At 44.6% G+C, this 230,686-nt stretch carries 231 protein-coding genes, 5 tRNA genes, 1 other RNA gene and 1 pseudogene (2 of these 238 cut by a window edge); 91 read left to right on the forward strand and 147 right to left on the reverse strand.

The annotated features are described in order from the left end of the window. Both arsM and WC227_02410 read right to left on the reverse strand, forming a co-directional pair. Positions 1 to 64, reverse strand: the 5' end (the start) of a protein-coding gene (gene arsM, locus WC227_02405) for an arsenite methyltransferase (GenBank protein MFA6963541.1). 683 nt of this gene lie to the left of the window's left edge; 64 of the gene's 747 nt are visible here — the first part of the coding sequence; its start codon is at positions 62 to 64; its stop codon lies off the left edge, out of view. Beyond that, the gene (locus WC227_02410) at positions 51 to 377 is read right to left on the reverse strand and encodes a metalloregulator ArsR/SmtB family transcription factor (GenBank protein MFA6963542.1); all 327 of its coding nucleotides are present in this window, start codon (positions 375 to 377) and stop codon (positions 51 to 53) included. Before WC227_02410 ends, arsM begins: the two co-directional genes overlap by 14 nt. A 58-nt stretch (positions 378 to 435) precedes the next feature. Between WC227_02410 and WC227_02415 the strand changes: the two genes are divergently transcribed. Next, positions 436 to 618: a 4Fe-4S binding protein gene (locus WC227_02415; protein MFA6963543.1), complete on the forward strand. Its 183-nt coding sequence runs from the start codon at positions 436 to 438 to the stop codon at positions 616 to 618. Positions 619 to 672: 54 nt separating this feature from the next. Here WC227_02415 and WC227_02420 read toward each other — a convergent pair whose 3' ends face one another. Together WC227_02420 and WC227_02425 are read right to left on the reverse strand one after the other, a co-directional pair. Beyond that, positions 673 to 1,578, reverse strand: coding sequence for a DUF5667 domain-containing protein (locus WC227_02420; protein ID MFA6963544.1), 906 nt, complete (start codon positions 1,576 to 1,578; stop codon positions 673 to 675). A 14-nt stretch (positions 1,579 to 1,592) separates the two neighbouring features. Then, positions 1,593 to 2,885 carry a hypothetical protein gene (locus tag WC227_02425; GenBank protein ID MFA6963545.1) on the reverse strand — a complete coding sequence of 431 codons (1,293 nt, stop codon included), beginning with the start codon at positions 2,883 to 2,885 and terminating at the stop codon, positions 1,593 to 1,595. Positions 2,886 to 3,010: 125 nt separating this feature from the next. On the opposite strand from WC227_02425, the gene WC227_02430 reads away from it, so the two are divergent. Then, complete coding sequence (locus tag WC227_02430; GenBank protein ID MFA6963546.1) at positions 3,011 to 3,448, forward strand: hypothetical protein; 438 nt, start codon at positions 3,011 to 3,013, stop codon at positions 3,446 to 3,448. A gap of 78 nt (positions 3,449 to 3,526) precedes the next feature. Here WC227_02430 and WC227_02435 read toward each other — a convergent pair whose 3' ends face one another. Beyond that, positions 3,527 to 4,303: an N-acetylmuramoyl-L-alanine amidase gene (locus WC227_02435; GenBank protein ID MFA6963547.1), complete on the reverse strand. Its 777-nt coding sequence runs from the start codon at positions 4,301 to 4,303 to the stop codon at positions 3,527 to 3,529. Positions 4,304 to 4,430: 127 nt separating this feature from the next. Here WC227_02435 and WC227_02440 point away from each other — a divergent pair, with 127 nt between their 5' ends. After that, complete coding sequence (locus tag WC227_02440; protein MFA6963548.1) at positions 4,431 to 4,805, forward strand: hypothetical protein; 375 nt, start codon at positions 4,431 to 4,433, stop codon at positions 4,803 to 4,805. 77 nt (positions 4,806 to 4,882) lie between these two features. Here WC227_02440 and WC227_02445 read toward each other — a convergent pair whose 3' ends face one another. After that, the gene (locus WC227_02445; GenBank protein ID MFA6963549.1) at positions 4,883 to 7,045 is read right to left on the reverse strand and encodes an invasin domain 3-containing protein; all 2,163 of its coding nucleotides are present in this window, start codon (positions 7,043 to 7,045) and stop codon (positions 4,883 to 4,885) included. Positions 7,046 to 7,193: 148 nt separating this feature from the next. On the opposite strand from WC227_02445, the gene WC227_02450 reads away from it, so the two are divergent. The 53 genes from WC227_02450 (at position 7,194) to WC227_02710 (ending at position 71,776) form a co-directional block, all read left to right on the forward strand. Beyond that, positions 7,194 to 8,396: a hypothetical protein gene (locus tag WC227_02450; protein ID MFA6963550.1), complete on the forward strand. Its 1,203-nt coding sequence runs from the start codon at positions 7,194 to 7,196 to the stop codon at positions 8,394 to 8,396. A 93-nt stretch (positions 8,397 to 8,489) separates the two neighbouring features. After that, positions 8,490 to 11,093, forward strand: coding sequence for a hypothetical protein (locus tag WC227_02455; GenBank protein ID MFA6963551.1), 2,604 nt, complete (start codon positions 8,490 to 8,492; stop codon positions 11,091 to 11,093). Positions 11,094 to 11,115: 22 nt separating this feature from the next. After that, the gene (locus tag WC227_02460; GenBank protein MFA6963552.1) at positions 11,116 to 12,273 is read left to right on the forward strand and encodes a hypothetical protein; all 1,158 of its coding nucleotides are present in this window, start codon (positions 11,116 to 11,118) and stop codon (positions 12,271 to 12,273) included. Positions 12,274 to 12,475: 202 nt separating this feature from the next. Continuing rightward, the gene (locus WC227_02465; GenBank protein MFA6963553.1) at positions 12,476 to 13,096 is read left to right on the forward strand and encodes a hypothetical protein; all 621 of its coding nucleotides are present in this window, start codon (positions 12,476 to 12,478) and stop codon (positions 13,094 to 13,096) included. Continuing rightward, a complete protein-coding gene (locus tag WC227_02470; protein ID MFA6963554.1) occupies positions 13,093 to 13,656 on the forward strand; it encodes a hypothetical protein in 564 nt (187 codons plus the stop codon). The genes WC227_02465 and WC227_02470 overlap by 4 nt, the downstream gene beginning before the upstream one ends. A gap of 7 nt (positions 13,657 to 13,663) precedes the next feature. Beyond that, the gene (locus WC227_02475) at positions 13,664 to 13,921 is read left to right on the forward strand and encodes a hypothetical protein (GenBank protein MFA6963555.1); all 258 of its coding nucleotides are present in this window, start codon (positions 13,664 to 13,666) and stop codon (positions 13,919 to 13,921) included. A 5-nt stretch (positions 13,922 to 13,926) separates the two neighbouring features. After that, complete coding sequence (locus WC227_02480; protein ID MFA6963556.1) at positions 13,927 to 16,434, forward strand: ATPase, T2SS/T4P/T4SS family; 2,508 nt, start codon at positions 13,927 to 13,929, stop codon at positions 16,432 to 16,434. 66 nt (positions 16,435 to 16,500) lie between these two features. Then, on the forward strand, positions 16,501 to 17,562 hold the full coding sequence (locus WC227_02485; protein MFA6963557.1) for a type IV pilus twitching motility protein PilT: 1,062 nt from the start codon (positions 16,501 to 16,503) through the stop codon (positions 17,560 to 17,562). Between the two features lie 67 nt (positions 17,563 to 17,629). Continuing rightward, positions 17,630 to 18,835 (forward strand): type II secretion system F family protein, encoded by a 1,206-nt coding sequence (locus tag WC227_02490; GenBank protein ID MFA6963558.1) that lies wholly within the window; start codon positions 17,630 to 17,632, stop codon positions 18,833 to 18,835. Between the two features lie 154 nt (positions 18,836 to 18,989). Next, complete coding sequence (locus tag WC227_02495) at positions 18,990 to 19,451, forward strand: prepilin-type N-terminal cleavage/methylation domain-containing protein (GenBank protein MFA6963559.1); 462 nt, start codon at positions 18,990 to 18,992, stop codon at positions 19,449 to 19,451. A 63-nt stretch (positions 19,452 to 19,514) separates the two neighbouring features. Continuing rightward, on the forward strand, positions 19,515 to 20,060 hold the full coding sequence (locus WC227_02500) for a type II secretion system protein (protein ID MFA6963560.1): 546 nt from the start codon (positions 19,515 to 19,517) through the stop codon (positions 20,058 to 20,060). A 57-nt stretch (positions 20,061 to 20,117) separates the two neighbouring features. Then, entirely contained in the window at positions 20,118 to 20,885 is a 768-nt protein-coding gene (locus WC227_02505; protein ID MFA6963561.1) for a prepilin peptidase, read from the forward strand. A 14-nt stretch (positions 20,886 to 20,899) separates the two neighbouring features. Next, positions 20,900 to 21,418 carry a type II secretion system protein gene (locus WC227_02510; GenBank protein MFA6963562.1) on the forward strand — a complete coding sequence of 173 codons (519 nt, stop codon included), beginning with the start codon at positions 20,900 to 20,902 and terminating at the stop codon, positions 21,416 to 21,418. Positions 21,419 to 21,462: 44 nt separating this feature from the next. Next, positions 21,463 to 21,984, forward strand: coding sequence for a hypothetical protein (locus WC227_02515; GenBank protein ID MFA6963563.1), 522 nt, complete (start codon positions 21,463 to 21,465; stop codon positions 21,982 to 21,984). Positions 21,985 to 21,986: 2 nt separating this feature from the next. Then, entirely contained in the window at positions 21,987 to 22,775 is a 789-nt protein-coding gene (locus tag WC227_02520; protein MFA6963564.1) for a type II secretion system protein, read from the forward strand. Position 22,776: 1 nt separating this feature from the next. Continuing rightward, a complete protein-coding gene (locus tag WC227_02525; GenBank protein ID MFA6963565.1) occupies positions 22,777 to 23,217 on the forward strand; it encodes a ribonuclease HI family protein in 441 nt (146 codons plus the stop codon). Between the two features lies 1 nt (position 23,218). After that, positions 23,219 to 24,979, forward strand: a complete 1,761-nt coding sequence (gene amrB, locus WC227_02530; GenBank protein ID MFA6963566.1) for an AmmeMemoRadiSam system protein B — start codon at positions 23,219 to 23,221, stop codon at positions 24,977 to 24,979. Between the two features lie 21 nt (positions 24,980 to 25,000). Then, a complete protein-coding gene (locus WC227_02535) occupies positions 25,001 to 26,731 on the forward strand; it encodes a hypothetical protein (protein MFA6963567.1) in 1,731 nt (576 codons plus the stop codon). A 53-nt stretch (positions 26,732 to 26,784) separates the two neighbouring features. Beyond that, positions 26,785 to 27,009, forward strand: a complete 225-nt coding sequence (locus tag WC227_02540; GenBank protein ID MFA6963568.1) for a DUF167 domain-containing protein — start codon at positions 26,785 to 26,787, stop codon at positions 27,007 to 27,009. An 88-nt stretch (positions 27,010 to 27,097) separates the two neighbouring features. Next, entirely contained in the window at positions 27,098 to 30,010 is a 2,913-nt protein-coding gene (ileS, locus tag WC227_02545; GenBank protein MFA6963569.1) for an isoleucine--tRNA ligase, read from the forward strand. Between the two features lie 20 nt (positions 30,011 to 30,030). Then, entirely contained in the window at positions 30,031 to 31,143 is a 1,113-nt protein-coding gene (gene rodA, locus WC227_02550; protein MFA6963570.1) for a rod shape-determining protein RodA, read from the forward strand. Between the two features lie 83 nt (positions 31,144 to 31,226). Beyond that, entirely contained in the window at positions 31,227 to 31,535 is a 309-nt protein-coding gene (gene rplU, locus WC227_02555) for a 50S ribosomal protein L21 (protein MFA6963571.1), read from the forward strand. Between the two features lie 194 nt (positions 31,536 to 31,729). Further along, on the forward strand, positions 31,730 to 32,347 hold the full coding sequence (nusG, locus tag WC227_02560; GenBank protein ID MFA6963572.1) for a transcription termination/antitermination protein NusG: 618 nt from the start codon (positions 31,730 to 31,732) through the stop codon (positions 32,345 to 32,347). Between the two features lie 57 nt (positions 32,348 to 32,404). Next, positions 32,405 to 32,830: a 50S ribosomal protein L11 gene (gene rplK, locus WC227_02565; GenBank protein ID MFA6963573.1), complete on the forward strand. Its 426-nt coding sequence runs from the start codon at positions 32,405 to 32,407 to the stop codon at positions 32,828 to 32,830. A gap of 185 nt (positions 32,831 to 33,015) precedes the next feature. Next, positions 33,016 to 34,875: a DEAD/DEAH box helicase gene (locus WC227_02570; protein MFA6963574.1), complete on the forward strand. Its 1,860-nt coding sequence runs from the start codon at positions 33,016 to 33,018 to the stop codon at positions 34,873 to 34,875. After that, the gene (gene dprA / locus WC227_02575; protein ID MFA6963575.1) at positions 34,875 to 35,960 is read left to right on the forward strand and encodes a DNA-processing protein DprA; all 1,086 of its coding nucleotides are present in this window, start codon (positions 34,875 to 34,877) and stop codon (positions 35,958 to 35,960) included. The genes WC227_02570 and dprA overlap by 1 nt, the downstream gene beginning before the upstream one ends. A 103-nt stretch (positions 35,961 to 36,063) precedes the next feature. Then, positions 36,064 to 38,271, forward strand: a complete 2,208-nt coding sequence (gene topA / locus WC227_02580) for a type I DNA topoisomerase (GenBank protein ID MFA6963576.1) — start codon at positions 36,064 to 36,066, stop codon at positions 38,269 to 38,271. A 10-nt stretch (positions 38,272 to 38,281) separates the two neighbouring features. Further along, complete coding sequence (locus tag WC227_02585) at positions 38,282 to 38,893, forward strand: HD domain-containing protein (protein MFA6963577.1); 612 nt, start codon at positions 38,282 to 38,284, stop codon at positions 38,891 to 38,893. 2 nt (positions 38,894 to 38,895) lie between these two features. Further along, positions 38,896 to 39,498 (forward strand): recombination mediator RecR, encoded by a 603-nt coding sequence (recR, locus tag WC227_02590; GenBank protein ID MFA6963578.1) that lies wholly within the window; start codon positions 38,896 to 38,898, stop codon positions 39,496 to 39,498. 246 nt (positions 39,499 to 39,744) lie between these two features. Then, positions 39,745 to 39,972, forward strand: coding sequence for a hypothetical protein (locus WC227_02595; GenBank protein ID MFA6963579.1), 228 nt, complete (start codon positions 39,745 to 39,747; stop codon positions 39,970 to 39,972). 106 nt (positions 39,973 to 40,078) lie between these two features. After that, on the forward strand, positions 40,079 to 41,431 hold the full coding sequence (gene cysS / locus WC227_02600) for a cysteine--tRNA ligase (GenBank protein ID MFA6963580.1): 1,353 nt from the start codon (positions 40,079 to 40,081) through the stop codon (positions 41,429 to 41,431). 197 nt (positions 41,432 to 41,628) lie between these two features. Beyond that, on the forward strand, positions 41,629 to 42,633 hold the full coding sequence (locus tag WC227_02605) for a tRNA-dihydrouridine synthase family protein (GenBank protein ID MFA6963581.1): 1,005 nt from the start codon (positions 41,629 to 41,631) through the stop codon (positions 42,631 to 42,633). 447 nt (positions 42,634 to 43,080) lie between these two features. After that, positions 43,081 to 44,439 (forward strand): hypothetical protein, encoded by a 1,359-nt coding sequence (locus tag WC227_02610; GenBank protein ID MFA6963582.1) that lies wholly within the window; start codon positions 43,081 to 43,083, stop codon positions 44,437 to 44,439. Beyond that, the gene (locus WC227_02615; GenBank protein MFA6963583.1) at positions 44,436 to 45,362 is read left to right on the forward strand and encodes a hypothetical protein; all 927 of its coding nucleotides are present in this window, start codon (positions 44,436 to 44,438) and stop codon (positions 45,360 to 45,362) included. Before WC227_02610 ends, WC227_02615 begins: the two co-directional genes overlap by 4 nt. A 102-nt stretch (positions 45,363 to 45,464) precedes the next feature. Continuing rightward, on the forward strand, positions 45,465 to 46,943 hold the full coding sequence (locus WC227_02620) for a hypothetical protein (protein MFA6963584.1): 1,479 nt from the start codon (positions 45,465 to 45,467) through the stop codon (positions 46,941 to 46,943). An 18-nt stretch (positions 46,944 to 46,961) separates the two neighbouring features. Further along, complete coding sequence (locus WC227_02625; GenBank protein ID MFA6963585.1) at positions 46,962 to 48,521, forward strand: hypothetical protein; 1,560 nt, start codon at positions 46,962 to 46,964, stop codon at positions 48,519 to 48,521. 91 nt (positions 48,522 to 48,612) lie between these two features. Beyond that, positions 48,613 to 49,632, forward strand: coding sequence for a peptide chain release factor 2 (gene prfB / locus WC227_02630; protein ID MFA6963586.1), 1,020 nt, complete (start codon positions 48,613 to 48,615; stop codon positions 49,630 to 49,632). 13 nt (positions 49,633 to 49,645) lie between these two features. Further along, entirely contained in the window at positions 49,646 to 50,419 is a 774-nt protein-coding gene (locus WC227_02635; GenBank protein MFA6963587.1) for a hypothetical protein, read from the forward strand. Between the two features lie 17 nt (positions 50,420 to 50,436). Then, entirely contained in the window at positions 50,437 to 50,742 is a 306-nt protein-coding gene (locus tag WC227_02640) for a YbaB/EbfC family nucleoid-associated protein (protein MFA6963588.1), read from the forward strand. Positions 50,743 to 50,831: 89 nt separating this feature from the next. Next, positions 50,832 to 51,434: an aminoacyl-tRNA hydrolase gene (pth, locus tag WC227_02645; GenBank protein ID MFA6963589.1), complete on the forward strand. Its 603-nt coding sequence runs from the start codon at positions 50,832 to 50,834 to the stop codon at positions 51,432 to 51,434. A 131-nt stretch (positions 51,435 to 51,565) separates the two neighbouring features. Continuing rightward, positions 51,566 to 52,426 carry a hypothetical protein gene (locus WC227_02650; GenBank protein MFA6963590.1) on the forward strand — a complete coding sequence of 287 codons (861 nt, stop codon included), beginning with the start codon at positions 51,566 to 51,568 and terminating at the stop codon, positions 52,424 to 52,426. A 294-nt stretch (positions 52,427 to 52,720) separates the two neighbouring features. Next, on the forward strand, positions 52,721 to 53,242 hold the full coding sequence (gene rplJ / locus WC227_02655) for a 50S ribosomal protein L10 (protein MFA6963591.1): 522 nt from the start codon (positions 52,721 to 52,723) through the stop codon (positions 53,240 to 53,242). A gap of 139 nt (positions 53,243 to 53,381) precedes the next feature. Then, positions 53,382 to 53,795, forward strand: a complete 414-nt coding sequence (rplL, locus tag WC227_02660; GenBank protein MFA6963592.1) for a 50S ribosomal protein L7/L12 — start codon at positions 53,382 to 53,384, stop codon at positions 53,793 to 53,795. Positions 53,796 to 53,939: 144 nt separating this feature from the next. Continuing rightward, positions 53,940 to 54,617, forward strand: a complete 678-nt coding sequence (locus WC227_02665; protein ID MFA6963593.1) for a hypothetical protein — start codon at positions 53,940 to 53,942, stop codon at positions 54,615 to 54,617. 57 nt (positions 54,618 to 54,674) lie between these two features. Then, on the forward strand, positions 54,675 to 55,793 hold the full coding sequence (tgt, locus tag WC227_02670; protein ID MFA6963594.1) for a tRNA guanosine(34) transglycosylase Tgt: 1,119 nt from the start codon (positions 54,675 to 54,677) through the stop codon (positions 55,791 to 55,793). An 808-nt stretch (positions 55,794 to 56,601) separates the two neighbouring features. Next, positions 56,602 to 57,570 carry a hypothetical protein gene (locus WC227_02675; GenBank protein ID MFA6963595.1) on the forward strand — a complete coding sequence of 323 codons (969 nt, stop codon included), beginning with the start codon at positions 56,602 to 56,604 and terminating at the stop codon, positions 57,568 to 57,570. 128 nt (positions 57,571 to 57,698) lie between these two features. Beyond that, positions 57,699 to 58,079: a hypothetical protein gene (locus WC227_02680; protein ID MFA6963596.1), complete on the forward strand. Its 381-nt coding sequence runs from the start codon at positions 57,699 to 57,701 to the stop codon at positions 58,077 to 58,079. 1 nt (position 58,080) lies between these two features. Further along, entirely contained in the window at positions 58,081 to 63,267 is a 5,187-nt protein-coding gene (locus WC227_02685) for a hypothetical protein (GenBank protein MFA6963597.1), read from the forward strand. Beyond that, positions 63,260 to 64,057, forward strand: coding sequence for a hypothetical protein (locus WC227_02690; protein ID MFA6963598.1), 798 nt, complete (start codon positions 63,260 to 63,262; stop codon positions 64,055 to 64,057). Before WC227_02685 ends, WC227_02690 begins: the two co-directional genes overlap by 8 nt. 14 nt (positions 64,058 to 64,071) lie before the next feature. Continuing rightward, positions 64,072 to 66,645: a TraM recognition domain-containing protein gene (locus WC227_02695; protein MFA6963599.1), complete on the forward strand. Its 2,574-nt coding sequence runs from the start codon at positions 64,072 to 64,074 to the stop codon at positions 66,643 to 66,645. 169 nt (positions 66,646 to 66,814) lie between these two features. Then, positions 66,815 to 67,318, forward strand: coding sequence for a hypothetical protein (locus WC227_02700; GenBank protein MFA6963600.1), 504 nt, complete (start codon positions 66,815 to 66,817; stop codon positions 67,316 to 67,318). A 23-nt stretch (positions 67,319 to 67,341) separates the two neighbouring features. Further along, entirely contained in the window at positions 67,342 to 68,382 is a 1,041-nt protein-coding gene (locus WC227_02705; protein ID MFA6963601.1) for a sigma factor-like helix-turn-helix DNA-binding protein, read from the forward strand. 196 nt (positions 68,383 to 68,578) lie between these two features. After that, positions 68,579 to 71,776, forward strand: a complete 3,198-nt coding sequence (locus tag WC227_02710; GenBank protein MFA6963602.1) for a DUF87 domain-containing protein — start codon at positions 68,579 to 68,581, stop codon at positions 71,774 to 71,776. A gap of 577 nt (positions 71,777 to 72,353) precedes the next feature. Here WC227_02710 and WC227_02715 read toward each other — a convergent pair. The 9 genes from WC227_02715 to WC227_02755 all read right to left on the reverse strand — a co-directional run bounded on the left by WC227_02715 (position 72,354) and on the right by WC227_02755 (position 82,035). Next, entirely contained in the window at positions 72,354 to 72,719 is a 366-nt protein-coding gene (locus WC227_02715) for a small basic family protein (GenBank protein ID MFA6963603.1), read from the reverse strand. 117 nt (positions 72,720 to 72,836) lie between these two features. Beyond that, on the reverse strand, positions 72,837 to 73,748 hold the full coding sequence (gene secF / locus WC227_02720; GenBank protein ID MFA6963604.1) for a protein translocase subunit SecF: 912 nt from the start codon (positions 73,746 to 73,748) through the stop codon (positions 72,837 to 72,839). Next, positions 73,741 to 75,039 (reverse strand): protein translocase subunit SecD, encoded by a 1,299-nt coding sequence (gene secD, locus WC227_02725; protein MFA6963605.1) that lies wholly within the window; start codon positions 75,037 to 75,039, stop codon positions 73,741 to 73,743. Before secD ends, secF begins: the two co-directional genes overlap by 8 nt. 58 nt (positions 75,040 to 75,097) lie before the next feature. Further along, positions 75,098 to 75,730: a hypothetical protein gene (locus WC227_02730; protein MFA6963606.1), complete on the reverse strand. Its 633-nt coding sequence runs from the start codon at positions 75,728 to 75,730 to the stop codon at positions 75,098 to 75,100. 110 nt (positions 75,731 to 75,840) lie between these two features. Next, positions 75,841 to 76,821 carry an RluA family pseudouridine synthase gene (locus WC227_02735; GenBank protein ID MFA6963607.1) on the reverse strand — a complete coding sequence of 327 codons (981 nt, stop codon included), beginning with the start codon at positions 76,819 to 76,821 and terminating at the stop codon, positions 75,841 to 75,843. After that, positions 76,818 to 77,588, reverse strand: a complete 771-nt coding sequence (locus tag WC227_02740) for a polysaccharide deacetylase family protein (protein ID MFA6963608.1) — start codon at positions 77,586 to 77,588, stop codon at positions 76,818 to 76,820. Before WC227_02740 ends, WC227_02735 begins: the two co-directional genes overlap by 4 nt. 52 nt (positions 77,589 to 77,640) lie before the next feature. Continuing rightward, complete coding sequence (locus WC227_02745) at positions 77,641 to 78,777, reverse strand: DNA recombination protein RmuC (protein MFA6963609.1); 1,137 nt, start codon at positions 78,775 to 78,777, stop codon at positions 77,641 to 77,643. 81 nt (positions 78,778 to 78,858) lie between these two features. Next, positions 78,859 to 79,137, reverse strand: coding sequence for a DUF3467 domain-containing protein (locus WC227_02750; GenBank protein ID MFA6963610.1), 279 nt, complete (start codon positions 79,135 to 79,137; stop codon positions 78,859 to 78,861). Between the two features lie 18 nt (positions 79,138 to 79,155). Further along, entirely contained in the window at positions 79,156 to 82,035 is a 2,880-nt protein-coding gene (locus WC227_02755; GenBank protein ID MFA6963611.1) for an ATP-dependent DNA helicase, read from the reverse strand. A gap of 382 nt (positions 82,036 to 82,417) precedes the next feature. Between WC227_02755 and WC227_02760 the strand changes: the two genes are divergently transcribed. Beyond that, on the forward strand, positions 82,418 to 82,753 hold the full coding sequence (locus tag WC227_02760; GenBank protein ID MFA6963612.1) for a hypothetical protein: 336 nt from the start codon (positions 82,418 to 82,420) through the stop codon (positions 82,751 to 82,753). 236 nt (positions 82,754 to 82,989) lie between these two features. Here WC227_02760 and trxA read toward each other — a convergent pair whose 3' ends face one another. The 11 genes from trxA to WC227_02815 form a co-directional block, all read right to left on the reverse strand. Continuing rightward, positions 82,990 to 83,328, reverse strand: coding sequence for a thioredoxin (trxA, locus tag WC227_02765; protein ID MFA6963613.1), 339 nt, complete (start codon positions 83,326 to 83,328; stop codon positions 82,990 to 82,992). An 11-nt stretch (positions 83,329 to 83,339) separates the two neighbouring features. Continuing rightward, a complete protein-coding gene (nrdR, locus tag WC227_02770) occupies positions 83,340 to 83,792 on the reverse strand; it encodes a transcriptional regulator NrdR (protein MFA6963614.1) in 453 nt (150 codons plus the stop codon). Between the two features lie 116 nt (positions 83,793 to 83,908). Then, positions 83,909 to 85,060 (reverse strand): cell division protein FtsZ, encoded by a 1,152-nt coding sequence (gene ftsZ / locus WC227_02775; GenBank protein MFA6963615.1) that lies wholly within the window; start codon positions 85,058 to 85,060, stop codon positions 83,909 to 83,911. Between the two features lie 116 nt (positions 85,061 to 85,176). Further along, positions 85,177 to 86,418, reverse strand: coding sequence for a cell division protein FtsA (ftsA, locus tag WC227_02780; protein ID MFA6963616.1), 1,242 nt, complete (start codon positions 86,416 to 86,418; stop codon positions 85,177 to 85,179). A 63-nt stretch (positions 86,419 to 86,481) separates the two neighbouring features. After that, complete coding sequence (locus WC227_02785; protein ID MFA6963617.1) at positions 86,482 to 86,934, reverse strand: diacylglycerol kinase family protein; 453 nt, start codon at positions 86,932 to 86,934, stop codon at positions 86,482 to 86,484. A 7-nt stretch (positions 86,935 to 86,941) separates the two neighbouring features. Further along, complete coding sequence (gene ybeY / locus WC227_02790; protein ID MFA6963618.1) at positions 86,942 to 87,343, reverse strand: rRNA maturation RNase YbeY; 402 nt, start codon at positions 87,341 to 87,343, stop codon at positions 86,942 to 86,944. A 2-nt stretch (positions 87,344 to 87,345) separates the two neighbouring features. Then, complete coding sequence (locus WC227_02795; protein ID MFA6963619.1) at positions 87,346 to 88,257, reverse strand: HDIG domain-containing metalloprotein; 912 nt, start codon at positions 88,255 to 88,257, stop codon at positions 87,346 to 87,348. Position 88,258: 1 nt separating this feature from the next. Next, complete coding sequence (locus WC227_02800) at positions 88,259 to 88,705, reverse strand: GatB/YqeY domain-containing protein (protein ID MFA6963620.1); 447 nt, start codon at positions 88,703 to 88,705, stop codon at positions 88,259 to 88,261. 1 nt (position 88,706) lies between these two features. After that, a complete protein-coding gene (locus WC227_02805) occupies positions 88,707 to 88,901 on the reverse strand; it encodes a 30S ribosomal protein S21 (protein MFA6963621.1) in 195 nt (64 codons plus the stop codon). A gap of 101 nt (positions 88,902 to 89,002) precedes the next feature. Further along, a complete protein-coding gene (locus WC227_02810) occupies positions 89,003 to 89,344 on the reverse strand; it encodes a histidine triad nucleotide-binding protein (protein MFA6963622.1) in 342 nt (113 codons plus the stop codon). 11 nt (positions 89,345 to 89,355) lie between these two features. Then, entirely contained in the window at positions 89,356 to 89,835 is a 480-nt protein-coding gene (locus WC227_02815; protein MFA6963623.1) for a hypothetical protein, read from the reverse strand. Between the two features lie 213 nt (positions 89,836 to 90,048). Between WC227_02815 and WC227_02820 the strand changes: the two genes are divergently transcribed. Further along, complete coding sequence (locus tag WC227_02820) at positions 90,049 to 90,798, forward strand: lytic transglycosylase domain-containing protein (protein ID MFA6963624.1); 750 nt, start codon at positions 90,049 to 90,051, stop codon at positions 90,796 to 90,798. A 64-nt stretch (positions 90,799 to 90,862) separates the two neighbouring features. Here the strand turns inward: WC227_02820 and eno are convergent, their stop codons facing one another. The 20 genes from eno to pyk all read right to left on the reverse strand — a co-directional run bounded on the left by eno (position 90,863) and on the right by pyk (position 112,478). Beyond that, positions 90,863 to 92,152, reverse strand: coding sequence for a phosphopyruvate hydratase (eno, locus tag WC227_02825; GenBank protein MFA6963625.1), 1,290 nt, complete (start codon positions 92,150 to 92,152; stop codon positions 90,863 to 90,865). A gap of 50 nt (positions 92,153 to 92,202) precedes the next feature. After that, positions 92,203 to 93,354 (reverse strand): DUF3048 domain-containing protein, encoded by a 1,152-nt coding sequence (locus WC227_02830; protein ID MFA6963626.1) that lies wholly within the window; start codon positions 93,352 to 93,354, stop codon positions 92,203 to 92,205. Between the two features lie 8 nt (positions 93,355 to 93,362). Further along, positions 93,363 to 94,259, reverse strand: a complete 897-nt coding sequence (locus WC227_02835) for an FAD-dependent oxidoreductase (GenBank protein MFA6963627.1) — start codon at positions 94,257 to 94,259, stop codon at positions 93,363 to 93,365. A 44-nt stretch (positions 94,260 to 94,303) separates the two neighbouring features. Beyond that, positions 94,304 to 94,582 (reverse strand): hypothetical protein, encoded by a 279-nt coding sequence (locus WC227_02840; GenBank protein MFA6963628.1) that lies wholly within the window; start codon positions 94,580 to 94,582, stop codon positions 94,304 to 94,306. 117 nt (positions 94,583 to 94,699) lie between these two features. Continuing rightward, entirely contained in the window at positions 94,700 to 95,539 is an 840-nt protein-coding gene (locus tag WC227_02845) for a LytR C-terminal domain-containing protein (GenBank protein MFA6963629.1), read from the reverse strand. Positions 95,540 to 95,599: 60 nt separating this feature from the next. After that, a complete protein-coding gene (locus WC227_02850; GenBank protein MFA6963630.1) occupies positions 95,600 to 96,415 on the reverse strand; it encodes a DUF362 domain-containing protein in 816 nt (271 codons plus the stop codon). 108 nt (positions 96,416 to 96,523) lie between these two features. Continuing rightward, positions 96,524 to 97,132 (reverse strand): transcriptional repressor LexA, encoded by a 609-nt coding sequence (gene lexA, locus WC227_02855; protein ID MFA6963631.1) that lies wholly within the window; start codon positions 97,130 to 97,132, stop codon positions 96,524 to 96,526. Between the two features lie 690 nt (positions 97,133 to 97,822). Beyond that, positions 97,823 to 99,109: a 23S rRNA (uracil(1939)-C(5))-methyltransferase RlmD gene (gene rlmD / locus WC227_02860; GenBank protein MFA6963632.1), complete on the reverse strand. Its 1,287-nt coding sequence runs from the start codon at positions 99,107 to 99,109 to the stop codon at positions 97,823 to 97,825. Between the two features lie 7 nt (positions 99,110 to 99,116). After that, entirely contained in the window at positions 99,117 to 100,418 is a 1,302-nt protein-coding gene (hisS, locus tag WC227_02865; protein ID MFA6963633.1) for a histidine--tRNA ligase, read from the reverse strand. 76 nt (positions 100,419 to 100,494) lie between these two features. Next, positions 100,495 to 102,369, reverse strand: coding sequence for a RelA/SpoT family protein (locus tag WC227_02870; protein MFA6963634.1), 1,875 nt, complete (start codon positions 102,367 to 102,369; stop codon positions 100,495 to 100,497). Positions 102,370 to 102,378: 9 nt separating this feature from the next. Further along, the gene (locus WC227_02875; protein ID MFA6963635.1) at positions 102,379 to 104,874 is read right to left on the reverse strand and encodes an ATP-dependent Clp protease ATP-binding subunit; all 2,496 of its coding nucleotides are present in this window, start codon (positions 104,872 to 104,874) and stop codon (positions 102,379 to 102,381) included. 95 nt (positions 104,875 to 104,969) lie between these two features. Beyond that, positions 104,970 to 106,157, reverse strand: a complete 1,188-nt coding sequence (nusA, locus tag WC227_02880; protein MFA6963636.1) for a transcription termination factor NusA — start codon at positions 106,155 to 106,157, stop codon at positions 104,970 to 104,972. Between the two features lie 174 nt (positions 106,158 to 106,331). Further along, the gene (locus tag WC227_02885) at positions 106,332 to 106,880 is read right to left on the reverse strand and encodes a hypothetical protein (GenBank protein ID MFA6963637.1); all 549 of its coding nucleotides are present in this window, start codon (positions 106,878 to 106,880) and stop codon (positions 106,332 to 106,334) included. 90 nt (positions 106,881 to 106,970) lie between these two features. After that, a complete protein-coding gene (locus WC227_02890) occupies positions 106,971 to 107,873 on the reverse strand; it encodes a S49 family peptidase (protein ID MFA6963638.1) in 903 nt (300 codons plus the stop codon). Further along, positions 107,866 to 108,054, reverse strand: coding sequence for a hypothetical protein (locus WC227_02895; protein ID MFA6963639.1), 189 nt, complete (start codon positions 108,052 to 108,054; stop codon positions 107,866 to 107,868). Before WC227_02895 ends, WC227_02890 begins: the two co-directional genes overlap by 8 nt. 18 nt (positions 108,055 to 108,072) lie before the next feature. Beyond that, positions 108,073 to 108,660 carry an HNH endonuclease gene (locus WC227_02900; GenBank protein MFA6963640.1) on the reverse strand — a complete coding sequence of 196 codons (588 nt, stop codon included), beginning with the start codon at positions 108,658 to 108,660 and terminating at the stop codon, positions 108,073 to 108,075. After that, complete coding sequence (gene dcm, locus WC227_02905) at positions 108,623 to 109,666, reverse strand: DNA (cytosine-5-)-methyltransferase (protein ID MFA6963641.1); 1,044 nt, start codon at positions 109,664 to 109,666, stop codon at positions 108,623 to 108,625. The genes WC227_02900 and dcm overlap by 38 nt, the downstream gene beginning before the upstream one ends. Positions 109,667 to 109,746: 80 nt before the next feature. Further along, complete coding sequence (radC, locus tag WC227_02910) at positions 109,747 to 110,394, reverse strand: DNA repair protein RadC (GenBank protein ID MFA6963642.1); 648 nt, start codon at positions 110,392 to 110,394, stop codon at positions 109,747 to 109,749. Between the two features lie 23 nt (positions 110,395 to 110,417). Then, complete coding sequence (locus WC227_02915; protein ID MFA6963643.1) at positions 110,418 to 111,179, reverse strand: hypothetical protein; 762 nt, start codon at positions 111,177 to 111,179, stop codon at positions 110,418 to 110,420. 270 nt (positions 111,180 to 111,449) lie between these two features. Next, positions 111,450 to 112,478 (reverse strand): pyruvate kinase, encoded by a 1,029-nt coding sequence (gene pyk / locus WC227_02920; GenBank protein ID MFA6963644.1) that lies wholly within the window; start codon positions 112,476 to 112,478, stop codon positions 111,450 to 111,452. 219 nt (positions 112,479 to 112,697) lie between these two features. Here pyk and WC227_02925 point away from each other — a divergent pair, with 219 nt between their 5' ends. Continuing rightward, positions 112,698 to 113,120, forward strand: a complete 423-nt coding sequence (locus tag WC227_02925) for a hypothetical protein (GenBank protein ID MFA6963645.1) — start codon at positions 112,698 to 112,700, stop codon at positions 113,118 to 113,120. A 333-nt stretch (positions 113,121 to 113,453) separates the two neighbouring features. Further along, complete coding sequence (locus tag WC227_02930) at positions 113,454 to 113,933, forward strand: hypothetical protein (protein MFA6963646.1); 480 nt, start codon at positions 113,454 to 113,456, stop codon at positions 113,931 to 113,933. A gap of 201 nt (positions 113,934 to 114,134) precedes the next feature. Here WC227_02930 and WC227_02935 read toward each other — a convergent pair whose 3' ends face one another. The 6 genes from WC227_02935 to murA are packed head-to-tail and all read right to left on the reverse strand — an operon-like array spanning position 114,135 to position 120,757. Further along, entirely contained in the window at positions 114,135 to 115,364 is a 1,230-nt protein-coding gene (locus WC227_02935; GenBank protein ID MFA6963647.1) for a U32 family peptidase C-terminal domain-containing protein, read from the reverse strand. A 52-nt stretch (positions 115,365 to 115,416) separates the two neighbouring features. Then, complete coding sequence (locus WC227_02940) at positions 115,417 to 116,250, reverse strand: WecB/TagA/CpsF family glycosyltransferase (protein MFA6963648.1); 834 nt, start codon at positions 116,248 to 116,250, stop codon at positions 115,417 to 115,419. Continuing rightward, positions 116,247 to 117,377 carry a glycosyltransferase gene (locus WC227_02945; protein MFA6963649.1) on the reverse strand — a complete coding sequence of 377 codons (1,131 nt, stop codon included), beginning with the start codon at positions 117,375 to 117,377 and terminating at the stop codon, positions 116,247 to 116,249. The genes WC227_02940 and WC227_02945 overlap by 4 nt, the downstream gene beginning before the upstream one ends. Further along, positions 117,374 to 118,462, reverse strand: a complete 1,089-nt coding sequence (locus tag WC227_02950) for a glycosyltransferase family 1 protein (GenBank protein ID MFA6963650.1) — start codon at positions 118,460 to 118,462, stop codon at positions 117,374 to 117,376. The genes WC227_02945 and WC227_02950 overlap by 4 nt, the downstream gene beginning before the upstream one ends. An 11-nt stretch (positions 118,463 to 118,473) precedes the next feature. Further along, positions 118,474 to 119,481 carry a rod shape-determining protein gene (locus WC227_02955; protein ID MFA6963651.1) on the reverse strand — a complete coding sequence of 336 codons (1,008 nt, stop codon included), beginning with the start codon at positions 119,479 to 119,481 and terminating at the stop codon, positions 118,474 to 118,476. Continuing rightward, entirely contained in the window at positions 119,474 to 120,757 is a 1,284-nt protein-coding gene (murA, locus tag WC227_02960; protein ID MFA6963652.1) for a UDP-N-acetylglucosamine 1-carboxyvinyltransferase, read from the reverse strand. The genes WC227_02955 and murA overlap by 8 nt, the downstream gene beginning before the upstream one ends. A gap of 77 nt (positions 120,758 to 120,834) precedes the next feature. Here murA and WC227_02965 point away from each other — a divergent pair, with 77 nt between their 5' ends. After that, positions 120,835 to 121,572 (forward strand): hypothetical protein, encoded by a 738-nt coding sequence (locus WC227_02965; protein ID MFA6963653.1) that lies wholly within the window; start codon positions 120,835 to 120,837, stop codon positions 121,570 to 121,572. 11 nt (positions 121,573 to 121,583) lie between these two features. Here WC227_02965 and WC227_02970 read toward each other — a convergent pair whose 3' ends face one another. The 3 genes from WC227_02970 to WC227_02980 form a co-directional block, all read right to left on the reverse strand. Then, positions 121,584 to 122,363: a class E sortase gene (locus WC227_02970; GenBank protein ID MFA6963654.1), complete on the reverse strand. Its 780-nt coding sequence runs from the start codon at positions 122,361 to 122,363 to the stop codon at positions 121,584 to 121,586. 78 nt (positions 122,364 to 122,441) lie between these two features. Then, a tRNA-Leu gene (locus WC227_02975) sits at positions 122,442 to 122,527 on the reverse strand. 23 nt (positions 122,528 to 122,550) lie between these two features. Next, complete coding sequence (locus WC227_02980; protein MFA6963655.1) at positions 122,551 to 123,147, reverse strand: L-threonylcarbamoyladenylate synthase; 597 nt, start codon at positions 123,145 to 123,147, stop codon at positions 122,551 to 122,553. 66 nt (positions 123,148 to 123,213) lie between these two features. Between WC227_02980 and WC227_02985 the strand changes: the two genes are divergently transcribed. From WC227_02985 to WC227_03015, 7 genes are read left to right on the forward strand one after another with little or no spacing between them, the layout of a single operon-like run. Beyond that, positions 123,214 to 124,269, forward strand: a complete 1,056-nt coding sequence (locus tag WC227_02985) for a bifunctional phosphoglucose/phosphomannose isomerase (GenBank protein MFA6963656.1) — start codon at positions 123,214 to 123,216, stop codon at positions 124,267 to 124,269. 17 nt (positions 124,270 to 124,286) lie between these two features. Next, complete coding sequence (gpmI, locus tag WC227_02990) at positions 124,287 to 125,861, forward strand: 2,3-bisphosphoglycerate-independent phosphoglycerate mutase (GenBank protein ID MFA6963657.1); 1,575 nt, start codon at positions 124,287 to 124,289, stop codon at positions 125,859 to 125,861. A 3-nt stretch (positions 125,862 to 125,864) separates the two neighbouring features. Continuing rightward, positions 125,865 to 127,304, forward strand: coding sequence for a hypothetical protein (locus WC227_02995; protein MFA6963658.1), 1,440 nt, complete (start codon positions 125,865 to 125,867; stop codon positions 127,302 to 127,304). Beyond that, positions 127,301 to 129,310 carry an acetate--CoA ligase family protein gene (locus tag WC227_03000; protein MFA6963659.1) on the forward strand — a complete coding sequence of 670 codons (2,010 nt, stop codon included), beginning with the start codon at positions 127,301 to 127,303 and terminating at the stop codon, positions 129,308 to 129,310. The genes WC227_02995 and WC227_03000 overlap by 4 nt, the downstream gene beginning before the upstream one ends. Further along, positions 129,307 to 130,347, forward strand: a complete 1,041-nt coding sequence (locus tag WC227_03005) for a ferredoxin oxidoreductase (GenBank protein MFA6963660.1) — start codon at positions 129,307 to 129,309, stop codon at positions 130,345 to 130,347. Before WC227_03000 ends, WC227_03005 begins: the two co-directional genes overlap by 4 nt. Then, on the forward strand, positions 130,340 to 131,077 hold the full coding sequence (locus WC227_03010) for a thiamine pyrophosphate-dependent enzyme (protein ID MFA6963661.1): 738 nt from the start codon (positions 130,340 to 130,342) through the stop codon (positions 131,075 to 131,077). The genes WC227_03005 and WC227_03010 overlap by 8 nt, the downstream gene beginning before the upstream one ends. Further along, positions 131,074 to 131,892, forward strand: a complete 819-nt coding sequence (locus WC227_03015; GenBank protein ID MFA6963662.1) for a 2-oxoacid:acceptor oxidoreductase family protein — start codon at positions 131,074 to 131,076, stop codon at positions 131,890 to 131,892. The genes WC227_03010 and WC227_03015 overlap by 4 nt, the downstream gene beginning before the upstream one ends. Before the next feature lie 47 nt (positions 131,893 to 131,939). Here the strand turns inward: WC227_03015 and WC227_03020 are convergent, their stop codons facing one another. Together WC227_03020 and WC227_03025 are read right to left on the reverse strand one after the other, a co-directional pair. Beyond that, a complete protein-coding gene (locus WC227_03020) occupies positions 131,940 to 133,184 on the reverse strand; it encodes a replication-associated recombination protein A (GenBank protein MFA6963663.1) in 1,245 nt (414 codons plus the stop codon). Positions 133,185 to 133,220: 36 nt separating this feature from the next. Then, positions 133,221 to 133,922 carry a class I SAM-dependent methyltransferase gene (locus WC227_03025; GenBank protein MFA6963664.1) on the reverse strand — a complete coding sequence of 234 codons (702 nt, stop codon included), beginning with the start codon at positions 133,920 to 133,922 and terminating at the stop codon, positions 133,221 to 133,223. Position 133,923: 1 nt separating this feature from the next. Here WC227_03025 and WC227_03030 point away from each other — a divergent pair, with 1 nt between their 5' ends. Further along, complete coding sequence (locus WC227_03030; GenBank protein MFA6963665.1) at positions 133,924 to 135,516, forward strand: tRNA uridine(34) 5-carboxymethylaminomethyl modification radical SAM/GNAT enzyme Elp3; 1,593 nt, start codon at positions 133,924 to 133,926, stop codon at positions 135,514 to 135,516. Positions 135,517 to 135,740: 224 nt separating this feature from the next. Here WC227_03030 and WC227_03035 read toward each other — a convergent pair whose 3' ends face one another. The 5 genes from WC227_03035 to WC227_03055 form a co-directional block, all read right to left on the reverse strand. Next, positions 135,741 to 136,655, reverse strand: a complete 915-nt coding sequence (locus WC227_03035) for a hypothetical protein (GenBank protein MFA6963666.1) — start codon at positions 136,653 to 136,655, stop codon at positions 135,741 to 135,743. Between the two features lie 229 nt (positions 136,656 to 136,884). After that, entirely contained in the window at positions 136,885 to 137,322 is a 438-nt protein-coding gene (locus tag WC227_03040; protein ID MFA6963667.1) for a hypothetical protein, read from the reverse strand. Positions 137,323 to 137,432: 110 nt separating this feature from the next. Then, a complete protein-coding gene (locus WC227_03045; GenBank protein ID MFA6963668.1) occupies positions 137,433 to 137,813 on the reverse strand; it encodes a hypothetical protein in 381 nt (126 codons plus the stop codon). A gap of 122 nt (positions 137,814 to 137,935) precedes the next feature. Then, the gene (locus tag WC227_03050; GenBank protein ID MFA6963669.1) at positions 137,936 to 138,397 is read right to left on the reverse strand and encodes a hypothetical protein; all 462 of its coding nucleotides are present in this window, start codon (positions 138,395 to 138,397) and stop codon (positions 137,936 to 137,938) included. Between the two features lie 102 nt (positions 138,398 to 138,499). After that, positions 138,500 to 138,575, reverse strand: a tRNA-Ala gene (locus WC227_03055). 441 nt (positions 138,576 to 139,016) lie between these two features. Here WC227_03055 and leuS point away from each other — a divergent pair. The 4 genes from leuS (at position 139,017) to rnc (ending at position 142,928) form a co-directional block, all read left to right on the forward strand. Beyond that, positions 139,017 to 141,500: a leucine--tRNA ligase gene (gene leuS / locus WC227_03060; protein ID MFA6963670.1), complete on the forward strand. Its 2,484-nt coding sequence runs from the start codon at positions 139,017 to 139,019 to the stop codon at positions 141,498 to 141,500. 83 nt (positions 141,501 to 141,583) lie between these two features. Further along, positions 141,584 to 141,763 (forward strand): 50S ribosomal protein L32, encoded by a 180-nt coding sequence (gene rpmF, locus WC227_03065; GenBank protein ID MFA6963671.1) that lies wholly within the window; start codon positions 141,584 to 141,586, stop codon positions 141,761 to 141,763. 21 nt (positions 141,764 to 141,784) lie between these two features. After that, positions 141,785 to 142,243, forward strand: coding sequence for a transcription antitermination factor NusB (gene nusB / locus WC227_03070; GenBank protein ID MFA6963672.1), 459 nt, complete (start codon positions 141,785 to 141,787; stop codon positions 142,241 to 142,243). Further along, the gene (gene rnc / locus WC227_03075; protein MFA6963673.1) at positions 142,227 to 142,928 is read left to right on the forward strand and encodes a ribonuclease III; all 702 of its coding nucleotides are present in this window, start codon (positions 142,227 to 142,229) and stop codon (positions 142,926 to 142,928) included. Before nusB ends, rnc begins: the two co-directional genes overlap by 17 nt. Before the next feature lie 53 nt (positions 142,929 to 142,981). Here rnc and WC227_03080 read toward each other — a convergent pair whose 3' ends face one another. From WC227_03080 to WC227_03190, 23 genes are all read right to left on the reverse strand, one after another. After that, entirely contained in the window at positions 142,982 to 143,332 is a 351-nt protein-coding gene (locus tag WC227_03080) for a four helix bundle protein (protein ID MFA6963674.1), read from the reverse strand. A gap of 52 nt (positions 143,333 to 143,384) precedes the next feature. Further along, a complete protein-coding gene (locus tag WC227_03085) occupies positions 143,385 to 144,299 on the reverse strand; it encodes a serine hydrolase (protein ID MFA6963675.1) in 915 nt (304 codons plus the stop codon). A gap of 47 nt (positions 144,300 to 144,346) precedes the next feature. Then, entirely contained in the window at positions 144,347 to 145,072 is a 726-nt protein-coding gene (locus WC227_03090; protein ID MFA6963676.1) for a pseudouridine synthase, read from the reverse strand. 56 nt (positions 145,073 to 145,128) lie between these two features. Further along, a complete protein-coding gene (locus WC227_03095; GenBank protein ID MFA6963677.1) occupies positions 145,129 to 147,687 on the reverse strand; it encodes a hypothetical protein in 2,559 nt (852 codons plus the stop codon). Between the two features lie 103 nt (positions 147,688 to 147,790). Beyond that, positions 147,791 to 149,224: an aspartate--tRNA ligase gene (gene aspS, locus WC227_03100; GenBank protein MFA6963678.1), complete on the reverse strand. Its 1,434-nt coding sequence runs from the start codon at positions 149,222 to 149,224 to the stop codon at positions 147,791 to 147,793. Between the two features lie 8 nt (positions 149,225 to 149,232). After that, positions 149,233 to 151,503 carry a phenylalanine--tRNA ligase subunit beta gene (gene pheT / locus WC227_03105; GenBank protein ID MFA6963679.1) on the reverse strand — a complete coding sequence of 757 codons (2,271 nt, stop codon included), beginning with the start codon at positions 151,501 to 151,503 and terminating at the stop codon, positions 149,233 to 149,235. Between the two features lie 16 nt (positions 151,504 to 151,519). Then, positions 151,520 to 152,203 carry a phenylalanine--tRNA ligase subunit alpha gene (pheS, locus tag WC227_03110; GenBank protein ID MFA6963680.1) on the reverse strand — a complete coding sequence of 228 codons (684 nt, stop codon included), beginning with the start codon at positions 152,201 to 152,203 and terminating at the stop codon, positions 151,520 to 151,522. 15 nt (positions 152,204 to 152,218) lie between these two features. Then, the gene (locus WC227_03115; protein MFA6963681.1) at positions 152,219 to 152,599 is read right to left on the reverse strand and encodes a hypothetical protein; all 381 of its coding nucleotides are present in this window, start codon (positions 152,597 to 152,599) and stop codon (positions 152,219 to 152,221) included. Between the two features lie 2 nt (positions 152,600 to 152,601). Further along, a complete protein-coding gene (gene rbfA / locus WC227_03120; protein ID MFA6963682.1) occupies positions 152,602 to 152,919 on the reverse strand; it encodes a 30S ribosome-binding factor RbfA in 318 nt (105 codons plus the stop codon). A gap of 208 nt (positions 152,920 to 153,127) precedes the next feature. Further along, positions 153,128 to 153,610 (reverse strand): hypothetical protein, encoded by a 483-nt coding sequence (locus tag WC227_03125; GenBank protein MFA6963683.1) that lies wholly within the window; start codon positions 153,608 to 153,610, stop codon positions 153,128 to 153,130. Positions 153,611 to 153,740: 130 nt separating this feature from the next. Next, positions 153,741 to 154,130: a 30S ribosomal protein S9 gene (gene rpsI, locus WC227_03130; protein MFA6963684.1), complete on the reverse strand. Its 390-nt coding sequence runs from the start codon at positions 154,128 to 154,130 to the stop codon at positions 153,741 to 153,743. A 14-nt stretch (positions 154,131 to 154,144) separates the two neighbouring features. After that, a complete protein-coding gene (gene rplM / locus WC227_03135; protein ID MFA6963685.1) occupies positions 154,145 to 154,552 on the reverse strand; it encodes a 50S ribosomal protein L13 in 408 nt (135 codons plus the stop codon). Continuing rightward, positions 154,552 to 154,998, reverse strand: a complete 447-nt coding sequence (gene rplQ / locus WC227_03140; protein ID MFA6963686.1) for a 50S ribosomal protein L17 — start codon at positions 154,996 to 154,998, stop codon at positions 154,552 to 154,554. Before rplQ ends, rplM begins: the two co-directional genes overlap by 1 nt. A 20-nt stretch (positions 154,999 to 155,018) precedes the next feature. Next, complete coding sequence (locus WC227_03145; GenBank protein MFA6963687.1) at positions 155,019 to 155,951, reverse strand: DNA-directed RNA polymerase subunit alpha; 933 nt, start codon at positions 155,949 to 155,951, stop codon at positions 155,019 to 155,021. A 19-nt stretch (positions 155,952 to 155,970) separates the two neighbouring features. Beyond that, positions 155,971 to 156,564 (reverse strand): 30S ribosomal protein S4, encoded by a 594-nt coding sequence (gene rpsD / locus WC227_03150; protein ID MFA6963688.1) that lies wholly within the window; start codon positions 156,562 to 156,564, stop codon positions 155,971 to 155,973. 27 nt (positions 156,565 to 156,591) lie between these two features. Next, positions 156,592 to 157,002 carry a 30S ribosomal protein S11 gene (rpsK, locus tag WC227_03155; GenBank protein MFA6963689.1) on the reverse strand — a complete coding sequence of 137 codons (411 nt, stop codon included), beginning with the start codon at positions 157,000 to 157,002 and terminating at the stop codon, positions 156,592 to 156,594. 18 nt (positions 157,003 to 157,020) lie between these two features. After that, positions 157,021 to 157,404 carry a 30S ribosomal protein S13 gene (gene rpsM, locus WC227_03160; GenBank protein ID MFA6963690.1) on the reverse strand — a complete coding sequence of 128 codons (384 nt, stop codon included), beginning with the start codon at positions 157,402 to 157,404 and terminating at the stop codon, positions 157,021 to 157,023. 73 nt (positions 157,405 to 157,477) lie between these two features. Next, positions 157,478 to 157,624, reverse strand: a complete 147-nt coding sequence (gene rpmJ / locus WC227_03165; GenBank protein ID MFA6963691.1) for a 50S ribosomal protein L36 — start codon at positions 157,622 to 157,624, stop codon at positions 157,478 to 157,480. Positions 157,625 to 157,669: 45 nt separating this feature from the next. Then, positions 157,670 to 157,915 carry a translation initiation factor IF-1 gene (gene infA, locus WC227_03170; protein MFA6963692.1) on the reverse strand — a complete coding sequence of 82 codons (246 nt, stop codon included), beginning with the start codon at positions 157,913 to 157,915 and terminating at the stop codon, positions 157,670 to 157,672. 73 nt (positions 157,916 to 157,988) lie between these two features. After that, positions 157,989 to 158,753, reverse strand: a complete 765-nt coding sequence (gene map, locus WC227_03175; GenBank protein MFA6963693.1) for a type I methionyl aminopeptidase — start codon at positions 158,751 to 158,753, stop codon at positions 157,989 to 157,991. Then, the gene (locus WC227_03180) at positions 158,746 to 159,396 is read right to left on the reverse strand and encodes a nucleoside monophosphate kinase (protein MFA6963694.1); all 651 of its coding nucleotides are present in this window, start codon (positions 159,394 to 159,396) and stop codon (positions 158,746 to 158,748) included. The genes map and WC227_03180 overlap by 8 nt, the downstream gene beginning before the upstream one ends. Positions 159,397 to 159,411: 15 nt before the next feature. Further along, complete coding sequence (secY, locus tag WC227_03185; protein ID MFA6963695.1) at positions 159,412 to 160,683, reverse strand: preprotein translocase subunit SecY; 1,272 nt, start codon at positions 160,681 to 160,683, stop codon at positions 159,412 to 159,414. A 273-nt stretch (positions 160,684 to 160,956) separates the two neighbouring features. Then, on the reverse strand, positions 160,957 to 161,745 hold the full coding sequence (locus WC227_03190; GenBank protein MFA6963696.1) for a laccase domain-containing protein: 789 nt from the start codon (positions 161,743 to 161,745) through the stop codon (positions 160,957 to 160,959). A 548-nt stretch (positions 161,746 to 162,293) separates the two neighbouring features. On the opposite strand from WC227_03190, the gene WC227_03195 reads away from it, so the two are divergent. Beyond that, the gene (locus WC227_03195; protein ID MFA6963697.1) at positions 162,294 to 162,767 is read left to right on the forward strand and encodes a hypothetical protein; all 474 of its coding nucleotides are present in this window, start codon (positions 162,294 to 162,296) and stop codon (positions 162,765 to 162,767) included. Positions 162,768 to 162,985: 218 nt separating this feature from the next. On the opposite strand, the gene WC227_03200 is transcribed toward WC227_03195, so the two are convergent. The 5 genes from WC227_03200 to WC227_03220 form a co-directional block, all read right to left on the reverse strand. Next, complete coding sequence (locus WC227_03200) at positions 162,986 to 163,150, reverse strand: hypothetical protein (GenBank protein ID MFA6963698.1); 165 nt, start codon at positions 163,148 to 163,150, stop codon at positions 162,986 to 162,988. Between the two features lie 72 nt (positions 163,151 to 163,222). Beyond that, a complete protein-coding gene (locus WC227_03205; protein ID MFA6963699.1) occupies positions 163,223 to 163,552 on the reverse strand; it encodes a YkgJ family cysteine cluster protein in 330 nt (109 codons plus the stop codon). A gap of 28 nt (positions 163,553 to 163,580) precedes the next feature. Beyond that, on the reverse strand, positions 163,581 to 165,032 hold the full coding sequence (locus tag WC227_03210; GenBank protein MFA6963700.1) for an ATP-binding cassette domain-containing protein: 1,452 nt from the start codon (positions 165,030 to 165,032) through the stop codon (positions 163,581 to 163,583). Positions 165,033 to 165,265: 233 nt separating this feature from the next. Next, complete coding sequence (locus WC227_03215) at positions 165,266 to 165,541, reverse strand: DUF5661 family protein (protein ID MFA6963701.1); 276 nt, start codon at positions 165,539 to 165,541, stop codon at positions 165,266 to 165,268. 11 nt (positions 165,542 to 165,552) lie between these two features. Continuing rightward, the gene (locus WC227_03220) at positions 165,553 to 166,044 is read right to left on the reverse strand and encodes a hypothetical protein (protein MFA6963702.1); all 492 of its coding nucleotides are present in this window, start codon (positions 166,042 to 166,044) and stop codon (positions 165,553 to 165,555) included. Positions 166,045 to 166,129: 85 nt separating this feature from the next. Between WC227_03220 and WC227_03225 the strand changes: the two genes are divergently transcribed. Continuing rightward, positions 166,130 to 166,660 (forward strand): GNAT family N-acetyltransferase, encoded by a 531-nt coding sequence (locus WC227_03225; protein ID MFA6963703.1) that lies wholly within the window; start codon positions 166,130 to 166,132, stop codon positions 166,658 to 166,660. Between the two features lie 54 nt (positions 166,661 to 166,714). On the opposite strand, the gene rplO is transcribed toward WC227_03225, so the two are convergent. The 25 genes from rplO to WC227_03350 all read right to left on the reverse strand — a co-directional run bounded on the left by rplO (position 166,715) and on the right by WC227_03350 (position 180,665). Beyond that, entirely contained in the window at positions 166,715 to 167,221 is a 507-nt protein-coding gene (gene rplO, locus WC227_03230) for a 50S ribosomal protein L15 (GenBank protein MFA6963704.1), read from the reverse strand. 9 nt (positions 167,222 to 167,230) lie between these two features. Next, entirely contained in the window at positions 167,231 to 167,920 is a 690-nt protein-coding gene (gene rpsE / locus WC227_03235) for a 30S ribosomal protein S5 (protein ID MFA6963705.1), read from the reverse strand. 19 nt (positions 167,921 to 167,939) lie between these two features. After that, positions 167,940 to 168,254 (reverse strand): 50S ribosomal protein L18, encoded by a 315-nt coding sequence (locus WC227_03240; GenBank protein MFA6963706.1) that lies wholly within the window; start codon positions 168,252 to 168,254, stop codon positions 167,940 to 167,942. 9 nt (positions 168,255 to 168,263) lie between these two features. Next, complete coding sequence (rplF, locus tag WC227_03245; protein MFA6963707.1) at positions 168,264 to 168,803, reverse strand: 50S ribosomal protein L6; 540 nt, start codon at positions 168,801 to 168,803, stop codon at positions 168,264 to 168,266. A gap of 28 nt (positions 168,804 to 168,831) precedes the next feature. Beyond that, positions 168,832 to 169,209: a 30S ribosomal protein S8 gene (rpsH, locus tag WC227_03250; GenBank protein ID MFA6963708.1), complete on the reverse strand. Its 378-nt coding sequence runs from the start codon at positions 169,207 to 169,209 to the stop codon at positions 168,832 to 168,834. 47 nt (positions 169,210 to 169,256) lie between these two features. Beyond that, positions 169,257 to 169,442 carry a type Z 30S ribosomal protein S14 gene (locus WC227_03255; GenBank protein ID MFA6963709.1) on the reverse strand — a complete coding sequence of 62 codons (186 nt, stop codon included), beginning with the start codon at positions 169,440 to 169,442 and terminating at the stop codon, positions 169,257 to 169,259. 2 nt (positions 169,443 to 169,444) lie between these two features. Further along, complete coding sequence (gene rplE / locus WC227_03260; GenBank protein ID MFA6963710.1) at positions 169,445 to 169,993, reverse strand: 50S ribosomal protein L5; 549 nt, start codon at positions 169,991 to 169,993, stop codon at positions 169,445 to 169,447. Further along, positions 169,993 to 170,313, reverse strand: a complete 321-nt coding sequence (rplX, locus tag WC227_03265) for a 50S ribosomal protein L24 (GenBank protein ID MFA6963711.1) — start codon at positions 170,311 to 170,313, stop codon at positions 169,993 to 169,995. The genes rplE and rplX overlap by 1 nt, the downstream gene beginning before the upstream one ends. Positions 170,314 to 170,339: 26 nt before the next feature. Next, a complete protein-coding gene (gene rplN / locus WC227_03270) occupies positions 170,340 to 170,705 on the reverse strand; it encodes a 50S ribosomal protein L14 (GenBank protein MFA6963712.1) in 366 nt (121 codons plus the stop codon). Continuing rightward, complete coding sequence (gene rpsQ / locus WC227_03275; GenBank protein MFA6963713.1) at positions 170,705 to 170,950, reverse strand: 30S ribosomal protein S17; 246 nt, start codon at positions 170,948 to 170,950, stop codon at positions 170,705 to 170,707. Before rpsQ ends, rplN begins: the two co-directional genes overlap by 1 nt. Before the next feature lie 2 nt (positions 170,951 to 170,952). Then, positions 170,953 to 171,156 carry a 50S ribosomal protein L29 gene (gene rpmC, locus WC227_03280; protein MFA6963714.1) on the reverse strand — a complete coding sequence of 68 codons (204 nt, stop codon included), beginning with the start codon at positions 171,154 to 171,156 and terminating at the stop codon, positions 170,953 to 170,955. Between the two features lie 10 nt (positions 171,157 to 171,166). After that, positions 171,167 to 171,580, reverse strand: a complete 414-nt coding sequence (gene rplP, locus WC227_03285; protein ID MFA6963715.1) for a 50S ribosomal protein L16 — start codon at positions 171,578 to 171,580, stop codon at positions 171,167 to 171,169. A 31-nt stretch (positions 171,581 to 171,611) separates the two neighbouring features. Beyond that, positions 171,612 to 172,259: a 30S ribosomal protein S3 gene (gene rpsC, locus WC227_03290; protein MFA6963716.1), complete on the reverse strand. Its 648-nt coding sequence runs from the start codon at positions 172,257 to 172,259 to the stop codon at positions 171,612 to 171,614. Further along, complete coding sequence (locus WC227_03295) at positions 172,259 to 172,678, reverse strand: uL22 family ribosomal protein (protein ID MFA6963717.1); 420 nt, start codon at positions 172,676 to 172,678, stop codon at positions 172,259 to 172,261. Before WC227_03295 ends, rpsC begins: the two co-directional genes overlap by 1 nt. 29 nt (positions 172,679 to 172,707) lie before the next feature. Beyond that, entirely contained in the window at positions 172,708 to 172,998 is a 291-nt protein-coding gene (rpsS, locus tag WC227_03300) for a 30S ribosomal protein S19 (protein MFA6963718.1), read from the reverse strand. Positions 172,999 to 173,005: 7 nt separating this feature from the next. Continuing rightward, positions 173,006 to 173,836: a 50S ribosomal protein L2 gene (gene rplB, locus WC227_03305; protein MFA6963719.1), complete on the reverse strand. Its 831-nt coding sequence runs from the start codon at positions 173,834 to 173,836 to the stop codon at positions 173,006 to 173,008. A gap of 88 nt (positions 173,837 to 173,924) precedes the next feature. Continuing rightward, positions 173,925 to 174,311, reverse strand: a complete 387-nt coding sequence (gene rplW, locus WC227_03310) for a 50S ribosomal protein L23 (GenBank protein MFA6963720.1) — start codon at positions 174,309 to 174,311, stop codon at positions 173,925 to 173,927. Next, complete coding sequence (gene rplD, locus WC227_03315; GenBank protein MFA6963721.1) at positions 174,312 to 174,935, reverse strand: 50S ribosomal protein L4; 624 nt, start codon at positions 174,933 to 174,935, stop codon at positions 174,312 to 174,314. 5 nt (positions 174,936 to 174,940) lie between these two features. Further along, positions 174,941 to 175,495: a 50S ribosomal protein L3 gene (gene rplC / locus WC227_03320; protein ID MFA6963722.1), complete on the reverse strand. Its 555-nt coding sequence runs from the start codon at positions 175,493 to 175,495 to the stop codon at positions 174,941 to 174,943. Positions 175,496 to 175,785: 290 nt separating this feature from the next. Continuing rightward, positions 175,786 to 175,861 (reverse strand) — tRNA-Ile (locus WC227_03325). A gap of 13 nt (positions 175,862 to 175,874) precedes the next feature. Beyond that, a tRNA-Lys gene (locus tag WC227_03330) sits at positions 175,875 to 175,952 on the reverse strand. 423 nt (positions 175,953 to 176,375) lie between these two features. Further along, positions 176,376 to 176,699: a 30S ribosomal protein S10 gene (gene rpsJ / locus WC227_03335; GenBank protein ID MFA6963723.1), complete on the reverse strand. Its 324-nt coding sequence runs from the start codon at positions 176,697 to 176,699 to the stop codon at positions 176,376 to 176,378. A 38-nt stretch (positions 176,700 to 176,737) separates the two neighbouring features. Beyond that, complete coding sequence (gene tuf, locus WC227_03340) at positions 176,738 to 177,916, reverse strand: elongation factor Tu (protein MFA6963724.1); 1,179 nt, start codon at positions 177,914 to 177,916, stop codon at positions 176,738 to 176,740. A 79-nt stretch (positions 177,917 to 177,995) separates the two neighbouring features. Next, positions 177,996 to 180,071: an elongation factor G gene (gene fusA / locus WC227_03345; GenBank protein ID MFA6963725.1), complete on the reverse strand. Its 2,076-nt coding sequence runs from the start codon at positions 180,069 to 180,071 to the stop codon at positions 177,996 to 177,998. A gap of 264 nt (positions 180,072 to 180,335) precedes the next feature. Continuing rightward, positions 180,336 to 180,665 carry a hypothetical protein gene (locus WC227_03350; protein MFA6963726.1) on the reverse strand — a complete coding sequence of 110 codons (330 nt, stop codon included), beginning with the start codon at positions 180,663 to 180,665 and terminating at the stop codon, positions 180,336 to 180,338. Between the two features lie 153 nt (positions 180,666 to 180,818). Between WC227_03350 and WC227_03355 the strand changes: the two genes are divergently transcribed. Then, positions 180,819 to 181,295 carry a hypothetical protein gene (locus WC227_03355; protein MFA6963727.1) on the forward strand — a complete coding sequence of 159 codons (477 nt, stop codon included), beginning with the start codon at positions 180,819 to 180,821 and terminating at the stop codon, positions 181,293 to 181,295. A gap of 168 nt (positions 181,296 to 181,463) precedes the next feature. Here the strand turns inward: WC227_03355 and cas2 are convergent, their stop codons facing one another. Beyond that, on the reverse strand, positions 181,464 to 182,018 hold the full coding sequence (gene cas2 / locus WC227_03360; GenBank protein MFA6963728.1) for a CRISPR-associated endonuclease Cas2: 555 nt from the start codon (positions 182,016 to 182,018) through the stop codon (positions 181,464 to 181,466). Between the two features lie 143 nt (positions 182,019 to 182,161). Here cas2 and WC227_03365 point away from each other — a divergent pair, with 143 nt between their 5' ends. Both WC227_03365 and WC227_03370 read left to right on the forward strand, forming a co-directional pair. Next, on the forward strand, positions 182,162 to 182,716 hold the full coding sequence (locus tag WC227_03365; protein MFA6963729.1) for a hypothetical protein: 555 nt from the start codon (positions 182,162 to 182,164) through the stop codon (positions 182,714 to 182,716). Positions 182,717 to 182,819: 103 nt separating this feature from the next. Then, complete coding sequence (locus WC227_03370; GenBank protein MFA6963730.1) at positions 182,820 to 183,368, forward strand: hypothetical protein; 549 nt, start codon at positions 182,820 to 182,822, stop codon at positions 183,366 to 183,368. Between the two features lie 136 nt (positions 183,369 to 183,504). Here the strand turns inward: WC227_03370 and WC227_03375 are convergent, their stop codons facing one another. The 27 genes from WC227_03375 to WC227_03505 all read right to left on the reverse strand — a co-directional run bounded on the left by WC227_03375 (position 183,505) and on the right by WC227_03505 (position 217,182). Further along, complete coding sequence (locus WC227_03375; protein MFA6963731.1) at positions 183,505 to 184,149, reverse strand: hypothetical protein; 645 nt, start codon at positions 184,147 to 184,149, stop codon at positions 183,505 to 183,507. A 133-nt stretch (positions 184,150 to 184,282) separates the two neighbouring features. Beyond that, complete coding sequence (gene rpsG / locus WC227_03380) at positions 184,283 to 184,759, reverse strand: 30S ribosomal protein S7 (GenBank protein ID MFA6963732.1); 477 nt, start codon at positions 184,757 to 184,759, stop codon at positions 184,283 to 184,285. Between the two features lie 91 nt (positions 184,760 to 184,850). Then, positions 184,851 to 185,264, reverse strand: a complete 414-nt coding sequence (gene rpsL / locus WC227_03385) for a 30S ribosomal protein S12 (protein MFA6963733.1) — start codon at positions 185,262 to 185,264, stop codon at positions 184,851 to 184,853. 45 nt (positions 185,265 to 185,309) lie between these two features. Continuing rightward, positions 185,310 to 189,098 carry a DNA-directed RNA polymerase subunit beta' gene (gene rpoC, locus WC227_03390; GenBank protein ID MFA6963734.1) on the reverse strand — a complete coding sequence of 1,263 codons (3,789 nt, stop codon included), beginning with the start codon at positions 189,096 to 189,098 and terminating at the stop codon, positions 185,310 to 185,312. 38 nt (positions 189,099 to 189,136) lie between these two features. After that, on the reverse strand, positions 189,137 to 192,550 hold the full coding sequence (gene rpoB / locus WC227_03395; GenBank protein ID MFA6963735.1) for a DNA-directed RNA polymerase subunit beta: 3,414 nt from the start codon (positions 192,548 to 192,550) through the stop codon (positions 189,137 to 189,139). A gap of 269 nt (positions 192,551 to 192,819) precedes the next feature. After that, positions 192,820 to 193,404, reverse strand: a complete 585-nt coding sequence (locus tag WC227_03400; GenBank protein MFA6963736.1) for a type II secretion system protein — start codon at positions 193,402 to 193,404, stop codon at positions 192,820 to 192,822. A 69-nt stretch (positions 193,405 to 193,473) separates the two neighbouring features. Continuing rightward, positions 193,474 to 194,460, reverse strand: coding sequence for a GTPase ObgE (gene obgE, locus WC227_03405; protein MFA6963737.1), 987 nt, complete (start codon positions 194,458 to 194,460; stop codon positions 193,474 to 193,476). Positions 194,461 to 194,594: 134 nt separating this feature from the next. Continuing rightward, positions 194,595 to 195,734, reverse strand: coding sequence for a LysM peptidoglycan-binding domain-containing M23 family metallopeptidase (locus WC227_03410; GenBank protein MFA6963738.1), 1,140 nt, complete (start codon positions 195,732 to 195,734; stop codon positions 194,595 to 194,597). A 129-nt stretch (positions 195,735 to 195,863) separates the two neighbouring features. Beyond that, entirely contained in the window at positions 195,864 to 197,081 is a 1,218-nt protein-coding gene (locus WC227_03415; protein ID MFA6963739.1) for a CdaR family protein, read from the reverse strand. Next, positions 197,078 to 197,905 (reverse strand): diadenylate cyclase CdaA, encoded by an 828-nt coding sequence (gene cdaA / locus WC227_03420; GenBank protein MFA6963740.1) that lies wholly within the window; start codon positions 197,903 to 197,905, stop codon positions 197,078 to 197,080. Before cdaA ends, WC227_03415 begins: the two co-directional genes overlap by 4 nt. 66 nt (positions 197,906 to 197,971) lie before the next feature. Then, positions 197,972 to 199,750, reverse strand: a complete 1,779-nt coding sequence (infB, locus tag WC227_03425) for a translation initiation factor IF-2 (GenBank protein ID MFA6963741.1) — start codon at positions 199,748 to 199,750, stop codon at positions 197,972 to 197,974. 58 nt (positions 199,751 to 199,808) lie between these two features. After that, entirely contained in the window at positions 199,809 to 202,805 is a 2,997-nt protein-coding gene (gene gyrA, locus WC227_03430; protein ID MFA6963742.1) for a DNA gyrase subunit A, read from the reverse strand. A gap of 32 nt (positions 202,806 to 202,837) precedes the next feature. After that, positions 202,838 to 204,982, reverse strand: coding sequence for a DNA topoisomerase (ATP-hydrolyzing) subunit B (gyrB, locus tag WC227_03435; GenBank protein MFA6963743.1), 2,145 nt, complete (start codon positions 204,980 to 204,982; stop codon positions 202,838 to 202,840). Positions 204,983 to 205,193: 211 nt separating this feature from the next. Continuing rightward, positions 205,194 to 206,330: a hypothetical protein gene (locus WC227_03440; protein ID MFA6963744.1), complete on the reverse strand. Its 1,137-nt coding sequence runs from the start codon at positions 206,328 to 206,330 to the stop codon at positions 205,194 to 205,196. Positions 206,331 to 206,344: 14 nt separating this feature from the next. Continuing rightward, entirely contained in the window at positions 206,345 to 207,436 is a 1,092-nt protein-coding gene (locus WC227_03445; GenBank protein MFA6963745.1) for a glycosyltransferase, read from the reverse strand. An 11-nt stretch (positions 207,437 to 207,447) separates the two neighbouring features. Beyond that, entirely contained in the window at positions 207,448 to 208,845 is a 1,398-nt protein-coding gene (locus WC227_03450) for a sugar transferase (GenBank protein ID MFA6963746.1), read from the reverse strand. 108 nt (positions 208,846 to 208,953) lie between these two features. Further along, the gene (locus WC227_03455; GenBank protein MFA6963747.1) at positions 208,954 to 209,100 is read right to left on the reverse strand and encodes a DUF5679 domain-containing protein; all 147 of its coding nucleotides are present in this window, start codon (positions 209,098 to 209,100) and stop codon (positions 208,954 to 208,956) included. Between the two features lie 255 nt (positions 209,101 to 209,355). Continuing rightward, positions 209,356 to 209,847, reverse strand: a complete 492-nt coding sequence (locus tag WC227_03460) for a hypothetical protein (GenBank protein ID MFA6963748.1) — start codon at positions 209,845 to 209,847, stop codon at positions 209,356 to 209,358. Positions 209,848 to 209,960: 113 nt separating this feature from the next. After that, positions 209,961 to 212,177, reverse strand: coding sequence for a valine--tRNA ligase (locus tag WC227_03465; protein ID MFA6963749.1), 2,217 nt, complete (start codon positions 212,175 to 212,177; stop codon positions 209,961 to 209,963). Positions 212,178 to 212,286: 109 nt separating this feature from the next. Continuing rightward, positions 212,287 to 212,805 (reverse strand): class IV adenylate cyclase, encoded by a 519-nt coding sequence (gene cyaB, locus WC227_03470; protein ID MFA6963750.1) that lies wholly within the window; start codon positions 212,803 to 212,805, stop codon positions 212,287 to 212,289. Between the two features lie 101 nt (positions 212,806 to 212,906). Next, positions 212,907 to 213,449 (reverse strand): dTMP kinase, encoded by a 543-nt coding sequence (locus tag WC227_03475; GenBank protein ID MFA6963751.1) that lies wholly within the window; start codon positions 213,447 to 213,449, stop codon positions 212,907 to 212,909. Beyond that, the gene (locus tag WC227_03480; GenBank protein ID MFA6963752.1) at positions 213,439 to 213,933 is read right to left on the reverse strand and encodes a hypothetical protein; all 495 of its coding nucleotides are present in this window, start codon (positions 213,931 to 213,933) and stop codon (positions 213,439 to 213,441) included. The genes WC227_03475 and WC227_03480 overlap by 11 nt, the downstream gene beginning before the upstream one ends. Then, positions 213,914 to 214,843, reverse strand: coding sequence for a radical SAM protein (locus tag WC227_03485; GenBank protein ID MFA6963753.1), 930 nt, complete (start codon positions 214,841 to 214,843; stop codon positions 213,914 to 213,916). The genes WC227_03480 and WC227_03485 overlap by 20 nt, the downstream gene beginning before the upstream one ends. Before the next feature lie 220 nt (positions 214,844 to 215,063). Further along, positions 215,064 to 215,312: a hypothetical protein gene (locus WC227_03490; GenBank protein ID MFA6963754.1), complete on the reverse strand. Its 249-nt coding sequence runs from the start codon at positions 215,310 to 215,312 to the stop codon at positions 215,064 to 215,066. Between the two features lie 141 nt (positions 215,313 to 215,453). Then, on the reverse strand, positions 215,454 to 216,122 hold the full coding sequence (locus WC227_03495; GenBank protein MFA6963755.1) for a hypothetical protein: 669 nt from the start codon (positions 216,120 to 216,122) through the stop codon (positions 215,454 to 215,456). A 191-nt stretch (positions 216,123 to 216,313) separates the two neighbouring features. Continuing rightward, a complete protein-coding gene (locus WC227_03500; protein MFA6963756.1) occupies positions 216,314 to 216,457 on the reverse strand; it encodes a hypothetical protein in 144 nt (47 codons plus the stop codon). 128 nt (positions 216,458 to 216,585) lie between these two features. Beyond that, a complete protein-coding gene (locus WC227_03505; protein ID MFA6963757.1) occupies positions 216,586 to 217,182 on the reverse strand; it encodes a hypothetical protein in 597 nt (198 codons plus the stop codon). Positions 217,183 to 217,662: 480 nt separating this feature from the next. Here WC227_03505 and WC227_03510 point away from each other — a divergent pair, with 480 nt between their 5' ends. The 6 genes from WC227_03510 to WC227_03535 all read left to right on the forward strand — a co-directional run bounded on the left by WC227_03510 (position 217,663) and on the right by WC227_03535 (position 224,752). Beyond that, complete coding sequence (locus tag WC227_03510) at positions 217,663 to 218,463, forward strand: ThiF family adenylyltransferase (protein ID MFA6963758.1); 801 nt, start codon at positions 217,663 to 217,665, stop codon at positions 218,461 to 218,463. Continuing rightward, positions 218,453 to 219,769 carry an MFS transporter gene (locus tag WC227_03515; protein MFA6963759.1) on the forward strand — a complete coding sequence of 439 codons (1,317 nt, stop codon included), beginning with the start codon at positions 218,453 to 218,455 and terminating at the stop codon, positions 219,767 to 219,769. Before WC227_03510 ends, WC227_03515 begins: the two co-directional genes overlap by 11 nt. A gap of 1 nt (position 219,770) precedes the next feature. Next, positions 219,771 to 221,318 (forward strand): hypothetical protein, encoded by a 1,548-nt coding sequence (locus WC227_03520; GenBank protein ID MFA6963760.1) that lies wholly within the window; start codon positions 219,771 to 219,773, stop codon positions 221,316 to 221,318. Positions 221,319 to 221,335: 17 nt separating this feature from the next. Then, positions 221,336 to 222,991 carry an ATP-binding protein gene (locus WC227_03525; GenBank protein ID MFA6963761.1) on the forward strand — a complete coding sequence of 552 codons (1,656 nt, stop codon included), beginning with the start codon at positions 221,336 to 221,338 and terminating at the stop codon, positions 222,989 to 222,991. Between the two features lie 112 nt (positions 222,992 to 223,103). Continuing rightward, the gene (locus WC227_03530; GenBank protein MFA6963762.1) at positions 223,104 to 223,919 is read left to right on the forward strand and encodes a hypothetical protein; all 816 of its coding nucleotides are present in this window, start codon (positions 223,104 to 223,106) and stop codon (positions 223,917 to 223,919) included. After that, positions 223,916 to 224,752 carry an NUDIX domain-containing protein gene (locus tag WC227_03535; protein MFA6963763.1) on the forward strand — a complete coding sequence of 279 codons (837 nt, stop codon included), beginning with the start codon at positions 223,916 to 223,918 and terminating at the stop codon, positions 224,750 to 224,752. Before WC227_03530 ends, WC227_03535 begins: the two co-directional genes overlap by 4 nt. Here WC227_03535 and WC227_03540 read toward each other — a convergent pair. The 3 genes from WC227_03540 to WC227_03550 form a co-directional block, all read right to left on the reverse strand. Beyond that, entirely contained in the window at positions 224,742 to 225,359 is a 618-nt protein-coding gene (locus WC227_03540; GenBank protein ID MFA6963764.1) for a ribonuclease H-like domain-containing protein, read from the reverse strand. The genes WC227_03535 and WC227_03540 overlap by 11 nt on opposite strands. A gap of 146 nt (positions 225,360 to 225,505) precedes the next feature. Beyond that, positions 225,506 to 226,063, reverse strand: coding sequence for a rubrerythrin family protein (locus WC227_03545; protein ID MFA6963765.1), 558 nt, complete (start codon positions 226,061 to 226,063; stop codon positions 225,506 to 225,508). A gap of 15 nt (positions 226,064 to 226,078) precedes the next feature. Beyond that, positions 226,079 to 226,441: a potassium channel family protein gene (locus WC227_03550; protein MFA6963766.1), complete on the reverse strand. Its 363-nt coding sequence runs from the start codon at positions 226,439 to 226,441 to the stop codon at positions 226,079 to 226,081. Positions 226,442 to 226,797: 356 nt separating this feature from the next. On the opposite strand from WC227_03550, the pseudogene WC227_03555 reads away from it, so the two are divergent. The 6 genes and pseudogenes from WC227_03555 (at position 226,798) to WC227_03580 (ending at position 229,650) form a co-directional block, all read left to right on the forward strand. Next, positions 226,798 to 226,992 (forward strand): annotated as a pseudogene (locus tag WC227_03555) (GIY-YIG nuclease family protein). A gap of 22 nt (positions 226,993 to 227,014) precedes the next feature. After that, an RNA gene (gene rnpB / locus WC227_03560) (RNase P RNA component class A) lies at positions 227,015 to 227,448 on the forward strand. A 177-nt stretch (positions 227,449 to 227,625) separates the two neighbouring features. Next, complete coding sequence (locus WC227_03565) at positions 227,626 to 228,195, forward strand: hypothetical protein (GenBank protein ID MFA6963767.1); 570 nt, start codon at positions 227,626 to 227,628, stop codon at positions 228,193 to 228,195. A gap of 434 nt (positions 228,196 to 228,629) precedes the next feature. Further along, positions 228,630 to 228,703 (forward strand) — tRNA-Gln (locus tag WC227_03570). Positions 228,704 to 228,995: 292 nt separating this feature from the next. Next, positions 228,996 to 229,463: a hypothetical protein gene (locus WC227_03575; GenBank protein MFA6963768.1), complete on the forward strand. Its 468-nt coding sequence runs from the start codon at positions 228,996 to 228,998 to the stop codon at positions 229,461 to 229,463. A 10-nt stretch (positions 229,464 to 229,473) separates the two neighbouring features. After that, the gene (locus tag WC227_03580) at positions 229,474 to 229,650 is read left to right on the forward strand and encodes a hypothetical protein (GenBank protein MFA6963769.1); all 177 of its coding nucleotides are present in this window, start codon (positions 229,474 to 229,476) and stop codon (positions 229,648 to 229,650) included. A 91-nt stretch (positions 229,651 to 229,741) separates the two neighbouring features. Here WC227_03580 and WC227_03585 read toward each other — a convergent pair whose 3' ends face one another. Beyond that, positions 229,742 to 230,485, reverse strand: coding sequence for a hypothetical protein (locus WC227_03585; protein ID MFA6963770.1), 744 nt, complete (start codon positions 230,483 to 230,485; stop codon positions 229,742 to 229,744). 177 nt (positions 230,486 to 230,662) lie between these two features. Between WC227_03585 and WC227_03590 the strand changes: the two genes are divergently transcribed. Continuing rightward, positions 230,663 to 230,686: the beginning of a hypothetical protein gene (locus tag WC227_03590; protein ID MFA6963771.1), read on the forward strand. Its footprint extends 306 nt past the window's final position; the window shows 24 of its 330 coding nt (coding positions 1–24); its start codon is at positions 230,663 to 230,665; the stop codon falls past the right edge of the window.

Raw genomic sequence — 230,686 nt, forward strand, 5'->3', positions numbered from 1 at the left:
AACCATTAACGGCGATCTTCCCATAAAAATTTTTTACAATACCTTTAACCTTATCCTTTTCCATGAAATTCTCCTTTACTTAAGATTTTGTTTAGAAGTTCTCTATATTTATTTAATTCTTTCTCATTGATTGAATAATAGACGTTCAGGCCCTCTTTTCTGGAATTTAGCAAATCAAAATCTTTTAACACTTTCAAATGGTGAGATGTAAGATTCTGAGGCAATTCTAAAAATTCCCAAATTTTGCAAACGCACTGCTCATCATATTTTTGAAGAAAGCAAATAATGGCAAGGCGATTGTCTTCTGAGATTATTTTTAAGAATTCAGCTAATAAAGGCGTAGAGCTCTTGTTATTGCGACAGTGATTTTGTATCATATTTTTAGTATATCAACAAACATTGATATAGTCTATATTAATAAAAGAGGATGCAAAAATGCCAATCCGTGTAGATAAGAGCAAATGCCCGCAAAATCACCCCTGTCCAGCTATCAAAGTTTGTCCGGTTGAAGCCTTGAGTCAAAGAGATTTCAACGCACCGGAGGTTGATATGGATAAGTGCCTGGAATGTGGCGCTTGCTCTAATTTTTGTCCAATGGGTGCCTTGCGGGTGGAGTAGCTAGAAATAATATTTTTATTAATATATTTATTAATTAACGGTCTGTAACAATTTTTATCTTCCGTATTGTTGCTGGGCGGCTTGTTCGCGGGCGGCTTGCTCCATGGCCGCGGCTTCCGATCCTCCAGCGGCTTGACCCTGGCTGTCGCCCTGAGTTTGATTGAGAGATTTGGCTTGATCTTGATACTGCTGGATCTGCTCTGGCGTCGGTTCGCTTGACCCAGCAGGGGCTTGACCAGCTTCGGCCGCGGCTTTCATTTCGTCAGCTTTGGCTTGTGCTTGGGCCTTGGCAGCTGCTTCCGCCTGAGCGGCTTGGGATTGACCAGCGGCTTGACCAGTAGCTTGCATTTCCTTGGCCTTAGCTTCTGCCTGGATTTTTGCTTCAGTCTCTACTTTTGCTTTGACTTCAGTTTCTACTTGAGAGCGCATTTTGCCTTCGATAATACTGGTAGAGTCAATTGTGTAATTCTGCAGAAGTTCGGGATTGTCTTCTAGAATTTTCTGTATGTTTTTCGAGCTGTTGGCCTGGGCATTCTTGATCGCCGCCTTGGCCGCTTCGGGCGCCTTGTTGAGGACCTGCTTCAATATCTCCTGTTGTCTGGTGTTGGCTTCAGCGATCCTTTTGTCGACTTCAGCTTTGTTCTTGACCTCGGCCGAAACAATCTCGATTTTCTCAAAATTTTTCTGATAGCTTTCGCTGATGCTCTCTAGCTTTTTCTGATCAATCTTGTCACTATAATTCTCGATCTCGGCAGTTCTACGGTCTGACAATTCGAGCAGATAATCAGTCTTCTTCTCTTTGTTGAAAATTAGCGCTGCCTTGGTACTCTCGCCCCAAGTTTGCAAGAAGTACATACTGGAATCTGGCTTGATAAAGCCTAAATTCTCAGATGCGGCGAGCGCGAAATTGGGCGCGGTAAGCAAGAGCGCCAAGGATAACGTAAATAATATTCGTTTCATATTTCTCCCTGTAGTTATTTGTTAAACCAAGATTTGATAATTTCCTCAGCCGGTTTGTTGCGAAAAGTGCAGGCGACTGAGAGCTTCGGCTTGACTTCAGGATCTAGGCTGTCGTCCCATGGATAGTTGGCGACGTCGATTCTCTCAATATTGCTCAGCCCGGCCAGGGAAGCGAAGAAAGCTTCGAACGCGCCATTTTGATATTGGTAGTCTGCACTTACATTTATAACACCTTCGCTTCGAGAGTCAAGGACTTCGAGCGCGCCTTTGTTTAACGAATTTGTATAGCTCGACGGGGCAAAGAAAATTGTGAGTTTAACTTTTTTCTCTCCTGCCTTGGAATTTAGATCTTGCAAGTAGCGATAAATACCAGTTTTCGCGTCTAGGCCGCGGTATTTTTCTGGGAGATCGTAGACTCTAATTTCGATAACATCGGCATTTGTGAAAAAATCATACTTTGTCCAATCTTCCTTGCCGTTGATGTTTTCCATAAATCCATAACGATTGACCTCTGCATAAATCTGGCCCCTGAAAACCTCTCGCACATTCCTGATTAATTCATTCTGCAGGGAATTAGCCAGCGCTTCATGGCCGGCAAAAATCGGCTCCATCCAGGTGGGGGAGATGCTCATTGTGTCGATCCCAGCGGACTGATAAAGACTACCGCGCTCGATAAGTCTGGTTTGCCATTTGGCAAAATAATCCTTGATCCACTCTTCGCTGTGGCTAGTATTGAATTTTTCATAGTCGGAGACGACGCCAGTTTGAATATCGCCAGAGAGGCCAGCCTTGATATATTTCCGCATGTCGACAAATGAAATATTGTGTTTGATGCCGATCTTGAGCCCGCGAGAGTGAGCCCCGTCTGCGAGTTTCTTCAAATCCTTGGTGCTGATTTCTTCATCACGGAAATCGTTCCAAAATGTGTCCCCGACAATTTCGTAATCCGTTGTGGTGAAGTCACTTCCTTTGCCAAACTTCGCTAGATGAAAATCATTTACATAGACTTCCTTGGCGCCCAACTCTGCGACTCGATCGAAGGAGGAGCTAATATTTTTCTGCGTAGTTTCAAACATGCCCATATTGTAATTTCGGCCCCAGGTATCGCTCATGCTGACAGCTTTTGTTTGGCTTAATTTGACGGCGTTTGTCGAAACAGAGTAACTATTGCGAGCTGGCGAAGCGCTGCACCATGGGGGAGTTGGCCAAGGGCCCTTGGGCGGGCAGGTGTCTGTGGCGAACATCAGAGCGGAAATTATTATCATTGCGCCGATCGCAATCGATACGATTTTGAGTACTTTTTTCATTTTGCCTTGCTCTTTAGCTATTATTTATTTGATTATATCTCCTATCTGCAAAATTCTTCAAGAAATTGTTGATTGGGGAAACTATTAGCTGATATAATCAGGCAAACAATAATCAAGGAGAAGAGATGACGATCAACGGCGAACCGACGGGGGACGCACAAATGGATGCGACGGATTTGATAGACGATGTGTCGGCAGGAGAGGAAACGCCAGCGGCGCCAGGAACGGTTCAGTATCTCGCAAAAGGCATTGGCGGTGGAATTGATCCGCGCGGATTGACGGCTGCAGAAGAAGCAAATAACTTAGCAGAAAATAACCTCAATAATTTGCTTGGGGAAATTGATGGATTGGTTGACGGCTGTAAGGACAAAGACATTGCGACAGAAATTTACCGCTTAGCCGAAAGACTCGAAATCGCTCCAGGCGATGAAGTGAGGGCATATATCGGGAGAGAGAAAGACGCAATCGATACGCTCTTGTCGGCGTCGTTATTTGCCAACAACGATGGCGATGAGAACGCCGAAGCACTCAAGGCTGCGCTTGAGGGATTGCTCAAACTATAATTGTAAACAATTAATTATTCTTGCGTACTAAAAATACTCGCCCAAGGACGAGTATTTTTTATAGATGATATTTCAAATTTAATCGCCTAGGTCGGCTCGGTCGATGATGAGGGAGTCGGCACTTGTCGAGTCTGTAATGGCGTCGGGATTTGTAAAATAATTGATGATGCCGTCGCTGATCGCTTTGGCCTCGCTGATAAGTCTGGAATTATCTTTGGCCAGGGATTTTGATTCGGTCGTATTGGTGATGAAGAAGGCTTCGGCCATCACGGCTGGCATCTCGGCGACCCAGAGCTCGCTGTTGTTGAATTTCGAAATACCCTGATCCTTGATTTGCAGAGTAGAAGCGATAGAGCTTTGGACGCTACTGGCGAGCTTCTTGTCTATCTCTTTGTAATATAGTGTGGTGGCGTAGTCGACCGAACGGTCGGTTTTGTACGAGTTGTGGTGGATGGCGACCAGAATGTCGGCCTTGACTGAATTACAATACGCGGCCCGATCTCTTTTGTAGATAAATTCGTCGTCGGTGCGGGTGAAATAGACTTTGTAGCCTGCGGCAACCAAGTTTGTCGCCACTTCCTGCGCTACTATCAGATTGATCTTGCTCTCGATAATCGAATTGTAACTGGCGCCGATGTCATTGCCGCCATGGCCTGGGTCGAGGCAGACTGACTCAGTCTTGGTTGGGACGGCTTCGATCAATTCCTTGACCGTTGATTTGTGCTCTTCTTTTGGTTCGGACAGTTTTGACCTCGTATATTTGCTCCAAATTGTTGGTACCACAAATCCGGCTAGAAGTAGCAAGACAACGGCTAGCAGGATTCGATTTTTTCGTCTTTTTTCGCTTTGGTCCATAGCAATTTCTCTCTTAGTAATTGATCTTACCGAAATAGCTTACATAAGTAAAATGAGAAATAGCTTAAGCTTTTTCTCAGCTTTTGGGGTTTAAATTAGAATAGGGAATATTAATTTTGGAGGAGATATGTCAAATAAAAAGTATTCATACAATGCATTAATTACGATTTTGCTGATTACCATCACTATCACTTTGGCCAACGCCGCTCCTGTTAATGCGGGCGAAAGTGGTGGCGGCAGGATCATTCTGACAGAAATGACGAGATCTGCAGAAAATTATTCCAAGGCAACGAAGAAACAGTACAAGGATGATCTCAAGTCGGCCAATGCTGGTTATCGCTCCTCTGTCAGGGCGGCAAACTCAACTTATAATTCAATTTTGAAATCGACTACGGACAAAAATGTTCGCAAGCAAGCCAAAGCGGCTCGCGAAAAGGCGATTGATGACGCGCAAAGTAAATTTGATCAGGCCAAGAAAGATGCACTGGCGAAGACTATATAAACATAGGATTGAATTAAGCAAAAATACCACCTTCTCCCCCTGGGGTGGTATTTTTTCTTATAGATGAGTCGTAGAGGTTATTCTTCTTCTTGTTTCAGCGACTTGGCCAACAAACTTAGCATTTTTCTAATTTTTATTTTGAGAATGGGGAAGCGCCTGAGCAAGAGAAATATAATCGTAGTTGCGAGTATCAGACTTGCTGAGACGATGGAAATTATTAAATTCCAGTTGGGTCGGCTCGGTGCGCTTGAGGTCTCTAGTATGACATCCACCGGTGCGGGTGCAACTTGGGGCGCTTCAACAACAACCGGGACAGCGGTGAAGGTTACCTTGATTGCGCCAAGCTCTAGGCCTCCAATTTTGATTTTGACAGTTTTCTCTTCAGCCGTGGTCGAATTGAATGTTGCTTTGTAATTATCACCGTCAGCAGTGATCGCGCCGAAAACATTGTTTGATCCTGTCGATTCGATCGCTAGTTTATCGCTCTTCACGACTTGATTTAGAGAATTTTTGAGGGAAATCGTGAAGGTGATATTGTCCTTGCCGTCAGCAACGGCGCTTGTCTTGTCTGGCTCAATCCTCGAATTTTCTTTGGTTGCCGGCCTGGTCGTTGTAGAGCTAGTTGTCGTGGGGCTTGATTGATCGGTCGTACTTGCTGGCTCAGCGGCAGCTGTGACAGACCCAGAAGAGGATGGAGTATACGATGAACATTCTCCGACGGAAGTAATCTGGGGAGACTCTGTAAAATTAAGATTTTGGCCGCAGACAGATGTCTCTCTACTGCCACTGACTTTCCAATAGGCCAATCGAGATCCGAATTTGTAAGCATACAAATCAGCTGAGCCATTTATCGCGACTAATTCGTCCAGGTAGAGGTTCCCGCTAGAAGTATTGCCTTGGCTGTCGTAAACTACGCTCTCGAATCTGATCGGATAATCGATCGAGCCATTGCCGCCCCATGAGGTTTTGGCAACGTCTAGCCCGAAATCAAATTTTAGAAAGTTCCATGAGCTTGTTACTTTGCCCATGTCAAATTGAAAAGTTTCATTGTCGGCATCTTTGACCCGTAATTTCAAAATACTTCCGCTGGTGGTTCCCTTTGCCCAGATGCCCAATCCGACTGGGCTTCCATCAAGCGCGGTTTCCTTTTCGGCAACAGTGTAGCCTTCGCCAGAGTAGAAATTATAGCTGTATTTCATAGCACCAGAGTACAAGCCATCTGCGCCTGACAGAGACAGGGAGGCGTTGCTGGATTGGTCGATCTTCCAGCCGTTGACGCCATCAAAATTATCAATATTTTTTTTGTCTAATATGTATATTTTCTCTGCTTGGCCAGCGTCAGAAAGAGGTCTCACGACACTATTGTATCTGTCGTAAACTGTCTTGTGACTTAGGTCTGCATTGACCATACCCCATTCGTCGCCGTCACGAAAACGGTACATTATGACTTTCTCAACTTCAGCAACTGACATGGCCATAATGTATGCGCGAGCGATATAGTTGGCCTGGTTCTCCGCTCCCGCAGTGCCAGTTTTGATACCAAACTCCGTGATCCAAATCTTTTTGCCACCGCCTTTGGCCCTGATTACATTTGCTGCAATATTAATAGAATTGGTGAAGTCGCCGATATTGAATTCGACTATTTCGGGTGCGGAATTACGATAAGGATGAAGGCCTAGAGCATCAAATTTGTCCCAAGCACCGGCATTGTATATTCCATTCCAAAAACTTGTTGCTTCGAGACGGGCGGTCAGGCCGGCCACTATCACCTTGGCGGAAGTGACGGCTTTGATCTTGTCGTAAGCTCGAGACAAATACGGTGCGTAGTCGTTGGCAGATACGAAATTGTCTGCTTCGTTGAATATTTCGTAGGCGCTTGCTTTGCCGTTGTAACGATTGGCGACAGTCTCGACGAAATTTCCCCAATCATCGACCGAAGGGAGCTCAGTGCCAGCAGTCAGGAGAATCAAGTTTTCAATCCCCCTGTCGCTGGCTAGGTTGATGCCAGTATCGTAAGGCGTCCAGTCGGGACTTGCGCTGTAGGCAATTTCAGTCCTAGTAACATTTGCGCCTACACTATTCAAAGAGTCTGCAATCGAACTTTTGATACTGTCTGGCTCACTACTAATATAAGCACCGACGCCAAAGGCACCGGCAAAGGCAGTCACGGGGGAGAGCGAGACCGCGAGGAGATTTAGTACGATTATAACTTTTGTGGCGACACCAACGTTGTTCCTCATATCCTCATTATATCAAATACGTGCAAGTAATTTTCCGTTTCAATGATTGTTTATAGAAATCAATCGTAATTGGGGATAAGTGTTCGTTGTTTGTTCGGTTTTGTATTATCATAGTGGTATGAGTATTTCCTCCAGCCCAAAAGATTATATGGTACTGTTTCTCGACATGAATTCGTTTTTTGCTTCGGTCGAGCAACAGGTCCAGCCGACTTTGCGGGGGCGACCGATCGGTGTTTCGCCTTATACAGGCGAATCTGGCTGTATTATCGCCGCTTCGTACGAAGCAAAGCAGAGGGGCGTCCGGATTTGCCGCAATGGGGAAGCCAAAAAACTTTGCCCGGAGATCAAGATTGTGGAGGCGCGGCCGGCACTATATATGCTTTATCACAAAGAAATCAGGCGCGTGATAGAAAAGTTCACACCCTTCTACGACGTCTTGAGTATTGACGAATTTGCGATCTACCTGACCCCGTTGGATCAAAACAGAGAGAAGGCGATTGCGATGGCGATCGGGTTGAAGAAGGCGATACAGGAGGAAGTAGGGGATTATCTGCGCTGTTCGGTCGGAATAAGCTCATCTATCTTTTTGGCCAAAATGGCAGGGGAGAGACAGAAGCCAGACGGGCTGACGACTCTCGAATTAAAAAATTTGAGGCAGTTTTATGCCGGATTAAGGTTGACTGATCTGACTGGTATAAACTGGCGTTTAGAAATACAACTCAAAAATTTCGGTATCAATTCCCCACTAGACCTTTTCGATAAGCCGGTCGGAGAATTGGCTCGAATGCTCAATCACTGGGGAAAACTCTGGTATTTTCGTCTTCGCGGTCACGAAGTTGATGATTATGCTGTAAAGAATAAAACTATTGGTCATTCCTGTGTTCTGGCACCAGAATTTCGGTCGAAACTAGGGGCGATGAACGTAATTCGCAAGTTGGTTTCCAAGGCGGGATTTCGTTTGCGTCGTCAGGGCTATCAGGCGGCTGGAGTTTCGGTCACAATTAATTTCATGGACAGGAGCACTTTTCATATTAGCCACAAATGCGATTATTTTTCTGACAATTGGAGTTTTTTGGATCAAATCTACAGATTATTGGGCAAATGTCCCTGGCAGAGCCGGCCGATCTTGGTTGCCATTTCCTCTTTCAATCTACGGCGTGGTGAAAAGTTCGATCAGCTCTCCTTTCTTCGAGACATCGAGAAAGCAAAGAAGCTATCCGACACGATTGACGGCTTGTCTGAGCGCTACGGAGCTGATAGCATCTGCCAGGCTTCCTCCTTTGGCGCAGGGGAGAGCGCACCAGACCGAATCCCCTTTGGTCGGCCCCGTTATGATATTAGAAATTATTGATGTTTTCCCACAGTTGCACTAAAATTTGGGGTAGTTTATAATGTAAATAAGGCACTTTTTGTCATTATTCTTGTATATAGGCGGAGGGAAATTTTGGGGAAAATCACCATCATAAAAGCTCTGAAATTAAGATTCAGGTTTCGTATCCTGACTGTTTTGGCGTGTCTGGTACTGGTGGTAGCGCTGGGTGGAATTCTGATCAGCAACAATCCTCGTTTGACACGGGCTAACGGGATTTATCTCATTTCTGAGATATGCACAGTCGAAGGCGCTTGGGAGCTAGTTTGGAATGACCCTTATTGCGATGGTTATAATGTATCGGTCCCGGCTGGAGCTACGCTTACGATACGGGGGGGCAGAACATTCAAAGATGTGACTGTCGACGGCGGTACTTTGATCACTTATGGCGGCCCGCATAACTTTACGAATTTAACTGTGAAAAATAGCGGCACAGTGACTCACGACGCTCTTGCTCAAAACGAAACTATAATTGCTGACAACTCTAGTACCAAAATGGTCAATCTTAATGTTTCTGGCAGGCTACTACTCGAGTCAGGCGGCAAGATAAATGTGGATGGCAAAGGCTACGCGGGGGGGGTAAGAGATGATGTTAACGGCGACGGTCCTGGCGGCGGCGGCGGACATTTTGCTGGTGAGTTTACACTAGAATATGATACTTTTGGCGCTGGCGGATCAAATGCGGGCTGGGGGGGCAATGGAGCTTACGACACTTCCGACTCTGGGGGCGCGACCGGTATAACAGGTCCCTCACCCTACCCAAGTTTTCTTTTGCCACAATATCAATATGGTTCTGGCGGCGGCTACGCCTTTGCTCATAGAACGGGTGGTTCCGCTGAATCGTTTGGCGGAAGCGGCGGTGGCAGGATCAAAATCAATGCAGACACTATTGAGCTATCTGGGAGTTCCTTCATCTCTGCAAATGGTACTAGTAGTGTTGCTCAACAAGATCGTAATCAAAACAACAAGAAGGTCGCTGGCGGCGGCGCTGGCGGCGGCGGCTATATCTCGATAACTGTTTCGAAATATTTGGCAAGTACCCAAAGTGGTGTTGATCCTTCTGGCAATGTTAAGGCTGGCCAATTGACAAGTGGATCCAAAGGCACCGTTGGTCAAATTACTGCGGGGCTCAGTAATTATGCTTATTTATACGCAGTACATGCCTACGGCGGTGATGCATTGGACGGTACCGAGGCTACTAATAGCGGCGGAACTGGCGGAGGCGGTTATGTTTCCATTACCACTTCTAGCTTTGCGTCTACATGTTTGCTCCAGTCGGGTGTCAACAAACCCATACCCGCTGATTGTGAAAATCGGGATGTGGTGGTTGATGGTTTGAACCAAGATTTGCCGACCGATTATTTAACAAATACGACAACAGCAAAGGTGTACGCAGATCTCTCGGATACTTCATTGGCGAGTTCCAAACGTCATTTTTCGAGCCTGACCATTAAGAACAAAGGGGTATTAACACACCTTGGATCTAGCGATTATTCTGACCAAGCAGTTTTCAAGAAGTTGGCGGCTGTTGACATAGAGACAAGCGGAGATATCACACTCGAAAGTGGCGGTGTGATTGATGTAACGGGTAAGGGATATGCAGGTGGAGCTGCCGGAACGGCTGATGTACTTTACGTTTATTCACACCCAACAAATGGTATGGGACCTGGTGGTGGCAAGGCCGCAGCCTACGGAGAATGGACGCTTCCTGCCGGTTATACCAATAACTTAGTCAATAATGATCTTGTCGGCGGCGGCGGTAGCTATGCCGGGGCCGGCGGCGGGGTAACCGGAACGAATAGTTATAGCGATGGTTCGACGTCTTGGTCTGCATCGCTCTATTCGACCGGTACGTTTGGCCTTGGCTCTGGCGGCGGCGGAGTAAGTAATATGACTGTTACAAGCTCGGTTTTCGCTGGAGAGCCAAATTTCCGTTTTGCTAGCGGCGGTGCCGGTGGTGGACGTGTCCGTCTCGTTAGTACCGCCGGAAAAATTATTTTCCATGGCACTGCGCAGGTACTAGCCAAAGGGCTAAAGGGTTCCAATCATTGCACTTTATCTTGTGATGCTTCCGCTATCGGCGGTTCAGGATCTGGTGGTTCGATTATACTAAATGCTACAGAATTCGATTTTGATACCAGCCCAAATATTAATGCAGATAATGGTGCGAATGGCTCTGCCATTGCTCCAAACGGTCTTGTCCAGAGCGCTCCAACCCTGGTTCTCGCTCCATCCATAACAGGCAACATCAATATTTTAGCTGGTGGTGGCAATCTTAATGATTCTAATACCACCAACTTGGGCGGGTATGGCGGCGGCGGAGCGATTGTCTTTGAATTAGTTACTCGAAACGGGGTTACGATCAAGAAGACACTTACGGCGATCGAACGACCAGGTGCGTCACCGATAAATAATTTTAATCCTTACGCTTTGCGGAAGAACGATAAGATTTTGGTTACACTTGACCTGACCAATTTGCCGACGGGTCAGTCTGTTACGGTAACGGACGATCTACTGACGACGCCTGGCGGATCAACTTCATATGCCATTTGTGGTGGTGATATTATCGACGGCCCGACCGATCAAGGATACACTAGCAAAACTGCTTCACTGATCACATGGACATTTACACCAGCTTCTCAAAGCAAGAGATTGTCTTACCAGTGCAAAGTTCAATAGAACAGAAATCTAATCCAACTGAATGAGAAAGCATATTTACGAATTTATTTTGATCCTTGTCTTGTCTTTGTTCGCCTTGGACAAGGCTTTTGCTGACGCTGGCAGATTGCCCGAGATGATGGTGGGCCAAACTACTGTGACCAGCCCCAACAGCGTCTCTTATGGCGGAATGACGGGCAATTATGCGGTTTACAACGAAGATGCAACTTTGAGCTATGGCTTTAATATCGGCAATTTGAAGCTGAGCAATGCGGCCGATAGCTGCCTCGCTATATCCAACCCGATTTGTTTTGTCCTCGGCAAAGGCTTGATTGGCGCTGATTCAGTCGGTAACGCGGGCAAATTAATGACGAGCCGCACTTACGTCGATGTCGGTGATGGCCAAGGACCGATCACAAGGCATGAGCTACCGGCGCTTTTCCTCGGCACCAATACAATAATGGGTGATACCTTTGGACTTAGCTCTAGTCTTTTCGACTACTGGGGCAAGAACACTGTAGGGAGTGGTGGGGACATCCATAGCACTGGCGCGACCTGGGAAATGCAAAATTACACTCTGAATCCAAATTCACAGATGGCTTGGGACGGGACAAGCAACAATTATCAATTTGGAAAGTTCGATGACAAATTGCAAAATATGGCAGAGTCAGCTGTTTCGATTGGTTCGACTGCTCTAAACGGCAATAACCTTTGGAATCTGTGCGGCGAGAATCTAACTGATTCTTATGACGCGGCCACCTCATGCTCTGGCTATCCAGAAGGGAAGACTTGGGTTGTCGACGGAGATCTAGATTTGACGGCTTCCAGTGCTAGGACGATTCAATTCCAGGGAGTTGGTACAATTATTGTAAACGGGGACATTAAAATTGGTGCGAATATTAATATCCAGTCTATGGATAACAAGATGTTAGACAAAATCGGTTTCATCGCCAATGGCGGCGTATCTAGCAATGGAGACTGTTCTTATGGTGGCGGTGGATCGATTAATGCGATGCTCTTTTGCAAAGAAACAATGACGATTGGTCCTAATTCAGAAATGACTGGATCTTTCGTGGCTAAGAATTTCAGCGACCCAACCAATGTAAGCTTCTTCTTTGACTACAATCTAGATGGCAAAGTGCCCCCTGGATTCCGGACTCTGATAGTGCCAAAGTCAAATGAGGTGGGGAACAAACCATAAGTGCCAAAAAATTTCTAATTACTAATTTTTAATTTCTAAACAAATCCGAAATCTAAAAATTTCAATTCAAAATATTTAGGTCAATTAAGCCAAAGGCTCCCCTTTGGGGGAGCAATTAGATTAATTAGAAATTGATTTAATTTATTGTAAATAAATTAAATTCATATATAATATAGTTAAGCATTCTAACGGAGGGGTTCAGATGGACTTATCAAATATTTTAGGCAAGGGCTCAGGGAAGCCCTCTCGTGCCGACTCCAATGGTCAATTCAAGATCATGTCGGATTCTGGCTCGAATCCCTCAATCATCATACTCTGGGTTGGGGTCGCAATTTCTGTTTTAGCGAGCGGATTTTTGATGTATCAAAATTTCAGCATGAAGAGCCGTGTAGCAGACAAGAAGGTTGAACGCGATACGACTGTGGCCAAGCTTGATTCATCCAATTACAGACAGATTAGAGCGGAGGCAACCGAGATTCAGGCAAAAATAGCTCAAATCGAAGCTGCTCTCGACAGGAGATATCCTATGGCTGATTTCATGCCTCAGATTTTCCAACGGATCAACTCCAACGTCACGGTCACCAGTATTTCTCTGACGAATGAGGGCAAGTTTGCCATGACTGGCAAAACTGACAGCTACCGTGGTGCCGCTGACCAGGTTATGACTTTTGAGGCTTGGAAATCGAAGGATATAGCGGTTATGAACAATATCGAATTAGGGTCTATCGCTATCTCGGCCGCCAACAACAATACTGGCAGTGTTCCAGTCACTATCACTGCCGCTATCCCGACGATTCCTAGCACAGTGGAAGGAGCACAATGAACAGCAAAAATTTGATGAAATTTGTCCTTCCAATCGTTTTGATCCTTTTGTTTCTCGCCGTCAGCTATTTTTATACTTTCGCACAGCTTTCATCGAAATATTCTGATATCAAAAAATATGATGACGAGACAATCTCGGCTCAGTCCAATCTAACGGCTCTCGAGAAGACAAAGACATTACTAGACAAATCCAAATCAACATTGGCTGACGCCAAGGTGGCGGTAGCTGATGACAAAGATTCGCCCAATATTATTGCTGAGCTTGAGAGACTAGCGGCTCGCTACGGAGCAATCATTCCAAGCGTTCAGATCAGCGATGTCGCCACTTCTGCTTCGAAGTCAAAGAGTCTCGCCAGTGTAGGGAATGGACTGATTACTCCGGTAACAGTTTCCTTCATGATTTCTGGATCTGCCGACAATATGAAGGCTTTCGTCGAGACTTTAGAAAATGATCTCAAGATATTTAATATCAAAAGCATGGTCGTATCAAGCTCGACTAGCGGATTGACGCTCTCGATCCAGGCAGAAATTTACAAGAGCGCGTCTACAGCAACTAAATAAGTGAGGGATGATGAATACTGACAAAACAAACAATTTAGTTCTCTGGGGCAGTATCGCATTTGTCCTGCTCGTCCTTTTGGGATTTGGCTCACTTTGGTATACCTCACGAAACGCGAACGTGGTTGCTTCTAGCACTGCCAATGTTGATGTCGTTCAGACAGAAGCAAAGGCCGAGAAACTCTTGACTGGCCGAGACAATCTATCCGGGATGCCAGTCTCTGGCCCAACCAGCGATTCTGTCGGAAAAACTAATCCTTTCCAATAAAATAGATGGACAAGAAGGCAGCCTACCAAAATTATTATCCCGTGACGGAGGATATATTAGCCACCCAGTCTATTCTGGATGTTTTTGTTTTACAAAATATTCTCGATCCGGAGGATGCCGATAAGCTCAAAGCGAAACTCAAGACCAATCGTGAGGTTGAGGATTTCTTGCTTAGAAACAGAATCGTCTCCAGGGATACGATCAACAAGGCCTACAGCATTATCTTCAAATTGCCATATATCGAGCTCAAAAACGTCGAAATTAGTGAAGAATTACGCAAGGCAGTGCCAGAGAAACTGGTCCGGAAATACGGCATTATTCCTTTCGGGATCACCGAAGGGATTCTCCGACTGGCTATGTATTTACCAGCTGACTTGTTGGTTAACTACCAGACAGGCCTAATCCAGCTTTTCGCCGATAGGGACTTGAAAATCGAGCTCTATATTACGGGACAAAGCGATTTCAACGAATGCTTGAAACAGTACCAGGGCAAGGCCAACCAACTTTTGATCAAGAAGGGGAGCCTGCCGGTAGTTTTCTTACGCAATCAAAATATTTCACAGAAGTTTTTGACCAAAATCCCGCTCGAATTTATCCAGAAATACAGAATCGCAGTTTTTGGCCAAAATGCCAACAATTACTTCCTGGTCGCCTGCGAGCAGCCAGATTCTCCAGTTGTAATTCGCATTCTGGAGTTTATTGAGAAGGAAAACAATATTAAGGTTGAGAGATTTGCTACTTCGAGAGAGGATATTGACTATATTATTGGGCTCCTCGACAAGAAAGCTCAGCCTGCTAAGACTGCGGATAACTCTAAAGAAGCCGAAACAAAAACAGCGGCAATATCCTCAAATCCGAAGATAAAGGATAAGGATTCGCTCGCCTCGATGCTGGATAATTTCCTGGGCTCAAACGATCCGAAGTTGACAGTTGACGAAATACCAAACGCAGATCTAGTTTCTAGGCCTGATCCCGCCGAGAAACCGAAGGTTGGCAGGGATGCGATCGCCGAAATGACTGCTGTCAGCGCTACACCTTCCTCAGATACTACAACTACACAGAATAATACTTCGGAAACCGATCAGGCAAAAAAGGCTGACGCTACCGCTGAACAAATTGCCCCCTCCAACGAGATCAAAGCCCCCGAGGGCGCAGGCGGCGAATTTACAGTCACTGCTGAAGCGAAGAAGCAAAAAGTAGCTGCCGACAATTCTGAAGCTGAAGGTGCGGAGAAAAGCAGCCTTGATTCCAACGATATCGGAGCTCTGATTCGGGAGGAAGTTAAGACTTTGGCTCAGCTTGAATCGATCGCTAAGGAAGGGTTTATCCCCAAAATTGTTGCGGCGGTCATCGACTTTGCCTTGAACCAGCGAAGTAGTGATATCCATGTCGAACCAAATGTCAAAGATATGCGGATTCGCTGTAGAATTGATGGAATTTTGACTGATGTCCTCAAGATGCCGCCCAAAATGCAGCCGCCTTTCGTTAGCCGTATCAAGATTATGTCGCGTCTCAAAATTGATGAGACTAGAGTACCACAGGACGGTCGATTTGACGTGAAATTCATGGATCATGAAGTTGATGTCCGTGTCTCGACTTTGCCGACAGTTCATGGCGAGAAGATCGTGATGAGAGTTCTGGACAAGAGCAAAAGCATGCTTTCGCTTGAGGATTTGGGCGTGACTGGCAGTGCTTCGGAGAAAACGATCGATGCGATGAAAAAACCCTATGGCATTATCCTGGTAACCGGCCCTACGGGGTCAGGAAAGTCCACTACATTATATGCAATACTTAGCCGTTTATCCGTTCCTGGAGTGAATATTGTGACACTTGAAGATCCAGTTGAATATGAGATCCCTGGCATCAATCAGTGCCAGGTCAAGCCAGAAATCGGCTTTACTTTCGCTTCGGGTCTCCGAAGTATCTTGCGTCAAGACCCAAATATTATTATGGTTGGTGAAATTCGTGATGCTGAGACCGCCTCGATGGCTACCCACGCCGCTCTCACTGGTCATTTGGTTCTCTCTACTCTTCATACCAACGACACCGCCGGAGCATTGCCTAGACTGATCAACATGGGTGTAGAGCCATTTCTGATCACTTCCTCCATCAATCTAGTGGTCGCCCAGCGTCTTGTTCGCCGTATTTGTCCCAAGTGCAAGGAAGAGATGAAAATTCCACCAAAATTGATGGATGAGCTAAAAGCCGAAGTTGCCAAAATTCCGCAAAGCAATCAGAAAGATTTTGCTCGTATACCGGCAGATCCGAAGGTTTTTTATGGCAAAGGCTGCTCTGATTGTAATCACGGTTACAAGGGCCGCATAGGAATTTTCGAAGTTATGTCGATAACTCCTAGCATCGAGGAGTTGGCGGTGACCAAGAGGCCGGCCAATGAGATCAAGGAGGTTTCAATCAAAGAGGGCATGATTACGATGAAACAGGATGGAATACTCAAGGCCTTTGAGGGTCAGACAACGATAGACGAAGTTTTCCAGGCAGTGATCAACAGTTAATTTCCTTGCTTTGGCTCCTTATTTACATTAAAATAAACATAACATAATAAAAGTCCTGGGAGGGGCATGGGTGACGGAAGCTCGATAACTAAGTACTTGGATTTTGCGATTGCACAGAACGCTTCGGATGTTCATTTTTCTGTTGGCGTACCTGCGATGATCCGAGTAGACGGACGGCTTGCCGCTATCCCTGATGCGCCTATAATTTCCGATGCTGTGGCCCAAACTTTGATCACATCTTTCGTGCCCAAAGATCTATTGTTGACTCTCCGCCAGAAGAGAGAGCTCGACTTCTCCTTTGGCTACAAAAATATGCGTTTTCGTGTAAATGTATACTTCCAGAAAGGCTCAGTATCTGCCTCTCTCCGCTCGATACCGAAGGAAATCCGAGGTTTCAAGGAGCTTGGCCTTCCTCCAATTTTGGAGAAATTTACAGAGCACAGCCAAGGCTTTGTCGTGATTACCGGGCCTACTGGTTCGGGCAAGTCGACAACTTTGGCAGCGATGGTCAACAAAATCAATCTGGAAAAAAGAAAACACATCGTCACGATTGAAGATCCAATAGAGTATGTCTTTGAACATAAGCAATCTCTGATTTCGCAGAGAGAAGTTGGGACGGATACTAATTCGTTTGCAAGGGCGCTTAAGTCTGCATTGCGCGAAGACCCAGATGTTGTCCTGATCGGCGAAATGCGAGATCTGGAGACGATCGAGGCGGCCATGACTTTGGCCGAGACAGGCCATTTGGTCCTGACCACCTTGCACACCAACTCTGCCGCACAGACAGCTGATAGGATCGTCAATGTATTCCCGCCGCACCTACAGCAACAAATTTCGAGTCAATTAGCCTCAGTTTTGCTCGGTGTCGTCTCGCAACGTCTAATCCCACGCATAAATGGCGGTCGGGTGATGGCGGCGGAGATCATGGTTGCCAACACAGCTGTCAAAAGCTTGATCCGAGACGGCAAGAACTTCCAAATTCCAAATATTATCCAAACTTCTGCCGCAGAAGGCATGATCAGTCTGGACAAAGTATTGGCTGAATTGGTCTCGAAGGGCGAGATTACACTCGAGGACGCATTGAACTTTGCAATTGATCAAAAAGCGTTTAAAATGATGGTATACTAACAAAAAGTAGAAAGTTGAAAGTATAAAGTTCAAAAGATTAAGTTGAAAGTCTAAAACCGAAAGGGTCATGCCGAAGTTTCTCTACAAGGCTAGGAATAACAAAGGTGAGGTTGTCACCGGAACAGTGATCGCTCCAAACCATCCAGAGGCGGAAGCGGTTTTGATAAAGAACAATTTGATACCTGTGGATATCGTATCTGGCAAACAAGAGGGTCTTTTCAAGCTTCTATTCAACAAAGTATCGGTCAAAGATCGCGCGATCATCTCCAGACAGCTTTCTACCATGCTTGCGGCAGGTCTTCCTCTGTCCAAGGCGATTAGCATCCTGATCAAACAGGCCAAGAATGAAACAATCAAGAATATATTTCTCGATATCTACAAGGATTTGGAGCAGGGATACAGCTTTTCAATCGCTCTTTCCAAGCATCCAGAAGCCTTTGACCGCGTCTTCGTCAGTGTTGTTGGCTCAGGCGAATCTACTGGCAAGCTCGATTCAGTGCTCAATGAACTCGCCAATCAGCTCGAACGCGATAGCTCCTTCAATTCAAAAGTGAAGGGCGCCTTGGCTTATCCAGGTTTTATCTTCGCTATGGTGATCGTGGCCGGTTTTTTCATGCTCACAGTCGTGATCCCCAAGCTCAAAACTATGTTTGATAGCGCAGGCAAAGAGCTTCCAATCATCACCAGGATGCTTCTCTATGCCTCTGACTTTATGCAAAAATGGTGGTGGCTCGTCGCTCTTCTCATTGTCGGCCTTATTCTCCTCATCAAGGTCTGGGGCGGATCGCCAAAGGGCAGTCGATTTTTTTCCAAACTACAGATGTCCATACCTGGCCTCAAGACCGTGATGGAAAGCATGCACATGTATCGTTTCACTCGGATCATGTCCATGTTGATAAGTTCTGGTGTCCCGTTGCTCGATGCACTGAAAATTGGTAGTGCAGTAATGGATAATCCGATATATGAATCAGCTTTGACCAATGTGGCTAGCCAGGTGGAGAAGGGTGTCCCTTTTTCTGTCCAGTTGCTGAAAGAGCCAGTTTTTCCACAGTTGATCGGCAATATGGTAGCAGTCGGTGAGGAGACAGGGGAGCTGGACAAAGTCTTGAACAAGGTGGCTGATTATTATGAAGAAGCAACCAATGAGTCAGTCAAGACGATTAGCTCGCTTGTCGAGCCTGCAATTCTTGTGCTTGTCGGTATCGCTGTCGCCTTCATGGTTTTCGCCATTTACGTACCGATTTATCAGATCAATACCTCGGTGGGCGGGTAGACAAAAGCCCTTGTAGCACCAGAATTTGTCTAGTATAATATTAGTTAATATATGTGAATTTCCCAAGAGACATTGCCTCGTCTTGGTCGATCCGGGCTAACTCTTTCGGGGGAATTCAATAAGTATAAATAAGCAAAAAATAATGGAGGGAAAAATGAGAAAACTAAAAGGTTTTACACTGATCGAGCTCTTGGTCGTCGTTGCCATCATCGGTATCTTGGCGACTGTTGTGGTAGTAAATTTAAGTACTTCACAGAACAAAGCGAGAGACGCCAAGCTTCAGAACGATCTTGAGCAGGTCGCAAATGCTGCAGAGATCTATCGAATTGACAATGCGAAACTTCCGGTAGAGTTTGCCAGTACTGCTATAGACGCTGGTTCGGTTCTTACAGCTACTATGACGAATTCATTGAGGGTCGACAACGTAAGATTGATTACCGTTCTGCCAACACACCCAGTAACTGGTAAAAGCATCGAATTAATTACAGATTCAACAACTGCGCCCACTAAGTATATCGTCTACGGCGAGAGCGTAGTAACTGCTGGTTCGTTCTTGTCTTACTACACTGGTAAGATTTATGAGAAAGTTACTGCAGAGCCAATTGTGGCTAAATAGTTTTTCTTACGCTTGGCGGGAAGCTCCTGCCAAGTTAAGAGAATCAAAAATAAAAGGAGATGGATGAAAAAGGGTTTTACTTTGATCGAACTATTGGTGGTGGTCAGTATTATAGGTATCCTTGCGACCGTGTTGGTCGTCAATCTTTCTACATCTCAGGTCAAAGCGCGAAATGCCCGCATCCAAAACGATGTAGAGCAACTCTCGAGTGCTGCAGAAATTATTCTTTTGGGTTCGGCGGCTTTTACCGGAAGCTCGATCGGTCTAAAAACTGATGATTTAAGTTTGCCCATCAAATCAGGCAATACAGCGCCTCGAATATCAGTGGGAGTCAATTCATTTCGTGAGGAGGGTTCAACGGTCAATCTTATAGCTAGCCCACCCTCTAACCCAGCCTCGAATGTAGCTACTGATAAATATCATTATTATTTTATGAAGACTAACGCTACCGGCACGGCCTATGTAATTTATGCTATGGCCGCAGATACTTTTAAGGGCACTGACTCTCCTACGTTAGCTACCGGAGATAAGTTCTACTTCTGTAAGACTGGGAAAGCATGCAGCATCAAGATATTGACCGATACTGACGCGGCGACCCCATCCTATTAAATTTTGCATCATTCCTCTGCATCGAGTACAATATTGATATATTAAGCAGAGGAGAACATGTTATATAATTCTATCCTGATATTCGTAATAGGTCTCGCAATTGGCTCGTTTCTCAACGTAGTCATTTTGCGTATGGATGAGCTCAAGACAATCATCAATTCTAGGTCTCATTGTCCCGATTGTCGCAAGACCATCGCCTGGTACGATCTGATCCCTTTTGTCTCCTTCGTCCTGCTTTGGGGGAAATGCCGCAATTGTGGCAAGAAGATTTCATGGCAATATCCGCTGGTAGAGCTTGGTGTCGGATCGGTATTTCTGATTCTATTCCTATTTTTCAGTTTCACACCGCTATTCTTCCTCTATGCGCTAATCTTCTCACTGCTCACCGTAGTCTTTGTCTATGATCTTCGGACGCAGACAGTGCCTGAGGCCTTTGTCTGGGCGGCTCTGATCTTGTCTCTTGGCACATTTTATTTCATCAAAGGCCAACCAGCGATACCAATGCTCGAGGGCGCCTTGCTTGCTGGAGGATTCTTAGCACTACTTGTCTATACGTCCAAAGAGAAGTGGATGGGAGCGGGGGATATCAAGATTGGGCTTATCCTTGGACTTCTGGCCGGTTTCCCTGGTGCCTTGCTGGCGATGTTTTTCTCATTTTTCTCTGGCTCTATTCTCGGATTGATTTACCTCTTTGCGACTCGCGGGAAAGTGGATAAGAAGGGGCTAAAGACCTCTTTGCCCTTTGCGCCGTTCCTTATCCTGTCTTCGTTTTTGGTCATTACTTATGGTAAAATAGTAGTAGACTGGTATTTCGGCTTGTTTTAATAATCGGAGAGGGAGTGATCAGAAAAGCCTACACCTTAATCGAGCTCCTGGTGGCTATGGGTATTATGGGCCTACTTTTGACGGTAGGGATCCCTTCTTTTAGTGGTTTCAACAACTCAATAAATTTCAAAGACAAGGTGGATGAGGTCAATAGCCTGATCAATCAGACTTATCTGATGTCTCGTAATCCCGACAGTTTGTCGACAGTTCAATATCAGGTCAGTGTCGACGTGGATGATTCGACGAAGTTGAATCTTTCGAATTGTATCGAAGTTGATGCTGTCTCAGGGTTATGTATAAATGACAACGTTATAAAAACGGTGACACTTTCGGCGGGCGAAGAGTTCCAGGCAGGAACTTTTGGCCTCGGTGAGAGTTATATCGTTTGCCCGACTAATCTAGAAAAAAGCTGTGTGATTGGCAGCAACCCCGTGACGTTTTCGATTATGGATTCACGAGTGTCAAAGCAGGCAGATTTTACAGCCGAAACTGGCCCGTTTAAAGTTAAAACCGAGATTTCGGTGGTCAATTGATGTTTAACAAATCAACAAAATTAGCATTTGGATTGATAGAGGTAATGGTTGCATCGGCAATGATTTTGATGGTCTTGATCGCACTCACCATGGCTACCAAATCTTCGCTCAAAGGAAATCAGGATATTCACCTGCGCGCCTCGGCTTTGTTTCTGGCTCAGGAGGGTATTGAAGCCGTTAGGGGGATTCGAGACAACAATTGGAGCAGCAACTCCGGTGCGGGTTGGAAAGCTTTGCAATGGAGTGGCAATACTCTTGTCGAAGTAGATTTGACCAACCCAAGTTGTTATAAAATTGAATTTAAGGAAATTATCAAAAGCTTTGGCCTGACAGCGATAACCTGTCCTGGTAATGTCGGTGATACGGTCGCTCAGGAATCCGTCCAGATCGAGATTGACAACCCAGACACATTTTATCGATACATTAAGATTGAATCTGCTGGCGGCCTTGGTGATTCAATAGCGAACGACGACAATGCGCTGAAAGCCACTGCACATGTAACATACGGAGATGGCAAGCAGGTTAGCGTGAGTGAATTACTTACTGATTGGCTACCCAAATACTAGAAATGATCAAGGTTCAATTATCAATTATCAATGATCAATTAATTATCAAATTAATGAAAATTAAAAATAAAATTAGACCGGCTTTTACTCTTATTGAGATACTGATCGCGACGTCGATTTTCTCATTGCTCATGGTTATGACGAGTGGGATTGTGGCTGAGAGCTCTGGCTATCAGGCCAAGATCAAGGCGCTTCGAAATGTATCGGCGGAGACGAGAAAAGCAGCTGACTTTATTAGCAATGAAATTAGATCGGCCAACGGCTCGGGTACCGTTGAATATGTCAATTCAGCTGGCTTAAAAAGCGTATCGTATTCTACGAGCTTGGCAATCTTTAACTGCAATCAGACTTATTGCGATCCGCAATACAGGACGACTGCTGATATCACTACGCCGGGATTCGCTCTGCCTGATCACTCGAATCTTACTGGCAACGTCTTGATCACGTTCGTCAAAGAGGACGGGATTGCTCGAGCCCATGTTATTGCTTTCAGGGATAACAACCAACACAAGTTATACTTCAAAAAAGTTAGTGCAGACTTGAATATAAATTCTGAAGTCGGATCGATGAGCGAAGATGACGTTTATAGTGGAAAAGAAGAATCTGACGGTACGGGCGTTGAAATGGCGGCGCATTTTGGTGGATTCGCGCCGGGCAAGGAAGACTTGCACCCGAGACACTCCTATGTTACCTTTCTTGTGACCGCCAGGACGAGGGGATACGACGATTTGCCTTCGGTTCAGCGTGCAATCGCGTCCATTCGGTCTATGGTAGTAATGCGGAGTTATTAATATGTCAGAAAAGATATTCATCAATACAGACGGTGGTTCTAGAGGAAATCCAGGTCCTTGCGGAATTGGAATTGTTTTTTTTGATGAGAAGGGGCAAGAGTTTCATCGTCATGATGAATACATTGGTGAGGGTACGAATAACACAGCTGAATACCGCGCCATTATCAAAGCCTTGGAAATACTGACCAAAAGTAAATGGTTTGTTGAGAACAACAGCAAAGAGAACGAGGTCGTCTGCCGTCTCGACAGCCAACTGGTCGTAGAGCAGATCAATGGACGTTACAAAGTCAAACAGTCTCATATAGCTGAGTATATGGAAGAGATCAAAAAACTACTCTCCCAGAGTATTGTAAGGGTTTCCTTCGTACACATTCCAAGAGAGCAAAATAAAATTGCCGACCGCCTGGTGAACAAAGCTCTCGACGCAAAGACTGTGTGGTGAGATGTTAAAAACAAAATATCCGCTGTATATATTAGTCTTTTGTCTGATGGTCGGTGGATTTTTTTTGATCTCGATTTATCGCAAACCGACTATCTCTCTCAATACAAATTCGTCCAATCTGATTGATCTCAGCGCCGACACTGTCAGTGCGAAAATATCTACTCTCATCGTCCCGCACCATGATTTGGTCGCAGAAAAGCGAGCCAAGCTGTTCGAACTGGCCATGAATTATACTGATTACCCCGACACTATCATATTGGTCTCGACCAACCATTTTGATACTGGAAGTTATGACATTTTGACGACAGACAAAACCTGGAATCTGGCCAGTGGAAAGCTACGGCCAGACTCGGCGATAATTGCTTCGTTGGTCAAGAAGAATTTAGTCGCAGTTCAGGAAACAGCTTTTGCTGGCGAGCATGGGATTGCCAATATTTTGCCTGATATCTACTTGAATTTTCCTGATTCAGAAATTGTGCCGATAATTATCAAGCCAAAAACCGAAAAGGTTATCTTGGACAATTTGCTGGTCGGCTTGAACGAAGCTTGTATCAATAATTGTCTTTTGGTCGATTCTGTTGATTTTTCTCATTACCAACCTGCCTCTCTGGCGCAAATTCACGATGATTTTACCATCCGCGCGCTCAATAATCTCGACGAAAGTTCGATCTTGAAATCAGAGGTTGACTCAGTCGAGAGCCTATATCTCGGTATGAAGTGGGCCGAAGGCAAAAACGCGAAGAAATTCAATCTAGTCGAAAATACAAATTCTGGTGTGATTGCTTCGGACCGTGACGTAGAGTCAACATCCTACGTCTTTGGTTGGTATGAGCAGGGGATTGCCAACAAAAAGATCGAGGATTCAGTTAGTTTCACGATCGGTGGCGACATGATGTTCGATCGCTTGGTTGATTATACCTTCCGCGGCGACAAGATATTCGATATTTTCAGTAACCTTGGCGACAGAACATTTTGGGGCACTGATCTTGCGATTGCAAATCTTGAAGGTCCAATTAGTGCTACTCCGATTCCTGCTGACGGGACGAGAGACAGCCTGGTGTTTAATTTCCCGCCCAAAACGACTGATGTTCTTTTGGGGCTTCATTTTAACGCTCTGAGCCTGGCCAACAATCACGCGCTAAACCATGGGAAATCTGGCTTTGAAAATACAATCAAAGTGCTTAACGAAGCGGGGATTAGGCCAATTGGGAGTCAAAATACTTTCGACGAAACTTCAGTAGCTGAGTTTGGCTTGCCAGGCAAAAAGATATCAGTGATTACGATTGAATCGTTGGAAGTCTCGAAAAATTTAACCGAAGTTATTCAGGCAGAAAAAGCCAAAGGCAATAAGGTTTTGGTTTTCCCGCATTGGGGCACAGAATATGAGCCGATTCATTCTATTGCCCAAGCCAAACTTGCCTACGCTTGGATTGACGCGGGCGCCGATATTGTGATCGGTAGCCATCCCCATGTGATCCAGGACGCGGAGATATACAAGGGGAAGCCCATATTCTACTCACTTGGTAATTTACTTTTTGACCAAACATTTTCTGCTCCCACCCAGCACGGACTGATAATTGCAGGCGAGTTTAAAGGTGACAATTTAAGTCTAGTATTGCTTCCGACAGTTCAAAACAAGCTCAAACCTGAGCTTTTGACTGGTCAGGAAAAAACAGATTTTATTACCAAAATGCGAGGCTATCTAAATCTGCCAGTGGCCAATCAGGGCTTGAATTATGATAAAATAGAAATAAGTATATAAACGAAATATCTAAGGAGGAAGATGGAAGATCCTATTGAAATAAAAGTGCCGAGCCCGATGAAAGGCTCAGGCATAAAGCGCAAGAAGTGGATGCTCTGGTCTATTGTCGGCGTAGCTGTTATCGCGCTAGGCGGATCTGCATACGCTTTTCGCGGGTCTATCTCGGATTGGATCAAGAAAGATGCACCTGTCGTCTCGACTACCTCATCAACTGAAACACCCGCTGCTACCTCTGAAGTCACTGACGTTACGCCGACAACACCAGCCACAACCAGTACAGAAATTGTGCCAATTGTTGACGCCGGGGTGACATGGCAGACACCAACCAAATTGGCTGATTTGAAATTGTTTAAATCTGGTGGCGATTTCGAACCGAGTGATGTCGCCTATTATCAGGTTGCCACATTTTCAGCTGGTGGATCATTAATTGTTGGCGAGGTAGCATGTGGTCCTGGCGGCCTTTGCTACTATCATTTCAAGAAAGGTGCAGATGGAGTGTATAATTATCTCACAAAACATTCATCAGACTCGGATTCTCTGAGCGTCTCTAAATATATTGCGACTGTAGTAAATATCGATTCTACTACGAGCTATGCTTCCATCAGTTCTCCCGACCAAATCGCAACTGAGAAAAATGTAGTCCTGAAGAGAGCTTGGACAGAGACTTGGTACTCTTCGCTTGTATCTCCTACAAAGATCGCCACGACAAGTTATGGCGAAATATTTCGCGTTGCCACTCAACCAACAGCCGCAACTGCTGAGACATCAGCACAATATATTACTTACTACTTGAAACATGCTGATGGGTTGGTTATAGAATATCGTTTGTCTGATAACTTAATGACCGACGATAGCGTGGCCCTGGTCACTTTCACAGGATTAGCCAAGAATACTGAAAAGTACTTTGCTTCGATTATTGCATCCCATTGTGGCTCCGGATCGGGGGTATCAATCCTGAGCGACGTTTCAAATATCACCACTCGTCTGAAAGATGCTGGTGTTGCTGACAACGGCAGCAGGATTTATTACTTTTCGAGTAACGACGATCTGGCTTTGACGCAGGCCTATACGACATATTCAAACGGTCGAGATGCTGCCAATACGATCACCAAAGAGGCATTCCTGGCCAAAAATCCAGTTTTCATCTGGAAAAATCCATTCTCTGATTACGAGACATTCTTCAAACAGGAATTTGCGCCGCTTGGCGAATGTGGCAAGCCAGTCGTATACCTTTATCCAACCAAAACTACCCAAGTTTCTGTAAACGTCGGAGCTAAGATTACCAAAAGTGAGCCAGCGTATGGAAAAGGCTGGAACGTTTTGGCCGATCCATCGGGGAAGCTTACCTTGAATAATGTTGTTTACCCAAATCTATTCTGGGAGGGGATTGGCAAGGGAGAATACCCACAAATCTCATCCGGTTTTGTGGTTAAGAAAGCCGACATCGCGAATACATTAAAAGCACACTTAGCTAAGCTCGGATTAAACAGTCAGGAAAGCGCCGACTTTATGGAGTATTGGCTGCCCAAGATGCCTGCTACCCCCTATACTCGACTCTCCTGGTTTGGCACAAGTCAAATGGATAGATTGGCTCCTCTGACAGTTTCTCCCAAGCCTGACAGTGTAATTCGTATCTTCCTTGATTTTGAAGGATTGAACGCGCCGATTAGCTTGCCAGAGCAGAAACTTAAGTCTATTGAACGTAAGGGCTTCACGGTCGTAGAGTGGGGTGGATTGCTCAGAGGCAATTAATAAAAGAAACAAGAGAAAGTGTCCCGACTAGTCGGGACACTTTTCGAACAAAAATGAAATTGGTAAACGTAAAAGTAGTGCCGGGAGCAAAGGCTGAACAGATCCAGATTTCAATCGACGGAAGTCTCAAGGTTTGGGTCCGGGGCAAACCCGTCGACGGTGAGGCGAATCGAGCCGTGATCAAAATCCTGGCCAAATATTTCGAAGTGGCGCCGAGCCTGATAGGGATCAAAAGCGGCCATACCTCGAGAAATAAATTGATCGAAGTAGATATTTGATAGTTTGATCGTGTGCTTGGTTAACAAACGGTCAGTTTTTTGATATTGTTGTCTTGTAGTATAATTATTTTCTGAAAATGAGGTTTCTATGAGTTTCAAAAAGATCGATTCTAGATTAAATCTGCCACTTGAAGAAGAAAACATTCTTAAATTTTGGCGTGAAAATAATATTTTCAAACAAACCCTGGAAAAGGATTCACCAGAAGGCAATTTTGTCTTTTTCGAGGGTCCGCCCACTGCCAATGGTAAGCCTGGCATCCACCACGTACTCGCCAGATCGTTCAAAGATCTCTTCGCTCGATACAAAACGATGAAAGGATTTAATGTCAAACGCAAAGCTGGCTGGGACACTCATGGTCTGCCAGTAGAGCTTCAAGTCGAGAAGGAATTGGGGATTTCTGGCAAGGGACAAATTGAAGATATTGTGTCGGGAGACAAAAGGGCTTCAGTTGAGAAGTTCAACAAACTATGTCGCGAATCAGTCTGGAAGTACAAAGAGGAGTGGGAAAAATTGACTGAGAGAATGGCTTATTGGGTAGATATGGAAGATCCGTACATTACCTATGAACCAAAATATATCGAAAGCGTCTGGAGCTTGATCGGAGAAATCGACAAAAAAGGTCTATTGTATAAGGGCCACAAGGTTGTGCCATATTGCCCTCGTTGTGGAACTGCGCTTTCTTCTCATGAAGTAGCTCAGGGATATCAGAATATCAAGGAAGAATCCGTATACGTCAAGATAAAGTCGAAGAAAGAAGATGTATTTTTCCTGGTCTGGACTACTACGCCTTGGACGCTCGCTGGCAACGCCGCTTTGGCTTTTAGCCCAAACGTTGAGTATGCTCGGGCAAAATTAAACAATGAGGAATATATTATTGCTCTCAATCGCGTGGAAGCTGTTCTCGGCGCAGAGGCTGAAATTGTAGAGAAGGGCCTGGACGGAGAGGCTATTATCGAGCGATATAATTGTGGCGAGGAGCCTGATTACGAGGCAATTTATGCGGATGGTGAAGGATATAGTGAGGCGGGCGAGCGGGCTTATCAGTTGATCACTGCCGATTATGTTTCTGACCATGATGGTACAGGAATAGTTCATATAGCGCCTGCTTTTGGTGCTGATGATTATATCTATGGGTTTCAGCAAAACCGAATTAAGGTTTTGAAGACGGTGGACGAGAAAGGTACTGAGATGGCTGGTGCAGGCAAGGGCAAATTTGTGAAAGATGCCGATAATGATGTCAAAGAAGATTTACGAGCGAGGGACATATTATTCAAAGTAGAATCAGTCAAACACGATTATCCATTCTGTTGGCGCTGTGATTCTCCACTTATTTATATGGCCAGGGATTCTTGGTATATCGCGATGAGCAAGGTTCGCGAAGAGCTTTTGAAAAACAATGAAGATATCAATTGGAATCCAGGATATTTGAAAAATGGCAGATTCGGGAATTGGCTAGAGAATATTCAGGACTGGGCGATTTCTAGAGACCGATATTGGGGAACTCCATTGCCCATCTGGGAGTGTGATAAATGCCAGAAGTATAAGGTCGTTACTTCTCTCGAAGAAATCAAGAATGTTGAGCCACACAAGCCAGAAATTGACGGAGTAATATTTGATTGTGAATGTGGCGGCAAGATGAAGCGAACGCCGGAAGTTATGGATGTTTGGCTTGACTCTGGCGCTATGCCATATGCTCAATATCATGTTCCTTTTGAGAATGTCGAGTTGCAAAAAAGCCAGTTCCCAGCAGACTTTATCTGCGAAGCTGTCGACCAAACGAGAGGTTGGTTCTACACACTGTTAGCCCTATCCACCATCACTAGCAATACTTCTTCCTACAAGAATGTGATCTCTACTGGCCATGTTTTAGACGCTCATGGCAAGAAAATGTCGAAGTCAAAGGGCAATATTATTGAGCCATCTGAAGCCTTTGGAAAGTATGGTGCAGACGTGATCCGCTACTTCTTTTACTCGACCAACCAGCCGGGCGAGCCAAAATTATTTAATGACAAAGAAGTTATCTCTGTCTCTCGCAATCTTTTCATGACACTTTGGAATGTCTATTCGTTTTTCATGACATACGCCTCAATTGATGGATGGAAACCGGATAAGGTCGAAACTCAAAAGTCGAAAGTCAAAAGTCCGATGGTTGAGGTTGAAAGTGTACTCGACGAGTGGATCTTGGCAAAACTACAGGAGTTGATCAACCAGGTCAGCGAAGGACTCGATAAGTTTGATCCCTACAAGCCGAGCAATCAGATCATCGATTTTGTTGGTGAGCTTTCAACCTGGTATGTCCGACGTTCTCGCAGGAGATTTTGGAAAAGCGAGAGTGATTCAGACAAGGAGAGCGCTTATCACACTTTGTATTACGTTTTGATTTCGCTAACCAAGATTTTGGCTCCTATGGCTCCAATGTTTGCTGAGACTGTCTACCAAGGGTTGCGAGACGAAAGCGATCCAGAGTCGGTTCACCTGACGGATTTCCCAAATCAATCAAAGTTTGACCAGAAAATATTGGATGAAATGTCAGAAGCAAGAAATATTGTAGAAGAGGGCTTGTCAAAACGCGCTGAAGCCAAGATCAAAGTTCGTCAACCGTTAAATTCTATCTCAACTGCAGTTACATTGAGACCTGAGTTTGCTGAGATTATCCTAGAAGAGGTAAATGTTAAAAAAGTTATCGCCAAGGATTCTGGCGGGACTGAATTAGATATCAATATCACCCCTGAACTCAAATTGGAAGGATTGGCGAGAGAGCTAGTCAGAAGTATTCAGGCTTTGCGAAAAAACGCTGGATTTGAGGTCGAGAACCGTATCGAAGTGCTATATGACACTGATTCTGAGGAGCTTCTCGAAACCTTCGAAAAATTTCATGACCTGATCTCCCGTGAAGTGCTGGCCGTATCAATTAAATCTAACCGGAGTGATAGCGGATATTCGGAAGACTTGTTGATTGATGGCGCGAGTATATGGATAAATGTCTCGAAAACAAATTAATAGTTTAAATAATATCTATAGTGTCTAAACTCAAAACAATTGATATTGCGATATTTATTATACCTATTGTCTTCTTGGCTGTTAGCATTGCAATTATATATAGCCTTGTGATGGGAACGAATAATGAATCCCTCTGGTCGAAGCAGGCCATGGTTGGCTTGGTCGGCATCGTAGCGATGGTCGGCGTATGCTTTGTCGATTACCGTCAGTTTCGGGGCGTTTCGGCGATCCTCTATATTATATCGATTCTATTGCTCATAATTGTCGAATTTGTGGGCAAAACTGTGAACGGAGCCATGAACTGGATTGACCTTGGTTTTTTCCAACTTCAGCCTTCCGAGGTGGCAAAAGTATTTTTGATTATTGTTTTGGCCTCATTTTTCTCACGAAAAATCGGGAAAATTAGTTGGAGCGATATATTCACATCTTTTTTGATCGTGGCGTTGCCTCTCATTTTGATATTGCTCGAACCAGACTTCGGTACGGGACTGATCGTAATCTTAATGTATCTGACCATGCTGATTATGTCGAAACCGACACGTGCGCAGATCCTCACCCTGGTTCTTACGGTTGTTGTAGTACTCTCGATCGGGTTTGGCGCGTATATGAAAGTTAAGCCCTTCGATCGGATGCTTAGGGATTATCAGAGACACCGCATCGCGGTTTTCTTGGATCCTAGTTTGGCGCCCACAAAAGAGGGCTACAATGTAAAGCAGGCTCAAATCACAGTGGGCTCTGGCGGAATGTTTGGCAGGGGATTGGGCAAGGGTTCTCAGAGTCAGCTTCGCTTCCTGCCTGAATCTCATACTGATTTTATTTTTTCTGGGATTGCTGAATCGTTTGGCTTCTTGGGGAGTGGTTTTTTCCTATTTTTATATTGTTTTTTCTTGTATCGTCTTATACAAATTGGACAGTCCGCCAGAGATAATTTTGGCCTTCTGATCGTAGTTGGCGCAGTTAGCATGTTTTTCTACCAAGTTTTAATCAGCGTAGGCATGAATATCGGCCTACTTCCAGTCACCGGCATCCCGCTACCACTTATGAGTTATGGCGGAACTTCACTTTTTGTCTCTCTATTTGTGATTGGTCTGGTCCAGAGTATTCATATCCATCGCCAGAGGAAATCGTTTTGATCGGCAAGTATTGACAAAATATGAGCGTGTGATATTATTACTGTAATTAGACCTCCGGTCTTTTTTAAGTTAGGAGTATACAAATGTTTGCAGTTATTTCGTACAATGGAAACCAGTACAAATTCGAGGAGAACAAAGAATATAATATCGCTCTGATTGAAACTAGCGAGAAGGATATTGTTTTTGACGACGTTTTATTGGTCAGCACCGAAAAAGAAATTCTAGTTGGAGAGCCGAATGTAAAGGGTGCTTCAGTAAAAGCCGAGATTATCGGTCTTGCTCGTGGCAAGAAATTGACCGCTATGAAATTTAAAGCCAAGGCTCGCGTCAAAAAAACGCTGGGTCACAAGCAGGATTATACCCGGATCAAGGTTATAACAATTAATAGCTAATATGAATAGCATTACAAATTACTTCAAAGGGGTGTATCTAGAACTTAAGAAAGTAAGCTGGCCTACTCGTAAAGAGGTCATAAACCATACAATCATCGTATTAGTATCCGCGAGTTTGGCTGTAGCCATCACGGCAAGCATCGACTTCGGTCTAACGAAATTAGTGCAATTTATTATTGAGAATAAAAAATAACATGGCACCAAAAGAACCAAAACAAGAACTCGAAGAAGAAATCAAAGTTGACGAATCTGCTGAATCAAAGCAGTTTTTGACCTTGAAGCAGACTGGTGAACGCAACTGGTATGTGATTCATACCTATTCTGGATATGAGGAGCAAGTTGCCGATTCTTTGAAACAGAGAATCGAATCCATGAACATGGAAGATAAGATCTTCGATGTTATCGTGCCAAAAGAAAAACAGATTGAAATCAAAAACGGTAAGCGCAAAACTGTCGAAAAGAAGATTTTCCCTGGTTATGTCCTTGTTGATATGATTGTTACTGATGACTCTTGGTATGTCGTCCGAAATACGCCGAATGTTACTGGCTTTATTGGTTTCGGTGTTCGTCCTACCCCAATGTCAAAGGAAGAAATTGATCGCATCAAGAAGAGAATGGGCGTCGAAGAGCCAAAATATCAGATTGATTTCCGAGTTAATGATTTGGTCAAAATTACCGATGGAGCTCTCAAGGGTTTCGAAGGTAAGATTGAAGAAATTGACCAGAACAAAGGCAAGATCAAGGTCTTGGTTAATATGTTTGGTCGCGAGACCCCAGTAAATCTAGACTTTTTACAAGTTGTGAAAATATAATAATATAGGATTCGAGGTTCAAAGACGCTTCTACTTTAGACCCTCCAAAGCAAAATCATGGCAAAAGCAATAAAAGCAGTTATCAAATTACAATGTCCAGCAGGTAAAGCAAATCCTGCACCTCCAGTCGGCCCAGCACTTGGTCAGCATGGTTTGAATATCATGGAATTCTGCACCAAGTTCAACGAGGCTACTAGGGAAAAGGGCGACTTCATCATTCCTGTAGAGATTACGGTTTATGAAGATAGAACTTATACCTTCATTCTGAAGCAGCCACCCGCAGCCGTATTGGTTATGAAAGCCGTTAAGGCCGCTAAGGGCAGCGACAACTCCAAGAAAAATAAGGTTGGCAAGATTACTCAAGCTCAGCTCGAAGAAATCGCAAACACAAAAATGTCAGATCTAAACGCAAATGACATCGAAGCGGCCAAGAAGATCATCGCCGGTACAGCTCGAAGCATGGGCGTTGAAGTAGAGAAATAAACTTCTTTTAACTTCATACATAATATGATAAAACAAAAGAACCCCCTCCGCCAGCTGGCGGATCGGGGATTCTTTTTGTAGAGATGTACTGACGTTGACCAGAGAAAGCGAAAGGAGGGGCAACACTTTTCCAATCTTCGCCGGTATTGATCTTACTTATTCATGATAGCCAAAATGAAGTCAAAATGTCAACATTGAACAGAATAATCATACAAAGTCATAACAAATATCCTTTCAGGGAGCTGATTTCTTCTCTACTTGATTTTGGATATGAAAGAGAACAGGACGAAATCAAAAGCGGTTACTTCGGGATCTCAGGAGGAGTAATCAAAATTTTTCCTGTTAACGATAAAGATATTTACCTCGTCGAATTCTTTGGCGATGAGGTTGATGCCATGTATATACTTCGCGATGGCAAGCAGGAAAAGTTTTTTGGCAGCTTAGTAATTGAAAAAAATATCGTCAAGTTATCAGATGGAAGCATATTGTCACCCGAAAGTTATGCAGTCCATGAAGATTATGGCATTGGCCAGTTTCGCAACATTGAGACATTGCTCTTGCCAGATGGCGAACAAGTAAAATACATAAATTTTATTTATCTAAATGAAGAAGTATTACGTGTGCCTGAAAATCAGATAGATAAATTGTCGCGCTATATCGGTGTGGGACAGCGAAAACCGAAATTGAACAGACTCGGTAGCGTCGCCTGGAAGAATACATATAAGAGAACCTACGAAAACGCATTGCTCCTAGCCAGAGAATTGCTGACAGTTTATGCCAAAAGGCAAATTGCTGAGAAGAAGAAAATGATAATCAATACGGAATGGGATACCCTGGCTCGTAAAACCTTCGATTTCACTGAAACCGTCGACCAAATGAATGCTATTGAAAGTGTATATGCCGACCTCTCTGCTGATGTGCCTTCGGACAGATTGATTTGTGGCGACGTTGGCTTCGGCAAGACTGAGGTAGCTCTTAGAGCGGCGGTCCAAGCGGTAGCAAATGGTTATCAGGTTGCCATGCTAGTACCTACAACGATATTGGCAGAACAACATTACATAAATTTCGTTCGCAGACTCGCTCATACTCCAATCCGGGTAGGTCATTTGAGCCGTTTTGTCTCTGACGAACAGAGCAAAGAGACGGTCAAAGGTTTGGCCGACGGTAGCGTGGATATTGTAGTTAGTACTCACAAGCTTATTAGGTCTGAAATCAAGTTTAAAAATTTGGGGCTCTTGGTGATTGATGAGGAGCAAAAATTTGGAGTCAAGGATAAGGAGAAGCTCAAGGATTATCGCTCAAACATAGATTGCTTGACTCTGACTGCCACACCGATCCCAAGGACGATGTATATGGCCCTGTCTGGAGTCAGAAGTATATCTCAAATATCCTCGATTCCGGAGGGAAGAAGAAGCGTAGAAACAGAGATAGCAAAGTATTATGAAACCACAATCAAGACATACATTGATCGTGAAATTGAGAGAAAAGGGCAGATTTACTTCTTGCATAATCGAGTCCAGTCAATCGGCGGGACCAAGCGAATGTTGTCGAAACTTTACCCATCTCTAAATATAGAGATCGCGCACGGGCAGATGCCGGAGCGTCTTTTGGCCAAAAGGATGATCGATTTTACGGAAGGGAAAATAGATATTTTGGTCTGCTCCACGATCATTGAAAGCGGTATTGATCTGCCTAACGTCAATACTTTGATTGTTGAGGAATCAGACCGATTTGGTCTATCTCAACTTTATCAAATACGTGGAAGGATCGGTCGAAGCACTCGACAATCATACGCACTTTTCACTTACAAAAATAAGAAAATGACAAATAATGCGGTCAAGCGACTTGAAGCTCTGTCTCACAATACTGAGCTCGGTACGGGGTTCGAAATTGCATTATCCGATTTGGAAATTAGGGGAGGCGGGAATATCTTGGGCAAGGAACAGCATGGCAGTATGGAGGCGGTAGGATTGATGCTCTACTCGAAACTATTGAAACTAGCCGTTGATAGGCTGAAAGAGGGAAATCTGTTAGAATTAGCTTAATGGCTAATTTTGATCACAAAATTATTCTTGCGCTCAATGCTCACCCCAAAATTGGGAGCCAAACTCTCAAGAAGCTGATTTTTGCTGTCAGCAACCCCGAACAGCTTTGGACCTTATCCAAAAATGAACTAAGCCGAAAGATCGAGCCAAAGCTGTTGGAACTTCTGTTTCAAGCACGCGCAGACTACCAGCCGGAGTTGGAATTCGAAAAGATTAAAAAGTATGATGTTGGCTATGTCACCATTTTTGACAAAGAATATCCGACATTACTTAAGGAAATTCCTGATGCGCCAGTCATACTATATATGAGAGGAAGCCCGGAAGCGCTCAAAAGACCGGGCCTCGGAGTAGTTGGAAGCCGAAAGTATACCGATTATGGCTCGAGCGTAGCTTACAAGCTAACAAAGTCATTGGCAGAAAGTGGTCTCACAATAATCTCTGGCCTAGCTCTCGGGATTGATGCAATCGCGCATCAAGCAGCGCTCGACGCAAATGGTATGACGGTTGGCGTCCTTGGCTGCGGTCTGGATCGGATTTACCCTGTGTCAAATCACAATCTTGGCAAAGCGATGATCGAGAGAGGCGGTGCAATAATCTCTGAATTTCCGATTGGCACGCCACCGACAAATTATAATTTTCCGATCAGAAATAGAATTATCGCTGGACTAAGCCTGGGCACTCTGGTTGTCGAAGCGGCGTTGGATTCTGGCTCTTTGATTACTGCCGGTCTAGCGCTTGACTATAATCGTGAGGTTTTTGCCGTGCCAGGAGGAATCGACTCGCCGATGTCGGAGGGAACCAATAAATTAATCAAACAGGGCGCTATTCCCGTGACCTGTGCAAGTGATGTCTTGTCCGTCTTGGACATCGAGGAGAAGAAAAGCGCCGAGAAGGCGAGAGAGATTCTGCCTGAAAATGAAAATGAAAAGAAGATATATGAAATTTTGAGATCGGGGGAGCGGTCTGGCGATGAAATAATCAAAGCCTCAAAACTAAATGTGATAGAGCTCAATTCTGTACTGACGATGATGGAGCTAAAGGGCATGGTCAAAAATATTGGTGGGGGAAGATATAAAATAAGTTAAAAGCGGAAAGTTATAAAGTATAAAGTAATATTGATTTGAATAAACCAATTTCTTCTGGTAACTTAACCATAGCAAAATAAAAACAAAATTAACTGAAGGAATTATGAATTTAGTCATCGTAGAGTCTCCAGCCAAAGCCAAGACAATCGAGAAATATTTGGGCAAGGATTACAAAGTCCTGGCCTCTTATGGTCATGTCCGTGATTTGCCAGAAAAATCTCTCGGAGTCGATGTGGCCAAGAATTACGAGCCAGAGTATGCGATATTGCCAAAAGCCAAGAAAGCGCTTGCGGCCTTAAAATCAGCTCTCAGCGGCGCCGACAAAGTCTATCTCGCAACTGACTTGGACCGAGAAGGAGAAGCGATATCTTGGCATCTGACTTTTGCACTGGGCCTGAACAAGAAAAAAGACAAAATCAATCGAATTACTTTTCATGAAATTACCAAATCTGCGATCGAAAAAGCGGTAGCGAATCCACGAGATCTCGATATTAATTTAGTAGATGCACAGCAAGCACGCCGAGTTCTTGACCGCTTGGTCGGTTATAAATTGAGCCCATTGCTCTGGAAAAAGGTAAAGAAGGGCCTGTCTGCTGGTCGTGTTCAATCGGTAGCGGTCCGTCTGGTAGTTGAGCGCGAAAAAGAAATCGAAGCGTTTAAGCCCGAAGAGTATTGGCTGCTCGGCGTTGACCTGTCCAAAAAAGATAAAAAGGAAACATTTTCCGCCTATCTCGTCGAGATGGACAAGAAGGCTATTGGCAAAATGTCGATCAAGACAAAGGCAGAGGCGGACAAGATCGAAAAAGACTTGACCGATGCCGAATATGAGGTCATCGAAGTTAAACATGAGGACTCATATCGCAAGCCTGCCGCACCTTTCACTACCTCAACTCTTCAGATGGAAGCGGCCAGAAAACTCGGCTTCTCGCCAAAACAAACGATGATGATGGCTCAAATGCTCTACGAAGATGGCCACATCACATATATGCGTACTGACTCGATGAATCTGTCTGCTGAATCAATCTCTGCAATTCAGAAATTGATCGTCAAGGATTATGGCGAGAAGTATTTGGCTAAGGGCGGCAGAGTCTTCGCCACCAAGGCCAAACATGCTCAGGAGGCGCACGAAGCGATTCGCCCAACCCATTTTGAAAATTCCAACGTCAGCAATGATCGCAGAGCTCAGAAATTGTATGAATTGATTTGGAAGAGAACGGTTGCGACCCAAATGACAGACGCCCTCTTTGATGTGATCTCGGCCAGAATATCGGCAGTATCAAACAAATATATTTTTCAGACCAAAGGTGAAATTATCAAATTTGACGGCTTCATGACCGTATATCTTGAGGGCAAAGACGAAGAAACCGAGGAAGCAATTAGCAAAATCCCAGCTCTTGTCATGGGCGAGATGCTGAAATTTATCCAGATGATCAAGGATCAGAAATTTACTGAGCCGCCAAAACGTTACACTGAGGCAATGCTAGTCAAGAAGCTTGAGAGTTTGGGCATCGGCCGACCTTCTACCTATGCGCCAACACTTGAAACGATCAAGAATCGCGGTTACGTCGAGCTGCTCGAAAAGAAATTTTCGCCGACCGAGATTGGCACGATTGTTTCGGATCTGCTGGTCAAGCATTTCGCTGAGATAGTGGACTACAAATTTACGGCTGATATGGAAGACGAATTCGATGAAATTGCCGAGGGGAAGCTTGAATGGCATAAGGTGATCGATGATTTCTACAAGCCATTTGCCGCTAATCTTACGGTGAAGAACAAGGAACTAGAGAAAAGCGAGATCATGCCGGTCGAAGAAACCGGGGAGAAATGTCCCGAATGTGGCGCACCGCTCGTGATCCGTCACGGCCGGTTTGGCAAATTTGTCGCTTGTTCTGGCTATCCAAAGTGCAAATATTCCAAGCCCCTTGAAACCAAAGCAGAGAATAAAAATTTGCAAGTTGTCGGTAGCGACGGTGATGTCGAAAGTGTGAAAGAGGCGGAGGAACAGAAATGCGAGAAGTGTGGCGGCAAGATGATTATGAAAGAGGGAAGATTCGGCAAATTCTTGGCCTGCGAAAATTATCCAAAATGCAAAAATACCTTGGCAGTCGTCGGTAAGACCGGGGTCAAATGCCCTGAATGCGAAAAGGGCGAACTGATCGCGCGAACAACCAAGAAAAGGCGAACCTTCTGGGGTTGCTCCAAATATCCAGATTGCAAATATGCGACTTGGGACAATCCAACTCAGCCAAAGGAAGAAAAAGTCAAAAAAGAATCAGAAACGACAGAAACCGTAATTGAGGGAGCTGAATAATTTTTGGCACATGATTACACCAGAGCAAAAAATAGTCGCTTTGCAAAAGGCGAAAGAGTGGATAGTGAAAATCGACGACCCAATGCACAGTGTGCCGCACATGGAGCAGACCTTTGCTTATGCGATGGATCTTGCAGTTTCTTACCCTGAAGCAGATCGTGATATCTTGGAAATTGCCGTTTGGTGGCATGATGTCGGCCGAGTCTTTCTCGATGACGGCCATGCCCAAAAGAGTGCGGAAATGGCAGGGGAGTCCCTTGGGAGTATTGGAATAGATCCAGGTGATGTAGCCAAAATCTGCGCCATGATTGAGAGCCATAGCAACTCGAGCACGACGAAGCCAGCCTCGCTGGAAGCTATCATTCTGAAAGATGCAGACAAGCTCGATTTCCTGACCGTATCGCGTTGGCAGATTGGGATTGGGGATGAGAGATCAAAGGAAATAAATATTGGAATTAGCAAAATCCCAGCCATCGGCAGAGAAATCTTAAAGTTGCCTGAGTCGAAAATCATGTACGAGAAACTATTTGTGCAATTGGTAAAATATTTGAAGACCGCAGATAATGCTTTTATCAATAATCTTAAACCTAGAATCAGGGAAGAATGGAAAGTTGAAGTTTAACTATGTTGCCAAAATCTGTTCAAAATTTAATTGATGAATTTAGCAAATTGCCCGGCGTAGGCCCGAAAACGGCGGCGCGACTGGCCTTTTATTTGTTGACCAAGCCAAAGTCGGATATCGAAAATCTTGGTTCCTCTGTTCTCGGCCTGGCCAATAATCTTCAATATTGCAAAGAGTGTTTCAACATCGCGGAGGAAGAAATTTGCCTGATTTGCGACAACGACCGACGAAACAAGAATATTATCATGGTGGTCGAAGAGCCGCTAGATGTGATAGCGCTAGAGAAATCTCTTCCCTTTGAGGGTGTTTATCATGTTTTGGGCGGCGTGGTCTCGCCGATCAACGGAGTTGGTCCAGATGACTTGAGAATCGCTCAGCTGATCGAACGTATCAAAAACGGAGCGGTCGAAGAGATTGTATTGGCTACGAATCCAAATCTCGAAGGAGAAGCGACAGCGGCCTATATTAAGGACAGAATCAATCAGTTAAATTTAGACAACCTTAGAATCACCCGCATTGCTCGTGGCCTGCCAGTGGGAGGAGATCTAGAGTACGCAGACGAAGTCACCTTGAAGCGATCAATCGAAGGCAGACGAGACTACTAACCGCTCTTCGAGCGAAATTATTAATTTCTAATTTCTAATTGATCTAAATAAATCCTAAATCCAAATTTCTAAACTTAAATAGATTCTAATGTTAAAAACTAAGAATTATAAAATTAGTATTTGATTAGAAATTAGTAATTAGGAATTAGAAATTCTCTATGGTGGATAACTATTATTGACTTTTCTTCCAGCCCATAGCTACAATCCATCTCAGGTATCAGAAAATTAAAACAAAAAAGAGGGAGCATGAGGAAGGAAAGCACCTATTATTGTCCAAATTATTGTGGGATAGAGAGGAACGAAGCAATCACGTGCCCAGAGTGCGGGATTCCGCTCATGGCTATCGACGAGATCGAAAAAGATACTGAGGACGACGAATTTTCTCCAAAAACACAGGGTATGAGTGAACTAGACGAAGATCCGACTATTGCAACTTGGGGAGATGAAAGCGAAGAAGGGTTCAGCGCAATCTAAAATATACAAAGACTAGCCTCCGGAGACGGAGGCTTTTGTTATTGATAAGAGGGGAAATTGTGCTATCTTTAATAGTAGGAAACAGAAATCATAGAAAGGCTACATTATGAAGCTATTTAATACACTTTCAAGCAAGAGTGAAGAGTTCAAACCGATCGATCCAGAAAAGGTGACACTCTACACCTGTGGGCCGACCGTATACGATGTGGCTCATATTGGCAATTTGCGTGCTCTATTGACCTATGACCTCTTGAAGCGGGCTTTGGCCGCAGAGGGCTACAATGTAGTACACGCGATGAACTTGACCGACATTGATGACAAGACAATCAAGCGATCGGAGGGCGAGAAAGAGGCCTTCTCGAAGCTAATAAAGCTATATGAAGACCGAGTCTGGCAAGACGAAAAAGAGCTAAATATCATAAAGCCAAGTATCGTGACTAGGGCGACTGAGTATATAGACAAGATGGTAGTCTTTGTCGAGTCTTTAATTTCGAATGGTTATGCCTACAAGGCTGATGATGGCTCTGTCTATTTTTCAATTGATAAATTCAAAAACTATGGTCAATTGTCAAAGCTGGACAAAGAGGGAATCAAAAGTGGTGCTCGGGTAGCGCAGGATGATTACGACAAGGAAAATCCGGCTGACTTCGTGCTTTGGAAGGCTTGGAGCGAGAAGGACGGCGAAATATTTTGGGAAACAAGTCTCGGCAAAGGTCGCCCAGGTTGGCACCTGGAGTGCTCGGTCATGGCAGGGGACGTATTGGGCAACACAATAGATATCCACGCTGGCGGAGTTGATTTGATCTTTCCTCATCATGAAAATGAAATTGCGCAGTCGGAGGCCAAGACAGGCAAGAAGTTCGTCAATTTCTGGGTTCACAACGAGCATCTGATGGTCGACGGCAGGAAGATGAGCAAGAGCTTGAATAATTTCTATACGCTAGACAATATTGTGGCAAAAGGTTTTTCCCCGTTAGATTTCCGTTATTTTGTGCTTGCCGCTCACTATCGTTCCAAATTGAATTTCACCTGGGAAGGTTTGGAAGCGGCAAAAAACGCGAGAGAGCGATTGAATAGAGTTGCTTCGCAAATCAGTGGCGGAGAGGCGGAGGGGCAGAGAGACAAAAAATACCTAGATCGATTTAACGAAAAAATCTCTAACGATTTAAATACCCCAGAAGCGCTTGCAATTCTTTGGGAGCTGATGCGAGACGAAAATGTTTCTCAAGCAGACAAAAACGCAACAATCGCCGAAATGGACAAGGTTTTCGGTCTTGGCCTATTAGAAAATCAAACTTTCGAAATACCAGCAGAGGTGATTAAGATTGCCGAGGAACGAAAGACGGCACGTGAAGCCAAGGATTTCGCCAAATCAGATGAGCTAAGGGATCAAATTATCGAGGCAGGCTGGCAGATCGAAGATTTCCCAAATAATGAATATAAGATTATAAAAAAGTAATGACCCCATGGATTTAATATCCTTACCATGGGGCCAGGCTCTTTCACTTCGCCATTGAAGGCACTCAGGCTTCTGAACAACGGCCGTGGCCGAACCATCTGTCTATCTCGTAGACGATTGGCGCTGAGGGTGAATAGCCGCACGACGCGGGTCAATCCTGCCGACGAAGTGAGCAAACTATAGCACAAAAATACACGATGCAAAATATTTGGCAAAAATTGGATAAGCCGATCAAAATATTGGCGCCGATGGCGGGATATACTGATTCGGCCTTTCGCCAGCTCTGTCGTGAGCTGGGCGCTGATTTGGTAATGACGGAATTGATTTCGGCCGATGCTATTTTCCACACAGCCAAACACTGGTTCAAGGATGAAAAAGGCGAGTGGCAATCAACTAAGGGCAAAGATGAAACTTTGCAGATGCTGAAATTCGCCCAAGAAGAGAGACCGATCATCATCCAGCTTTTTGGTAAATTCCCAGAGAAGTTTGCCTTTGCCGCCAAGTGGATTAGCGAAAACCTCAAGCCTGATGGGATTGATATTAATATGGGTTGCCCAGCGCGCAAAGTTGTCGGCAGCGACCATGGCGCTGCATTGCTCAAAAATCCAACCTTGGCTTGTGAAATTGTCCGAGCGGTCAAGGAAAATACTGACCTGCCGGTATCGGTCAAGACTAGACTTGGCTGGGGCGATGACGATCAAATACTCGAATTCGCGCCGGAATTGGTCAAGGCTGGAATTAGCGCCATCATGATCCACGGCCGCACGTACAAAGACGGATTCAAGGGCAGGGCCAGATGGGATAATATTTTTGAGGTCAAGAAAATAGTGGGCGATAAATGCGTTGTCATTGGGAACGGAGACCTTGATTCAATGTCGAGATCCCGTATCTCAAGCTTACAGTACGGGATGACAGACGGCGTTATTTTGGACGGATATTCTATCGGCCGTGCGGCGATAGGGAAGCCTTGGATTTTTTCTAACGACGAAATTACGCCAGAAATGTTGAAAAAGATAGCTCTCAGACACGCTAAATTGTCATTTGAGCGAAAAGGTGAGCACGGAATAGTCGAATTTCGTAAGCACTTATTGTTCTATTTGAAGGGTTTTCCAGGCGCAAAGGACTTGCGGAAGGAGGCAGTATCGATCGAATCCTATGACGATGTAGCGAAACTTTTGTCCAATTTGAGTGTAAACACTTGACAAAATTATCCAGTAGTGGTAAAGTGGACAATGTTAAGGCCAATAACACTGGTCTAGCAAGCAAGGAAGGGCACGGACTTGGAGTCCAAATCTTTCCTTGTTTTTTGTTTCTGGAGATTCGACTGGGATTTGGGGACATTAGAACGCAGATATATAAGTTAATAAGCATTTGTGGGTCCTTTAAAACACATGGACCTAGCTCAATTAGCTTCTGACGTTCTCGCCCTCTTCCTGGTTGGATCTTCCGACGCAAGACAACTTACGAAATTTCGGAGCAAGATAGCTTGCAGAGAAAAGGAGTATGGTGTTACAAAATCTGGAACACAAACGATTGTAATAAACCAGTCACCCCTTGGATGGCGATATTGTGCTGTAAAGCATTTATTGCACGCCAAGGAAATGAAACTTGTCTGCAGTACACCACAATCTATCCTAGGAGGTAGAAATATGAAGAAGCTGGTTAACTATAGCTTCATCCTCGTGCTGGCCATAGTAGCCAGCCTGTGCTTTTTGACAACTTCGGCTCAGGCCGCGGCTGTCACTGCTGTTTCGGTTGGAATCACTCCACCGGTTTATCAGCAAACTGAGACGAAGACCGTTCCGGTCGGCAATACTCAGGTGGACCTGTTCGATACCAATATTGGTGGGATAAAGATATTCCGTCAATCCGTTAATCGTTCGGGCAATTCAATAGGTTGTTTATATAACGACCAGGGCGTTTTCTTACGGTTAATTGGTAATTGCGTTACCAGCGATGGCAAGGCAATAACCAAATTAGTTGCTGTGAGGGGTGACAATCCTGTGCCGAAATTTACGAAAGTAGAGGGCATCTGGACTTATCCGCATAGCGATCAAATTACCGAACTGACATCAAGGGACGGCTCACGGCTGTCATGCGACGTGCCAATCGATGGGCTCAAACCCGGTAGCCACCAGATCACTCTTTACGCATTTTGCGAAAAGGGTATCAGAAAGGTGAGGACGTTTGATACTAGTGCAATAGTCTTCGGGCTGTTGCCGTTCTTACCAAAAATTAATAATGTGAGCTATGAGAACTCAACCGACTTGGTCGACATTATTCAATTTACAATTGTTGATAATCTGGCTGTATCTGCGACATCCCCGACCCCACCTACGGACATTCCAATGACAAGTCGTATGACTTATCAAACGGAACTGCCAAAGGCTCCGACAATAATTTACGTTCCAACGCCCCAACAGGCGCCGGAAAGAATTATTACGGAAGTCCCGGTTCAACCCCCAACGATCCAAGCGACCCCGACTCCAGCGGTATCAAACCCGCCTGCAGTTCCGGTCGTGAAGATCGAAGAAACATTGGCCGCTTTAGTCGCCAACGACAACAAAATCGCCGAAGTGGTGAACAACCACGAAGCAAGAATTGTTCGTTTGGAAACGGCGTACACGGCTCCACCAACCCCAACCAGTTACAGTTTCTCGGTAGCGTTTGCACGCAATTACCGAGGCCCGTCCATCGTTGAAACGACAGAGGGACTTGATATCGTAAATGATATCACGCTCAACTGTTTATCGAATGATGGAACCTGGCAAGCCAGAGTGATCTGGGCACCGGTCAACGAGCAATACAGAAATGTATTTCTCTTGCCGGGCTACGAGCAGTTTAAGAAACGAATCGGTGTTGCTCGTTATAGCAACATTAAAGATTCGTTTAGAGTCGGATATCGTGTGAATAATTCCTCACCTTGGAATTATGCAACGATTCAACCGACTGCCATTGTCCAGGGTAAAATCCTGGTTGTCCCAGTCGATCAAGGAGGCACCCTATGATCCGATTATTTCTTATTCTCGGAGCCGTGGTGCTCCTCACTTTCTCGGGTCTTTCACAAGATCCCGGGAACTCGACAGTCCCCGATGGTCAAACCTTGACCTCTCAGTTTCGTCCAACTGTCAAAACTCCGGTCCAGCGGGTCGCCCAAAAGCGCCCTCTGACAGCCGCAGATTTGGCGGGCATAGAAAGCTACAGGGCTTATTGGCAGAAACGGGGTCTTTCAATGACTCCTTCCGTCAAGAGCGCTTTAGAATATATGCTTCAGATGGATATAATTCATCTGCCAATATATTTGCAGCGAACACCACAAGAGTATGACTTTGAGGCGCAGAGCATCGAGAAGATGCTGAATCGGGTCGATTGGTACGTTAACGTTCCAGTTTCCCAAACGCCTGCCCCCATTGTCATCCGCGAACAGGCGTCGTTGCCATCACTTCCGGCTTTAAAACCGGTCGAGATCGTAAAATTGGCGTCTGTGCCAATGCCGACTCCCGTTGTCACCGCACCTGTTCAGGTTGTTCAACAAGTTCCAGTTGTGAAGGAAATCGTGACTAATTATTATACGACGACCACAAACAACACGGAAACTTACGTTCAACAGCCGGCGGGCTATCAAGCTCGCTTCCCATACCAACAACAGGGCCCATCGTTCCAGGGCTCGCTATATGTCGGCTGGACTCGCCAGCAGATACCAGCGACAACCCCAACGACTCCCCCAACGGGTCCTTGCGACCCACTTGGTGGACCAAATACCGAACCCCCGCCTGGGGCAACAAATGCTCCTATCGGACCGGTATCTGGTCCAACAATAGTCTGTCCGCTTCCCCCCGGGCAGGGTATTCCATCAAATGTTCCCCAAACGCAGCCTGGATTTATTCCAGGTGGCGTAGGGGCAGGGGGATCCCCTTCAACCACACCTTAGTGGTTGAGTGCCTCCCAGATCGCAAATGCATCTGGGATCACTCTAAAGAACAGAAAAAAATTTATTAATAAGTTTCTGCTCTTTAGAAGTGAAAGGAAGAAAATGTTTACTTTCCGAGACGGAGGGAAAAGGTTAATTAAGATCGCCAAAAGAGTTGCGCTTACCGGTGCCGCGCTTTTTGCATTGACTTTAGCGTTTCAAGCTCCAAAGTTTGAGGCTAAGCCAGTCAAGAGTGCCGACGCTCCAAAGTTCAACTACCTGGCAGGGGACCTAGACATGCTTCGCGGTGCGAAGCCTGCAGATACTGCTTGGTCTGATCCAGTGAGTGCGAACATCGGAGACCGTGTCTCTGTGCTGTTCTATTATCATAATGGTGTAGTCAACACGACTGCACATCACACCACTCTGAGAGTGGATTTACCAGCTGGTAGCGCAACTTCACAGAAGTTGACTAGTTACCTATGGGCTGAGGGTTTGCAGGCTGTTAGCAACACAGTTGTTGACGGTAAAATTGTTGGCGGAGATGGTATGACCATCAATTTGCCAACTGCTGGACGCCTTGAGTACGTTCCTGGTTCGACCAAGTGGTTCCAGAATGGCGCTCAGACTGGCGTATCAGTGCCTGACTCCATCAATTCAGTCTCTGGTCTTGATATCGGAGATGTAAGTGGTTGTTGGCAGTATTCCGGTTACGTGAGCTTCCAAGTTGACGTGAAGGGACAAGCTAATCTTACTATGAGCAAAGCTGTTGCTCACATCGGTGACGCGACTTGGCAGGAAGAGATTTCTGCATCTCGTGGCGACGAAGTGATCTATCGTTTGAACGTTATCAACAACGGTAACGATCTGGCCAAAAATGTTCTGATCAAGGATATCTTGCCTGCCAAAATGAACTATGTTACTGGCACGACTTATCTTTATACCAAAGATGCTCCTGCCGGCGTAAAGCAGACAGATTCTATCTTCACGGCCAATGGTCTTGCTCTCCCTGATCTTCAGGCAGGTGCGGCCAACATGGTCACGATTACTTATCACACCAAGATTTTCGCTACTCTAGACGATACTTGTGGCTATTACTTGAACAACGTTGCCAAGGTTTATATGGGCGGTGTTGAACAGGCGATGGATCAAGCCAAAGTTACTCTTCGTTGCGAATCAAGAATTTTGTCTATCGTGAAAAACGTGAAGGCAGCAAATGGTTGGGTTAAGCAAAACACAGGTAATATCGGTGATATCGTTGAATACCAAGTTATTGTCAAAAATACTGGTAACGCCAACATGACCAATGTTATCGTCTCTGATATTATGCCTCTGTATGTGAACTACCAAGCTGGATCTACCAAAATCGATGGCGTTACAGCCAACGATCAGATCATGGCCGGTGGTCTCAACCTAGGCACAATGACTCCAGGTCAGCAAAAGGTTATTACCTTCAACGGTAAAATCTATGGCTGCCCACCTGTCGGCGGATATACGCTTTATAACACTGCGTATGGTAAAGCCGACACTGTTACACAAATCTGGGATAGCGCATCTACAGTAGTTAATTTATCAATCCCTGGCGCACCAGTGGTTAAATAAGGAACAAAGAGAATTGTTATGAAAAATGTATTTACAAAATTAAAAGGGATCGCGGCCAGCGTGCTTTTCTTGGCCCTCTCCCTGGCGCCGCTCGGCAGCGCCAAAGCGGAAAGTCCACGCTTCAATTATTTGGATGGTGACCATCCTCTGATTTACGGCTTGAACTTGACCAAAAACGAGACTGAGCGAAAAACGGCTGTTACCGGCACTGCTGGCGACGTGTTCGAGATCGCTCTCTATTATCACAATGGCGTAGTCAACACGACAGCTCACAATACGAAGCTGAAGGTTGCCTTGCCAACTGAGACTATCAACAAGGGCGCGTTGCTTCGTAGCACATTGTGGGCTGATAACGCCGACACTGTGACTGCTGACATGACTGCAACTTTGGATTCTGACGCAAGTCTAGAATTCGTTCCTGGAACTTTGAAATGGTTTCCAAGCTATAAGACTGGTGACGCGCCAAGCGCATTGCCTGTAGGACAAGTTGAATCCAATTTGTTTCAGGATAGCGGTATCAACATCGGTGACGTCAATGGTTGCTGGGACTATAAGGGATATATTCTCTTTCAAGTCAAAACAGCCAAGATATTGCCCGGTGTCATCGTCCAGAACAAAATTGCCAAAAATATCACAACTGGTGAAACAGGTACTGATATCAAGGCAAATGCGGGCGACGTAATTGAGTACACATTGACTACTACGAACACTGGCGCACAGGACATCAGCGCTGTCATCTCTGATGATATCAGCGATATCCTAGAATATGCCGATGTTACCAATCTTCCTGCGAATGCAGAAGTCAAGAATGGGGTAATTAGTTTCAACACTAATGGCCCTATGTACTCGAAGACATTTGCTCCAGGAGCGGTAGAAAATGATGTTTTCAAAGTTAAGGTCAAAAGTCCGCTTCCAATGACTCCAGAGAGTGGTACTCACTTTGACTTTGTGATGTACAACCTCTTCGGAAACGTGGTCAATGTTCGTTTGCAGAAACCTGCACCGGGTGTTGCCAGTGTCAAAATGCAAAAAGATGTCCGTAACTTTACGGCCGGTGAAATCAACTTCGCTGATGAAATTTCAGCCAAGCCTGGTGATACACTGGAATACAAAATTTCTTTTCGCAATGATGGACAGGGCGTAGCTGATTCTGTAAGGATTACAGATATTCTGCCACTGTATACTCAGTTCATGTCCGGTACGACTGTAATGTCGATCAATGATGGTCAAGAGCACACGGTTGGCGATTTGCTAACTGGCGACGGAATCTTGATCGGTACCCTCAATCCAAATGATTTTGGCTATATCAAGTTCAAAGTTCTGACCAAGGCCACTTTGGCTGATGGCGAGAAACTTTTGAATACTGCCAATTTGAAATTTGGAACAGTAAGCCTGTCTGACACGGCTTTGACAAAAATTGCGGTAACGCAAACTGTCACTCCTGTTGCAGAAACAAGCTTGCCAAAGACCGGTGCCGAAAGCTGGATTTTAGCCCTACTTTTGGTCCCAGCTGCATACGCAGTACGCAAGTATTTGGAAAAGAGAAAAACTCTTAGCTACAAAATTGCAAACTACTAAGACAGTAAGCAAGTATAAAAAAGCCTCGACGCAAGTTGGGGCTTTTTTAGTGATCATTGATCATTGACCATTGATAACTTATAATAAAAAAATGGAAACACTCAGGAACAAACTAGAGGATTTGAGAAATTTCCTCAAAATCAGCGAGAAGAAAGAGGAGATCAAGACTCTAGAGGCAGAGATGCGAGAGCCGGCTTTTTGGCTTGAGGATGCAAGTGCCAATGACAAAAGTCGAAAGCTCAAAAACCTAAAAGACGAGATCTCTGGTTTTGATGAACTTTACCAGATGTCGGAAATCGCCGATGATGCAGAATTGGAGACTCTTCGACCCGAAATCGAGAGATTCGAGAAGTTGACTATTTTCTCAGGCAAATACGACCAGTATGACGCAATTCTAAACTTTTATGCTGGAGCCGGAGGAGACGACGCGCAGGACTGGACTGAGATGTTGCTTCGGATGTACCTGCGTTGGGCTGAGAACATGGGCATGAAGACCGAAATGATCTATGAATCACGTGGAGGCGAAGCCGGTATCAAAAGTGCGACTATCTCGATAGACGGCGCTTTTGCTTATGGCAATTTGAGACTCGAATCTGGTGTTCACAGGCTAGTGCGTCAATCGCCGTTTAACGCGAAGGCTTTGCGCCAAACTTCATTTGCCTTAGTCCAGGTACTGCCCAAAATTGAATCTGATTCTGACGTCGAGATTGATGCCAAAGATTTGAAAATTGACGTCTTCAGAGCCGGAGGACATGGCGGTCAGTCAGTCAACACAACTGATTCTGCGGTACGGATTACTCACTTGCCGACAAATATTGTGGTTTCTTGCCAGAACGAGAGAAGCCAATTGCAAAACAAAGAGAGCGCTATGAAGGTCTTGCGATCTCGCTTGGCACAATTACTTATCGATCAACACAAAGAAAGGATCGAGGACCTGAAGGGTGATTTTTCTTCTCCTGAGTGGGGAAACCAAATTCGATCATACGTATTGCACCCGTACAAAATGGTGAAGGATCATCGGACCAATGTCGAGACTTCAGATCCAGACAAGGTTTTGAGTGGGGGACTGGCCGAGTTTATCGAAGCGGAACTCAAGAGTTCGATTAACTGATAGGAGGGTGGTTATGGAAAAATTTCTACAATTAATTCATGTTGACCAGATCAGTCATTATTTTTCTGTCGGGATTAAGTCTCTAATGCCGACTAGTTTTAACGCTGGCAGGTATGAAATATTCATACTTATTATTTTAATATTTGCATTGGCCTCCGCTGTTGATTTTTTCTTGGTTCGATCGTTTTTTGGCAAAAATTACCGTCTCTTCGTAGCTCCTGGAGTTATCATTCATGAAATGTCGCACTTTTTGGCTTGTCTTTTGACCGGCGCCAAAGTAACCAAGGTTGTCGTATTCGATACATCTGGCGGGAGCGTAGAGCATGAAAAGCCGAGAATTCCAGTGATCGGTCAGGTCTTGATCTCTTTTGCACCCTTCATCATCGGCACCGGTATCATATATTTTATGTCCCTGCATTTGGGTCTCAAACCGGTTAACCTCAAGGAAATCGATCTTTCTGTCGGTGGTATTCTTTCCTATGCCAAGTCGATGGTATCACCAATCAATTTTGCTGATTGGAAAAACTGGCTGATCTTCTACATCGTCTTGAATGTAATTGTGACGATGACGCCGAGCAAGCAGGACTTCAAGAACATGGCTTTGCTATTGATTCTAATTCTCGTCGTGCTTGTTGCCGCTTTTAAATTCTTGCCCATGGCCGGATACTTTAGTTTTGTCCCGGTCGAGAAGATTACCATCCTGCTATCGTCAATAGTTTTATTGTTGATTTTTGCCCTGCTATTCAGTATTGTTTTATTCGCAGTGTCCAAGATTTTTAAAAAATAAGTTTGATTGGAGATACAATGGTTGATTTTGGAAAAATGAAAGATCTGTACGAATTACAGAAAAAGGCCAGAGCGGTACAAAAGGAACTGAAGGATGTTGAAGTTGAAGCTTCCAGCAATGACGGCTGGGTTACTGTAGTTTTTAACGGCGAACAACACATGACAGAGGTCAATATTGCTGAAGAAGCACTTCGACCAGAAAACAAGCGTGAAATTGAGAAAGATTTGAAGAATACGATTTCGCAGGCAATCTCTCGAGCCCAAGCAGTTGCGGCTGAGAAAATGAAGGATATCGCGGGCGGAATGGGAATACCAGGACTTTAGGCCTAGAAATTTCTAATTAATAATTTTTGATTTCTAATCAATTTATAATTATTAATTAATAATTGAATAAAAACTAAGAAATAGAAATTATGAAAATAATCGTAGGTCTTGGCAATCCGGGTAAGCAGTATGAAGGCACTCGCCACAATGCCGGTTTTGTATTTGTTGATGCACTCTCGAAATCAGACGAAATTACAGCAATAGGGGAGACACTTAATTTCAAGGCCGTAGCTAAGTTTGAAGCTGAAATTGCTGAGACTCAACTCAACGGCGAGAAGCTTATAGTGATCAAGCCGCAAACCTATATGAACTTATCTGGCAATTCTGTGGCGATGGTAATGCAATACTACAAAGCTGAGATTGCTGATCTTGTCGTGGTGTCTGATGATATCGATTTGCCTGTTGGTACAGCTCGAATTCGTCATGAGGGCTCGAGCGGCGGACAAAAAGGTTTGCAAAATATTATTGATATTCTTAGGTCGGATTCATTCTCGCGTCTCCGAATCGGAGTCAAGTCAGAGCTGAGTGGTGAGACTGATAATCCGACTTTTGACGCGGCCAATTTTGTCCTCAGCAAATTTTCAAAACAGGAAAAAGAACAGATCAATCAGATAATCGCCGAGTCGATCAAGTATCTCTTGCTTCATCTGGGTCAAAAGCAAGAGATCCCTGCTCACACCATCGAGATCTAAATAGTTGCTAAACTGATCAGAAAATGCTATAAATATAGTCTAATAATTTTATTTGTGGGAGCTTGTTTAGTCGACAAGTGTTATGACCACGATCCTCCGTCGCTAAAGCTATGGAGGACAAGAGGAGACAGATGCGTAATGAAATGAAGTCCGCCTCTGGCGGATCACAGAAGAAGGAACAGGACAAAGACGAGAAAATCGTCGAGCAGATCGAGGAAGAAGCCAAAGAGGAATTGACTGAGGCTGAGATCTTGAAGCAGGCCGAGGAACGTGAAAAAGAGCGCAAAGAGCTCGAAAAAGAAGAAAAAGCTGAGGCAAAGGCCTTGGCCAAAGAGCAAAAGGCTGAGGACCGCGAGGGAAAACTAGCTCGTAAAGCGACCGTTCGTGTCAAACCACGACATAGCAAAAAATACCGTGCTATCGCTGAGAAAGTAGAAGCTGGCAAAGAATACTCCGTTTCTGAAGCCATTGATTTGGCCCTAGAGACCAACCCTGCCAAATTTGATGCTACTGTTGAACTTCATGTTAAATTGAACGACAAAGAGAAAAATATTCGTGGTATGGTCGTCCTTCCTGGTGGCGTGACCAAAGAGAAGAAGGTTCTCGAAGTTACCGCAGAGAATGTTGACCAGGTAGTCAATGATGTTAAGTCTGGCAAAGTCGACTTCGATATTATGATTGCAGATATGAAAGTGATGCCAAAGCTCGCAGTATTGGCCAAGGTCTTGGGTCCAAAGGGACTTATGCCTTCACCAAAAGCCGGCACAGTTGTCGAGGACGTGAAGAAGGCAGCCGCCGAAATGAAGGGTGGCAAAGTTGAATTCCGTGCCGACAAACAGAACATCGTTCACATGGCTCTCGGCAAAATCTCATTTGGCGCCGAAAAAGTCAAAATGAATTATCAGGCTGTTATCGATCATATGCCAAAGAGAATCGATTCTATCTATCTTACAACTTCGATGGGTCCAAGCGTCAAAGTCGCCAAGAAATAAGAAAGCTAGTAAGCACTAAAGAATGCCGCCGAAGCAGAAATGCCGAGGCGGTTTTTTGTTGACACATCAGACAATTCTTGCTATATTAAATACATCCCAAGACCACCAGCCTTCGCTGAAGCTACGGCCGGCAAGCCAGCTAAGCGAAATAAGCCTTGTGCAGGAATACAATTCAGTTTATAAAGTTCATCAAGTTGAAAGTTATAAAGTTTATTGTGCATCCTGCGCTGGTCGCAGGAATTTTCGTTTTTACTCCCATAATTCATAATTCTTAATTCATAATTCGGATAAAAAATGGCAAAGACAAAAGCAAAAAAGGCAGAGTTGATCGACGCTCTCGACATTCAGCTTCAAAACGCCAAATCAGCAGTCATTGTTGATTACAAGGGCATGAAGGTGAAGGAAAGTGAAGAGCTTCGCAACATTTTACGCACCAAGGGTGTTCAGTTCCACGTGACCAAGAATACTTTGGTCAAGATCGCGCTGACCAAACATGGTATCGAATTTGACAATGAGATGTTCAAGAAACCAGTCGCTATCGCTTTCGCGATGGAAGACGAAGTCGCTCCAGCCAAAGAAATCGAACTTTATGCCAAGAAACATGAAGCAGTCGAGATCTTGGGCGGAATGCTTGAGAACAAGATGATTGATGCGGCTATGGTCAAGAGATTGGCACAGCTTCCAAGCAAAGATCAGATGCGCGCTCAATTGGTTGGCACATTGGCTGCTCCACTTTCTGGATTCGTCAATGTTATGGCTGGCAACTTGCGCGGCTTGGTACAGGTGCTTAAGGCTTACGGAGACAAACAAGCCTAACCAGAAAAGGATAACCCCAAAGGGGACCCTTTGGGTCGGATCGAACAGATAAGCAGATGGTACGAAAATCTGTTATCAGTAAAATCTGCCATCCGTTTCTGAATAATTTATTTATAAGAAATTAATATTAGGAGTTAACATGGAAGAGAAAACAGAAGTTGTTGTCCCAGAGAAATTCAAGGATCTCGTAGAGAAAATTGAAAAACTCTCAGTGCTTGATCTATCAGAACTTGTCAAAGTTCTTGAAGACAAATTTGGTGTTTCTGCTGCTGCCCCAATGATGATGGGCGCTATGCCTGCCGCTGGTGGTGCCGCTGCTGCTGAGCCAGAAGAGGAAAAGACTGCATTTGACCTTATCCTTACCGCTGCTGGTGCACAGAAAATCGGTGTGATCAAAGCTGTTCGCGAGATCAAACCTGACCTAGGCCTCAAAGAAGCCAAGGACTTGGTTGACGCCGCTCCAAAAGAAGTTTTGAAGGGTGCCAAGAAAGAGGACGTCGAAGCTGCTAAAGCCAAATTAGAGGCCGCAGGCGCAACTGTCGAAGTAAAATAATTATTCAGCATATAAGCTAATAAGCTCGTAAGCTGGTAAAAAATAGAAAAGAGTCCCGAAGGGGGCTCTTTTTGTTATGCAAGTCAATTCCTCCTTGTCAAAATAGTCTAAAAGTGGTAAAAGGATTGAAGTGAGGTGACTGTAATGAACATAGACTCAAAAATCGTGAGAACGATTCGCGAAGAGACTGGGTATTTTCGAACCACCTTGATTGGTTTGCCCTATGAGGATTTGCCTGAGCCCGCTCAGGGATTGCTTCATGCGGTTGATGATCTTCTCAACAAGGCATGTTCACTTGGGTTGACTAATTCGTTTGGGGGCCTTGCCCCAGGAGAAACAGAGATTGCAATGCGTTGCATCACCCAGGCGGTGGTGGAAGAAATTAGCCAACTCATGGCCGAATATGGCTCCATGATGTCGAGAGGCGCGTATGCAAGCTTAGTGCAGATTGTCGGTCGTCTTAACGGCGTTTCTCAAGTTGAAGGACCATTGCGTCTGAACGAAAGACATCCCTACAAGCCGATCCCGTATGATTGTCTCCTTGACGAGGAAGCTTCATATCTCGTAGGAATGCAGTTGGTGGGTATGGGTAATCTGATGAAACGTGTTCACAACCAGCTTTGCGTTCGCCGACCGGCGCATTTATCTCAAGCTGACGCAGAGGGCGTGTATCTCAGGTTCCAGTTGATAATAAAGTCTGTCATGGGCGATATGGCGCACAGGATGACCGACGATGTCTTCAGCGACACTTACTATGATTTGGGCGAGAAAATTACTCGCGTCGTCAAATTATTTGACAAACTTATCCTGACCAGGACTTGAGGTTTCGACCAAAGCCCTGGTTTTTTAATTAGTCAAAATATGCTATAAGTATATGTTATGAGTTTCAAATTGATCAAAAAATTAGACAACGGTGTTCGCGTTGGCGAGCTTACGACGCCTCATGGTGCTATCGAGACGCCCTTTTTCATGCCGGTTGGTACGGTAGGAAGCGTCAAATCTGTTTCGCCTTGGGAGCTAGAAACTCTTGGCGCGCAGATTGTGCTTTCCAATACTTATCATCTCTATCTTCGCCCAGGCGAGAAATTGGTCAAAGACCTCGGCGGACTTCACAAGTTCATGGGCTGGGACAAGCCAATTCTGACTGATTCGGGCGGATATCAGGTCTTTAGCTTGGCCAAGAACTCGGATTTGGTCAAAATTACCGAGGACGGAGTAGAGTTCAAGTCTCATCTGGACGGCTCGAAGCATTTCTTCACCCCAGAGAAGGTGATTGATATCCAGCTCGATCTTGGTGTCGACATACTGATGCCGCTTGACGTTTGTCCTTCGGGCACGGCGAGCAAGGAAGAGATCGAAGAAGCGGTACGACTGACAATTGCTTGGGCCAAACGAGCCAAAGTATATTTTGAATCAAAGGTCTCTGGCCTCCCATCTGGCAAGAGGCCGATGCTCCACGGAATCGTGCAAGGTGGGTTAGATAAAGATCTACGCAAATACTGCGCCGAGGAACTCATCAAATTAGATTTTGACGGATATTCTGTCGGCGGCCTGGCCGTTGATCTGGAAACTCGCGAGATGTGGGATACTGTTAAGCTGATGGGGGAGATACTACCGGAAAATAAACAGCGTTATCTTATGGGCGTCGGTACGCCAGATGATATCATCACCGCTACCAAGCTGGGCATGGACATGTTTGATTGTGTCTTGCCGACGCGACTGGCTCGCCATGGCGCGGTTTACGCGCCAGTCGAAAGTCGAAAGTCGAAAGTCGAAAATAAGAAATATGAACTCATGAATCTTTTGAATAACAAATTCAGAACCGATGGGGGAGTGATCGACGAAAATTGTGGCTGTGAAGGATGTAAGAGGGGACTGTCCCGTGCCTATATTTCCCACCTACTTCGCTCCAACGAAATTCTCGGCCTTCACCTAGCCAGCCTGCACAATCTCTGGCAGTACCTCGAACTCATGAGGAAATTGCGCAATAATGCCTAAACCGGCGTGAGCGTGCGTGGAGAGGAGCGGCGTTTAATCACGCCGTTCTTTTCGTGCATAGCGCTATATCTATAGTATGAGGCTGAGATTAAGCTGGCGTGAATCACGCCCTTGACACACTATATATGGGATGCTATAATGCTTAGTTCTGAGGGTAGAGAAGAGCTCACCCCCAGAAGGAAAAAATTATACATCCTTTAGACTTTACAGACTTTACGACTTCCGACTTCTCTTGCGGTAGCGTGCTGGTAGTAGCTCATGGGTACCCCCTCCACCTGTGAGACCACTATTATCAGCACAGTACCGCAAATCCAGCACGAATCACGAGTAAGGTGCTTGACAAAGTATTTACAACATGGTATAATGTTCACATGACGATTGGAAATTGAATCGTCGCACCAAACAATTTTCTTCACTTAAGTTTCTGCAATCAATCAACGCATACGAGGGTATGAGGGACGATAGATTGAAAGCATATACTACAAAAATGCAGCGGTAGTGTCCTGCATAATTCACTCTCTTGATTTATCAAGAGAACATGGGTACCCCCTCCACCCGTGTCGAGTTATGCAGAACAGTGCCGCTATTTTTAAACCGAAAGTTCGGTTTAAATAATGGATTACAGATTTTCCAAATTACAGATTACGAATATCCTGAATCCTTAACAGCGACACAAATAGTACTTTAACAACTATATATAGACATTGTCTCAGCGAAGAGCTGCCAACTATTGGCATCTGCTTGCTGAGACAAAAAAACGAACCCAGCCCGATCCGAATAGGACGGAATTTACATAAGGAGAATGGCTATGAAAAAGTTATTCACCATCACTTTGACCGCCCTTATCATGTTGGCGGCTGGACTATCACCTGTTTTCGGACAGGTTCCTGCGGACACAACCCCCGCAACAATCAATTCTATTCCCGTAGATGCAACGAAAATTGAACCTGTCGGAAACGGCAAGCTCAAAATTACGAAGAAAGATGGAGATATTGTTTATATCACCATCAGCAATACGCAGAATAACATTTCACCGAAGGCCCAAGTGGCACCACCGGTAATCCAGAAAGTTTACATCACCAAGCGGACTCAGGTTCGCAAGGTGAGCAATTCTCGACCGGCAGCGAAAGCTCAGCCGAAACCGCAAAGGCAGGCGCTCGTTGCGCCAGAGAAAAAGGAGAAGAATATGGAAAATGTAGCTGTAACAGCAATCGTCCTCCCTTGGTGGGGTTGGATAATCGTAGGGATCGCAATTTTCGCAATACTGCGACCACGCGAGTTCAGGACTGCCGTCCGAGCGCTGACCAATGTAAACCACTTGATCGATGACCGAATTTCGGTCCATCGCCAGGGGTTCGGGTCGCTTACGACTCACACCACTGCGGATTCGGAGACTCGAATTTATGATCCCATCGAAAAAACTGAGCTTGAGTGCGAAGCACTCCAAGTGAAGTACGAGAGTCGGGCGCGCATTGTGGAGGCGAAAGCCGATGCAGACATCGCGCGGAGCTTGCTCCGAGCGAAGATGCTTAAGTCGCTCGAAAGCGACGACACCACTCCTGCACCGCGCCGGCTCGTGCCGGACACTCACAGCGACGAAGAAATGCGAAGGGCGCGCCGTGAAAAGCGTGCACACGATCGCGAGGAAGCGGAGAAAAAGATCATTGCTGACGAAAAGGCGGCAGAGGATGCCAGGAAGGCAACCGAAGCCGCTAAGTTAGCGGCAAAGAACAAAAACAAAGGGAACCAGCCACCAGCTGGAGCACAAGTAACTTAAGTAGAGGGGAATCGGCCGACATCACTTGATGCCGGCCTTTTCCATACCCAAAAAATTGTATATAATATAAACTAGGTTATAATATATTTATATCAAATATAATCTTTTGAGCTAACGGAGGGAGTCCAATGGTCAATATTGCTGAAGATCAGCAGGTAAAAGATATCATAGAGAAGGATATTTTTGTTTTGCTAAAAGCAGAAAATCTTTCTGACGAGCAAAAAGCTATCCTCATGGCGAAGCTTACGGATGAGGCAAATCTACGGATCCTGATCCATGTTGATGAAATGCTTGCCGACTCTGCCAAGACAGAGTTCAAGCGAATAGTGAGCGAAGGCGATAGCGAAATGTTATCCGCCTTTTTTGTTGCCAACAATATCGATATTGCGATGATATTTGCTGACATTGCTCTGCAACTGAAAGCGGAAGTGGTAGCATACAACAATTACCTGACAACTTCTGCCAAAGTTTTGGCTACCTCTGCAAAGCAAGTTAAGGGAGACAAATAATATGCCAGGGCCAGAAGGCATTCCTTTAGACGATCTGGGTTTAGATCTTGGTGATCCGATGCATCTACCTGGCGATGTTGATTTTGTTGATGACAAGCCTATCAGTGTTGACAGGTCTGACCTTCGTCTGGAGGCAACTATGGCGAAGGCTGCCCTTCACGCTAAGACAGAGAAGGGCAAACGCGAGACCAGTGAAGCCAAGAGGAAAGAAGAGGTATTCAAGACTATATTTGGTACGATCGAAAATATCGGTATATTTAGGGACGCAGATAAGGATCGACGGGCACAAAGCTACGGAAAGTCCTGGATTGGAGATTTCAACAGGTCGCTGGCAGGTGTTAAGACCAAGAATTCAGAGGGTATTTATACTGGCCAGACAGTTGGACAGGAAATTGAAACTAAGGCCAAGAAAATCGCACTCAAGACTGTTGTTACGATAGCAATCGGTGCAGGAATCGCATCGATATTTGGTGGCGTTAGCATCCCTATTATATTGGTGGGTGCTGCTGGCGGGGCAATTGTCAGAGGGGTGAACGAAGCTCGCCGGATTTGGAATGGCAAAGAGCGAAATATGAGGGGTGAGATAGAGGCCGCCAATGAAGCAGTTATCCAGGAGATCGATAAACTAATTGGTGACGCCGCTCTCAAGTATATGGAGCTCGAAGAGGCGCATCTTGGCGAGGAAGGATATCAACCAGACGCTGACCCAGAATTTCAAGCAATATTATATAGAGCAATTGATTTGGCTCATGATGATACGAAGCGAAAGGTGAAGGTCGTAAAAGTTCCGATTGGCCCTGATATGACCAAGACGAGGAAGGAGTATGTAGTAGTTGACCCAAGCGAAGAGCCTCCGGCGGCTGCCGAGACAGCGGCTCCTGCGGCCGATGGGACTACTCCGGCTCCTGAAGCAGCCAAAGATCCAAAGGTATTTACGGTCGCCGAGAAGGAAGCAGAGCTTCGTAAACTTGAGAAGAAAAATGAATCTATATCCGATTGGTGTGCTACGATTGGTAGCCTTGGCACATCTATAGTGGCCAAGGTCTTCGCCGGTGCGAAGATGGCAGAGACTGCGGCAAGCCAGGGTGCCAACGCGATTGAAGCACAGCTGAGGGCGGGCGAGCAAGTTGCGAATATTGATCTAAACGGCGACAACATAAAACATACGATTGAATTGGCACGAGATCAGGCAACTCAAAAGATTACCGATACAGTGATATTCCTCAAGGAAGCAGGCAAGGATCTGATGGGCGCAGCCAAGGATGCTCCGAATTACAATCCTTGGGTCAATGACATAATCAATAAGGCTGGCGAGCACTGGCATACTGTCAGCGAAGCCGCCAATGATCTTACCCAAGTCATAGACATCATCAAGCACAATTTAATCAGTGCCGAATTGCACAAGCAGCTCGTGACTGTTTGGGCAACTGGTGCTGCAGGACTATTGGCAACTCTTGGTAATAGCTGGGGTAGGGAAGCGACTCAAAACCTAGAAAAAGCCCAAGAAGAGCAATCAGTCGAACATGGTCAGGTTGTTGCAGGGATGAAGAAAATTCTGCCCAAGCCGATTCCGGAAACTTCTGTCGAGCCAGTGATCGAGACTCCTCCTGAGGAGATTATTACTCCTGCAGAAAAACTGAAGCTTGCTGAGGCGGCTGGCCTCGTCTTCACTGTGACAGCGGAGTATTATTTCGAGAGAGATGGCAAAGGCTTCGATCTTGATAAGGGTGATCGTGCCGTCATATTGGATGAGGATGATTTGGGCACATGCAAAATTGCTTTTTATAGCGCCGATGGAGAAGAGAAATTTCCAGAGAAAACATTCATTTTTGACGCGGAAGAAGCAGATCTTATTTTTGGTGCTGGCTGGTCTGAAGAGAGAAGAGCGGAAAGAGAGTCTTCTGATGATGACGGAGATCCAGATGCCCACGTCGACCAAGATGAAACTGATCAGTCAGAGATGGACAAGACTGACGCAGAATTTGCCACGGAGATGCATGAAAAATACAAAAACACAGAGTTAGAACTGACTCTCGATGAAGATGGCAAAGTTACCAAAATCGGCAAGGATAATTGGCCCAAGAATAGAGAGAACAGCGGAGTCTGTGAGAACGCGAATACTCCAAACGGCCGATATAAAGTCAAGATTTCAAATATTGAGTCTGTCAAAGATAGTATTAATGTGAAGTTTGATCTGAAAGAGCAAGAGCTGGGAGCCGGATTCGAGGGCTATACCCACGCTGGATTCCTTAAGTCTGATATGTCAGATGGTATTCCTCAAACGATAATCTTCGGGGCTAGCGCAAACGTACGTGAGATTGTATTGCTCGACAAAGGTGGCAAGAAGTGGAAGGTACAATCTGCCGTTGGCGATGATAAGCTCGCCATCGTCGACTGTAACCCTGACGGAACACTAGGGGACAAGAAGCACAACCCGACCGTGAGCCAAATCAAAGAAGTTTTCATTGAGTGGTATCACAAAGAAAAACCTACGGTCAAGCCTCCTGAGAAGAAAAAACCAGAGGCTTTGCCCACGGAATTCACTGATAAGTTTACCGAGAGCGGCAAGATAGATTCTGATGCGTTTATAGACGCTATCGAAGCAGACTATTTCGATAGAAATATTAATGGCGGGAATGGTGGCCGTGTAGTAGTGGATTATGGTGGCGGCGTCGCATCGTTATTCCAGAAAATTGGGGAGGATCAATATGAAGTTTATGATTTCGACCTTGAGAAATCAGATATAATCGCAGGTCAGTCGCCCAAGCCTCGCAATAGGGGTGATATCGAAGTAAATCAGAGTAACAAAGTCGGGAAGTTATGGCTCGAGAAGAGCTATTTCGGCACCGACTCGTTCAAGAAGAATTGGGCTACTGAGAAGACACTTAACGAATTAGATGTAAACAGCGTGGTTCATTTGAGTGACAATATTACGGCCACTGTCCCGAAAGAGCCGGGCGCACCAAGCGTTGGTATGGCTGGTTTGTCATTTAAAATATCGATGGTTGAACGTCAGACAGGCACTCTTGACCAATTTACATGCGAAATTGTTGGCAATCCCGACAAAGTGGACAAAGCATTCGAAGGGTATGTTTTTCTGGGCGGTATCTTGGACGTTAAAGCTACAATCAACAGAAAAGTCATGAAGAGAATTTTGGAAGGTGATTCTCTCTCGTTTCCCCTAAAACTCGAGAAGAAGAAAGAAACGGTTCCTGCCGCCGATGTAGAGAAGAGATTAGCCGAGCTACAAGTTGGCGAAGAATTACCCATTGGCGATTCTATGAAGATTGAAGTGGAAGATGGCCCGACTGTCTTTCTCAAGGGACTGAAATACAAGATTACGAAATTGCCTTTTTTCGATGGTCGCGATCGTGATCAATTTTCTGGTCATATGGTGAGCGAGAATCCCGAGAATCTTGAGAAAATAAATAGTGAATTTTCGGAATATGAATTTTCGGCGATTGAGAATATTTCGTTCGGGATAACCATACCAGGGATAAAGAAAAGTCTTGCCGGCAAAGAAGTAATTTTCAGCTATACAAAAGATGAAGTAAAGAAGAAGGTTGAGAAGCCAGCGACCAAGGATGAAGAGACTGATCCAAACGCAAAAGAAGCGAAGGAGAAAATCAATCAAATCCTGGAGCTATCGACCAAGCTGGGTGCTCTCAAAACGAAAGTTGCCAAGCAAATAGAGGCATCAGTGGATAGGCTTACTAAATTAAATGCCAATCCCGATCGCATCAAGTCCTTGGAGATCATCGGACGAAAATTAGACCGTGTGGATCCAACGAAAATTGATGAGAAAATGACAAAGGCGGTGAAAGCCAGCCGTAAAAAAATTGATGAATACAAAGCTTTTCCGGAAGGCTTAATTGATTCTTACAAAGTTAAAGAGATACAGTCTGTCCGCTCCAAGTACTTTGAATCGCTTGACGAATTTGTTGGCATATATAATGACTTTTTGGGATCGCTTGAGCATGCTGATACCGACGAAGAAAAGGCCGAATTTATTTCACTCTCTAGTGAACTGAAGGCCGAGATTGAGAAGCTTGGGCTTGTCAGTGTCGAAGCCAAGACGGGGGACAAATGTGATTATTCAACAATGGAGGCCTCAGAAGGATCCGAGACGGGTGACGAGAAATACAAAGGTAAGGAGATTGTCGAGCGCGTGATTAAGCAAGGGTTTATCTTCGACGGCAGTCTTCAGCTTCACGATGGTAAGCTAGGCGATGTTGCAAAAGCAGCACAAGTTACTGTCTACAAATATGTTGAGGGGGGAGAGACTCCGCCTGTGCTCGAAAATAAAGCAGTGATTCCAATCGAGAAGTTGCAAGAGAATGTGCCTGCAGGTTTTCGGTTGTATGGCCGTGCAGAATTTTATCAGGATGATATAGCTGAAGCGCTGGATTCCGTTGATTCTGAAGCAGATGAACCTGTTCCGACTCTGAAAGCAAAGCCGTTGCTCTACGGCGATGGCGACAAATTCTGGATTATTATACCTGAAGACGGCAAATTCAATCGATATTCGCTGGATAAGGATTTCAATATTGTTGGAGAGGCTGAAATATTAACCGTTGACAATTTCAAGCCCAAGAAAGAAATCGTTGCGTTATACAGGGATAAATTGACTTCCGAGAAAGCTGATGAGGATATCCGGGAACTGGTCGAAGGTAGCGTGGTCCCCCTGGGCTACAATGTTCGCGTTGAAGTAGGGGGCGGCAAATATTGGACTTTTTCGCCGTCATTCTCTGTCCGTGTGACTCAGATTGTGCCGAATTCGAACGAATCCACACCAGCTGGCCCCATTGAATTCTATAATACTGAAATCATGCTTGTGAACGAAGTTCAAGAAGAGATGGCGGAATTTGATGAAGAAGCAAATATATATGTCAATAAATATGGTAATAATGTAAGACTTCGCTTTAGCCCTGAGCAGATGAGAGACGTCTTGATTGGCAATAATGTAACGCTAACAGAAGACAACGTTATCAAGGGCACTCCTGTGGCAGAAGAAATTTCCAAAGAAGCCGCCGATAACTCTGATATCAAGGAATTGGCCGAAGTTGCCAATGACCAGAACGACGCATACGCGAACCAGAGGAAGAAGAAAAAGAAAAATGATACTAAACCGCCAGGGCTGGAAGACAAATCAAAGAGTGCAGAGAATGATTTGGGGCTAAATGGATAATATCAACGCAAACAATACAGAATTACGTTTTCAATCGATCAAGGAGCTCGAGGGGAATGAGCGACTCCTTGCTCTAATTGTCAACCAAATCATGGCTATGAATGAATGGATCGAAGAGATCCATAAGTTTGAAGCCGAAGCCAAAGTCGAAACAGTGCACACGAAGCGGGTTGCTGAGACGCCTGGCGCCCACACACTTGACCATGGGCGTGTGGTGGCTCATGCCTCAAAAATTGAGGAAAGCGCGAAGAAAGATCTTCGAGGTTATCACGCTAGATTGAATAAATTGAAAAGAGCGTTGGCTACAAATCTTGCTCACCTGTTCAGGGATCTGTCGGCTGAGGGTGACGCGGAGCAAGCTAGGGTTCGGATTCAGGGATTTCTCCAATCAATCAGCGACGAGAAAGCCCGTGTAGACATGGCCGAGCATCGTTATCCAAATGAAATCGAAAAGCTTAGTATTTATAATGCGCTGGCCAAGAGAGTCGAGGAGTCACGCAAACCGAAAGTTGTCGAACTAGAGGCGAAGGTAGCTGAGGCCGCGCCAAATCTAACCCCAGCATCTGTCGAGCCGCCTGCAGTTGTGGAAGACCCAGTTATCCCACCACCAGTTGTAGCCGAGGAATCAGTCAAAGTGGGTGATACTCCACCGGCGGGAGCGACTCCGTTTGTTGACGACGAGCCGGTTGAGGACAAGATTAGCCAGATCGAAAAAATGGGGTCCATATATGAGCTTACGACCAAACAGCTTGCACCATATTACCCTGGTGAAATAGAAAAAGCAGCATAAAAAGAAAAATCAAAATGGCAACAAGTTCAAATTATTACAACTCTACTTCTCAATCACGGAACACTATATCGGCTACCTCAACCCAGGCAGATATGTCCGGGTGGTTTTGGTTTTTCGGCACGACTATCGTCCTTACAGCTCTGGTTTTGATTGTCGTCTGGATTCGCAAGATGTTGATTCGAAAGTCACAGGTCCAGATCACCCGTGACTGGATAATGTTCAAGGTGATGACGCCGAAGGAGCGCCATGCAGAGGAGGATGACCAGCGCAAGAATTTTCAGGAGATGTTAGGAGTAATTGAGCCGTTTTATGCCAATCTTCACGCGCTTTTTGACAACAATTTGTTCGCCAAAATGTTCAAACGCCAGACCCATATATCTCTCGAGCTGGTGGCCAAGGAAGGTCGGATATTCTTCTATGTCGGCTGTTCGAAAAAGATCTCTTCGATAGTTCTGAAGAATCTCCAGGCCCAATATCCTCACTCTGAGGTTCGCGAGGAGAAGGATTATTCAATTTTTCCAGACAAGCCGCTCAAAATGGATGTGACCAGCGTCACCCTGACACGGCGTTACATGTTTCCGATCAAAACTTACAAAATGCTTGAAGAGGATCCGCTCAACGCGATCACCAATTCACTCTCGCGATTGACAGAGAATGAATTGGCCGGCATCCAGATATTGGTACGACCAACCTCAGGGTTATGGCGATTGGCGGGCGAGCGAACTGCCTATAACATTCAACATGGCAAATCTCGAGTCTCATATTCCAACACTTGGTGGGTCAGAGCAGGAGAGTCATTCTTCAATTTTGTTAGCAGCTCGGCTAGCATGGTGGGCGGCAACAAGGAGCAGAACGAGACAGAGTATCAGAGCTCGATGAGAAAATTGACTCCAATGCAGGAGAACACAGTCAAGCTACTCGGCGAGAAGGCAGCCAAGATCGGATTTGAATGCCAAATCAGAATTGTCGGAGTAGGGGAGACCGACAAGGACGCCGAGAATGTGACGAAGAATATTGCTGCCTCTTTTAACCAGTTCAACGCACCTGACTCCAATGGACTTTGGAAAAAGGAACCAAAAAAGAAAAACGAAGAATTGGCCAACTATATTTTCCGAGTATTTTCATCTGGTAGTGTCTCAATATTAAATACCGAGGAGCTTGCTTCTCTTTATCATTTCCCAAATCGTTATATTGATACTCCAAATATCGTCTGGCTGTTGTCTCGCAAAGAGCCGCCACCAGCCAATTTGCCCTCCGAAGGTACTATCGTTGGTAAATCGCTCTATCGAGGTCAGGAGAAATTCATTCGTATCAAGGAAGCAGATCGTCTACGCCACATCTACCAAATCGGTAAAACTGGTGTGGGTAAAACTGTTATGTTCCAAAACATGATTCGTCAGGATATCGAAGAGGGTAAGGGTGTTTGCTATCTTGATCCAAATGGTGACGCCGCCGAGTGGATATTGAATCACATTCCGAAGGAACGCGCTGAGGATGTCATCTACTTCAATCCGGCTGATAGAGAGAGGCCATTTGGTTTGAATATGCTGGAGTGGAAGACGCCAGAGCAGAGAGACTTCTTGGTCCAGGAATCTATCCAAATATTTTACAAATTGTTTGACCCCAATCAGACTGGTATGGTTGGTCCGCAGTTTGAGCACTGGATGAGAAATGCGGCATTGACTTTGATGATGCATCCAGACGGCGGCACTATCATCGATATCCCACGCCTCTTTACTGATCCAGATTTTGAAAAGGATCGTGTCAAATATGTGACAGATCCTGTGGTTAAATCTTTCTGGGAAAAGCAGATGGCCAAGACGGCTGATTTCCACAAATCTGAAATGTTGAATTACTTCACCTCCAAGTTTGGTAGATTCATGACCAACGACATGATGAGGAATATTCTAGGTCAGACCAAGTCATCCTTTGATTTCCGCGAGATCATGGACACCAAGAAAATTTTGATCTGCAATCTCTCCAAGGGATTGATCGGCGAAATTAATGCCTTCTTGCTTGGTATGGTGATCGTATCCAAGATTGCCATGGGTGCCTTCTCCCGTCAGGAAATTCCCGAGAATGAACGTGTTCCTTTTTACCTCTATGTTGATGAGTTTCAAAACTTTATTACCGATGTTTTCGCCACGATTTTGTCAGAGTCTCGTAAATACAAACTGAGCTTGAATATCACCAACCAGTACATCGAGCAGTTAGATGAGAAGATTCGTGCCGCTGTCGTGGGCAACGCTGGTACTTTGATTGCCTTCCGCATGGGCGCCGCTGACGCAGAATTCTTCCAGAAGGAGTTTGACCCGCTCAAGCCTGATGATCTGACAAATATTGACAAGTATAATTTCTACATTAAGATGCTGATCGACGGCGCGCCAACCCGACCTTTCAATGGTCAGAGCATCTGGCCAGAGGACTTTGAAGGCAATCCCAAGCTAGGGACCGCGATTAAAGAGCTCTCAAGGCTGAAGTATGGCAAACCCAGAGAAATCATAGAGACGGAGATATTGGAGAGATCGAAGGTTGACAGTATTGATCTGCCAGGTCTCAAATCAACTGGCGGAGCACCGACGTCATAAAGTCGAAAGTCCATAAAGTCCATAAAGCATATGGTACAAAATCAGCACGAAAATGTGCTGATTTTTGTAGTTAATATTAGAACATAAAAGTGTTGACGATGGCGATCTAATGTGGTAAGATATTCCACGAGGTCAAAAATAATTGCCGTGAAAACGGCTCAAAACAAAAATGCCAACTGAGAAAGATCTCTCAAATATCAAACAGCTCCTTGATTCAGCCGAGAACAATATTCGCTTGGCACGCTCCCTAATGTTTTCGCGTGAAGTGTTAGTCAAGAGCGAGCGTAGCGAAGCCTCAAACGAAGAGAGCGAGAGCGTCGTGGAAGGGATATTTGACGGCGAGCGGATGGTTACTTCAAGCGGAAAGACTTATTCAGTCCCTGCGAATTATGCCTCGAAATCCAAGCTCGTAACTGGCGACACTCTCAAGTTGACTATTCCTGAAGACGGAAGCTTTATTTTCAAACAAATCGGTCCAGTCGAGCGCAAGAAACTGGTTGGTTTGTTGGAAGATATGGGCGACAATGTCTATACGGTTACGGCTGGCGGCACCAAATATCGTGTTCTGGCCGCCTCAATCACTTATTTCAAAGCTAAAATCGGGGACAGGGTAAGTATTCTTGTCCCAGAAGATTCAGCAAGCGAGTGGGCAGCAGTCGAAAATATTATTTAAATATTTAATCAATAAAGTAATAAATGGAAAATCGCATGACAGTCAAAAACTTTTCTCCCTACAAAATTGTAAGAGAGGCAATCAGCGGCTTAAAACCAAACGAACGTAAGGTTATAGCTAGCCGTTTTGGTGTTGATACTGATCACAAAACACTGTCATCCATCGGTCGTGAGCTTGGACTTTCACGCGAAAGAATTCGTCAGATCGAAAAAGACGGTCTTCGCAAGCTTGCTAAATCTATCGTTGAAGATAACAACTCATATATTATCGATATCGTTGACGCTTTTGAGAAACAGGGCGGTATTTCTAGCCACAACAAAATCGCTGAGAAATTCCTCGACGAAGTAATGCACAAAGACAAGAATGAGTTCAACTCGCTTCACCTGATCTTCCTTTTGATGCCACAGATCATCAAGATCGAGCGTACACAAGAGCTCGAAGCTGGTTGGATGCTTGGGTCTGTCTCCAAAGATGACATAGTCTCAATCATCGATGCTTGGGTCACACATTTGAAGAAACAAAAACGTCCAGAGAATATTGATATTTTGGTCCAATCTCATCCAACTCAATCCAAATACAAGATGACCTTCCTTTCAGAACTTCCAGAAATTTCCAAACGACTTGTTCGCACCGAATCTGGTGAAATCGGTCTGTCTGTCTGGCCTGAAGTCAACCCAAAGAATGTCAGAGACAAAATCTACTTTATTCTTAAAAAGTATGAAAAACCTCTCCATTTCAACGAAATCGCTGCCAAGATCAAGGATCAGAGCTTCGATGGTAAGGACATTGTCCGCGCTACCGTTCACAATGAGTTGATTGCTGATGAACGTTTCGTCTTGGTTGGCCGTGGGATCTACGCTCTGTCAGAATGGGGCTACAAAGAGGGGACTGTCGCCGAAATCATTTCTGAAATTCTATCCAAGAATCCCGAAGGCATGACCGCAGAGGATATCGTCAAGGCAGTGTCCAAACAGAGAATTGTGAAGAAAAATACCATCCTTATAAATCTTCAGACAAAGCCACTATTTAAAAAAGTTGGCAAGTCAAAATTTGCTCTAAAATAAGCACATTGTCAGTACTCAAAGAAAGCTCACAGGCCTTGGCCTGTGAGCTTTTGTGTTTGTGGACTTTATAAACATTTATTTGTATAATTAGATTAATGTCTCTATCGGCCAATTTTTATATATGAATTTTATACTATACGTAATTTACTTCGTCTTAATCGTTGGACCAATATACTTAATATGGGCAATTGCTAATATGAACAAAAAAATCAAAAAAGTCGACTGGCTAGCCGCTCAAGAATACACAGTATTGCGTATAGATGTACCGCGCAACAACGAGAAGTCGCCGATGGCCGCTGAGCAAATGTTTGCCGCTATTCATGGTATCTACTCCGAATCTGCCGAATTCCAAAATCATCTGAGCTTCGAGATAGTCTCAAAAGATAAGTTCATTCAATTCTATATCTATTTGCCTTTGCACTTGAAGGATTTCGTAGAGGGTCAGATCTATGCTCAATATCCGACTGTCGAGATTAATGAAGTCGATGATTATGCCCAGAATGCCAGTATTGGCTCCAAAGATTATGCCATCTGCGAACTTAATTTGACCAAGCCAGATGTCTATCCAATCAAAACCTTTACAGATTTCGATGTAGACCCGATTTCATCTATCACTTCCGTCATGACCAAGCTTGGCGAGGATGAGGAAGTCTGGGTTCAATTTGTGATCAAGCCAATAGGGGATGAGTGGCAGGAAAAAGGTCATGAAATGGTCTCTTCTGTCCGAAACGGCACCAATATTGCCAAGGTTGGACTCGGCCGTGCTATCGCAAGTGGTTTTGCAAAATTTGGCAAAGCTTTAGTCTTGCAGGCGATCAGACCTGGCGTCGACTTGGATCAGCCAGAAAAGGAAGTCAAATTGCCATCTGCCGTAGAGGACGCCCTCAAGAATATTGAGCTCAAAATCACCAAACTTGGATTCGAGACCAAAATCAGGGTATTGGCTCTCGGGACCGATCCAACTCTGACCAAAGCTAAATGCCAAAATATCGCTGCAACGTTCAAGCAGTTTAATTCGACCACCCTAAACGGTTTCAAAATAGGGGAAGTCCATATCAACAATCAGACCTCATTCAAGGATTTCGTATATCGCTCGTTTGAAGATGACGGCGCGATCCTCAATATCGCTGAAATTGCTTCAATATTCCATTTACCATCTAGTTCAGTCTCGACCCCAAATATTGTTTGGTCTGGCTCCAAGAAGGGAGAACCACCTTCCAACTTACCGCTTCGAACAAACACTGAAGAATCTCAATTTACAGTGCTTGGACTTACGAATTTTCGGAATAATTTACAGGAGTTTGGCATCAAAACTGATGATCGCCGACGACATATTTATATTATTGGTAAATCTGGTACTGGTAAGTCCACATTGATCGAGAATATGGTGATCAACGATATCGCGGCCGGCAAAGGCGTAATCCTAATTGATCCGCATGGAGAAACTGCGGACAAGATTTTGGCGTGTACTCCTGACAGTCGTATCAACGATGTTATAGTCTTTGATCCTTCCGATCGCGAATTTCCTGTCGCCTTCAACCTATTGGAAACGGTCGATGATGATTTTAAGGGGATTGTCGCATCTGGTTTTGTTGGAATCTTCAAGAAGATATTTGGTGAATCATGGGGACCTAGACTTGAGCATATTCTTCGAAATACTGTTTTGGCGCTTCTGGATTGTCCCGATTCCACCATGCTGGACATCCCCAAGATGTTGACCAACAACAGGTTCCGCGACAAGATCGTCGAGCAGGTTAAAGATTCGGTGATCCGAGACTTCTGGGTCAATGAATTCGCACAATATGATAGCAAATTTAGGACTGAGGCTGTTTCACCAATTTTGAACAAAGTTGGGCAGTTCCTGGCCACTTCGACTATTCGAAACATTGTCGGTCAAGCACATTCTCGTCTGAACATTCGTGAAGTCATGGACCAGCAGAAGGTAATGATTGTAAATCTATCTCGTGGCAAGATCGGAGAAGACAACTCTGCGCTTCTCGGCGCGATGATGATTACCAAGATTCAGCTTGCCGCGATGAGCCGTGCTGATGTCACAATCGAGAATAGACCAGATTGTTTCCTCTACGTGGACGAGTTTCAGAACTTTGCGACTGACTCTTTCGCTACGATTCTTTCCGAGGCTCGAAAGTATAATCTGTCCCTTACTATTGCTCATCAATACATCGCTCAAATGCCTGACCCGGTCAAAGAAGCAGTATTTGGCAATGCGGGTACCCTGATCTCATTCCGTGTTGGTGGATCTGACGCTGTGACGCTGGTCAAAGAGTATGCTCCTGTTTTTGAAGAAAACGATATGGTTAATCTCGAGAAGGCTCATATCTATATCAAACTTCTAATCGATGGTATAGCACCGCCAGCTTTCTCTGCCAGAACTCTGCCACCAGTCGCCAAATTGACCGGCAACTATGATCAGGTTGTGAACCAATCTCACCAAAAATATTCTGTCGCGCGCAGTACCGTCGAGGCTCAGATTGATGGTAAGTCAAGTCAGGAAGAGGAAGAGCTGAAAAGAGAGGCTGAAATCTTCAAATCTGGCGGACTCGAAGCGCTTCTGACAAAACGTGGCGCCGCTTCACCTAGTTCGGAGCCAGAGGACCGCGCTCCCGAAAAGGAAACCGTCAACTCCGCATTTATCCCAGAGGAGGCGCAAGCCGAGCCAAAGCCTCTTGTAGACTCTGAGCCAGAAGATAAACCTGTATACAAGTCTGAACCAGTATCTCAGCCAGAATCAGCAAAGCTAGAAGAACATGCTAATCGCGAAGACGTAGCCTCAGTAAAACATGAAAGCCATGAAAAACCCGAAGAGCCTACTAAGTCAGACGAGCCAAGAATCCTGAAGTGGCAGAACGTTATAGAGGGCAAGGTCTACAAGGAGCGCACAGCACGAGGTAATGTGAAGTGGTATGTTGGCGACGAGGTCGACGAGGAGAAGCTTCTCAAGGCCGGTGTAGTCTTGGACGACAAGGCGAAGCGAATCATTGCGCTAACCGCCAAACTCGCAGATCATGATGGCACCCAGAAAAAAAATGTAGTAGGGGAGAGCGATTCTATCCGTCCCGAAAAAGTGGACAATCTATTGGAGCCAAAAGAAGTACCAAGCACTGCGATCGTAGAATCAAATTTGCTTCCAGAAATTGCGCCAAATATATTACCTGCTTTTCAACCGGAGAATCTACCAGAGAAACACGAAGCAGACAGTCCTGCGCTTGCCCACTCGATATTGTCGCCGAATGAAGAGAAGGAACTGCCGAAGACTGATCATGCTGAGGCGCCAACTAAACATGCCGAATCTCATCATGTGACGCATCATCACGCTACCCATCTAGCGGAAGGCCAGTCGGTTAAGCTACACCACAAAGAGGAAGATAAATAGAGATAGATACTAGTGAATAGGGAAGACTCAGGCGGAAGCCAGGGTCTTTTCTTTTATCTACCGGAGAAGTCCGTTTTTTCTAGAAGCCTTGGGGGAGTGATAGATATTCATCAAAGTATATGGCATGAGCTATATGGGGTAGCACAAATGTTGTAGAGGAGGCAGGGGCCCCGGATTATTTTGGTGCAAATAAACGGTGCAAATATGAACTTCCCCAAAATAGGGTGTTTGGGGGAAGTGAGTTCCTACGAACTAATTATGTCGCATAACATACATTATACGACATTAGCCAAAACCCGGAGAAGGACCTCTACCCTATCCATTTATCCATATTTTTGGTTATGTCTATTTGCCGTATATATCTAGACATTTATTCTGATGCGTCCGCCCTTACATTCTTCGCTAGTTGTCCTACCATTTTGCTGTTAACTTTACCAATCAAACAATTTCGCATAACTCTTATTACAATTGCTGCAATAATACTCATTTCGAGCTTGCCATACGTCCAAAATACACTCAAAAAGCCCCAGAATGGCTTCTGCGGCGTTTTTCATACTCTGTATGATAATTTGTACCTTTAGTTCATTTCTTCAACTTTGGCGGACCGTCTTTTGATACTTGAAACTGTAAAAGTTTTGATTGAGCCAATGTTGGAAAGTATACGAATGGTAAATGCGATGATGATTGCTAGGTATAGGTCCAGGTTTAATTTGTCGCCAAAGAATGTTATGACCATGGCGATTATCATGTTAAACAAAAGGCCTGATACAAAGACAGTGGTATCATACTTTTTCTCAACCTGCGCTTTTACCGCGCCAAAAATAGAGTCGAGAAGACCGATTATTGCGACTGCAGTGTATCGAGTGTATTCCGGTGGAATATCAAATTGCAGGAAAGCTCCAACTGATAGTCCTAAAATTAAGCCCAAGGCAATTAATAACATTATATTTCTTCCTTCTATTTGAAAATCTATTTTTGTCCATTATCTACAAACTAGATCCGTAGATATGTCGATTATTCTTAAATAAATAATTTTCGCAAATAGGCGGAAGGCACTCCCCTATTTTTTGTTTGCGGCTTTGTTCTTCAATAATTTCTTTTGCCAGAGTACGAGGAGCGGCGCTGCGTTGAAGATTGAGGAATATGTTCCGATAGTGATACCGAAGACTAGAATCAATATGAAATGCTTAATTGAGCTACTGCCGAAGACCAGGAGGGCCAACAATACGATTAGCGTCGTGAGCGAAGTATTTACTGATCTCACAACGGTCTGATTGATACTCTCTTCAGCAGAGAGTGCAATATCCTGGTGGGGGTTTTTGATGAAGTTCTCGCGTAATCGGTCATAGACCACGATTGTGTCATGAACTGAGAAACCCATAATGGTCAGGAGTGCGGTCACGAAAAGCGCATCAACTTCCATCCAGATGAAAAAGTGGCCGATGACGGCGACAAATCCAGTCGTAATAAGAAGGTCGTGAATTAGGGCAATCACGGCGCAAACGCCAAACATCCAGGAAGAAAGAGGCTTTGGAACCTTGCGAAAAGCAAAGGCAATGAAAATGATAATTGTAATAGAAGCAATTATGACAGCCAGAATAGATTTATTGGTCAAATCCTGTCCGATCAGAGGACCGACAGTGTCATAGCTCACCTCTTTGTAATCGCTAATCTTCTCGGTGAATTTAGTTGCTAGCTCCTTGTGTTGATCATTGCTCAAGGTTTGAAGTTTGACAATTACGTCAGAAGCACCACTTTCTTTGATCTGGTAGCCAGTCATACCGAAATTATCAAGGGTGGATTTCGCAAGGTCTACCTTTTGAGAGTTCTCGGAACTAAACTGGATTACGGTACCGCCTTTGTAGTCTACACCGACTCGGAGCCCGTAAAAACCAATTGCGAGTACTGAAGCAATTGCCAAAATTATAGAGAATGCAAACCAATAGTTTGAGTTTCTAATGATTCTAAACATGGATAAACCTCTTGGCATAGCTAGATGATGATAAAAGCAACAATATTGTTCGGGTCACAGTGATCGCGGTAAACAAACTGATGATGATACCGATCATCAAGGTCAGAGCGAAACCTCTGATTGGTCCGGAGCCTGTGGTGGTATAGAGAATCAAACAAGTCAGGATTGAGGAAGTATTCGAGTCGCGAATTGAGTTCCACGATCTTTTGAAGCCGTCCATAATGGAAAGGTGCAAATCCTTGCCGGACTTAAGTTCCTCTTTCATCCTCTCAAATATCAGAACGTTTGCGTCTATTGCCATACCGATAGATAATACAAACCCGGCGATACCGGCAAGCGTTAGAGTGACTGGCATGATTTTGTAAACGGCCAGTGTTATTGCGGCGTAAGTTGTAAGTGCGAAAATTGCGATAAGGCCTGGGAATTTATAATATGAGACTATAAACATTGCAACCAATATCAGACCGATCAATCCGCCTACAAGGCTAAGCTTCAATGAGTTCGTGCCCAGGGTGGCACCAATATTTTGTTGGCCAATTAGATTGGTTGGGACTGGAAGCATGCCCTCGTTTAATCGTTTGGCTAAGTTTTGTGCTTCTTTGATATCCTTTGAGCCCGTGATAATGGCTTCACCGTTGGCAATTTCGGTTTGTACATTTGGAGCGGATACAATTTTGTTGTCCAGCACTATTGCAATTCTCTTATTGATATTATCCTTGGTCAGCTGTCGGAACATATCGGTTCCGATGTTGTCGAACTTGATCTGCACTACGGGTTGAGATGTCGCTACTCCTTGTGAGTTTCCGTCAAAGGTTGCGTCCGATTTGGTCAGGTTGCGTCCAGTAAGCTCTGATTTTTTCCAATAACCTGGGTAAGTATATGTCGGTTCGTAATAATCGCTAAGTTGAGCGCCATCAGCTTCAGTGCCCTCTACCATGAATGCAAGTTCATAAGTAGCGCCAATCTTATCAATTGCTTCATCGATATTTGTAATTCCAGGCAGCTCAATCAGAATGCGGTCTCCCCCGCTGGTTTGGATAGTTGGCTCCGCAACACCGAGTTCGTTGATACGTCTATCGAAGACATTTTTCAGATTGTTTAGATCTTTTACTTTATCTTTTGATTGGCTCAAATCGGCTTGGTAGATCAGCTCTGTCCCGCCGACAAGATCAAGGCCTAGCATTGCTTTGATTCGATCGCCAAAGAAGAAGCTCTTCGGCAAGTCGATAGAAATTGCGAGCGCTACAATCAATATAATAAAACCGAAACCAACCCAGAGTTTTGTTCTCATAATATATACATCTTATCTAAAAAATAGTACTTAAGTCAACGCTCGTTGCGCTTAGCGCTTATCGTACGATTGGGCAGACCAAAAGATCGCCAGTTTTTGCCAGTTTTGGAACGATATCTTCTTCGAGCATGGAGTAGCCTTTTGGGAATACAGTAAATACCGATGGGTCAAAAAGATATATTCCGTCCATCGAAGAGAGATCTTCTGTTAGAAGGGTGGCAGTGGAATTGTGGGTTTTGTGGAATTCAATCAGTCCAGCCAGATTGTATTCGCCTTGGTCGGCATTACTATAAACGATAAACAAACCACCAGCCAGTTCTTTTTTCAGGGCATGTATTGCTCCGCCAGAGCCTTCACCTTTGTCCGAATATTTGATTGATACGTCAGAAATATTTGCTTTTGCAATCTTGTCCTTGACCTTATCGCCCAAGAAGCCAGTTGCGACGATAACCTCTTTGACACCGAAGCCAGACAAGGATTTGATGAAATCAATTGCTCGGTCTGCTGATTTGATCGCATTATCTCCGCCGAGAAGCACTACCGCCTTGACTGGGGCGCTGTTGTCTAGGGCGTTTAGAACTAGAGATTCGATTGCGTGTGATCGATTTCTAAGTTCTACGCCGTCGATTGCCTTATCGATCATTTTCAGAACCTCTGTTTTGATGGAAATTGTAATTCTCTCTCGATCCATGATTCTCCCTATAGTAAATTGTTATTGTATTCATAATTTATCATACACAAAAAATCGAAGTCAAATCCAAATCATTGCCAGACTGAGAAGAGGGCTATAGGTGTGAAAAATTAATCAATTTGCTTAAAGGCATTCAAGACTGCGTTAAAGTCTTCAGGTATTTCTGCGGTAAAATTTGATTGTTTGTTTTGCCCCGGTATTGTAAAAGAGAGACTTTTGGCATGCAGCATCTGTCTCTCGATTGATCTGGTATCGGAGAAATGTTTGCTATCCTTGGAACAGTAAACTTGGTCGCCTAGGACTGGGAATCCGGCTAGCATTGATTGTAGTCTGATTTGGTGGGTCCGGCCTGTCTCTATGTCGTACTCAACGAGAGAAATTCGTTTACCAGCGCTATCTTGCAAATAAGAAATTACTTTGTAATTTGAAACTGCTAACTTCCCTTTCATTTCCCCGACTTCGGCCATTTTCTTGCGGTCTTTCGGGTTTCTGCCAATATAATTCGTCATTCTTCCAGTTTCATTTTTGGGCCAATTATAACAAATTGCCAGATAGATTTTCTTGACGTCCCGGTGCATGATCTGACGAGAAATTGAGTGCATTGCGCGTGCGTTTTTGGCTACTACCATAATTCCAGAGGTGAATTTGTCCAACCTATGTACTATTCCCGGACGGAACTTGGATATCTCTGAATCTGGCTCTGCCAAAGCGTCCTTGATGTTTGGCGAATGCGCGAGAAGCGCGTTGACTAACGTACCAGTATAGTTGCCTGCTGCGGGGTGGACGACCATCCCAACGGGTTTATTGAGGACGATAACGTCCTTATCTTCATAGATGATATCTAGCGAAATATCCTGAGCTGTTGGCTCTACGGTTGACTGAATTTCTGACATAGATACTTTGATTTCGTCGCCCAATTTCAACTTGTAGCTAGATTTTGTTGGCTTATTATTGACCAAAATAGCCCCTTCTTTGATCAGCTTGGCAAAGTAATTTCGAGAGTAATCTGGATTTTCTTTGGCCAAGTATTGATCCAGTCTCTCCCCCGCTCCGGAACTCACTACATAAATTTTGGAGTCAGAATTGTTCATTTCAAAAATCCTGCGATGTTAGTATCAGCGTTTACACGATAGCGAGATAAAAGCAGATTATCAGACTTCAAATCCCCTATCCCGTATTTCGTGGTAACGGCGTAAAAATAACCAGCTTCTCGAGCAGTGGACACAACCTCAGAGTTCTCTTTCCCAGCAGGATAACACAAGCTTACAATATTATGTCCGAGTATTTTTTCGAGTGCGATCTTGCTATCCTTCAGCTCGAGACTTACTTTTTCCTGAGAGATTTTCGTCAGGTCTGGATGAGAAATGGTATGAGATCCGACTTCGATTCCGTTGGTGTTGATCTCTCTAATTTGGGTCTCGGTCATATAATCAGAGCTGGTTTCCCCAGTAATTACAAAAGCTACCGCTTTCATCTGTTCTAATTTAAGAGCTGGGTATGCGCTCTCGAAGAAGTTTGAATATCCATCATCAAAGGTGAGAATGATTGGTTTGCTGGGTGCCTGACCGCTCGCTATCTCTTCAAATGTTGTCGTTGTATAGCCTTTGCTTTTGATCAGCTCTAGCTGGGTCGCAAATTTTGCAGGTGAAACCGACAAGTTCGTGCCGATCTGATCGCTCGTATCGACAAAATCACGAATGTGATGGTACATCAGAATAGGTATTTCAGTTGGCATGGCGACAGGTGCAGCTTCTATCCTCTGGTCTGGCGATGGCGCAGTCGTAGTCGTCGCTTCCTCACTCTTGGTGGGATTAACGACCTCAGACTTTAGCGATTGGGCCTGTTCGAAAGCAAGCATTACCAAAAATATCCCCAAAAGAACTATAATTCCTATCAAAATTTTTTTAGATTTATATTTCATCAATCAATTTGGGCGTTTCCGTTGTTTCAATTTTGTGGCTTTTGATTTTGTCTACCACTGACGTGAGCTGACGATTCCGCGTATTAGCAACTAATTCGTACTGCTTGCTGGCTGAGCTAATTCGGTCCCCGACCTTGTCGAATTCCTCGGTAAACTTCTGGTATTCTGTGTCAAATCTCTGTATCAATCCGATGATATGCTGGAGGTTCTCCTGATAACGGAAATTGGTATAAGCTTGCTTGACCATCCGAAGAATCGCCGTGAAGCTAAATGGGCCGGCCAAGACGACTTTCTTTCGCATTGAATCTTCCCAGACATCGTTCATCTGCTCGTAAATGTATGAAAATATCATTTCATTCGGGATGAATAAGATTACGAAATCGACAGTCTTCTCTTCTGGATTAATGTATTCTCGGGTACAAACCTGCTTGATCTTCTCCTTGACGTCATCCTTGAACTTCTTGAACCAGGCCTTCTTTTCCTGATCATTTTCGGCTTCCAGGGTTTTGACGAGCGACGAGTAAGGGAACTTAACATCGATATTAATCTTGGTCTGGTCGGGGAGCAGAATAGTAAAGTCAGGCCGAGTGCTTTGGGTTTGCTGTGCCTCGTTCTTGATATAAGTTTGACCGATTACAAATCCTGCCATCTTGAGTAGATCCTCGGCAACTTGCTCGCCAAAGGCACCGCGAAGCTGATTGTTGGAGAGCAAACTTTTTAGCTTCTCAGTGCTCATCTTCAGGTCTTTGGTAATCTCCTGTTGGCTTTTGAGCTCGCTCGAGAGAGTTGAGAACGATTTGATTCTGTCTTCGTCGCTCTTGCTCAAGCGCTCTTCGTTCTTGTGGATATCTCGGCGAATTTCGTTGATCAATTCAGAAATGGCTGATTTCTTGCCATCCAGGTCCACCTTAATTTCGTTTTTCTGGGCCTGCAGGATTTCCTTGGCATACTGGATGAATTGTTCGGAGTTATTTCTCAATGCATCGGTGGAGAGTTTGGATATTTTCGATTCGAGATCCCCTGTGCCTGAGCCGCTAGCCAGGAATCTTTTCAATAGGAAAAAAGTGAGCAGACTACTGCCAAGAAAAGCGATCGCTATTACGATGATTAGACTAAGTGTGTTCATCCTATCCCCTCAATAAATACTTTAGATCATTATACCAAAAATATTAGGCGAACAAAAGCCAAACATTTAGTTGCGGATTACTTAGGCTTTGAAGCCGATTGTTCTGTCTGGCTCTACTGATTCTGTAATCTTGCCAAAGCTTTTTTCATAGAGCGTTAGGTTCTCCTCTATCGCCTTTGCGATTCTCTTCATGTGGCCAGGGCTTGTGATAATTCTGGAGACTAGGCTTCCCTGTGGCGGCATTATGTTGAGAAAATCCAGTACAAATTCTTCTCCGGTGTGCTGAACAATCAAATTGTTAGAGTAGCTCCCCTTCACGCTCTGGTCATTAAATTTAATATTGATTTGTTGCTCTGTCATATATTTCCTATGGTTAAATTATTTTTTACTATCTGGGCAGATATCGGAATATGGGCACATTTTACATTGGAACATATCGGGCTTTGCCTTCAAGTCTTGCTTTCGCAAGCCCTCTGCTACGGCCATTATCATCTCCTTCGTCTCCTCAAGGTCTTTCTCGGTGTAAGTGATTTCTCCCCTCAAGCCCGACTCGATAAACAGTAGGGTCGTCTTGGGAATAACACTATACTTTTCATACCACGCCAGAGCGTAAATTTTCATCTGAGTAGAATCCTTGATTCTCCGATCGGCATCTTTTTGCTCACGGACATCGGACGTTTTGAAGTCCCTAATCTCAGCGCTCTCCCCTACTCCGCATATCAGATCATACCGGCCGTTCACCTTGACTTTATTCTCAGAAAATTCGAATACTTCCTCAACTTTTGTCGGGTTTGTGGGATTATCAGAGTCATCGTTATAAAATCTAGTTAAAGTCATAAGTCCCTGCTTGTAACGCAGCTCTTCCTGATCTCTGGTGATAAATCCGATATTCTTGAATGCCGTTTCGTAATCCGCTAGTAACTGTTCAAGAGTTGGGATTTCACCATTAATTTTTCGATTGAAATAGTGATCTAGCGCGGCGTGAATTGCTGTCCCGTACATCAAGAATTGATTCTCTAGGAGCGGTATTTTCACTACATGGGCAAAGTAAAATTTCCTGGGGCAAGAATAGTAATCATCGATTTGCTGACGAGAAAGTCGGAGTGTCTCGTCGGTGAATTTATTCGGTAATTTCGCAGGCTTTTGAACCAGCTTCTTGAAGCGTTCTATCTTCTGCATTGGGTCTAGCTTGTGTTTTAGTTTGAGCGAATCTGCCTCCCCGATGAGCTCCATTACAAACTGGGAAAGCTTCTTGCTTCTCTTGCCGCCGTAGTCTTCGGCCGCGGTCAGAAATAGATTTGTCTTGGCCCGGGTTGCCGCAACATAAAATAGTCGGCGTTCTTCCTGCAAATGAAAATCCCCTTCTGGCAATCGTTCTTTGATCAGTTTGTCTGGGATGGGCAGAGGGTCTCTTCGCTGTCTGCCCGGGAATCTATCGGCTACACAATTGGCAATGAATACTACGGGCCACTCTAGGCCTTTCGAAGCGTGAGCGGTTAGGATATTGACCGCATCGATGTCTCTGTCTATGTCAGAGGAAATCACCTCATCTCCTACTTCAAGGATCAGCTCTAAGTTATTCAAAAAGGCGTGGACTCCCCTATCCTCACTCCCGTGATTGAATTGGGCGATTCGATCAAAAAATTTGGCAATATTATGAATTTTGATCTCGTTTTCGGTGTTATTTGTTTCGATCAATTTCTTCAAATATTTCTTGGCTTTGAGATAATCGTAGAGAAGCTCTCCACATGGCTCTGCTTTTCTCTCAGAATATTCCTTAACATCCTGGACTAAGCTTTCGATTTTTAGCTTGTCTTTCTCACCTATTGTCGCCAGATCGATCGTATCGATTATAGCTCGGTTTCTGCGTTTCGACTCAGTATAATACTCCGAGAGGGCATCGTGGGATACTCCATACAATTCGCTTGTCGCAAGTTGGTACAGAGCTAGAGAGTCGTCCGTATAGACGATAGATTTTAGGAACGCGACCAACATTTTGATCTCCGGTTGAGCGAACAGCCCCGATGACCCAGAGAAGATATATGGGATTCCGGCAATATTAAATGATTGCAGAAATGGCTCAGCCTGATTGTTGGCACGGACCAGCAGAGCGAAATCATTGTATTTGTAGCCCTTTCCTTCTTTCAATTCTTTGATTCCTTCCGCGACCTTGTCTGCTTCACATGAGAGATTGTCGCAAAATAATAGTTCTGGAGTGACTCCGTGTTTTGTTGAAACTAGACGCTTGTTGATCTTGTTCTGTATCTCAAGACGGTCTGGATTGTTGTTTTGTATGAGTCGGTATGACGAATCCAGAATTTCTTGTGTAGAGCGGTAGTTTTCATTCAATACAACTTGTTTGGCCTTGGGATAGGTCTTGTTGAAATCCAGAATATTAGAGATAGAGGCGCCACGAAAACGATAAATAGACTGGTCGTCATCCCCTACCACAGTAATATTATCGGAGCCAGACGAGAGTAATTTGACGATCTCGTTTTGAGCAAAGTTGGTATCCTGATATTCGTCGACTAGGACATATTTGAAGCGCTTGTGGCACTCCCCCAACACTTTCTTGTTCTCCTTTAGCAGTTTGTAGGTCAGATATAGTTGGTCTCCAAAGTCGAGATTTCCGGATTGAATCATCAAATCCTGATATCTTGCGTAGGCGTTCGCCAATTCCAGCGTTTTTTCATTCTCGATAGGGTCATCATTTGTTTGCAAACTTGCGAAAGCTAAATACTGTTCTGGTGAAATTAGTTCGTCCTTTAGCCTGGAGAAATGATTCAAAAGCGCTGAAATATGGGTCAAGGGACTTGCGATTGGGCGAAAATGTACGAGATCGAAGGCATAGATATTTTGTCTCATGAAGATGGCTTGTTCCGTAGCGGTAAGAACCTTGAAATTTGCTGGGAGGCCCAGGTCGAGCGAATGATCTCGGAGCAATCTGTCGCCAAAAGCGTGAAAAGTAGAGATCCACATGTCGGTGTAGCCGTATGGGACGAGCATATCGACCCGCTCTTCCATCTCCGAGGCAGCCTTTTCGGTAAAGGTCAGAGCTAGTATTTCTGAAGGTTTGGCTAGCTTTTGCTCGATCAGGTAAGCAATCCGACGAGTGATGACAGTTGTCTTGCCTGTACCGGCACCAGCGATGATCAAAAGCGGGCCATCGCGATGCGTGACAGCATCTTTCTGTGCAGTGTTGAGCCCAGTTAATATTTTCTCGGATGAGTCCTTTGTTGTAAAAAGGTCTTGTTGCATGACTGCATTATAACAAAGTGCGTGGGTATATCAAAAAAAGACCCTTGCGGGTCGATAAGATTGTCCTGTAGGTGCCCGAGCTTACCGGGCACCTACCTGTATGGAGCTGGTCACTACCCCAGCGGTACTAGTGATTGGTGGCGCTCACAGCGCCGGTTCCCGTCCGTGTGTCGGACAATCAACCGGATACTATGCTCGCCATTTGCCGTTGCGCTTCTTCAATACCGGATACCATCTTTTTCGCCGCTTCAAATTCCGCCGTCTTCAGGAAACTGTCCTGTAAACCGACGTCTGAAGCAAAGTCAAATCTCAATTTTCTTAGCACAGTTGTGCTCCTTTTGGCCCAACCGGGCCGTTTTGATTTTCGCCTGCATAATGAGGCATGCGAGCCTCGGGTTTAATCCTCTGCATTGGTATCGGTCTCCTACCGCAAATCGACCAAAGTGATGCAACGGATAAATATCCGCTCCCAGAGAGCAGTCTTCGGGATATCAACCCTCATGCTACCTGGAATAGGTGGCTTGGGATCTTAAAATCCCAGCGTGGTACACTGTACCAAAATTTTCTCTGGTATGCGATCATCTCTGCAGTAGCATTTGCAATGAAACTTGTTAGTCCCAAAATTGCAGACAATATTGTTGCGATCCAGAGCAAAACTCTTAGTAGATACATATCTACCTACTCTCCTTCACCAAACGATAAACGTTCGCTTGATTAAATGATCATACAAAATTTGTGTTGGCCTGTCTAGAGAATTTGTCCACAGAAATGATTAATTAAATTTGCCACAAAAAAACCGCCCCGATATTGGATCGAGACGGTTAATTCTTTAGTGCCCCTTACCCATTTTTTTGAAAGGGTGAGGGGTCATCAAAGAACTTTGAAGTTGCTCAAATTGAGCGTTTCAACAGCTCAATTATAACATATCTGTGCTCAATAAGTCAATAGGTATGGTTATTTCAACAAATCGTTCAATTTGGATTCGATTTCCTCAATCGGTCTCATCCCAACCATAGTCTCGACCAATTTGCCGTCGTTGAATAATATCAATGTTGGTACGCTCATGACATCGTAATTGATGGCTACCTCTTTGAGTTCATCAATATCAACTTTGACTATTTCGACCTTGTCGATGTTTTTGTACGTCTTTGCAAAGTCGTCTAGAATCATGCCCATCATTTGGCATGGGCCGCACCAAGTGGCAAAAAAATCGACCAGAACTGGCTTTTTCACATCAATATTCTTCTTGAACTCTTCTTCCGTAGCTGGATGCTTAATTGTTTCTTCGCTCATATTTCTCCTTTTTAATTTTTATCTCTTTGTAATTTTTCTGCTTCCTTTTGGAACTTCGATGCTGATCCAAAACTCTTGTAAACTGATAGAAATCTCAAATATCCCACCTCATCGGCACCCTTCAGCTTATCAATACAGAATTTACCGATTTGTTTGCTGGCGATGTACTTGGACTTCAATTTGGCAATTTCATGCTCTATGGCGTCAACAATGCCCTCAATTTGATTGGCCGAGACCGGACGTTTCTCTAACGCCAGATTGATACCACGAGCTAGTTTACTTCTCGAATATTCTTCGATCACGCCGTTGCGTTTGACTACCTTAATCTTAGGAGATTCAATTCTCTCGTAGGTAGTAAATCTGAAGTGACAGCGCAAACACTCTCGCCTTCTTCGAATAGTCCGGTCATCGTCTCTCGAATCAAGGACTTTGGTGTCAGATTTTTTACACTCTGGGCAGATCATATGCTAGCATTCCGTCATTTATCTATATTCAGTGCCAAATTCACTCTAACTACATATTAAACTACTAGATATGGATGGTCAATAAAAAGTAGGCCCCTTGGCCTATTTTTCGTGTTCTATTTCAGTTTTCTTCGTATAAATGCTGGTACTTCTAGTTCGCCTTCGTCATCTTCCTCGTCCTTCTCAAGCGGCCTTGCTGGCTCTGGCTCGGCGTACATGTACTGTCTTTCGTTTCGTCTGAGCATCTGAGAGGCTGGAATTTCTGCCTGAGGTCGCTCGTTTGGTGCGAATATTTTCTTCTGTGTTCTGTTGGTTTCTGATTCAAATCCTGTCGCAATCACAGTAATTTTGACTTCGCCCTGCATCGCTTCATCGATGATTGCTCCGAAGATAATATTTGCATCAGGGTCGGCAGCCTCAGTGATCGCTTTGGCGGCTTCATCAATTTCATACATTCCAAGATCTGGACCACCAGTAATGTTGAACAGGATTCCTTTGGCGCCATCGATGGAAAGCTCGAGCAACGGAGAGTCAATAGCGGCGCGAGCGGCTTCGATTGCCCTATTGTCACCAGTGCCGTGACCGATGCCCATGAGGGCGCTACCGGCGTCTGCCATAATGGCTTTAACATCAGCAAAGTCTACATTGATCAAACCATGATAGATAATCAAGTCTGCAATACCTTGGACACCCTGACGAAGTACATCGTCTACGATGCCAAAAGCGTCGAAAAGAGATGTCTTTTTATCGATAACCTGCAATAATCTGTCGTTTGGAATAGTGATAAGAGTATCAACTTTTTCTTTCATCTCGGCGATGCCAAGCTCTGCAATCTTCTTGCGTCTTTGGCCTTCGAAAGTGAAAGGCTTGGTAACAACACCAACTGTTAGAGCGCCTAATTCTTTGGCAATGTCTGCAACAAAAGGCGCTGCGCCAGTACCAGTACCACCGCCCATACCACAAGTGACGAAGACCATGTCAGCGCCCTTGAGCGCTTCGTAGACTTCTTCTTTGTTTTCCTCAATCGACTTTCGGCCGACTTCTGGATCTGCACCAGCACCCAAACCGCGAGTGGTCTCTTTGCCGATCTGTATTTTGATCGGTGCTTCGTTGAAAGCGAGAGCCTGCGAGTCTGTGTTAATGGCGATAAACTCAATACCACGCAACTTCGAATTAATCATCCGAGTGATCGCGCTCCCTCCAGAGCCGCCCACACCAACAACTTTAATGTTGGCGAAATTTGCTAGATCTGAGTTTTTCTCAATCATGCTGATCCTTATGGTATGAAAAGTTAATACAACCGTAATACTTTTTATGAAGTATATTCGTAATAAAATAATACTTCAAGAGAAATATAATGGCGAGAGTACTTTGGGTGGGGGCCTTACGGCATGAGATTCTTGAAAATCGACTTTACCTTATCAATTACGTTATTAACTCCTGGTATATCGAGATTGAAATTCATACGATTTGGCTCGTGGCTTCTGTCTTTTCCCCAAAGCATCAGACCTATGCTTGTAGAATATACTGGATCTCCGAGCTTGTCAATAAGTCCTGTGATCTCAATAATTGGCGAGCCAACTTTGGCCGGTAGACGCATTTTTTCTTTGGTCATTTCGACAATTCCCTGAATCTTGGACCCACCGCCGGTAAGCACTACCCCAGCGGGAAGGGCGTCTGTACAGTCGGCTTTGCGAAGATTTTCCTGTATTAGACTGAATATTTCAGAAAGCCTCGCTTCTATAATTTCAGAGACATATTTGGTCTTAACTTCACCATCTTCATGCTTGTCCAGCTTTGCGAGATCAATAGTGTCCTTCTCATCTACCTTGTCTGGTAAGGCGTATCCGTATTTCAATTTGATCAGATCTGCGAGGTCTAGGTTGGTACGAAGACCGATAGCGATGTCATTTGTGATATGAGTAGAACCAATAGGGATTACACCGCAAGTCGCGATCTCGCCGTCTTCATAGGCGGCATAGGAAGTGCTGGCGGCTCCGATATCAACAAGGAGAGCGCCCATTTCAATTTGGCGCTTGGAAAGGAGTAGCTTGGCGGTTGCAAGAGGAGAAAAAACTAATTCTTCGACCCCGATATTTGCTTGGTCAACGGCTTTGATAAGTGATTTTACAGCGTTTGATGAAGCGGTCACAATATTAGAGACAACCTCAAGTCTGATTCCGGTCATGCCGATTGGATCTTTGATTACTTCATTGCTATCAACGACAAAATTTTCGGGAATTACGTGAAGAACCTCGCGGTTAGACTTGGTTGGGATGGCGCGAGCAGCATCGATAGCCCGTCTGACGTCGTCTTCACCGATCTGTCCGTTTTGGCTAGAGATGGCGATAATGCCTTTGCTCTCCTCGCTCTCGATAAACGGGCCAGAGATGCCAACAACAGCACCCTGTATTTGGCAACCGGACATTCTCTCGGCTTCGAGTACGGAACTGGTAATAGCAGAGACTGTTTCCTCAATATCGACAATAACACCCTTGCGGATGCCCTGGTTGGCGCTTTCGCCCAACCCGATAATATCAATATTACCTTCCTCGAATTTACCGACGCAGGTGATGACCTTAGTACTGCCAATATCTATGCCAACTGAGATGTTGCTTTCTCGCACGAAACCCTCCAAATAATAACTAGCTTATTCACATTTTATTATAAAAGCCGCTACCTTGCAAGCCTAAAGGAGTCTTTTCACGTAAGGCAGAAAGATCAGAATACCGACCACGATGGCAATTATTGCGCTGATTAGGACTGCACCTGCCATTGCATCTTTGGCCGCCTTGATCAATTTGTGATTTCCGGGGTGGCAGACGTCAAACACCTTCTCGATGGCGGTATTTATGATCTCAATTGCGAAAACCAAGATCACGGCCATAAACAGGATAGCCAGCTCAACTCGAGAGACTTCGAGGATGTAGGCCAGAACGCCAACAACTATGGTAATTACGGCGTGAACTCTAGCGTTTTGTTCTGATTTGAGAAGGAAGGAAACGCCCCTAATGGCATGGTCGAAACTGTCAAACAATCTTCGCACGCTGAAGGGTTTGTATTTGATCGGCTGTGAAGCTGTCTCTTCGCGATTTGCAGACTGATCTTTTTGGCAACATTTTTTATCTTCAACAGTTTCCATAATCCTCCTATAAATTACAATCAATAATCTTGGCTTTTTGGTCCCAGAGCTGGGCGTCTTCCTCATGATCGTATCCGAGCAGATGAATCAGGCCATGTTTGACGACGTCAGGGATTGATTCCTCTTTTTCCTCGACGATCTTGGCGCAAATTACAATCGAGCCCAGGAAATTCAGCTTCGGTTTAACGGGATTGAATTGCGGGAATGACAAAACATCAGTTGGTTTGTCGATATTTCGATATTTCTGGTTTAAATCGTGAATATGGGCCGTGTCTACAAAGTTTATTTCGACGAAGTAATTATTTACTCCAAATTTTTCGAGACAGGAAGAGACTAGCTCCTTGATCTCAAGATCAGTTGGCTCAGTAGTTTCAGAATTGAAATGATATATGTCTATAATATTTGTCATATTTAGCTTCGCAAGATTCGTTGATGATAGATTGAGTCAAGCGTCTCTAGGAGAGAGTCCTTCACAGTTTTAATATCATGCTCACTCATCCCAGAATTTTTGAGCTGCTTTTCCCTGATTTTGTCCGAAAAGGTATTCTCTACGATCTCACGAAATAGTTCCTGGGTTAGAAATGGGACTGATCTGGTAGCTGCCTCGACGGAATCGGCAAGCATCAATATCGCTGATTCACGAGTGGTCGGGGTAGGACCTTCGTATTTTAGGTCAGTTCTCTTCACCTTCAGTTTGCGCTCTTTGGCCATCTCGTAAAAAAATAGTACCGAAGTTGTGCCATGGTGTTCTTTGATCATCTCTATAATCTCGATAGGGAGATGATTTTCGCTGGCGATTTGTACTCCGTTTTTGACGTGCGAGATGATTTTTTGCGCCTGAGAAGCGATATTCTCAGAATCATAAGTCTTGGGGATTTCTTCGCCTGATTGATTTTCAATATAGAGTGTCGGAGCATCAAGTTTGCCAAGGTCGTGATAATACGACGCAACTCGAGTCAATAGGGCGTCTGCGCCTATTGCTTTGGCTGCCTTCTGGGCTAGTATCGAGACGTTGATCACATGGTGGAAGGTACCTGGTGCTTCATATGACATCCGAAGCATCAAGGGGTGTGACAGGCTCTCGAACCTAATAAGGCGATGGTTCTTCTTGATGCTCTCGGCCAGGATCGGGTCAATCATAGTTAGGATGATTAGATTGAGAGCAACCGAGACCAACGCTCCAAGGGTAATTGCAAGGACAAGAAACATTCCGCTAACCGCAAAAATATTTGAGATTAACAAAATTAACCCCATAATTATTGCGGTGGCAATTGTGAGAATAATTGGGAAAACTACCAAAATTTTTGGTGATCCCTGTTTCATTTTATTTATTTAGAAGTTCTCGGACAATTTTTGAGACGAGGCCACCATCGGCCTGGCCGTTTGTCTTCCCTATGACTGCGCCCATGGCGCGTCCCATATCTTTCATCTCTGTAATGCCGAGATCTTGCAATGTCTCCACGGCAATTCCGCGGATAACATCTTCTGACATCTCTGCTGGGAGGTAAGCTTCGATAATTTTGGACTCTGAAAGCTCTTTTTCTGCACTATCAGGTCGACCAGCGTCGCTATACTCCTTGGCTGAATCTTGTCTCTGTTTGACTTCTTTCCGAAGCACTTTGAACGCTTCTTCTTCGGTAAGATTATCTTTTTTCTCGATAGATTTATTTTTGAGTGAACTTTTGAGCAATCTCAAAACAGACGTTTTTAACTCGTCGTGTGCCTTGTAGGCTGTGAGAAAATCAGCGTCGATCTGTTCGATCAAACTCATATTACCAACCGCGTTTAAGCTTATTAATTTCACTTCTTCGGACAGCAAGTTTGCGCTTCATGCCACGATTTAGATCTTTTTCAAAAAAGCGTCGGCCTTTGGCCACAGTTAAAACACCGCTTTGTTGAACTTCGCGGTTGAATCTGCGGACTAAAATATCAATACGTTCCTCTCCTTTGCGTTTGACCTCGATCAAGAGTAATCACCACCTTCCGAATGTGTTCTGCACAACAGCAGAACGATTTATGATGCTCATATTATATCGGAAAAATCCAAAAATCGCAAGGTGCGAAGAGCTTAACAAATGTCTCCAAGTTTGCCGCCTCCCAGGAGATGGAAATGGAGATGCGGGACGGCTTGACTGGCATCAGGTCCAGTGTTAGAAACTACGCGAAAGCCAGACTTGTCGATGCCCAGATCTTGGGCAATTTTGCCCGCCGCAATCATAATGTCAGCGACGATATCCGCATTTTCTCCGTTCAATGAGCCAATTGAATCAATATGAATTTTGGGAATTATCACTATGTGAGATGGGGCCTTCGGGGCAATGTCCCGAAAGGCAATTATTTTGTCGTCTTCAAATACTATATCTGCCTTAATTTCATGCTGAGCAATCTTACAAAAAATACAATCGGCCATAAGTACTCCCTTTAAGTTAATGAGATAAGCCATTTACGAAAGCTGAAAGCTTTGCGTCTAATTATTCGACGTCTGACAAGATTGGCCTCGCCTATGATTTTGGGCCACTCTTGTTTGAGCCAGAGTTTTTGCGCCTTTAGCTGATCTCCCAATCCCCTATTCTTGAGCTCCGTGTCGACTATTCCGCCATGGTGTGGATACCTCGAAAACTTGGGCAAGGGCGAAGCGAAGCCATGAGCATAATGGCACAATTCATGGGCAATCGTGCTTGCGACGATGTATTCTGGTACATTTTTGTCTCGAAAATAGCCAGTAATAGTAATTATGGTGCGTGAATTTTTGTCTCTTGGGGCGACTTGTCGGATACTACCCAATCTTCTCTTGGCGGTGCGCCCGAAGCTGATGGTCACGTCATTGGGGCGCTCCACATCAGCAAAATATTGTTGCCAAGTTTCGTTCAGTAATTTTAGAAGCCAGACGTGTGATCTCATATCCCATATTATCGTTAAAATTGTCGGAATAATCAAATCGTGCTTGACATCAAGGTACTGTATGGGTTAGTATACACAACTGTTGGATATATTAGGCTTACTGCTATTGACATTGAGCATGAAATGTGCTAATATATACACATGACTTGGAGGTAAAGCCCCAAGTTTTTTTAATTAAAAAAGGTTTCTGGTGCAAGGCTCTTTCTTCTGAATATGGCGGCCGAAACTCCAGAATATATAATGACTCTTCTTCTGAAGAGGGTGCGCGACTTTGTGTGGAGGGCAAAAAATGGTTTCATCTCAATTTGGAACAACAAGAAAATCATACCACTATTTCCAATGGTGGCTATTACTTTTAGTATGTTCCCTGTCGTCCCTACAAATTCGATTGCTTCGGTTGACCCGATTAGTTCCACGATCCAGCTTGATCTAAAGTCTGGCTCTGTATTGTCGGTAGTCAAACCAAGCTCGATTATCACCCCAGGTGAATCGACTGTTCAGCGCCTTGAGCGAGAACAAAATGAAGCTTTGGCTCGTGCCAAGGCCGATGCTGCAGCGAAAGCTGTTGCTTCTAGAAACACCGTTTCTCGTGAAAGACGTGTCTATACCGATCCAACGGATTTTGACACGATTTATCATCGTGCCGAAGCAAGCATTGGTGTAGACTGGAAACTGCTCAAATCGATCCATATTGCCGAGACCGGCGCTTCTGGTTCTTCCGGAATTGCCAATAAGTCTGGCGCGACTGGACCGATGCAGTTCTTGCCCTCTACTTTTCGTCGACATGCAGTTGACGGTAATGGAGACGGCATCTTGGATATTACCAACGTAGAAGATGCAATCTTCTCTGCGGCTCAATATCTAAAAGATTGCGGTTACCCAAATGTGAAACAAGCTTTGTGGGGCTATAACCCTTCGACAAGCTACTTCAACAAGGTTACTCGCATATATAACGGACTTTAACGATTACATTAAAAAAGGACCCAGGCGAAAGCTCGGGTCCTTTTTGTAACCAAAATATTTAATTTTAGACTCTTTGCCACGGGGCCAGAGTGCATTTTCCCTGATTTTTCTCTTCAATTTCCAATATTCTGTTGTACTTAGCTGTTCTCTCCGAGCGACAGGGCGAACCGGATTTGAGGGTACCGCAACCTGAGGCGATGGCTAAATCTGCGATGAAATTGTCCTCAGTCTCGCCCGAACGGTGTGAGACTACCACGCGAAAGCCAGCGTCCTCAGCAATTCGAATCGTCTCAAGCGTTTCGGTCAGCGTACCGATCTGGTTGGGTTTGATCAAAATTCCAGTCGAGGCGTGCTCAGCAATCCCTTTCTTCAGAAGCTCAACGTTAGTGGTGTAGATTTCGTCGCCGATAATCTCAACCTTCTCCCCAACCTGCTGGGTAATATCCTTCCAGCCATCCCAGTCGGCCTGATCAAGTGGATCCTCGATCGAGACAATTGGGTATTTGTCGCACCACATGGTATAAAATTCGACTAATTCGTGCGATATTAGCGAGCGATTTTCTCGATGGAGTTCGTAAAAGCCCTCTTTTGAGAAGAAACGACTTGCGGCGGGATCGAGCGCAATGAAGACATTCTCCCCTGCTTCATAGCCTGCTTCTCCAATGGCTAGCATCAGAAGCTCCATTGCTTGCTCGTTTGAGAAGAGAGAAGGCGCATATCCGCCCTCGTCACCAACCAGTGGCTGGTAATTGCGATCCTCTAGAATCTTGCCAAGGGTGTGGAAAATTTCGGTGCCAACACGAAGTGACTCACGAAAACTGGGGAATTTGGTTGGGACAATCATAAACTCCTGAAAATCAGTTGATCCCAGGGCGTGTTTGCCACCGTTTAATATGTTCATCAGCGGAATCGGAAGCGTGAGAGTATCGAGTTTGCGGTCCATCAAAGAAGCCAAGTACATGTAGAGCGGCATTTTTTGACTCTTGGCCGTAGCTTTGGCGGCGGCAAGCGATACGGATAATATTGCATTGGCCCCGAGGCGAGATTTGTTCTTAGTGCCATCCAATTCGATCATTCTCTGATCGATTACAGCTAGATTTGAGGTGTCGGCGCCTATGAGCGAGCTCCGGATCTCGTTGTTTACGTTGCTGACCGCCTTGAGCACGCCTTTGCCGCCAAACCGCGCAATGTCCTCATCGCGTAGCTCCAAGCACTCCGAGGCGCTCTTGGAGGCGCCTGAGGGTACATAACCCAAGGCATAGGTCCCGTCATCGAGCAAAATTTCGCAAGCAACAGTAGGCCATCCTCGTGAATCGAGAATTTCACGTGCATGAATATCTGATATTTTTGCCATTTTCCCTCCAGAAATTGAATATTTATAAGGTAAGTAGTGCGCTTGTTGTCTTATTCTACGGTCAAGCTCTGACCCGTCTCACCGTTCAAGACGCTAATCCATGTCTGTCCTCTGTCAAAGACGACTTCAGCGCCACTTGCGTCGTAGAAAAGCTCTCTCTCAGTCTTGGAATTCTTTTTCCATGTTCCGATTGTTTCCTTGCCGTCGATAAAGATATGTGCGGCCCCGGTGCCGATATTGGTCATGTCGTAGCCGCTTTCGTTGATCTTGGTAACTGTCGATTTGCGCTTGACTGTCATAACAATGACGTTCTTGGGGCTGAGCTGATTTTTGGTAACTCGGTCAACGTGAGCCGTGCCAGCCAGATAGCGCTTGTAAGAATTGGTAACCTTGTCATATTCAAAGACGACTTTGTAGGATGTATTTGAGAAATCGATCGTAATCTTCTGTTTTTCGGGCAAAGCCAGCCGATCGGCTCCCTCTGGCTCCTCTTTGAATTTGTAGACATTAAAATTGTTGGCTGTTGGGTAGCCAAGCTCGGTTGCTTTGTCCCAAAGTTTACTGGTCGAAGTGAAGGCAGTGTGCTCACTCGCGACACCACTTCCCTCTCGCCAATATGGTGCAGAGTATGCGAATTGGTCGAGATCATAAACTTTGTCGGCCTTGATCTTGTCAAGAGCGTCAATATTGCCACCAACATGGCCCAAGTATGCATTGTAACCAAGGGCCCAATCAACATAGTATGTACGTGCAGAGCGAACTGGGCCAACTTTTTCGGCTTGGTAGGTGCCAAAAAGAGCGAGAAAACGAGTAATTCCACCTTCAGCGATTGCTTCATAGATGATGCTGGCCTTGTCCAGTCCGGCTTGGGGTCTAGCATCAGGATGATTTTCTACAATTATTGCCAATGGGTGCCTCAAGCTTGAGCTCTGATCTGTGGAAATCCCGTCGAGAATTGCTGGATATCCGACAGCAACGGCTTCTGGAGTCGCGGTTTTCTCTGCTTCCGGCTTGGGCGCTTCAGGCTTGTCACGGAGAGTGAAAAAAAGGCCGAGGCCGACTGCAACGAGAATTATAATTATGGCTCCAATAATGATTGAAAGCTTCTTGTGTGTCTTGATATAAATTATAAATTTTGACCAGAAGTCAGTGATTTTTCTCCAAAAAAACTTCTTTTCGTAATTTTTGATTAGCTCGTCCATTTTTCCCTCTATTTTTTTATTTTTTGTAAATATGCGAAGCATGACAAAGCCGCCTTGGCACCCTCACCTGCAGCAATGACTATTTGTTTGTAAGGTGAGTTTGTGACGTCTCCTGCAGCGAACAGGCCAGGGACTGAGGTGGCCTGGGCAGGGTCGCAGACTATCTGACCTTTCTCATCAATTTTGACAATATTCTCAAATAATCTTCTATCAACTACATATCCAATTTCGATCAGAATGCCGTCGCTGGTCACTTCTTTCCCATTGTTTAACTTGATTGATTCAACCTTTTTGTCGCCAAGTATCTCGGCAACCTGTACATTGTTGATAATCTCAATATTTTTTAATGCTGAAAGTTTTTCCATCAGCGCTTCCTCGGCCTTGAAAACCTCTCTTTTGGAGAGAATATTTACCTGTTTGGCAAAAGCTGCAGCGGTGATAGCGGCGCTAACTGCTGAATTACCGTCCCCTACAATCGAAAGGATCTTGCCTTTGAAAAACGGGGCATCGCAGGTGGCGCAGTATGAAACACCATGACCTTTGAGCTTTTCCTCGCCAGGGACTCCAAGTTCGCGAGGTTTCTTGCCCAAAGCTAATATCAGGGTCTTGCCCTGTACTTCTTTGGCCGAGGTTTGAACGACGAAAACATCATCTTTCTTTTCGATTGATTTTGCTTCGCTGAAGATAAATTCAACACCAAAATTCTTTGATTGGTCAAATATCTTCTTGGCCAATTCGGCACCAGTGATCAAGCCTAGGCCTGGGTAGTTTTCGATCTCGCTGGTCTTGGTAATCTGACCGCCAATATCGAGAGATATGACAGCAGTTTTGAGCCCTCTTCTAGCCGTATACATTCCTGCAGATAGGCCTGCCGGTCCGCCACCGATTATTACAACATCATACATAAAACAGTTCCAATTAATGAATGCCTGATCATATTATTACAATTTCAGCTCTTGTGCAACCAAAACATGTTGGTCTCGATTCGAACAAAAAGGAACTTCAAGACCATCCAAATGATCTCGCCAATATGCATCGTAGCGGGCCAGGCTCCTGGGATGAATAATAAGATTAGGATCAAAAATATCCAGTGTCCGTGCTTCAAAAGCCCTATAATTGAGCCTGCCAGAAGCAACAAAATCAGCAATGAAATAAAGAATTGCCCTTCAGGTGAGAAGCGCGAGATGAAATTGTCATAAAATTTGAAGGAGGCGTAGATTGGATCCATAAGTTTAAGCTGGTGGGATTCCCTGATGTCCAGAAATTAATAAGGCGAGTAGCCCTGCGAACAGAGCTAAAAGGCCGTAAATGAACTTGTATATTAGACTTCTCTCGTCTTTCGGCATTACTTTTTGCCCACCACTACAACCAAGTCGGATGTGCCGACAACTGTATTGTCCATCACAGTGGTTACAGAATATGTTGGCAATGCGTCCTTGACCAAATTCGCTTCGGCCTGTTTGCCTTCATGGAAATATATGATCGTGGTGGCATAAGTGAACTTTTTGGCGTTGGTAGTGCTTGTGATCTTGAATCCTGCAGTTGTGAGAAGCGAGCTCACTGTAGCAGCTCGACCTGTGACGCCATTGCCGTTCAATACCTTGATCTTGATGGCGGCCTTGTCGATGGTCGGAGTTGTGACAGCTGGAGTGGTAACGGCTGGAGTAGTAGCAGCAACAGGCGTCGTAGCAGGCGTTGTTTCTGTTTCTGTAGTTTGAGTAGGCGTTGTGGTTTCTTCAGTTGTAGTGCTTGCTGGCTCCTTCGAGGTGGTGACGGCCGGAGCGCTATCTTTGATAAATATCTTCTTGATCACCGCGAAGTTCTGCCAGACTAGAATACCAACCAAAACTACAAACAAAGTCCAGAGAAATCCAATGTTCAGCAGAAAAGTTTTTTTGTTTGGCTCTTTCTGCGAAGCCGTCTCGTTTGATTCAGTCATGGCTGGTGCCTTTTTGGAGTCCTTAAATTGTTTCTTGTCAAAAAACTCGTCGGCCAAGCGGTCGTTGCTTTTCTTCTTCGTCTCCTTGTCGCCTTCTTTGGAACTTAATTCAACTTCGGGCTCAGGAGGATCTTGAAGCAAATCAACATCAAAAGCGCCAGCTTTGTCAGCTATTTCTGCAATATTTCGCTCTTCAAGTTTTCGCCTTGGTAGGTGCTTGGGCATGATATCATTCGATATTCCCATTTACCCTCCTTTTAGGAATATTATACCAAAACAACATTAGAAATGTCTAACTAAATCAGATTATTGCTGTGACAAACTGTATTTGTTCCAGTCGTCCCCTACCACAAAGACAGTCCCGAGATCGGGGTCAAACAGAGAAAGATAATCAACATCTTCTGGCTGGATCCCCAGGCACATAGCGGTCAGGACATCTGCTTCGACAGTGTTGATGCTCGAAATCGCGAAATTGGTTGGCAATATGTCCTCGTTGCCGCTCGATGAGACGACTGTTCTGTGCCCGTCAATGACCGAGAGAGAAACCTTGTACTGCTTGAAAGTCTCGACTATCAATTCCGGGCTACTTAAATTGCTATTATGTTCCTTGGCGCCAAAAATTCTCTCGAGAAAGCTTGGTGCGTGTGAAGACTCAGCCGGAATAAGGTTTGCCAGTGCTCCAGCAAATTTCCCATCTGTAATCTTTGGCGTGGCTAGGAGGACTATAAAGTCTGATTCATGAAGAATCTTTGGCACCGAAAGCTCATTCTCACCGGCTTTAATCAAAACCTGCTCCTCTTCGTTGAGATCAGAGGCTGCAAAATCGTATTGGTCTTGAAATTTTAGATATCCCAAATCCTTGAAAATATCGAGTGTTTTGCCCTTTTCGGCCTGACCGGTTACGGTAATCTGCCCTTTGACGTGAGGCGTGAGGAAATTTAGCAATGCCTCAAGGACCGAAGCCTCGATAACCTGCTTGCTGGAGGGCCTTGGAATATCGACCATTACAACGACGCGGGATTTGTTTTTGATGCTCTTGGTCACCTCGGTCTTGATCAGCGAAAGAGAGCGTTCGATATTGTACGCCGAATCTTTGGAATGTATGTATGAGAGTTTTACCATTTTCAGTAATGCCCTAATTAACAACAAAAACTTGGTGCCCCTCACGACACAAAGTTATGTTTTGGTGAATATATTGTACCATATTGGTCGAAGTAACAGATCAAGAGCTTAGACGAAGCGACGGATCACGCCTCTGACTTTGCCCTGGATTGTGACTCGGTCTCTTTTGAAAAGCATTGGCTTCATCGTCTTGTTGGCAGGTTGGAGGCGAATCTTCTCTTTCTCATCATAAAATCTCTTCAGCGTGGCATTAGCATTGTCGATCAGGGCAACCACGATCTCGCCGTTTCTTGGGCTTGCCGTCTGCTCAATGATGACGTAGTCGCCGTCCAGTATTCCGTCGTCAATCATCGATTCACCTCTGACCCTGAGAGCGAAGGTACGCTTGCCCATCATGTCTCTGGGTATGTCAATCGTTTCATTGGTCCGGATCGCTTCTATCGGCCTTCCAGCGTCGATCACACCCATCAGAATGACTGAGTGCATCTCGACGCCGTCGTCGAAGGTTGGCGTGAGCTGGATAGCACGGGCTTCCATCGCGTCCTTGGTCAAATAGCCCTTCTCCTCCAGAATATTGACATATTCGGCAATCGTACCAGTCGAAGAGAGCTCAAAATAATGCGCAATCTCTCGATAACTTGGCGCGTAGCCATTGTCATCGATGAAATGACGAATAAATTCTAAGATGTCCTTTTGTTTGCGAGTTAGCGGCTCCATATTTGCTCCTTTGTTCGTGTTTTGTTTGGATAATCCAATTATAGAATTAGACCGAACAAAAATCAAACAAAAGACTGTGGATAAATATATCACGAGAGTGATATTGCGCTCTTGACGGCCAGATAGGATCAGAGTATAACGATAAGCAGGGTGGTTTACGACAGATAGGTCCCCAGAAAAAGTTTAGTTCGCTCACATTGAACGACAAGACAATCTTCTTAAGTTCGTTAGTAGCTTTGATTTCGGTCGAAAGATCGAGCACCTACTCCCTTTAAAAGGGAAAAACGTCATTGTCGCAGTCTTGAGTTCAACTTAAATTGTGTTTCGACTAAATCGATTCGTCTTCCCCAGGAAAATTTTATATTGTTACTGTCGTAACCCCCAAGCACTCATTCGCCTCTATTCGAGGCACAAACCGAAAGACTCAGCATTTGCTTGAGTCTTTTGACTTTTAACCCCCGTATTTAGTCTTGACAAAAATTGCAAAACAGTCTATTGTGTATGAGCCCAGGGAACTGTGTGCTACACAAGATATTGGATGAGACCCGGGTCATGACTTGGGGAAGCCTGACTCTGCGGAGTCCAATATTTAGTGTGCAACGCACACAGGAGCAAGCCGTTTGGGGTTGCCAGACCCCAATATGTGCCGATGGGGATGTTAACACTATGTTTTCATCCCCATTCGTCTTTCTACGAGATTAGGCCTACACATTCGAGATGATAAGTTTGCGGAAACATGTCCAGAGATTGGACTTTTTTTAATTCCCGACCATATTTTTGAAATTCTATAATGTCTCGCGCAAAGGTTGCTGGATCACAGGAAACATAAACTAGTCGGGAGTTAGGGGCTGAGAGTTTGGAGAGAGATTCAATCAGCTCAACTGTTAGGCCTGCACGAGGTGGATCAATAACTACGACATCAAATTTTTCGTTAAATAACTCTGACTGATCGCCCCTACCTAAATCAGCCAATTTGAACTCAATATTTGGTACTTTATTAATCTTGGCGTTGGCCTTTGCATCATTAACGGCTTGTTGGTTTAACTCTATGCCGACGACCTTCTTGGCAAAAGTTGAGAGATAGATCCCAATAGTTCCCGTACCGCAAAAAAGATCGAGTACGCTCTCCCCTATTTTGACATCGGCAAATTTCTTGATCAGGTCATAGAGAATCTCGACATTTGCCCCATTGGTCTGGAAAGATGACTCTGGAGAGATTGTGAAAGTGTATTTGCCAATCTTCTCAGATATGGCGGTAGCGCCTGATAATAGATTTCTACGCACTCGTCTATCTACTTCATAGCAATGATAAATTGATTTGATATTTGGGATTTGCGACAGCTTTTCTCTGAGCTCCACTGTATTTGCCAGTTGACTTGAACTAGTAAATATTTCGACCATGTAATCATCGGTCCTTTTGCCCTCACGGAGTCTCAGTGACCTTAGATTTTTGATTTCATTCTCGTTTGCCCAATCTACGACTGCATTCATGATCAATATGGCAGTCTCGGACTGAAGCAAGCAGGTCTTGATCGGAATTAACTTCTTATAATCGAGATAATCGTACATCGCTAGCGATATCTGGCCGTCAACTTCCATGAATTGGAAGGAAATGGTGTTGCGATAATAGAAATCAGAGCGGCTTGAAATTATCGGCAAAATTTCGGTCTCTACCTTTTGGCGCTCCAGAGTTTCCTTAAAATACGCCTCTTTGAATTTTAATTGATCTGCGTATCCAATATTTTGAAAATCACAGCCACCGCACTCGGCAAAATGAGGACATTTGGGTTCAATACGTAATTTCGAAGGCTCAATAACTTTAACTATTCTTGCTTCAGCATATTTCTTCTTGTCTTTGATAACCTCAACTTCCAGGGTGTCACCTGGGACTGATTTCTTCACGAAAATGGCTCGGCCATTCTCATCGTGGCCAAGCCCAAATCCTTCGTAGATCAACTTTTCTATTTTTAGAATCATCAAAAATCTATTTTTTGCATTCGCATTTGATCAAGCGGTCTTTGACTGCTTCAACCAAATCTTTAGCCTGATAGACTTCCTGGGAAGAACCCTCGAGGTCACGAAGAATGATTTCGTCTTTGACTGCTTCCTGCTGGCCGATCATAATAGCGTATTTGGCGCCGAGTTTGCTGGCTGATCTCATCTGCTGACGCAAGCCATCATTTGATGGGACAAAATATACGTTGATATCATTGTTGGATAGTTCGTCATAAATCTTCTTCGAAACTTCTTTGGCCTTCTCACCAAGCTGGAGGATGCAGACCTCGACGCCTCGGGTTTTGGCAGGCTTAATCCCCTGCTCCTTCATGAGTGCAATAATTCGCTCGATACCGAAGGAATAGCCAACAGCTGGAGTCTTGGCGCCGCCTAGAAGTTCGGCCAAGCCATTGTAGCGACCGCCGCCGACGATTGTACCCTGTCTGGCCTTGTCGTCCTGCGAAACGATCTCGAAAACGGTGTTGGTATAGTAATCAAGACCGCGGACAAGTGTAGGAGCTAGATCATATTTGATATCGAAATAGTCCAGAAGCTCTAGCGTGTGTTGGAAATGTTTCTTGCACTCTGGGCAGAGAGTGTCGAGCATGATTGGTGCGCCTTTGGCAATCTCCTGGCAACTTTCTGACTTGCAGTCCAGAAGTCTAAGCGGATTAGACTCATATCGATTTTGGCAATCTGGGCAGGATTTGTCTAAGTGCTCTTTGTAGTATTTCTTCAGTTTGGCTAGATATTTTGGTCGGCATTTGGGGCAACCGATTGAATTGGTATTTACCACCAGATTTTTGAGTCCTAGCCGAGTTAGAATTTCCCAAGCGGACATGATAGCTAGGTAATCGGATTCAGCGCTTTCATCACCAAATATTTCGACTCCGCCCTGATAAAACTCGCGGAATCGACCCTTTTGAGGTCTTTCGTGACGAAACATTGCACCAAGATAATAGAGCCGCACTGGCTGTGGCCAGCTGCTCATGCCGTTTTGGATATATGACCTGACGGCGCCAGCAGTACCTTCTGGGCGAAGACAGAGCTTGATCGCCTCATCATCATTTCGGGATTCGAGTGTAAACATCTCCTTCTGGACGATATCTGTTTGCTCGCCGATGCCCTTCTTGTAGATTTCAGAATTCTCGAAATGAGGGAGATCGAGACGGCCAAAGCCTAGTCCGGAAAGAGTTTTCTCAGTGACAGCTCGGATAGTCTGCCAGTATGGCTGTTCGTCTGGAAGTATATCTTTGGTCCCTCGTGGGGTCTGAAAATTTAACTTTGACATCGTGTTCTCCCTATTAACTAATCTTGCCTCATGTTAGCAAGACCATAATCAAAAATCAAATGTGATCGGCACTATTTTAGATCTCAATCAGCCTTTTGGGGTCAACGCCGGTAAGACGTTTGCAACCCTGTCGGTGAACCTTGAGCACATGCTCTCTTCCGATATAGCCGACAAGCTTATCAGTCGGCTTGGGCTTGCAGCAATTAGCATATTCGTACCTGATCCCAACGAGATTTTTGGGCTCTGCCGTCGTGGGAGCGAATATTTTCTTCTTTTTTTGTTCTGTTGTGACTAGCTCAGGATTGATCGCTTTGGCCAGACGGACGGCTTTGAGTCCATTTTCGCCAACGGCGATCAGGGCTTGTTTGATAGATTTGTAGGGCAATCTCTCGTCTTTGAGTCGATCGTTTTCGGAGACTTCCTTCTTCAGTCCAAATTTCCTGTAAATATCCTGAAGCCTGCGGATTCCTCGCGAGAGCAAACTTTGCTCTTCTTTCTTGCGCAAGAACGCCCGGATATGTTGCTTGGCCTGCGAAGTGACGGCGAGGCGGAGCCATTCGCGTTTGGGCAAATTGTTCTTGTTGACCAGAAGCTCTAGTGTATCGCCAGTCTGAAGAGGAGTATTGATCGAAATTAGTCGGCCGTTCACTCTAGCGCCCGATAAGTGGTTTCCTAAATCTGAATGAATTCGATAAGCAAAATCAATTGCGACTGCCCCCTTGGGAAGCCTGACAATATCCCCTTTTGGGGTGAAGACGAATATCTGATCAGCAAACAATTGGTCTTTGAGCTCAGTCAGGAAGGCGCCGTTGTCGTTGATTTCTTTGAGTTTGACCAGTTCCTTGGCCCAGCCGAGCTGAATCGCCTTGGAGGAGCTGCCGTGGGCTGACTCTTTGTAGCCCCAGTGTGATGTTAGCGGGCCATACTCGGCCAATTCGTGCATCTCGGGAGTTCTAATCTGGACTTCGAAGACATTATTGCTGCGGGATTTGACGGTAGTATGAATCGATTGATAACCGTTGCTCTTGGGCTTGGCAATATAATCATTGATCTGATTTGGGACTGGTTCGTAGAGCGAATGGACAAGGCCGAGAGCCTGGTAGCATTCGCCAACAGTCTTCACGATTAGACGCATCGCCACGATATCATAGACTGTCTTCAAGCTGCCTCTGCGCTCAATCTTTTTGTACAAACTGTACTGTCCCTTGGTCCGACCAGAAATGCTGATTAGCCGTATCCCCTCTTTTTCCAAGTTGCGCTTAACCTCTGGGATCAATTTGGTGATGGCTTTCTCTGGGTTTTGATAGATTGAGGCCGCTTCTTCCATAAATTTGGAATATTCCTTCGGGTAAGCATAAGGAAATGCAGTGTCCTCAAGGAGCGTCTTGATCTTGCCCATACCAAGTCTCTCGGCAATTGGAGCGAAGATCTCAATCGTCTCTCTGGCGTAGAATTTTTGCTTCTCTGGCTTCAGATGCTTGACCGTCTTGATATTGTCGAGACGATCGTAGAGCTTGACGATAATAGCGCCTGGATTGGTGGTTAGAGCGAAGATAATCTTGCGATAATTGTCAGCCTGCTCCAAAAACCTCTCGTCATCGTCAAAGATCTTTGATTTGTCGTTGAGTTTGACCTTCGAGACCTTGGTCACACCCAGGACGATATTGCAGACGGTATCGCCAAAAAGCCCGCGGATTTCTTCCTCGGTACCGGTAGTGTCCTCAATAACATCATGCAGAAGGCCGGCAATAGCCAGAGAGACATTGTAGCCGTCTCGAAGTAAAGCTAGAGCGACTCTTTTGGGGTGCTCGATATATGGGATGCCAGAGAGACGTTTTTGGTCAATGTGCTTGGTCTTGGCAAAATTATAGGCATGAGTTAGGTCATTTATCTCGGATACCTTAAACGAACCCAAGAAGGGACCGAATGATTTTGGTAGAGCTTGTGACATTATACTTCCTTAGGCCAGCACGATTAGGTCATCTTTGAGCTGGCAAATAATTGAATCACCTGACTGATATTTTTCGGCCAGAATGGCGTCTGTGATCATATTTTCGATATGTTCAGCGATAAATTTCCGAATCGGTCTGGCGCCATATTGTGGATTATGGCTCTTGGTAGCGATGAAGTCGCGGACATCGTTTGGAATCTCTAGCGTATATCCGCCAGATTTCAATCTCTCTATCAGCTCCTCTGCTTGCAAATCTACGATTGTGCGCAAGCTTTTTTCCTTGAGCGGATAGAAGATGATAACTTTGTCGAGACGATTGATAAATTCCGGCCGAAACGTCTTCTCGACTGTGTCTAGGATGCTGGACTTGAGATGAGAATATTGTGAGTCGCTATCGTTTTTGGTAAATCCAATCGCGCTACCTTGTCTCAAGACATCAGTCCCTAGATTTGACGTCATGATGATAATCGTGTTTTTGAAGTCGATTTTGCGCCCTTTGGCGTCTGTCAGTACGCCATCTTCCATAATCTGGAGGAGGATATTGAATACTTCGGGGTGGGCTTTCTCAATTTCGTCGAACAAGATGACTAAATATGGATTCTTGCGCACCTTTTCAGTCAGTTTGCCGCCCTCTTCGTAGCCGATATAGCCAGCTGGGGCGCCAATAAGTCTGGCCACATTGTGCTTCTCCATGAATTCGGACATGTCGATCTTGAAAAGGTTGTCGCTACTACCAAATACTTCTCGTGCCAGTACCTTGGCCAGCTCAGTCTTGCCTACTCCAGTCGGGCCCAAGAAAATGAATGAACCAATTGGTCGGTGAGGGCTGCTAATCCCGACACGAGATCTCTTGATTGACTGCGAAATTTCAGTAATTGCTTCATCTTGGCCGACGACAAATTTGGCTAGCGTTTTGGATAGATTTAGGTATGTTTTCTTCTCTTTTTTGGTCATTGCCACCACTGGGACGCCTGTCCAATCCGAGACTAATCTAGCAATCTGTTCCTCGTCTACCACAGCAGAATCCTTGGCCTCAGTTTGCTTGTTTGCTTTCTCGATTTCCAAGAGAAGCTTTGCTTCTTCCTCTTTGTGTAGAGCGGCACCTTCAAAATTCTCCTCAGAGATAGCTTTTTCTTTCTTTTTCAGAGCCACAGCCAAAAGTTTCCGAAGCTGGATAATCTTGCCACTCTCTGTATTTTTGTTGGCTACGGACGCCCCTGCTTCGTCGATCAGGTCAATCGCCTTGTCTGGTAATGAGCGATCGTGAATATAGCGGTGAGAAAGCCGTGCGGCCGCCTCGATGGCGCTCTCCGTATAAGCGACATGGTGATAGGCTTCGTAATGAGATTTGAGACCGTTTAGGATCTGAATTGTTTCCTCTACCGTTGGCGGCAAGACGTGGATTGGTTGGAATCTGCGCTCAAAGGCGGGATCCTTCTCAATATGTTTTTTGTATTCGTCAAAAGTTGTCGAGCCGACCAGGCGGAGTTGCCCTTTGGCCAACATTGGCTTGAGCAGATTGGCGGCGTCAATCGATCCCTCAGTCGAGCCAGCCCCGACCATCATATGAATTTCATCGACAAAAAGAATTATATTGCCACGCTTCTCAATCTCGGCAAGGATCTTCTTGATTCGACTCTCAAATTGGCCGCGATACATCGTGCCAGCCAATATTGAGCCAAGGTCCAACGACATGATCTGACAATTATCTAGTTTGCGAGGGACTTGGTGTTTGACGATTCGTTGAGCTAAGCCCTCAACAATGGCAGTTTTGCCCACTCCGGGTTCGCCTACTAGGATAGGGTTATTTTTGGTGCGACGAGACAATATCTGTACAATCCGTGCGATCTCTTTGTCGCGACCAATGACTGGATCAAGCTTGCCTTCCTTGGCCAATTTGGTCAAATTGTTGGAATATTGGTCGAGAGCATTTTCCTTCTTGGCTTGGGCAGTCCCTGTCTGCATGAAAGGCATCGGGCCAGAATTGATGAATCCGTCGTCCAAGCCATCCCCCATCATGTTTTCGACTGGGATCTGGGTCATCGGCAGGTCATCCTGATTGAATGATTTGGTGATGCCCTTGAAAATCGTCTCTATCTGACGTTTTATCTTCTTGGGATCAACGCCGATTCGCTCGATAATGAGGTAAGAGTTGAAATTCTTGTTTGAAATGAGAGACAAGAGAAGGTGTTCCGATCCGATCGTGGCGTGATTGTATTTGGCGGCATATTGGACGGCCAATTGAATCGACTTCTTGGCGTCTTCAGTGATGACATATAGAGCGCCTTTGTTGTGATCGATCAACGAGGCAATCAAATCAATTTTGTCGGCGGTCACGTCAAAAGAGGACAAGATTTCATAGGCCAGAGAATCCTTGCTCAAAAGCAGCGAGAGCAATTGATGCTCGGTGCTCAAAGCAGAATTACGAGCCTTGGCGATTCTCTCCGACTCCAAAATCGTTTTCTTGAGATTTGGTGTAAATTTTTTGAATATCTCGTTGTTCATGGGTCAATATTTTGAATAAAGAATTTAGAGTACCGAAAATAATACTATTGAAGAGTACGTGTAAGGGAGCTCATGGTTGCGAGATCAGGAAGGGATTACTCTTCGTCGACAATCTTCTTGGCTTTGGGGGATTTCTTCTTTGCAGGCTTAGCGCCAGCAGAGCCCCCTTTGGGGGTCTTTTTCTTTTCCACTACTGGTGCCGCTTCTGCGACGTCACCTTCGGCCTCTTCGCCAAGTTCTTCGTTGAATTTGATGTCAATGCCCCAACCGGTCAACTTGGAAGCAAGGCGAACGTTTTGGCCGTTCTTACCGATCGCGAGAGAGAGATTATCTTTGTCTACATATACAGTTGCTTTGCTATCTTTTGATGAGAGTGTAATGTGGCGAGTCTTGGCAGGAGAAAGGGCGTTGCTGATAAACTGCTCAATATCGTCGTCCCAGAGCACAATATCAATTTTTTCTAGTCCGATTTCGTCTAGAACTGCTTGGACGCGAGTTCCGCGTTGTCCGACACAAGCTCCGACTGGATCAATCTTTTCTTCGGTGGCGATAACAGCAATCTTGGTACGAGAGCCGGCCTCACGTGCGAGGCTTTTGATCTCGACAGTACCGGCAGGAATCTCTGGAACCTCAACTTCGAAGAGGCCTTTGATCAAATTTTCATCGCTACGAGAGACGATAATCTGAGGTCCTTTGACTGACTGAGAAACTTCCTTGACGTAGACCTTGATTCTCTGACCGATGTAATATCGCTCGCCCTGAATCTGATCAGATGGATATAGGATGCCGTTGGCTTTGTTGAGAGTGACGATAATATTGCGTCCGTCAACCTGAGAAACAGTTGCATTGACGACCTTGTTCTCCTTGTCCTTGAATTCGTTGAAAAGAAGATCACGCTCTGCTTCACGGATTCTTTGGATAATAACCTGCTTGGCAGTTTGAGCGGCGATGCGACCAAAATCCTCATGATCTGGCAATGGTACGATCACCTCTTTGCCGTATTCAGCCTTGGGATCGATCTCCTTGGCTTCTTCGAGAGTAAGCTCGTGTTCGTGTTCTTTAATCTCTTCTGGATCCTCAATCACGTCATAGACGCGAAACATTGAGGCTTTGCCAGTCTCTGGGTGCAATTTGCCTCGGATAATCTGCTTTGGCTTACCGTAATCCTTACGATAAGCGGCGGCGAGTGCGGCTTCGACTGTTTCGATTACAATGTCGATGTCCAAGCCCTTTTCCTCACACAAATCTTCGATAGCGGCCATAAATGGGTTAATTTTCTTCATATTTCTCCTTATTATTATTGATTTGATTATACCAGTAAGATGCAAGTCATAGAAGCTGACATCTTTGGGAAAAAAGAAAGTGGGCCAATATGGTCCACCGTTCTTTTGAAATATACTATTTGTGTTCGTCTGTGTCAAGAGTACGAATTAAATTTATATATCGGACACTTCGCCTCACTGTTTAACTACTTTTTTCTTGAGATGTTGGATTTGGTCAATATCAAGCCCGCTACTTGGGTTTAGCTCAAAGAAGAAATAGGGGTCGAACAAATAGGCGTATATGATCAAAACAGCCGACCCGGCAAAGATACCCTTGGACCAGCCAAAGATCAGAACTCCCAAAACATACGCTGCCAGATATTCTCGCCAATTACGTCTTCCTTCTTTGCTAGAGAGCCAGATGTAGTCACAGATCAGCGACAGTATTCCTCCAAAGTAAATCAAAGACATGCTACCGAATATCAAGCCTAGCGCCACCATAATCGCCCCGACTGACTTCACAAATCGTCTCTTGTTCAGCTTCTGGTATAGGAACAGAATATATTGCCATTTTGAGAGGGTGAGCTCGAAGCTCTTGCCGGAATGCCTTATAGAATCGCTGACTCCAAGAATATAATTTATGACTTTGCCACTTTCGTCAACTTCATGGCCAACAATGATCGGCCTGTTTAGCAGATTTACTATTTTGTTATCGATCTGAATTTCTCTAAGTCTATTGAACATTATATGCCTCCGTAATTTTCGTCCACATTGATATTAGCATCGATGATTTTTATTTATTCAGATTTCCATTCTGTTTGTATAGTCACTTTATTATCGTCCAGGAATTAGGATTGTTTGTATGGTTTGGATATAAGCAGTACCATTTTGATTTTCAATAATCTTTACTGCAGGAGTTGCCGTTAAGGTATGTATAAAGGAATGATGTACGGTCAATATTGCATCTTGAATAATTTGATCATCCTCTATCATTTTTATATTTAGACCAATTTCTCTGCATTTTTCGGCTGGTAGATGCCTTGCATGTGAGAGGTTTATTGAGTGATCTACAAATTCTTTTTTAATCTTCTTGATTCTTTCATTGATATTTCTCTTGCCTTTTAGCATTCTTTTCTTAAGGCAATCTTCAGCAATTTTCTCGGACCAAGCGATTGATTTTTGACATTCTCCGACTAAAGTTGGGTTATATTTATTCAGAATAGGCTGCCAGACGAAGGCCTTCTTCTGGTCTGCAGCCATCTCCTGAAAGGCTTGCGAAAATTCCTCAAGAATTCCATGCGCTGGCAATCCACCTAATTGAGGGTCTATCGGACCAAGACTCGATTGTCTACCCATTAAAATTTCGCTACCCATGAATGCAATCATTGTTCCACCAGACATTGCAAGCTGTGGGACAATTGTTCTAATGTCCTTAAAGGTTTTTGATAAGTAATCAATTATTGACTCTGTTGCTGCTGTTTCACCTCCAGGTGTGTGCAAAATCAGATCAAGTCCCTTGTCCCGATTGAGCCCATTAACAGCAGTCATAAACCCGTTTTTATCATTATCATTTATCTGTATCTCTGGTGCGTTCGGCTTTTGTAGCCAGCCGCTATAATATGCTATCGTATTTCTTCCTGTGATATCGCTTAATTTCTTTAAGTACCTGCGTCTTACGATATCATAAGTGCTACCCTCGCTATTTATTTCATCCAGAATGTCATTCCAGTTAGCCATTTGCAAACTCCTTAATATTGTTAAATGAGGAGGAGCTATCAGCAACTACCCAGATCCTCTCTTCTTCAGTAGTATCGATCACGGAAAATTTGTTATTCCCCTCATTCTCTATGCATTTATTAAACTTTTTTATTTTTTTGAATAAATCGTTAATTTCTTTCTTTGTGTGCTCTTCTTCCATTTTTCTCCTCGATAATCTTTATTTTTTCCACACAATATGGCCGTTCATGTCATTTTTTTCATATACTTCCAATATCTCTGTACAAAATTTTAGTACTTCTTCGTTCTTCTCGTCTTTCGCAAGTTCATAGAGATGGATATACATTTTTTTGCCAGTCTCCGTCTGCTTTAGGTTTTTCTTCAGCCAGTTATGCTGACCGCAGAGAGTTTGTCCGTTAGAGATCTTAGCCTCTCCGCCAAGATCCTTGGGCTTAATGTGGTCAGCATACAATTGAACACCCTCAGCCTCACCTTTACCGCACATTACACATTTGTAGCCATCTTTTTTGAATATTTCCTTTTTTTGGGCAGGAGTAAAATCTTCTAGATGTCGAGTCTCGACCATGTTGGGATCATATTTGTAGACACCCTTGTTCTCTTTAACAAGAAAGCCTTCTTGATGTAATTTCCTTATCCCCCTGTCGGGATCAGCAAAGACCTGGCCTGTTTTGTCCCTGTATTCCTTCATCATCCATGGAACACAATCCTTGTGTTCTACACTAATATTAGGATGAGCAATAAAGTACTTTTTAATTACCTGCTCTTGGCTTATTTTTTTTGGCTTCATTCTTTCCCTTCAAAACGTTATTCTTAATTAAAAATTGTTTAATGCTCTCCGCCACCGCCTGGACAGCGGGAACGGCTACCGAATTACCGAACTGTCGATACATCTGTGTTCTTGAAACAGGAACAACAAAATCTTCAGGAAAACCCATAATGGCCTTACATTCATTCTGTGTAAATAACCTAATGCCAGTCGGACCGTCCTCTACAAAAGTTCCCGTAAGGCGTTGAATTTTGTGATAGGATGCGACAAGCGTCTTCACATGGATATCGGATTTCTCGTTAACTAGCTTCGGGCGACCGTCATCAAGCTTAAACAAATAGTTTTCCTGTAAATGCTTTGATATTGAATAGCCGTCGGCATTTTTTTCAAGGAATTGGTTGATGAAGACCTTGTTGTTTGTGCCTGTGGGATGAATGTATTTATCGTCTTTAGATAATAGCTCCTTCTTGAAGCCAACTATGTAGATTCTTTGTCTTTTCTGGGGAACTCCGAAGTTAGAGGCATCAAGTATTTCGTAAAATGTTTTATATCCAAGATCATCCTCAAGCACAGAAATAATTGTTCTGAGGGTATCGCCGTCGTTATGAGTTGTCAGGCCCTTAACATTCTCCAAGAGAAATGCGGATGGTTTCTTCGCACCAATTATTCTAGCGATATCATAAAAAAGCGTACCTTGCGTTTTGTGTTTAAATCCCTGTCGCTTGCCGATAGAGCTAAACGGCTGGCAAGGGAAACCTGCGACAAGTATGTCAAAATCAGGGATTTTTTTCTCATCAATCTTCGCGATGTCTCCGTGAGGAATTTCACCAAAATTTGCCTCGTATGTCTTCTGGCATGACGAATCCCATTCCGAGCTGAAAACGCATTCGCCGCCGACACGTTCAAAAGCGATACGAGTTCCGCCAATTCCTGCGAATAAATCGATAAATTTAAAATCTGTTGGCTTTTTTCTCAACTTTTCTTTCTCCGATGTAAATAAACTTTGCTTAGTGATCTTGTTGTACATGACAGTATGGTATCACACATTCTAGGCATTTTGCAGCACAACTACTGTGGATATGTTCGGTCTTTGTTTGGTATCTAGCCTCAGTTGCCGATGCAGGAGTAATTGTGTTCCGAAACAATAATATGATCGACAACTTCGATTCCTAAAATATTACCCGCTTTCCGTAATTGCTTGGTAGCTTCTCGATCCTCATCGGACGGCTGTGTATCGCCTGATGGGTGATTATGGACAATTATTATTCCGGCTGCTAATTGTCGAATAGCTGGTTCGAATATTTCGCGTGGATGGACCAAGTTGGCGGTCAACGTTCCGATAGAAATAATTTCGCGTGAAATCTCCCTGTTTCTGACATCTAGATATATTGCCAAGAGATGCTCTTTCTTGCTTTCTCTAATCTCCTTGACTGATTCGAAAACCACTTCTGGCGAAATTAATAGCGGCTTGGCATTGTCATGAATAAGTCGCCTAGCCAGCTCAACCACCGCGATTAGTTGGCAGGCCTTCGTTTCGCCAAGCCCCTTTATTTTCTTTAACTCATCGATCTCAAGGGATGACAATTTTTCACGATATTTACGAAGGATTTTTTTGGATAAATCGAGAACATTGCATTCTTTCGTCCCAGTCCGCAAAATAATGGCCAAAAGCTCGGCATCAGACAATTTTTTCGTGCCGTATTTGACCAATTTTTCCTGTGGCCGATCTACTTTTGGAGTATCTTTTATTTTCATGCAGTTTTTTTATTGACTCTTAATTATTTTTTGTCAAACTTTTTAATCGATATATTATTTTCATCAAACAAAGTGTTGTCTTGATATTGATATCTCTCTGTCCATTGTCTTGTCTTGTTGTTCAAGCGGAAGTTAATTGAAACCGAATTGGATGCTGGTGAAATTTGTACTTTTACTCCTTCGGATTTAGCTATTTCGCTCGAGGCAGAGGCAATCGCTGTTGCGAGAACATGCTTAAACCCACCTATCTCCGACATCCTGATACTTGTAGCTCCATATGGTTCTGCCTTTAAAATTTCCACAGTTTCACTATTACTAGGCAGAATTTTCATAAGCTGCTCTTTCGATATTTTGGAATAGACATAAATCTGGACTGTTTTCTCAGTAATACCATTTTTACACTCGATATAGAAATTTATTTGTCGCAGAACACCATCCGATGCCCAGTCACTAGCCAAAGAGTCACCGTGTTTATAGACTAATTCAAAAAACCTTGATGTAGGCATATTTTTCTCAAGACATTTCACCAAATCCGTGTTATCGGCGACGATAGGCTTCGTATCGCGATTTATTATGGATTCCTGTATGTCTCTTCTGACCTCTAAAAATGCCTTTTTTATAATAAAAAAAAGCGAAATTATTGCGATCACTGCCGCAAGCCAATAGTAATAAGGATTTTTAAACTTGGGAATCAGCGATCCGAGCCCCAAAACGCTCCACCAGAAAAAAATTTTTGGGCCTTCTGACCAAATCAGAGAAAACCCTTTTTTAATAGTATTTCTCATATTATTCACCTTCTTTCACAATTTTTCACCATTTAAACCCCCTGACTTACTCTGTATCTTACACGTTCATGCTGAGGCGGGATTCGTCTCGACACAGTTTTGGGGGCGACCACGTTCAAATACCTCTTTCCGCTTGAATTGGAAGTAAATTTCTTATCGCCTATGGCTATTGTATCACTTCTGTCTAGATATTCCTCACGAGGATGTCAACTGTTTCATACCAAAAAGGTAGCCTTTTGAGCTACCTTTTCTAGAATATATTCAGTTTGCTTAGATCGAGCAGCCTTCCATGTACTGGTCTGCAGCCACAATCGTCTTCTTCAGGACCTTGAGAGCCTCGAGTGGATAATCGCCGTTGGCTGTCTCATCTGAGAGCCAGACATAGTGCGCGCCGTCAAAGACTGCATTAGCAATGTCGGACACTTCAGCGCGAGTTGGGTATGGCGACTTGGTCATATTCTTGAGCATCTGAGTGGCGACAACGGCAGGTTTCAAGAGCTGGTGAGATTTGCGAAGAATTCTCTTCTGAAGAATTGGCAATTGCTCGTATGGCATCTCAACACCCAAGTCACCGCGGGCGATAATGACGACATCTGATGCATTGATGATTTCGTCAATATTGACGATGGCCTCACGACGTTCGATCTTGGACATGATTTTGACTGGCTTATCGCCGATTTTCTCGCGGATAATATTGAGCTCAGCGGCACAACCAACGAAAGAAAGTGCAACATAATCAACGCCGACACCAAGAACATAGTCCAAATCCTTCAGATCTTTCTCGGTAATAGAAGAAGTGGTCAGCTTGGTAGTAGGCAAATTGATCGCTTTTCGTGGGAAGATAACACCGCCGACTAGGACTTTGGCCTCAAATTTGTGATGGTCTGGAGTAGTCTTGGTAATCTCGAGCTCAATCATGCCTGACTCGATCAACATTGGATCACCAACATTTACGTCTGCATGAAGGTAGGGGTCGGTAATGATAAGCTCGTCTGGCTGTTTGTCCTCGCCTGGAGTAGTGACAAATTTCAATACATCGCCGTCTTTGACCTTGAGACCTTTGGCCGGAATATTCTCGCCAAGTCGGATGCTAGGGCCACGAAGGTCAGCCTGAATCTTGACGTCCAAATTGTGTTTCTTGTTGATCTCTTTGATAATGTCATAGCGAGCCTTGTATTCGTCAAAAGTACAGTGCGCAAAGTTGTTGCGCATCACATCCATGCCTGCGAGTGCAAGCTTCTCGATCATTTCTGGTGAATCTGACGATGGGCCGATTGTGGCGATGATTTTCGTTCGCATAAATCCTCTGTTATATTAGTTGTGGAAATAAAAATATTCCGCGGTGGAATAGGAGTAATATACCACGAAGCGCTAGCCTGGTCAACGGTGCTAATCTTGACTTTTGGCGTGTATTGTGCTATAATGTTCTTATGTACAGTCGTGATTGGCCTGTCGTAGGTGAAATTTTTATCGCCTATCGCAGCAACAGTCACAGACCGCCCCTTAGGAGGGTATTCGATGAAAATGTTAATGTCAGCGCGCTTTGCGCGCAAAAGTTTCCTCTTTGCAGCCATTGGTTTCGTACTGTTTATACAGTGCGTCATCATCCTGCCAACAATGCCGGAATTAATTCCGGTAGCCTTCCCAGGCCTGATCATCAGCGCCGCCATAACTTTTCTCGGAATCTTAGGCATTATGCCGAGATTCTGTAAGAAGTCCGCCCTAGTGGGCGAATGGCTACGCCGATATGAAACTGGCCGAAAGGCCCGGACTGCTGCGCTCGTTCAGCGTATTACAGCCCGAAAGGCTCGGGAAGAAGATTTCCGAAACGCAACTCTTGGCACATTGATCGCCAAGCTGCGCACCGCCGTCTTCTTCGCCTCAGTTAGACTGAGACGACTCAAATGGGCAAAGAATGCCCAATTGACCCTGCCCCTTTAGGGGCACAACCGACCCCCATATTGAGACAAGCCCCCAAGCTTCCTCAAGTGGGGGTTTTGTCATTTGTCAGAGATAATTTGTGACAACTCCCAGGAGTTCTTCCCTCACCACTTCGTATGATAATGGTCGATCGACGAGAAACATACGAATACATTATTTTACATTATGTTATAATATTTTATATACTTTCATGTCAGAAGGGTATGATTAATTGGATTACACGAAATAATTCCTTTGGGTATGAGCAAACGCCAGATCAAACTCACGCGAACCGACAAAGTAATCAATTTTACTCTAGACTTTTTGAGTTATACTTTGAATTTTCTCGATACTATGTCTACGGCCATCCTTAGTCGCGAAGACGCCTATAAGATTTCAAGGCAGTTGTATAGCGGTGCGGATTTGGACAATTCTGACATCTCAAAATTTCTATATAGCTTACGGCGTAGCGGATATGTAGAGCAGAGTTCTCATGCCCAAAGTGGGTCATTGGTTATTACCAACAAGGCCAGATTGGCCGTTGTAGAAAAAGTAGCCTCCCTTATCCCGAATGATGATAAATTTCGTTTTGTGTCGTTCGATATCCCAGAAACAATGCGCCACAACCGAGATATGTTTCGACGAGTAATCAAGAGACTCGGACTCAAACAAATTCAAAAGAGCTTGTGGGTTTGCAAAAAAGACGTTGGTAAATATATCGAATTGGCGATGGACGAGTATGCCGTCAGCGAATATGTAATCTATATGGTCGTACTGTCGTCAAGTGCTGACGAGTTCATCAACAATTTGCTAAAAGAAACTAAAGGGCAGTGAGAATTTTGCTTCCTAGATCTTGTTTTACTTCGTATGAATATGGTCGATCGACGAGATTTGTACGAATTAGTTTAGGAGATCAGAGACGTTATCGGATAGTTAAAAGTTCATCCTGATATGCGTTTCATTATAAATAGAGCTTCGTTCTGATGCGAGCCTCCTTATGATTAGAGCATCATTACAGCTAGAGCATTATTCTGACTAGAGCTTCATTCTGATGAGTGCGTCTGCGCAGACTGGCTTATCTAATGGAATTTCAACGATGTAGCCAGAGTGGGCTACTTCGAGAACTTCACCATCGCGAATTATTTGAGTAATCTTGGATTTAACAATACCTTCTGGTGCCAGAATCTCGATCTCGGCTCCTACTGGCAGGAAATTCTTGGCTTCAAATTTGAGAAGCTTGGCCTCTTTGTCGTAAGAGATAACTCGGCCGACATAGCCCCATTCGCTCTTGGTCTTGGCACTAGCATAGTTGTTGGTATCTTTGTCGGGTTCGTTGTAATAAAAACCGGTCGTCAATCCCCTATTAGCCGCTTTGGACACATCTTCGAGTAGTTCAGCCTTGGCTGACTGATATTGAGCTGGATCGCTGAATAATAGATCTATGGCTTTACGATAAGCGCCGACGACGGTGGCGACATAATATTCTGATTTGAGTCTACCCTCGATCTTGAGTGAGATCACGCCTGATTTCACAATGTCATCGAGATGGTCGATCATGCAAAGATCCTTGGAATTCAAGATGTGAGTCCCCTCTTCATCTTCGTAAATTGGGAAAAGCTCGCCTGGGCGATACTCCTCTTCGAGCGCATACATTTTGTATTTAAATCTACAGGCTTGGATACAAGCGCCTTTGTTGGGGTCTCTTCCAGCAAAATAGTTGGAAATCTGGCAACGGCCAGAATGTGCCATACACATCGCGCCGTGGACGAATGTCTCAATCTGCAGATTTGGCACCGTTTTGTGTATGAGGGCGATATCCTTGAGACTTAATTCTCTAGCTAAGACTAAGCGTTCTATCCCCTGATCTGCCCAAAACTGAGCTGAGAGCTGGTTGGTCGTATTAGCTTGGGTAGAGAGATGGACTGGAATATCGAAGTTATCGAGTACAAACTTCATCACGCCTGGATCGGCGACAATGAAGGCGTCAGGCTTGAGTTCTGCAATTTTGGCGACATGCTCCCCTAGCTTCTCAATTTCGGTCGAATGTGGGAAGGAGTTGAGCGTGACATAGACTTTCTTGTTGAGCGAATGAGCGTATTCGATTCCCTCGCCCAATGATTTTATATCAAATCCAACCCTGGAGCGCATCGCAAAAGCGGGCGTACCGCAATAAACTGCGTCAGCGCCGTACATGAAGGCAATTTTGAGTATATCTAGTGTTCCTGCTGGAGCGAGAAGCTCTGGCTTTCCTGTATTGATTTTCATAGACATTACAGTATCACAAAATCGCTGGTTTGGCGAGATTGTGATGAGAACTCTATCCCGATTTGAGACGGTCTAGAAGCATGAGAAACATAAATTTGGGGAGGGCCATTTGACGGAATAATCGTTTGGGTTCGATGATCAAGCGGAAAAGCCACTCGAGTCCAGCATGTTGCATCCAGCTCGGCGCACGCGGTACGACTCTGGCCACAAAATCAAAAGTTCCGCCCAATCCTATTCCGATCTTGGCGCCAGTCGCCTTCAGATTCTCAACAAGCCATTCTTCCTGGAGAGGTGCACCTAGGCAAACAAGAAGAATTTCTGATCGAGATTTCTTGACTGCCTCAACGACTTCATCTGATTTGGAAAGGTCGCCCGACATCATGCCGCCGATTCTGAGGCCTAGGATTTCTGTTTGGAGACGCAGGGCGGCTTGCTCGGCAACGGTAGGCCCACCACCAAAGAGGAATAGCTTGTATCTTTTCACTGCCGCTAAGCGAGACAGGTCCCAGATGAAGTCCGAGCCAGAAAGTTTAGATTTGATCGGATAATGATAGGCCCTGGTCGCAAGAGGTAGTATTAGAATCGAGAAAATCCATTCCAACAGAACGATGATTTGGCGGAGTCCAGGAGTTTTTGGCGCCCATAGTGTCTGGAAACGACCAGCCCAGAGCAGGCCGTAGCTATCGGGCAAATTGAGCGCTGATTTGTCGTTGAGCATTTCGCGGAAATGGTCATCTCCCTGAGCTTTGATAATCATCTCTGTGTTTGGAGTTGCGATGAAGGCGGCTCGTGAGCGGCCGATAATTTCCTCAACCGAAGAGAGGGCCTCTTCCTTGGTCAGAGAATCAATTTTGATACCCAAAATTTTGGTAATATCGCGTTTCATTTCTTGTTTGATTCTATATATTTCTTGTATTCTGATACTACCTTATCGCTAATCATCTTTTTGAACTCTTCTTTGCTAAATTTCTCGGCTTGAGAACGACAACCCTCTGGCGTAAAGTCCGAGTAGTCTTGTTCAAGGCTTTGAATTGCAGAGTTGAGCGATTCTATAGTTTGCTCTTCGAAAAATATACCGGTCTTGCTAGGGATGATTGTTTCGAGCGTTCCGCCCTTCTTGTAAGCAATGACAGGTCTGCCGGCGGCCATTGATTCTACTGGTGTGATGCCAAAATCGTCTTCGCCAGGGAAGATGAAGGCTTTGGCGCGAGCGAAATAGTCGTATAGCTCCTGGCCGTATTTCGGACCGACAAATTGAACGTTTTTCTTCGCAATCGATGATAAATATTCGAATTGTGACCCCTCTCCGACGACGATTAATTGTCTGCCAGATTGGTTGAAGGCTTCGACAGCAAGATCAATCTTCTTGTAAGGCTCAAGCCGTGAGGCGATCAGGTAAAAATCTTCGGGAGCTTCGCCGTTTGGCTTGATTTCCTCGACGCTAACTGGAGGATATATCACAGACGAGTCTTGGCGGTAGTATTTCCGAATTCTTTGTTTCACATTGTCAGAGTTTGCTATCCAAGAGTCAACGCGCTCCGAGGAAGCTCGATCCCAGATCCTGATATTGTGAATTAGTATTCTAGCGATCAAACCCTTGAGTCCATGATCAACACCGCTTTCTTTCAGATATTCATGGCACCAATCCCAGGCATATCGCATCGGAGTGTGGCAATAGCAAATATGGAAAGTGTCAGGCTTCGTAATCGCGCCGTGAGCGAAGGAATCATTGGATGATATGACGACGTCATACTCTGACAAATCAAATTCCTCAATCGCTTTCGGGAAGCTTGGCAAGAGAAATTTGAGGCGATTGCGCAAAAAGGCAGGTTTTTTCTGCAAGGAGCTTGGGATTATTTTGCGATTTTTGAATTTGCCGAGTGTCCCCTCTTCATCATAGAGCAAACAGAAAATCGGAGCTTCTGGATAAAGTTCGCTGATTGAAAGAAGGACTTGTTGGGCACCACCAAACTTGGTCAGGAAATCACAAACTATGGCAACTTTTGGTTTCATAAGCTTTCCAATTCGTTTAAAAATTCTTTGGCTGTCTTCTCCCATGAAAAATCCTTGGCCCGCTCCAGAGCTAGCCCCTGGTAGTGCTTCTTCGTCTCGGGATGCTGGATCAGATAATTAATCCCTTCTGCTATGTCGTCAACATCGAGCGGATTGACATAGACAGCAGCCTCACCAGCGACCTCAGGAAGGGACGAAGACTTGGCCGCCACAACTGCCGCTCCGCAGGCCATCGCCTCGAGAACTGGTAGCCCAAATCCTTCATAAAGAGTTGGGAAGACGACGAAATCAGCCTTAGCGATCAAATCAGGCATTTGAGCATGTGAAATGTGCCCAGGCATGATAATTTCATTTATATATTTGCGGTCTGAGACGATCGCTTGGTATATCTTGGAATAGTTGTAGCCAGGAGAGCCAGCCAATACCAGCTTTTGAGGGATATTTGACTCGGCTTTGACCTTCAAAAACGCCTCAACTAGTCGTTTGACATTTTTTCTTTCCTCAAGCCTGCCAGCGAAAAGAATATAGGGGCCGTCTGTTTTGAGGACGTCCTTGGGCTTTTCAATCGAGTGAAAGACTTCTGGGTCGTACCCTAGGTGGATTACCTTGATTTTGCTTTTTGATTCGGGATAAAAATCAAGCACGTCCGTCTTGGTCGATTCGCTAACGCAGATTATCTTCTTCGCCTTGGCATTAACGTTTGACAATACCCCGTTCTGTCTTCTGTTTTCTAATCCGCTATAAGCCTCTGGAAAGTATTTGTAGGCCAAATCGTGGATTACGCCGATAGTCTTCTCTGGGGCAAACATTGGGATCCCATCGAGTGGTTGGAGATAAACGTCCGGTTTATTTTGACGCAAGAGCAATGGAAGAACGATCTTGTTCCACGGCCGAGAGAATTTCGATTTTATCTGAACGACATTTTTATGCTTGATGATTTGATCTGGCAGATCATTGGCCGCGAAAAGGTAATAAGTATTTTGAGCGTCGATTTTGAGCAAATTCAAAATGAGTTCGAAAACAAAGTTTTCAATTCCAGTTCGATTCTTGGCCGTTGCCTTGTTTGCGTCGATTCCAATAATCATATTAGTGAAAATTAATTCTTAGACCACAGTACCGAACGCTTGAACGCCTCTAGGTTTTCCAGAGCGATGCCGGAGCCCTTGACCACACATTCGGTCGGATTATTCGCTATCTCGCAAGGAACACCTGTAACCTTGGTAAGTAGCGTGTCCAAACTTCGAAGTTGTGCTCCCCCACCGGTTAGGATAATGCCTTTGTCCATCACGTCTGAGGCAAGTTCCGGCGGAGTTTTTTGAAGTACATCCTTCACCGCGTTAATAATCTCGAGCAATGGCGCCTTGACGGCAGAAACCGTTTCTTCATATGAAATAATTATACTCTCAGGTAGGCCAGAAATGGTATTGGAGCCAGAAACTTCCATTTTCAGCTCTTTTTTTAAGGTTTGGGCAGAACCAATTCTGATCTTGATCTCTTCGGCTGTCTGATCGCCGATAATCAAATTGTGTTTTTTGCGAATGTAATTCGCGATTGCCGCGTCGAACTTATTGCCACCGACCCGTACAGAGGTCGAAGCGACGACATCGCCAAGTGAAATAACAGCAACTTCGCTCGTGCCACCGCCGATATCGATGATCATGCTACCTGATGGGGTTGCGATAGGAATACCAGCGCCTAAAGCGGCGGCGACTGGTTGCTTGATCAGGAATGTTTGTTTGGCGCCAGCCTGATTGCAAGCGTCGATCACCGCTCTCCGCTCAGTAGAGGTCACGCCTGCCGGGATAGAGACCATGATGTCAGGCTTGAAAAGGCGGATTGAACCGCTAACCTTGTTGATAAAATATCGAAGCATCGCCTCAGCAATTCGAAAATTTGCAATTACTCCGTCGCGTAGAGGTGAAGCGGCGATGATACTTTCGGGCGTACGACCAATCATCTTCTTGGCCTCTTCACCGATTGCCATTATCTTGTTGTCAGCAGCCTGGAGAGCGACAACGCTGGGCTCACTGATAATAATCCCCTTCTTGGGAATGTAAACGCGAATATTGTTCGTGCCCAAGTCTATTGCAATTTTTCTAATCATTGTCCTCTTCAATCACCGAAATACGTTCGATATCCGCCCCAACCGTTCTTAGTTTCTGATCGATCATTTCATAACCGCGGTCGATATATTCGATGTCTTCGATTACAGTCTTTCCTTCCGCCGCCAGTGCCGCCGCGACAAGAGAGGCACCGCCTCTGATATCTTTGCTTGAGATTCTAGCGCCCACAAGCTTGTTTGGCCCATCTACTACAAATTCATGCGGATTCAGTATCAAAGTTTTGCCACGAAGCAGTTGAAGCTCCTCAACTGAAGCAAAGCGACCCTCATAGATAGTTTCAAAAATTCGAGATCTGCCCTCGGCCTGTGTCATCAAAACCGCGTAAAAGGACTGGAGATCGGTTGGGAACCCTGGGTATGTCCGCGTATCAATATCCTGAGCGATTAATTTGCCATGCTTTTCAGTTTGAATATATGACTTCCCCTCACGAGTGATGATCTTAAATTTTGCCCCGACATCTTTGAGCTTTTTGAAAACTAGACTTAATGTATCGGGCGCAATCGGTCCGATTGTCAACTCTGAGTTGGTCAAAATTGCGATTATCAAATATGTGCCTGCCTCAATCCGATCTGGGATAATATCGTATGGTACGCCGTGCAAGGAGCTTACACCTTCAATTGTGATATCGTGGGTGCCGGCACCAGTGATTTTGGCGCCCATCTTGTTGAGATAATTAGCCAAGTCAGCGATTTCTGGCTCTGCTGCGGCAACGTGAATACGCGTTGTGCCTTTTGACAAAACTGTGGCCAAAATGGCATTTTCGGTTGCCGTGACGCTCATCTTGCCCAAAACAACTTCGCCAGCCTTTGGCTTGCCCTTCAAGTAGTATCTTCCAGCACTGTACTTGACCGAAACACCAAGCTGACGAAAGACATCGAGATGATCGTCAATCGGTCTAGCACCGATCAAGCAGCCACCTGGCTGGCTAATAACTGCATTCCCGTACTTGGCCAATAATGCTCCGACCAAAACGATGGAGCCCCGAAGTTTCTTGATTAGATTCTCATCAGGATGGCTTGAATTCATTTTCTTCGGATCAATGTCAACTACACCCTTTGAAAAATTGATTTCAACGCCAATGCTACGCAAAATCTCAATCATCTTGTCGATGTCGATAATCTTGGGGACATTGGATATTTGCGATGGTGAATCAGCCAAAATAGCGGCTGGCAGGATCTTCAGCGCAGAATTTTTGGCACCTCCGATTTTAATCGAACCGCTAAGTTGATTGCCGCTCTTTATAATGAAATAGGCCATTTGTTTCCTTAATTAATTCTAGCTTCCACTGCTATTTTATGGTAAAATCGTCTAAGATTCAATATTAAAATATTTTTATGACTACAACAGAACATTTGGTCGCGAATAACAGACGCACAAGAGATCTCCCGAAAATTATCTTTGGTCAGACCGCATTTGCCCTTTTAATCACATTCGTGGCTCTCTCGATCGCGTTTTACGCTCAGGGTTATCGTTATGATTTCAAAAATCTTAAGTTGATCAATACTGGAGTCCTTGTTCTGGAATACCAGCCACGCGACTCTATGGTTTATATAAATGACAAGCAGATCAGCGCTATAAGCGGCAATATCGCCAAGAATTATCGACCCGGAATGTATAGCATCAGGGTATCAAAGGCAAATTACACTTCATATGAGCAGGAAACCAAGGTATCTCCGCGATCTGTCACGATTTTCGATAAAGTGACACTCTTTTTGACCAATCCTGTCATCTCTCCGCTTTCCGATCAAAGCAAGCTTAATCTCCTGTCTGCCCCTTCTGAGGATTTGACAAATTCAAACGTTCTGTCGCACAGCAAATACGAAATTTGGAGTGGCGATCGACTTATAACCCGGTTTGCCGCCCCGATTGATAAAGCCATATGGTACACCGATCTCCGCCACATAGTTTACAAGCAAGGTGACGAGATCCGAGTCATCGGTGACGACGGCAAAAACGATACGCTATTAATCAAGCTCACAAGTAGCACAAACATCAAATTCGTGATCAGCAGCCGCGGCGATGAAATCTACTACCAAGAATCTGGCAAGAATTACCAGGCAATTATCAAGTAGTTCTATAGTTTTTATCTGGCCCCAGGCAATGTACTAAAACTGGGCTTATTCGCGGGGGCAATATTATTTTCTGGCGAAGGACTACTTTGGCTAGCTGTCACTACCATTCGTTTGTAGGAAGTGCCAACTGGCCAACAAGTAACCAAAGTCAGCCTCGAATCTTCGGTCTGAGACAAAACGGAAAGGTCATTGGCTGTAACTACTTTTTGGTCCAGTGTTTTGTATGTAAATACGGTGTCGTTGTATTTGATATAGATCAAATCGCCAGGCAATAATTTGTCTATGATTGCAAATATAGAATTGTAGTTACCCTTGGCCCAAACATAGTTGGACGAGTGACCCGTAACGTAAATATTCCCCTTTTCTCCAGGCAAGCTAGTGCCGTCAAGCTGGATCACGCCATTAGCCAGTCCTTTGGCAACAAGAGCAGGGGTATTTTCAACACGCCAGCTGATGGGGGCTTCGATCGACAGAGCGGGGATCCTTATTGTATTATTCGCCATATCAGGCATAACGTCCGTTGGCGCAATATCCTCGGTCTTAATAATTCCTACTCCAGGCTGATCGACAATAACTTCAGCTGTTTTGATGTCGTTCAGATACCAGAAGGCAACTTTGTCCTTGATCGCTGGAAAGTTTATGACAGTATACCCGGCTAAAATCAAAGCAAATACAAATAGAGCTTTACCCGCAAACAGGGCCAGGCTCACAATCAAATCGGCTTTTTTGCGTTTTGCGCCTGCGAAAAGTCTGACTAGATCTTCTTCGGATAAATTTATTTCTTTTTTCATCTTTCCTATTATACCAGAGCGATTCGATTTGATAAGTCTATAAAAAATAATTGCCCGATTCGAGAATCAAGCAATTATTGGTGCCGATGGTGGGAATCGAACCCACATGGCTTGTGACCACACGATTTTGAGTCGTGCGCGTATACCAGTTCCGCCACATCGGCATGGGAAGATAATAGCAAAATATTCAGTTTCTTTCAATCTTTTTGGGCTCAGAGCCTGTTAAATCCCAAAGCTCCGAGGGTGCAGATTGGGGAAGCTCTCCTCCATCAATAACAAAATCGAGCTGGCCGAGGCCATCAAATTGGTCGCTAATCTGATCTACCGAATAGCAATTTGGCAGTCCTGACTTGTTCGCCGAGGTTTGGGCCACGAAGCCGTCCGACAGTTCGGCGATTTTTAGTATCAATTCATTATCTGGCACACGGACAGCGATAGTCCCCTCTCGTTTGCACAAATCAGAAATCTTGTTGGCATTGTTTGCTCTCAATACGAATGTAAATTTGCCAGGAATTTTTTGACTGATAAAATTTGAGTTTTCCGCGCTCAGGTCAGCAGCGTTACCGATTTGTTCGATTTCGTAAGTGGCCAAACCAATAGTCTTTGACTCTGGCCGACCCTTTATCTCATTAATTTTATTTATTGCGCTATGGCTGGTCGGATCAGCAATTATTCCGTAAACGGTGTCAAATGGAGCGACGACAAGGCCTCCAGCTCGTATGATTTGTGCGGCTTCGGTGACGACCTCTTGCATGTTACTGTTTGTAAGCATTATTCTTTTCATAATTCTCCTTGAGTTATAACTACAATCATAATATAATTGAATTAAAATTTAAACAAAGAAGGTAATATGGGCAATTTAGAACAACTAGACAAAATTGACTTCAAAAAAGCTGATCCGAAGGGAATGATAAATAATATTGTAAGCTTTGTGGATGATGCAAGACAGGCTTTTGAGACTGCTTCTAGCTTTAATGTCCCTGCTTACTATATTAAGGCCAAGAAAATTGTCCTGGTCGGGATGGGCGGATCTGGAGCTGCCGGAGACATTATCAAGGAGTATCTAAGCCCTCATGCCGACTTAATCGTCGAGAGCATACATGACTATTCCCTGCCATCATGGGCAGGTAGCGATACCCTCGTCATCTTAAACTCATATTCTGGCAACACCGAGGAAGTTCTGGCTGTATTTCTGGAAGCACAAAATCGCGGCGCCAAAATGATTTCGGTCACGACTGGTGGCAAGCTTAAGGTGCTTTCCGACAAGTACAAAGTACCAACTTTATCGTTTGAATATGAGGGATGCCCCAGAGCATCTTTCCCTTATCTTTTCATTCTGATGCTTTCTGTATTTATGAAACTTGGCTATGTCAATTTCACCGAAGCCGATGTCAAAAGTGCTTTGGACAGCCTTGATGAACTTAAGAAAAAATACCTTCCTGATGTTTCGCTATTTTCCAACCCGGCCAAGATACTGGCTGAAAAGATCCATGGACGCGTACCGGTGATCTTTAGTTCTCGCCTGTTGGCTGGCGCGGCACTCCGCTTCAAAAATCAAATCAACGAAAACGCTAAACACTGGGCTTTCACCTGTATCTTCCCGGAGCTTCACCACAACGTTATTGAAGGAATGCTGAGGCCAGAAAACCTTTGCATGGTTATGATGTTGGAATCTAATTTTGATTATGATCGTGTCACACTCCGCGAAAATATCAGCTCTGAAATTATGAGGAAGCACAAAATTACGCTCGAGAGGATCAAATTTGTCAAAGCAAAAGATCAACTTTCCGAGACCCTATCATTTGTACTGCTCGGAGACTTTGTTTCATATTACCTAGCAATACTGGACAAGGTAAATCCTGGGGTCAACGAAGTTATCGACGAAGTGAAATCCAAACTCAGCTAACATAAATCGGAGGGAACTTGAACTTTTTTAATAAAGAATCGCGTAAAGTACATGCGCTGATTGTACTTGACGGCTGGGGAATCGCTCCTGTCTGGGGCGGCAACGCTATTGCTGTGGCCGAAACACCGGTTTTTAATAGTTTGGTCAACAAATATCCTTCCACCACACTGGTCGCTTCAGGAACAGGAGTTGGACTTTCTGAGGGATCCCCCGGCAACTCCGAAGCTGGCCATCTCAACATTGGAGCGGGTCAAGTCATCCTTCAGGATCAAGGTCTGATCGACAATCACATTAATGATGGTTCGTTTTTCAGTAATGGCACAATTCTCGGCGCAATTGAACATTCTCGGAAGAATAACTCTATGCTTCATATCATGGGGCTTCTCTCGAAGACTGGCACGCATAGTCAGATTGCCCACCTGTACGCTATTTTGAAACTTTTGCATGACCAGAACTTTAGCAACTTCATGATTCATTTTTTTACTGACGGTAGGGACTCTGACGTGATGTCAGGGATTGAAATGCTGGCCGAAGTACAGAATAAATGCGCTGAATTTGGCTTTGGACCAAATCGAATCGCATCGATCGTTGGAAGATTTTACGCCATGGACCGTGACAATAATTGGTCCCGTGTGAAAAAATCATATGATCTATTGACTCAAGCTGTTGGGACACAATTCGAAACTCCAGGATCAGTTTTTGCCTCTTCTTATTCTCAAAACATCACGGATGAGTTCATTGAGCCAAGCGTTATTGCCAACAAGTCTCAGCCAATCGCGACCGTCAAGGATAACGACTCCATCATACTTTTTAATTTTAGAGCAGATCGCGCCAAGGAAATAACAGATGCCTTTCTGAACGATCAGATCCCTGATTACCCAGATCGGAAAAAATTAAATAATTTATATTTCGTTTCCTTTGTCATGTACAACGAAAATTCACTTGCAAAGCAAGCCTTCGCTCCAGTACTCCACAACCATGGCCTAGCTCAAATCTGGTCTGAGCATGGACTTAAGCAATATCACTCCGCAGAAAGCGAAAAGTATGCTCATGTCACTTACTTCTTTGACGGTGGCTCAGAAAAGAAAAGTCCAGGCGAAGATTGGGCCATGATCCCCTCAAAGAAGGGCCTAAGCTACGCCAAATTACCAGAGATGAGTGCTCGCGAGCTCACTGCTGAAACGCTTTCGGTCATCAATAAGGATATATATGATTGTTTCGTTATTAATTTTGCCAATCCGGACATGGTCGGACACACAGGTGACCTTCAAGCTACCGCCAAAGCTGTTAGCTATGTCGATCAGTGCTTAGGTGAAATTCTCTCGCTAATCCAAAAGAAGAACGGTGTTGCTTTCATTTGCGCAGATCATGGCAACGCCGAACAGATGGTCAACCCCAAAACAGGCGGTCCTGACACTGAGCACACTTCAAACCCCGTCCCGTTCATAATATTTGGTGCTGATTTCGAAAACAAAAAAATTGCATTGCGCCAGGATGGGAAGCTTTCTGATATCGCTCCAACAGTCCTTGAATTGATGGGTATTAATCTTGAAATTCCTGGGATGAACAAATCATTAATCGTTAGAGGGTAAAGCTTGCCAAAGAAAATAAGAAAACTTGTCACGTTATTAATAGATGGTTTTGGTGTTTCAACGTCCTCACAAAATAACGCGGTAGCTATAGAAACTATCCCCAATTTTCAATTTCTCTGGGATCATTATCCCCGCAAATGTCTGGTCTCGGCCATTCGCCCAGATTCGACCGAAAAAGCGAAGTGTTTTGATACCGAAAATAGCTATCTTGAAATTAGCTTGGGGTATAATCCCAGAACCGAACGCAAAGCATTGCCAGACCTATCTCGAAGCACACAGCTTCAAAATATTATAAATATTGTCAGGGACCACCGATCCGCCCTCCATTTGTTTTTTGTCTTGTCGAACGACGACTCTCAATCCTCACTCAAACAATTGCTTGATCTGATCAAAATTTCCCAAGGAAGCCAGGTCTTTTTCCTCTATATCCATATTTTAATAGACAATTCCTTCAAGAGCCCAAGTGATTTATTGATCCATTTCGAAAAGTTGGAGGCGAAGATCAAATCAACTGGACTCGGTGAGATTGTTTCTATTGTTGGCGAATTGTATTTATCTTCTACTGCTGGCAATAAGAAAAGTATCAATGGTTATCTAGACCGAAATACTGACTTATTCATTTCGGGAGAACAAGCAATTAAAAGTTTGGCTAAGGGCGATTTAGCAAATTTTCCCCACTGCACGCTAAAAACGACATCTAGCGGAGGAATCTCGGATTTTGACGCTGTTGTTTTCGCCAATCACAATAACTTACTTCTGACTAATTTCATTTCCTTTTTGAGCCGTTCCCCCAGGAAACCACGCTTTGTTTCTCTGGCCTCTCTCGCCGACACTGGGATTGTAGGGGTCTTGCCGATTTATAATACGCCTGAACATCTAATGGCCCGACTCTCTAAAGCTCAAATCAAGTCACGTCTGATCCTCCCTGACAATTCCCAAGAGAGCAGACGTTACTGGCTAAACGAAACTGACAACGTTGCTCCACGCTACTACCCCTCAGATAATCCTGCCGCGATTCAAGATTTTCTAAGTAGTGAGCTTGATGATTTTTTCCATTCTGATACTTCCTTTTTGCTAATTCAATATTCAGATCTGATACAGAAGTGCCAAAGCGCTGGTTTTTCAGGTTGCGCAAACAGCGCCCAGCTAGTAAACTTAGTTATTAGGATGGTCTTCGAAAAGGTGATGAATTCTGACAGCAGTTTTTATATCGCCTCACCTTATGGAATGGCAGAAAATTTAACTCGCTCCAAAGAAATGGCCGGTTTCGGATTCAACTACTTGCCCACTCCCTCGAACACTCCACTTCTGTTGATCGAAGACGTTCGATCGACCGTAAAATCGAAAAACTCTCTCTTGCAAGAAATCGCTACCAGCAGAGACGGTTTGCAATCGATTCACAAAACTATATTAAAGCATTTTCAGATCGGAGAAACGTTATGACCCTTGCAAAAATGATATCGCCCAGAAGCATCGCCCTTATTGGAGCATCCTCCAATCCAGAGAAGATCGGCTTCCAAATTCTGTCGAACATCCTAAACGGCGGTTTTGCTGGTCGTGTTTTCCCCGTGAATTTGTCTGGCGAAACAATACTAAATTTGCAATCGGTTAAATCGGTCTTGGATATCAAGGAGCATATCGACCTCGCGATTATCGCGATTCCAGCTAAGTTCGTCAGGGACTCTGTGCTTGAATGCGTCAAGACTCGCGTAAGCTCAGTTATTGTTATCTCTGCCGGTTTCGCCGAGATTGGAGAGGCTGGCAAATTGATTCAAGACGAGATTCGAGATATTTGCGAGAAAAATAACATTTCTTTGCTTGGTCCAAACTGTTTGGGGTTGATAAATACTGAAATAAATTTGAATGCTACTTTCGCTAAGGAGTTGCCAAAAACAGGCCATGTCTCCCTGCTTTCTCAATCAGGAGCCATCATTACCTCAATAATCGACTGGTCCAAGAACTCCCCAATCGGATTTTCCAAAATATTTTCAATTGGCAACAAAGCGCTGATTAAGGAATCTGATTTATTTGAATATTTATACAATGACAATGAGACAAAAGTTGTGGCAGCTTATATTGAAAACCTCGAGGTTGACCGTCATCTATCTGAGATTTTTATCAAAAATGCCAAGAAAAAGCCTACGATAATCCTTTTTGGGGGCAAAAGTTCTTTTGGCGCCCGCGCCGCGCTCTCACATACTGGATCGATAGTAAGCTCTTACACCTCGGTCAAAGCCTATCTCACACAAGCAGGAGTGATTATCGCCGACACCCTCGAAGACCTTTTGCTTTATTCTCGCGTCTTCTCAAGCTACCAGCAGATCAACGGCAACAATATTACTATAATCACAAATGCTGGTGGCCCAGCTATTGCCGCTTCTGATCATTTGCATGATCTGGGGCTCAATCTCAACACACTCTCGCCCAAAACCGTCAGTTTGCTCCAGAAACAACTACGACCAGAGGCAAACCTGACAAATCCCGTCGATTTGCTCGGAGATGCCAGTGAAATTGATTACCAAAAAGCTCTGGAAATCGTGACGAACGACAGTGGAACTGATGGAATTCTTGTGATTTTGACTCCTCAATCCGCTACAAAGATTATCGAGACTGCAGAAGTAATTGCCAGCGTCAAATCCAGGACACCGATTATTTCCTCATTTGTAGGCGGCGAAATTCTGACCAGTGCCAAAGATATTATAGAGAACTCCGGCAAGCCATGCTTCTCATATCCCGAGGAAGCAGCACTAGGCTTGCTCACTCTATTTAAATTTTCAGCAGAGAAACAAACTTTGCTCGTGCCGCATTCGCCAAAGCATAATTTATTCAATTCTGAGAATAAAGAAAAGCATTTGCTGGATTACAAACTTCCGATTGTCCAATACAAAGAGTGTAAGAATATCGATGAGGTTAAAGACGCGGCAGATAGCATCGGGTTTCCCGTAGTTCTAAAGATGGCCGATCAAAACGCGCACAAATCTGATGAGGGCAAAGTGGTTTTGAATATTGAGGATTCCTTCCACCTCCAAAAAGCCTTTTTGAAAACTGGCTCCCCCGCTATCGTCGGTCCCATGGTCAACAAGAAGTTTGAGATTATGCTCGGCATCAAAAAGGAGGCTGGGACAGGAACCACCATAGTTTTTGGTACGGGTGGAATATATGCAGAGATATATCAAGATTTTAGCTACCGCATCGCACCGCTAGATCAAAAGAACGCTCTCTCGATGATCTTGGAGACTAAAATTGGGCGAATTCTAAACGGTGCTCGCAACCAGAAAAAATATGATCTTGCGGCTCTAGCAGATATACTTGTTCGTGCCACAAATTTTGCTGATAACTTTAGCAACATCAAAGAAATAGATTTCAATCCTATCGTGGCCGACGCCGACAATTTTCATTTGGTGGATGTGAGAATTATTCTGACAGAAAATATAGAGGGAGATAAATGAAAAAACAAGTTTTAATTTCTGGCAACGAGGCAGCTGTGCTGGGCACAATCGATGCTGGCGCTACCGTCATGTTTGGCTATCCAATCACGCCTGCGACAGAGATCCTCGAAGGTTATATACGCAAGGCAGAAGAAAACCCAGAGCTTAAGTACCTTCAAACCGAAGATGAAATTGCGGCAGGTTTCGGCGTCCTGGGCAGTGTCTTGGGTGGCGTCAAAAGTTTTACCGCTTCGGCTGGGCCAGGGCATGTCCTGCTTCAAGATCCAATCGCCATGGCCGAGAATCTCAGACTTCCCTTTGTCGGTATAATCATGCAAAGAGGCGGCCCATCAACTGGTACTGTAAACTTTTCTCAGCAGGAAGTGACCCTGGCCGCATTTGGAGGCAATGGTGATGGACATAGGATTGTATATTCTGCCTCGACTGTTCCAGAAATGTACGAATTAACAAAAAAATCATTTGAAACCGCTTGGAAATATCGCTTTCCCACTATTCTTCTGGGTGACGGTTATCTCGGTAAAATGAAAAACGTTGTCGAAATTGATCAACACTCCGAAAAAGCAAAAAGTTCTCCCATCCTCGAAGAGAAAGCTGAGTCAACAAATTTGAGAAATTGTTATAGCTCAGAGGAGTCGTTTGGTGCGGTGCTCGATCAGACACACAAAGATTGGCAGAAAAGTCGAGAAGAAATTGTAGAGTCCGAATCATACAAAGTCTCTGATGCGAAGACGTTGATCGTGGCTCACGGTTTGGTCGCAAGTGCCGCCAGAGATGCAGTAAAAATAATGCGAAAAAGTGGCGCTAGGATTGGTCTTTTCCGTCCAATCACTCTAAACCCTTTTGACAAAGCCAAATTATTGATTGCCGCTAAAAAGACCGAAAAAATAATTATCATCGAATCTTCACTCAACCAGTTGTCCAGAATCGTCAAATATGAAATGGCCGGCCAAAAAGCGAAGTTCATCGAAATATCAAAATCAGCTCAAGGGTTCACCCCCGAAGAGATAATTGACCAAATTAGGAGGCACAATGGATAATATTATGCCAAAGTGCTGGAAGAAAAGCAGCAAACCTCACCTATTTTGCCCAGGTTGCGGCCACGGTAGCGTCCTAAAACAATTGGGGTACTTGGCAGATGAAATGGGAATAGCTCGAAATACTGCACTGGGCATCGATATCGGTTGCTCTCTTCTGGCCTGGGATTTTTTCGATATGGACACTGTCCAGACACACCACGGCCGAACGACTTCTGTAATGGTCGGTTACAAAATGGCTAGACCAAGCCGAATCGCCATTGCCTACATGGGCGACGGCGGCGGATACGCGATTGGCCTTCAGGCCCTCGTCCATGCGGCATATCGAAACAACCCGATCACCGTGATCTTGGTCAATAATGAAAATTATGCAATGACCGGCGGTCAGACCTCGCCAACTACCGAGGTAGGAACTGTGACTTCAACTGCACCAAGCGGCAAATCAGCAGTATTCGGACCGGGATTCAAGGGTCCTGAGCTCTTGGCTAATATTGCCAGCAAAAATGCTTATATCGCTCGCGCCTCGATATCCAACCCAATCCAGATGAAAGCCATGATCAAACGCGCTATCGACAACCAAGTCAAGAACAATTCTTTTTCTTTCTTGGAAATTCTCTCAACCTGCCCAACAAATTGGAAGACAAATGCAAAAGAAAGCTTTGAGAGACTAGCCGAAATGGAGAAGTTTTTCCCTATCGGTGAAATAAGTTTAGTAGAGAAGGAGACAAAATGAAACCAATGAAGATATTTTTAGCGGGTGAAGGCGGTCAGGGTATTCAAACTATCGCCAAAATCCTAGTGGACGCAGTCAAATCACAGGGTTCTAACGTTTCATACATTCCCGCTTTTGGCGTAGAACAACGCGGGACACCCTCCACTGCTTTCATCACCATAAGCAACGATGAAATCCGCTACCCTCGATTCGAACACGCAGACGTTGTAGTCGTACTGCAGAAGCGCGCCCTTTCTGTGATAGAAAAACATATCTCCCCCCAAACCAAAGTAGTTTTCGACTCCTCGACGATCCCTGCATCCTCGATCCATCATCACCACAAATTGGGTATTCCAGCGACAGAAGTTGCCGCCGCGCAATTCAAGGCTCAATCTTTTAATATCTTGATTACCGGCAAGATCAGTAGGTTGATCAATCTTGACGAGAAACTTGTTTGGGACTCAATCGTCAAAATACTGGGCAAGAAGTTTAAAGATGACAAAATCCGGAAGATGAATGAAGATTGTTTCAAGTACGGGCGAAACGCAGTTTTTGAGATAGATCAATTTTCGAAGCCGACTTTCATGCCTGCAACCGAGAAAATCATACGCAAAGGTTTTGGCAAAAGCGCTTTGATCATTCCAGAGCGCTGTAAGGGATGCCATATCTGCATTGCCAAATGCCCTGTAGCCGCATTATCAAAAGGTGAAACTCTTGGCGTATTCGCGACTCAGGTGCCAGAGATTGATTTGGAGAAATGTATCGCTTGCGGCAATTGCTTCCGTTTTTGCCCAGACGCCGCCATCTCCGTAACCAAAGATAAGAGTGCTAAGTAAAAGCGGCCAAAAAAGCTTTTGCGGAATTTATGAACTAGAATTGAATTCTACCCTCTCCAATATTTTTTGCCCTTGAGATTATCAGGCAAAAGAGATTCTTTGTCGTACATTTTGTAGTCTTTTCCAAAGCCGAAATCCTTCATTATCTTGCTAGATGCATTTCTAATTTTGAGAGGGACGGGCTCAAGTCGACTATTTGTGACGTCGTTTTTTGCACTTGCATATGCCTCATCGACAGCGCGCGATTTTGGGGCAATACTTAGATATATCACCAATTGCGCGATTGCATTATTGGCCTCAGGCATACCCAAATGTCTGGTCGCGTCGAGTACAGATGTCGCTAAGATTAAGGCCTGTGAATCAGCCATCCCAATGTCCTCAGACGCACATCGTATCAACCGTCGGATGACATAGAGAGGATCTTCGCCCGCCTCCAACATTCGGGCAAGATAATGTAGTGCCGCATCAGGTTGTGAAGCGCGGATTGCTTTGTGCAGGGCCGAGATGGCATCATAATGGCCGTCCGCACCCTTGTCATATCGTATAAATTTCTGCTGGATTGATTCTTGTGCCAAGAGCTCATCGATTTTGATAATCCCATCTCTTGGCTCTGCTGATATTATCGCAAGCTCCAAGGCATTGTAAGCGTCACGAAGATCGCCTTCGCATAGATTGGCAATCAGCTCCAGTGCTTTTTTGGAGATTTCTATTTTATTTTTTGGTCCTTCAGAACGACCACTTACATAGTCGGCTTGCTCTAAATTAATTCTGGAAATGGCTCTTTTTAGAGCCTTGGCCACAGACGGTATGGTTTGTTCGCGGAAATGAAAGACTCTCGCTCTCGACAGAAGTGGAGCGTTGACTTGAAATGATGGATTTTCGGTCGTGGCTCCAATCAAGGTAACAGTACCGTTCTCGACATAGGGCAGAAGAAAATCTTGCTGCGACTTATTGAAACGATGAATTTCATCAATAAACAAAATTGTTTTGATTTGGTTGAATTGTGATTTGTCTCCTGCTTCGGCCACTATTTTCTTCAAATCAGCTACTCCGCTAGCAACAGCAGAGATGAAGACAAACTGGCTTTTGGTCCTTCCGGCGATAATTTTGGCTAGCGTTGTCTTGCCGCATCCGGGCGGACCCCAAAAAATCATCGGGACGATTCGGTCCGACTCAATAATCCTTCGTAGGATCTTGTCTTTCCCAACGATATGTTCCTGGCCAATAAAATCGCCTAGAGATGTAGGACGAAGTTTCTCGGCCAGCGGAAGGTTAGATTTTTGCGTGAACAAATTTTCCAAGTCGACGCCAGTCCGTTAAAATCCTTGCTATAATTTTTCGCCGAGGAAGAGGATATTTTCGTTGTCGCCCCTATCCCCTCTTTTCATATTATCGATTCCAACTATTTCGAAGCCGGCCTCTAGGAACAATTTTTCAAGCTCCTCTACTTTGAAACAATGAATGTAGCGATTTGCCTTGATGATTCTGTTTCCTGATCGAAATGGGTAAAATGTGTCGCTCAAGTCGAGACTGGGATGAAAGAACCCGTTACGCAGAATCTGCCAGAACATTCCCTTCTTTTTCCACATATTCCAAACTGTCAGGACGAGCAAGCCGCCCGGCTTCATGACCCGTCTGATCTCTTTCAGATATTGAACGCGAAATTCAGTACTGGGGATGTGATGGAAGACCGATAGACAGAATATTTTATCGAAGGAGTTGTCGGCGAATTCGAATTTGAGCGGATCGGTCAGACGAAAATCAGATTTTGGATAACGCTGCTTCGCAATCTTCACTAACTCTGTGGAGTTATCAACTCCAGTGTAGTCGATCTTCATATCCTTAAATAATTCGGTTAATCTGCCGTTACCACAGCCAACATCCAGGATCCTGTCGCCATCTTTAGCATAAGACTTCAGTGCTATAATGTCATTAGACAAATAGTTCCTTGTACTTGAAAACTGCTCAGCGATGCTGTTATAATCCTCTATCGTCCGATTTAATAGATATTGTGCGTATTCTTTTTTCATAATGGATAAAAACCCGATCGAACAATTTATTATTGAATTTGCTAGCGGCGAACTCTCTCGCAAGCGATTTGATAAACTCCAACGCATTTACGCGAAGGCTTCACAGCTTTCATTTTTCACAAATGACCAGCTGCTTTTAGCATACCAAACTTTGCTCATAGGTCAACTCGTTGAGAAGAATATTGGGCTTGAGAAATTTCTGACGCTCAAATCTACTCGATCTAATTCTGGAATTGTCGTCGTCTCAGTCCTAACAAAGCCATACGATTGCCCCGGCCGTTGTCTATATTGCCCTACACAAGCCGGTGCACCCAAGAGCTACCTTGCCGAGGAACCAGCCGTAATGCGGGCAATTACCTGCAATTATGACCCTTATCTTCAGGTCAGCTCAAGACTCAAAGCCTTGGAGGCCGTTGGACACCTGACCGACAAAGTTAATATTCGCATTATCGGTGGCACTTGGTCGGCTTATCCTACAGAGTACCGGACAGAATTTGTCAGGGAATTATTCAAAGCAGCTAATGGCAGGATCAGGGAGTCAGGAGTTGAAAGCTTAGAAAATCTACAGAAGCAAAATGAGACTACCAAACACCGAATCGTCGAGATATCGATAGAAACAAGACAAGATCATATCGACATGGATGAGATCAAACATTTGCGCGAGTTAGGAGTGACCAAAGTCGAACTTGGCGTACAAAGCTTAGATGATGAAATTTTAAAATTAAATAATCGTGGCAATGATACTGCATCGACTATTCGTGCAACAAAACTTTTGAAAAACGCAGGGTTCAAGGTCTCGTATCAGATGATGGTCAACCTTTACGGCGCTGATCTGAAACGAGATCTTGAGATATTCAAAGAGTTATTTGAAAATCCAGATTTCAAGCCAGATCATTTGAAGATTTATCCCTTGGCGCTAGTCAAGGAAGCAGAAATATACAAACTTTTTGAGCAGAAGAGATATAAGCCCTATACTGAGTCAGAATTGACAGGCCTGCTTGTCGAGATCAAAAAACTGGTCCCGCCTTATTGCAGGATCGAAAGAGTAATTCGCGACATTCCGACTGAATATATTGTCGAAGGTGGCGCCAAGATTTCAAATCTGAGACAAAATGTCTTGCTCGAGTTGGATAAACAAAATGCAAAGTGTCAATGCATCCGTTGCCGCGAAATTAAAGGCGATTATAATATCGATGAAGATTACAAAATGTTTCGTCTCGATTACGAAGCTTCCGATGGTAGAGAAATATTTCTCTCAATCGAATCTAAGGATAGAGCGAGGCTTTTGGCTTTGCTCAGACTCCGTATCCCAACAAATTATTCCGAATCATTGCCAGTATTAAAAAACTCGGCCATTATTCGCGAGATGCATACTTATGGGCCACAGGTTGCAATAGGGCAAAATAATGATTTAGCTGCCCAGCACCAAGGATTTGGAACTAAATTGTTGTCTGAGGCTGAAACTATTGCCAAAAAAGAATTTTACCTCGATAAAGTTTCCATCATTGCTGGAGTCGGCGTACGCGGTTTTTTTGAGAAGTTTAGCTACAAGCTAGACCGCTGCTATATGACAAAAACATTGACCAAAGACTAATATGGTTGTATTATCTTGCTAGTCCTTCCTCCTAGGACCAATCGCGGATGTGCCCGGGGGCTATCAACAATACTGGTATTCCAGGTTATTTATTTGCATTTATTGCCCGCACCTGGATTTTCCACAGTTGGTAGCTCCCACCAACCCCCCTCTTGGGGGATTTTTTGTATTAAAAAACCCGGATCTGAGTGATACTCAATGACCCGGGCGGGAATAATTGGTAATTAGATTACTGGTTTCGGGATAGGAATCATCACGATCTCATTTAACTCTTTCAGCACCAATAGTGCCTCGCTAAAAGGGATCATGGTTTTGTATGGTCCGATCCATAGTTCTCTTGCTCCAGTGCCGTCATAAGGCAAGAGGAGCGCCTTATCATCAACAATGATGAAAAGTCCGGCATCACAGCTTCCGTACCATCTGGTGTATGGTCCTGTCCAAAGCAGAATCTCCCCACCGCCGAAAGGATAAACTATAACTTTGTCACGAAAATTCGCAACGATGCCTTTGCAACAACTGCCGCAGTTAGCATATTTTGTAGCCGCGGGCGGGCCACCGTTATACGGGTAGCAATGGTTTAGGCCATCATGGAAATCCCAGACATATCCTTGCCCCATCGATGATTTTTGACCCCAATCACGATCAGTGAAGATAATATTATAGACACCATTGACCTTGGCGTGAACCCAATTCCGATTCTTGTGTGAACCGATAACTATCCCGTCATGAACAGTGATATTCACACCACGGCCATCCCAAAATACTTTTGGCTCTGACCGGTCAAACGGAACATAAAGAAACTCGGACTCCTTGTGCGCTAAAATCATCCCTGTGTCGCAACAGCGCAGATGATCAGGTATCTTGCTTCGGTAGAGTAAATCATGAGCGCTACCATCGTAAGGAGCAAGATAGTATCTGGTTCCCTTTTGAATTGCAACACCAGCCTTTGTCGGATACCAGCCGTAGTGACCGTCGCCGAGACTGACTTGGTGCCCATCATTACGGATAAGAATCAACTCACTGCCTCCGCTTTTCTGGATGATAAGGCCATGATCGCTCGGCAGCGCATGTTGCTGATAATCATGGTAAGTGATCGAATTTACTCCGGCCGCAGGGCCGGCAGTAATGGCTGTGTTCATATTTGTTCTCCTTTTCTCAGAATGCAACAAACAATAAATTGTTAGTTTGTCAAAGAGCATTTAGCCGTTATCGGCTAGCTATATCCGATAGTAGATATGGTGTATAAATAGCATAAATTGGCTGGAATGTATAGGAAAAAGCAGTTGGTAGCTCCCACCAACCCCCTCTTGGGGGATTTTTTGTATTAAAAAACCCGGAACTCAATGAACCGGGCTGGAAATTTTGTCCTTAGGCTTTTCTGCTTAAAGACGTCCGTTTGGGTAATCTTTTGATGCCAAGACGGCACATTTCAACAATGTTTGGGCAAAAGTACCATGGCTCTTCCCGATACCTACCATTTGAAAAGTACAGTGCCCAACTGTCGATCCATTGTCCCAACCAGAGGCCATTTCTGAGAGCCTCATAGGCAAAAACCATAGTCAGGGGGAAGGTCCATCCGATCCAAGGATAGTTTGCGGCGACTGTTTGCCCTGACGGATTGAGCATAAATGGGATTGCGGTCATGATTAATCCTCCTACACCAAGGCAACCAAATATAAGCCAGGCCCCTATCGCGAGGATATAGACAGCCAATGCGACGATAAATAGTACGTACCCAAGCGAGTAACGCAGTAGGTTGCTGGCTTGTCTTCCAGCAAAACAGATACCGGTAAGTAATTTTTGCACATTTCTTACCTCCCTGCTTAATGTATTAACACAAATTCTTTAAAAACTCAAAAATGGATTTTAAAAAACAACCGGCGTGTTGCGGTTGTTTTTAATCAATATTCGATTCGCTACATTGCCACTTTTTTGGCTTTTTTGAGACTATTGAGTTTGATTTCGGAGCACTTGGGGCAACGGTACTGCGGGTGCTTGTCCTCTGTCCTGTCGTAGCCGCCAGGAGCCATCACCAATCTTCGCACCAAGTCTTTCTTGCCACAATCGAAGCAAGTACCGCTAGGAATAATTTCCCATTTTTCTATCAGTTTGCTTTTGAAGATGAAGCGATCAACCCAGAAGAAGATACAACCGCCGATCAGATTGGCCACAGTGGCGGCGATCCAGTCTTCCTTGGTACCCATTATTGAGGGAGAGTGCTTGAAGTACGCAACGGCTGGAGCGAGAATTAGTGTTGAGAGTTGCCAGCGGATGAGATAGAGAATAAACTTGAGCATTTCCTATTCCTCCAAATAATTAATTCAATATTATTCTATCTGGCTATCCCATAACTTGTCAAAATAATTATTGAAACAAATAAAAAGTCTCCGCTTAGATTTAGATTCTAGGCGAAGACGGGTCAAAATTCGATATCGATGTGTGTCCAGCCAGATCGTGATCGAGACTGGCTAAAAGACTGAGGCGTCTGCACTTGCGAATACTGTACAGGCTCTTCCTTGACCCGTGAATCACACCGTGTGTGGTGCGACAAGTGGTCGGAGGAGTAGAGATTGATAAATTCGGGCCTGATTCCTGCAAGAACGGTGATCGGACCTTTTGTATTACTGGAATCTACCTCTCCATCCACGACAACCAACGAAATTGTGCCAACAATATTTTCGCTAAAGTATTTAACTTTCGCAGCTTCCAACTTTTTGAAACAGTCGTCGCGAGAGTTACAAATTGCAAATACTATTGTGTCACAAAAGATTTTCCCCTTCACATCTCCCCTCTTGAGGAGCTGAGAAATGATGCGTTCGTGGTCTGGCTTGTCGTTCAAAACGACGACCAGAGCACTGCGTGAAATAGTTATCTTCGCCATCGAAATGTCCTCCAAGCAGAGCATTCTATCTTTGGTATATCGAGATTATGATACTTTGTCAATTTAAGATCAAAAAAACACCTCAAAAATGAGATGCGTTTTTGGTGGACCCTAGCGGATTTGAACCGCTGACCTCCTCCATGCCATGGAGGCGCTCTACCAACTAAGCTAAGGGCCCATTAGTCGTTTTTAATAAATCCGTCTTTAATTATTTGTTTAATAATATTTTTATTTTTATATCTTTTAATCTCAATTCGATCCTTCTCGCTGAAATAAGGTCATCGAAATTTTGCTGGAAAACTAGCTTGGCGGGCAATTTATATTTGATCCCCAGTGTTTTGCCAGAGTTATGTTCAAGTAGCCGTCTGTGAATATCGTTCGTAGAGCCAATATAATATTGCATATTATTTAACTCGAGGATATAGACTGTCCCTGCCATATTTCCTTTCTGACCTTCCCGATGTCCATCGGGACGTTCTAGCCAACTAAGCTAAGGGCCCAGATATTTTTTGTAGCGATAATTCAAAGGTTATTTTACTACAAAATTGAATTGAATTCAAGCTCAGGAAGTGATATTCTTGATTTAAGAATTTAAAAATAAACGCACTAAGTAGGCAAAATGAGAGAATATAATTTCAAAGAGATCGAATCAAAATGGCAGAAGAAATGGGAAGAGGAAAATTACGGCAAATCCGATGATGATTCTGCCTTGCCGAAGCACTATCATCTAGTTGAATTCCCTTACCCCTCTGGCGCTGGCCTCCACGTCGGCCACTGTATGGGCTATGGCGCATCCGATGCCTACTGCCGAATGAAACGTCTTCAGGGCTTCAATGTGATGTATCCGATCGGCTGGGACGCATTTGGCCTGCCTACCGAAAATTTTGCGATCAAGAATAAGGTTAAACCGCAAAAAGCGACTGCTGACAATGTTGCGGTATTCAAATCCCAGATGAAATCATTGGGGCTTTCCTTCGACTGGTCTCGCGAGGTCAACACGACCGACCCAGATTATTATCGCTGGACTCAATGGATTTTCCTCCAATTTTACAAGCATGCAATCATTGATGGGAAACTAGTCAAGGTTGCAGATGATGATTTTCATACTCCCAGACTTGCTTTTCAGGCAGAGATGCCGGTCAACTGGTGCCCTTCTTGCAAAATAGTTTTGGCCAACGAAGAAGTCGTCAACGGAACATGTGAGCGTTGCGGTACTGGGTCTGAGAAGAGAAAACAAAAGCAATGGATGCTTCGGATTACTGCCTACGCCGATCGGTTAATTAAAGATCTAGACACGGTTGATTACTTGGACAAGATCAAGACACAGCAGGTCAATTGGATCGGGCGAAGTGAGGGCGCAAATATAATTTTTGACGTCAAAGGTTTTAGTAACACCGTTCACGATGAAGAAATAGAGGTATTTACTACCCGAGCCGATACTTTGTTTGGCTGTACTTATGTCGTGCTTGCCCCAGAGCACCCACTGGTTAAAAAGCTTGGCCACCATATCCAGAACTTTGAAGAAGTCCAAGATTATATAGATAAAGCAAAGAAAAAGTCTGATTTGGAACGTACTGAGCTGCAGAAGGATAAAACTGGAGTTAAGCTGTATGGCGTATACGCGATCAATCCAATTAATGGTGAACAAGTTGATATTTATGTCGCTGATTACGTCCTGTCAAATTATGGTACTGGCGCTGTCATGGCCGTACCTGCTCATGATGAGAGGGATTTCGAATTCGCCAAGAAGCATGAGATCAATATTGCACAAGTGATTACCGACAAGGATGATTCCGTAGACATAACTGACGCGGCCTTTGTTCACTACGGCAAATTGATCAATTCTGGTGAATTCGACGGCCTAGCCTCAGAGCAAGGCAAGAAAGCTATTACTGAGAAATTGAAAGAAACTCGCAAGGGTGACTTTACGATAAATTATAAGCTTAGGGACTGGATATTTTCTCGACAACATTACTGGGGCGAGCCAATTCCAATCGTTCATTGCGAGAGCTGCGGCAAAGTTCCAGTGCCAGAAGATCAACTGCCGATCACTCTGCCAGAAGTAGAAAAATACGAGCCAACCGACGATGGTCAATCCCCTCTCGCCGCTATCACCGACTGGGTCGAGATGACCTGTCCTAAATGCGGTGGCAAGGCCAAACGAGAGACCGACACTATGCCAAACTGGGCCGGTAGTTCTTGGTACTTCTTGCGCTACACTGACCCCAAGAATGACAATGAATTAGCTTCCGAATCTAAACTTAAATACTGGACTCCGGTAGATATTTACAACGGCGGGATGGAACACACAACTTTGCATCTTCTATATTCCAGATTCTGGCACAAATTTTTGTTTGACTTGGGTGCTGTCCCAACGGCAGAACCTTATGCCAAGAGAATCGCTCATGGAATCATTCTCGGCCCCGACGGTCGCAAAATGAGCAAATCTTTTGGTAATGTCATCAATCCAGATGAAATAGTGAAACAATTTGGCGCCGACACACTCCGCATGTATATCGCATTTATCGGACCATACGACCAAGAGTCGGCATGGAACATGGCCGGCGTCCAGGGAGTCTCACGATTTCTAAACCGAGTCTGGAAAAATGTTGAAAAAATCGACGACAAAGACGATGACAAGGAGCTTTTGATTAAGCTAAATCAGACTATCCAAGGAGTTTCGGAGGACTTTGAGAGCTTCCGCTTGAATACTTCTGTTGCCAAATTGATGGAATTCAATAATCTATTTGAGAAAATTGGTCATATCCGTAAAGATTCTTACCAGAAATTCCTGCAAATCCTCTACCCCCTCGCTCCGCACATTGCTTCTGAACTTTGGGAAACCGCCGGCCTGAGCGATTCCATAGTGAATTCCGCTTGGCCTGAGGCTGATACCAAATACTTGGTAGCTGACACGATCGAAATCGTAATTCAGGTCAATGGTAAGGTGCGAGATAAGCTATCGGTCTCTTCTGATATTTCAGACGATGAATTGAAGAAATCTGCGCTGAACTCACCAAAAATCGTTGAAATTATCGGCGACAGTGAGATTGCGAAAGTGATCGTCATCGCCAAGAAATTAGTCAGCGTAGTCACAAAGTAATCGAAGCTTTGATCTGGTTGATTTTTTGACTGGTTTATGCAATAATAACGACATAATATCTACTAACAAAACAGGATTTTCTAATGGCCGAACCAAAAAAGCGAACGAATAATTCTAAGCAGGGCATGCGCCGAATGCACGACAAGGTTATCAAACCTGCCGTAGTGTTTTGCGAACAATGCCATGAGCCAAAAGTTGCTCACCAGGTTTGCTACAATTGTGGCACCTTTGCTAAGAAACAAGTTCTCGATATCAAAAAATAATCAAATCTTTGGAAGCCAACTATGAATCGCCATCTTTCTAGAATGATTGCCATGCAGACTTTGTATGAACTGGATTTCCGTCCAGAATCAAACAAAGAAGAAGTGATGGATCGAAATGTCAGTGAATATGCTGATAAATGCGAATCTGATTTTGTCGATCTCTTGGTAGATGGTGTGTCGAAGTTGAAAGATGAGCTAGAAAGCATCGTTACCGAATCCGCTCCAGAATGGCCGATGGACCAGATTTCTTTGATCGATAGAGAAATCCTTCGGATTGCGATATATGAGTTGCTTTATGTAAATGACATTCCGCCCAAAGTCTCTATCAACGAAGCAGTCGAGCTAGCCAAACAGTTTGGTGGGGAGAACTCATCTAAATTTGTGAATGGTGTATTGGGTACTGTTTACAAAAAGTACGAGAACAAGATTTCAAATAAATTACAATCAAACCAACAAGGAGAACATGACGACATTAGCTGAGTTCGAAGAATCAATTGGGGTACAATTCAGGGATAAATCGCTTCTAGAGCAGGTATTTATTCATAGATCGTATCTCAACGAACACAAAACTCTGAATTTAGAGCACAACGAGCGGCTCGAATTTTTGGGTGATGCAGTTTTGGAACTTGCAGTGACTAAATATCTTTATGCCAATTACGACAAGCCAGAGGGCGACCTGACTAACTGGAGAAGCGCTCTAGTAAAAGGTGAATCCCTCTCTGTCGAAGCCAAGCGAATCGGTCTCGACCAGTTCCTCAAAACATCTCGTGGCGAAGCCAAGAATATGGGCAAAGCCAGAGACATTTTGCTTGCCAACGCCTTCGAAGCACTAATTGGCGCAATCTATTTGGACCAGGATTTCGACGAAGTCTACAATTTCGTATTGAAGAATATCATTTACAAGCTAGAAAATATTCTCGAAAACGGTCTACACTTCGATGCCAAAAGCCGCTTCCAGGAAATGTCCCAAGACAAATTTGGTATTACACCTTCATACGAAGTTGTAAGCGAAATTGGTCCAGATCACAACAAAATATTTACGGTAGCTGCATATTTGAACGAGAAGAAAGTCGGCCAGGGCGAAGGCTCCTCAAAACAAAAAGCCCAGACTGACGCCGCTCAATCTGCACTTGATAAGTGGGAAGAGATAGTAAAAAGCTCATAAAGTCCGTAAAGTCTATAAAGTCCCTAAAGTCCATTGATCCCGAAGTCATAGAACTATGTATCTAAAGATTTAATCAAGCCTGATAATATTTTTGATATTTCTGTTGATTTATCTGCTATTAATTTGAACTGACCATTATCCAGATATTTAAACTCGTCGGCAAGATAGCTCATTGATCTTACCTCGCCACAAGATCCCTTTGATATAAATAGAAAGTGCTTGAATTCCCTATCTCCTCTCCGCTCGAATCCTTCGGCAATATTGTTCATTATAGAAACTGCGGCCCGCCTAAACTGATCACGGAAAGAGAAGTCTCTCCACTTTTCCGATAAGTCATAGCAGAAGATTACTAAGTCCTTAGCCTTTTGCCATGCGATTATTTCCTCAAAGCGTTCAATTTTCACATGCCCTCCTCGTCCCCTGACTTTATGGACCTTTGACTTTATAGACTTTCGACTAGTTTGTCCCCCAATCAACATTGGCCCAACCCCAGTCGAGAAGCTTTCTGGCCTCAGTTGCTGACGCTTCTGGTGTATCATAAGTGGTGTAGAGAATGATTGCATACAAAGTATGATTATCTCTCTCCGCTGCCGCGACCAGTGAATGGCTTGCCTCTGGCATATAGCCAGTCTTAACGCCCAAGGCACCTGGATAATTCCAATCAGATACTAATCGGTTGGAATTTTTTAGTTGATGAGTGATCTTGCCAGTCACGTCCGTGACTGAACTCTCGGCTGTTCCAACTATTTTGGCGAAAAGGGGCTTTTGCATTGCATACTCAGTAATGATCGCTAGATCATGCGCAGTAGAGTATCCCGTTGTATCGAGCCCAGCCGCGTCGTGATAATCTGTGTCGTACATTCCCAAGGACTTCGCCTTGTCGTTCATCATCCGCACAAACTTGTCCGTCCCAGTTTCACTGGGGGAATTTATATGTTCAGCTAGCGCATAGGCCGCTCTGTTTGATGAAATAATTAGTAATACATCAAGAAGGTTTTCAACTGTAATTTTCTCTCCTGATTTTGTTGTTGGATCCATGCCCACCTGGATCGCTGCTTCGCGAGATATTGTGACGACCTCATCTAATTTGTAGTTCTCAAGCACGATAGTCGCGGTCATGATTTTCGTGGTAGAAGCGATAGCAGTCTGTGTATCAGCGTCGTTGGATACGAAGACCGTATCTGATGTCGGGTCCATGAGAAGGTAGTATTTGGCATAAATATTTGAGGGAAACTTTGCAAAATTACCGACCTTTGGCGGCTCTTTGAGCTCCGGAAGTATCAATTCTTGGATAGAAGCGTGGGCCGCAGAATCAGAGCCAGAACGATCTGAAATGATCGACCTATCAATATTATTTGCAATTCCGCCCATACCAAAGGAATTCAAAATAATTGAAAAGATTATTGCTAGCTTCATCATTATAAGATTGACTCGAGATTAATTTCTTTGCTTTCCCCAGGTTCGAGACCAAGAGACTCGAGAGATAGTTTAGCCACTCTAGTCCTCACTAATTTTACAACCTGTAAGCCAATTTTATCACACATCCGTCTGATCTGTCGATTGTATCCAGTGTGGAGAACCATGTTCAATGTGATCAATTTTGATTCAGGATTTTCATTGATTACGATCACCTTATCAGCGTACATTCGCTTCGTATCGATATATAATCCGTTTGTAAACATTTTGACGATTTGTATCGAGCCGACATGAGGATCTAGCTTACCCGTCCGAGCCTCTGCCACATATTCCTTCTCGTGTTTGAAACTTGGATGAGTTAGCTTTTGGGTCAGATCACCATCGTTGGTCAGAATAACCAATCCCTCGGAATATTGATCAAGGCGACCGACTGGATAAATTCGCGGAGACGCGGGAAAGAAGTCTAGCACAGTTTTTCGACCCTGCTCATCATCTGAGGTTGTGACGACACCTTTGGGTTTGTAAAAAGCGAAGTAGACAAGGCTGTCTGATTTCTCAATCTTTTTGCCGTCAAATAATACTTCGTCTTTGTCTGAGTCAATTTTCACTCCGAGCTCCCGACTAACCTGACCGTTTATCGATATTTTGCCAGCCAAAATATGCTCGTCGGCCTGTCGCCTAGAGCATACTCCAGATTCTGATAGATATTTATTGATTCTTATTTGCATTTCAATACTATAACAGAAATACGATGCTTTTCCTACTGTTGATCATATAATATTGATTATTCTTTGCCAAGTTGAGTAATTTGGTCAGAAACTTTTGTTCTCGCTGCTTCCAATTCTGCCCTTGAGGTGATTTCTGGTGGTAATTTCGCGATAACAGCCTGGCTCTCCTCGAGTTTTTTGCTTAATTCATCAATCTCTGATTCAATTTTAGCGCGAATAATGTCGGGATTGAGCTGTGCATTAAGTGCTAGATCCAAAGCCAACTTGGCTGCCACTGCTTCCTCGTTGTGTTTAGGATGCATTTTTTGTATGAAGTTTCTACGATTGATATCAGCAACGTCAGCCGTAGTATTGATTACTTGGTTATTCAACCTTGTATCCAAATTGGTAAGGTCATCTTGTTTTTTTTCTATAGATTGATTCGATTTTTTAATATCTTCAAAAATATCGCCTTGTTTTAGAATAGAATCAAAAAGTTCCTGGGTTTGACGGAGTTCCGCCAAACGAGACTGCAGCTTCTTTTCAGCACCAGACTCAACTTCACCCGCAGTCCGAGTTAGCGCTTCTCTATAGTCGGATTTTATCTGCTCAACTGTAGCTGCGGTAATATGTGGCGCAGGATATTCGCCGCTCGCCTTTGTTGGGATTATCGCTCCGCTATCATCAAGCTTGAAACCACCAATCTCCAACATTTTCTGAGATTTAGGGTCATTAAATGCATTCTTGAGCCCGCCATCGAAGAACCCATCACTCGACGTGACTAGATTCATCGTAGGTAAAAGCGATGAAAAAACTCTTTTTATAGTCCCGGTATTGTAAGACTGTTCTGACTGGGATAGCCTTGTGGAGTAAGTTCTAGTACCCCCCTCCATCGCACTGACCGCGTCGACAATTTCAGCTAACGGGCTATTGCGGGAATAATCAGGCGCAGCATTGCTGTCTCTAATAGTCATGGCGTCACGTAATGCAATCCCCATCACTAAGCCTGCTTTTTCCTTTCTGCTGTATGGGCTTTGGTCGCTAGTCGCTGTATTAATTGCATTATCAAAACTTGCGTTACTTGTTATGCCTTGTAGAATCTTACCGATTTCGTTGCGCTTATCGCCGATGTTTTCACCCCTTATCTTCATGGCCGCGAAGGTATTCGCAATATATTCTACAATGATGTCGTGAACTCGTTCTTTTGGATATATGGCGTCTTTGCCATTATTTGACTTCCAAGTATCTTCCAAATGTCTTGTTGTAGTACCTATCTGTTCAGAATACTGTTTTTCGATATTGGCTTTCAAACTACCGACATTCGACTCGTGCTCAGCGACGACAATCTCCTCGATTTTTTCTCGCTGCCGTATATATGCCTCTACCGACTTTGCTCGATCTTCTGGCATCTGACCCGGCATAGCAATTGGTTCGCCTTTAGTCACCTTGGATCCCTGAAAGTCCTCATATGGTCTATCGAGCCGTTTCGTCCCAAGCACTCCGCTTTCTCTAGCTGCTTTGACAAAATTAATAAATTCCATTTGAGATTGGATGACCCCGGACGATGATTCTGTGAGAGCTGTTCGCTGGTTCACATTTAGACCTTGGTCGTGCGACATCTCGGGGTTATTATAATCTAGGGCAATCACAAGATCTCTAAAGTCATTGGCGATTTCATTATGACCAGTCGTAAACATTTGCCTCAGGGCAGCACCTATTAGAACCCCTCTATTTTGCTCTGACTTTTTATCGTCGACCACACCACGCTCTTTGTTCTTTGCGTTCAGCTCAGTACTAAAAGGTGTATAGTTTGGTTTGGCATCAATTTGGCTGGTGCGTCCGCTATTGGTGCTGTTCAAACCAAGCATAATCCCACTAATTGTCTGGCTATCAATTTGATCGACTTCGATACCAAGTCGCTGGGCCTCTCCCTTAATCATAAGGTATAGCGCCTCTCTCATCACACCAGGAGAGACCTCCTTGTCTAGACCATTATGACTTGTTTGGCTGATAAATGATTCAAGTTTCGACAACGCTCGCTTGCTAAAAATAGCATCAACCTTGTCCTGCTCTTTAGCACGTTCGGCATCTTCGGCATATAATTCTACTAAGCCTGGGTGCTCCAGCAGCTGGTCAATCTGTGTTTGTAGTGTCTCAATCTCCTCACGGTCTTGCATTGATAATTCGCTTAGTGTCTCAATATTACTGGAGACGTCGGCGCGCAGCACACTTAGCTTGCCGAGTGACTCTTGGATCGAAGCCAATCCGTTCGATGCGACCGCTCTTTCACTGAGTATTTCTTTACCTGCGATAGTGCCTTTTGCTGCTAGTTTTGTGTCACTTATTTCGTCCATGAAAGCATGGATTTGTTTTATATTCTTTTGCGCTTCAGCAGTATCTTGATGTTCGTTTCTGTCTATCTCGGATTGTTTATCGTTTGTAGCTAAAGCAAGCTCTTCTGCACCTTCTGGTAGATTCTTCTTCGACAAATCCATAAGTCGACCAAACGCGCCTTTTAGATCTAAAAGTTTTTGTCGCATAATTGCTCGATTCGCTTTCTCGACAGGGTCGCCTTTGGCAAGCTCATTTGCTTTAATAAGACCTGCGGCTCTATCTAAACTATATTTCTCATTCATACTGGGCTCCTAGATAATTTTATTACTTTAATTCTACGTCTTTCTGTGATTAAGTTCAAATAAAAAACTCGCCTTTTACGACGAGTTTTTTACTATTACTTTGTTAGTCCCCTATCACAGTGTCAGCGCCCTTTAGCTGCTTGCCCTCAGCCTCTTTGGCCAATCCGATATGAACGTCTTTCAGCTGTTGCTCGGCTATCTGGCTCGGAGCGCCCATCATTACGTCTCTAGCGTCACCGGTTTTGGGGAATGCCATTACTTCACGGATCGCGTCTTCGTGGGCCAATACTGCGACTAGCCGGTCAATGCCCCATGCTATACCACCATGCGGAGGAGCACCAAATTCGAAAGCTTCGAGCATGTGGCCAAAACGTCTTCCCTTCTCCTCTGGAGATACTCCGAGAAGATCAAATATCTTGTCCTGTATTTCTCTATCGTGGATTCTAATCGAGCCACCCGCTACCTCGAAACCATTCAAAACCAAGTCGTAGGCGTAGGCCCTGACTTCAGCAGGTTTGCTGTCCAAGAGGCTCAGGTCTTCCTTCTGAGGCATAGTGAAGGGATGGTGAGAGGAAACTAACTTCTTGTCAGTATTTGAGTATTTAAATAGCGGCGCATCTGTTATCCAAAGGAAAGCCATCTCTTCTTTGTCGTTTTTGTCTTTTCTCAAGTCTGGCTTGTCAGTACCGTATTTCTCCATCGCCTCTTTGTATGTCATGCGTGGAAATGGGGTAGAGACAATTTTATTTTCTGGAGTAATCTTGGTCACCAAGTCTATGGCCAATTTCTCCATAGTGTTTAGGATATCTTCTTGATCGATAAATGACATCTCAACATCGAGTTGGGTAAATTCTGGCTGTCGATCCCCTCTTTGATCTTCATCACGGAAGCAACGAGCGATCTGAAAATATCTTTCGATCCCGCCGACCATCAACAATTGCTTGAACTGCTGAGGGCTCTGTGGCAGTACATAAAACTCTCCAGGATAGATACGGCTTGGAACAACAAATTCTCTGGCTCCCTCTGGAGTTGATTTGGTCAAATAAGGTGTCTCAACCTCGCGGAAACCTTCAGCCCAAAAATACTCACGCATTGAGCGGATAACGTTGTGACGAAGTGTGATATTCTTGTTCATTCGATCACTTCTGAGGTCTAGATAACGATATTTGAGTCTTAGTTCTTCGTCAATTCCGAGCGTATTCTTGTCCACTTCAAATGGTGGTGTCTTGGCTTGATTCAAGATTTCTAAGTCGGCAGCCTCCATCTCTACCGTGCCAGTGACCATACCAGGATTGACCATCTTCTCAGGTCTAGCCTTGACCATACCTGTGATTGAGACGACCCATTCTGGTCGGATATCTGATACTTTGTCATACGCCTTGGATCCTGGTACGAAAACGACCTGCAATGTGCCGGACATGTCACGCATGTCGAAGAAGACGATCTTGCCATGATCTCGGCGGGTATTAACCCAGCCCGATACCTTGACCTCTTCGCCAACCTTTTTGACTGTTTCTGATATTAGTATTCTTTTCATAATATTCCTTATATAGTTCTTAATTGTGCCTGATATTCGTTCTCGACCATTTTGACCACTTTCTTTACAACCTGTTCGGCCTCTTGGTCGGTCAAAGTCTTGTCCATATCCTGAAGGTAGAGATGATAAGCAACGTTTTTCTTGCCGACGCCCAGCTTGTCTGAAGCAAACTCGTCAAAAAGCTCAACTCTATTTATCATGTCCGAGACAGCATAAATTGACTGTGTGATCAAACTAGAATCAAGCTTCTTGTCTACCAGGAAGGCTAAGTCACGGGTTATCATCGGGTATTTTGATATCGGTCGGTAGACTGACTTGGAATAAGATTTTGGTAAATCTAATTTCTTCTCATCTATCTTTGATTTCTCAAGGACTAGAGACAGATCGATTTCGGCAACAAAAACTGTTGGCTTCTTGACCTTGAATTTCTGAAGTTCGTCTCGACTGAACTCTGTGATCTCTGCATCAAATTTCTTGCTCAAAAGTTCTTTGAGTGCGCTCAAGGCTTTCTCGATGGAAGGCTTCGCATTTTTACCGGAGGCAATGATCGCTAAGTTGGTGGTTTCCTTGCTCTTGGTATATACGTGAGCAATTTCGAATAAGAGAACAGGGTCGAACGCTGGGTTCTTGGCCACTGCCTTGATCAGACCAGGCAGAAGAGAGATTCGGAGGTACTTGAGCTCTTCCTGCAAAGGATTGGCAACCTCAAGTAATTTGTCTTTTTTCAATCTTAGAAGCTCGACGTCCTTCTCTGACAGATACGGATAGCTGATAGTCTCGGAAAAACCGTTGTTGATAAGGGCTTCCTTGACTGATTCTTCGCGGAAATATTGGGAAAATTTGGGACAATTTGCTTTGTCGAAATAAACTGGAACGATTTTGTCATAACCCTCGACTCGTCCAACTTCATCCGCCACGTCTTCGATGATCGATAAGTCGTGTCGCCAAAGAGGTACGATGGCCTCATCTGTGCTCAGCTCGATATCCAGAGCCTTCAGATGATGACGAATGATCTCATCTGATAATTTCATACCGAGGATTTGATTTATCTTTTCATAATTTAGCTTAATGATTTTCTTGGCTGGCGTCTGGCCACTTTTCAAAATCCCGTTGGCAATATTGCCACCAGCAACTTCGGCTATCATATTGGCCGCTTGATTGATGATGTATTCGGTGTCGCCCTCATCAATGCCCCGCTCGAATCGATAGCTTGCCTCAGACTGAAGCTTCAAGGTCTTGGAGCTGAGTCGGGCAGTCCTGGGATCAAATACTGCGGCCTCGATAACTACGTTCACCGTATCGTCATCGACTTCGCTATCTTTCCCGCCCATGATTCCAGCAATAGCAATTGGGTGTTTGGCATCTGCGATAACTAAGTCATTGGAGTCCAATACTCTCTCGACTCCGTCGAGGGAAACAATCTTTTCATTGGATTTGGCACCTCTCACAACGATTTTCTTGCCCCCGATTTTGGATAGATCAAAAGCGTGGATCGGGTGACCGGTATCCAAAAGAACGAAATTCGTGACGTCGACGACATTGTTGATCGAACGGACCCCAGATAGCTCAAGCTTGCGCTTCAGCCACTCTGGCGATGGTCCAACCTTGACATTCTGTACCACTCTAGCGAAATACTGTGGGCATTTTGATCCATCCTGCACTTCTAGCGCGAGAATTGATTGTATATCGCTTCCAGTTTTGGCGACCGAGACAGGCTCTTTCTTGATCTGCTTGCCAATCATCGCCGCCAGTTCACGAGCTGATCCAATATGCGAGAGAAGGTCTCCCCTATTTGGAGTGATTGAAATATCAAAGATGGTCTCGTTGCCAAGATATTTGTTCAGTGGTTCGCCTAACTCATATTCTTTGGGCAGTACGATAATACCGCTATGATCGTCTCCGAGACCGAGCTCATCTGCGGCGCAGAGCATACCTTCGGATTCAACTCCGCGAATAGTACTTTTCTTGATCATGAAATCGCCAGGCAACAGAGCGCCAATCTTGGCCAATGGTACTTTCATACCTTTGGCAATATTTGGCGCGCCACAAACTATTTTGTAGGTCTGGGTATTGTCTTGTACGTCAGCTAGGCTTAATCTGTCGGCGTTGGGATGCTTTTCAACGTTCAAAATCTCGGCGACCACAACATTGTCGTCCAGGCCGGACTCTATGGATTCTACCTCAATTCCGCCGCGACGAAAAAGCTCAGCGACCGCATCGGCGCTCATCTCCCCTATCTCTTTGACGTATTTTTCAAGCCAGCTTTTCTGTATCTTCATATTTTTTCGATATTAATTAGAATTGCTTTAGAAATCTAAGATCTCCTGAACGCAGATTTCGGATATCTTCGATACCGTATTTGAGCATTACGAGCCGGTCTATGCCCATACCAAATGCGAATCCAGAGTACACTTTGGGGTCGATTTTCATGTTTTTCAACACTTTGGGGTGGACCATTCCGGCGCCGAGTAGCTCAATCCATTTGCCCTTGTATTTGGCTTCAACTTCAAACCCTGGCTCGACAAAAGGGAAGAAGCTGGGTCGAAATCTGATTTCAGTCTCTTCTCCATACATTTTCTTGAAAAACTGCTCAAGTGTGCCAAATAGATGGCCAACGTTGATATTTTTGTCGATACACAAGCCTTCGAGTTGATAAATGCTGGTTTCATGCTTGAAGTCGGTCGCTTCATTGCGATAAACCTGGCCAGGGAAAACAGCCTTGATCGGCGGTTTGCGTGTTTCTGCGTACCTAACTTGGCCGTTCGAAGTGTGAGTGCGGAGTAGTTTACCGTTTGTAAGCCAGAAAGTGTCCTGCATGTCACGTGCGGGGTGATCAGAGGCCATGTTGAGTGCGTCAAAGTTGTACCATTCGGTCTCAACTTCCGGTCCCTGGTACACATCAAAACCAAGATCTCGAAAATTGGAGATTGCTTCTCTCAAAAGCTGAGTGATAGGATGTAGACTTCCTTTGACGTCCATGTTGACTCCCAATATTTATGAATCGCGCTTCTTCGTTTCGAAGAAGAGCTCTAGCAGTACGACTACTATAATTACAGATCCGCCGACTAGATAATCCAGGATTTTCATGCCGCGAAGTAACAGAAGAGTCGAAATAGCGGTTGAAAATATTAACCCCTGCCTGACCGACGGCCAGAAGAAGATGTTGTTGGACTGGCTTTTGCTGATTCTGGTTTTGACTGCAATAATCAAAATCGCTATCAATCCGCCCAACCCTACCGTCAAAGAGGTATAAAAGTTGATGAAAACGGATCTTTCGGCGATATATGGATTATAATTGTAAACTGCCAGTAATGTCGAGACCAGGGCGAATATCGTGGCGCTGACAAGGAAGAAAAGATTTCTTACCATATTCATCTCTATATCTCCCGAAGTAACTGATCGATTCTAGCCGCTTTCTCCTCAGTCAAATCAGAAACAAAATAAAGAGAAGGCACTTTTCGTGCTTTGACACGTGTAGCCAAGACTTTTCGCAAATCCTTGGCACCCGCCTGGAACTTTTTGACTACGCCTTCTGGGTCCTTGACTGAGCTAATCCAGACTTTGGCAAAAGAGAGATCCTTGGAGGTGTGGACCTGGGTAATAGATACGATTTCCTCAGGAAAAAACTCGGCCAACGCGATCGAGAGCTCTCGCAGAATCAATTCGTCAAATTTGTACATTCTTTGTGTAACCATTACTAATTTTATATCATATTACAGCTCTCTTTGCCATGGCAGAGAGATAATATCTGAAAGAATATAGGAATAAAAAAAAATACCCTGGGTCATGCTGGGTATACTTTTCATTAATTTAGTTTTGGGGGACTCGGGATTGGCTCAATGCTCAATATTTTGATAAGCGATTGAATCCGCACCCGAGTTGGAAATTTCCCTCCCCACTTGCCTATGGCACCATTCTTTTCTTCCCTCCATCGGGATTTGCTTTAGCTTTCGGCTTCCCATTCCCGGCGGGGTCAGAAGGTTTGTCGCCTTTACGGCGCTCGAATATTGCGCCGCAGTGCCAGCATCCGCGCTCATTCGGACGCAGTTTGGTTTTGCATCGCTTGCACACCCTAACTGCTTCCCCTATTGAGGGCTGATCTTCTCCTCCACAATTATGTGGTGGATAGTTGTCTGCTGCGCCTTTCGGCGCTGCGGCTGGGCCCTTCGGCGGCGATACTTTCGGCGCAGAACCGCAGTGACAGACGCCCTCGCCTTTTGAGCGATTTGCTTCGCGAGCCATTGAGCGCGCGAACATGTTTGCGTCTTCAAGCTGAGCACCGAGAGCTAAGACGACCGTCCGAAGAAGATCCATTGCTGGATCGGCTTCGGGCATGCGGCCGTCAATGATGACCCGGAATTGTCCGGGTTTTAGTTTCTTGGACATTTTTGTGTCCTCCTTATCAGCGTTGCCGATACTATATCACAAATCTTTATTTTGGTCAATACAAATTGAGCACAAAAAACGCTTCGTGATGATTGAAGCGTTTTTCGTATAGTTCGAATGTATTTGAATTTTAGCGTTTGGCCCACTGTGGTGCTCTGCGAGCACGTTTGAGACCTGGTTTCTTGCGCTCTTTCTCTCTTGGGTCGCGGGTGAGAAGACCAGCTTTTTTCAGGGTTGTGCGGAATTCTGGGTTGAATTTCTCAAGAGCACGAGCGATACCAAGTCTGATTGCATCGATTTGGCTGACTTTGCCGCCACCTGAGACCTTGACGCTAAGGCCAAATTTGCCTTTTTCGCCGACTAGTTCAAATGGTGAATCAATCTCAGCAGTCATCTTGGCCGCTTTGGCATTGATCAAAATCTCTTTTTCACCAGTGATTTTGACAAAAGCGACAGCGGTTTTGCGTCGGCCGATACCAGTCCAGTATTGTTTTGTTGTAGTTTCTTTCTTCTCAACCATAATATTTTGATTATTTAGCTATTCTTAAATTTCGCGTTGTTGTGTGGGTGCTCGGCGCCTGCGTAAATTTTCAGACGAGCCATGAATTTGTCCTGAAGTTTGTTGTGTGGAAGCATTCCCTGAACTGCTTTTTTGATCACTTCGCCTGGGTGCTTGGTCATCAAGTCTGAAACTGTGTCAGTCTTCAAGTTTCCAAGGTAGCCAGTGTGTTTGTAATAACGTTTTTGGTCCATTTTCTTGCCGGTAAGCACGAATTTGTCAGCATTCACGACAACAACGAAGTCGCCACCGTCCTTGTTTGGACGAAAGTCAACTTTGTTCTTGCCTCTGAGCAAATCTGCGATCTGGGTGCTCAAGCGACCTAGCGTTTGGCCAGCGGCGTCGAAAAAGTACCAGTCTCTATTTTCAGTCGTATTTTCCATTATTTCTTCACTTTTTCTTTAACTTTTTTCTCTACTTTGACAGCTTCTTCTGTTTTCTCAGCTTTTTCAGCTTTGGTTTCAACCTTTTTGTCCTCTTTGACAACTGTTTTCTTGCCGATAAGCTCTACGCGCATCATGCTAGAATTGTCGCCAACTCTGTTTTTCAGGTGATAGCTTTTGCAGAAACCACTTTTGCGATCAGCAAATCTAGGAACTAACTCTTCGATAACTTTCTTAACTGCGTTTTTGTCGAAGAAAATAGTATTTAGATTTCTGATTACATTGAAATCAGTGCCTTTGTTGCGAGCCAATACCTTGTCGATATATGACTTAACCTCTTTGGCTTTGGCTTCGGTGGTATCGATTGTTTCATACAATACCAAAGAAGTAGCCAGGTTTCGGATTAAGTGATTTCGGTGATCGGTTTTTCTTCCAAACTTTCTCATATCTGTTTCTCTGATTTATATTAGCCGAGGATCATTAGGATCTCTTCAACACCCTTTTTGCCAAGACCCTTGACCTCTTCAAGCTTGAGCTGGGAGAGTTTTTTCAAACCGCCAACTGTCTTGATACCGGAGTTAAGCAAAGCGTTAAGTGTGCGTGAAGAAAGGTTTAAGTCTTCAACTTTTGTCTTGTTATCAATTTCGCCGTCAATTACAACAGCTTCTTCTCCGTCAACAGGAATTTCAAGGGCAGACTCAACGATTTCTTCTGGTGCATCACCCTCGATGAGGATAGCGCTGAAGTGGTCGATAAGTACTGTGGAAGCCTCTTTGAGAGCCTGGAAAGGAGCAACTGTACCGTTGGTGATGACTTCAAGGATAAGTTTGTCATAGTTGGTCATCATACCGACACGAGTGTCTTCGATATTCATGGCAACACGTAGGACTGGTGAGAAAAGAGCATCGATGCCAATCTGGCCGATTTCACCTTTTTCGCCGGTACCAATGTGAACTGCGCGAAAGCCACGATCTTTTTCGATGGTTACTTCCATCTCGAAATTGGCACCCTTGTCGAGTGTCACGATGTGAGCATCAGGATTGATGATTTCGATGTTGCTGTTGGCCTTGAAATCCTTGGCAGTAACAGTAGCAGGACCCTTCTTTGAGAGTTCCAAGACGACTGGTTCGTCGCTGAAAGAACGGAATGAAACGCCCTTTAGGTTCATCATGATTTCGATAACGTCTTCTTTGGCGTGTGGTACTGCGGTAAATTCATGAGAAGCGCCTTCAATCTTGAATGAAGTAGCGGCTGCGCCAGTGATAGACGAAAGCAATACTCGGCGAATTGAATTACCGATTGTTGCACCGTAACCTGGATAAAGAGGTTCGATAGAAAACTTGGAGTGATTGTCACCCAATTTTTCTTCTGTTATTTTTGGCAAGCTGATTTTTTCCATTTTTGTATCTCCCTTAAAATTATCTAGAGTAGTACTCAATAATTAGACTTTCATTGATAGGTGTGTCAATTTCTTCACGGGCAGGTAGATGTCGGATGACAACTGTCATTTTCTTGGTATCAGTTTCTAGCCATGAAAGTGAGGTGCTGAGGGAAATTTCAGAATATGCTTCCTTTTTCTTTGGAGCGATAATGTCACCGATCTGAACCTGAATAGAAGGAGTATAGATAGGGTGACCGTTGAGAGTGAAAAGACCATGAGAAATGCACTGTCTTGCCTTCGAATGTGAAGGAGCAAATCCGGCGCGAAGAATGATATTGTCAACTCGAGTTTCGAGCAACTGCATCAAATTCTCAGTCTTGTTACCAATCATTTTCTCGGCTTTTACAACGTAGTTTTTGAATTGAGTTTCGTTGATATTATAAATGCGTTTGGCTTTCTGCTTCTCACGAAGTTGTTTGCCATATTCACTCATTTTGCCTTTGAAACCCTGCCCAGAAGAGCCAGGAGCATAAGGACGCTTGACGATTGCACATTTGTTCGACAAACATCTCTCACCTTTTAAGATGAGCTTAACTCCCTCACGACGGCATTTTTTGCAGGCTGTCTCCATAAATATCTTCCAAAAACTTATTTACTATTAAACTCTACGTGGCTTCTTCGCTCGGCAACCATTGTGCGCGAGAGGAGTAGTATCCTTGATTACAGAAGCTTCAATGTTGGCATTCGCCAAGGCTCTAACGGCAGCATCACGACCAGGGCCAACTCCAGAAACGAATACATTCGCTTTGTGGAAGCCCCGAAGCTTTGCTTTTTCAAGAGCGTTCGCGATAGCAAGCTGAGCGGCATAAGGAGTTGATTTCTTGGCTCCACGGAAACCCAAGGCTCCGGCGGTTGACCAAGCGATTACTCCACCATTTTCGTCTGTAACTGTAACGATGGTGTTGTTGAAGGTGGATTGGATATAAATGCTACCAGAATAAACCGGTGCCTTTTTCTTCGCTACCTTCTTGACTACTTTCTTATCTGCTTTTTTTGCTTCTTTTGGCATATCAATATTTGTTCGTTATTATTTCTTCTCTACTGCTCTTCGGCCAGAGCCCATAGTGACTTTCTTGCCACGTTTGGTACGAGCGTTGGTCTTGGTCTGTTGACCGCGAACTGGCAAGCCTTTGGCGTGACGAGTCCCTCTGTAGCTTGAAATTTCTTTCAATCGTTTGATGTTTTGGGCCACTTCAGAGCGAAGATCACCTTCGACTTTGTAGCTTTTGCCAATGAATTGGCGAATATTTTCCAAATCTTGCTCAGTAACGTCTTTAACTCTAATATCAGGGCTAATTTTGAGCTCTTTCAGAATTTTCTGACTCAAAGGCAACCCGATACCGTACAGATATGTAAGGGCGATTTCGATTCTTTTTTCATTTGGAAGGTTGATACCACCGACTCGAGCCATTATTTGATTCCTTATTACTTTGACTTAACTTTATGAGCTTTATGGACTTTTGACTTTAGACTTGCGCTACGCGTTAGCCTTGTCTCTGTTTGTGCTTTGGATTCTCACATAAGATAAAAACCCGCTTCTTCGAGCTGATTCGGGAACATTTTCCCTTCTTGCTTCGGATAACGACTTTACACTTATCACAAATTTTCTTTACGGATGCCTGTACTTTCATAAATATATGGGATTACGTTTGAAAATAAAAAATTTCCCTTGTGCTTTATCTGCGAGGAGGCTGACCTTGTGAAAGGTTCAACCTTCTAGTGATCCGACCGCGCGACAGGTCATATGGGGTCAACTCCATGGTGACTGAGTCGCCAGTAGTGACCTGAATATGATTCTGTTTCATTCGCCCAGACAAATAACCTAGCACCGGATGACCAGTGTCGAGTAAGACCTTGTAACGTGAATCCGCTAGGACCTCGACTACTTTTCCGGCAACCTCAATAATATCATCTTTTGACATATTTAATATGCTAAATTTAACATAAACCAAGCCTAAAGTCAACAACTGGTCGACTTGGGCGGAATAATCAAATCTATACCTTCGTTATAATTACTGGTAAACCATTTTCTATAATAATTGTGTGCTCGAAATGGGCCGCTTTGCTGTGATCTGAAGTGACTACGGTCCAGCCATCGGGCCGAACATCCGTCTCGCCCCTCCCAAGCGTCAGCATAGGCTCGATCGCCAAGGCCATTCCTTCAGCGATAGTAATTCCTTCTCCTGCCTCGCCGTAATTCGGAATCTGAGGTGGTAAGTGGGGTTTTCGGCCAATTCCGTGACCAACGTAATCCCTGACGATGCCCAAATTATTCAGATTGGCGACTTTTTCGACTGCTTCACCGATATGCCCGATCGTATTCCCTGACTTCGCCGCCTCGATCCCGCGATAGAGTGAATCTTCGGTAAATTTGAGAAGCTTGGCATCAGCATCGCTTATTTCGCCAACCGGCACAGTGACGGCCATGTCGGTATAGACACCGTTGTATCCAGCACCAAGATCGATGGAGACGAGATCGCCTTCCTTGAAAACCTTGGTCTTTAGTGGAATACCATGGACTACTTCTTCGTTCACGGAAATACACGTGCTTGCTGGAAAATTCCCGGCCCCATATACATAATAGTTGAGAAACGCTGGGGTCAACCCGGCCTGGTCAAAAAGTTTCAAAGCAAGAGTCTCGATTTTGTCGGCCGTGACGCCAGGCTTGATCTCGGCCTTGAGCTGATCAACAAGCAAGGCCAATTTGTGACCGTTAACCTTGAGATCTGCGATTTCTTCCTTGTTGAGAATATTATTCATGCGCAATCATGGCAAGTTCAAGCGCGATAGCTTCTACGCTACGCTCGCCGTCAATCTCAAATAATTTTACATTTTCTTGGCGTAGATAATCGATGACTTCTTCCATTTTTGGAATATAGAAAGATAGTCTATTCTTGACGATTTCAGATTCATCATCAGCTCTGGTCTCGAGTATTGTGCCACATTTTGGGCAGTTACCCCGTACAGAGCTGTCATAAGTCCCGCCGCACTGCGTGCAGGTCAGTCTCCCGGCGATGCGAGCGAGTGAAGTTTCTGGCTTGATCTTAATATAGATGACAACTGGTCCAGCCCATTCAGGATTTTCTTTGATAAAATTCAGCAAGAATTCGGCTTGGCCTCGACCAAAAGGAAAATTGTCTAGGATGATGGTGCCAGTTGCCTCGTGCAAATAATCGCTCAAAAGCTTGATAGCTACGTCGTCAGGCTGTGGCTCGCCACTGTCATATCTCTCCTTGACCGCTCTGGCATAGTCGGAATCTTCATTTCGGGCCATGTATTCTCTGATCAGCGTGCCAACACTGATAAATAAATCCGCCCCAATTTCTTTCAAAAAGAGCTCGGCCTGTGTGCCTTTGCCCGATCCTGGTAATCCTAGAAATGAATATATTGTCTTCTTCGCCATGTTTTTGCTTTTAGTTTAATATCGTTCGTAAGTATGCATGGTGATCTGAGATTGAACTTGTCGCATTGTTTCGATCACGACGGAGACCACGATCAATATGCCCGTGCCGCCCAGGACCAAGGTGGTTAGGTTGGTAAGAGATTGTATGATAAATGGCAAGACTGCGATCAGACCCAAGAAGAGTGCGCCAAAAAGAGTAATACGATTGATGACTAACCCGAGATATTTCTTGGTTTCGGTGCCCGGACGAATGCCAGGGATGAAGCCACTCTGTTTCTGCAGGTTTTCGGCGATTTGCTCAGGCTTGAAAACTACGCTGGTGTAGAAATATGTGAAGATAATGACTAAAGCGAAATATAGTACGCCGTACCAAACTTCATTTGCGAGGAAGGAGTTCACGCCTTTGGCAAAGTTGGCCAGCCAAACTGATCTAGCGGTCTCTAAGTATTTGGCCATGAAACCAGGGATGACCAGGATGCTCATGGCAAAGATAATAGGAATCACACCTGCGATATTGACCCTGATTGGCAGATGGCTTGAGTAGCCTCCAGATTGGCCATTACGCGATTTTCGGGCATAGGTAACAGGAATATTGCGCTGTCCTTCCTGAATCATAATAATGGCGGCGGTGATAAGTAGGAACACTACTAGAAATACGATCGCACCAATAATTTTGGAACTGTCCCCGCTTTGCAACAGCAAAGCAGTATCACGAACCTGAGAAGGTATGCCCGAGAGAATGCCAAGGGCGATAATCATCGAAGTTCCATTGCCTATCCCCTTTTCTGTGATCAACTCGCCAATCCACATCAACAGCATTGAGCCGGCCGTGACGGAAATAAGCATGGTCAAGAGATCAAAAGGAGTCCAGGTCGGAATGATTCCCTGATTGCGAAGAAGGACCAGCATTGAGTAAGCCTGAATGATCGCAAGTGGGACTGTGGCTAGTCTAGTGTATTGTGTGATCTTCTGACGTCCAGCTTCACCCTCTTTTTGGAGTTGCTCGACGGCAGGAAAAATCATACCGAGTAATTGAAATATAATAGATGCAGTAATGTATGGGCCAACACCCATCAGGATAATTGAAAAGTTGGCCATAGTACCACCGGAAAACATGTTTAGGAAGCCAAACACCTGGTTTTGAGAGAAGAAAGTCTCTAATTGCTGAAGATTGACCCCAGGTAGCGGGACGTGAGCTAGGATTCTGGTCAACAGCAAAAGTCCACCTGCTACCAGGATTTTGTTGCGTAAGTCTTTGTACTCCCAAAATTTCAGTAATTTATCCATGATTGAAGGATCTGTCTAATAACTACTCTCGAAACGAAAACGAGAATATTTCGAGCGAGAAGAAGGAAGTGTAAGGAAAGGTAGATATCTCTACCTTGACGAGCAGTTCGTTCTTTGCAGCCGGAATAGGCCGTTTGCAGTTATCAGATGTAGTTGTTCGATAGATTCTACGTTTACTATACATTAATTCTCAGAGTAAATCAACGATTATTTCGGCATATTTTGGATAAATTTTGAAAATAAAAAGACCACCGATTTCGGTGATCTTGGTCTTTATCTGGTGCGATGCAAAAATGCGCAATCGCGCGGTGAATAGGGGTGCTCCGGGTCTAACCCTTTGACCCGGCAATACTGATCGGACCCCCATCTGGTCGCTCCGCCTAATCGTGCGCAGAATGGACAATCGTGAGCATTCGGAATTCCGCAGTTGAAACGCAGGATTTGGTCGACACCATGATCGGCGAAAACCCACTCTATGGCGCTGGTGACATCATAGCCCTGAGTGTCCCAGACGGTCTTGCAAGCAAACCTGTCCAGATCCGTACCAGCTACAGCGCTAATGTCTGGTAGCTCGTAGTGCTTACCGCAGATAGCTGGCCCGATAAAGAGCGACGTTTCCTCCGGGGAGTCAGGCCATTTCTGCATGAAACTCTGGATCAAGCCTCCGAACAGTTCCGGCCGACCGACATGCATGAAGGCCATGTGGTCAAATCCCATCACTACGATGCATGCGCAATCAGCAACCAAAGTCTCAAGGCTGATTCGCCACCAGCGTGGGAAAATGATCGAGTCACAATTGACCGTGGTATGAGAATTTGGCATCTCGTTTAGTACCAGGACTTGATTGTGCTCTTTGTGAGCGAGGGACATATGGACAATTGGTCCATAGGCCTTTCCAATTGTTTGCTCGATTGCGATACGGGCCGCTACGGCAGTAGTATCTGGGTCTTGCACATTGCCTATCGGGAAATCACCTTGTTTCCCAGTTGAATGAAGGTAGGACAGATCCCACCCTTGCATCGTACGACTTGTCAAGTCGTCGCGTAAATCTGGCAGTGACATTCATCTGCCCTCCTTGTTTTCCGATTGTTCAGACAAAAATTTCTGAACTCAACAGCATAGCAAAAACCTCGCCCCTTGACAAGAGCAGAACTACATGATATACTAGCAACACTTGATAGTTTTTGTACTAAGTATTAAGTGATTGACTAAGGTTCTGGTGCCAATTTTGCACTCTCTCCAATCTCAACCAAATTTATTGGCGTTTTATCGTCCAAGGGCTGAGCAACTTACAGAGAAATACAGTATCTAGTCACAGCAAATTTGTACTATTTGTCTTTAATGACACGCTAATTTTACGCCCTCCGCCAGCTGGCGGATTGGGCAAGTCTATGATCCCCCGAATATTCTGACCATATAATTGGTCAATCGCCGGCACTCCGAGACAACAATAAAATTAGCTGTCATCACAGAACTTTGTATATTGACTTATTTGTCATTTTGTACTATGATATGCTATTCCTGTTAGAGAATATTGCTAACTATTTTTGTTGGTAATTTCTCCGATAGGAGGCTGACATGCTAGGCATGCAGTGATGAGGAGGTATCTTATGAAGATGCTCAATTACCTTACCGATCCGGTAAATAACATCGCCGAGTTTGGCGATAATTTGTCGGAGAAACCAGAGGATGCCGAGATCGCGGGCGTATTGCCTGAAGAACTTCGGACAATTGCCATACGCTTAGCCAATATGGCAGAAGTCGTCAAGGAGGCGCAATCCAGGATCGAGGACATAGAAGATCGCTCCACAATCCTTGAGGCAGTCGAGGAGATCAATACGCTTGCCATAATGCATAACGCAATCAACGATGCATTTTGGTCAGACGTCAGAGCCTCCAATAGCAATCTCACCGACGACCTCGGCATATCCAAAGGCTGGAAAGTCTGGCAGCGCAAAGCGGCCAAATTGCCAGAATGCGATACCATCAATTGCGCAGATTGCCTTGCGAGCATTATCTGCCCGATCCGGGGTCGCTCTGATGGCTCCAAAATCATTCACGTAGGCATCCGCGTGATCCGTTAAACATTTCGAAAGACCATCAATTTCAAGACTTTACATCTTGATCGGTGGTCTTTTCGCCTTTTATGACACAAAAAAGCCGATCGTGACAGTCATTGACTTCCGGTCAGAATGGAGTAAAGTTAAATCATTAGGTACGGTTTTCAGAAGGATAATATCTTTTCGAAATCCTATCTGGGAGAGTCGTAGCATACGGGCTCTCTCTTTTTCTATCCAAATTCTTATTGCTTGTCGTACTTTTCGACAAATGCCTTGACCGCTTCAATATTTTCGAGAACTAATTTTGCTTTTTTCACACCAAACTGAAAAGGATATTGATCTTCTTCATTGTTCTTCAATACGATCATTTTGTTACCCTTGAACTCGGACTCTTCGACAATAGACATAAATCTCCTCCAACTAGTTTTTAATATATCGATATTCTACCAAAGCTTCGATCATTTGGTAAGGGCAAAACGTCATTCTGCTATCTCGGCCTTGGATCGTTGAATCAGTTCTATCATCTTGCCATATCGCTGGTCGTCCGATTTGCAGAAGAATTCTCGACACACCTTCGGCCTGTCGGTGTGGATGCTACAATTATCATTTTCCAGGTATATACAGCCGCCATCATCATTCTTGGCTAGGAGATTGGCGCCGCATCCGCTTGCCAATTCAAAATCTTCAATGAGATCTATGTCACCAAAAAAGAGCTGGAATTTCCCAGAGCGGTACTCCTGTTCGTCGAGATTGATAAGGAAATGCTTGCAACAGATGCCGCATCGATCACATGTGTGTTTGTCGCTCATGAGGAAGCTTGATTTAAATTAGTACTCGTTAAACTTTGCCAAGATCAATGTACTCGTCAAACCTGATCTGACTAACAAAATCTGGCATATGGCTGACCATAATCATGGCGCCCTTGTATTGATCGATTGCTTTCGCGATAACTGGAAGGTGTCTAAAGTTTATGTGGTTGGTCGGCTCGTCCATAATGAGCAGTCCCGGCTCCATCAATACCAATCTGGCGAAGGAGAGGAGGCCTTTTTGGCCTTCGGAGAGCTCACTAACCTTGTGGCCCATCAATCCGCCGCCGATTAGAAACCCGGCTGCTATCGAGCGCATTGTCTGAATATCCGTGTCCCCCATTTTGGCGCTGGCGAGAGAATCAAATACCGTCTGTTCGAAATCTAGATTCGAAAAATCCTGGCTGTAATAGCCTATACGTACCCCCTCTAATATTTCTGCTTTTGTATTTTGGCCAGAGACTAGAGATCGGAGGAAGGTGCTTTTGCCGATCCCGTTTGGACCGGTCACGATACAGTGCATCCTTTTGCGGATTATCTTATCTACCTTGAGAGTGTGAACTTCATGGTCGCGAAAGGCTGATAATTCTGTGATTTTGACAATATCGCCGACAATTTCTTGCATCGGGATATCGAACTCTCTAATGGTTCTGTCCTCGTGCCTGACGTCGATAATGTCTTCTTCCATCTCGGCGGCTTCATCCTTCAGCTTTTTGGCCAACTGGCGCATCTTGCCGCCCTTGTTTGAGAAGAAGTTTACCTTCTCTTTGCGATCGATGATTGCGCGTCGAAGCTGGGCGTTTTTGCGCTCTTCACTCTCGACTCGCCTCTTGATCTCTTCGACAACTGAGTAATAGTCGCCAAGGTAATATTCAATCTTGTGTGTAAAATTGTTGAGATAGATGACACCTTCGGTGAAGCAGTTTAGGAAGTCCGCATCATGTGAGATCACAATTACGGTTTTCTGATACATAATCAGAAATTCGATTAGGTGATCGATGCCAGACTGATCGAGATTGTTGGTCGGTTCATCGAGCAAGAGAATATCGGAGTTCTGAATCAAGGCGAAAGCAAGCAAAAGCCTAGCCTGTTGGCCGCCAGACAAATCTCCGACCAAACGATCGGTAGGAACGCTCAAATTAACCACCTCCATCGCTTTGTGGACCTTGCTGATTAGATCATTTGATTGAGTGGCGAAGGCCATCGCAAAGTATTCCAGGATTGTCTTTGTGAGATCCTGGCGATTCACGACCTGCTTGGCCGTAGCGATGGTGATGTCTTTGGCGATGTTGATTTGGCCCTTCTTTGGCTTGAGCTCACCGGTAATCATGTTGAAGAGCGAGCTTTTGCCAGCGCCGTTTTGGCCCATCAAGGTAATTTTGGAATTTCTGCGCACAGAAAAGCTAGCCTCATCCAGAAGCGGCTTGTCGTGCTGATATTCAAAGGAAACTTCGTCAAATCTAAGGATTACTTCTTCATTCATATTTTGGCCCAAAAATAAAAGGGCGCGATTAACGCCGATGACAATAGTATAACATATTTTATTCAAAAACACACTCCGCCAGCCGTTGTTGGCGAAATTAAAAACTCAGAGCAAAAAGGCTAGCTTCGAGTCAGTGGTCCTAGACCCTTTTGCTTCTTGTTTTTCTTTGGTTTCTTGACCTCTTTTTTGGCATTTTGATCCTTGCCCATATACCCTCCACAAATATTATAAAATTATTCTTTGCTGTCCCAAAACTCTTCGGCCTCGTCCTCTAGCTTCTCCAGCCGATCGTAGTAATCAGGGAACTCGTTCAGATGTGCCAATGCAATCTTGCCCGTGATAAGTGGATCATCGTTGGTCACATTGGTCGACTCGTCCACGAGACCGTGCTCAAGCTCGACGTCCATACCTTGGCGAAATTGGTCAACATCAAACTTGTCCCATTCGATTCCCAGTCTCTCCCCTATTTCCTGCGATTGTTCAACCGTAAATTTTTTCTTTCCAGACATGATTCTCCTTGTTAAAATATTTTTTGCTTGCCACAGCCAGACCCTAGGCTAGGCGTTGTGTCGACAATTTGTGCTTTATTTCGATCGTTATTAGTATTCTCCCCACTATCCTTCGCACCAAAATATGAGACTATTCCGGTAGCTAGCGCCAGGATTGGGATAATATATAGCCATTTCATTTTGTTATTTTTGTTCCAATGGCTTACTAAATATACCGAAAGAAAGGCAGCAAAAGCAAAGGCGAAGTATGCAAGATAGTAATCGGTACGTGAAATATTTACAATCAGGCTGAAATATCCATATAATCCCCAGACAGAGAAAACAACTATGCCCGCTTTTGTTAAAAAATCCAAGAGCGCCTTTTTGCGGAGGGAGTTGACTATGATACGAATTATCACGAAGCCAACAAACAAAGCCACTAGCACATCAGTGGCACCGATCGTGAGAAAATAGATGCTGAAAAATAAAGGGTCGGGAGAGATACAATAAAGTTTTTTGGACATTTCTTCCCTTCTTATCTAAGACATGCATTCCTGCGAACGACTGCTCTATATATATTTTCTCCTATTTTTCTTTTATAATCAAATTATGGAAAACGTAGAGTTTAGAAAACTGACGCAGAAAGATGAGAATGCCTATAATATTTATATAGGTGAATTTCTTGATGCTGGCGAAGAAGTTATCCCTCGATCTATATTTAAAACAAATTTATCTTTCAAACAATGGCTCAAACAAAGACATGACTTTGAGAAAGGTATTAATTTGCCAGTAGATAGGGTGAAGGCCACCACTTTCTTTCTAATCAGAAAACACGACGGAAAAATTCTTGGCGCGCTCGACTTACGGCATGAGCTAACTGAGCATTTATTGAAATTTGGCGGTAATATTGGATATGGAGTTGCGCCGTCCGAGAGGAAGAAAGGTTATGCCAATTATATGCTTGCAACAGCGTTGCCCATATGCAAAGGATTGGGATTAGAAAAAGTTCTAATAACTTGCAACAAAGAAAATACCGGCTCCGCCCGAACAATCCAAAAGAACGGCGGCGTTTTAGAAAACGAAGTCGACTATGATGGTGTGACTAGGCAAAGATATTGGATAGATTTGAATTCTGAATAAACTGTAATGTAAAAAAAATCCCCCCGATGTTGTCGGGGGGATTTTTGTGAGTACTTATTTGGTTTCTGTCTTCTTGACTGTTTTCTTAGGAGCCTTTGGAGCGGCTGGAGTCTTTTCTACCTTTGGAGCTTTCTCTTCAGCAACTTCGGCTTTGGCAACTTTTTTTGCCGGAATTTTGACTGATTTGGAGACTTTGACTTCTTTTGAGAATTCAACTGACTTGGTGAGCTCACCATTGTTTAGAATCTTGGCAGCTTCGAATATTCGGATCATGCCCTTCTCAACCAGCAATTTGTGAGTAACTGTCTCGCCATCTTTGAAAGCGGCAGAAATCTGGTCGAGAGAAATAACAATTGGTTTGCGCTTGTGGGAGGTGAATCCTGGAAGCTTTGGCAATCTCATTGAAAGTGGAGTCTGACCACCCTCAAATCTCTTTGGCAGGTTAAAACCACTGCGTGATCTCTGTCCTTTGGTACCGCGACCGGCGGTCTTACCCTGACCAGCTGCGATTCCGCGACCGACGCGTTGTTTTGTTTTAGATTTTGTGGAAATTAGGTTCATTATAACTTTCTATTTCATGCTTTTCTTAGCGGCTTTTTTGGTGGTTTTCTTGACGGCTTTTTTCTCTTCCTCAACTGGGGCTTCGGCAACGACTTCTAGAGGTTTGATTTTGACGTCCTGAGCTTCGATAAGTTTCTTCTTGGCTTCGCTTCTATCAGTAATGATCTTGGTATATGAAGCGTCAAAAGATGAGAAAGCCTTGAGTGTTGCCATGACGTTGTTCAATTTGTTTGGACTGCCCATCATTTTGGAAAGAAGATCTGTGATGCCAGCAAGCTCTGCAACTGCGCGAACGCTTCCACCAGCAACAATTGAAGTACCAGAGGTGGCTGGGCGAAGCATGACAACTGCTGAAGCGAATTTGGTAGTCATTTCGTAAGGAATTGTACCATTGATAATTGGTACGATAATCATATCTTTTTTGGCCGCAACAACTGCTTTTTTGACAGCTTCAGAAACATCATTGGCCTTGCCGATACCGGCGCCAACTTTGCCCTTCTTGTTGCCAATTACAACCAAAGCGCGGAAACGAATACGTCGTCCGCCTTTGACGGTACGAGCGACTCTGCGCACTTCAATAACTCGCTCTTCGAACTCAGAATCTCTTTTCTCACCCTCGTATTTGCGAGGACGCATGAAATTCTTTGTCGCACGAGCTGGTTGGTTGGCTGCATCCAAATTTGTAGTATTATCTACCATTTATATTCCTTTATTTCGACTAGAAGACTAGACCGCCTTTACGAAGGCCTTCGGCTAGGCTTTTGACTTGACCATGATATTTAAAGTTGCTTCGGTCATAAATAACTTGGGCGATTTTTTTGGTTTTGGCTATTTTGGCAAGTTCCTCGCCCAAAGCAAATGCTCTCTCGACTGGTTTACCAGTCTTGATAGACTTCGAAGTCATACCAAGAATGGTGATGCCTTTTTCGTCATCGATAAATTGAGCAGTGATAGCTTTGTTGGATCGGAATATTGCAACTCTTGGACGAATCGCTGTACCCCATAATTTTTTGTTGAATGTATTTAATGTCATGAAATTCCTTTATTTAGACGCTGCTGTTTTGCCAGCTTTTCGTCTAATATGTTCCTCTTTGTATTTGATACCTTTGCCCTTATATGGCTCTGGTGGTCTGACTTCGCGCACCTTTGCGGCAAATTGTCCGACTTGCTGTTTGTCTATGCCAGAGGTAATAATTGAGTTTTTGACAACTTTGACTTCTAGGTTCGATGGAATTTCTAATTTGATATCATGGGAATAACCCATAGCGAGAACCAGCTCAGATCCGACAACGGCGGCGCGGTATCCAGTACCCATGAAGGTAAGTTCTCTCGTAAAACCAGCGCTTACACCAGTGATCATATTGGCAATCAATCTGGCGATAAGACCATGTTTTGATTTGGCAATTTTACTGTCGTTGATTCGAGAAACCAAAACGTTACCGTCTTCGATTTTGACAGTTGTTTCGTGTGGGATAGTCAGCTCAAGTGTCTTCTCGCCTGATTTTGCAGTGAAAAGATTGGCACTCAATGTGACTTCTACGCCCTCTTCAATTTTTACTGGTCTTTTACCTATTTTGCTCATAATTGCCTTTATATTTTGATCTTGCCGTTTACCAAATCTCGCAGATTACTTCTCCGCCAAGTCCCTTTTTGGCCGCTTCACGACCGGTGATGACTCCCTGCGAAGTAGAAACGATCACAATACCCAAACCCCGAAGTGGACGTGGCAACTCTTTGGCCTTGTTGTAAACTCGGCGTCCTGATTTGCTGATCTGTCGTATGTGAGTAGGGATTTTGGTTTTGCTGATTGTAATCTTCAAAAATTCCTTCTCGTCCTCTTTGACAGTTTCTACATTGGATAAGAAACCTTCGCGAACGAGGATATCCAAAATAGCCTTCTTGATCTTAGAAAATGAGATTGTAACCTCACTCTTTCCGACCATGGCTGAATTTTTGATTCTGATTAATAAATCTGCTATTTGATCCATTTTTGATACCTTTTATTGTATATTCGTTATTCGATACTTCGTAATTTTTACCAACTGGACTTTGAAACTCCTGGAATGTCACCACGTGAAGCAAACTCACGGAAACAGATACGGCACATCTGGAATTTTCTCATATATGCGTGTTTTCGACCGCACATTTTGCATCGTGTTATTGTCCGTGTAGAAAACTTTGGTTTTCTATTGGCTTTTACAATCATTGATGTCTTGGCCATATCTATTTACCTTCCTTTTTGAATGGGAAACCGAGGCGAACAAGTAATTGCTTCGAGTCTTCCTTGGATTTGCTTCTAATCTTAATGTTTATCTCAAGACCGAAGTTAACAGTTGCTTCTTCAAATTTGATCTCTGGGAAAATAGAATAGTCTCTGAGCCCTATGCTATAATTTCCCTTTTCATCAAAACTTGTGTTTGAAAGACCACGGAAGTCGCGAACACGAGGTAGGGCTACATTAACCAAACGGTTGATGAAATCGTACATTCGTGTACCGCGAAGGGTAACTGTAAGGCCAATTGGCTGACCAATTCTAAGCTTGAAAGCAGAAACCGCTTTCTTGGAGAGGTTAAGCTTGACTTTCTGACCAGTGATTCGAGTAAGCTCAGTGCTGATCTGCTCAACGATTTTCTTGTCTTCCTTAAAATCACCGATTCCAGAAGAGACAACGATCTTTTCGATCTGTGGTGACTCAAAATCGTTCTTGTACCCAAGCTCTTTTTTCAGCTCAAGCTTGATTCGATTGGTATATTGTTCGCTTAATCTTTCCATTATTTTCCACTTCCTTCTAGGCTACCACCACATTTTTTACAAATTCGAAGCTTTCCGTTCTCACTTATTTTGTAAGAGATTTTGGTTGGCTTGCCACATGATGGGCAGATGATCATGACATTGGATGAATTGATCTTCTGGTTGATATCGATGATACCACCCTGTGGATTTTTGCGGCTTGGCTTAACATGCTTCTTAGCGATTGCAATCCCTTTGACCACGATTCTGGCATCCTGAACGAAGACACGCTCAACCAAACCGGTCTTGCCTTTGTCCTTGCCTGTGATCACCATTACATTGTCGCTTTTCTTAATCTTCATAATATTTTCTTAACTTTATACTTTTATTAAAGAACCTCTGGGGCTAGTGAAATAATTTTCATATAACCGTTTCTGATCTCGCGTGGGATTGGTCCGAAGATACGTGTGCCACGTGGTTCTTTGTTGGCATCAATAATGACTGCAGCGTTTTCGTCGAAACTAATATATGAACCGTCTTCACGAGCAAAATGTTTGGCTTGTCGGACGATTACCGCTTTCACAACTTCCTTCTTCTTGACTGTTCCTCTTGGAATAGCGTCTTTGACTGAAGCTGAGATGATATCGCCAATCTCGCCACCGCATCTCTTGGCACGTCCAAGAACAGTGATGCATTCAATTTCTTTTGCACCCGTATTATCGGCAACTTTTAATCTTGTTCCTGGCTGAATCATTATTTAACTTTCTTTGTAACCTTAAATTTTTTGTCTCGGCTCATAGGAGCAATTTCGACAAATTCAACAACATCGCCAACTTTGAACTGGTTTTCTTGATCATCCGCTTTGAATTTGTTACTGACAGCGTATTTTTTCAAGTAAAGTCTGTGAGCGACGGTGCGATCAACTCTGATCACAACAGTCTTATCCATTTTATCGGATACTACTGTGCCTATTCTTGTTTTGTTTACTTTATTTTCCATAATTACTCGCTCTGAAATTCGTTAATTATCGTCATAATTCTGGCAACTTTTGCTTTGTTTTTTCCCAAAAGCGAATAATTATCAAGCTTATCAACCTTAACCTTGAGCATGTTGTTGGTATATTCTTTGGTGGCTGAAGCAAGCTCCTTCAAAAGGGCTTCTTTGTCTAGCGCGCGCAAATTTTTCATTTCTTCAGTTGATTTCATAATTCTATCTTTATTCTTCGTCTTTGCTGACAAACTTACTTTTCATAGGAATTTTGTGAATAGCCAATCTCATAGCTTCTTTGGCAGTAGCGTGATCGACACCGTCCATCTCAAACATCATTCGGCCCGGCTTGATAACTGCGGCAAAGTGATCGACTGCACCTTTACCCGAACCCATTGGAGTTTCAGGTGAAGTAGAAGTGATTGGCTTGTCAGGGAAGATCCGGATCCAGATTTGTCCACCCTTTTTGATGTATCTTGTCATAGCTCGGCGAGCAGCTTCAATCGATCGAGCTGAAATCCAGCCAGCTGCTTCTGCCTTGATACCATATTTGCCAAAAGCAAAATCGTTACCACGAGTAGCCAAACCGCCGCGTTTGCCGCGCTGTTGCTTTCTGTATTTCATTTTCTTTGGCATCAACATAATATTTTCCTAAAACAAAATCTAAATAAACTTATTTGGTCAAATCTTCGAGCGTTAATAGCCTCTCACCCTTGTAAACCCAAACCTTGATACCGATAATTCCGAAGGTTGTCAGGGCTGTTGTATATTTGTAATCGATATCACTCTTGAATGTGCCAAGTGGTACTGTGCCAAAAGCAACTTTTTCGCTTCTCGCAATGTCAGCACCGTTCAAACGTCCAGAAACCTGAACTTTGATACCCATGATTCCGGCTGCTTTGGCTTTTTCTACAGCCTGTCTCATCGCTCGGCGGAAGGCGATACGTTTCTCGATCTGCGCAGCGATGTTGGCTGCAATAATCGAAGCATCGCCGTCTGGCTTTTTCACTTCAATAATATTGATCTGAAGTTTTTCTTTGATCCAGGTAGTGAGGAATTTCTTCAAGTCCTCTGTCCCCTGTCCACCGCGACCGATGATTACGCCAGGACGTCCGGAATAAATATCGAGGGTCACTTTGTTGGAATCACGGCTAATCAAGATTTTTGAAACTGAAGCGTCTTTGAGCTTCTTGGCCAATGCGCGTTTCACCATAAGGTCAGCAATCAGGCTTTCAGCATAATTTGTTCTGCCAAACCAGCGAGAACTCCAAGTCTGGTTGATTTTCAAACGGATTGATTTTGGGTTTACTTTCTGTCCCATTATTTCACTTCCTCTGATTTAGTTTTCTCGGCTTTTGGAGCCCCAACGGGGCCCCCTTTGGAGGCTGGTTCAACGTCTACTTTTTTGTCCTCTACACCTTCGACTGTCAAAACTAGATGGGCCATTCTCTTGGTGATTCGGCGTGCCTGTCCCTTGGACCATGGCATGATTCTCTTCAGTCTTGGACCTTCTTCACACACGAAGCGTGAAATTACAACTTTGTCAGCCTCGAGATAATTCTCTTTGGCAGCCGCAATTGCTGATTTTACAAGGCTGTGAGCGAAATATGCACCTTTTCGGTTGATAAACTTCAAAGATATCAAAGCGTCGCTCAAAGTCTGGCTAGAAAGTCCATGCAAAATAGGTCGCATCTTGCGTGGTGAAATTCCGATATATTTATTTTTGACTGTAATTTCCATTTTTTTGCTTTATGCTTTCGCAGTTATAACTATTTTGCTGATTTGGCCTGTTCTTTGGCCATCTTGCCACCGTGTCCACGGAATTTTCTTGTTGGAGAAAACTCACCCAATTTGTGTCCGACCATTTCCTCAACAATAAAGACTGGAATGTGCTCTTTGCCATTGTGGACTGCGAAACTGAATCCTACCATTTCTGGGATGATTGTAGCGCATCTTGACCATGTCTTGATTGGTTTTTTGTCGCCAGTTGCTTCAGCTTTCTTGACCTTTGCAAGGAGCCGCTCATCAACGTATGGACCTTTTTTGAGTGATCGTGACATATTTTCCTTATTTCTTCCGTCTAGCGATAATTAATTTCTGGCTTGATTTCTTCTTGTTTCGTGTTCTCTTACCAAGCGCAGGCGCACCCCATGGAGTTTTTGGATATTTCATACCGATTGGAGAGTGACCCTCACCACCACCATGTGGATGGTCGACAGGGTTCTTTTCTTTACCCAAAACAGTTGGTCTGATACCCATGTGACGGCTTCGGCCGGCTTTACCGATATTGACCTTGTTGTGGTCGATATTGGAGACAACTCCGATTGAAGCGTAACACTCGGCTAATACCTTGCGAGTTTCCAAGGAAGGCATCCGGATGATAGCATAAATGCCATCAACACCAAGCAGGGTTGCAAAATTACCAGCACTTCTGGCCATCTGTCCACCTTTGCCTGGAGTCAATTCGATATTGTGAATTTGTGTTGAAGCAGGAATATTTTTGAGCTTCATACGATTACCCATTTTGGCAGGAGCGATCTCGTCAACGCTGACAATCTGTCCAGCTTCCATACCGTCTGGGGCCAAAATATATGATTTTGAATTGTCAGGGTATTCTACCAAAGCGATATTGGCAGATCTGTTTGGGTCATACTGAATGCTAGTCACAGTAGCTTTTTCGCCGATTCTGCTAGTCATATCCAAGTCAACCATACGATATTTTCTCTTGGCTCCGCCGCCCTTGTGCATCACTACAAGCTCACCCTTGTTATCACGGCCAGAGCCGCGTTTGATACCAAAAGTCAGAGACTTCAAAGGTTTAACTTTGTCGACCTGAAAGTCGAGGTATGACATTCCTCTTCGGCCGTTGGTTGTAGGTTTTACTTTTATGATTGGCATAATATTCTAAATAAACGGATGGCTGATTTTACTGATAACAGATTTTTTGTATTATCTGCTTATCTGTTGAATCGGTTATCCTTTTCTGTTACTTTTTCTTTTCTCTTACTTTGACAGTTGTATCCTTGTCCTCTTTGACTGCCTTTTCTTTTGTCTTTGGGCCTTCATTTTTGGACTTGTCTTTGCCCTTGTCCTCAGTCTCAACTTCGAAAAGATCAATCTTGTCGCCCTTTTTGAGGGTCAAAATTGCTTTTCTAACATCTGAGCGTCTGCCAAATCCTTTTTTGCCCTTTTTGATCTTGCCTGGGATATTGATGGTATTGATCGAAAGAACAGTAACATTGAAAAGATCCTGAACAGCTGCTCGGACTTCATCCTTGCTGGAGCTATCGTCAATAATGAAGGTAAACTTGTTTTCAGATACCTTGGCGAAGCTTTTCTCGGAAACTAATGGTTTTTTAAGAATGTTTTTCATTTATTTGGTGTATAAAGTCTCGAATTCTTTGAGGCAAGCCTCAGAAACGATAACCTTGCTTGATGACATGATGCTGACAATATCGAGCTTGCCTGGCATTGAAAGCTTGACGCCTGCAATGTTGCGGAATGACTGTGCGGCGAACTCATCTTCAGAGCTTATAATAACAGAAATTTTACCGAAAGCCTTAACATTGTCCAAGATCTTAGAAGCATCCTGTGTTTTTGGGGCTTTAAGCTTCAAGGAATCGATAACGATCCCCTTCTCTTCTGTCAAAGCTTGACCAAGAATTGCTACAATTGCTTTTCTCTTCAGGCTTTTGTTGATTCTGGTGGTATAATTTCTCTCGTTTGTCGGGCCGAATGCAACACCACCACCAACAAAGTGTGGAGCGCGGCGTGAACCCTGACGAGCATTACCAGTACCCTTTTGTTTGTATGGCTTCTTGCCAGTACCAGAAACTTCGCTTCTGTCTTTGCTATTTGAGATAGCATCGCGCATTGAATTGCGAAGATAATCAAGATACAAAGCCAAAGCACTGTCGCTTATTTTTGCCTCGAAAATGGGGCTAAGCGCCAAATCTTTAACTTTCTCACCGGATTGATTTAAGACTGATATTTTCATAATAATTATTTCGAATAAATCCTCAAGATTGCGCCATTGTTTCCTGGAATTGCGCCAGAGATCAGAATTGTCTCTTTGTCGATGTCGACAACTTTGAGATTTTGAACAGTGATGACAGTAGCGCCCATATGGCCGGCCATGCGGCGACCCTTGACCACACGCTGTGGTTGCTGAGCACCGATTGAGCCTGGCTCTCTCACATTGTTACCACCGTGAGATTCAGGACCACGTTTGAAGCCATGTCTCTTGATCGTACCAGCAAAACCCTTGCCCTTGGTCACACCCTGTACGGCAACTGATTCGCCAGCGACGAGATCCACTTCGAGATTTTGACCAACTTTGTATTGATCAGCATTTTCGATGCGGAACTCAGTAATTTTGAGGTCAACTTCTTTCTTGCCCTTCTCTTTGACAGATTTGATTTGAATAGCAGAATATCCGTCCTTATCGGCGGTTTTGATAGCAGAAACGCTAGATGGAAGGATCTTTACAACAGTGACGGCAATATTCTTGCCCTCAGCGTCGAAGACTCTCGTCATATTCACTTTTTGACCTAGCATGAACTTCATAAGTTGCAGAACCATACGAATAGCGAATTTCACTAATTACGAATGGCAAATAATTTAATACCTTACCGCTGGATATAATTGTTTACATCCAATGGAGGATATCCCGGTATAAGGAACCGGGATCTGTAGGGGGTGAGCTCACGTGAGCTCTGGTAAATGCGCCGTTGGCGCGGAATCGACTGCCCGACGGCTGAGCTGATAAGAGCTCTGCGTATGAGTCAGGCAGTGGCTACCACTATATTTCCGGGCATCACTCCGGGTCGCAGCCGTGGTAGCTGTTCTGGCTCCCGAGACAGGACTTGAACCTGCGACCAGTGGCCTATAAACCACTTGCTCTACCAACTGAGCTACTCGGAAAAACCAATGAAACTGGAGCCTCCTGCAGGGGTTGAACCTGCGACCTCTGTCTTAAATAGACAAGTGCTCTGGCCGACTGAGCTAAGGAGGCTTCGCTTTCGCGAAATGTAAAGTACAATCTAAGAGTAGAACAATGCCATATTTGGCAGTTACCAAGCGGAGGTACCGTGCAAAGGTTATGTTCCGCTACTTTGGTTGAATATGCCGTTGTTCTACTCAGTTGAGTATACTTATCCGATATTTGGTTGTGAAATACGTGATTTACTCCAAAAAAGAATGTGGCCATAGATCTTAGCTGATTCCGCCAGCTGGCGGACAACTCGATATCTACGACTTGCTCATGGAGCTTTCAAATTATCTGATCTCAATATACCGAATTTGACTCGAAAAGTCAACTGCCTTCGGCAAGTTGAAAGTCCATCAAGTCGAAAGTCATAAAGCAACTATTTCTAGCACCTTATGACTTTATAGACTTTACGAACTTTATAACTTTTGACTAGTCGATCTAGATCGACTACATTTTGATTTCGATATCTACGCCGTGTGGAAGGTCCAAGCTCATAAGATTGTCGATCGTCTTTGGAGTTGGGTTAATAACATCGATCAATCTCTTGTGTGTGCGCATTTCGAACTGTTCGCGAGCATCCTTGTGAACATGAGGCGATTTCAAGACGGTAATCTTGCACTTCTCAGTTGGCAGTGGGATTGGACCAGCTACTGTGGCCCCGCTTCTGATCGCGGTTTCGATAATCTGCTCACACGATTTGTCGATAATTCGATGATCGTATGCCTTCAGGCGTATTCTGATTTTTTGTCGTACTGCTTGCTTCTCAGCCATGTTTTATTCTCTGTTTAAGCCGTTGTGACTTATGTAACTTATTTGACTATCTTTGTAACTACACCGGCACCAACAGTTCGGCCACCTTCGCGGATAGCGAATTTGAGACCTTCTACCATAGCGATTGGCTGGATCAAAGATGCTTTGACCTGAGCGTTGTCGCCTGGCATGATCATCTCGGCGTCAAAGGTGATTTCACCTGTAACATCGGTTGTGCGGATATAGAATTGTGGTTTGTAACCTTTGAAGAATGGAGTGTGTCGTCCGCCCTCTTCTTTGGTCAAAGCGTAGATTTCAGCTTCGAACTCAGTGTGAGGAGTGATGCTACCTGGTTTGGCCAAAACTTGACCGCGCTCGATATCTTCACGCTCAATACCACGAAGGAGAAGACCAACATTATCACCAGCTTGTCCCTGATCGAGCTGTTTCTTGAACATCTCTACCCCTGTAACAACTGTTTTGCTGGTTTTGCGGATACCAACGATCTCGACTTCCTCACCAACTTTGACGATACCCTGCTCAATACGACCAGTAGCAACTGTGCCACGACCCTTGATTGAGAAAACGTCTTCAACTGGCATAAGGAACGGTTTGTCGAGCTCACGTTTTGGCTCTGGAATCCACTCGTCGCAAGCCTTCATCAATTCGTCGATAGAAGGAGTCCACTTTGGATCGTCCTCACCAGCCTTGAGAGCTGAGCCACGAATGATTGGGGTATTGTCGCCATCATATTTGTATTTGGTAAGAAGTTCACGAACTTCCATCTCGACGAGATCCAAAAGCTCTGGATCGTCGACCATATCGCATTTGTTCAAGTAGACAACGATTGATGGAACGCCGATTTGATTTGCAAGCAAGATGTGCTCACGTGTCTGAGGCATAGGTCCGTCAGTAGCTGCAACTACAAGAATAGCACCGTCCATTTGAGCGGCACCAGTGATCATGTTTTTGACATAGTCAGCATGGCCAGGACAGTCTACGTGAGCGTAGTGTCTCTTCTCAGTTTCGTACTCCTGGTGAGAAGTAGCGATGGTAATACCACGCTCTCTCTCTTCTGGAGCATTGTCGATATCAGCAAACTTCTTCTCAGTAGCCATACCCTTTTTGGCTAAATTGTGAGTGATAGCTGCTGTTAAAGTTGTCTTACCGTGGTCAACGTGACCGATTGTGCCAATGTTTACATGTGGCTTAGTTCTTTTGAATGCTTCTGCTGCCATTGCAATCTCCTCTTAAATATTTATTTATTTGCCTAAAAACTATAACAAAAATGTGAACTTAATGCAAGAGTAATTGAAATTATTTCTTGCGCTTTTCGATGATCGTCTGTGCGACGTTGTTTGGAACCTCTGCATAGTGATCAAATTCCATCACTGCGGCCGCTCGTCCCTGTGACATTGAGCGTAAGCTGGTGGTATATCCAAACATTGAAGCGAGAGGAACAAATGCGTTGATGAGCTTGATACCGTTTGGTCTGTCTTCCATCTTGTTGATTTGACCACGTTTGGCGTTCAAGTCCCCGATAACATCGCCCATGAAGTCTTCAGGGGTAGTTACTTCAACTTTCATGACAGGCTCGAGCAATACTGGCTTGGCTTTCTTGAAACCGTCCTGGAAGGCCATAGAAGCGGCGATTTTGAAGGCAACCTCAGAAGAGTCAACTTCATGGTAAGAACCGTCATATACCTCTGCTGTGACGTCAACAACTGGGTAACCAGCAATAACACCACGGCCCATAGCTTCCTTGATACCCTCTTCGATCGGTTTGATATATTCACGAGGGATAGCGCCACCAACGATAGAGTTGATGAAGACAAATCCTGCACCCTGCTCAGAAGGCTTGAGTCTGAGCCAGCAGTGACCATATTGACCACGACCACCGGTCTGACGAATGTATTTACCCTCTTGAGTGACTTCCTCACGAATAGTTTCGCGGAAAGCTACCTGTGGAGCACCGACATTGGCTTCGACTTTGAACTCGCGTTTCATACGATCTACGATGATCTCGAGGTGAAGTTCGCCCATACCAGCGATAATCGTCTGAGAAGTTTCCTCATCAGTTCGAACACGGAAGGTAGGGTCTTCCTCGGCCAATCTCTGTAGAGCGATACCCATTTTTTCCTGATCAGCTTTGGTCTTTGGCTCAATCGCAATATCGATAACTGGCTCTGGGAAGGTAATCTTCTCGAGAATTACAGGGGATGTGAGATCGCAAAGCGTGTCACCAGTAGTTGTATTAGAAAGTCCGACAGCGGCAGCGATTTCACCAGCGTAGACTGTGTCTACTTCCTCACGGTGATTGGCATGAAGTCGGACGATTCGGCCGATTCTCTCTTTGTTGCCAGTAGTAGAGTTTAGAATATATGAACCCTTGGTCAAAATACCGCGATAAAGGCGGAAGAAGATCAATTTACCAACAAATGGGTCAGTTGCGACCTTGAAAGCAAGTGCGGCAAATGGCTCGTTGTCGACTGGATTAACGTCAACTTCTGCATCAGTCTTGGGGTCAATACCACGTGCTGGTGGAACATCGAGAGGAGAAGGAAGATAGGCTACGATTGCATCAAGCAAGGAAACTGCGATGACACCGCGTCCGTCGCCACCCAATACTGGGTAGAATTGGCCAGAGATACAAGCTTTACGAATAAGTATTTTCAGCTCTTCGTTTGAGATTGATTCGCCGCCAAGATATTTCTCCATGAGCGCGTCATCATACTCAACAACTTTCTCAACCAGCTTCTCGCGCCACTCATTGGCCTTGTCTACCATATCAGCTGGGATCTCAACTTCTTCGAGCTTGTGATCTTTGTAATCCTTGTAAGTGTAGGCTTTCATGTCGACGAGATCGACGATACCGTTGATCGCCTGCTCAAATCCGATTGGGATCTGAATTGGTGAGGCATTCTTGGAAAGGCGAAGGTGCATAGACTCGAGTGAGCGATAGAAGTCGCCACCGGTTTGATTGATCTTGTTGATGAAGCACATACGAGGAACGTTGTACTTGTCGGCTTGGCGCCAGACAGTCTCAGACTGTGGCTCTACGCCCATCTTGCCATCGAAGATGACTACTGCACCGTCGAGTACACGAAGAGAACGCTCAACCTCTACAGTGAAGTCTACGTGGCCTGGAGTATCGATAATATTGATGCGGTGATCTTTCCAAAAACAGGTGGTAGCAGCTGAGGTGATGGTAATACCACGCTCACGCTCTTGCTCCATCCAGTCCATGGTCGCAGCACCTTCATGAACCTCGCCGATCTTGTGGACGCGGCCGGTGGTGTACAAAATACCCTCAGTGACGGTGGTCTTGCCAGCGTCAATGTGAGCGATTGTACCAATATTTCGAACTCGGTCTAGTGTGTAGTCTCTTGCCATAAATTTCCTAAGTAATTCTTAATTTTTATTCGTTAATTTTTATTCAAATTCAAATTTGTAATTCTAAATTAATAATTGATTAGAAATTAATAATTAGGAACTAAAAATTTGATTGCCCTAGCAATCTAAAATTTTCCCCATTTCCGTTCAATATTAACACAATTATTCCCAAAGTGTCAATCGTGATTGAACGTGCCACAAATAGGCCATAAACGACAATTCCCTCACCCGCTGTGGGGTGAGGGACTGCAATCCTTATGGGGACTATTGGTTCACGGTTTCGACCGTGATTTCGGTGACCGTCGTGGTCACCACTTTTCTGAATCTCAGCACGGTGACGGGGGGAAGCTCCGGCTCTGGTCTCTTCGAGACGGGCCGAATCATCGCCATTCGTGCTGCGACGGCCTTTGCCCGAACCTCGGGCTGGAGAATCTCACTGTACTGGGTGGCGAGATCCAAGATCTGCGCCTTTGCAGCACGTGTCTTCATCGACACAAGCAATTGAATAAGTTCAATCGCCTCGTCGACCCCTCCGGGTTTTGACCCTTTTACTACGATTTGGCCAGCAATCTCGCTAGCCGTCTGCTTCTGCATTTTCTGCATCCTCCGTTTTGTATTACCGCTATGCTTGCGGTAGACCAATTCTAGCACAAATCACCTTGACATGTCAAGGGAAAAGGAGTATAATATTAATTATCCAAAGAGCAGTTCGTGCTTGGAGGAAGATTTCTAAAGGAGGTAACGCTCATGCGTTACACATTAATAATCCTGGCCATCGTGGCTATTATCCTTCTGAGTGGGTGTTCTGGCCTACAGGCTAAGTTCCCACGGATCGAAAGGGTCCGCATGGACCGACCCTCGTCCTCCTTTATCGTTGTGACCAATAGGGCAGACGGCTATGTAAATGCCGAATGCTACTATCTGGTCGACCATCTTGGCCAGCCAACGTCCAACGCGGCTGGTACGAAACATGTCGTTTTCACGACAAATCAGGTCAAAGTGATCGGGTTTGATCGTGAAAGAGGTCAGGCAATATTTGTCGTGACATCAGGCTATTGGGACTCGCTCCCCACAGCGGTCCCTGTTTATGTGGCGGCCCAGTATTCAAACTGGGTCTGGGATTATTCCCACCCGCAAAACAATGATCCTTCGACGTATGACGCCAGCACCTCTGGCTTGTTCCGATTTGATGTCGGAGCAACCGAGGGTGTCTCGGTATATTAGACCCAATTTAATTGGGATCAGGCAGATAACAGGAAGTTATCTGCACTGAAAAATGATCTTCTCTAGCAGGAGATCATTTTTTATTTACACAATTCAACCACGCAATTGAATTATTCATTCAAAACCTATAAATCATGTCTATGATTTTGAAACGATCGTTTCTTATTCTTAGACAGACTTTGAGAGAATTCCAAGTATTGATTTGTTGATACTGCTTTGCTCTGCGATGAAGCTCGCAACGTATTCTTCGACTTTGTACTCAATCGATGCCAGCTCAACAAATTCGGCCGCGTCTTTGTCGGTGACCCACAAGCTCCTTTGGATTTGTTTGAAACCCATCCGTTTCAGAACCTTACGGAAATTATTTCGGCGAGTGCTCAAATATTCTGGGATATCGAAAGAAACAAGTAAGAAACGATCAATTAGCTTGTTATGCTTCACAATTTTGTCGGCCACCTTCAATCTTGCCTTGTTCGTAAAAACGATAGACTCCTGCGCGTCCTGCCTGATCTCAATATATTTTCGCCTTTTCATGGAGTCAATAAATTTGCAGAAATTCCGATAGGTCAGTGTTGGTTCAGCATAGTAAAGCTGTCTGTAAACTTCTTTCCGTCCTCCTGCAATGATCAAAAATGACTCGGTTAACCCGAGGACAGAATCCAAAACCCTTTCCAAGGTAAGCGACGCCGCTTGAGCAATATTTTCTTTTAACTCCTTCTCCATACATTAATCTTATTACGATTTATTATATATGTCTATGATTTTGAAACGATCGTTTCTTTTTCATAGACAGTTTGCAAATGATTGCTAATAACGAGCCGATTTGGTATAGCTTTATTAAGATCAAACCTCAAAGGAGAAATTTGATGCAAAATTGGATCGAAGAGATAGCCAATAAAATTGGAGTCGAGTTTTCTCGGCATCCCCTCACTCTATTACTGCTTGACCAGATCAAACTGGTCGAAGAGTCCGATTGTGTACACAAAGACAATCTTCTCGAGACATTCGAAGTGTTCGTCTCAGCAGAGCACGACACCGCCTATATGGCGCTTGATTGGCTGGCCGAGGCAAGCGAAGGCGAGTGCAGCGAGCCAGAATGTGTACAGCACGCCTCGATAATGTTGGTTGCCATTTTCACCGGAAAGGGAAGTATCCTCAACGTACTGGCTTCAGGCGACAAATGTCTGTATACGATTAAGCACTTCTACGAAAAAAATCGAAGGAACAAAGAGTTGAAGGCTTTCAACCGCCTGTGTCTTGCCGCTCTCAGACATGCAGGAGTAGACTTCTCCCAATGTCTTGAAATAGATGAATCCTCCTGGGGATTTATTAAAATTGCGGAGGCGCACAAATGGATTGTTGATAGTAGTTATTATGACCGTTTCGAAGCGAATACCAAGAAAAAACCCGAGGGTTCTTAGCAATAGCAAGAATCCTTTTTTATTTCTCTCCAAAATTGCAAACCATGAGCCGATTTGGTATAGCTGTATTAGAGATCAAATCCATACAAGAAGGAGGCATCTGATGCCCGGATTGCCTGAATATCTCAAACAGATCAGCACCCCTTTCGCGGAGCATCCGCTCACGAATTTCCTGATTGACCAGATCGAAATGGCCAATTTGACCAATTTTCCTGGCAAGCACAATTTACTTGCCACTTTCGAAGAGTATGTCCTCGCGAGAGGCTATAATGTTTACCTTGAAAATTTGGCGAACGACAGCCGCGGCAAAAGAAATCAGCCCAAATGCGTTCAGTACGCCTCGCTGATTCTGACCGCCCTTTTCACCGAGAAGGCAGTCGTACTCAATTCGTTTTATCAGGGCAATTCAAGCCTGGACGCGCTTATAGACTTTTACGATGAAAATCGTGAAAATGATCAGCTCAAAGACCTAACCTGGCTATGTCTTGCCGGACTTGCACACGCAGGCGTCGACCTGTCCCAATGCTATGGCATAGCAAATTGGCAAACGGAGGGTCTGATCGAATCACCGCTCCAGTGGATTATCGCCGGAACATATTCCATCCGTCTGGAGGCTAATAAGCAACCAAAACCCGAGGATTCTTCGCAGTAGCAGGAATCCTTTTTTAATACCAAAAAACGGCCGAAGCCGTTTTTTGTCTGAAATAGTTGTCTGAGGCCAAAGAAATCAAAATCTTTAATTGCTTTGGTCCCAGTCGATGCTTTGTGCGATCGACCGGATAGTTTCCCTACTCAGGCTCGCTGACCCATAGGCCGCGATTCTGAAGGGAGGTCTTGTAACTGTCGTAGGCTCTGTCAGCGGCCCCTGGAGCGGTGGTGATATCGAATGTGTCCCAGATATCACCGGTTTGGGGTAATGCCTTGCATTCCTCGTAAAATGCAGACCTACTCCCCTCTTCGGGGAAAGTGAATTCAATGAACTCAACCATCCGTGATTTGTCCCCTTCGAACATCCAGCTGCTGAACTTGTTGGTCCAGCAATAGGCTTCGCGGTCGAAGGGTTTCAGCCGCAGGTAGGCTTCATACGCTTGCCTTTCGGCAACGTGGCTCAGGTATACCGCCAATTCGTACTGGTCGGTATAACCGTTATACTTTCGGGCCGGATTGTGCTCGGTGTACTGCTTATCAAGCAAGGCCACCTGGCGGGTGCGCTCGCGATACTCGTCATAGACTCGTATTGCGAAAGAAATCCTTGCCCAATCGGGCGTTTGCGCAGCGATAATTTGCTGCGACTTCTGCTGCTCGATGGCAGCTCTGGCTTGTGCTTTTTCAGCACCAACGCGTTGTCCATACTCATAGCACACGCTACCAGTGATGGCGCAAATTACAGCCATAATGACCAACTGGCCAAAATGAATTCCTATTCCCTTCATTACTGTCTCCTTTTTCGCATTTCGCGGGATAGATGTACTTATATTACTACATTTTGTCCTATTTGTCAATGGTAAATACAAAAATGGCTCCGGGTGAGCGGAGTCATTTTCTATATTCTGTGAATCTATTTGATTAGAATCTGGCGAAGTGGGCGAAAGCCTTGTTGGCCTCGGCCATTCTGTGAGTATCTTCCTTCTTCTTGATCGCGTTACCTTCACCTTTGAAGGCGTTGATGATCTCAGAAGCAAGCTTCTCGTTCATAGGGCGACCCTTCTGGCTGCGAGCTGCGGCGATAACCCAGCGCATAGCGAGAGTATTTCGTCTGTCCTTGCTAACTTCCATAGGCACCTGGTAGTTTGCGCCACCGATACGTTTGGATTTGACCTCGACGATTGGACCAACATTTTTGATCGCCTGATCGAAGATTTCCATCGGATCGAGCTTGAGCTGTTCGCTAGCTTTCTCAAAAGCCATGTAGACGATTCTCTCGGCGATGGTCTTCTTGCCGTTGACCATAATGTAATTGATGAGCTTGGCGATCACCGGGCTGTTAAATTTAACATCCACACCGATCGAGCTCTTTCTGATTTTGACGTGACCTCTTGGCATAATCTATTTCCTTTCAAACAATCGATGAATAATTCTTATCTTTTCTAAATCGACTGCTTTACTTTTTAACTTTATACTTTATAACTTTTAACTATTCTTTCCCTGCTTTGGCGCCGTACTTGCTACGAGACTGTTTGCGGCCTTTGACACCGGCCAAGTCGAGCTTGCCACGAACGATATGATATCGCATACCTGGAAGGTCTTTCACACGACCACCACGGATTACTACAACTGAGTGCTCCTGGAGATTGTGGCCTTCACCACCGATATAAGCGTTTACCTCATAACCATTGGTTAATCTGACACGGGCGAATTTACGCAAAGCTGAGTTTGGTTTCTTTGGTGTCATAGTACCAACTTTGATACAAACACCGCGTTTTTGAGGACAACCAAGCTTAACCGGCTTGTTCTGAAGAAAGTTAAAAGTATTCTTCAAAGCGGTTGTCTTTGATTTTCTAGTGGTTTTCTGTCGACCCTGTCTGACTAATTGATTGATTGTTGGCATAATTCTTGTTTCTACTTATCGTTTTATTAAATTAACATAAAAGTTTTATTCTGTCAAAGCCTCTACTGGCGCTTCGATAGGCTCCTCTTCGGGAGCGTCTTCTGGCAAATCGTCACGATTGACGTTGAATCCAGTTCCAGCTGGGATCAATTTACCGATAATAACGTTCTCTTTCAGGCCCTCGAGATAATCAACTTTGCCGGAAATGGCAGCGTCGATCAGAATAGAAGTTGTCTCCTGGAAAGAAGCGGCGGAGAGGAAGCTCTCGGTCTTCAAAGCAACTCGAGTAATACCCATGATCAGGTCTTCGTATTTGACCTGTTTTTCACCCTTGGCGGCATAACCCTTGTTCTTCTCGTTGACTTCATATCTAGAGACGATCTGGCCTGGCAGGTATTTCTCATTGCCCTCTAATACTTTGACTTTGCTGTTCATCATACGGATGATGACTTCAATATGCTTGTCATTGATATCCTGGCCCTGTGTTTCGTAGATGGCCTGAACCTGTTTGATGATGTAACTCTGAGTTTTGGCTGCACCAAGTAATTTCAAACTCAAAGCGAGATCGAAGTGGCCTTCAGTCAATTGCTGACCCTTGGTAACCTGATCGCCGTTCTTCACAAGAAGTTGAGTGGTCTTGGCAGTTGTATACTCAATCGCGACTTCACCAGCTCCGGAAATCTTGGCTTTTCGACCATGAATTACGATTACGCCGGTAGCAGTTGCTCTAATTGGCTTGACTTCGGCTTTGGCGCCTTCAGCTACGACCTGATTCTTCACAACCTTGTCGCCATCGTTGACGATGAAATTGTAAGTGGCAGTAAGTGAAATATTTTCGTTCTGAATGCCCTGTCCAACAACTGTGATTCGGTAGATATCGCCATCTTTCTTGACTGATGCGACACCGGCAACCTCTGAGAGGATGGCTGGTTTCTTCGGTGTGCGAGCTTCAAAAAGCTCTTCAACACGAGGCAAACCTTGAGTAATATCTTCACCAGCTGCACCACCAGTGTGGAAGGTACGCATAGTGAGCTGAGTACCTGGCTCACCAATAGCCTGAGCGGCGATAATACCGACAGCGGTACCGATCTTGACTGGGTGACCAGTTGCAAGGTCAACACCATAACATTTCTGGCAAACACCACGTTCGGCTTCACAGGAGATCAGGGAGTAAGCATCAATTTCGGTGATTCCCTTTTCGTTTAGGGTTTTAATCTCTGGCTCAGTAAGTCTAGTTCCCTCTTTGATCCCAGCGACTGCCTTGCCCAGAACTCTACCCATAATATATTTGTCCCAATTTTCGCCGATTTCTTCGTAGAATTTCTTCTCGATTGTTCGGGTATTCTTGGTGCCACAGTCTTCGACAGTGATGACAACATCTTGAGAGACGTCGACAAGACGACGAGTAAGGTAGCCAGCTTCTGAAGTACGAAGAGCTGTATCAGCACGACCCTTTCTGGAACCGTGAGTTGATACAAAGTATTCAAAAACAGAAAGTCCTTCTTTGAAGTTTGAACGGATAGGAAGCTCGATGATTGCACCAGTTGGGTCGGCAACCATACCTTTCATAGCGGCAACCTGGGTCATCTGTGAGATATTACCACGAGCACCTGAGCTCATGATGATATATAGGTCGTTGAGCTTTGGAAACTCAGCCATCATATCTTTTTCCATCTGAGCCTGAGCCATCATCCAAGTCTCTACGACTTTGGCATAACGCTCTTCGTCAGTAATCAAGCCACGTTGGTATTGTCTCTCGATAGTTCGGACCAATTCAGTAGAATCAGCCAAAATTTTCTCTTTTGAGACAGGAATGTGAATGTCTTCGAGAGCGAAAGTAAAGCCGGCTCTTTGGGCATATTTGAAACCGAGGTCTTTCAAGTCATCAGCGAACTGAGCGGCGCGATCAATGCCATACTGGTGATAGATCCGCTCCATCATCTTGCCAATCATTTTCTTGGTCAGGGCTTCATTGACGTAACCAAAAGTCTCAGGCAAGATTTCGTTCAAAATCAAACGTCCACAAGAAGTTTCGAGGACTTGTCCGTCAAATTTGACTTTGATCAGGGCGTTGATGTCGATGTGACCCAAATCACAGGTCGTCATAACTTCATGAGAATCTCTGAAAATCATACCTTCGCCCTTGGCGCCTTCGATAACGGCGGTAAGATAGTTGGCACCCAAGACAATATCATATGAAAGTGAAAGTACTGGGTCTCCTGAAGCAGGTTTCAAAAGGTTTTTGGCTGAGAGCATAATCTCTCGAGCTTCCTGTTGAGCATTGTCAGAAAGTGGAAGGTGGACGGCCATCTGGTCACCATCAAAGTCAGCGTTGAAAGCTGAACAAACGAGAGGGTGGATCTGGATAGCTTTACCCTCGATAAGGATTGGTTGGAAGGCCTGAATACCAAGTCTGTGAAGAGTTGGGGCACGGTTTAGCATCACGTATTTGTTCTTGATGACGTCTTCTAGGATGTCCCAAACAAAGGACTCGCCACGCTCGATCAATCTGGTAGCATTTTTGACATTGTGAACATAACCATCAGAAATGAGGCGGCCGATGACAAATGGCTTGAACAGTTCGAGAGCCATGACCTTTGGCAGACCACATTGGTGAAGTTTGAGCTTTGGACCGACGACGATTACACTTCGACCTGAATAGTCGACACGTTTACCGAGCAAGTTCTGTCGGAAACGACCCTGTTTGCCACGAAGCATGTCAGAGAGTGAGCGAAGTTTTCTTTTGCCACCTGTTGAGGAAGCGATCTTGTCTTTGCGAGCTGAGTTGTCGATCAATGCGTCAACAGCTTCCTGAAGCATACGTTTCTCGTTGCGGCAGATAACTTCTGGTGCACCTTGAGAGAGTAATCTCTTCAAGCGATTGTTGCGGTTGATGACTCGGCGATATAGATCGTTTAGGTCAGAAGCGGCAAAACGGCCACCATCAAGTTGAACCATAGGACGAAGATCTGGTGGAATAACTGGAAGTCTGGTCAAAATAAGCCAGGCAGGATTGATGCCGGCGATTTTCATATTTTGTAATACTCGAAGTCTCTTGAGCAACTTGGTACGAGTGAGACCAACCTGTTTGCGGGCTTCCTCGTTGACCAATTTCATATTGGCATCAATATCATACTTTTTAAGCAGTTCGAGGATAGCTTCGGCACCGATACCGACTTTGACGATTTGACCATATTTCAGGTTCAATTCTCGGTATGTTTGCTCAGAAATGATTTTGCCGATAGACAAACCGTTGAGTTCTGATTTGGTATCACGATAAACCTGCTCGATTTCCATCTTGGCAATTTGCGCAGCTTCTTCAGTCGATTTGCCAGAAATGAAGTCCTTGTACTCTTTCTCAAGACTCTCAAGACTTTGCTGTTTCAACTCTTCGTTGATGTCCAAGATGACGTAACTGGCAAAGTATGAAACTTTCTCAATGTCAGCGCCAGACATGTTCAAAATGGTGGCAACGACACTTGAAGTGCCCTTGATATACCAGATGTGAGCGATAGGGACAGCCAAGTCGATATGACCAAGTCTGACACGACGGACAGCTGATCTAGTGACTTCGACTCCACATTTATCGCAAACTACACCTTTGTAGCGGATTTTCTTGTATTTTCCGCAATAACATTCCCAGTCCTTGGTAGGGCCAAAAATTTTCTCGCAGAAAAGACCGTCGCGCTCTGGTTTTTGAGTTCGGTAGTTGATAGTTTCAGGCTTCAGCACCTCGCCATGTGACCATGTCAGGATGTCTTCAGGTGAAGCTACCGAGAGTCGGATAGCTTCGAAGTCAGTGACTGACACTTGATCTCTTACTTCTGTATTCATATATTCCTTATATTAGATATCTTAAGTATTAAATTGGCCTAGGCGATTTCCTCTTCTTCTGGCGCTTCATCCTTCTCTTCGTCGAAGACGATGTCGTCCTCAGCTTGAGTCTGTTCTGAAGCAATCTCAGTCAAAGTTTCATCAAATTTCTCTTCGTCATCGAGATCATCAACGTCGTCAGTTTCGTCAATTTCATAAACTGTATTTACTGGAGCGGCGACTTCTGTTGGTTTCTCGACTGGTCTGTTCTCAAGGATTTGAGCCTCTTCTTTGGTGCTGATAAGGTCAACATCAAGACACAAGCTCTGAAGTTCCTTGACCATAACATTGAAGGCTTCTGGAATAATTGGTTTTTGAATCTTCTCGCCCTTGATAATTGATTCGTAAATTCGACTTCGTCCGACAATATCGTCTGATTTGATCGTGAGCATTTCCTGAAGTGTGTGAGCGGCACCGTAAGCTTCAAGAGCCCAAACTTCCATCTCACCAAATCTCTGACCACCGAATTGAGCTTTGCCACCAAGTGGCTGCTGAGTAATCATAGAGTAAGGTCCAACAGAACGTGCGTGCATCTTGTCGTCAACCAAGTGATGAAGTTTCAAAATATACATGATGCCAACGGTTGATTTGTGGCAGAATGCCTCACCAGTTTCACCGTCGTAGAGCTGGACTTTACCATCTTCTGGCAAGCCCTGTTCCTTCAATCTACCCTGGATTTCTTTCCAAGTGATACCTTCGAATACTGGGGTAGCGATTTTGTAGCCACCTGAAAGTGCGGCAAGACCCAAATGAGTTTCCAGGATCTGACCTACATTCATACGTGAGATAACACCAAGTGGGTTTAGAATTACATCGACTGGGCGACCGTCTGGCAAGTAAGGCATATCTTCTTCTGGGAGGATGACTGAGATAACACCTTTGTTACCATGTCGACCAGCAAGCTTGTCACCAACTGAGATTTTGCGAAGCTGAGCAACTGAGATTTCAACCATTTGATATACACCAGATGGAAGCTCGTCGCCGTTTTCCTTCGAAAATACTTTGACGTTTACGACTTTGCCGTATTCACCATGAGGTAATCTGAGAGATGAGTCACGAACGTCTTTGGCTTTTTCGCCGAAGATTGCGCGAAGAAGTTTTTCCTCACTAGAAAGCTCGGTTTCACCTTTTGGAGAAATCTTGCCGACCAGGATGTCGCCTGATTTGACCTCAGCGCCAACTCGGATAATACCCATTTCATCAAGGTTTGAGAGAGCTTCTTCGGAAACATTTGGGATGTCCCGAGTTAGAACCTCAGGCCCTAGCTTGGTGTCGCGAACTTCGATCGAATATTGTTCGATATGAACTGATGACAAAGTATGATCTCTGACAAGTCTGTTGGAGATGATGATAGCATCCTCGTAGTTGCAACCACCCCATGACATGAAAGAAACGAGAAGGTTTTGGCCAAGAGCAAGCTCACCGTGGTCAGTAGAAGATGAGTCTGCAATGACGTCATCAGCTTTGACTGCGTCACCAACGTTCACAACTGGGCGTTGATTGATCAATGTGCCCTGGTTCGAGCGCATGAATTTATCAAGTGAATATTCTTCTTCGACACCCTTAGCTGATTTGACACTGATAGAGCGAGAAGAAACTTTGGTAACTGTACCATCATTTTTGGCGAGAACGATCTGGCCAGAATAATGAGCAGCTGCCTTCTCTACGCCGGTACCGACAACTGGAGAGTCTGGCTGAATCAAAGGCACAGCTTGACGTTGCATGTTTGAGCCCATCATGGCACGAGCGCCATCATCATGCTCTACGAAAGGAATAAGTGAAGTGGCGATAGACACAATCTGTCTTGGGCTAATATCCATGTACTGGACTTGCGTAGCAGGAGCAGTATCTGGATGACCAAAACGGCGGACAATGACTCTATCCTCTTTAATATAGCCTTTTTCATCGATTTCGACAGAAGCTGGGGCGATAATCGCCTTTTCTTCGGTTCCGGCATCGAGATAAACAATATCGTCAGTAACCTTGACCTTGCCGTTTTCAACCTTGGCAATACGATATGGGGTTTCCATAAATCCGTATTCGTTGATCTTGGCATAAGTGGCCATGTAGGAAACGAGACCAATGTTTGGACCTTCTGGCGACTCGATAGGACAGATACGACCGTAGTGAGATTCATGAACATCACGAACTTCGAAGCCAGCACGTTCTCGAGAAAGACCGCCTGGGCCAGTAGCTGAGAGAGTACGTTTGTGCTCGAGCTCTGAAAGTGGATTGGTCTGGTTCATGAACTGTGAAAGCTGAGATGAAGAGTAAAACTCTTGGAGAGCAGCAACAATTGGGCGAGAGTTTACAAGTGCGGCTGGAGTAATATCAGCAGGATCCAAAACACTCATTCTGTCTTTGATAATACGCTCAACTCTGAGCAACCCGACACGAACACGACCTTGGACTGATTCGCCAACGGCCTTGATACGACGATTCTTGAGAGCGTCTGTATCGTCTGGGAGAGCACCTGGAGTATTGTTGAGTCTGATAATTTCTTTGATCACATTGATGAAGTCATCTTTGCGCAGAACTCTGTTTTCTGGAGTATTTTTGATATCAACTGCGAGTCTCTGATTCAATTTGTATCGTCCTACTCGGCCCAAATCATAGCGTTTTGGGTTGTAGAACATTGTTTCGATGAAAGATTTGGCTGATTCTGGAGTTGCCAAATCACCTGGTCGGATTCTCTTGTATGTTTCGACTAGGCCTTCTTCTGCATTTTTGGCTGGGTCTTTGGCCAATGTAGCGTCGATATATCGTACCTCTTCGGCGTCATCGACATCGGCAAACAAAGCTGAGATTTCTTCGTTGGTGCCATATCCGAGCGCACGGAGGAAAGTAGTAATTGGGATTCGGCGCTTGCGATCAACTTTGACAGTGATTACGCCCTTAGCGTTTGATTCAAGCTCGAGCCAAGCGCCGCGATTTGGGATGATTTTGGCACCGAAATAGTTGCGGCCGTTGATCATCTCTGAGGTGAAAAGTACACCGTAGGAGCGAACAATTTGAGATACGACACAACGCTCGACACCATTGATGATGAAAGTACCGTGACCGGTCATGAGTGGAAAATCACCCAAGAATACTTCGCCCTCTTTGATTTCTTTGGTTTGCTTGTTGAGTAATGACAACTTGACACGAAGAGGAGCCTTGTAGGTCTGATTCTTCTCTCGTGCTGTTTTCTCATCAATTCTTGGCTTATCGAGATAATAGTCGCCAAATGATAGGGAGTAGAGTTCGTTGGTGAAATCTTCGACTGGTGAAATTTCATCAAGGAGCTCGCGTAGACCCTCTTTGAAGAACCATTCGTAAGACTTGGTCTGAATCTCGATTAGATTTGGCAATTTCTCGTAAGAAGCTTCTTTTCTCGGCAAAATTCTCTCGCCTGGCTTGGTTCTTTGTGACATCGCTCTCCTTATATTGGGTTATATTTTTTTAAATTTGTATAAGACACGAAAATTTCCCCATGGGATGATGGGGCTGCACGTACTTAGCAACTGATTCTAGAGGACGAGATAGGCAACGTTATTCTTCCACCCTAAAATTATCTAGCTAACTCAAATATTAGCACACAACAATCTGCTTGTCAACTTAAGCAGGGCAGGTTGGATCTATTGTTCTATAACAGTATATTTGAGCCATATACCCTTGTCAATACGCAAAGCTAGAGACGGTTTTACCATCTTATGCCACCTGGGGAATAAACTTTCCAAGAATGAAAATTGGCATTCGTATACGTTGATGGCAACTGGTCTACTGGATTGTCCACAAGTGATTCTGGAGTGTCACCACAGTGCGTAGTGGAACCGCAATCTCGGGCTGTGTCAAGCAAGCTTGGCTGTGCGACCCAATTGATCTCAGATTTCCCATCATGGCCGTAGTGCAGAAGCATCGCATAATCATTCGTGGTGGTGCCAATATAGATATAGCAGTACAAGCTTGCGCTCTTGTCGTACTTAGGATCTTGCGGTAATGCGGGGAGATATGTAGGGATCAATCCAGGTATCATCGCTCCTGGAGTATAGGAGCCCCAGGCATCGCAGGTCGATGCATTGGCGGCAGGGCCCGTGGGGTAACTATTCTTCTCTGTATGATACATTGTTAGTGCAATCTCAATAGACTTAAGATTTGCTACTCTCGTCGCATCCCTGGCCTTCTTTTGCGCGTTGGTCAGATTCACCACCACCACCGTCGCCAAAATACCGATGATAGCGACTACCACCAACAACTCGATTAGAGTAAAACCCCTCCTCTTTTGCATTTCCCCTCACTTATTACGTATCAACATTATATAGTATTTTGCGCCAATACAACAAGTGGGATCAAACAGTTAGGCTCGATTAAATTCCGAGACCTCGAGTTTGATCCGTTGTGTTAGCGCCTCCAAGCCTTCATGGGTTGCGGCAGAAATCACGATTGGAGAGATCTTCTTTTTCTTGAGCTCCCTAACGTCTTCCTTGACCTTATCTGGAGAAACGGTATCGATTTTATTCAAGACAACAATTTCTTTCTTGTTCAGCATTTCTTTGGAAAAAGCTTTGAGTTCATTTCGAATAGTTTTGTAATCAGCTGTCAAATCAAGAGAAGCGGCATCCAAGATATGTATCAAAATTTTGGTTCTCTCAACATGACGGAGAAATCTGTCCCCCAGTCCCCTACCCAAAGAAGCACCCTCGATCAAACCTGGAATGTCGGCAATGATAATTCGTGTTTCGCGGTCGATAAATGTGCCTAGGTTTGGCTCTAATGTGGTAAATGGGTAATCAGCAATTTTGGGGTGAGCACTTGTCAGAACGGAAAGTAGAGTTGATTTGCCAGCGTTTGGAAGACCAATCACTCCAATATCAGCGATTGTCTTCCAGATAAGTTTTAGTTTCTTGCCCTCGCCTCGCATACCATCTTTGGCCCAGGCTGGAGCCTGTTTGATCGATGTTGCGAAATGCTGGTTGCCCCAGCCACCGTTGCCGCCAGAAACAATTGTGATTTTCTGATCGTCACCGATCATATCGGCAATCAATTCGTCTTTTTCGAAGATCTGAGTGCCAGCAGGAACCTTGAGTATTAGATCAACAGCATTTTTGCCATGTTTGTTTTTGCCCATCCCCTTTTCGCCATCAGGTGCGAGAAATTTCTTTTGTCTGTTGTATTCAGAGAGCCCATGGATTCCAGAATCGACTTCGATAAGGATATCGCCGCCACGACCGCCATCGCCGCCGTCAGGACCGCCTTCGGGAATAAACTTCTCACGACGAAAAGAAACGACGCCGTTGCCGCCCTTGCCTGCCTTCACATAGATTTCTACTTCGTCTATAAACAATTGAGTCCTTAAGGTTAAAAGTCATAAAGTCGAAAGTGCTATTACAATAACATAAACACAGAAAAATATCTACCCGCCGAATCTGACGGCTCGATGGACTTTATGGACTTTATAGACTTTATGAACTTTATGAACTACCTGAGATCGAAATAAACCCAGTGGCCATCGACAATCTTTTCAAAATGAAGATGCGGGCCGGTAGAGCGGCCGGAATTGCCTGAGAGGCCGATAGTTTCGCCAGCAGAGACACTATCGCCTGGACTAACGCTAATCTGGCTCAAATGCGCGTAACGAGTGGCGACGCCATTACCGTGCGAAACGACAATTTCGTTTCCATAGCCGCCAGACCAGCCAGTTGAGACCTGAATCACGACACCGCTTGCCGCTGAGCGAACAGGTGTGCCGACACTAACAACGTAATCGATCCCAGTATGGCTACGCCCGACACCGCGAGAAATATATGAATAAGCCACTGGCACAGAAAGGTTGGAATCACCTCCCTGATAGTCTCCGCTGTATGTTCTGCTTGAGGTCGATTGTCTGGCCACAGTATTTCGAGTCGCGGCAGCAACTAGGGCTTGCTTCGCCTTAGCCTTCTGTGCGATAAGGGTTGCCGATGTATCGTCGCCCTTTTTCGGCACCTTGAGTCTCATACCTGGCTTGATCGCGTTGACGTTGTCAATATCGTTCACGTATTTCAAGGTTGTAAGTTTGAGATTAAATTTCCAAGCCAACACAGTTAGCGTGTCGCCAGGTCTGATGATGTAGGCGATTTCTGAGCCTGAATTATCTGGAAGCGGCTCAATTCTCGCTGTGATTTGTGTGTCTAAGGGGGCGATATTTCCGACAAAGCCGTCTTTCGAGGATAGGGCCATGTTACTTTTGTCGATTAATATGCCATCATTTTGCAATAAAACAGTGTATGAATCTACCGAACTAGCCAAAGTAATTTCATCTTCGGGACCAACCGCGACAAGCTTATCTTGAAGAGTGTCAGCTCTGGCCGTTTCATTAAAATTAGACAATGTCACGAGCAACAAAAGGGCCACCAAAGCAAAGTGAGGTAGAAATTTATTAGAAAGGAACGCCTGAACTGAGTTGCTTATCGCCTGTGCGATCGCATTGAAGAATCCTCTTGCTTGACCTGTTTTGCTTCCCACAGCATCAACGCATTCAGATATCATCTTGCCGGTATTTGATATAAATTCAATTTTTTGTTTAGTCTCTTTCGTCTCTTGCGACGAAGGAGGCTCGTCTTGTAAAATCAAGGCCATAATTTTTTAGCATCGCTTTTCACGACACTGTTTAGGATTTTACCATTGAAACGATCTCATTGTCAAGCAAACAGGGCAGAAAAAATAATAATCTGTGATGAAAAAATTAAAGGCAGAGATGGAGAACCATTAGTTATTGCGGAGTCGGACCGTGACACTTTTTGGCAGAAATGAGACTAGTGTCACCCCCTGTGGCAGAGAGATGTTGTCCTGATTAACTTCGAAGGTAAAATCCCCAGTTCGGAGCGTCTTGCCAGCGAAATCAAATGTTATGCCGTAGGCGCTGGCGGCTACAACAGAGTCTGTCTGGCCCTTCACCGTCAAAGCGACTTCGGGAACAGAATATGATTCGACAGAGTAGCTACCCAAATTCTTTGGCATGAAACTAGATGACAAAACCTTGACTTCGCGATTACCCTGGATGAAATCAACGGTAATACTCACGCTGACCTTGGTCGAAACCCCACCCTGAAGCGCCACGCCGTTTGGCAATTGGATATTCGTCTCACGGTCGATATTGTCAGCTACCCCGCTAACGTCGATAACTAGAGTTTCCAAATATTTTGTGGAGGAAATCACATCTTTGACTCCAGAGATATCAACAATTTCGGGACTCGTAGTAATGCCAGAGATGAAGTATCCCGATTTGAGAGCGCCAGTGATTTTGGGCTTGATACCGACAGTTTTGATATTGGATCCCCTGACAACGGTGACTTCAGCAAGAACTTTGGTTAGATCGAAAGTGAGGCCTGAAACTACCTTGCCATCACTATCATACGCACCAAGCGTAGCATCCTTCGAGAAATTTCCACTCTCGCCAGCCAGATTGATAGTCGCACCCACTTCTACGACACTTTCTATTGCGCTCTTGGCTCCCTTGACCCTTACTGTGTTGGTCGCAAATGAAACCCCACCCACAACCATACCGCTCGCCGTTTCACCGACCAGTTTGGGGCTTATAGTGAAATCCTTGGACACAACTGGCTCGATGCTGACTGTTATGCGGCTCGGGGTCTTGGACACTACCTGAACATCAGGCAACATCGTGAAGACATTGACCGAAAGTTCGTGCGTGCCAGATGGCAACCCAGCCAAGTCAACACTGGCGGTGAAAGAGTCAGCCGTGAGAGTTTGCCAAACACTTGATTTGGCCTTGACGCTTATCTCGACTGTTTTCTGGTCGAAGGAGGCGGCGTAGCTATCGCTGATGTTTATGGCTTTGATTTTGATGCTGCCGGGTAATTTTGTCACCATGTTTTGGCTGATTGAAACATAGATCCAGAAAATTGATGCCAGGACCAGGCAAACTAATTTGACAACCCAGTTTTTAGTCAGGTGTTTCATCATTCGATGTTTGTTTTATTTTGTCTCATCAACGCGATCAGGCGATTGCGCAGTCTGTCTTCTGGGATTCTTCTCTCGATCTTCCCGCCAACGGCCAATGAAACTATCCCAGACTCTTCCGACACCACGACAGCCAGTGCGTCTGAATCTTCGGTAATACCAAGGGCAGCCTTGTGCCTGGTGCCATATGAGCTGTTGACATAATTTTCGCTAACCGGCAGAACCGATCTGGCAGAAACAATTTTGTCGTCAACAATTATGACTGCTCCGTCGTGAAGCGGAGATTTCGGATAAAATATTGAAAGCAAGATATCCTTCGAGACGTTGGCCTCAACTGGTGTCCCCTTCTCAATATATTCACGCAATCCCGTCTGACGCTGGATAATAATGAGGGCACCGATTTTTTGCTTGGCCAAAATAGAGACCGCGAGCATAACTTCATCGATAATTTTGCTAAAACTGCCCTTCCCGAAGATGGAATCGCTTAGGAATTTGGTACGGCCCAGTCTCTCTAGAGCAGTACGAAGTTCGGGTTGGAATACGATTGGAATCGCGACTACCAGCATCGCCATGAAATATTGAAGTATCCAATTAAGCAGTGTCAGATTGAGAATTCTACCTACGGCCATAATCGCTAGCAAGAAAAAAAGACCGTAGAGTATCCTCATGGCCCGTGTTTCCTTCAGAAACAAATAGATCCAATATATGACAATTGCGACAATTACGATATCAATAATTGTAAGCGGCCGCAGGAAGCCCTTCAAGCTGTCCAAAACCGACATCGAGTTCGTTGCCGCTCCTAGTATTTTCCCTCCCGCATCGCCCAATTTCCCTCCAAAAATGTTCTATATGTGTCTATAAATATTTTAACATCTATGCCCGATAAATCAAAATCAGGCAATTTCTCTTTTTTTGTGAATCGTTTTGAAAACAATAAATTCATCCCCTACTGCTACGTTTGCCATAGCTGGTAGGCCAAAACCACACTCTGAGCCAGATTCGACTTCCTTCGCTTCTGATTTTTCACGGCGAAGAGAGAGAACCTTCGCCTTATATTTCTCATGTTTATTTTGCAAAAATTTGATTTCATCCCCTACCACAATCCGGCCAGAAAGCACGTTTCCGCCTGCTACAAATCCTTTTCTGTCGTCTCTGAAGATCCCAAGAATCTTGCCAGTTCCGAGTTCTTCCTCGATGATTTCCGGTGGCAATAGATCGGAAAGCTCGGTTTTGGCATTGTCAATAAGTTCGTAAATCACCTGGAAGGTGCTAATCCTGATACCCTCTTTTTCTGCAATTCGCTTGGCTGCACCTAACGCGCCGACACGGAATGACATAATAATAGAATGAGTTGCTTTGGCCAAAGTGACATCTGATTCACTAACGGCGCCGACACCTTCAGAAATAATCTTGATGCCGTAATCGTCGCCACGAATTTCGGCCAGCATTTTCTTGAGCGCCTCCAGAGAACCGACTACATCGCTTCTGACGATAAGTCTTAGCTCATAGTAATCATTTGGCGCCTCTTCGGACCCACCGATTCTCTTGGCAGTTGCAATATTTACCTGAGGTTTATTCTCTTTTGCTTTGGCAGCGTTTTCCTTCGCCTCTTTTTCGTTGTCGAATGCGATCAGTTTGTCGCCAAAATCAGGCAGAGACTTGAGGCCTGCGATTCGGACCGGTGTACTTGGGCCAGCCGATTTGATCGCTCTGCCGAAGAAGTCCTCGAGAATTCTGACTTTGCCGTAAACTGAGCCGATCGATATTGGTTCGCCCTGTACTAGAGTACCGTTTTCAATCAGTACTGAGGCCATAGCGCCTGCTCCTTTTTCCATGTGAGATTCGATCACAACGCCGACCGCCTTGTCCTCGACAGAGGCTTTTAACTCCATCAATTCGGCTTGAAGCAAGATCATTTCGAGAAGATTATCGACTCCTGTACCCAGTTTAGCTGAAATTTCTACCATGATCGTTTTGCCGCCCCACTCCTCAGGGACTAGTTCAAATTCGGAAAGTTGCTGTTTTACTTTCATCGGATCAGCATCAGGAAGATCGACTTTGTTGATAGCTACTATAACCGGAACATTACTTTCCTTGGCTTGCTCGATTACTTCTTTGGTTTGCGGCATGATGCCGTCGTTGGCGGCTACGATCAGGACAACGATGTCGGTGATAGCAGTTCCATGTAAGCGCATTGCCGAGAAAGCGGCGTGACCTGGAGTATCGATGAATGTAATGGTTTTGTTCTTGATTTCTTTATTCTTGGTCTCAGTAAGTTGAACCTGGTATGCAGAAATATGCTGGGTAATACCGCCAGATTCGCCGGACGCGACATGAGCTTTTCGGATTTGGTCCAAAAGAGTTGTTTTGCCGTGATCAACATGGCCCATAATCGTGACTACTGGCGGACGAGGAACTAAATTTCGTGAAGTAACTTCCGAGGGGGACTTTTCAAATGTTTTCTTGGATATGCCCTCTTTGACAACTTTGAGCCCAAGATCATCTCCGATGATTGAAGCAGTATCAAAATCAATAGTCTCATTAATATTCGCCAAAACGCCACTCTTCATGAGCTGGGATATCACGGCCGTTACAGGCAAATCTGCTTTCTCAGCAAAACTTTTGACTGTTACTACATCGCCGATTTCTATTGTTTTTTTGTCTTCAACCATTATTCCTTCGATCCAATTAATGTGTCATACATTATCATACTTTCACTTTTTCGGCAATTTACTTCTTGCCCCAATAGTTTTTGTCCTCTGGATCATCCTTCGGATCAGACTTGGCGCTTTCATCATCGCGATTGTCAGGGTCAACTTTCACTTTGTCGTTATAGAACTTAACGCTGAGGTTTGGCTTTACAACTGCGTTGATTGCCATATCGGGTTTGTCAGTAGCAATTTCCCCATCATCGGCGGCTTTGGATACTGCTGTAGCAGGTTTCGGCTCGGCCTTTTTCGAATCAGTCTTCCCCTTCTTGGCAATGGGCAATGTCTCGACAGGGGCTACTGTGCCCAACAATTCAGGCTGATCTTGATCTATGCTCTTCTCTTCAGGTTGAATCAGCGCGACAGAAGAAACTTTGTCGCCAGAGTGAAGACGCATCAAAGTGACTCCCTGGGTATCACGACCGAGACGTTTGATATTCTTGATCTCCATTCGGATAAATTGTCCCTTTCTGGAGGCCAAGACAACGTCCGCCTTGTCATCATAGACAATATGCATCCCGATGACATTTCCAGTCTTAGTGGTGCAGCTTGCGGCTCTGATCCCCATGCCGCCTCTTTTCTGAATATGGAAATTTCGGAGCATAGTACGTTTGCCAAAGCCATTTTCCAATACGATCAACATGTCAGGCTCACTTAGATTTTTCTTTGTGGTCTCCTCTGGCCATTGAGATCCTGGCACCAAATCCATCGACATCACCTTGTCGTCACGTCTCAATTTCATACCTGTTACGCCAGAAGCGCTTCGGCCCATCGGTCTAGCATCAGCTTCGCGATAACAGATAGCTTGGCCTTTTTCTGAAACTGCAACAACAATATCACCATCGTTGGCGCTCTTGACCCATTTCAATTCGTCGCCAGTTTTCAGCCCCATAGCGATAATGCCTGTTTTTCTTATATTGTCATACTTTTCGATTTCCGTTTTCTTGACTGCCCCCAACACTGTGCCTATGACGAAATACTTTTTGGCGTTTTGGCTTTTTGGAATTGTCAAAATTGCTGTGACCTTTTCGTCCTGGCCGATCTGGATAATATTTACAATCGGCGTGCCCTTTGATTGTCTCGAAGTAGCTGGTAATTCATAAACCTTGCTCTTAAATACTCGGCCTTTGTTCGAGAAGAAATATATATCATCATGTGTTCTAGCCCCAACTAGATAATCGACGATATCTTCTTCTTTCGTAGTCATACCGACGATACCGACTCCGCCACGTATCTGACGACGGTATGTATCAGTCTCCTGACGCTTGATGTAGTTGCCACGAGTAAAAGCAACAATAACTTGCTCATCCGGGATCAAATCCTCGGCCGAGAAATCGCCAAGAGCATGAGGCATAATTGCTGTGCGGCGAGCATCGCCATATTTCTCCTTGACTTCATTAAGATCGTCTTTGATCAAGCCTAGGATTTTTTCTGGATGGTCAAGCAGGTCTTTCAAGTATGCAATTTTGGATAAAATTTCGTTGTATTCATCTTCGATTCTCTTGCGTTCGAGTGCGGCTAGAGCAGATAGGCGCATTTCCAAAATCGCGTCCGCTTGTCTCTCGGAGAATGAGAATTTCTTCATCAAATTTGTTTTGGCATCATCGCGATTTGCGGAAGCACGGATGGTGTTGATGACTTCGTCAATATGATCAAGCGCAATCTTCAATCCCTCTAAAATGTGAGCCCTATCTTCTGCTTTTTTCAGCTCGAAACGAGTTCGTCGCTCAATAACTTCTTTACGGTGTTCAATATAGTATCCCAGAACGTCCTTCAGCGTCATGACTTGCGGCTCTAGATCAGGGGTAAGAGCCAACATATTAACGTGAAAAGCTGTCTGCATCGGAGTTAATTCAAAGAGTCTGTTTAGAACCTTGCGAGGATAGGAATTAGATTTCAGTTCGACGACAACGCGAACGCCTCGTCGGTCAGATTCGTCACGAAGGTCAGAAATACCTTCGATCTTTTTCTCTTTGACCAAATCAGCGATCTTCTCAATCATCGAGGATTTGTTCACGAGATATGGGATTTCGGTAATAATGATTCGGAAACCACGTTTGCCTTCTTCGATATCTGCCTTGGCTCGCATCACAATTTTGCCCTTGCCAGTAGCGTAGGCCATCTTGATATCTTCGTTGTTGTAGATGATGCCACCAGTCGGAAAGTCAGGTCCCTTCACAAACTCCATCAAATTATCGACGTTCGCTTCTGGATTGTCGATCAAATGAGCGGTGGCGTCACATAATTCTGTTAAATTGTGGGGGGGGATATTGGTGGCCATGCCGACGGCGATACCCATCGTGCCGTTGAGCAGCAATTGCGGGACTCTGGCTGGCAAGACAACTGGCTCTTGTGTTGATCCGTCATAGTTGTCGACCCAGTTAACAGTATCTTTGTCGATATCAGCCAACATTTCTTCGGCAATAGAAGACATACGACACTCGGTATAACGCATGGCGGCCGCGCCGTCACCGTCCATCGAGCCAAAGTTACCCTGGCCGTCGACAAGCATGTAGCGCATCGAGAAGTCCTGGGCCATGCGAACCAATGAATCATAGATAGCAGTGTCGCCATGTGGATGGTAATTACCCATGACTTCACCAACGACTTTGGCCGATTTGCGATATTTGACGTTGTGACGAAGGCCGGTAGAGTGCATACCATAAAGGACGCGACGATGGACTGGTTTCAAACCATCACGGACATCAGGCAAGGCACGAGAAACGATGACACTCATGGCGTAGTCGAGGTATGAAGTTTCCATCTCGACGATCAGATCCCGAGGCTTCATATTGCCAATCAAGGGATCGTATTTGTCTTCGGTAATAGCTCGATCGGTGATCGTGCTATTGCGTGGGATAATCGCAGTGGGTGAAACTTCATCGGTAGAATCTTCCGCTGAGGCTTCTGTCTCAGTCGGATCTTCATCGACTAATTCATCAGAAATTTCATCGCTGGGAGTGATTTCTTCGATATCTTCGGCTGGTATGTTTTGATTGTCTAATTCTTCGTCATTCATGATTTTATATCTCTAAAAAATTTATAGTTTAATTAGGCATCAAGATTTTTGACAGTTTTGGCCCTTGTTTGAATAAACTTCTTGCGTGGCGGAACTTGGTCGCCCATCAGCATGGTGAAGGTTTCGTCGGCTTTTTCGGCGTTGTCTAGAGTTACCTGAAGTAGAATTCTGTGCTCAGGATTCATCGTGGTATCCCAAAGCTGTTCGGCGCTCATCTCACCCAAACCTTTGAACCGTTGGATTGTGATGCCACTGCCGCTATTTTCCTTGACTGGCGCAGTATCTCCAGTTTCTTCTGTCTCTTCGCCTTCGGATAATTCTGAATCTTCTTTTTCGATTTTGATAGGCAAGGCTTTGCCGGCTTTGAATTTGCGAACGATTTCATCTCTTTGCGCCTCGGTGTAGACCCAATGCTTCTCTTTGCCCTTGGAAACTGAAAAGAGTGGCGGTTGAGCAATATAGATATGGCCGTGGCTGATGAGATCTGGGAAATTTCGGTAGAAAAATGTCAGAAGCAAGGTCCTAATATGAGCACCATCAACGTCAGCATCAGTCATGATAATAACGCGGTCATAGCGGAGTTTGCCGTAGTTGATATCTTCGCCAATGCCGACACCCATGGCGACGATCAGAGCCTTGATTTCGTCTGAGGATAACATTCTGTCTAGTCTGGCGCGTTCGACATTTAGAATTTTGCCACGCAGCGGAAGGATAGCTTGAAAATTGCGATCTCGACCCTGCTTGGCAGAGCCGCCAGCTGAATCTCCCTCTACAATATAGATTTCGGTTTTGGTTGGGTCTTTGGATGAACAGTCAGCCAATTTGCCTGGCAATGTCATGCCATCGAGCGCACCTTTGCGAATGATGGTGTCTCTGGCAGCGCGAGCGGCTAATCTAGCTTTGGCCGAAAGAGAGCATTTGTCGATGATCTTCTTGGCTTCAGTTGGATGCTCGTCGAGGTAAATTGCCAGCGCTTCGGTCGTGACTGACTCAACTATGGTACGAACTTCGGTGTTGCCAAGTTTGGCCTTGGTCTGTCCCTCAAATTGAGGATCCTGTAATTTGACAGACAGGACAGCAGTTAGACCTTCGCGGACGTCTTCACCGGTCAGCGCGTCTTTGGTCAGATTATTTTTCTTGGCGAAGTCGTTCATGACCCTAGTCAGAGAGGTCTTCAAGCCAGTCAGATGAGTGCCACCCTCTGGCGTGTTGATATTGTTGGCAAATGAATAAATATGTTCTTTGAAATCATCAGTGTAGGCAAGAGCGATTTCGACGAGAACTCCGTTTTGCTCTTTCTCGGCGTACATTGGCGGCTCGTTGAAAGCTTGGCGATTTTTATTGATATGTCGAACATATGAAGCGATTCCACCCTCAAAGTAGAACGAATACTGTTGAGGACCACTTTTCTCGATGATTTCTTCATCTTCATCGCCACCGGCTCGGCCCGTACGAACTTCTTCGTCAACTGGATCTTCGCTCTCGTCTTCGGAATCAGTGACGACTTTTTCTACTTTTGGAGCCGATTTTTGGCGCTCGTCGACAATAGAAATCATCACACCCTTAGTCAGATAGGCCTGCTGTCGGCAACGGTTGAGAATTGTTTGGAATGAAAATTCGGTAGTGGAGGTGAAAATTGTCGGATCAGGCATGAAAGTAATAGTAGTACCAGTTTCGGTCGATTCCCCGACAGCCTTGATATCGCCAACCGCAACGCCTCGGTCAAATTCAAGATGGTATATCTTGTTGTCACGACGTACTTCTGCCTTGACCCAGGTGGAAAGCGCATTGACGACTGAAGCACCGACACCATGCAAGCCACCGGAGACTTTGTATCCGCCATCGCCAAACTTACCACCGGCGTGTAGGACGGTCAGCACAGTCTCAAGGGCGGATTTGCCAGTTGTTTTTTGCTTGTCTACTGGGATGCCGCGGCCGTTGTCATATATAGAAACAGAACCGTCATTGCAAAGAGTGACGATAATCTTGGTACAATATCCGGCCATCGATTCATCGATAGAGTTATCGAGAATTTCCCAAACCAGGTGATGGAGGCCGTCTACACCCGTGCCACCAATATACATGCCAGGGCGCTTTCGGACAGGGTCAAGCCCTTCGAGAACGGTAATTTTGGAAGCGTCATATGATTCAGTTATTTTCTTCTTGTCATCAGTCATAGAAATATTCTCCAAATACAAATTAAACTATGCCGCGTCATTACGGCTGATTCGTGTTCTATGGTCATTTTAACGCGTTTCGATCTATTTCACAAGGGCAAAATAAATGTTTAATACGCAAAAACTGACAACGTTTCGCTGCCAGTTTTTGTATGGATCATATTAAATATGAAATATCTACTTGCTCTCGCCAGCTTCTTTCGCGAGTCAATCAGCGTTTTTTGAGATAGGCAAATGTTTGAGCAATCAGTGAGCCAAAAATTGCGACAAATGAGACGAAGAGGACAAGCGGACCGAGAATTTTGACAAAGCCAAGCAGGAATGTGAAGAATGTTCCAATCAGAACAATCTTCCAGTTGAGCTCATATTCTTTCTTCTTGTTCACGACTTTGTCGACAAAGCTTCCCAAAACTATACTCAATGCCCCCGCCGCCAGCATAATATAGAGCGTGTAGAGCAAGATTGCGGCGAAGCCAAACCAAGGCGCGATGAATAGAGAAAATAGAATTATCGCAATAATTGGTAGCCCGATCAAAGTTAGGAAGCCCCAGCCAGAATTACTCCAAAAATTCGAAACGGTGTTACCAGTAAGAGTTTTGGCAAATTTCTTGAAACAGAAAGCCAGGAAGAACGAGACCAGAAGACCGCAGAAAAGTTTATAAATCATGCCTTCGACATAAGCCCAATCCTTAAAATTTGAAAAAGAGGCGCTCGTGCTGATTTTGTGAAACTCAGTTTTTCCCTTGATTTGTGCGTTGGCGCCAAGTACGACTGGCTCTTCTGCGTAATATGTGAAATCACCATTAATAATCGTGTTGTCCGAAAGAGCCACTGTCGTCGCTCCTCTGATTACGGCATTGCCGTCAACCACTCCGCCAATTGTGACAGTGGCTGCAGCAGCCTTGAGGTCGCCCAAGATATGGACATTACCGATTGTAATGTCACTGCCAGCAATCAGAGCATCGCCTGCGATTGTAACGTCGTCTTTGAGCGTGATGCTACTTCCGCCAATCAGTAGATCTTCCTCTGTGTCAGCGCCGTAGGTAACAATGCTTCCGGCGATTCTGGCCGATCCACCAACTTCACCTTTGACATCGATATTGTTGCCAGCGGCAAACAGACTACCGGTAGCGCCCTTGAGTACCGTGACATTATTTCCGGCCGCCACGAGGTCACTCGCGACCAGTGGGTCAACATCAACATTTTTGCCAGCGACGTAGAGATTGCGAGGGGCCGTATTTTCAGCAACCGTCACCGTCTTCTCTGAATCAACTTTGAACTCTGCGGCAAGCGCGGAAATCGGCGCAAGCAGGGCCAGGAATCCGAGTGAAATTAATAGTTTTTTCATCATTCCTCCAAAAATTATTTTTTGTATTCTTTCATTAATTCTTCAACTTTTTCTTCTATCTCCCTCTTGAATCTATCTTTGCTGAAATTCTCGGCTTGTCGGCGGATTTTGATCGGGTCGTAATCTTCAACTTTGAAACTCTTGACTGCCTCGATCAGGCTTTCTGGAGTCTGCTCATCAAATAATATGCCTGTTGTGCCTGGGATTGCTGACTCTGCTTGTCCGCCCTTGGAATAGCAAATCACGGGGCGGCCACAAGCCATCGCTTCGACCGGCACTATTCCAAAATCCTCCTCGGCCATAAAGACAAAAGCTCTGGCTCGAGCAAAAATATCCTGGAGCTCCTTGCCAAATTTACCGCCCGCAAACTCTATATTTGATTTGGCTATCGCTTTTAACTTTGCTTCATCTGGGCCATAACCGACTATTTTGAGCGGCAATCCGAGCTCATTGAAGGCCCTAATCGCGACGTCGCATCTCTTGTAATCGACCAATCGACTGACAAAGAGAAAATAATCCCCGATTTCTTCCTTGGGCGCGGGAGTAAAATTGTCCACATCTACCGGCGGGTATATCACATCTGAATCTCGTCGGTAATACTTCTGAATACGGTTGGCCACATACTTAGAATTTGCCAGAAAATAGTCAACACGATCGGCGGCTAGGAAATCCCAGATCCGAAGTTGGTGCATTACTCGGTCTCTCAAGCCCTTAAATTTACCCTTGGCCGCTCGCGGATCTAGATGGGGCTCCCAAATATATCTAGTTGGGGTGTGGCAGTACGATACATGGAGCGTATCGGGTTTGGTGATTATGCCCTTAGCAGGAAAAGTTGTGCTTGATATGACAATGTCATACTTGGAAAAATCAAACTGCTCGAAGGCAAAGGGTGTTAAAGGGATAAGTAGTTCCCTCTTCTTTTTCATCAGCGGAATCTTTTGCAAGAATGATGTATGGACCTTTTTGTCGCGAAAAGCAGTCACTTTGACTGGATCGTAGACCGAAGTATAGATTTCGGCTTCTGGATATATTTCAGAAAGAGCCAAGAGAACTCTCTCTGCTCCGGAATAGACAGTTAGCCAATCATGGACAAGTGCTATTTTCATAAATATTTCTTTTAATACGCCCCTCGGCGGAAAATAACTACTAGAAATGTACGAACAATAATCTTGAGATCAAGCCAGATTGACCAATTCTCAATATAGTAGGCATCAAGTCGCACCCATTCGTCAAAACTGATGGAGGACCGCCCAGAGACCTGCCAAAGGCCAGTCATACCTGGCTTCACGCCAAGCCTTTGCTTTTGCCAATCGTTGTATTGCTTGACCTCAGATTCAAGTGGCGGCCGTGGGCCAACAAGGCTCATGTCGCCCTTTAGCACATTGAAAAGCTGAGGTAGTTCATCTAAACTAGTCTTCCGAATAAATCTGCCTACAGAAGTAATACGCGGATCATTTTTGATCTTAAACACAGGTCCGTCAGCTTCGTTTGAATTTTTGTTGAGATCTTCCCACTTCTTCTCGGCCGCTTCGCCGCCGTAATCTTCTCCGACACAATCCTCTAGTTTCATCGATCGAAATTTGTAAAACATGAAATTAGCGTCCAACCCAACGCGTTCTTGACGATACAGGATAGGACCTTTTGAGGTAAATTTGACCATCAGGGCCACGACCAACATGATTGGTGAAGCGATGACGATGCCGATAGACGATAACACTAGGTCAATGATTCTCTTGAAAATTCGGCCCCAACCATCCAGCGGGGTCCTACGAAGCTCTAGAGCGGGAAAATCAACCACTTGGGTTAGGCGCATATGGGAAAATAATAAGAGGAATTGATCTGGGATTATCTTCAATGTTTTGCGATTCAGACGTGCATAAGACGCAATTTCCTGAATCTGTTCCGAGGAAAGATTTGATTGAGCGATGATAATGTCGTCGCATTTTGTCTTGTCCAGTTCGATTATCAGGTGGTCGCCAGGATTTAGCTTCGCCACGACCCGATAACCCAAACCCTTGTCTTCGCCGAGATTTGAGGCGATAGAAGAGGAGAATTCATCCCGACCGATGATCGCGACTCTTCTCGTGCCGTAATTGTAGTAATATAAAATCCGCTGAATCAGCCCAAGCAAAGTACGACCAGCGAAGACCAATACAATGGTGAAGGCCCAGTTGAATAGAATAACTAATCTAGAGAAGAAATCAGTCTTGGTCAGGAAAAGCTCAATAATCATAATCGAAACATAAGCCGAAACAGCGATAATAATGCTGAGCAACTCAGCCAGGCTCGTTTTCTTGTGTCTGGAGTCATATGAGCCGGTGAGAGCGAAGATGAGAAGACAGAGCGGAATAAAATAAAAGACTAAATTCAGATAATCGTTGATCGGAGCCAACCCATAAAGCGAAGGCACATTGATAGTGCCACGATAATAATATGCCGCGAGAACAGCAATAGTGATCATAAAGGCGTCAACTGGCAAACGTAAGGCAAGGAAAAGTAATTCAATTTTCTTCATGATCTAACTATATTATAATTCCCTATCCCTTTCAACCTTTGGCCAAAGAAAATGACCCCGGTATTCGGAGCCATCTTCACTGTTCAAAAACAAAAAATTTGTCAAAAATTATTTGTTGCCGCCGATGCGGAAAACCTTAGTACCACATTTTGGGCAAGAACCCTTGATTGCCATTTTACCGTTTTTCATTTGGTAATCTTCTGCACCTTGGATTTCAACCTTGCCTTTGCATTTAACACAATATGCTTCTGCCATTTTTTAATTCACCTCCTTCCTTATTTTTTCCCCTCCGCTTTGGGCCTCGCGGTCCTGCATGAGGAGTTTAAATTTCATAATACAATTGTAAGTTCGTTTGAGCTCACATGTCAAGCGTATTTGAGAATAAAAATCAGGCCTGTGAACTCATCAAAATATTATCTTCTCTGGAAGCTGTAAATTAGTCCATCAAGCTCAAAATACTTCAGCTTTCGACTTTCAACTTTCGACTATTGAGCGAGGTTATCCCCAGCATTAGTTCGCAGGTGCGGCTGTGGTAGGATCAGTCTGGTTGAATCCGACGATTTGAGCAAGTTGAGAAAGAGTTTTGGCACCAGAATATTGAGTACCATTATAAATCCAGGTTGGGTAGCCAGTCACGTTCTTGGCTGTACACTCTGCTTCGTTGGCGCTAGGCCCCTGTGGGTCGCACTCGACGTAGTCAACATATTGAAACGCGTTGCCGAAGAGCTTCTTCTGATCCTGGCAATGAGGGCACCAGTATGCACCGTACATGACCATGCCCTTTTCTGACATGAACTTGGCCAACTTTTCGATATAGTCTGTGGAGAAATTCTCAGTATCGGTAGTAGCGCCAGCGACATCCCCAATCTGATCGCTATAGTTGTCTGGCTGATTGTCAGCAGTCTTGGATTTGTCCCCTCTAGTAGAGGCAAAAATCAGTCCGCCCGCAAGCACCACGATTATGGCAACCACTATCAGAAATGTTTTTGTATTTTGGTTCATCTTTTCCCTTCAATTATTCTTAATGCAACCATAGTAATCGAACCAGATTAATCTGTCAAAAGGCGGCTTTCCTGAGCTCCAACAATTTCAACTTTATACTTTCTACTTTATAACTAGCGAGGCCACTTGGAAATCATAATCGAGTCTTTGAGCCTTGGCGATATCTTGCGAAGTTCTTGCCAGACGGCTTCAGTCACGAAAGGCATGAATGGATGCAACATCTGAAGAGATTCAACGATGATCTTGATAAGAATTTTCTTGGTATTGTTCCCAATTTTGCTGTCATCTAGTTGAGCCTTCGTCGCTTCTATATATACGTCGCAAAAATCGTGCCAGAAATAAGCGTAAATTTCCTCCGCAGCAAAAGAGAAATTATATTTCTCGATATTCTTGGTCACTGACTTAATTGTCTCAGCATGCTTTTTCAATATCGCTTTGTCGGCATCAGTCAAAATAGAATTATCAATTTCTAGATCCCCTATTGTTTCCTCTCCAATTTCACCTGTCTGAACGTCACCACCAGTGACACGTAAAATTGTAAATCTGGAAGCATTCCAGATCTTGTTGGAGAAATTGCGCATACCACGAATCTTTTCCTCCGAAATCACTGCGTCGTTGCCTGCGGAAGTGCCGAAAACGAGCGCCATGCGGACGGCGTCAGAACCATACAAATCGGCTACGCCGAGAGGATCTATCACATTTCCCTTGGATTTGCTCATCTTCTGGCGATCCTTGTCTCGGACCAAGCCGTGGAGATAAACATTTTCAAATGGAACCTTGTCGGTAACATAAAGTCCAAGCATCATCATACGAGCGACCCAGAAGAAGAGAATGTCCCAGCCGGTCTCCATGACAGTTGTAGAGTAAAATTTGTCAAAATCTTTCGACTTTCGACTTTCGACTTTCGACTCGCCGCTTTGCGAGAGCAAAGTGGCAAAGGGCCATTGGCCAGAAGAAAACCAGGTATCGAATACGTCAGGATCGCGGTCAAGTTTGGTAGATCCGCATTCTGGGCATCGCTCTGGTGTTTCGCCGTTTGTAACTATCGTTTCGCCACATTTACAATACCAAACTGGCAACTGGATCCCCCAGACGATCTGGCGGGAGACATTCCAATCACGAATATTGGTCATCCAGTGACGATATATTTTTTCGAATTTTTCAGTTACGAACTTTGTCTTGCCGGTATCTACTGCGTCCAATGCATCCTTGGCTAGTGTCTTGCCGGACTTCTTGCCTTTTTCGTTCACAGCAATGAACCACTGAGGCAGGACTCTTGGCTCGATCACGGTGCCGCATTTGTAGCATTTACCAACAGTATGAGTATAATTCTCGTCAATTTTTTCGATCAATCCCTTGGCCTGCATATCTTCTGCAACCTTGAGGCGGGCCTCTTTGACCTTCATGCCTTTGTATGGGCCTGCTTTTTCATTCAAACGTCCGTATTGATCTATAACTTCTCTGATTTCCAAATTGTGGCGCTTGGCCACTTCGAAGTCGTTCGGATCATGAGCTGGGGTAATCTTGACTGCGCCTGTGCCAAACTTGGGATCAACATAATCGTCAGCAACGACTTTAATCTTCGCCTTACCCAAGACTGTTTCGATCTCGATTTCTTTGCCAACGTATTCCTTATATCTGGCGTCGCTTGGATTGACTGCAACGGCAGTATCGCCAAATTTCGTCTCTGGACGAACGGTAGCCAAGACGAGAGGGCCATACTTTATATAGTAAAGCGGATCGACTTGCTCTTCATATTTAACTTCCAAATCAGACAATGAGGTTTGATGTTTGGTACACCAGTTGACCGGGCGAGAGGCGCGATAGGCCAAGCCATCATTATATAGATCAACAAAAGTCTGATAGACAGTGGCTATAATGTCAGGGTCAAGGGTAAATTTGCCTCTTTCCCAATCGCAAGAAGCACCGAGACGTTTGAGCTGAGACTCCATTACCTCTTTGTTCTTAAGCGTAAACTCGAGTGTTGCCTTGTAGAGCTCCTCCCTGGACATGTCGAATCGGCTTTTGCCCTCTTTTTCCAATTTCTTCTCAAATACAACCTGGGTTTCAAATCCTGCATGGTCTGCCCCTGGTAGCCAGAGAGCGGCCTTGCCACTGAGCCTAGCAAATCGGATCATCAAGTCTTCAATCGTGATGAAAACGGCATGGCCGAGATGGAGTGAACCGTTGGCGTTGGGCGGCGGCATTATAATAGAATAGGGCTCGCCGTCAGGATTGACCTCCGGCTTGAAATAGCCCGATTCCTCCCACATTTTGTAGAGTTCGGTTTCGACTTGATTGTGATCGTATGCTTTGGCAATTTCTTTCATACTATTTTTATACCAGAAAGAGGAACGCATTTCCACAATTACAAATTAAACAGAAATTCAAAATCTTCCAAGACATCAAAGTTGCTCGACAACACCATATTGAGACCTGTTATTCGGAAATAGCGCTATGCTTTTCTTTGATCATATCGGGGTAGCCAAGACCAGAGACAACATTTTCTTCATTAATGCCCAGTTTCTGGACAATCTCGTTGAGTATAGACTGGTCTGGAGCTTCAATCTCAACAAACTCGCCCAAGCCGTCAACTTTATCTAACAATATCTCGGCTTCCATAAAATTATATTTTGTTCTTTCTTTTTGGACTTTTACCTCAAAAGGAAACCCTAGCTTCTCAAGAATTTCCTGAGTAAGCGACGCATCGCCGACCACGGTTTCCCATTCATTTGTCTGAAGGTCATCTACTACTTCATGATACGCTAGCTCACCACTTTTTTCATTTTGATCAAATCGGATACGCAAATATTTAGTTCGTGCTTGCTCCTGCGGCACATTGAAGTAATAATCAATGGTCGTTTTCAGGCCCTTTTTCTCGGCTCCCAATGACTCGACTGTGTCCTTAAGCTCTTCATAATTATCTATCTTGAATTTTCTTTCAATCTCTACATTCATTTTTATTTCTCCTTATGATTTAATCTCAATATTAAATCTTTTTGACAAATAAATAAACCCCCGCCAAAGGCGAGGGTTTTGTAAGTAGTTGCAATCGGCGGTTAGCCGATCATGTTGAAAATTTTCTGCGCAACTTCATCTGCGCTAAGCAAAGTGGTATCGATAATGTTACCGCAATAGCGGGGCAACATTAGATCAACCTCGCGGAGGAGATCAATCTTTTCATCAGTATCTGACAAATAACCTCTGCTATAGAGTCGTTGTAGACGCACCTCCTCGGCGGCCTGTAGGCAGAAGTAATGGTCAGGCTGGACGATTGGTAATTTTGAGATATCGACAATGTCGACATCAACTCCCATCGCCTTATGAAAACATAACGTCGATATCAAATATCGATCGCAAACAACTGGACCGCTTTGGAGTAATCTTTCGATTTCTTCCGATGCAACCACATTGCAATTGAGATAAAACAGATATCTGACGAGTGGAGCGATCCCCTCGCCATCGTAATATGCCCGCTGCCCAATCATTGGCCCGAACGGAGTTTTGATGAGCGTGGCGCCCATCAAATCGGCAAGAAGTTTCGCTACTGTACTCTTGCCAGTACCGTCGATGCCTTCGATGGCAACCATTTTATTCGGCATGATCGTCATCCCCCGGTTGAATCCGCGCAATAACAATTTCTTTCTTGCCAAGCTTGAATTCATGATACTTTTTTTGGTGAATCAGGGCCTCACCCAAAGGTGACATGTTGGAGATGACCATAATTTTGCCGATTGTTGTCTCCACTTCCAGCCCCCCTACTTGCTCGGATGAAATATAGACGATTTTCTTGGAACCATCCGAATAGCCCAGAAAAACGATACAGCCGATTTCTACAGTACCATCACCGGCAATGCCTTCCTGTATTTTTTTGCGAAGTTCGTCGGCGGCTGCAATATAGTTTTGCTTGAAACCATCAGCAGCTGCAGCCTCGCGAGAGAAATCCTCCCGATAAGTATCATATCGGGACTCGTTTCTCGTCTGCGAGGTGAGCACTCCCTCTACGGCGCTATCGACATGACCCTGGAAATCCCCTACTTTTCGAAGCAAGGCTTCCAGGATTTCATTAACAACTTTTATCCACATAATTTACCCCTTCGCCCAGAGACATTATCTCTTCGAGCTGTTTTGATTTGCAGAACTCACTTAACCTGAAGTGAGACATTGAGTCGGTACGGTGTAAGCAAAGACGAACATAAAGCTCGCCGTCGATTGACTCTACCCGAGTGTTATAGAAACCCTCGAGACATGGAAGATTGCAGCCAGTGCACATAGTAGTGAGACGCTGGTTGCCAATTAGTTTCACTGTAATTTTGCCCATTTTCGTGTCGTAAACCTTTCTGGTTTCGCTCGAACCGAGACTTTCGATAGTCTCCCTCCGATTGGCCTGGATAGATTCAAGGACGACGTCAATGTTTTGAAGTGATCTGTCTGAGCCAAGGATGTTTAGAAGTCGAATATCGACGTCAAATTCACTCAACTGATTAATCACTTCGAGGGCTAACTCGGGGTCATCCCCGACGACTGTGTTCACTTTTGTAAAGATACCCAGCCTACTGCTTTCTGCGATGTTGTGGATGAGCCGGTCTATTTGTCTTTGGGATAGTGATCTATCCTCATGACCCTGGATTTTGGCCCATTCCGTCGAACGAAGGGTATGAAACGAGAAATTCACATTATCAAGCCCGGTTGCCGAAAGGGAAGTTAAAATTCTGGAGTTGAACTGACCATTTGTGGTCAAAGAGCAAGCCAGATCGTGTGATCGCACCAAACCGACCATTTCTGGAAGATCACGATGCAGGGTTGGTTCTCCACCCGTAATATGAAATTTTGAATATCCATATTGGCAGGCGAAATCGGTCAGCGTGTGAATTTGTTCGATTGTCATCGGCATGCTTACAGCACTACCTTCGCGATGGCAGAAGAAACAATTTAGATTGCAATCATTGATTACTTTCGCACGCAAAATTCGGTCTTTAGTTGTTCTAACGTTCATAGGTCACCTCTTTTTTCAAAGTACTAGCTACATGCATTCCGTTGGAAATGATATAACTCCAATTTATCTCAATTACTTGAAATATGAATGTTACTGTGGCGAAAAGTGTGAAAGAAAATTGATAAATCTCTTTCGGTCGAAGGGTATCGCTCTGAATCTTTCTGACGATTCCCTTGGATAATGATACTTCTCTTCCTGAGAATATTGGGCCAACAACTTATTAGTTGATAACAAGTTTTGTCGGCTTGATTAGGGTTACAAGATGTGCACGAAAATTTTCAATTTCGGCGGCACTGTAATTGCCAATCAGGGTGACCGTAGTCATCCCATCATCGCTGAATTTCACAGAAATATTGAGATTTCTCATATTCGCTGCTCCATCGATGAATATTTTCGCTCTGCCTGCAATATAAAGTTTGCACTTTTTGCAGTACAGGCCTTCTCCAGGAAACACGTGGCGACATTTCATTTCATTTCCCTCCAATCAAGAAATTAACTATTTATAACATAAACAGAGCTCTAAGTCAAACGAATGAGCTCACTCTTTCCGTTCACTGAAATAATTTGCGACATAAAAATCCCCCTGCGAGTGCAGAGGGATGGAAAATTACTAAACCTTTTTGAGGTGTTTCAAGAAATCTAGCCGTTGTTCGGCCAGATTGAGAGTTTGGTGAAGATTATAGGCAAAACGTATCTGATAATCTTCTGGGATGAACCGAGTGCCTTCTTCCATCTTCTCACGGAAAGTGCCAAGAGTTTCTTCGCACTTAATGATTTCCTTAGCAACGTCTCCGTTGTAAGGGTCTAGATGGTTGACCTTTCGGTCAAGCACGCGAATGGGTAAAAGCTCCCACCACTGCTTGGCAGCCTCGAGAAAACGAGGGTAATATAATTCGCGGTGGCGTTTCTCCTCCAAAGGGATGGAAAGAGCGTGGATGCCAAAGGCGATCTGCGGCCCGTATTTGGGTCCGAAGAATTCAGCAATATAATCTCTGCTAATGCAGATTATTGAGCCATCTGGCCCTCTGAGTTTGCCGTCTTCTTCGAAGTCATGGCCAATGGCAACGCATTGCGCCAGAAATGATAAACCGAAAACCATTGATTCCTGGCCAACTGCCAGTGAATGACCAACAGCTTTTCGACCGTCACGACGAGGATTGAACAAGACTTCGTCAGCGAAGCCAGCAGTCCTCTGGATCAGTCCATAAGCCTCTCCGGAGAGCGCCAATAAACTGATCTTAGTAATGTAGTTGTTGAATTCTGGAAGTGTCACATACATCGTGCGCTCTCCTTTTTCGAACGTTCGAGGGATAGATTGTCAAAGTGCTACTTTAAGCAATAAGTAAATAAGCAAATAAGCAGGTAAGTTATTCCGAACAACTAATGATAATCTCGGATTAGTGATTCGTAATTAGTTAAATTCTGATTCGTATGAACCGCAGCTACAAAAAAATGACCCAGTGGGTCATTTCATTTTTTGCGCAGTCTGCCGCAGTCATCCTTCATGTTTTGGCCGGCCTTATCGGCTGGCAGGCCTGCCTCATCGGCTGGCAGGCACAAAGTGGTGTCCAAGTATTGTTTGTACTTAAACAGCTTGTGCTTTTCTCTTGACATGTTCTAACTATAGTATTTCAATGCGGTATAGTTGTCAATAGGTATAGTTTTGTCTTCTCTCTGACTAATTAAAATAACCGCCGCCGATGCCCTAGAGAGGGTTGTCGACGACGGTTGAGCAATCAATTCTATTGACCGGAAAGCTTTCGAAGCTCGCCGAGAACTGATTCGACCAAACTGGTTTGAGTTTCCGAGCCACTCTTGGGGGTTGGTATTCCCCTGGTTGTCGCTGCACTCTTCCAATAACAGTCGATAAATACATCTTTTCCGGTACATTCGGTCGCATTTTCAAACCATGTGTTGCGATTTGAGTCATAAATCCTGAAAGTCCCATCGCCGTTATCCTTGAGATAAAGATAAGCCCCGTTCTTCTCGGCAAAACCAAGAAGTTCATTGCTCGAGTAGATATGGTTGCTATTTGCATCATCGAAGACACAGATAGCGTAAAGGCTGCGCACTCCTGAAGGAGGCAGAGGAATCGACCACTTGACGTCCTGCCAATCATTCGAAGACACTGGTATCGATGCCGATGAATACGTAGCGAAAGAGCTGCCTCCGTCATAGAGAAGTCCAATCCGCGGCTTGGTTGCGTTAGAATGAATATTTGCAACTCCTCGAAGCATCGGTTTTGGGGCGCCTCCTCCTCCGCACCCGCTGAAGAGGAACATTACAGCCATCGCTGCCAGGGCGATGGTCAGGGACGAAAGAGCGATGTGCTTAAGCATCTCTACTCTCCTTTGAATGTAGTTTGCTATTGCGAAGTGAAATCTTTCGCTCGCGAATCTGGCTACACAGTACAACATTATCACGTCCTAGTCAAGTAATTTGCTCGGCATATACGAAAACCGGCGCGCCAATATGGCACGCCAAGCATTCATTCGTAAATGGCAGAAATAAAAAATCAGTCCGAAGATTGATTGTATGTTTCAAACCATTTATATGGTTTCTAGAGATTTCATTTAGATGAATCTGCCTGAAATTTCCGAGCTGACAGTGGCTAGCATTTTGTCAACTTTGCTAGTTTAGCATCACATATCGAGACCGTCAAAGTTAATTTTGAGCACAAGATTTTATTATTAACGTAAACTGTGGATAGATTCATCTGATGAATCAAACAACAATTCTCTCGTCAAGTGATTGTAAATGTATACGATATCTTGTACATTACATTTATATATTAATAAATCCTTTTTCCTATGGAAAAAATGGACCAAGCCTCCTTCCGCAAGGAGCACCGCTCGAGAAATTTGGGGCTCCTAACCGAAGAGGAGCAGACAAAGATCAACAATACTACATTGCTCATTGCTGGTTGTGGTGTCGGCTCACAGATCGCTCTCTCTGCTGTTCGAATCGGGTTTGAAAATTTTATACTCGTCGATGGCGATACGGTAGAATTATCCAACAATAATAGACAAGGCTACAGCTGGCGCGATGTTGGACGTTACAAAGTCGATGCCCTTGCTCACAAAATCAAGGCGATCAATCCACATGCCCACATTCGCAAATATCCAATCTTTATAACTGTTGATAACGCGGCCAAAATATCTCGCAAGGCTGATATCGTGGTCGACTCTATCGACCCAGACGCGGCCCAAGCGGTGATAGCTCTGCATAGAGCCGCCAAAAAATTTCATCACACAGTGATCCAGCCCACAGACGTCGGTTGGGGCGCCATGCTTCAGATCTTCACTCCCGATAGCATTTCATATGAAGAAATGATCGGTCTCAATCCCCGAACTCCTCTCGACAAGATTGATAATGAGGAAGCATTCACAAAATTCATCGATTTTTTTATGAAATTGATGCCTCCTTATGTACAAAAAGTCGCCTTAGATGTAGCGGAAGGACGACAAGCGCATTATCCACAACCAATCTCGGCTAGTTATATTTTGGCTGCTATGACAGTGGTAGCGGCCAAAAGAGTTGCCCTGGACTTGCCAGTTAGAGTTGCTCCTGACTATATCTCCTTTGACCCAAATACGATTTTGATCCCAGATGAAAAATAAATATAATCTGACCCTGATAATTACCGCTTTGGCGGTAGCCGATTTCTTGGGTGCTATCGACAGCACCGCACTTAATGTTGCCTTGCCCAAAATTACGAGCACTCTCCATATTTCGATTACAACTGCCCAATGGCTGCCAAACGCCTTCACTCTTGCCTTGGTCGCCCTCCTGATATTCATGGGGAAGCTCGGCAGCAAGATAGGAACTAAAAAATTGTATCTGATCGGACTCGGTGTATTTGGCATAAGCTCCCTAATACTTGGGTTCACAAACAATATCCCTCTTTTAATTTCTCTCCGTGCGATCCAAGGTATTGCTACCGCCATACTATATACGATGCCGATGATTATTATCGCTAATCTCTGGAAGGAGCGAGAGAAAGCATTCGCAGTCACCTCCGCAACATTTGCGGGCGGTATGCTTGTCGGGCCAGTTCTCGGTGGCATGCTGGCGAATTTGGATTTTGGTAGTTTCTATGGCTGGCATTTAGTTTTTCTAATCAATGTTCCGCTTGTGATCGTTGGCTTGATCATCGCCGCCAAATACATTCCAGAGATTCCAAAAGTCGAGCAAAAGATAGATTTTGGCAGTATGCTGATCCTATCATCGGCTCTAGCTATCATCGTTCTCTCGTTTGCCCAAATCAGTAGATACTATTTGATCTTAGGAGCCTTACTTTTGATTGTCTTGTATTTCTACCAACGCAAGATCAAAAATTCGCTTGTCGACTTTCACTTATTCCAGAATCAAACTTTTACCGCAGCCAATGTCCTGAGTTTCACATCTATGGTCTCTCTCATTGGAATGTCATTCGTCCTTACCTTCTACCTTCAGGATATATTGAAATGGAATTCGCTCCAGGCAGGCTTGGCCCTAATCCCAGTACCAGTAATCACGGGAATATTCTCTGGCATTGGTGGTCAGCTCAAGAGTTGGCGAGTTGGCGGATTCTTGAGTGCAATATTAATTCTCCTCGGCCTCGCTTTCTTGACTAGGATCGATCCTTCAGTTTCATACGCTGCTGGCATTTTGCCAGGGCTGGCCTTGGTTTCTGCCGGTAGCGGATTTCTCATGACCTCAATATTTGCCGCAATTATTGGCTCTGCGCCTACAGAAAATTCCGGGAGCGCCTCAGGGATTCTCAATACTCTTCAGCAAATGGGAGCCCTCATCGGCATCGCCATCATCGCCTCTATCACACTCGAGTACCGACTGGCGTTCACAGTCCTTACGGGTTGTGGTATCATTGGACTAATATCCGCATTTTTTATTAAGAATAGACAAATTAATACAAGAATTGAGTAAAATGGAAGAACCAAAAAAACAACCAACAATGGCAGAAATAATGGCTGACTACGATAAAGCTATGGCATTTTTATCCCAAACTCCCGCAGAGGTATGGGAAGGAATCTCCGAGAAGACAGCGCTAGGTGTCTTCAAAGAGACCGCAGGGTCTATTCCAGCATATGGTCAAATACTAAAAAAGAATTCTGTCGACCCTGAAAAAATTACTAGTATGGCTGATTTTCATAATCTGCCAATAATTGACAAATATAACTATATAAATAAATTTTCTTTCGACGAGACTAACACTGTCAAGCCAGGAAACCATTTTTATAGTTTTACACTAAGTTCTGGGACTATAGATGAGCCAACAATCTGGCCAAGATATTATGATTGGGAAGAGTCATTACCCAGCCAGTTTGATATGTATATGAGCCTCTATTGGGGATTTAGAGACAAGTCGACCCTATTTATTAATGCCTACTCGCTTGGATGCTGGACTGCTGGTTGGACAGTAAACGTACTTGGGAGAGAGTTGACTCAGAAACGCAATATGACGCTAGCAACCTGCGGCGCCGATCTCGACAGTATCGTCTACACTATTAAGAAATTATCAAAATATTATGACCAAACGGTTATTTGGTCATACCCCACCTTTGCTCGAACGATATTGGAACGGCTAGAAATAGAAGGTATCAACATCAGAAAGTTAAATCTTAAGCTTTTTATCGCCGGGGAGCATCACACCATTGAGTGGAAACACTACGTCAACAAATTAATCTCTGGTGATGAGTCGAAACTCACTGACATCATGGAGGGTTATGGTACCTCAGATGGTGGGATGATCGGCCTGTCTTCGGCCTTTAGCACTCTTGTGAGGGAGCTTTCCTATACGGATAAAAAATTGTGTGAAGATCTGTTTGGTAGGGATGACTGCGTTCCTTCTCTATTCCAATATTTTACCAGCACCTACTATATGGAGGAGCAGAATGGCGAAGTGATATTCACGACAAAAGCCACCACCCCCTTAATTAGATACAACATTCACGATCGTGGAGGTGTTATAAAATTCAGAGAGATGGAGCAAAAACTCGCCGAGCATGGCTATGACTATAAAAAGATCCTCAAGGAAAAGGGCTTCTCAGCAGAGAGCATTTGGCAGCATCCATTCTTGTTTTGCTTTGGCAGGCGTGATGACACGATCGCAATTGCAGGGGTAAAGATCTACCCAGAGCAGATTGCCCCAGCAATTTTCTCTGGAAAAATGAATGATGTTCATAACTTCAAATTAATACTCTCCTTTGACAAGCAGCAGAAACACGCCTTTGAGATCGCCCTTGAGTTGAAAGATGGCAAAAAACATAAGCATGAAGCTGTGAGGACACTTGAACGCAAATATCACGACTTGATTACCGCCGAGTTGAGTCGGAACAATACAGATTACTATGACCTTGTGAAGATCGAAGGCAAGGGAGCTGACCCAGAAATCAGCATTTACGAATTTGGAACTGGTCCATTCTCTGGTGATCTGCGAAGGACTAAACCGAGAATGGTCGTTCGAGAGTCATAGAAATTTAGGAGGGAAACGTGGGGATTGTTTATATTACTGCCGCTTCTCTAGTGTGCATACTAGGTATAATTATTGGGTATGCAGTATACCGAGCAAATAAAAATAAACTAGACAATAAACTGTTTAGTATTTTTGCGTTTATCACATCTGCATGGATCATTGTCGATTTTAGCCTTTACCTGACCCAGCTGTCGGCATATCAGACTGCCCTTAACCGCTTTAACCTAGCCGTTATCACTGCGATGGTCTTCTTCCTAGCTTACTTTGTTACTATCTTCCCGGAAAGAATTTTCCCAATCAAAAAATGGATGGTCTGGCTTTTCGCAAGCATAAATAGCGGGATAATTATTATCACACTATTTTCTAATAAAATTATCCGTTTTGCCTTCATGGAAAGTTACGGATCTAACTTTGAGTCAGGAAGTTTGTTTAATTTATTCGCTGTTAATGTATCTATTGTCGCACTATATGCAGTTGCCATTTTAATAATCAAGTACATAAAATTAGGTAGTGAGCAAAAGAAACAAATTAAGTACATGTTGTATGGGATTGGACTCCTGTCTATTCTGAATCTTATTTTCAACCTGCTTATTCCAATGCTAACTCACAGCTTTGTGTACGCAAGGTTTGGAACGTATTCTTCCTTGTTTTTTATAATATTCACTGCGTATGCGATATTAAAGACACAGTTGTTCGACGTTAAAGTAATTATTACAGAAGCAGCTGTTGTAGTAATAAATGTCATCTCTGCGATTGAAGTATTTACTTCGGGCTCCCTTTCGGAAGGCGCATTGCGGAGCGTGTTACTAATCGTACTTGCCTCTGGTAGCGTCTGGTTAGTCAAATCGGTAAAAAGGGAAATCCAGCAGAGAAAAGAAATTGAAAAGCTGGCCGAGGAGCTCAAGGAAGCCAATGAACACCTTAAGGAAGTGGACAAGCTGAAGGACGACTTTTTGAGCATGGCAAGTCATGAATTAAATACGCCTATCGCCGCCATTCAGGGTTATCTTTCCATGATCTTGGTCGAGGGCCTCGGTGGCAAGATACCAGACAAGGCCAGAGGCTTCCTCAACAGCGTATTCGAGTCAGCCAAACGACTCGGTAACATGGTCAAGGATCTGCTCAACGTTTCTCGCATTGAGTCTGGCCGTATCCATATTATCTGGGAGCAGAAGCCGATCGAAGATGTGATTAATCAGGCCGTCACTGAGGTGATGTCCAAGGCACTTGAAGCCAAACATTCTCTCACTTTCGAAAAGCCAAAACACAAGATGCCATCTACTTGGTTTGATGTGACTAGGATCACTGAGGTATTGATCAATATTATTGGCAACGCCATCAAATATACCGATCCAGGCGGGAAAATAGTGGCTCGCGTAATGAACGATGACCAGAAGATCGTCGTCTCAGTCCAGGACAACGGCCGAGGTATTCCGAAGGACAAACAAACTGGCGTCTTCGAGAAATTTACTCAGGTTGACGTGCTAAAAGACCAAGTCAAGGGCACCGGCCTTGGAATGTACATCTCCAAGAAATTTATCGAGCTCCAAAAAGGCAAAATCTGGTTTACCTCCGAGGGCGAAGGCAAAGGTACAACATTCTTTTTCACAATGCCGATACTGAAAGAGAAGCCTCACGACCCACACGAAGGCGAAGACGCCGTACTGCACTAGATAACGTCAGAAATGGATGGCCCCGAAGGGGACCCCTTGGGTCAGATTTAACAGATAACTGATAACCCCATGCGGCCTTCCTACTTCGTTCATTCGGTGATAAAATTGTACTATGACACGCAAGATATTTTCTTTTATCGTTGGATTTTTGGCTTTTATTGTATTGCTTCTTTTCTTCTTGGCATTGAATTTCAAAATTGCCCTCTCTGACCCGGGCAAGATTTCTAGATATATCAAGAATTCGGGCGCAAGTGAGTTGATTATCAGCTACATCAAAGAGAATTTGGTTGCCACCAACAATGTATCTCTCTCTGAGGGCACGAATCTGGAGATTGTGAACGAGAGCATCACGACAGAGCTAATTAATCCGCTAATAGACGAAGCGGTTCTCCGCACCAGCTTAGCGCTAAATGATCCTAGCCCAGAAAATTTGAAATTTGACCTCACGTACGACACTTCAAATCAGACAGTTTTTCCTACAAGCACTGTCTTTACCAAAACCGTGGATCTGCGCAACAACCAATACTTTTTAATCCTGGCCAATTTGAATTTATATCTTTATATTCTAGGCGGCGCATCTCTGGCGCTAATACTGATTACCCTATTGATATTGAAGGACACGCAGGACAGAATCGCTTTCGCTGGTCGTTTTCTGGTCGTATTGAGCCTTGCAATCGCTCTCGTATATCTGGCCCTAGTCTACCTGGCCCCGAGTTACGTCCGAAATGCCTTCAGTCTGACTGGGTTTGCCAGCGACGCCAGACTAGCCAACGCGATGAAGAAAATATGGATTTTCTCGGTAGAGAAGCAATTCGCATTATATTTTGCCGAATTTCTTGTCTTCTTTGTTTCTGGCGGAGTGCTCGGCTATCTGGGTGGGATGTTTCGAAGATTACCATTAGGCGAAAAAATGGAGATCAAGATATGAAAGATTATTCATACGGTGTCATACCAATTTTCCACAAGATAATAGGCCAAGAGCCTCATTTTTTGTTGGTAGAACAGGGTGGCAAGTTTTGGAGTTTCCCCAAGGGCCACAAGGAGGATGAAGAATCTGATGTTGAGGCGGCCAAGCGGGAACTTTTCGAAGAAGCTGGGATTGCTGGCGGTGAATTGATTGAAGACAAAACTTTCAGTGAGCATTATACATATTCACAAGATGGCACCGATCTTGATAAAACTGTCACTTTCTATCCATATTTCTCGAATCAATTCTTCCCGATAATCGACAACAAAGAGATCACCAATTTCAAATGGGTGACGTATGAAGAGGCCAAGAAAACTTTAAAATTCAAGGAAACTCTAGATATTTTGACGGAGGCTTATAATTGGCTTCAGGGTGAAGGAAAAGATGCTTATTTAGGGACAGAATCGACGCCCAGAAGAGTTCACGCTGATTCGCTCAAGGCCGCGATCAAAAGAGATGGTAAATATTTGCTCATAATGGACCATCATGGCAATTGGGAATTACCTGGTGGCAAGATCGAGGCCGGAGAGACGGTGGAAGAGGGATTAAGGCGAGAGTTTCGAGAAGAGACCGGTAGCACAGACCTAAAAACTGGTGAAGAAATAGGGACTTTTGATCTGACAGTCGATTACGGCCTGGCAGTATATGATTTTAGCATTCACATTTACCTTTGCTCTAGCGATATTGAGAACATCAAACTCAGCCACGAGCATCAAGACTCAGGCTGGTTTGATATAGATGAAATCAAAAATCTTCCGATGAAAGAGGGCTACAGAGAAATACTTACTCGCTAAAGGTCATACGTTTGTAGACCGCTCTGGTCGCTTCAACATCTCTCTTGCAATACTTATAGATCTCTTCTGATTTGCCATCGAGGAAATATTTGTAAACCTTGGAGCCATCGATCCCCGCTTCTTTGGGCGAAGCGATACCGAGACAGATGGTCAATTTGTGTAAGCTGACGCCCATAGCGCCCCATTTTTCCCACTCCTTCATCGTGTCAAATATCGGCTCGGAGCGATAACGAGCGAAGTTGAGCTGGCGACTTGGGCGAATCCGGTGGATGACAGAGCGCTTGTAGATGAAACGAAGGTCGAACTCCATAATGTTATGGCCGACAAAGGTGTCGACGTCCTTGGCAATGGCCCAGAATTTGGTCAAGATATCTTTTTCATCGCCAGATAAGCACTGGATCTCGCCGTCGTCTATCCCATAACAAATGCAGAGAATTCGGCCAAATTCACCCTGGAATGAGGTATTCTCGAAGAATTGCTGGAATTCGTTCTCCCCTTTTTTGGTCGGAGCTGAGGATTTCCGTCGCGCGTCTTCCCAAAACATTTTGATGGTTTCAATTTTGTCGCCATCGGCCGGCAGTGTCTCAATATCCAAAAACATTTTCATGAAAGTCTCCAAATCTTTACAAATTTACTAATTGAATACAAATATTACAAAAGTTAAATAATTTTGTTGCTTAGGATTATGTAATAACAAATTTCTAATTTGTATATTTGCAGAAGATTTGTAATTTTGTAATCTTTCGGTAACTATTAATAATTCTCAACAAATAATTCGTAATACGACTGTGGATGATCGCAAGCTGGGCAAATGTCTGGCGCCTTGGGACCTTTGTGGATATAGCCACAATTTCGGCATTTCCAATAGACTTCGCCATCTTTTTCGAAAACAATATCGCCGTCAACGTTGGCCTTCAATTTGAGATATCTCTTCTCATGCTGCTCTTCGACCTCTCCAAGTTCGGTAAACACTTTAGCCTCGTCCTCGAAACCTTCTTCTTTCGCCGTCTTGGCAAAGTCCGGATACATTTTGGATGTCTCGTAATGCTCACCTGCGGCGGCGGCGGCTAGATTTTCGCTAGTAGACTTGACCATAGGGAAATCGTAATTTTCAAGTGTTGAACTCTCCCCGCCCTTAAGTAGTTTCATCAATCTTTTGGCGTGCTCTTTCTCATTGTCAGCAGTCTCCAAGAAGATAGCTGAGATCTGTTCAAAGCCCTCTTTCTTGGCCTGCGAGGCGAAATAAGTGTACTTGTTGCGGGCCATGCTCTCTCCGGCGATCGCGCGGAGAATGTTTTTTGGTGTTTCCATTTTGATCCTTCTTTATTATTTTTTTTCGTCGATAACTTCAGTCACGTCTTCTTCCAAAGTTTTTTCCCTCGAAAGCAACTCGGTTATGCGGCTCTCGATATGACCTATTCTACTCTCAAAATAGCCTTTTGCCAGTACACCGAAGCAGAAGATTACCAAGGGGATGCTTATGAGTGAAAATACAGCCGTCATTATTTTGGAAAAGTCATGAGTCGGCACGAGATCGCCAAAGCCAACCGTGGTGATCGTCATTACCGTAAAATAAAAGGCATCGACATTGCTCCAACCTTCGGTGTGGTGGTAAAACCAAGTGCCGGATAGAAACAAAATAGCTAGCACGATCACAACGCTAAAAATTCCAACACTCTTTTTCTTCATAATTCTCCTTATGTTTACTCTCCAATTATAGCAGATAAATATCAAAATACAGCACCTAATAATTGACAGCTTCTCCTGATTGCTGTATAGTATTAAGGTTTTGGTGCCCAAATTCTACCTGCAAGGAGGTCTGACATGACCTTGATCATGTGAGGGGCTCCCCCAGTGCGGTCACTGACGACTACTGGGCACACCGGTTGGGGGACCCCGATATTATCCAACTCTACCACGCCCCGGCTTTTGCCGGGGTTAATTCTTTGTCCGAAACATGGACAAATCATCATTTTTTTGTTATAATTATCAAGCTCAAAGCCAATCAGATAGCAGCCCCTCACCCTTGATGCTATAATCGAGATATGCATTATCTCTATTTATTGCAAAGTGAGACAGACAAGTCTTTATACATTGGCCAGACATCGGATTTAAAAGTTCGATTATGCGATCATAACTCGGGTAAAAATCAATCAACAAGATTGAAGAAACCTTGGAAATTGATTTATTACGAAGCATATCTCGATCCAAGCCTGGCAATCAAACGTGAACGGCAATTGAAAAGATTCGCCAAATCGTATGCAATGTTGAAGAAAAGAATAGGCTTGTAGCATCAAGGGTGAGGGGAGGAAAGTCCAGGCACCATAGAGCAGGACGCTCGTTATAAATGAGCAGGCAGTAATGTCTGAGAACAGCGCAACAGAAAATAAACCGCCCCTCACCCTTTGTGGACAAAAAATCCGAGATTCGGATTTTGACGCAAGTCAGTCCATGAAGGGTGAGGGGTAAGGGTGAAATCGTGCTCCGATGTTAAATTCGGAGTCTCGCAATCGTTGGATTGTTGAGAGGGTAAGAGCCCACGCGTTCGTATGGCGACATACGTCTGTGGCAAGCCTCGTTTGGTGCAAGTGGGGTGGACCGTTTGAATTAATGTCTGCTCGACAGATTCAAAAGGCCCTCACGCTTAGATAGATTGCTGTCCAAAACAGAACCTGGCTTATGCTTGACTTTGAGCAAAACAAGACTATAATTCTTATATATCACCCTGATTGAAGTAATTTGTGGCCCATAACGTTCCGAGTAATTGGAACGGGGTAACACCTCAACTTCCGTTGGGGTGTTTTATTTTCATTGACAAATTTATCAATTTATTATATAGTTTCGTAAATCTACAAAAAGGTTGGTACAGACTTATGGTTAAAAATTTAACTCCTCAAGATCAGCTTGTGGAGATCGCGCGCTCTATCCTTCTCTTGGACCCGGTTCGTGCCACGGTTTATGATTGGATTGGTCTCGAAGATCGATTTGAGCAGTTGGTTCAAGAGATAGTTGAGAAAAATGTGATCTTGAAGTTTGAGACTATCGAAGAATGCCAGAAATTTTGCGAGCTAATCACACTGGCAAGTTGTAAGGTTTATGTTCTGGTGTGGTATCCATTGATCACAGAATTTATGATCAATGTCGGCATAGATTATCTCCTTGCCCAAGACAGTAGCCAGGCAATTGTGTTGACATGCGCCACTGCATTATCAGTCTGGCCTGAATGTGCTGATTGGAGTATCGAGACTCTTGAGGGAATAGTGCTGGTTAATTCGGCACGGCTCAATGAGAAGCCTCCGATTTCACCCCTTGATTTTGTCACTGATACTCGGCGGCTTTATCAGCAGAACAAATGCGATGATTTTCCACTCAATTTTGAACAATTTCTGGCCTCTTTGCCGAAATGCAAACAAAAGCTAATCAAGAAACCGGTTTTCAATTAAATCAATTTATCCCCCACTGCTCTCACGCAGTGGTTTTTATTTTCACGAATTAATCTTATTGAAATAACGCTCATTTTAGGTTAAAATTAAGCGAAATGTGATCGGGGATCGCTGTGTCATACGACACAGCCCTGTCGAATGACAGGGTCTAATTCATTTTTCATGTATTATCTTTATATATTACATTTGAGAAAAGTTAATAAGCTTTATACTGGTTCAACCCAAGATCTGAAGAATAGGCTTTCTGAGCATCTTGCGAATAAAGTGTTATCGACAAAGAATCGTGATCCCGAAATCATACACTTTGAGACATACAAACTCAAAAGTGATGCGTTGAGGAGAGAAAAATTCCTTAAAACCACCGAGGGCAAAAGATTGCTTCGACAACAATTAAGAGATATTTTGATTTCGATAGATTATATTGATTGATATATTCGGGGATCGTCTAATGGCAGGACAGCGGCCTTTGAAGCCGTGAATCATGGTTCGAATCCATGTCCCCGAGCCAAAATAAAAGCGCCAAGAAATTGGTGTTTTTATTTTGGACATGGATTAGAACGGGAAGGGGTCGGGAAACGGAAGTTTCCCGTGTAGGAAAAAACTAAAAACCGTGGGTTTTTAGAAGCGAAGGATGAGCGCTCGAGATCCCATGTCCCCGAGCCAAGAAAAACGCTCAACTATAAAGTTGGGCTTTTTTCTTGGTTAAAAGCAACAAGATTGACAAATATTGACTTCCAGCCTAATATGAGCTCAAACCAAGCACGGCGTTGTTTGGAATTCGTACAAAGGGGGTCATCAATATGAACCCTAACAAATTGCTGGAATTAATCCAGACCACAGGCCGCGTCATGGCCGGACATCCTGATCATCTCGGCGATCTGAAAAGTTTTGCTGAGCAACTTTTCAAGGAGCATACTGAGGCAGAAAACCAGCCGATTTTACTCGCTGGATGGGAAAGAAAGGCTGACGGCTTTGAAGGTGATGATATTTCCGGCGACCGCGAAACATTGGGCTTGGGTCTGCTGAGAGCGAAGATGGACGTCTGTTTCGATACTGAAAACCACGTCTACGCAACTTTTCCAAATCAGACTTCTGACACCGTTTCGACCGTAATCGAAGTCTGGGAATGGGTCTCGGACGGGGGCAAGAAGGCTGTATTCCTGGTCTTTGAAATCAACGAATACAACGGTGTCGTCGGTCTGGACAACCGTCCAGGATCTGATACAACATGGCGGGTCGCTGCTATCCGCGTCATCAACCTTATATGAGGAGAACGCCATGTTGAAGAAAACAGTACGCGTCATCTTGGCGCTCCTGATCGGCTGGCTGTACCTAAATTACTTTTCAGAGTCATTCGACCAGATTTCGGCGAATTTCGCCGACAACCCACCCAAAATTTCCGAAGGATTCTTCGATCCTTCATCGATGGAGAACAACAATTTATTCCCGCCTTAACCAGAGCAAGCCTGCTCTGGTATTTTATTGCCGGCCAAATGTGCCAGAGTTAAATAAAAGTGGGCGGCTCGCGATGAGCCGCCCTGATAAATTATTTTCCGTCATCGAATTGCATCGAGTCTGGATCCTCTCGTCCCATGCACATGATTCTATAGATTTTATTTGGAAAATCTTCATTTAGATAGACAGCGTACACCGGAGGATCTTCATCAGTGTATCCATGCCGTGTACGCTCATGGCAATATTCCAATATATTTTCCAAGTCCTTATCAGTAGAGTCGCGGAAAGTCGATGCAAGTACTCCATCAGTGCCATAATATCGCACTTTGAGACTGACTCGCCTACTCTCTCTGTCGAAAGTACTGATCCTTCTGGTCAGAACAGCGGGCACAAACCCGCCAATGTTCCACCACCTTAGAATCCATACTTCGTCTCGATGGACTATCCGGGACTTTTTTCCGCGGATAAAATACCATAACATCACGCCATCAAGATCTTTGTCTGGCTGTCTTGGTGCTGATTGCGTTACAGCGCGGATGGTACGCCAGCCCAAGATAGACCACATCAACAAAATTAACGCTACTATCGATGCATCTGCACCGCAGAAAAGACAATATTGCATCAAAATATTATTGATGCAGTAGCCAGCAGTTGCGGCTGCTCCGCCAGCAATTGCTGAACGGATATCGGTCTTGTACTCTCTTCTCTTGTGAAAGTACCCAGGCCCCAGATCCATCTGACGGCCCCATATCTTCAGAATTGGCAATGCCACCCCGAAGAACACGCAAACTAGGAAACCCAGCCAATTTATGGCTGTTCCAATAATAATCCACATAAGTACCTCCTTCCTTGCTGATTTGAAAATGGGACAAGATGGTCCGATCAGCAAGTGAGCTTGTGGTAAAAACACCATAACACAAAAATTATGTGATTTAAATCGTGAGATTTGAGTTTAGATCCCTTGAATAGATAGTGCCTTTATTGTATAAATATGGCAGAGGAGGGTTGAAAAATGACCCTAAAAGTTAAGGTGCCT

This window comes from Patescibacteria group bacterium (assembly GCA_041671645.1).
Classification (GTDB): Bacteria; Patescibacteriota; UBA1384; order XYA2-FULL-43-10; family 1-14-0-10-43-13; genus JBAZBD01.

What these genes read in the sequence shown, in the direction of transcription:
- WC227_02410 (MFA6963542.1), bottom strand. Translation starts at nt 377, where the DNA reads ATGATACAAAATCACTGTCGCAATAACAAGAGCTCTACGCCTTTATTA.
- WC227_02415 (MFA6963543.1), top strand. Translation starts at nt 436, where the DNA reads ATGCCAATCCGTGTAGATAAGAGCAAATGCCCGCAAAATCACCCCTGT.
- WC227_02420 (MFA6963544.1), bottom strand. Translation starts at nt 1,578, where the DNA reads ATGAAACGAATATTATTTACGTTATCCTTGGCGCTCTTGCTTACCGCG.
- WC227_02425 (MFA6963545.1), bottom strand. Translation starts at nt 2,885, where the DNA reads ATGAAAAAAGTACTCAAAATCGTATCGATTGCGATCGGCGCAATGATA.
- WC227_02430 (MFA6963546.1), top strand. Translation starts at nt 3,011, where the DNA reads ATGACGATCAACGGCGAACCGACGGGGGACGCACAAATGGATGCGACG.
- WC227_02435 (MFA6963547.1), bottom strand. Translation starts at nt 4,303, where the DNA reads ATGGACCAAAGCGAAAAAAGACGAAAAAATCGAATCCTGCTAGCCGTT.
- WC227_02440 (MFA6963548.1), top strand. Translation starts at nt 4,431, where the DNA reads ATGTCAAATAAAAAGTATTCATACAATGCATTAATTACGATTTTGCTG.
- WC227_02445 (MFA6963549.1), bottom strand. Translation starts at nt 7,045, where the DNA reads ATGAGGAACAACGTTGGTGTCGCCACAAAAGTTATAATCGTACTAAAT.
- WC227_02450 (MFA6963550.1), top strand. Translation starts at nt 7,194, where the DNA reads ATGGTACTGTTTCTCGACATGAATTCGTTTTTTGCTTCGGTCGAGCAA.
- WC227_02460 (MFA6963552.1), top strand. Translation starts at nt 11,116, where the DNA reads ATGAGAAAGCATATTTACGAATTTATTTTGATCCTTGTCTTGTCTTTG.
- WC227_02465 (MFA6963553.1), top strand. Translation starts at nt 12,476, where the DNA reads ATGGACTTATCAAATATTTTAGGCAAGGGCTCAGGGAAGCCCTCTCGT.
- WC227_02470 (MFA6963554.1), top strand. Translation starts at nt 13,093, where the DNA reads ATGAACAGCAAAAATTTGATGAAATTTGTCCTTCCAATCGTTTTGATC.
- WC227_02475 (MFA6963555.1), top strand. Translation starts at nt 13,664, where the DNA reads ATGATGAATACTGACAAAACAAACAATTTAGTTCTCTGGGGCAGTATC.
- WC227_02480 (MFA6963556.1), top strand. Translation starts at nt 13,927, where the DNA reads ATGGACAAGAAGGCAGCCTACCAAAATTATTATCCCGTGACGGAGGAT.
- WC227_02485 (MFA6963557.1), top strand. Translation starts at nt 16,501, where the DNA reads ATGGGTGACGGAAGCTCGATAACTAAGTACTTGGATTTTGCGATTGCA.
- WC227_02490 (MFA6963558.1), top strand. Translation starts at nt 17,630, where the DNA reads ATGCCGAAGTTTCTCTACAAGGCTAGGAATAACAAAGGTGAGGTTGTC.
- WC227_02495 (MFA6963559.1), top strand. Translation starts at nt 18,990, where the DNA reads ATGAGAAAACTAAAAGGTTTTACACTGATCGAGCTCTTGGTCGTCGTT.
- WC227_02500 (MFA6963560.1), top strand. Translation starts at nt 19,515, where the DNA reads ATGAAAAAGGGTTTTACTTTGATCGAACTATTGGTGGTGGTCAGTATT.
- WC227_02505 (MFA6963561.1), top strand. Translation starts at nt 20,118, where the DNA reads ATGTTATATAATTCTATCCTGATATTCGTAATAGGTCTCGCAATTGGC.
- WC227_02515 (MFA6963563.1), top strand. Translation starts at nt 21,463, where the DNA reads ATGGTTGCATCGGCAATGATTTTGATGGTCTTGATCGCACTCACCATG.
- WC227_02520 (MFA6963564.1), top strand. Translation starts at nt 21,987, where the DNA reads ATGATCAAGGTTCAATTATCAATTATCAATGATCAATTAATTATCAAA.
- WC227_02525 (MFA6963565.1), top strand. Translation starts at nt 22,777, where the DNA reads ATGTCAGAAAAGATATTCATCAATACAGACGGTGGTTCTAGAGGAAAT.
- amrB (MFA6963566.1), top strand. Translation starts at nt 23,219, where the DNA reads ATGTTAAAAACAAAATATCCGCTGTATATATTAGTCTTTTGTCTGATG.
- WC227_02535 (MFA6963567.1), top strand. Translation starts at nt 25,001, where the DNA reads ATGGAAGATCCTATTGAAATAAAAGTGCCGAGCCCGATGAAAGGCTCA.
- WC227_02540 (MFA6963568.1), top strand. Translation starts at nt 26,785, where the DNA reads ATGAAATTGGTAAACGTAAAAGTAGTGCCGGGAGCAAAGGCTGAACAG.
- ileS (MFA6963569.1), top strand. Translation starts at nt 27,098, where the DNA reads ATGAGTTTCAAAAAGATCGATTCTAGATTAAATCTGCCACTTGAAGAA.
- rplU (MFA6963571.1), top strand. Translation starts at nt 31,227, where the DNA reads ATGTTTGCAGTTATTTCGTACAATGGAAACCAGTACAAATTCGAGGAG.
- nusG (MFA6963572.1), top strand. Translation starts at nt 31,730, where the DNA reads ATGGCACCAAAAGAACCAAAACAAGAACTCGAAGAAGAAATCAAAGTT.
- rplK (MFA6963573.1), top strand. Translation starts at nt 32,405, where the DNA reads ATGGCAAAAGCAATAAAAGCAGTTATCAAATTACAATGTCCAGCAGGT.
- WC227_02570 (MFA6963574.1), top strand. Translation starts at nt 33,016, where the DNA reads ATGTCAACATTGAACAGAATAATCATACAAAGTCATAACAAATATCCT.
- dprA (MFA6963575.1), top strand. Translation starts at nt 34,875, where the DNA reads ATGGCTAATTTTGATCACAAAATTATTCTTGCGCTCAATGCTCACCCC.
- topA (MFA6963576.1), top strand. Translation starts at nt 36,064, where the DNA reads ATGAATTTAGTCATCGTAGAGTCTCCAGCCAAAGCCAAGACAATCGAG.
- WC227_02585 (MFA6963577.1), top strand. Translation starts at nt 38,282, where the DNA reads ATGATTACACCAGAGCAAAAAATAGTCGCTTTGCAAAAGGCGAAAGAG.
- recR (MFA6963578.1), top strand. Translation starts at nt 38,896, where the DNA reads ATGTTGCCAAAATCTGTTCAAAATTTAATTGATGAATTTAGCAAATTG.
- WC227_02595 (MFA6963579.1), top strand. Translation starts at nt 39,745, where the DNA reads ATGAGGAAGGAAAGCACCTATTATTGTCCAAATTATTGTGGGATAGAG.
- cysS (MFA6963580.1), top strand. Translation starts at nt 40,079, where the DNA reads ATGAAGCTATTTAATACACTTTCAAGCAAGAGTGAAGAGTTCAAACCG.
- WC227_02605 (MFA6963581.1), top strand. Translation starts at nt 41,629, where the DNA reads ATGCAAAATATTTGGCAAAAATTGGATAAGCCGATCAAAATATTGGCG.
- WC227_02610 (MFA6963582.1), top strand. Translation starts at nt 43,081, where the DNA reads ATGAAGAAGCTGGTTAACTATAGCTTCATCCTCGTGCTGGCCATAGTA.
- WC227_02615 (MFA6963583.1), top strand. Translation starts at nt 44,436, where the DNA reads ATGATCCGATTATTTCTTATTCTCGGAGCCGTGGTGCTCCTCACTTTC.
- WC227_02620 (MFA6963584.1), top strand. Translation starts at nt 45,465, where the DNA reads ATGTTTACTTTCCGAGACGGAGGGAAAAGGTTAATTAAGATCGCCAAA.
- WC227_02625 (MFA6963585.1), top strand. Translation starts at nt 46,962, where the DNA reads ATGAAAAATGTATTTACAAAATTAAAAGGGATCGCGGCCAGCGTGCTT.
- prfB (MFA6963586.1), top strand. Translation starts at nt 48,613, where the DNA reads ATGGAAACACTCAGGAACAAACTAGAGGATTTGAGAAATTTCCTCAAA.
- WC227_02635 (MFA6963587.1), top strand. Translation starts at nt 49,646, where the DNA reads ATGGAAAAATTTCTACAATTAATTCATGTTGACCAGATCAGTCATTAT.
- WC227_02640 (MFA6963588.1), top strand. Translation starts at nt 50,437, where the DNA reads ATGGTTGATTTTGGAAAAATGAAAGATCTGTACGAATTACAGAAAAAG.
- pth (MFA6963589.1), top strand. Translation starts at nt 50,832, where the DNA reads ATGAAAATAATCGTAGGTCTTGGCAATCCGGGTAAGCAGTATGAAGGC.
- WC227_02650 (MFA6963590.1), top strand. Translation starts at nt 51,566, where the DNA reads ATGCGTAATGAAATGAAGTCCGCCTCTGGCGGATCACAGAAGAAGGAA.
- rplJ (MFA6963591.1), top strand. Translation starts at nt 52,721, where the DNA reads ATGGCAAAGACAAAAGCAAAAAAGGCAGAGTTGATCGACGCTCTCGAC.
- rplL (MFA6963592.1), top strand. Translation starts at nt 53,382, where the DNA reads ATGGAAGAGAAAACAGAAGTTGTTGTCCCAGAGAAATTCAAGGATCTC.
- WC227_02665 (MFA6963593.1), top strand. Translation starts at nt 53,940, where the DNA reads ATGAACATAGACTCAAAAATCGTGAGAACGATTCGCGAAGAGACTGGG.
- tgt (MFA6963594.1), top strand. Translation starts at nt 54,675, where the DNA reads ATGAGTTTCAAATTGATCAAAAAATTAGACAACGGTGTTCGCGTTGGC.
- WC227_02675 (MFA6963595.1), top strand. Translation starts at nt 56,602, where the DNA reads ATGAAAAAGTTATTCACCATCACTTTGACCGCCCTTATCATGTTGGCG.
- WC227_02680 (MFA6963596.1), top strand. Translation starts at nt 57,699, where the DNA reads ATGGTCAATATTGCTGAAGATCAGCAGGTAAAAGATATCATAGAGAAG.
- WC227_02685 (MFA6963597.1), top strand. Translation starts at nt 58,081, where the DNA reads ATGCCAGGGCCAGAAGGCATTCCTTTAGACGATCTGGGTTTAGATCTT.
- WC227_02690 (MFA6963598.1), top strand. Translation starts at nt 63,260, where the DNA reads ATGGATAATATCAACGCAAACAATACAGAATTACGTTTTCAATCGATC.
- WC227_02695 (MFA6963599.1), top strand. Translation starts at nt 64,072, where the DNA reads ATGGCAACAAGTTCAAATTATTACAACTCTACTTCTCAATCACGGAAC.
- WC227_02700 (MFA6963600.1), top strand. Translation starts at nt 66,815, where the DNA reads ATGCCAACTGAGAAAGATCTCTCAAATATCAAACAGCTCCTTGATTCA.
- WC227_02705 (MFA6963601.1), top strand. Translation starts at nt 67,342, where the DNA reads ATGGAAAATCGCATGACAGTCAAAAACTTTTCTCCCTACAAAATTGTA.
- WC227_02710 (MFA6963602.1), top strand. Translation starts at nt 68,579, where the DNA reads ATGAACAAAAAAATCAAAAAAGTCGACTGGCTAGCCGCTCAAGAATAC.
- WC227_02715 (MFA6963603.1), bottom strand. Translation starts at nt 72,719, where the DNA reads ATGTTATTAATTGCCTTGGGCTTAATTTTAGGACTATCAGTTGGAGCT.
- secF (MFA6963604.1), bottom strand. Translation starts at nt 73,748, where the DNA reads ATGTTTAGAATCATTAGAAACTCAAACTATTGGTTTGCATTCTCTATA.
- secD (MFA6963605.1), bottom strand. Translation starts at nt 75,039, where the DNA reads ATGAGAACAAAACTCTGGGTTGGTTTCGGTTTTATTATATTGATTGTA.
- WC227_02730 (MFA6963606.1), bottom strand. Translation starts at nt 75,730, where the DNA reads ATGGATCGAGAGAGAATTACAATTTCCATCAAAACAGAGGTTCTGAAA.
- WC227_02735 (MFA6963607.1), bottom strand. Translation starts at nt 76,821, where the DNA reads ATGAACAATTCTGACTCCAAAATTTATGTAGTGAGTTCCGGAGCGGGG.
- WC227_02740 (MFA6963608.1), bottom strand. Translation starts at nt 77,588, where the DNA reads ATGCTTGCTTTCGAACAGGCCCAATCGCTAAAGTCTGAGGTCGTTAAT.
- WC227_02745 (MFA6963609.1), bottom strand. Translation starts at nt 78,777, where the DNA reads ATGAACACACTTAGTCTAATCATCGTAATAGCGATCGCTTTTCTTGGC.
- WC227_02750 (MFA6963610.1), bottom strand. Translation starts at nt 79,137, where the DNA reads ATGACAGAGCAACAAATCAATATTAAATTTAATGACCAGAGCGTGAAG.
- WC227_02755 (MFA6963611.1), bottom strand. Translation starts at nt 82,035, where the DNA reads ATGCAACAAGACCTTTTTACAACAAAGGACTCATCCGAGAAAATATTA.
- WC227_02760 (MFA6963612.1), top strand. Translation starts at nt 82,418, where the DNA reads ATGCGAGCCTCGGGTTTAATCCTCTGCATTGGTATCGGTCTCCTACCG.
- trxA (MFA6963613.1), bottom strand. Translation starts at nt 83,328, where the DNA reads ATGAGCGAAGAAACAATTAAGCATCCAGCTACGGAAGAAGAGTTCAAG.
- nrdR (MFA6963614.1), bottom strand. Translation starts at nt 83,792, where the DNA reads ATGATCTGCCCAGAGTGTAAAAAATCTGACACCAAAGTCCTTGATTCG.
- ftsZ (MFA6963615.1), bottom strand. Translation starts at nt 85,060, where the DNA reads ATGATTGAGAAAAACTCAGATCTAGCAAATTTCGCCAACATTAAAGTT.
- WC227_02785 (MFA6963617.1), bottom strand. Translation starts at nt 86,934, where the DNA reads ATGGAAACTGTTGAAGATAAAAAATGTTGCCAAAAAGATCAGTCTGCA.
- ybeY (MFA6963618.1), bottom strand. Translation starts at nt 87,343, where the DNA reads ATGACAAATATTATAGACATATATCATTTCAATTCTGAAACTACTGAG.
- WC227_02795 (MFA6963619.1), bottom strand. Translation starts at nt 88,257, where the DNA reads ATGAAACAGGGATCACCAAAAATTTTGGTAGTTTTCCCAATTATTCTC.
- WC227_02800 (MFA6963620.1), bottom strand. Translation starts at nt 88,705, where the DNA reads ATGAGTTTGATCGAACAGATCGACGCTGATTTTCTCACAGCCTACAAG.
- WC227_02810 (MFA6963622.1), bottom strand. Translation starts at nt 89,344, where the DNA reads ATGGCCGATTGTATTTTTTGTAAGATTGCTCAGCATGAAATTAAGGCA.
- WC227_02815 (MFA6963623.1), bottom strand. Translation starts at nt 89,835, where the DNA reads ATGAGATCACACGTCTGGCTTCTAAAATTACTGAACGAAACTTGGCAA.
- WC227_02820 (MFA6963624.1), top strand. Translation starts at nt 90,049, where the DNA reads ATGGCGGCCGAAACTCCAGAATATATAATGACTCTTCTTCTGAAGAGG.
- eno (MFA6963625.1), bottom strand. Translation starts at nt 92,152, where the DNA reads ATGGCAAAAATATCAGATATTCATGCACGTGAAATTCTCGATTCACGA.
- WC227_02830 (MFA6963626.1), bottom strand. Translation starts at nt 93,354, where the DNA reads ATGGACGAGCTAATCAAAAATTACGAAAAGAAGTTTTTTTGGAGAAAA.
- WC227_02835 (MFA6963627.1), bottom strand. Translation starts at nt 94,259, where the DNA reads ATGTATGATGTTGTAATAATCGGTGGCGGACCGGCAGGCCTATCTGCA.
- WC227_02840 (MFA6963628.1), bottom strand. Translation starts at nt 94,582, where the DNA reads ATGGATCCAATCTACGCCTCCTTCAAATTTTATGACAATTTCATCTCG.
- WC227_02845 (MFA6963629.1), bottom strand. Translation starts at nt 95,539, where the DNA reads ATGGGAATATCGAATGATATCATGCCCAAGCACCTACCAAGGCGAAAA.
- WC227_02850 (MFA6963630.1), bottom strand. Translation starts at nt 96,415, where the DNA reads ATGGTAAAACTCTCATACATACATTCCAAAGATTCGGCGTACAATATC.
- lexA (MFA6963631.1), bottom strand. Translation starts at nt 97,132, where the DNA reads ATGGAGCCGCTAACTCGCAAACAAAAGGACATCTTAGAATTTATTCGT.
- rlmD (MFA6963632.1), bottom strand. Translation starts at nt 99,109, where the DNA reads ATGATTCTAAAAATAGAAAAGTTGATCTACGAAGGATTTGGGCTTGGC.
- hisS (MFA6963633.1), bottom strand. Translation starts at nt 100,418, where the DNA reads ATGTCAAAGTTAAATTTTCAGACCCCACGAGGGACCAAAGATATACTT.
- WC227_02870 (MFA6963634.1), bottom strand. Translation starts at nt 102,369, where the DNA reads ATGTCACAAGCTCTACCAAAATCATTCGGTCCCTTCTTGGGTTCGTTT.
- WC227_02875 (MFA6963635.1), bottom strand. Translation starts at nt 104,874, where the DNA reads ATGAACAACGAGATATTCAAAAAATTTACACCAAATCTCAAGAAAACG.
- nusA (MFA6963636.1), bottom strand. Translation starts at nt 106,157, where the DNA reads ATGAAGAAAATTAACCCATTTATGGCCGCTATCGAAGATTTGTGTGAG.
- WC227_02885 (MFA6963637.1), bottom strand. Translation starts at nt 106,880, where the DNA reads ATGTTCAATAGACTTAGAGAAATTCAGATCGATAACAAAATAGTAAAT.
- WC227_02890 (MFA6963638.1), bottom strand. Translation starts at nt 107,873, where the DNA reads ATGGCTAACTGGAATGACATTCTGGATGAAATAAATAGCGAGGGTAGC.
- WC227_02895 (MFA6963639.1), bottom strand. Translation starts at nt 108,054, where the DNA reads ATGGAAGAAGAGCACACAAAGAAAGAAATTAACGATTTATTCAAAAAA.
- WC227_02900 (MFA6963640.1), bottom strand. Translation starts at nt 108,660, where the DNA reads ATGAAGCCAAAAAAAATAAGCCAAGAGCAGGTAATTAAAAAGTACTTT.
- dcm (MFA6963641.1), bottom strand. Translation starts at nt 109,666, where the DNA reads ATGTACAACAAGATCACTAAGCAAAGTTTATTTACATCGGAGAAAGAA.
- radC (MFA6963642.1), bottom strand. Translation starts at nt 110,394, where the DNA reads ATGAAAATAAAAGATACTCCAAAAGTAGATCGGCCACAGGAAAAATTG.
- WC227_02915 (MFA6963643.1), bottom strand. Translation starts at nt 111,179, where the DNA reads ATGAGAAATACTATTAAAAAAGGGTTTTCTCTGATTTGGTCAGAAGGC.
- pyk (MFA6963644.1), bottom strand. Translation starts at nt 112,478, where the DNA reads ATGCGAACGAAAATCATCGCCACAATCGGCCCATCGTCAGATTCACCA.
- WC227_02925 (MFA6963645.1), top strand. Translation starts at nt 112,698, where the DNA reads ATGAAAATGTTAATGTCAGCGCGCTTTGCGCGCAAAAGTTTCCTCTTT.
- WC227_02930 (MFA6963646.1), top strand. Translation starts at nt 113,454, where the DNA reads ATGTCTACGGCCATCCTTAGTCGCGAAGACGCCTATAAGATTTCAAGG.
- WC227_02935 (MFA6963647.1), bottom strand. Translation starts at nt 115,364, where the DNA reads ATGAAAATCAATACAGGAAAGCCAGAGCTTCTCGCTCCAGCAGGAACA.
- WC227_02940 (MFA6963648.1), bottom strand. Translation starts at nt 116,250, where the DNA reads ATGAAACGCGATATTACCAAAATTTTGGGTATCAAAATTGATTCTCTG.
- WC227_02945 (MFA6963649.1), bottom strand. Translation starts at nt 117,377, where the DNA reads ATGAAACCAAAAGTTGCCATAGTTTGTGATTTCCTGACCAAGTTTGGT.
- WC227_02950 (MFA6963650.1), bottom strand. Translation starts at nt 118,462, where the DNA reads ATGATTATTGGAATCGACGCAAACAAGGCAACGGCCAAGAATCGAACT.
- WC227_02955 (MFA6963651.1), bottom strand. Translation starts at nt 119,481, where the DNA reads ATGATTAGAAAAATTGCAATAGACTTGGGCACGAACAATATTCGCGTT.
- murA (MFA6963652.1), bottom strand. Translation starts at nt 120,757, where the DNA reads ATGGCCTATTTCATTATAAAGAGCGGCAATCAACTTAGCGGTTCGATT.
- WC227_02965 (MFA6963653.1), top strand. Translation starts at nt 120,835, where the DNA reads ATGACTACAACAGAACATTTGGTCGCGAATAACAGACGCACAAGAGAT.
- WC227_02970 (MFA6963654.1), bottom strand. Translation starts at nt 122,363, where the DNA reads ATGAAAAAAGAAATAAATTTATCCGAAGAAGATCTAGTCAGACTTTTC.
- WC227_02980 (MFA6963655.1), bottom strand. Translation starts at nt 123,147, where the DNA reads ATGAAAAGAATAATGCTTACAAACAGTAACATGCAAGAGGTCGTCACC.
- WC227_02985 (MFA6963656.1), top strand. Translation starts at nt 123,214, where the DNA reads ATGGGCAATTTAGAACAACTAGACAAAATTGACTTCAAAAAAGCTGAT.
- WC227_03000 (MFA6963659.1), top strand. Translation starts at nt 127,301, where the DNA reads ATGACCCTTGCAAAAATGATATCGCCCAGAAGCATCGCCCTTATTGGA.
- WC227_03005 (MFA6963660.1), top strand. Translation starts at nt 129,307, where the DNA reads ATGAAAAAACAAGTTTTAATTTCTGGCAACGAGGCAGCTGTGCTGGGC.
- WC227_03010 (MFA6963661.1), top strand. Translation starts at nt 130,340, where the DNA reads ATGGATAATATTATGCCAAAGTGCTGGAAGAAAAGCAGCAAACCTCAC.
- WC227_03015 (MFA6963662.1), top strand. Translation starts at nt 131,074, where the DNA reads ATGAAACCAATGAAGATATTTTTAGCGGGTGAAGGCGGTCAGGGTATT.
- WC227_03025 (MFA6963664.1), bottom strand. Translation starts at nt 133,922, where the DNA reads ATGAAAAAAGAATACGCACAATATCTATTAAATCGGACGATAGAGGAT.
- WC227_03030 (MFA6963665.1), top strand. Translation starts at nt 133,924, where the DNA reads ATGGATAAAAACCCGATCGAACAATTTATTATTGAATTTGCTAGCGGC.
- WC227_03035 (MFA6963666.1), bottom strand. Translation starts at nt 136,655, where the DNA reads ATGAACACAGCCATTACTGCCGGCCCTGCGGCCGGAGTAAATTCGATC.
- WC227_03045 (MFA6963668.1), bottom strand. Translation starts at nt 137,813, where the DNA reads ATGCTCAAGTTTATTCTCTATCTCATCCGCTGGCAACTCTCAACACTA.
- WC227_03050 (MFA6963669.1), bottom strand. Translation starts at nt 138,397, where the DNA reads ATGGCGAAGATAACTATTTCACGCAGTGCTCTGGTCGTCGTTTTGAAC.
- leuS (MFA6963670.1), top strand. Translation starts at nt 139,017, where the DNA reads ATGAGAGAATATAATTTCAAAGAGATCGAATCAAAATGGCAGAAGAAA.
- rpmF (MFA6963671.1), top strand. Translation starts at nt 141,584, where the DNA reads ATGGCCGAACCAAAAAAGCGAACGAATAATTCTAAGCAGGGCATGCGC.
- nusB (MFA6963672.1), top strand. Translation starts at nt 141,785, where the DNA reads ATGAATCGCCATCTTTCTAGAATGATTGCCATGCAGACTTTGTATGAA.
- rnc (MFA6963673.1), top strand. Translation starts at nt 142,227, where the DNA reads ATGACGACATTAGCTGAGTTCGAAGAATCAATTGGGGTACAATTCAGG.
- WC227_03085 (MFA6963675.1), bottom strand. Translation starts at nt 144,299, where the DNA reads ATGGGCGGAATTGCAAATAATATTGATAGGTCGATCATTTCAGATCGT.
- WC227_03090 (MFA6963676.1), bottom strand. Translation starts at nt 145,072, where the DNA reads ATGCAAATAAGAATCAATAAATATCTATCAGAATCTGGAGTATGCTCT.
- WC227_03095 (MFA6963677.1), bottom strand. Translation starts at nt 147,687, where the DNA reads ATGAATGAGAAATATAGTTTAGATAGAGCCGCAGGTCTTATTAAAGCA.
- aspS (MFA6963678.1), bottom strand. Translation starts at nt 149,224, where the DNA reads ATGAAAAGAATACTAATATCAGAAACAGTCAAAAAGGTTGGCGAAGAG.
- pheT (MFA6963679.1), bottom strand. Translation starts at nt 151,503, where the DNA reads ATGAAGATACAGAAAAGCTGGCTTGAAAAATACGTCAAAGAGATAGGG.
- pheS (MFA6963680.1), bottom strand. Translation starts at nt 152,203, where the DNA reads ATGGACGTCAAAGGAAGTCTACATCCTATCACTCAGCTTTTGAGAGAA.
- WC227_03115 (MFA6963681.1), bottom strand. Translation starts at nt 152,599, where the DNA reads ATGAATATGGTAAGAAATCTTTTCTTCCTTGTCAGCGCCACGATATTC.
- rbfA (MFA6963682.1), bottom strand. Translation starts at nt 152,919, where the DNA reads ATGGTTACACAAAGAATGTACAAATTTGACGAATTGATTCTGCGAGAG.
- WC227_03125 (MFA6963683.1), bottom strand. Translation starts at nt 153,610, where the DNA reads ATGTCCAAGAAACTAAAACCCGGACAATTCCGGGTCATCATTGACGGC.
- rpsI (MFA6963684.1), bottom strand. Translation starts at nt 154,130, where the DNA reads ATGGTTGAGAAGAAAGAAACTACAACAAAACAATACTGGACTGGTATC.
- rplM (MFA6963685.1), bottom strand. Translation starts at nt 154,552, where the DNA reads ATGGAAAATACGACTGAAAATAGAGACTGGTACTTTTTCGACGCCGCT.
- rplQ (MFA6963686.1), bottom strand. Translation starts at nt 154,998, where the DNA reads ATGAGAAAGTTTGGAAGAAAAACCGATCACCGAAATCACTTAATCCGA.
- WC227_03145 (MFA6963687.1), bottom strand. Translation starts at nt 155,951, where the DNA reads ATGGAAAAAATCAGCTTGCCAAAAATAACAGAAGAAAAATTGGGTGAC.
- rpsD (MFA6963688.1), bottom strand. Translation starts at nt 156,564, where the DNA reads ATGGAGACAGCCTGCAAAAAATGCCGTCGTGAGGGAGTTAAGCTCATC.
- rpsK (MFA6963689.1), bottom strand. Translation starts at nt 157,002, where the DNA reads ATGCCAAAAGAAGCAAAAAAAGCAGATAAGAAAGTAGTCAAGAAGGTA.
- rpsM (MFA6963690.1), bottom strand. Translation starts at nt 157,404, where the DNA reads ATGGCTCGAGTCGGTGGTATCAACCTTCCAAATGAAAAAAGAATCGAA.
- rpmJ (MFA6963691.1), bottom strand. Translation starts at nt 157,624, where the DNA reads ATGAAAGTACAGGCATCCGTAAAGAAAATTTGTGATAAGTGTAAAGTC.
- infA (MFA6963692.1), bottom strand. Translation starts at nt 157,915, where the DNA reads ATGTCAAAAGATGATATTATTGAGGTTGCCGGAAAAGTAGTCGAGGTC.
- map (MFA6963693.1), bottom strand. Translation starts at nt 158,753, where the DNA reads ATGAATAATATTCTCAACAAGGAAGAAATCGCAGATCTCAAGGTTAAC.
- WC227_03180 (MFA6963694.1), bottom strand. Translation starts at nt 159,396, where the DNA reads ATGGCGAAGAAGACAATATATTCATTTCTAGGATTACCAGGATCGGGC.
- secY (MFA6963695.1), bottom strand. Translation starts at nt 160,683, where the DNA reads ATGGATAAATTACTGAAATTTTGGGAGTACAAAGACTTACGCAACAAA.
- WC227_03190 (MFA6963696.1), bottom strand. Translation starts at nt 161,745, where the DNA reads ATGTCACTGCCAGATTTACGCGACGACTTGACAAGTCGTACGATGCAA.
- WC227_03195 (MFA6963697.1), top strand. Translation starts at nt 162,294, where the DNA reads ATGAAGATGCTCAATTACCTTACCGATCCGGTAAATAACATCGCCGAG.
- WC227_03200 (MFA6963698.1), bottom strand. Translation starts at nt 163,150, where the DNA reads ATGTCTATTGTCGAAGAGTCCGAGTTCAAGGGTAACAAAATGATCGTA.
- WC227_03205 (MFA6963699.1), bottom strand. Translation starts at nt 163,552, where the DNA reads ATGAGCGACAAACACACATGTGATCGATGCGGCATCTGTTGCAAGCAT.
- WC227_03210 (MFA6963700.1), bottom strand. Translation starts at nt 165,032, where the DNA reads ATGAATGAAGAAGTAATCCTTAGATTTGACGAAGTTTCCTTTGAATAT.
- WC227_03215 (MFA6963701.1), bottom strand. Translation starts at nt 165,541, where the DNA reads ATGTCTGGAAAGAAAAAATTTACGGTTGAACAATCGCAGGAAATAGGG.
- WC227_03220 (MFA6963702.1), bottom strand. Translation starts at nt 166,044, where the DNA reads ATGTCCAAAAAACTTTATTGTATCTCTCCCGACCCTTTATTTTTCAGC.
- WC227_03225 (MFA6963703.1), top strand. Translation starts at nt 166,130, where the DNA reads ATGGAAAACGTAGAGTTTAGAAAACTGACGCAGAAAGATGAGAATGCC.
- rplO (MFA6963704.1), bottom strand. Translation starts at nt 167,221, where the DNA reads ATGAACCTAATTTCCACAAAATCTAAAACAAAACAACGCGTCGGTCGC.
- rpsE (MFA6963705.1), bottom strand. Translation starts at nt 167,920, where the DNA reads ATGGTAGATAATACTACAAATTTGGATGCAGCCAACCAACCAGCTCGT.
- WC227_03240 (MFA6963706.1), bottom strand. Translation starts at nt 168,254, where the DNA reads ATGACATTAAATACATTCAACAAAAAATTATGGGGTACAGCGATTCGT.
- rplF (MFA6963707.1), bottom strand. Translation starts at nt 168,803, where the DNA reads ATGAGCAAAATAGGTAAAAGACCAGTAAAAATTGAAGAGGGCGTAGAA.
- rpsH (MFA6963708.1), bottom strand. Translation starts at nt 169,209, where the DNA reads ATGGATCAAATAGCAGATTTATTAATCAGAATCAAAAATTCAGCCATG.
- WC227_03255 (MFA6963709.1), bottom strand. Translation starts at nt 169,442, where the DNA reads ATGGCCAAGACATCAATGATTGTAAAAGCCAATAGAAAACCAAAGTTT.
- rplE (MFA6963710.1), bottom strand. Translation starts at nt 169,993, where the DNA reads ATGGAAAGATTAAGCGAACAATATACCAATCGAATCAAGCTTGAGCTG.
- rplX (MFA6963711.1), bottom strand. Translation starts at nt 170,313, where the DNA reads ATGAAGATTAAGAAAAGCGACAATGTAATGGTGATCACAGGCAAGGAC.
- rplN (MFA6963712.1), bottom strand. Translation starts at nt 170,705, where the DNA reads ATGATTCAGCCAGGAACAAGATTAAAAGTTGCCGATAATACGGGTGCA.
- rpsQ (MFA6963713.1), bottom strand. Translation starts at nt 170,950, where the DNA reads ATGGAAAATAAAGTAAACAAAACAAGAATAGGCACAGTAGTATCCGAT.
- rpmC (MFA6963714.1), bottom strand. Translation starts at nt 171,156, where the DNA reads ATGAAATCAACTGAAGAAATGAAAAATTTGCGCGCGCTAGACAAAGAA.
- rplP (MFA6963715.1), bottom strand. Translation starts at nt 171,580, where the DNA reads ATGTTGATGCCAAAGAAAATGAAATACAGAAAGCAACAGCGCGGCAAA.
- rpsC (MFA6963716.1), bottom strand. Translation starts at nt 172,259, where the DNA reads ATGGGACAGAAAGTAAACCCAAAATCAATCCGTTTGAAAATCAACCAG.
- WC227_03295 (MFA6963717.1), bottom strand. Translation starts at nt 172,678, where the DNA reads ATGGAAATTACAGTCAAAAATAAATATATCGGAATTTCACCACGCAAG.
- rpsS (MFA6963718.1), bottom strand. Translation starts at nt 172,998, where the DNA reads ATGTCACGATCACTCAAAAAAGGTCCATACGTTGATGAGCGGCTCCTT.
- rplB (MFA6963719.1), bottom strand. Translation starts at nt 173,836, where the DNA reads ATGCCAATCATAAAAGTAAAACCTACAACCAACGGCCGAAGAGGAATG.
- rplW (MFA6963720.1), bottom strand. Translation starts at nt 174,311, where the DNA reads ATGAAAAACATTCTTAAAAAACCATTAGTTTCCGAGAAAAGCTTCGCC.
- rplD (MFA6963721.1), bottom strand. Translation starts at nt 174,935, where the DNA reads ATGAAAATATCAGTCTTAAATCAATCCGGTGAGAAAGTTAAAGATTTG.
- rplC (MFA6963722.1), bottom strand. Translation starts at nt 175,495, where the DNA reads ATGCTAGGTCAAAAAGTGAATATGACGAGAGTCTTCGACGCTGAGGGC.
- rpsJ (MFA6963723.1), bottom strand. Translation starts at nt 176,699, where the DNA reads ATGGCTGAGAAGCAAGCAGTACGACAAAAAATCAGAATACGCCTGAAG.
- tuf (MFA6963724.1), bottom strand. Translation starts at nt 177,916, where the DNA reads ATGGCAGCAGAAGCATTCAAAAGAACTAAGCCACATGTAAACATTGGC.
- fusA (MFA6963725.1), bottom strand. Translation starts at nt 180,071, where the DNA reads ATGGCAAGAGACTACACACTAGACCGAGTTCGAAATATTGGTACAATC.
- WC227_03350 (MFA6963726.1), bottom strand. Translation starts at nt 180,665, where the DNA reads ATGCAGAAGCAGACGGCTAGCGAGATTGCTGGCCAAATCGTAGTAAAA.
- WC227_03355 (MFA6963727.1), top strand. Translation starts at nt 180,819, where the DNA reads ATGCGTTACACATTAATAATCCTGGCCATCGTGGCTATTATCCTTCTG.
- cas2 (MFA6963728.1), bottom strand. Translation starts at nt 182,018, where the DNA reads ATGGAGAAGGAGTTAAAAGAAAATATTGCTCAAGCGGCGTCGCTTACC.
- WC227_03365 (MFA6963729.1), top strand. Translation starts at nt 182,162, where the DNA reads ATGCAAAATTGGATCGAAGAGATAGCCAATAAAATTGGAGTCGAGTTT.
- WC227_03370 (MFA6963730.1), top strand. Translation starts at nt 182,820, where the DNA reads ATGCCCGGATTGCCTGAATATCTCAAACAGATCAGCACCCCTTTCGCG.
- WC227_03375 (MFA6963731.1), bottom strand. Translation starts at nt 184,149, where the DNA reads ATGAAGGGAATAGGAATTCATTTTGGCCAGTTGGTCATTATGGCTGTA.
- rpsG (MFA6963732.1), bottom strand. Translation starts at nt 184,759, where the DNA reads ATGCCAAGAGGTCACGTCAAAATCAGAAAGAGCTCGATCGGTGTGGAT.
- rpsL (MFA6963733.1), bottom strand. Translation starts at nt 185,264, where the DNA reads ATGCCAACAATCAATCAATTAGTCAGACAGGGTCGACAGAAAACCACT.
- rpoC (MFA6963734.1), bottom strand. Translation starts at nt 189,098, where the DNA reads ATGAATACAGAAGTAAGAGATCAAGTGTCAGTCACTGACTTCGAAGCT.
- rpoB (MFA6963735.1), bottom strand. Translation starts at nt 192,550, where the DNA reads ATGTCACAAAGAACCAAGCCAGGCGAGAGAATTTTGCCGAGAAAAGAA.
- WC227_03400 (MFA6963736.1), bottom strand. Translation starts at nt 193,404, where the DNA reads ATGCAAAAGAGGAGGGGTTTTACTCTAATCGAGTTGTTGGTGGTAGTC.
- WC227_03410 (MFA6963738.1), bottom strand. Translation starts at nt 195,734, where the DNA reads ATGGCCTTGATTTTACAAGACGAGCCTCCTTCGTCGCAAGAGACGAAA.
- WC227_03415 (MFA6963739.1), bottom strand. Translation starts at nt 197,081, where the DNA reads ATGATGAAACACCTGACTAAAAACTGGGTTGTCAAATTAGTTTGCCTG.
- infB (MFA6963741.1), bottom strand. Translation starts at nt 199,750, where the DNA reads ATGGTTGAAGACAAAAAAACAATAGAAATCGGCGATGTAGTAACAGTC.
- gyrA (MFA6963742.1), bottom strand. Translation starts at nt 202,805, where the DNA reads ATGAATGACGAAGAATTAGACAATCAAAACATACCAGCCGAAGATATC.
- gyrB (MFA6963743.1), bottom strand. Translation starts at nt 204,982, where the DNA reads ATGACTGATGACAAGAAGAAAATAACTGAATCATATGACGCTTCCAAA.
- WC227_03440 (MFA6963744.1), bottom strand. Translation starts at nt 206,330, where the DNA reads ATGAAAAAACTATTAATTTCACTCGGATTCCTGGCCCTGCTTGCGCCG.
- WC227_03445 (MFA6963745.1), bottom strand. Translation starts at nt 207,436, where the DNA reads ATGAAAATAGCACTTGTCCATGATTGGCTAACTGTCTATTCCGGAGCA.
- WC227_03450 (MFA6963746.1), bottom strand. Translation starts at nt 208,845, where the DNA reads ATGAAGAAAATTGAATTACTTTTCCTTGCCTTACGTTTGCCAGTTGAC.
- WC227_03455 (MFA6963747.1), bottom strand. Translation starts at nt 209,100, where the DNA reads ATGGCAGAAGCATATTGTGTTAAATGCAAAGGCAAGGTTGAAATCCAA.
- WC227_03460 (MFA6963748.1), bottom strand. Translation starts at nt 209,847, where the DNA reads ATGAACCAAAATACAAAAACATTTCTGATAGTGGTTGCCATAATCGTG.
- WC227_03465 (MFA6963749.1), bottom strand. Translation starts at nt 212,177, where the DNA reads ATGAAAGAAATTGCCAAAGCATACGATCACAATCAAGTCGAAACCGAA.
- cyaB (MFA6963750.1), bottom strand. Translation starts at nt 212,805, where the DNA reads ATGAATGTAGAGATTGAAAGAAAATTCAAGATAGATAATTATGAAGAG.
- WC227_03475 (MFA6963751.1), bottom strand. Translation starts at nt 213,449, where the DNA reads ATGCCGAATAAAATGGTTGCCATCGAAGGCATCGACGGTACTGGCAAG.
- WC227_03480 (MFA6963752.1), bottom strand. Translation starts at nt 213,933, where the DNA reads ATGTGGATAAAAGTTGTTAATGAAATCCTGGAAGCCTTGCTTCGAAAA.
- WC227_03485 (MFA6963753.1), bottom strand. Translation starts at nt 214,843, where the DNA reads ATGAACGTTAGAACAACTAAAGACCGAATTTTGCGTGCGAAAGTAATC.
- WC227_03490 (MFA6963754.1), bottom strand. Translation starts at nt 215,312, where the DNA reads ATGAAATGTCGCCACGTGTTTCCTGGAGAAGGCCTGTACTGCAAAAAG.
- WC227_03495 (MFA6963755.1), bottom strand. Translation starts at nt 216,122, where the DNA reads ATGTATGTGACACTTCCAGAATTCAACAACTACATTACTAAGATCAGT.
- WC227_03500 (MFA6963756.1), bottom strand. Translation starts at nt 216,457, where the DNA reads ATGTCAAGAGAAAAGCACAAGCTGTTTAAGTACAAACAATACTTGGAC.
- WC227_03505 (MFA6963757.1), bottom strand. Translation starts at nt 217,182, where the DNA reads ATGCTTAAGCACATCGCTCTTTCGTCCCTGACCATCGCCCTGGCAGCG.
- WC227_03510 (MFA6963758.1), top strand. Translation starts at nt 217,663, where the DNA reads ATGGACCAAGCCTCCTTCCGCAAGGAGCACCGCTCGAGAAATTTGGGG.
- WC227_03515 (MFA6963759.1), top strand. Translation starts at nt 218,453, where the DNA reads ATGAAAAATAAATATAATCTGACCCTGATAATTACCGCTTTGGCGGTA.
- WC227_03520 (MFA6963760.1), top strand. Translation starts at nt 219,771, where the DNA reads ATGGAAGAACCAAAAAAACAACCAACAATGGCAGAAATAATGGCTGAC.
- WC227_03530 (MFA6963762.1), top strand. Translation starts at nt 223,104, where the DNA reads ATGACACGCAAGATATTTTCTTTTATCGTTGGATTTTTGGCTTTTATT.
- WC227_03535 (MFA6963763.1), top strand. Translation starts at nt 223,916, where the DNA reads ATGAAAGATTATTCATACGGTGTCATACCAATTTTCCACAAGATAATA.
- WC227_03540 (MFA6963764.1), bottom strand. Translation starts at nt 225,359, where the DNA reads ATGAAAATGTTTTTGGATATTGAGACACTGCCGGCCGATGGCGACAAA.
- WC227_03545 (MFA6963765.1), bottom strand. Translation starts at nt 226,063, where the DNA reads ATGGAAACACCAAAAAACATTCTCCGCGCGATCGCCGGAGAGAGCATG.
- WC227_03550 (MFA6963766.1), bottom strand. Translation starts at nt 226,441, where the DNA reads ATGAAGAAAAAGAGTGTTGGAATTTTTAGCGTTGTGATCGTGCTAGCT.
- WC227_03565 (MFA6963767.1), top strand. Translation starts at nt 227,626, where the DNA reads ATGGTTAAAAATTTAACTCCTCAAGATCAGCTTGTGGAGATCGCGCGC.
- WC227_03575 (MFA6963768.1), top strand. Translation starts at nt 228,996, where the DNA reads ATGAACCCTAACAAATTGCTGGAATTAATCCAGACCACAGGCCGCGTC.
- WC227_03580 (MFA6963769.1), top strand. Translation starts at nt 229,474, where the DNA reads ATGTTGAAGAAAACAGTACGCGTCATCTTGGCGCTCCTGATCGGCTGG.
- WC227_03585 (MFA6963770.1), bottom strand. Translation starts at nt 230,485, where the DNA reads ATGTGGATTATTATTGGAACAGCCATAAATTGGCTGGGTTTCCTAGTT.